The 230,686-nt window shown below is 57.4% G+C and carries 184 protein-coding genes and 2 tRNA genes (2 of these 186 only partly in view); 86 read left to right on the plus strand and 100 right to left on the minus strand.

What is annotated here, in order from left to right; translation table 11 throughout:
- Positions 1 to 40: the final stretch of an ABC transporter permease family protein gene (locus OHL23_RS11260; RefSeq protein ID WP_263351981.1), read on the plus strand. The gene continues 824 nt to the left of window position 1, outside the view; 40 of the gene's 864 nt are visible here — the last part of the coding sequence; its start codon lies beyond the left edge, outside the window; the stop codon is at positions 38 to 40.
- Between the two features lie 193 nt (positions 41 to 233).
- On the opposite strand, the gene OHL23_RS11265 is transcribed toward OHL23_RS11260, so the two are convergent.
- The 5 genes from OHL23_RS11265 to OHL23_RS11285 form a co-directional block, all read right to left on the minus strand.
- A complete protein-coding gene (locus OHL23_RS11265; RefSeq protein WP_263351982.1) occupies positions 234 to 3,779 on the minus strand; it encodes a TonB-dependent receptor in 3,546 nt (1,181 codons plus the stop codon).
- Positions 3,780 to 4,261: 482 nt separating this feature from the next.
- Positions 4,262 to 4,753, minus strand: a complete 492-nt coding sequence (locus tag OHL23_RS11270) for an SRPBCC family protein (protein WP_263351983.1) — start codon at positions 4,751 to 4,753, stop codon at positions 4,262 to 4,264.
- 170 nt (positions 4,754 to 4,923) lie between these two features.
- Positions 4,924 to 5,676, minus strand: a complete 753-nt coding sequence (locus tag OHL23_RS11275; RefSeq protein ID WP_263353224.1) for a LytR/AlgR family response regulator transcription factor — start codon at positions 5,674 to 5,676, stop codon at positions 4,924 to 4,926.
- Positions 5,651 to 6,754 carry a sensor histidine kinase gene (locus tag OHL23_RS11280; protein WP_263351984.1) on the minus strand — a complete coding sequence of 368 codons (1,104 nt, stop codon included), beginning with the start codon at positions 6,752 to 6,754 and terminating at the stop codon, positions 5,651 to 5,653. Before OHL23_RS11280 ends, OHL23_RS11275 begins: the two co-directional genes overlap by 26 nt.
- 431 nt (positions 6,755 to 7,185) lie before the next feature.
- Positions 7,186 to 8,334 (minus strand): tetratricopeptide repeat protein, encoded by a 1,149-nt coding sequence (locus OHL23_RS11285; protein WP_263351985.1) that lies wholly within the window; start codon positions 8,332 to 8,334, stop codon positions 7,186 to 7,188.
- 925 nt (positions 8,335 to 9,259) lie between these two features.
- Between OHL23_RS11285 and OHL23_RS11290 the strand changes: the two genes are divergently transcribed.
- The 7 genes from OHL23_RS11290 (at position 9,260) to OHL23_RS11320 (ending at position 23,646) form a co-directional block, all read left to right on the plus strand.
- The gene (locus OHL23_RS11290; protein ID WP_263351986.1) at positions 9,260 to 10,585 is read left to right on the plus strand and encodes an extracellular solute-binding protein; all 1,326 of its coding nucleotides are present in this window, start codon (positions 9,260 to 9,262) and stop codon (positions 10,583 to 10,585) included.
- Between the two features lie 117 nt (positions 10,586 to 10,702).
- Complete coding sequence (locus OHL23_RS11295; protein WP_263351987.1) at positions 10,703 to 13,078, plus strand: ATP-binding protein; 2,376 nt, start codon at positions 10,703 to 10,705, stop codon at positions 13,076 to 13,078.
- Between the two features lie 558 nt (positions 13,079 to 13,636).
- Positions 13,637 to 17,371, plus strand: coding sequence for a carboxypeptidase-like regulatory domain-containing protein (locus tag OHL23_RS11300; protein ID WP_263351988.1), 3,735 nt, complete (start codon positions 13,637 to 13,639; stop codon positions 17,369 to 17,371).
- Positions 17,372 to 17,498: 127 nt separating this feature from the next.
- Complete coding sequence (locus tag OHL23_RS11305; RefSeq protein ID WP_263351989.1) at positions 17,499 to 19,223, plus strand: CRTAC1 family protein; 1,725 nt, start codon at positions 17,499 to 17,501, stop codon at positions 19,221 to 19,223.
- Complete coding sequence (locus OHL23_RS11310; protein WP_263351990.1) at positions 19,220 to 20,014, plus strand: tetratricopeptide repeat protein; 795 nt, start codon at positions 19,220 to 19,222, stop codon at positions 20,012 to 20,014. The genes OHL23_RS11305 and OHL23_RS11310 overlap by 4 nt, the downstream gene beginning before the upstream one ends.
- Positions 20,015 to 20,107: 93 nt before the next feature.
- On the plus strand, positions 20,108 to 22,390 hold the full coding sequence (locus tag OHL23_RS11315) for a DUF5703 domain-containing protein (RefSeq protein WP_263351991.1): 2,283 nt from the start codon (positions 20,108 to 20,110) through the stop codon (positions 22,388 to 22,390).
- Positions 22,387 to 23,646, plus strand: a complete 1,260-nt coding sequence (locus tag OHL23_RS11320; RefSeq protein ID WP_263351992.1) for an SGNH/GDSL hydrolase family protein — start codon at positions 22,387 to 22,389, stop codon at positions 23,644 to 23,646. The genes OHL23_RS11315 and OHL23_RS11320 overlap by 4 nt, the downstream gene beginning before the upstream one ends.
- 30 nt (positions 23,647 to 23,676) lie before the next feature.
- Here the strand turns inward: OHL23_RS11320 and OHL23_RS11325 are convergent, their stop codons facing one another.
- Complete coding sequence (locus OHL23_RS11325) at positions 23,677 to 25,089, minus strand: hypothetical protein (RefSeq protein WP_263351993.1); 1,413 nt, start codon at positions 25,087 to 25,089, stop codon at positions 23,677 to 23,679.
- 381 nt (positions 25,090 to 25,470) lie between these two features.
- Here OHL23_RS11325 and OHL23_RS11330 point away from each other — a divergent pair, with 381 nt between their 5' ends.
- From OHL23_RS11330 to OHL23_RS11340, 3 genes are all read left to right on the plus strand, one after another.
- Positions 25,471 to 27,888, plus strand: coding sequence for a glycoside hydrolase family 3 N-terminal domain-containing protein (locus OHL23_RS11330; protein WP_263351994.1), 2,418 nt, complete (start codon positions 25,471 to 25,473; stop codon positions 27,886 to 27,888).
- A 75-nt stretch (positions 27,889 to 27,963) separates the two neighbouring features.
- Complete coding sequence (locus tag OHL23_RS11335) at positions 27,964 to 30,270, plus strand: GH92 family glycosyl hydrolase (RefSeq protein WP_263351995.1); 2,307 nt, start codon at positions 27,964 to 27,966, stop codon at positions 30,268 to 30,270.
- A gap of 61 nt (positions 30,271 to 30,331) precedes the next feature.
- Positions 30,332 to 31,663 (plus strand): glycoside hydrolase family 55 protein, encoded by a 1,332-nt coding sequence (locus OHL23_RS11340; RefSeq protein WP_263351996.1) that lies wholly within the window; start codon positions 30,332 to 30,334, stop codon positions 31,661 to 31,663.
- Between the two features lie 449 nt (positions 31,664 to 32,112).
- On the opposite strand, the gene OHL23_RS11345 is transcribed toward OHL23_RS11340, so the two are convergent.
- Positions 32,113 to 32,186 (minus strand) — tRNA-Gln (locus OHL23_RS11345).
- Positions 32,187 to 32,512: 326 nt separating this feature from the next.
- Between OHL23_RS11345 and OHL23_RS11350 the strand changes: the two genes are divergently transcribed.
- From OHL23_RS11350 to OHL23_RS11365, 4 genes are all read left to right on the plus strand, one after another.
- Entirely contained in the window at positions 32,513 to 32,905 is a 393-nt protein-coding gene (locus tag OHL23_RS11350; protein ID WP_263351997.1) for a hypothetical protein, read from the plus strand.
- A 75-nt stretch (positions 32,906 to 32,980) separates the two neighbouring features.
- The gene (locus OHL23_RS11355; protein ID WP_263351998.1) at positions 32,981 to 34,309 is read left to right on the plus strand and encodes a TolC family protein; all 1,329 of its coding nucleotides are present in this window, start codon (positions 32,981 to 32,983) and stop codon (positions 34,307 to 34,309) included.
- Positions 34,306 to 35,463, plus strand: a complete 1,158-nt coding sequence (locus tag OHL23_RS11360; RefSeq protein WP_263351999.1) for an efflux RND transporter periplasmic adaptor subunit — start codon at positions 34,306 to 34,308, stop codon at positions 35,461 to 35,463. Before OHL23_RS11355 ends, OHL23_RS11360 begins: the two co-directional genes overlap by 4 nt.
- Positions 35,463 to 38,624, plus strand: a complete 3,162-nt coding sequence (locus OHL23_RS11365; protein ID WP_263352000.1) for an efflux RND transporter permease subunit — start codon at positions 35,463 to 35,465, stop codon at positions 38,622 to 38,624. The genes OHL23_RS11360 and OHL23_RS11365 overlap by 1 nt, the downstream gene beginning before the upstream one ends.
- Before the next feature lie 102 nt (positions 38,625 to 38,726).
- Here OHL23_RS11365 and OHL23_RS11370 read toward each other — a convergent pair whose 3' ends face one another.
- Together OHL23_RS11370 and OHL23_RS11375 are read right to left on the minus strand one after the other, a co-directional pair.
- Positions 38,727 to 41,300 carry an ABC transporter permease gene (locus OHL23_RS11370; protein WP_263352001.1) on the minus strand — a complete coding sequence of 858 codons (2,574 nt, stop codon included), beginning with the start codon at positions 41,298 to 41,300 and terminating at the stop codon, positions 38,727 to 38,729.
- The gene (locus OHL23_RS11375; RefSeq protein ID WP_263352002.1) at positions 41,301 to 42,017 is read right to left on the minus strand and encodes an ABC transporter ATP-binding protein; all 717 of its coding nucleotides are present in this window, start codon (positions 42,015 to 42,017) and stop codon (positions 41,301 to 41,303) included. It lies immediately after the preceding gene.
- 144 nt (positions 42,018 to 42,161) lie between these two features.
- Here OHL23_RS11375 and OHL23_RS11380 point away from each other — a divergent pair, with 144 nt between their 5' ends.
- Positions 42,162 to 42,800, plus strand: coding sequence for an arylesterase (locus tag OHL23_RS11380; protein WP_263352003.1), 639 nt, complete (start codon positions 42,162 to 42,164; stop codon positions 42,798 to 42,800).
- A 12-nt stretch (positions 42,801 to 42,812) separates the two neighbouring features.
- On the opposite strand, the gene OHL23_RS11385 is transcribed toward OHL23_RS11380, so the two are convergent.
- Together OHL23_RS11385 and OHL23_RS28830 are read right to left on the minus strand one after the other, a co-directional pair.
- Positions 42,813 to 43,148: an NINE protein gene (locus tag OHL23_RS11385; protein WP_263352004.1), complete on the minus strand. Its 336-nt coding sequence runs from the start codon at positions 43,146 to 43,148 to the stop codon at positions 42,813 to 42,815.
- On the minus strand, positions 43,100 to 43,546 hold the full coding sequence (locus tag OHL23_RS28830) for a DUF2752 domain-containing protein (protein WP_396127335.1): 447 nt from the start codon (positions 43,544 to 43,546) through the stop codon (positions 43,100 to 43,102). The genes OHL23_RS11385 and OHL23_RS28830 overlap by 49 nt, the downstream gene beginning before the upstream one ends.
- A gap of 216 nt (positions 43,547 to 43,762) precedes the next feature.
- Here OHL23_RS28830 and OHL23_RS11390 point away from each other — a divergent pair, with 216 nt between their 5' ends.
- A complete protein-coding gene (locus tag OHL23_RS11390) occupies positions 43,763 to 45,973 on the plus strand; it encodes a glycoside hydrolase family 3 C-terminal domain-containing protein (RefSeq protein ID WP_263352005.1) in 2,211 nt (736 codons plus the stop codon).
- Positions 45,974 to 46,093: 120 nt separating this feature from the next.
- On the opposite strand, the gene OHL23_RS11395 is transcribed toward OHL23_RS11390, so the two are convergent.
- The 3 genes from OHL23_RS11395 to OHL23_RS11405 all read right to left on the minus strand — a co-directional run bounded on the left by OHL23_RS11395 (position 46,094) and on the right by OHL23_RS11405 (position 47,004).
- Positions 46,094 to 46,170 (minus strand) — tRNA-Arg (locus OHL23_RS11395).
- A 66-nt stretch (positions 46,171 to 46,236) separates the two neighbouring features.
- Positions 46,237 to 46,509 (minus strand): hypothetical protein, encoded by a 273-nt coding sequence (locus OHL23_RS11400; protein ID WP_263352006.1) that lies wholly within the window; start codon positions 46,507 to 46,509, stop codon positions 46,237 to 46,239.
- Between the two features lie 39 nt (positions 46,510 to 46,548).
- Complete coding sequence (locus OHL23_RS11405) at positions 46,549 to 47,004, minus strand: TlpA family protein disulfide reductase (protein WP_263352007.1); 456 nt, start codon at positions 47,002 to 47,004, stop codon at positions 46,549 to 46,551.
- Between the two features lie 82 nt (positions 47,005 to 47,086).
- Between OHL23_RS11405 and OHL23_RS11410 the strand changes: the two genes are divergently transcribed.
- From OHL23_RS11410 to truB, 5 genes are all read left to right on the plus strand, one after another.
- On the plus strand, positions 47,087 to 48,172 hold the full coding sequence (locus OHL23_RS11410; RefSeq protein WP_263352008.1) for a glycosyltransferase: 1,086 nt from the start codon (positions 47,087 to 47,089) through the stop codon (positions 48,170 to 48,172).
- A 121-nt stretch (positions 48,173 to 48,293) separates the two neighbouring features.
- Positions 48,294 to 48,728 carry a 6-pyruvoyl trahydropterin synthase family protein gene (locus tag OHL23_RS11415; protein WP_263352009.1) on the plus strand — a complete coding sequence of 145 codons (435 nt, stop codon included), beginning with the start codon at positions 48,294 to 48,296 and terminating at the stop codon, positions 48,726 to 48,728.
- On the plus strand, positions 48,725 to 49,132 hold the full coding sequence (locus OHL23_RS11420; RefSeq protein ID WP_263352010.1) for a 6-carboxytetrahydropterin synthase: 408 nt from the start codon (positions 48,725 to 48,727) through the stop codon (positions 49,130 to 49,132). The genes OHL23_RS11415 and OHL23_RS11420 overlap by 4 nt, the downstream gene beginning before the upstream one ends.
- 133 nt (positions 49,133 to 49,265) lie before the next feature.
- Positions 49,266 to 49,907 (plus strand): GTP cyclohydrolase I FolE, encoded by a 642-nt coding sequence (folE, locus tag OHL23_RS11425; protein ID WP_263352011.1) that lies wholly within the window; start codon positions 49,266 to 49,268, stop codon positions 49,905 to 49,907.
- A 476-nt stretch (positions 49,908 to 50,383) separates the two neighbouring features.
- A complete protein-coding gene (truB, locus tag OHL23_RS11430; protein WP_263352012.1) occupies positions 50,384 to 51,265 on the plus strand; it encodes a tRNA pseudouridine(55) synthase TruB in 882 nt (293 codons plus the stop codon).
- A 7-nt stretch (positions 51,266 to 51,272) separates the two neighbouring features.
- Here the strand turns inward: truB and OHL23_RS11435 are convergent, their stop codons facing one another.
- The gene (locus tag OHL23_RS11435; protein ID WP_263352013.1) at positions 51,273 to 52,328 is read right to left on the minus strand and encodes an energy transducer TonB; all 1,056 of its coding nucleotides are present in this window, start codon (positions 52,326 to 52,328) and stop codon (positions 51,273 to 51,275) included.
- Between the two features lie 309 nt (positions 52,329 to 52,637).
- On the opposite strand from OHL23_RS11435, the gene ileS reads away from it, so the two are divergent.
- From ileS to OHL23_RS11460, 5 genes are all read left to right on the plus strand, one after another.
- A complete protein-coding gene (ileS, locus tag OHL23_RS11440; RefSeq protein WP_263352014.1) occupies positions 52,638 to 55,565 on the plus strand; it encodes an isoleucine--tRNA ligase in 2,928 nt (975 codons plus the stop codon).
- Entirely contained in the window at positions 55,562 to 56,059 is a 498-nt protein-coding gene (lspA, locus tag OHL23_RS11445; RefSeq protein WP_263352015.1) for a signal peptidase II, read from the plus strand. The genes ileS and lspA overlap by 4 nt, the downstream gene beginning before the upstream one ends.
- 63 nt (positions 56,060 to 56,122) lie before the next feature.
- On the plus strand, positions 56,123 to 57,457 hold the full coding sequence (locus tag OHL23_RS11450; protein WP_263352016.1) for a metal-dependent hydrolase family protein: 1,335 nt from the start codon (positions 56,123 to 56,125) through the stop codon (positions 57,455 to 57,457).
- 292 nt (positions 57,458 to 57,749) lie between these two features.
- Positions 57,750 to 58,337 (plus strand): sigma-70 family RNA polymerase sigma factor, encoded by a 588-nt coding sequence (locus OHL23_RS11455; RefSeq protein WP_263352017.1) that lies wholly within the window; start codon positions 57,750 to 57,752, stop codon positions 58,335 to 58,337.
- Entirely contained in the window at positions 58,337 to 61,168 is a 2,832-nt protein-coding gene (locus OHL23_RS11460; protein ID WP_263352018.1) for a serine/threonine protein kinase, read from the plus strand. The genes OHL23_RS11455 and OHL23_RS11460 overlap by 1 nt, the downstream gene beginning before the upstream one ends.
- A gap of 37 nt (positions 61,169 to 61,205) precedes the next feature.
- Here OHL23_RS11460 and OHL23_RS11465 read toward each other — a convergent pair whose 3' ends face one another.
- The gene (locus OHL23_RS11465; RefSeq protein ID WP_263352019.1) at positions 61,206 to 62,711 is read right to left on the minus strand and encodes a serine/threonine protein kinase; all 1,506 of its coding nucleotides are present in this window, start codon (positions 62,709 to 62,711) and stop codon (positions 61,206 to 61,208) included.
- A gap of 390 nt (positions 62,712 to 63,101) precedes the next feature.
- On the opposite strand from OHL23_RS11465, the gene coxB reads away from it, so the two are divergent.
- The 12 genes from coxB to OHL23_RS11525 all read left to right on the plus strand — a co-directional run bounded on the left by coxB (position 63,102) and on the right by OHL23_RS11525 (position 76,021).
- Entirely contained in the window at positions 63,102 to 64,181 is a 1,080-nt protein-coding gene (gene coxB, locus OHL23_RS11470) for a cytochrome c oxidase subunit II (protein WP_317891676.1), read from the plus strand.
- 33 nt (positions 64,182 to 64,214) lie between these two features.
- Positions 64,215 to 65,900, plus strand: a complete 1,686-nt coding sequence (gene ctaD, locus OHL23_RS11475) for a cytochrome c oxidase subunit I (RefSeq protein ID WP_263352020.1) — start codon at positions 64,215 to 64,217, stop codon at positions 65,898 to 65,900.
- A complete protein-coding gene (locus OHL23_RS11480; RefSeq protein WP_263352021.1) occupies positions 65,900 to 66,502 on the plus strand; it encodes a cytochrome c oxidase subunit 3 in 603 nt (200 codons plus the stop codon). The genes ctaD and OHL23_RS11480 overlap by 1 nt, the downstream gene beginning before the upstream one ends.
- Positions 66,503 to 66,523: 21 nt before the next feature.
- Positions 66,524 to 67,390, plus strand: coding sequence for a cytochrome c oxidase subunit 4 (locus tag OHL23_RS11485; RefSeq protein WP_263352022.1), 867 nt, complete (start codon positions 66,524 to 66,526; stop codon positions 67,388 to 67,390).
- A gap of 116 nt (positions 67,391 to 67,506) precedes the next feature.
- Positions 67,507 to 68,136 carry a cytochrome c gene (locus OHL23_RS11490; RefSeq protein ID WP_263352023.1) on the plus strand — a complete coding sequence of 210 codons (630 nt, stop codon included), beginning with the start codon at positions 67,507 to 67,509 and terminating at the stop codon, positions 68,134 to 68,136.
- A gap of 40 nt (positions 68,137 to 68,176) precedes the next feature.
- Entirely contained in the window at positions 68,177 to 68,860 is a 684-nt protein-coding gene (locus OHL23_RS11495) for a QcrA and Rieske domain-containing protein (protein ID WP_263352024.1), read from the plus strand.
- On the plus strand, positions 68,861 to 70,378 hold the full coding sequence (locus OHL23_RS11500) for a cytochrome b N-terminal domain-containing protein (RefSeq protein ID WP_263352025.1): 1,518 nt from the start codon (positions 68,861 to 68,863) through the stop codon (positions 70,376 to 70,378). It begins immediately after the preceding gene.
- 21 nt (positions 70,379 to 70,399) lie between these two features.
- Positions 70,400 to 71,230, plus strand: a complete 831-nt coding sequence (locus tag OHL23_RS11505; protein WP_263352026.1) for a cytochrome c oxidase assembly protein — start codon at positions 70,400 to 70,402, stop codon at positions 71,228 to 71,230.
- A gap of 90 nt (positions 71,231 to 71,320) precedes the next feature.
- A complete protein-coding gene (locus tag OHL23_RS11510; protein ID WP_263352027.1) occupies positions 71,321 to 71,533 on the plus strand; it encodes a heavy-metal-associated domain-containing protein in 213 nt (70 codons plus the stop codon).
- Between the two features lie 15 nt (positions 71,534 to 71,548).
- Complete coding sequence (locus OHL23_RS11515; protein WP_263352028.1) at positions 71,549 to 73,960, plus strand: heavy metal translocating P-type ATPase; 2,412 nt, start codon at positions 71,549 to 71,551, stop codon at positions 73,958 to 73,960.
- Positions 73,961 to 73,995: 35 nt separating this feature from the next.
- Positions 73,996 to 74,361: a metal-sensitive transcriptional regulator gene (locus OHL23_RS11520; protein WP_263352029.1), complete on the plus strand. Its 366-nt coding sequence runs from the start codon at positions 73,996 to 73,998 to the stop codon at positions 74,359 to 74,361.
- Between the two features lie 130 nt (positions 74,362 to 74,491).
- On the plus strand, positions 74,492 to 76,021 hold the full coding sequence (locus tag OHL23_RS11525; RefSeq protein ID WP_263352030.1) for a metallophosphoesterase: 1,530 nt from the start codon (positions 74,492 to 74,494) through the stop codon (positions 76,019 to 76,021).
- Positions 76,022 to 76,081: 60 nt separating this feature from the next.
- Here OHL23_RS11525 and OHL23_RS11530 read toward each other — a convergent pair whose 3' ends face one another.
- Complete coding sequence (locus OHL23_RS11530) at positions 76,082 to 77,401, minus strand: Gfo/Idh/MocA family protein (protein ID WP_263352031.1); 1,320 nt, start codon at positions 77,399 to 77,401, stop codon at positions 76,082 to 76,084.
- A 664-nt stretch (positions 77,402 to 78,065) separates the two neighbouring features.
- On the opposite strand from OHL23_RS11530, the gene OHL23_RS11535 reads away from it, so the two are divergent.
- Positions 78,066 to 81,770: a TonB-dependent receptor gene (locus OHL23_RS11535; protein ID WP_263352032.1), complete on the plus strand. Its 3,705-nt coding sequence runs from the start codon at positions 78,066 to 78,068 to the stop codon at positions 81,768 to 81,770.
- A gap of 142 nt (positions 81,771 to 81,912) precedes the next feature.
- Entirely contained in the window at positions 81,913 to 83,109 is a 1,197-nt protein-coding gene (locus tag OHL23_RS11540; RefSeq protein WP_263352033.1) for a potassium channel family protein, read from the plus strand.
- A gap of 7 nt (positions 83,110 to 83,116) precedes the next feature.
- Here OHL23_RS11540 and OHL23_RS11545 read toward each other — a convergent pair whose 3' ends face one another.
- From OHL23_RS11545 to OHL23_RS11560, 4 genes are all read right to left on the minus strand, one after another.
- Entirely contained in the window at positions 83,117 to 85,030 is a 1,914-nt protein-coding gene (locus tag OHL23_RS11545; RefSeq protein ID WP_263352034.1) for a DUF4062 domain-containing protein, read from the minus strand.
- Between the two features lie 18 nt (positions 85,031 to 85,048).
- Entirely contained in the window at positions 85,049 to 86,656 is a 1,608-nt protein-coding gene (locus tag OHL23_RS11550) for an ATP-binding protein (protein ID WP_263352035.1), read from the minus strand.
- Positions 86,657 to 86,667: 11 nt separating this feature from the next.
- A complete protein-coding gene (locus tag OHL23_RS11555; protein WP_263352036.1) occupies positions 86,668 to 88,071 on the minus strand; it encodes an aminopeptidase in 1,404 nt (467 codons plus the stop codon).
- Between the two features lie 609 nt (positions 88,072 to 88,680).
- Positions 88,681 to 90,783, minus strand: a complete 2,103-nt coding sequence (locus tag OHL23_RS11560) for a sigma 54-interacting transcriptional regulator (RefSeq protein WP_263352037.1) — start codon at positions 90,781 to 90,783, stop codon at positions 88,681 to 88,683.
- Positions 90,784 to 91,133: 350 nt separating this feature from the next.
- Here OHL23_RS11560 and OHL23_RS11565 point away from each other — a divergent pair, with 350 nt between their 5' ends.
- The 4 genes from OHL23_RS11565 to OHL23_RS11580 all read left to right on the plus strand — a co-directional run bounded on the left by OHL23_RS11565 (position 91,134) and on the right by OHL23_RS11580 (position 99,460).
- On the plus strand, positions 91,134 to 92,420 hold the full coding sequence (locus OHL23_RS11565) for a radical SAM protein (RefSeq protein WP_263352038.1): 1,287 nt from the start codon (positions 91,134 to 91,136) through the stop codon (positions 92,418 to 92,420).
- A gap of 178 nt (positions 92,421 to 92,598) precedes the next feature.
- Positions 92,599 to 94,371, plus strand: a complete 1,773-nt coding sequence (locus OHL23_RS11570; RefSeq protein WP_263352039.1) for a hypothetical protein — start codon at positions 92,599 to 92,601, stop codon at positions 94,369 to 94,371.
- Between the two features lie 262 nt (positions 94,372 to 94,633).
- Positions 94,634 to 98,341, plus strand: coding sequence for a BadF/BadG/BcrA/BcrD ATPase family protein (locus OHL23_RS11575; RefSeq protein WP_263352040.1), 3,708 nt, complete (start codon positions 94,634 to 94,636; stop codon positions 98,339 to 98,341).
- Positions 98,342 to 98,347: 6 nt separating this feature from the next.
- The gene (locus OHL23_RS11580; protein ID WP_263352041.1) at positions 98,348 to 99,460 is read left to right on the plus strand and encodes an ABC transporter permease; all 1,113 of its coding nucleotides are present in this window, start codon (positions 98,348 to 98,350) and stop codon (positions 99,458 to 99,460) included.
- Between the two features lie 515 nt (positions 99,461 to 99,975).
- Here OHL23_RS11580 and OHL23_RS11585 read toward each other — a convergent pair.
- Complete coding sequence (locus OHL23_RS11585) at positions 99,976 to 100,884, minus strand: LysR family transcriptional regulator (RefSeq protein WP_263352042.1); 909 nt, start codon at positions 100,882 to 100,884, stop codon at positions 99,976 to 99,978.
- 541 nt (positions 100,885 to 101,425) lie between these two features.
- On the opposite strand from OHL23_RS11585, the gene OHL23_RS11590 reads away from it, so the two are divergent.
- The 3 genes from OHL23_RS11590 (at position 101,426) to OHL23_RS11600 (ending at position 103,557) form a co-directional block, all read left to right on the plus strand.
- Positions 101,426 to 101,830, plus strand: coding sequence for a nuclear transport factor 2 family protein (locus OHL23_RS11590; RefSeq protein ID WP_263352043.1), 405 nt, complete (start codon positions 101,426 to 101,428; stop codon positions 101,828 to 101,830).
- Positions 101,831 to 101,947: 117 nt separating this feature from the next.
- Positions 101,948 to 102,523, plus strand: a complete 576-nt coding sequence (locus OHL23_RS11595) for a cysteine hydrolase family protein (RefSeq protein ID WP_263352044.1) — start codon at positions 101,948 to 101,950, stop codon at positions 102,521 to 102,523.
- Positions 102,520 to 103,557 carry an FUSC family protein gene (locus OHL23_RS11600; RefSeq protein WP_263352045.1) on the plus strand — a complete coding sequence of 346 codons (1,038 nt, stop codon included), beginning with the start codon at positions 102,520 to 102,522 and terminating at the stop codon, positions 103,555 to 103,557. Before OHL23_RS11595 ends, OHL23_RS11600 begins: the two co-directional genes overlap by 4 nt.
- Before the next feature lie 594 nt (positions 103,558 to 104,151).
- Here OHL23_RS11600 and OHL23_RS11605 read toward each other — a convergent pair.
- Positions 104,152 to 104,415, minus strand: a complete 264-nt coding sequence (locus tag OHL23_RS11605) for a hypothetical protein (protein WP_263352046.1) — start codon at positions 104,413 to 104,415, stop codon at positions 104,152 to 104,154.
- A 240-nt stretch (positions 104,416 to 104,655) separates the two neighbouring features.
- Positions 104,656 to 107,136: a transglycosylase SLT domain-containing protein gene (locus tag OHL23_RS11610; RefSeq protein WP_263352047.1), complete on the minus strand. Its 2,481-nt coding sequence runs from the start codon at positions 107,134 to 107,136 to the stop codon at positions 104,656 to 104,658.
- Between the two features lie 189 nt (positions 107,137 to 107,325).
- Here OHL23_RS11610 and OHL23_RS11615 point away from each other — a divergent pair, with 189 nt between their 5' ends.
- The gene (locus tag OHL23_RS11615; RefSeq protein ID WP_263352048.1) at positions 107,326 to 107,946 is read left to right on the plus strand and encodes a sigma-70 family RNA polymerase sigma factor; all 621 of its coding nucleotides are present in this window, start codon (positions 107,326 to 107,328) and stop codon (positions 107,944 to 107,946) included.
- Positions 107,943 to 108,179, plus strand: coding sequence for an anti-sigma factor family protein (locus OHL23_RS11620; RefSeq protein ID WP_263352049.1), 237 nt, complete (start codon positions 107,943 to 107,945; stop codon positions 108,177 to 108,179). The genes OHL23_RS11615 and OHL23_RS11620 overlap by 4 nt, the downstream gene beginning before the upstream one ends.
- Positions 108,180 to 108,264: 85 nt before the next feature.
- Here OHL23_RS11620 and OHL23_RS11625 read toward each other — a convergent pair whose 3' ends face one another.
- Positions 108,265 to 108,579, minus strand: coding sequence for a hypothetical protein (locus OHL23_RS11625; RefSeq protein ID WP_263352050.1), 315 nt, complete (start codon positions 108,577 to 108,579; stop codon positions 108,265 to 108,267).
- Between the two features lie 197 nt (positions 108,580 to 108,776).
- Entirely contained in the window at positions 108,777 to 110,129 is a 1,353-nt protein-coding gene (locus tag OHL23_RS11630; protein ID WP_263352051.1) for a M48 family metallopeptidase, read from the minus strand.
- Positions 110,130 to 110,410: 281 nt separating this feature from the next.
- On the opposite strand from OHL23_RS11630, the gene OHL23_RS11635 reads away from it, so the two are divergent.
- Both OHL23_RS11635 and OHL23_RS11640 read left to right on the plus strand, forming a co-directional pair.
- A complete protein-coding gene (locus OHL23_RS11635) occupies positions 110,411 to 112,714 on the plus strand; it encodes a PP2C family protein-serine/threonine phosphatase (protein WP_263352052.1) in 2,304 nt (767 codons plus the stop codon).
- A gap of 8 nt (positions 112,715 to 112,722) precedes the next feature.
- On the plus strand, positions 112,723 to 113,142 hold the full coding sequence (locus tag OHL23_RS11640; protein WP_263352053.1) for a DUF5946 family protein: 420 nt from the start codon (positions 112,723 to 112,725) through the stop codon (positions 113,140 to 113,142).
- A gap of 100 nt (positions 113,143 to 113,242) precedes the next feature.
- On the opposite strand, the gene OHL23_RS11645 is transcribed toward OHL23_RS11640, so the two are convergent.
- Together OHL23_RS11645 and OHL23_RS11650 are read right to left on the minus strand one after the other, a co-directional pair.
- Entirely contained in the window at positions 113,243 to 114,580 is a 1,338-nt protein-coding gene (locus OHL23_RS11645; protein ID WP_263352054.1) for an inositol-3-phosphate synthase, read from the minus strand.
- 106 nt (positions 114,581 to 114,686) lie between these two features.
- A complete protein-coding gene (locus tag OHL23_RS11650; RefSeq protein WP_263352055.1) occupies positions 114,687 to 115,349 on the minus strand; it encodes a DedA family protein in 663 nt (220 codons plus the stop codon).
- A gap of 121 nt (positions 115,350 to 115,470) precedes the next feature.
- Between OHL23_RS11650 and OHL23_RS11655 the strand changes: the two genes are divergently transcribed.
- From OHL23_RS11655 to OHL23_RS11670, 4 genes are all read left to right on the plus strand, one after another.
- A complete protein-coding gene (locus tag OHL23_RS11655; protein WP_263352056.1) occupies positions 115,471 to 115,803 on the plus strand; it encodes a GYD domain-containing protein in 333 nt (110 codons plus the stop codon).
- Between the two features lie 168 nt (positions 115,804 to 115,971).
- A complete protein-coding gene (gene hemQ / locus OHL23_RS11660) occupies positions 115,972 to 116,802 on the plus strand; it encodes a hydrogen peroxide-dependent heme synthase (protein ID WP_263352057.1) in 831 nt (276 codons plus the stop codon).
- Between the two features lie 119 nt (positions 116,803 to 116,921).
- Positions 116,922 to 117,707 (plus strand): endonuclease III, encoded by a 786-nt coding sequence (nth, locus tag OHL23_RS11665; RefSeq protein ID WP_263352058.1) that lies wholly within the window; start codon positions 116,922 to 116,924, stop codon positions 117,705 to 117,707.
- Positions 117,708 to 117,876: 169 nt separating this feature from the next.
- A complete protein-coding gene (locus OHL23_RS11670) occupies positions 117,877 to 118,371 on the plus strand; it encodes a nucleoside deaminase (protein ID WP_263352059.1) in 495 nt (164 codons plus the stop codon).
- 25 nt (positions 118,372 to 118,396) lie between these two features.
- Here the strand turns inward: OHL23_RS11670 and OHL23_RS11675 are convergent, their stop codons facing one another.
- From OHL23_RS11675 to OHL23_RS11690, 4 genes are read right to left on the minus strand one after another with little or no spacing between them, the layout of a single operon-like run.
- Positions 118,397 to 119,224 carry a uroporphyrinogen-III synthase gene (locus OHL23_RS11675; RefSeq protein ID WP_263352060.1) on the minus strand — a complete coding sequence of 276 codons (828 nt, stop codon included), beginning with the start codon at positions 119,222 to 119,224 and terminating at the stop codon, positions 118,397 to 118,399.
- The gene (gene hemC, locus OHL23_RS11680) at positions 119,221 to 120,129 is read right to left on the minus strand and encodes a hydroxymethylbilane synthase (protein WP_263352061.1); all 909 of its coding nucleotides are present in this window, start codon (positions 120,127 to 120,129) and stop codon (positions 119,221 to 119,223) included. Before hemC ends, OHL23_RS11675 begins: the two co-directional genes overlap by 4 nt.
- 11 nt (positions 120,130 to 120,140) lie before the next feature.
- On the minus strand, positions 120,141 to 121,541 hold the full coding sequence (hemA, locus tag OHL23_RS11685; protein WP_263352062.1) for a glutamyl-tRNA reductase: 1,401 nt from the start codon (positions 121,539 to 121,541) through the stop codon (positions 120,141 to 120,143).
- Complete coding sequence (locus OHL23_RS11690) at positions 121,538 to 122,416, minus strand: cytochrome C assembly family protein (RefSeq protein ID WP_263352063.1); 879 nt, start codon at positions 122,414 to 122,416, stop codon at positions 121,538 to 121,540. The genes hemA and OHL23_RS11690 overlap by 4 nt, the downstream gene beginning before the upstream one ends.
- Before the next feature lie 219 nt (positions 122,417 to 122,635).
- Between OHL23_RS11690 and OHL23_RS11695 the strand changes: the two genes are divergently transcribed.
- From OHL23_RS11695 to OHL23_RS11735, 9 genes are all read left to right on the plus strand, one after another.
- Entirely contained in the window at positions 122,636 to 123,400 is a 765-nt protein-coding gene (locus OHL23_RS11695; RefSeq protein WP_263352064.1) for a DUF4393 domain-containing protein, read from the plus strand.
- A gap of 258 nt (positions 123,401 to 123,658) precedes the next feature.
- A complete protein-coding gene (locus OHL23_RS11700; RefSeq protein WP_263352065.1) occupies positions 123,659 to 124,021 on the plus strand; it encodes a type II toxin-antitoxin system RelE/ParE family toxin in 363 nt (120 codons plus the stop codon).
- Positions 124,018 to 124,326 carry a helix-turn-helix domain-containing protein gene (locus tag OHL23_RS11705; protein ID WP_263352066.1) on the plus strand — a complete coding sequence of 103 codons (309 nt, stop codon included), beginning with the start codon at positions 124,018 to 124,020 and terminating at the stop codon, positions 124,324 to 124,326. Before OHL23_RS11700 ends, OHL23_RS11705 begins: the two co-directional genes overlap by 4 nt.
- Before the next feature lie 461 nt (positions 124,327 to 124,787).
- Entirely contained in the window at positions 124,788 to 127,433 is a 2,646-nt protein-coding gene (gene mutS / locus OHL23_RS11710) for a DNA mismatch repair protein MutS (RefSeq protein ID WP_263353226.1), read from the plus strand.
- A complete protein-coding gene (nagZ, locus tag OHL23_RS11715; RefSeq protein WP_263352067.1) occupies positions 127,430 to 128,542 on the plus strand; it encodes a beta-N-acetylhexosaminidase in 1,113 nt (370 codons plus the stop codon). The genes mutS and nagZ overlap by 4 nt, the downstream gene beginning before the upstream one ends.
- The gene (locus OHL23_RS11720; RefSeq protein WP_263352068.1) at positions 128,539 to 129,696 is read left to right on the plus strand and encodes an anhydro-N-acetylmuramic acid kinase; all 1,158 of its coding nucleotides are present in this window, start codon (positions 128,539 to 128,541) and stop codon (positions 129,694 to 129,696) included. The genes nagZ and OHL23_RS11720 overlap by 4 nt, the downstream gene beginning before the upstream one ends.
- On the plus strand, positions 129,689 to 131,221 hold the full coding sequence (locus tag OHL23_RS11725; RefSeq protein ID WP_263352069.1) for an ABC transporter substrate-binding protein: 1,533 nt from the start codon (positions 129,689 to 129,691) through the stop codon (positions 131,219 to 131,221). Before OHL23_RS11720 ends, OHL23_RS11725 begins: the two co-directional genes overlap by 8 nt.
- A gap of 207 nt (positions 131,222 to 131,428) precedes the next feature.
- The gene (locus OHL23_RS11730; protein ID WP_263352070.1) at positions 131,429 to 132,733 is read left to right on the plus strand and encodes a DUF5666 domain-containing protein; all 1,305 of its coding nucleotides are present in this window, start codon (positions 131,429 to 131,431) and stop codon (positions 132,731 to 132,733) included.
- 39 nt (positions 132,734 to 132,772) lie between these two features.
- Positions 132,773 to 135,745 (plus strand): TonB-dependent receptor, encoded by a 2,973-nt coding sequence (locus OHL23_RS11735; protein ID WP_263352071.1) that lies wholly within the window; start codon positions 132,773 to 132,775, stop codon positions 135,743 to 135,745.
- On the opposite strand, the gene OHL23_RS11740 is transcribed toward OHL23_RS11735, so the two are convergent.
- The 6 genes from OHL23_RS11740 to OHL23_RS11765 all read right to left on the minus strand — a co-directional run bounded on the left by OHL23_RS11740 (position 135,742) and on the right by OHL23_RS11765 (position 141,118).
- Positions 135,742 to 137,166: an ArnT family glycosyltransferase gene (locus OHL23_RS11740; protein WP_263352072.1), complete on the minus strand. Its 1,425-nt coding sequence runs from the start codon at positions 137,164 to 137,166 to the stop codon at positions 135,742 to 135,744. The two genes, OHL23_RS11735 and OHL23_RS11740, sit on opposite strands and share 4 nt — an antisense overlap.
- Positions 137,163 to 138,293, minus strand: a complete 1,131-nt coding sequence (locus OHL23_RS11745) for a glycosyltransferase (protein WP_263352073.1) — start codon at positions 138,291 to 138,293, stop codon at positions 137,163 to 137,165. The genes OHL23_RS11740 and OHL23_RS11745 overlap by 4 nt, the downstream gene beginning before the upstream one ends.
- Positions 138,294 to 138,350: 57 nt before the next feature.
- The gene (locus OHL23_RS11750) at positions 138,351 to 138,821 is read right to left on the minus strand and encodes a DoxX family protein (RefSeq protein WP_263352074.1); all 471 of its coding nucleotides are present in this window, start codon (positions 138,819 to 138,821) and stop codon (positions 138,351 to 138,353) included.
- A 44-nt stretch (positions 138,822 to 138,865) separates the two neighbouring features.
- Entirely contained in the window at positions 138,866 to 139,795 is a 930-nt protein-coding gene (locus tag OHL23_RS11755; RefSeq protein WP_263352075.1) for an HvfC/BufC N-terminal domain-containing protein, read from the minus strand.
- Positions 139,792 to 140,667, minus strand: a complete 876-nt coding sequence (bufB, locus tag OHL23_RS11760; RefSeq protein ID WP_263352076.1) for an MNIO family bufferin maturase — start codon at positions 140,665 to 140,667, stop codon at positions 139,792 to 139,794. The genes OHL23_RS11755 and bufB overlap by 4 nt, the downstream gene beginning before the upstream one ends.
- Positions 140,668 to 140,815: 148 nt before the next feature.
- The gene (locus OHL23_RS11765) at positions 140,816 to 141,118 is read right to left on the minus strand and encodes a hypothetical protein (RefSeq protein WP_263352077.1); all 303 of its coding nucleotides are present in this window, start codon (positions 141,116 to 141,118) and stop codon (positions 140,816 to 140,818) included.
- 511 nt (positions 141,119 to 141,629) lie between these two features.
- Between OHL23_RS11765 and OHL23_RS11770 the strand changes: the two genes are divergently transcribed.
- Both OHL23_RS11770 and OHL23_RS11775 read left to right on the plus strand, forming a co-directional pair.
- On the plus strand, positions 141,630 to 142,973 hold the full coding sequence (locus tag OHL23_RS11770; RefSeq protein WP_263352078.1) for a tetratricopeptide repeat protein: 1,344 nt from the start codon (positions 141,630 to 141,632) through the stop codon (positions 142,971 to 142,973).
- Positions 142,974 to 143,009: 36 nt separating this feature from the next.
- Positions 143,010 to 143,471, plus strand: coding sequence for a hypothetical protein (locus tag OHL23_RS11775; RefSeq protein WP_263352079.1), 462 nt, complete (start codon positions 143,010 to 143,012; stop codon positions 143,469 to 143,471).
- A gap of 29 nt (positions 143,472 to 143,500) precedes the next feature.
- Here the strand turns inward: OHL23_RS11775 and OHL23_RS11780 are convergent, their stop codons facing one another.
- Positions 143,501 to 144,244 carry an FkbM family methyltransferase gene (locus OHL23_RS11780; RefSeq protein ID WP_263352080.1) on the minus strand — a complete coding sequence of 248 codons (744 nt, stop codon included), beginning with the start codon at positions 144,242 to 144,244 and terminating at the stop codon, positions 143,501 to 143,503.
- A gap of 214 nt (positions 144,245 to 144,458) precedes the next feature.
- On the opposite strand from OHL23_RS11780, the gene OHL23_RS11785 reads away from it, so the two are divergent.
- Positions 144,459 to 145,025 carry a hypothetical protein gene (locus tag OHL23_RS11785; RefSeq protein ID WP_263352081.1) on the plus strand — a complete coding sequence of 189 codons (567 nt, stop codon included), beginning with the start codon at positions 144,459 to 144,461 and terminating at the stop codon, positions 145,023 to 145,025.
- A gap of 3 nt (positions 145,026 to 145,028) precedes the next feature.
- On the opposite strand, the gene hpnE is transcribed toward OHL23_RS11785, so the two are convergent.
- The 13 genes from hpnE to recN form a co-directional block, all read right to left on the minus strand.
- Positions 145,029 to 146,510: a hydroxysqualene dehydroxylase HpnE gene (gene hpnE / locus OHL23_RS11790; RefSeq protein ID WP_263352082.1), complete on the minus strand. Its 1,482-nt coding sequence runs from the start codon at positions 146,508 to 146,510 to the stop codon at positions 145,029 to 145,031.
- A gap of 5 nt (positions 146,511 to 146,515) precedes the next feature.
- The gene (locus tag OHL23_RS11795; RefSeq protein ID WP_263352083.1) at positions 146,516 to 147,472 is read right to left on the minus strand and encodes a phytoene/squalene synthase family protein; all 957 of its coding nucleotides are present in this window, start codon (positions 147,470 to 147,472) and stop codon (positions 146,516 to 146,518) included.
- Positions 147,469 to 148,458: a squalene synthase HpnC gene (gene hpnC / locus OHL23_RS11800; protein WP_263352084.1), complete on the minus strand. Its 990-nt coding sequence runs from the start codon at positions 148,456 to 148,458 to the stop codon at positions 147,469 to 147,471. Before hpnC ends, OHL23_RS11795 begins: the two co-directional genes overlap by 4 nt.
- A gap of 5 nt (positions 148,459 to 148,463) precedes the next feature.
- Entirely contained in the window at positions 148,464 to 149,621 is a 1,158-nt protein-coding gene (locus OHL23_RS11805; RefSeq protein WP_317891677.1) for a zinc-dependent alcohol dehydrogenase, read from the minus strand.
- A 5-nt stretch (positions 149,622 to 149,626) separates the two neighbouring features.
- Positions 149,627 to 150,757, minus strand: a complete 1,131-nt coding sequence (locus OHL23_RS11810) for a zinc-dependent dehydrogenase (protein WP_263352085.1) — start codon at positions 150,755 to 150,757, stop codon at positions 149,627 to 149,629.
- Positions 150,754 to 151,476 (minus strand): phosphorylase family protein, encoded by a 723-nt coding sequence (locus OHL23_RS11815; RefSeq protein ID WP_263352086.1) that lies wholly within the window; start codon positions 151,474 to 151,476, stop codon positions 150,754 to 150,756. The genes OHL23_RS11810 and OHL23_RS11815 overlap by 4 nt, the downstream gene beginning before the upstream one ends.
- On the minus strand, positions 151,476 to 152,495 hold the full coding sequence (gene hpnA / locus OHL23_RS11820) for a hopanoid-associated sugar epimerase (RefSeq protein WP_263352087.1): 1,020 nt from the start codon (positions 152,493 to 152,495) through the stop codon (positions 151,476 to 151,478). Before hpnA ends, OHL23_RS11815 begins: the two co-directional genes overlap by 1 nt.
- 122 nt (positions 152,496 to 152,617) lie before the next feature.
- Positions 152,618 to 153,058: a hypothetical protein gene (locus OHL23_RS11825; protein ID WP_263352088.1), complete on the minus strand. Its 441-nt coding sequence runs from the start codon at positions 153,056 to 153,058 to the stop codon at positions 152,618 to 152,620.
- Positions 153,055 to 154,197 carry an adenosyl-hopene transferase HpnH gene (hpnH, locus tag OHL23_RS11830; RefSeq protein ID WP_263352089.1) on the minus strand — a complete coding sequence of 381 codons (1,143 nt, stop codon included), beginning with the start codon at positions 154,195 to 154,197 and terminating at the stop codon, positions 153,055 to 153,057. Before hpnH ends, OHL23_RS11825 begins: the two co-directional genes overlap by 4 nt.
- Positions 154,198 to 154,253: 56 nt before the next feature.
- The gene (shc, locus tag OHL23_RS11835; RefSeq protein WP_263352090.1) at positions 154,254 to 156,278 is read right to left on the minus strand and encodes a squalene--hopene cyclase; all 2,025 of its coding nucleotides are present in this window, start codon (positions 156,276 to 156,278) and stop codon (positions 154,254 to 154,256) included.
- 88 nt (positions 156,279 to 156,366) lie between these two features.
- A complete protein-coding gene (locus OHL23_RS11840; RefSeq protein WP_263353228.1) occupies positions 156,367 to 157,371 on the minus strand; it encodes a 4-hydroxy-3-methylbut-2-enyl diphosphate reductase in 1,005 nt (334 codons plus the stop codon).
- Between the two features lie 146 nt (positions 157,372 to 157,517).
- Positions 157,518 to 158,372: a hypothetical protein gene (locus OHL23_RS11845; RefSeq protein WP_263352091.1), complete on the minus strand. Its 855-nt coding sequence runs from the start codon at positions 158,370 to 158,372 to the stop codon at positions 157,518 to 157,520.
- Between the two features lie 86 nt (positions 158,373 to 158,458).
- Positions 158,459 to 160,141, minus strand: coding sequence for a DNA repair protein RecN (gene recN, locus OHL23_RS11850; RefSeq protein ID WP_263352092.1), 1,683 nt, complete (start codon positions 160,139 to 160,141; stop codon positions 158,459 to 158,461).
- A 198-nt stretch (positions 160,142 to 160,339) separates the two neighbouring features.
- Between recN and OHL23_RS11855 the strand changes: the two genes are divergently transcribed.
- From OHL23_RS11855 to ybgF, 6 genes are all read left to right on the plus strand, one after another.
- Entirely contained in the window at positions 160,340 to 161,137 is a 798-nt protein-coding gene (locus OHL23_RS11855; RefSeq protein ID WP_396127336.1) for a MotA/TolQ/ExbB proton channel family protein, read from the plus strand.
- A 1-nt stretch (position 161,138) separates the two neighbouring features.
- Positions 161,139 to 161,570, plus strand: a complete 432-nt coding sequence (locus tag OHL23_RS11860; RefSeq protein ID WP_263352093.1) for an ExbD/TolR family protein — start codon at positions 161,139 to 161,141, stop codon at positions 161,568 to 161,570.
- Positions 161,571 to 161,592: 22 nt separating this feature from the next.
- Complete coding sequence (locus OHL23_RS11865) at positions 161,593 to 162,450, plus strand: TonB family protein (protein ID WP_263352094.1); 858 nt, start codon at positions 161,593 to 161,595, stop codon at positions 162,448 to 162,450.
- Positions 162,451 to 162,540: 90 nt separating this feature from the next.
- On the plus strand, positions 162,541 to 163,899 hold the full coding sequence (tolB, locus tag OHL23_RS11870) for a Tol-Pal system beta propeller repeat protein TolB (protein WP_263352095.1): 1,359 nt from the start codon (positions 162,541 to 162,543) through the stop codon (positions 163,897 to 163,899).
- Positions 163,900 to 163,987: 88 nt separating this feature from the next.
- Positions 163,988 to 164,737 (plus strand): peptidoglycan-associated lipoprotein Pal, encoded by a 750-nt coding sequence (gene pal, locus OHL23_RS11875; protein WP_263352096.1) that lies wholly within the window; start codon positions 163,988 to 163,990, stop codon positions 164,735 to 164,737.
- Between the two features lie 149 nt (positions 164,738 to 164,886).
- Positions 164,887 to 165,837 carry a tol-pal system protein YbgF gene (gene ybgF, locus OHL23_RS11880; protein WP_263352097.1) on the plus strand — a complete coding sequence of 317 codons (951 nt, stop codon included), beginning with the start codon at positions 164,887 to 164,889 and terminating at the stop codon, positions 165,835 to 165,837.
- A gap of 18 nt (positions 165,838 to 165,855) precedes the next feature.
- Here ybgF and OHL23_RS11885 read toward each other — a convergent pair whose 3' ends face one another.
- From OHL23_RS11885 to OHL23_RS11900, 4 genes are all read right to left on the minus strand, one after another.
- On the minus strand, positions 165,856 to 166,905 hold the full coding sequence (locus OHL23_RS11885; RefSeq protein WP_263352098.1) for a glycosyltransferase: 1,050 nt from the start codon (positions 166,903 to 166,905) through the stop codon (positions 165,856 to 165,858).
- Between the two features lie 157 nt (positions 166,906 to 167,062).
- Positions 167,063 to 168,118: a 2-oxoacid:ferredoxin oxidoreductase subunit beta gene (locus OHL23_RS11890; RefSeq protein WP_263352099.1), complete on the minus strand. Its 1,056-nt coding sequence runs from the start codon at positions 168,116 to 168,118 to the stop codon at positions 167,063 to 167,065.
- 3 nt (positions 168,119 to 168,121) lie between these two features.
- Complete coding sequence (locus OHL23_RS11895) at positions 168,122 to 169,972, minus strand: 2-oxoacid:acceptor oxidoreductase subunit alpha (protein ID WP_263352100.1); 1,851 nt, start codon at positions 169,970 to 169,972, stop codon at positions 168,122 to 168,124.
- A gap of 257 nt (positions 169,973 to 170,229) precedes the next feature.
- Complete coding sequence (locus tag OHL23_RS11900) at positions 170,230 to 171,297, minus strand: dihydrodipicolinate synthase family protein (RefSeq protein WP_263352101.1); 1,068 nt, start codon at positions 171,295 to 171,297, stop codon at positions 170,230 to 170,232.
- Positions 171,298 to 171,440: 143 nt separating this feature from the next.
- On the opposite strand from OHL23_RS11900, the gene OHL23_RS11905 reads away from it, so the two are divergent.
- Together OHL23_RS11905 and OHL23_RS11910 are read left to right on the plus strand one after the other, a co-directional pair.
- Positions 171,441 to 171,953, plus strand: a complete 513-nt coding sequence (locus tag OHL23_RS11905) for a hypothetical protein (RefSeq protein WP_263352102.1) — start codon at positions 171,441 to 171,443, stop codon at positions 171,951 to 171,953.
- A gap of 105 nt (positions 171,954 to 172,058) precedes the next feature.
- On the plus strand, positions 172,059 to 172,394 hold the full coding sequence (locus tag OHL23_RS11910) for a DUF2834 domain-containing protein (RefSeq protein ID WP_263352103.1): 336 nt from the start codon (positions 172,059 to 172,061) through the stop codon (positions 172,392 to 172,394).
- Here OHL23_RS11910 and carB read toward each other — a convergent pair.
- The 6 genes from carB to OHL23_RS11940 form a co-directional block, all read right to left on the minus strand.
- A complete protein-coding gene (carB, locus tag OHL23_RS11915; protein ID WP_263352104.1) occupies positions 172,391 to 175,687 on the minus strand; it encodes a carbamoyl-phosphate synthase large subunit in 3,297 nt (1,098 codons plus the stop codon). The genes OHL23_RS11910 and carB overlap by 4 nt on opposite strands.
- Before the next feature lie 65 nt (positions 175,688 to 175,752).
- Positions 175,753 to 176,349, minus strand: a complete 597-nt coding sequence (locus tag OHL23_RS11920; RefSeq protein ID WP_317891678.1) for an REP-associated tyrosine transposase — start codon at positions 176,347 to 176,349, stop codon at positions 175,753 to 175,755.
- A gap of 87 nt (positions 176,350 to 176,436) precedes the next feature.
- Positions 176,437 to 177,582: a glutamine-hydrolyzing carbamoyl-phosphate synthase small subunit gene (gene carA, locus OHL23_RS11925; RefSeq protein WP_263352106.1), complete on the minus strand. Its 1,146-nt coding sequence runs from the start codon at positions 177,580 to 177,582 to the stop codon at positions 176,437 to 176,439.
- Between the two features lie 112 nt (positions 177,583 to 177,694).
- Complete coding sequence (locus OHL23_RS11930) at positions 177,695 to 178,906, minus strand: acyltransferase family protein (protein ID WP_263352107.1); 1,212 nt, start codon at positions 178,904 to 178,906, stop codon at positions 177,695 to 177,697.
- A 124-nt stretch (positions 178,907 to 179,030) separates the two neighbouring features.
- On the minus strand, positions 179,031 to 179,630 hold the full coding sequence (lepB, locus tag OHL23_RS11935; RefSeq protein WP_263352108.1) for a signal peptidase I: 600 nt from the start codon (positions 179,628 to 179,630) through the stop codon (positions 179,031 to 179,033).
- A 19-nt stretch (positions 179,631 to 179,649) separates the two neighbouring features.
- Positions 179,650 to 180,741 (minus strand): hypothetical protein, encoded by a 1,092-nt coding sequence (locus tag OHL23_RS11940; protein ID WP_263352109.1) that lies wholly within the window; start codon positions 180,739 to 180,741, stop codon positions 179,650 to 179,652.
- Here OHL23_RS11940 and OHL23_RS11945 point away from each other — a divergent pair.
- Both OHL23_RS11945 and murQ read left to right on the plus strand, forming a co-directional pair.
- Positions 180,725 to 181,831, plus strand: a complete 1,107-nt coding sequence (locus OHL23_RS11945) for a serine hydrolase domain-containing protein (RefSeq protein WP_263352110.1) — start codon at positions 180,725 to 180,727, stop codon at positions 181,829 to 181,831. The genes OHL23_RS11940 and OHL23_RS11945 overlap by 17 nt on opposite strands.
- 132 nt (positions 181,832 to 181,963) lie before the next feature.
- Positions 181,964 to 182,944: an N-acetylmuramic acid 6-phosphate etherase gene (gene murQ / locus OHL23_RS11950; RefSeq protein ID WP_396127338.1), complete on the plus strand. Its 981-nt coding sequence runs from the start codon at positions 181,964 to 181,966 to the stop codon at positions 182,942 to 182,944.
- A gap of 25 nt (positions 182,945 to 182,969) precedes the next feature.
- On the opposite strand, the gene OHL23_RS11955 is transcribed toward murQ, so the two are convergent.
- Positions 182,970 to 184,658: a DUF5597 domain-containing protein gene (locus OHL23_RS11955; protein ID WP_263352112.1), complete on the minus strand. Its 1,689-nt coding sequence runs from the start codon at positions 184,656 to 184,658 to the stop codon at positions 182,970 to 182,972.
- Positions 184,659 to 184,754: 96 nt separating this feature from the next.
- Between OHL23_RS11955 and murA the strand changes: the two genes are divergently transcribed.
- Positions 184,755 to 186,059, plus strand: coding sequence for a UDP-N-acetylglucosamine 1-carboxyvinyltransferase (murA, locus tag OHL23_RS11960; protein WP_263352113.1), 1,305 nt, complete (start codon positions 184,755 to 184,757; stop codon positions 186,057 to 186,059).
- A gap of 46 nt (positions 186,060 to 186,105) precedes the next feature.
- Here murA and OHL23_RS11965 read toward each other — a convergent pair whose 3' ends face one another.
- Positions 186,106 to 186,504, minus strand: a complete 399-nt coding sequence (locus OHL23_RS11965; protein WP_317891679.1) for a hypothetical protein — start codon at positions 186,502 to 186,504, stop codon at positions 186,106 to 186,108.
- Between the two features lie 228 nt (positions 186,505 to 186,732).
- On the opposite strand from OHL23_RS11965, the gene OHL23_RS11970 reads away from it, so the two are divergent.
- Both OHL23_RS11970 and OHL23_RS11975 read left to right on the plus strand, forming a co-directional pair.
- Positions 186,733 to 188,043, plus strand: coding sequence for a GGDEF domain-containing protein (locus tag OHL23_RS11970; protein WP_263352115.1), 1,311 nt, complete (start codon positions 186,733 to 186,735; stop codon positions 188,041 to 188,043).
- A 115-nt stretch (positions 188,044 to 188,158) separates the two neighbouring features.
- Positions 188,159 to 188,704: a hypothetical protein gene (locus OHL23_RS11975; RefSeq protein WP_263352116.1), complete on the plus strand. Its 546-nt coding sequence runs from the start codon at positions 188,159 to 188,161 to the stop codon at positions 188,702 to 188,704.
- Positions 188,705 to 188,961: 257 nt separating this feature from the next.
- Here the strand turns inward: OHL23_RS11975 and pnp are convergent, their stop codons facing one another.
- The 5 genes from pnp to OHL23_RS12000 all read right to left on the minus strand — a co-directional run bounded on the left by pnp (position 188,962) and on the right by OHL23_RS12000 (position 194,199).
- A complete protein-coding gene (gene pnp / locus OHL23_RS11980) occupies positions 188,962 to 191,433 on the minus strand; it encodes a polyribonucleotide nucleotidyltransferase (protein ID WP_263352117.1) in 2,472 nt (823 codons plus the stop codon).
- A gap of 333 nt (positions 191,434 to 191,766) precedes the next feature.
- A complete protein-coding gene (rpsO, locus tag OHL23_RS11985) occupies positions 191,767 to 192,033 on the minus strand; it encodes a 30S ribosomal protein S15 (protein WP_263353230.1) in 267 nt (88 codons plus the stop codon).
- A 133-nt stretch (positions 192,034 to 192,166) separates the two neighbouring features.
- Positions 192,167 to 192,625 carry an RES family NAD+ phosphorylase gene (locus tag OHL23_RS11990; RefSeq protein ID WP_263352118.1) on the minus strand — a complete coding sequence of 153 codons (459 nt, stop codon included), beginning with the start codon at positions 192,623 to 192,625 and terminating at the stop codon, positions 192,167 to 192,169.
- Between the two features lie 95 nt (positions 192,626 to 192,720).
- On the minus strand, positions 192,721 to 193,128 hold the full coding sequence (locus OHL23_RS11995) for an antitoxin Xre-like helix-turn-helix domain-containing protein (RefSeq protein ID WP_263352119.1): 408 nt from the start codon (positions 193,126 to 193,128) through the stop codon (positions 192,721 to 192,723).
- A gap of 60 nt (positions 193,129 to 193,188) precedes the next feature.
- A complete protein-coding gene (locus tag OHL23_RS12000) occupies positions 193,189 to 194,199 on the minus strand; it encodes a VWA domain-containing protein (RefSeq protein WP_263352120.1) in 1,011 nt (336 codons plus the stop codon).
- A gap of 223 nt (positions 194,200 to 194,422) precedes the next feature.
- Here OHL23_RS12000 and OHL23_RS12005 point away from each other — a divergent pair, with 223 nt between their 5' ends.
- The 4 genes from OHL23_RS12005 to OHL23_RS12020 all read left to right on the plus strand — a co-directional run bounded on the left by OHL23_RS12005 (position 194,423) and on the right by OHL23_RS12020 (position 199,588).
- Complete coding sequence (locus OHL23_RS12005) at positions 194,423 to 194,989, plus strand: RNA polymerase sigma factor (RefSeq protein ID WP_263352121.1); 567 nt, start codon at positions 194,423 to 194,425, stop codon at positions 194,987 to 194,989.
- Positions 194,986 to 195,624 (plus strand): hypothetical protein, encoded by a 639-nt coding sequence (locus OHL23_RS12010; RefSeq protein WP_263352122.1) that lies wholly within the window; start codon positions 194,986 to 194,988, stop codon positions 195,622 to 195,624. The genes OHL23_RS12005 and OHL23_RS12010 overlap by 4 nt, the downstream gene beginning before the upstream one ends.
- Positions 195,625 to 195,653: 29 nt before the next feature.
- Complete coding sequence (locus OHL23_RS12015; protein WP_263352123.1) at positions 195,654 to 196,226, plus strand: hypothetical protein; 573 nt, start codon at positions 195,654 to 195,656, stop codon at positions 196,224 to 196,226.
- A 377-nt stretch (positions 196,227 to 196,603) separates the two neighbouring features.
- The gene (locus OHL23_RS12020; RefSeq protein ID WP_263352124.1) at positions 196,604 to 199,588 is read left to right on the plus strand and encodes an endo-1,4-beta-xylanase; all 2,985 of its coding nucleotides are present in this window, start codon (positions 196,604 to 196,606) and stop codon (positions 199,586 to 199,588) included.
- A 126-nt stretch (positions 199,589 to 199,714) separates the two neighbouring features.
- Here OHL23_RS12020 and OHL23_RS12025 read toward each other — a convergent pair whose 3' ends face one another.
- Complete coding sequence (locus tag OHL23_RS12025; RefSeq protein ID WP_263352125.1) at positions 199,715 to 200,575, minus strand: hypothetical protein; 861 nt, start codon at positions 200,573 to 200,575, stop codon at positions 199,715 to 199,717.
- A 525-nt stretch (positions 200,576 to 201,100) separates the two neighbouring features.
- Between OHL23_RS12025 and OHL23_RS12030 the strand changes: the two genes are divergently transcribed.
- Positions 201,101 to 202,600, plus strand: a complete 1,500-nt coding sequence (locus tag OHL23_RS12030) for a GGDEF domain-containing protein (RefSeq protein WP_263352126.1) — start codon at positions 201,101 to 201,103, stop codon at positions 202,598 to 202,600.
- A gap of 707 nt (positions 202,601 to 203,307) precedes the next feature.
- On the opposite strand, the gene flgL is transcribed toward OHL23_RS12030, so the two are convergent.
- From flgL to fliG, 30 genes are all read right to left on the minus strand, one after another.
- On the minus strand, positions 203,308 to 204,207 hold the full coding sequence (flgL, locus tag OHL23_RS12035) for a flagellar hook-associated protein FlgL (RefSeq protein WP_263352127.1): 900 nt from the start codon (positions 204,205 to 204,207) through the stop codon (positions 203,308 to 203,310).
- A 38-nt stretch (positions 204,208 to 204,245) separates the two neighbouring features.
- Positions 204,246 to 205,652, minus strand: coding sequence for a flagellar hook-associated protein FlgK (flgK, locus tag OHL23_RS12040; protein WP_263352128.1), 1,407 nt, complete (start codon positions 205,650 to 205,652; stop codon positions 204,246 to 204,248).
- Entirely contained in the window at positions 205,639 to 206,037 is a 399-nt protein-coding gene (locus OHL23_RS12045; protein ID WP_263352129.1) for a hypothetical protein, read from the minus strand. The genes flgK and OHL23_RS12045 overlap by 14 nt, the downstream gene beginning before the upstream one ends.
- A gap of 61 nt (positions 206,038 to 206,098) precedes the next feature.
- Complete coding sequence (gene flgM / locus OHL23_RS12050) at positions 206,099 to 206,380, minus strand: flagellar biosynthesis anti-sigma factor FlgM (RefSeq protein ID WP_263352130.1); 282 nt, start codon at positions 206,378 to 206,380, stop codon at positions 206,099 to 206,101.
- A gap of 49 nt (positions 206,381 to 206,429) precedes the next feature.
- Complete coding sequence (locus OHL23_RS12055) at positions 206,430 to 206,795, minus strand: hypothetical protein (RefSeq protein ID WP_263352131.1); 366 nt, start codon at positions 206,793 to 206,795, stop codon at positions 206,430 to 206,432.
- Complete coding sequence (locus OHL23_RS12060; RefSeq protein ID WP_317891696.1) at positions 206,795 to 208,036, minus strand: flagellar basal body P-ring protein FlgI; 1,242 nt, start codon at positions 208,034 to 208,036, stop codon at positions 206,795 to 206,797. The genes OHL23_RS12055 and OHL23_RS12060 overlap by 1 nt, the downstream gene beginning before the upstream one ends.
- Positions 208,037 to 208,089: 53 nt before the next feature.
- Positions 208,090 to 208,875: a flagellar basal body L-ring protein FlgH gene (locus tag OHL23_RS12065; protein WP_263352132.1), complete on the minus strand. Its 786-nt coding sequence runs from the start codon at positions 208,873 to 208,875 to the stop codon at positions 208,090 to 208,092.
- 10 nt (positions 208,876 to 208,885) lie between these two features.
- Positions 208,886 to 209,524: a hypothetical protein gene (locus tag OHL23_RS12070; protein WP_263352133.1), complete on the minus strand. Its 639-nt coding sequence runs from the start codon at positions 209,522 to 209,524 to the stop codon at positions 208,886 to 208,888.
- Between the two features lie 59 nt (positions 209,525 to 209,583).
- Entirely contained in the window at positions 209,584 to 210,372 is a 789-nt protein-coding gene (flgG, locus tag OHL23_RS12075; RefSeq protein WP_263352134.1) for a flagellar basal-body rod protein FlgG, read from the minus strand.
- A 59-nt stretch (positions 210,373 to 210,431) separates the two neighbouring features.
- Positions 210,432 to 211,169 (minus strand): flagellar hook basal-body protein, encoded by a 738-nt coding sequence (locus OHL23_RS12080; protein WP_263352135.1) that lies wholly within the window; start codon positions 211,167 to 211,169, stop codon positions 210,432 to 210,434.
- Positions 211,170 to 211,350: 181 nt separating this feature from the next.
- The gene (locus OHL23_RS12085) at positions 211,351 to 211,836 is read right to left on the minus strand and encodes a chemotaxis protein CheX (protein ID WP_263352136.1); all 486 of its coding nucleotides are present in this window, start codon (positions 211,834 to 211,836) and stop codon (positions 211,351 to 211,353) included.
- A gap of 103 nt (positions 211,837 to 211,939) precedes the next feature.
- Positions 211,940 to 212,332 (minus strand): response regulator, encoded by a 393-nt coding sequence (locus OHL23_RS12090; RefSeq protein WP_263352137.1) that lies wholly within the window; start codon positions 212,330 to 212,332, stop codon positions 211,940 to 211,942.
- A gap of 103 nt (positions 212,333 to 212,435) precedes the next feature.
- The gene (locus tag OHL23_RS12095) at positions 212,436 to 213,428 is read right to left on the minus strand and encodes a GspE/PulE family protein (protein ID WP_263352138.1); all 993 of its coding nucleotides are present in this window, start codon (positions 213,426 to 213,428) and stop codon (positions 212,436 to 212,438) included.
- Positions 213,416 to 214,234, minus strand: coding sequence for a FliM/FliN family flagellar motor C-terminal domain-containing protein (locus OHL23_RS12100; RefSeq protein WP_263352139.1), 819 nt, complete (start codon positions 214,232 to 214,234; stop codon positions 213,416 to 213,418). The genes OHL23_RS12095 and OHL23_RS12100 overlap by 13 nt, the downstream gene beginning before the upstream one ends.
- Positions 214,235 to 214,326: 92 nt before the next feature.
- Positions 214,327 to 215,292 (minus strand): flagellar motor switch protein FliM, encoded by a 966-nt coding sequence (locus tag OHL23_RS12105; protein WP_263352140.1) that lies wholly within the window; start codon positions 215,290 to 215,292, stop codon positions 214,327 to 214,329.
- A gap of 139 nt (positions 215,293 to 215,431) precedes the next feature.
- Positions 215,432 to 216,376 carry a FliA/WhiG family RNA polymerase sigma factor gene (locus tag OHL23_RS12110; RefSeq protein ID WP_263352141.1) on the minus strand — a complete coding sequence of 315 codons (945 nt, stop codon included), beginning with the start codon at positions 216,374 to 216,376 and terminating at the stop codon, positions 215,432 to 215,434.
- A gap of 74 nt (positions 216,377 to 216,450) precedes the next feature.
- Complete coding sequence (locus OHL23_RS12115) at positions 216,451 to 218,580, minus strand: flagellar biosynthesis protein FlhA (protein ID WP_263352142.1); 2,130 nt, start codon at positions 218,578 to 218,580, stop codon at positions 216,451 to 216,453.
- A complete protein-coding gene (locus OHL23_RS12120) occupies positions 218,577 to 219,854 on the minus strand; it encodes an EscU/YscU/HrcU family type III secretion system export apparatus switch protein (protein WP_263352143.1) in 1,278 nt (425 codons plus the stop codon). Before OHL23_RS12120 ends, OHL23_RS12115 begins: the two co-directional genes overlap by 4 nt.
- 2 nt (positions 219,855 to 219,856) lie before the next feature.
- The gene (locus tag OHL23_RS12125) at positions 219,857 to 220,657 is read right to left on the minus strand and encodes a flagellar biosynthetic protein FliR (protein WP_263352144.1); all 801 of its coding nucleotides are present in this window, start codon (positions 220,655 to 220,657) and stop codon (positions 219,857 to 219,859) included.
- A gap of 41 nt (positions 220,658 to 220,698) precedes the next feature.
- Positions 220,699 to 220,968, minus strand: a complete 270-nt coding sequence (locus OHL23_RS12130; RefSeq protein ID WP_263352145.1) for a flagellar biosynthetic protein FliQ — start codon at positions 220,966 to 220,968, stop codon at positions 220,699 to 220,701.
- A 24-nt stretch (positions 220,969 to 220,992) separates the two neighbouring features.
- Positions 220,993 to 221,730, minus strand: coding sequence for a flagellar type III secretion system pore protein FliP (fliP, locus tag OHL23_RS12135; RefSeq protein WP_263352146.1), 738 nt, complete (start codon positions 221,728 to 221,730; stop codon positions 220,993 to 220,995).
- Positions 221,724 to 222,191, minus strand: a complete 468-nt coding sequence (locus tag OHL23_RS28835) for a flagellar biosynthetic protein FliO (protein ID WP_396127340.1) — start codon at positions 222,189 to 222,191, stop codon at positions 221,724 to 221,726. Before OHL23_RS28835 ends, fliP begins: the two co-directional genes overlap by 7 nt.
- Before the next feature lie 83 nt (positions 222,192 to 222,274).
- A complete protein-coding gene (locus OHL23_RS12140) occupies positions 222,275 to 222,769 on the minus strand; it encodes a FliM/FliN family flagellar motor C-terminal domain-containing protein (RefSeq protein WP_263352147.1) in 495 nt (164 codons plus the stop codon).
- Positions 222,770 to 223,024: 255 nt separating this feature from the next.
- Complete coding sequence (locus OHL23_RS12145) at positions 223,025 to 224,554, minus strand: flagellar hook protein FlgE (protein WP_263352148.1); 1,530 nt, start codon at positions 224,552 to 224,554, stop codon at positions 223,025 to 223,027.
- A 139-nt stretch (positions 224,555 to 224,693) separates the two neighbouring features.
- Positions 224,694 to 225,440 (minus strand): flagellar hook assembly protein FlgD, encoded by a 747-nt coding sequence (locus OHL23_RS12150; protein ID WP_263352149.1) that lies wholly within the window; start codon positions 225,438 to 225,440, stop codon positions 224,694 to 224,696.
- Positions 225,441 to 225,529: 89 nt separating this feature from the next.
- Complete coding sequence (locus OHL23_RS12155) at positions 225,530 to 227,098, minus strand: hypothetical protein (RefSeq protein ID WP_263352150.1); 1,569 nt, start codon at positions 227,096 to 227,098, stop codon at positions 225,530 to 225,532.
- Positions 227,099 to 227,617: 519 nt separating this feature from the next.
- Entirely contained in the window at positions 227,618 to 228,097 is a 480-nt protein-coding gene (locus tag OHL23_RS12160; protein ID WP_263352151.1) for a hypothetical protein, read from the minus strand.
- An 8-nt stretch (positions 228,098 to 228,105) separates the two neighbouring features.
- Positions 228,106 to 229,461, minus strand: coding sequence for a FliI/YscN family ATPase (locus OHL23_RS12165; RefSeq protein ID WP_396127342.1), 1,356 nt, complete (start codon positions 229,459 to 229,461; stop codon positions 228,106 to 228,108).
- A gap of 1 nt (position 229,462) precedes the next feature.
- On the minus strand, positions 229,463 to 230,416 hold the full coding sequence (locus tag OHL23_RS12170; protein ID WP_263352152.1) for a FliH/SctL family protein: 954 nt from the start codon (positions 230,414 to 230,416) through the stop codon (positions 229,463 to 229,465).
- A gap of 35 nt (positions 230,417 to 230,451) precedes the next feature.
- Positions 230,452 to 230,686 carry the final stretch of a flagellar motor switch protein FliG gene (gene fliG, locus OHL23_RS12175; protein WP_263352153.1) on the minus strand. Its footprint extends 815 nt past the window's final position, so only the last 235 of its 1,050 coding nucleotides appear in the window; the start codon falls outside the window, past its right edge; it ends in the stop codon at positions 230,452 to 230,454.

A 230,686-nucleotide genomic window follows, 5' to 3' on the forward strand; every position in this document is an offset into this window, starting at 1 on the left:
TCGCATCCGCACACTCGAGATTCGATACACGACCGAATAATCGTCGTCCTTGTTGGGCGAGGCGAGAACTACCGCCATGCTGAATCTGACTTCCCCTATTCGAGAAGGTCGGCAACAAGCAGCGCATCATCGTCCGGCAGCGGTAAGTTTCTGCGTAAGAGCGTTGTCACTCAAGTGAGCGGGGAGCCCGAAAGCTCCCCGCCTTTGCCGCTTGCTTGGATTCTTATCTCAGCTCAGAAATCAAGCCGCAATGAAAACTGCCCAAAGCGACGCTCGTCATGGTTCCCGCCCAGCGCGATGCTGTTGAGGCCGCCTTTCTCCGCGATCACCGGGAGTGGTGGCCCGATCGTGCCCGGCGTGTTCTGTACGCTCAAAGCCGATTCGTTTACATAGAGATTGTGATGGTTGAAGACATCGAAGGCTTCAGCACGAAACTCGAGATCCATTCTTTCGGTAAATTTGAATTTCTTCGCGACCGACACATCTGAGTTCCACGCACCCGGGCCGCGGAAGATATTCCGGCCTGACATGGTGGTCGGGAAGGGGCCAAAGTCTGAAATGCCGAGTGCAGGGTTAAAGGGCGCCAGGTCATTCGCACCGGGGATGGTCATGATCTGAAATTGATTCACTCCGACATTCATTGCTGTGCCCGGCTTATGCTGGGTGATCGGAGTGACCGGCACCACTCTAGGCACGCCTGAATATGCATTTTCGTTATATGTGAAGTCATAGGCTGAAAACGGTGTTCCACTGCGTGCGGTAAAGATTCCAGAAATGGTCCAGCCGCCAGCCGTTTCGGTCAAGATACCAGGGCCCTGCTTGAACCAGGGCGTTTGCCAGATGGGTGACAGAACGATCCGATTGGTGACGTCATAATCGGAACTCGCCCAGTCGAGCATGGGGTTGTTCGGGTCCAGGTAGCCGAGGTTGCCGATATAGCCGGAACCTCCCTGTGAGCTATCGGAAAAAGTCGAGCTTAGGTCGTCAAGTGAGTGCGACCAAGTGTAGTTCCCAATGATGCTTAGGCCGCTCTGGTGCAGGTTTTGCGCCTGATATTTGACGTTCAGCGAGTCATATGTGCTTTGCCCTCCACTACCGCGAACATTGATGGCAGCATATTGATCGTTGGGCCGCGTGAGACACACGGTCCCGGTGCCTGGGCAGTCGATCTGGGCACCGAGATACGCCTGGGCGCCCCCAATGGAATTACCTGCTGTGATGTCGTAAAGATGAACGCCGTGCGCTCCGCTGTAGGACAACTCGACGAGGGAATTCCGAGCTAACTGACGCTGCACAGCGAGACTCCAAAACTGCGTCTGCGCGACATTGATGTTCTGGTTCACATTTCTCAGTTCTGTGGGCGGTAGAGGTACCGTCAACCCTGTCGATCCAAGCGGACCGAGATTGCTGTTGGTCACCGCAACGGGGTTGCTGGCGGTCGAAAAGATCTGCAGCACGCCGTAGTTCGGCACATTTTGAATCGTATTGAATGTGATGTTTCCGAAGTTTCGCTCGTAACTGATGCCAAATCCGCCACGAATGCTTGTTTCGCCGTTTCCGAAGACGTCATAGGCAAAGCCCACGCGTGGCGACACCGTTCCCCATCGGGGAGCCCATAGCTGCCCTATGCTACTTTGCGGAGCGATCTGAACCTGGCCCGATGCGATCTGTTGAAACAGATTCGAACCTGGGCCATAGTAAAAGTTCGAGTCGAGGCTCTGGTTGTTATTGTGCTGCACGCCGTAGTGTTCGTAGCGCACGCCATAGTTCAGGGTGAGCCGCGGCGTGACCCTGAAGCTGTCCTGCGCATATGTGGCCCAGTCCTTATAGCGGTCGCTGCGGGCGAAGCTTGGCGAACCTACCGGCGTGGTCACATCACACGACGGTGTTGAGTTCAGGCTTCCGTCAGGATTCTGCGTGCACGGAAGTTTACCCTGCGGATTGACTGCGGCCTGGTAGAACTGCAAACTCCCAGTCAACATGGCCTGAAATCCTGGTTGCAATCCGGTCTGAAGAAACTCGATCGCTTGTGCATAAGCGCCGTAGCCAATGTTCATCTGAATGTACGTCGACTGCCCGCCGAAACGCATGGAGTGTCTGCCCTTGGTCCAGGACAAGTCTTCTTCCAATTGGATTGTGTTTTGCGGTCCGCCGTAAGGCAGACCTCCAGCCGATCCGGACGACATCGTGTTTGCCAATCCTGGAAAAACAATCTGGAGGCCACCAGCGGTCGCGCCACCCACAATCAACTCCGGCACATTCTGCTGCGCCGGGTCGTAAGTATAGGGGTTCTCCAGCCGATTGAAACTGATTTTGCTGCTGCTGAAGATTGCCGGAGTGAAGCTGTGGCTGATGGAGTACAAGGCGCTGTCGTTGGAAACAGCACCACCGAGATTGTATTGGGGATAGGGACCATAAAAGACCGTGCCCGGAAACTGATTCGTGCTCTCCTGGCCAAAGCGGAAAAACATTTGCGTGTTGGAGCCTCGCGTGTAATCGATACGCCCAAGCAGCCGATAAGTGTTCTGTGGAAGATCGCCACCCGCGTCTGCACTGGTAAGAAAGTTGACTTGCCCAAGAATTGGCGTGGAGGCGGGTACACCCGGAAGGGTCACTCCGAGATCCGCTTGATCCAGAGTGCTGCTAATGGCATAGGGAGTGCTGCCGAAGGCGCTGAAGTAGGACTGAACATTCGGCGCTGTATACGCTAGAAACTGCGGTGTAGGAATCAATTCAGACTCCGCTGCCGCGCTACGAACATGCGTCCATTCGGTGCTCTCAAACAGGAAGAGCTTGTTTTTGAAGATAGGCCCACCAGCCTGAAATCCAAACTGGTTCCGCGTGTATATGCCCTTCGGAATTCCCGAGGCGTCGTTCTGGTAGGTGTTTGCCGTATAAGCTGACAAACGATTGTACTCCCAGGCCGAACCATGTAACTGATTGGTACCTGACTTAGTGCTAAGATTTACGATTCCACCAGATGCGCGACCGTATTCTGCGGCAAAATTGTTTGTAACCACGTTGTATTCCTGCACGGAATCGATAGGGATCTGCTCTCCTACGGTTTCCGAAAATACACTGATATTTTCGACTCCATCGAGCAGAATCTCGGTGCCTGTCTCACGCTGTCCATTCACCGTATAGCCAACGCCGCGGCTAAACACATTTTGACTACTGTCGAAGCTATTCGTAGTGTTGTCTCCGTTGCTTACGTTGCCTGAAAGCACCACAAAGTCATATGGATTGCGCGTCAGGCTTGGCAGTTGCTCCAGTTGTTGAGTGTCGACCACCTGTGACAGCTCCTGGGTCTGGGTATTCACTGTTGCGCCACCCTCAGCCAGCACTTGCACCTCTTCCGTATTTCCGTTGATTGAGAGTTTGGCGTCGAGCGTGACATGGCTGCCTACGGTAACTTCCACTTTGGCGTTGTATGGCTTGAATTGACCGGCAGTCACGGACACATCATAAGTGCCTGGCTCCAGGCCTATCAGCGAATAGGCCCCGGCTTCCGTTGCTTGGGCAGTGCGCTGGGAGTTGCTCGCAAGGTTCTTTGCCGTAACGATTGCCCCGGCGACCACAGCTCCAGACTGATCGGTGACAGTACCCGCAATTTCTCCGCTGTCCACTTGTGCCCACGCGGTCGCACTGACGAGGAAAATCAGCACCAACGTTAGAACCCAGCCACGACTGTGCCTGACTTTCTCTAGACGCTGGTTCCACCGAGGAGACGATGGGGCTGCTGCAACAAAGGCCGGGAAGTGATCATCAACCGATCGCATTGAACTCCTCCAGATTTAGTCTCGGAGCGAGTTGATGCAAACATCTAGCCAACCACACGCAGGAGAAATCAGAAGTGACCGATGGCGTTTCGCAGGGACGAACAGGTCGGGTCGAGGGAGCAAAGTTTTGAGTCTGTAATGTTTGTTATCGAAAAGCCGATATCGCCTCCACTTTTTCGAATAGCGGCAAAGCTTACCTATGTGGATTCATATTTTGAAGTGCATAGGTTGGTCTTTTGACCAGGAAGCGCATTTCGATAATACTCGCACACGATAAGAATGAAACAGGAGTTGAGTCCTGCAACGCAAATATGCGTTGCGAGCGTGAAGATGGCTTCCATAGGATCGTTGCCGGTCATCGAATGACTGCATCAGTGCGTATAGATTGCCATCACTGCTGCCAAAATAGATCGCATTGCCGACCACCACTGGTGACGACAGAATCGCGCCTACGCTAAACAAAAATTTCGCGACCATCGTAGCTAGAAGAGCGATGCAAGCTTATCGAGCGAGGCGAGCCACATGCGATGAAGCCAGCGACTATGGTCTTCCCGGAAGATGCCGCAGTGAAGAAGGGTCAAGCGGCTGCTTTCGAAGTGACCGTCGATATGAACGCGTACGTGGCTCTCCGGCCAATCCGGCATGCGATGATCCCGCCATGTGAAATCCAATCGGTGGCGCCTGCATACTTGATATTGTCCGGTTACGGTTGCATGCAAAGCGCCGGAACGATAGAAGTCTAACTGGTATTGATCCGCTGCCTGTTGAGCAGTTACAAATGAGCCAGGATTGGGATCTGGCGGGCACATCCACGCCTCTCTATACTCCGGCACGGTCAGTGCGGTAAAAATGCGCCGCGCATCTCCTTTGATGGTGGCCTGCATTGCGATATCCAATTGACCGGCGGCGCGCCGCTGCGCATTACCTGCGAAGCGCTGCATGACCTCTTCCTCGATTTGCGGCTGTGTGCTCATTCGGAGACAACACCCCTTCTCGACCTGCTCGGATGTTATCGCGCAAAGGAGCCGGCCGGATTCGCTTCGTGACCGATTGGACCAACTTTGGGATGACCTGTCAGATGGCCGTGACCAAAGAAGTCTCGATGTTTAGCACAGAGTCCACGGGATACGAATTAACGAAAGCTTCAACGATGCAGCCATTCCTGTATGCGGGCCCGGTAGCTGCGGCTCATGGCAATTTTTTGACCATTGACAAGAATGACCGTGCATTCTCCGTCTGCATCGGTTCGCATTTCCTTAACGTATTGAAGATTCACAATCGAGGAACGATGCACGCGAAGAAACATCTGCGGATCCAGCCGCTCCTCAAGCCGGCTCATCGTCTCCCGCAGCAGATGCGTCTCAGATTGGGTACAAATGCGGACGTAATTCTCTTCGGCTCCCACCCAACGGATCTCCGAGAGTGGAAGAAACAGGATTCTGCCGCGAGACTTGAATACAATGCGCTTGGTGAACTTATCACTGGTAGCCTTCGCTGCATCATCGCGCACGGGAGATTGCTTTGTTAGCTGGATCTGATGGCGCGCATTTTCGAGCGCTGAATGGAGACGTGCCAAGGTAAACGGTTTCAGCAGATAATCCACGGCATGAATCTCGAATGCACGAAGTGCAAAGGTATCGTAGGCGGTCGTGAAGATGATTCGCGGCGAAGTAAAGCCAGGTTCCGGATTAAGTGCGCCGATGATGTCGAAGCCGTCCATTTCCGGCATGCGTATATCAAGAAAGAGCAGATCCGGCTGCGTCAAGCGAACCAGTTCGATCGTTTCGCGGGCGGTCGCACTCTCGCCCACAATGTCCACTTCGGGTTCATCGCGCAGAAGCTGTCGGAGCTTTTGCCTGGCCAGCACCTCGTCATCTGCAATCACTGCCTGTATCATCACGCACCAGTCCTGTTAACTTACTGGAACTGTCCACTGCAAACTGCAGCGGAAATGTGATCGTTACAAGTACTCGATTTGGAGTCACTTCACGCATGAGAAACCGTTGATCGTTTCCGTAGTGCAATTCCAGCCGATTCTTCACATTAGCGAGCCCTACGCCTTTGCCGGCTGCCTCTTCGGAGGAAGCCGGACTTAGTCCTACGCCAGTATTGAGCACCGTAAGCTTGATGCGTTTGTGTATACGATGTGCCTCGATCACCAGCAAACCATCTTTATCGAGTCGGGAAAGACCATGAGTAAAGGCATTCTCGATGATCGGCTGCAAGATCATCGCCGGGACGAGGGTATCGTAGAGCTCCGGATCGACCGATACCGTTTGATGCAAGCGGCCCGAAAATCTCTTATTCTGCAATTCGAGATACATCTCTACGAACTGCATTTCATCGCTGAGCGGGATCAATTGGGCGTCGCCCCGCTCCAATGTAATACGCAAGAGGCAACTCAATTGTTCCAGCATGGTGTCGGCAGCCGCAATATCGGTGTGCATCAGGCTCGATATCCCATTGAGCGTGTTGAACAGAAAGTGCGGATTCAGCTGCATCCGAAGCGCGCGAAGCTGCGCATTCACCAGTTGCGCTTCAAGTTGCTGAGATGACCGCTCTTTCTCACGATATTTTTGGTAGTAACCGACGCCCCGAATCAACAGGAACGAACTCCAGAAGATCACGAGGCTATCCATCAGTTCTGCGTTCAGATGAAATTCCAACCGCCGCCGATAGCTCCATCCGCTGCTTCCAATCGGAAGTGTCGGAAACATCAGAACCCAGATCATCTCTTCGCCGACGCTGACAAAAATGCTGAGCGGAAGCACGCAGGTGAGTATCCAGGACAGCCGGCCTTGTTGAATGCGCGGACCCAGCCAGAGCCAAATCAACCAGCAGATAGCTCCCCAAAGGAAATACTGAACGACCCATGCCTCCACCAAGAGAGTCGCACTGACCTTGTACCTCCAGTTCCGTGCGCTGATCCAGTCCTGCAAGGCAAACAGCAGGCCGATCGACATAAAACCACCCACGAAGACCGCCGGATGCAGTATTAACGGTCGCGAACGGTTTTTGAGTCTTTCGAGGAATTTCAGCTTAAGTCCCTCAACTCTTTCTTTCAGCACATGAGATTATGCATCCGGATGAACTCTCCATTCAATGGAAGCATTTCAGCAACCCGGGAGGTGACGGGCTTGGACTCCCTTCTTTCGTCCGTGAGAACAGGCGGTATGGGCTTATCTCTGATTGACGTGGAACCATACGCAAGAGCGATCGGCGGAGTTCCCGGAGATGGCATGCTTTCGACCCGCCTCGCTGCGTTTGCGTGCGGTCCGTCCAACCAGTCATCCCTCAATCGAGCTCATTCGTCACAAATATCTCCATGACGCAGCGATCCAGTGAAAGTTCGCTCAGGATTGCGCGCTTCTATGAACGGCAGACTGAATGTAGGCTGACATTCTGCTTAAGGTTTCTCATCTCCTTCAGGGCTCAAGTTCAAATCGAGATATGTTGCAGCATTTTTCCGAAAGTCCGTCGCGGAAACTAGTTCGCCAATGTAAGAACCGGGAGAAGCAGCCGCAATCGCGGTAGCAGGAAACGCAGGGGTGCCCTTTACATCTTTGCCAATCAGAACCAGGGTGAGATGGTGCTGCTCATACCAGGCATCGGCGGAAGATTTCACGGACGACTGCTTATCCGCGCTTAATTTCGCTTCCAGAGCGTTGAGGTCGTGGGCAAGCAGCTTCTGCGCTTCCTCCCCTCCTTGCCTCACAGCGATCTGGAAATGGTAGTAAGCAACCTTTGGGTCCGCGGTGACACCGTTGCCATCTCGTGCCAGTATTCCAAGTACCATGGAAGATCGCCAGTTCCCTGCGTATGAAGCCGTTTCAATGAGCGGAAGAGCCTCACGCGATGACTTTGCGAGATCCGGATGTTTGAGGAGAAGCAGCCCCAGCGCGTGCATTGCGGGCACATACCCGCCTTGTACAGAGGTCCGGAACAACTTGGCTGCCTTACCAAAATCGTGAACGTGTTCCTGGCTCTCGGAATAAAGCAATCCCAGGTTGTAAGTTGCCATTGGATCATGCATTCTTGTTCCCGATTTGTACCAGTCTTCTGCAGTCGCCTTGTTCATCGGCACACCGAGACCGAAGTAGAACATATGCCCGAGATAGGAGGCGCAGGAACCGCATCCCTTATGAAATGCCTCAGTGAACAGATGTCTCGCCATTTCCGGATTCTTCTGAACGCCTATTCCCTTGATATATGCCACTCCGAGGTTCTCCATACCCCGAGGGTTTCCGGCGGCAGCCGAGAGCTCGTACCAATGGACCGCTTGCACTAAATCCACGGGCACGCCGATCCCAGCTTGATAGAAGTAGCCGATCTGAACTTGAGCCAGCGGATCGCCGCCCTCTGCCGCCTTCTCATACCATCGAGCCGCTTGGGAAAGATCCTTTGCCACGCCATTGCCTGTGAAGTAGGCGGCTGCAAGCTCGGCCTCTTCCCGCACTGATCCCTGTTCAGCTTTGATTTGAAGGCGATTGACTTTTAGCGCCTCAGAAGACAACTGGGCGCTGGCGGCAGTAATAAGTTCCGATAGAACTACCATCAGCAACGGGACGCAACAAAGAATTCGCCTTCTTAAAACGCATCTCATACTTCCCCCAAAGTCCGATGGAATCGACGCCACCAATCGATCCAGGCATCAGCAGCGATGCCTACTGGACGTATGCGTTTGAGCAACGTGTTATCGCAGATTCGCAGTCCAGGATCTTGTCGTTGCGGAGAAGAAAGGGTACGTCCGTATAGCTTGGCCTTTGATCGAACACATCCTGCGATTCGTCACAAATCGAAATAGTGACGAAGACGAAGAAAGTAAGTTGCCCGCGGCGATATAAAGGGAACCTGGCGGGCCAGGAATGCCGGCCGATTACCCAGCTAGTCCTAATTTTCAGCAAGTTTTTGAGGTGAAGACTCTTTGGGACGAGAGGGCCAAGCAGCTTTCGTCGCCGGTTTGGTTGGAGCTGGTTATGGGCGTAGGCTGGGAATGTGCAGCGGGGACGGGCCTGGATTTCCGCGACGTGAAATGCCGCTGTTCCCGTTGGCCGCTTCCGCTACCGTTTGGTGGGCGGAGATCGGACCTGTGATTCTTGCGGTTAAATCCTCGGGTTTAGCCTTCCACTGCTTCTCCGAGTCTCGTAATAGCTTGGATATTGGAAGTTCCGATCTTCTGTATCATATTGTCTATCTGATGTTTGCGTTTCTTCCCGGCTGGTTAGGCAGTACCGGGCTCCACGTCGAACAACAGGTTCCGCGGTCCGGCGACGAATTCCAGAGGGAAGTGGTGAGACGGACCCGGCAGGACAGTCTGCTCAAACTCACGCTGGAGACGATTAGTATCCGTGATTCCGAGATACGGATCTCAGCATCACGGATTGGCATTCGGGCGCTTAGGAAGTCGTACGCATGGGGGAATATTTTGGATTCGCGGTTTTTGCGACCGAGAATCCTGTTCAGCCACGAGGGTGGGTTCCATGAAGACTGTCTGCGTGTTAGGCATTTTGCTCCTCTTATCAGGTTCGGGCTGTTCGCGGCAGTCTCCGCGGGAACCGGTCACTGTGACCTTTCTGGATATTGAGTGGGACACGCCCGATAAGATGCCTGGATTGGCGCGGGATTTGCAGGAGTTCACGCGGGAAACGGGAATCCGGATCAAGAGGATTCCCCGGCCGGATGGCTCGTTTAACCAACTCGCTCTGTGGCGCCAGTTGCTTCAACAAGGCTCGGGCGCTCCGGACGTGGTCAGCATTGATGTGATCTGGTCAGGGATATTGAACCAATATCTGATGGACCTGAAGCCGTATTTTGCTACCGAGCTTGCGTCGCAGAACCCGGTGGTGGCGGCGAGCTACACCGTCGGCGATAAGGTGGTTGCTATACCGCATCACGCATACGTTGGCGTTTTGCTGTATCGTCCGGATCTGCTGCGGAAGTATGGATATCGCGATCCACCGAAAACGTGGGATGAACTGGAGCAAATGTCTACGCGGATTCAAGCCGGCGAACGGGCCAAGGGGCAAAAGGACTTTTGGGGCTATGTATGGCAAGGGGGCATCGATGAGGATTTGACCTGCAGCGGCCTGGAATGGCAGATCAGCGAGGGCGGCGGACGAATCATCGAAGATGATAAGACGATCAGCGTGAATAACCCGCAAGTGGTTCGAGCATGGCAACGCGCTGCGCACTGGGTGGGTTCCATTTCGCCGCCGGGTGTGGTGGCCTACGGAAAGTGGGACGCGCAGAACGTCTGGGGCTCGGGCAAAGCGGCCTTTCTGCGTGGCTGGCAGTCGGATTATAGCTTGATCAGTCACGGCTGGCCTTTTTCGGGATCGCGTTCGGATACGGCCGCTGGCGATCCTTCAAGATTTGGCATAACCAGCATGCCGGGCGGCAGGGTTGGGCGTGTGAGCGCGCTGGGAGGGAATGGCCTGGCGGTTTCCCAAAGCTCGGCGCACCCCCGTGAAGCGATCGAACTCATTCGATTTCTTCTGGATCACGATCGCAAGCTCATGCTCTCCAACGAACATTCCGAGCCATCCGCGGAAGCCGAGCTATTCGAACTGCCCGTAGTCTTAAATCCGTATCCCGAACTAACCAAGTTGAGCCCCCAGGGCGGTAATGTGGTAGCACGTCCCTCCGTTGTTGCCGGCGAGAAATACGGAGACGTGAGCAAGGCGTACCTCCAAGCGGTGCATTCGGTGTTGACCCGCGAAAAGGCTCCGTCGATCGCTGCTGCGGATCTGGAAAAAGAGTTAGTTGCAATGACCGGTTTCAGGACGGGGCCACCTAAACGGGATTAGTGGTCTGCGGGAAGTATATTCGGAAGGCGTCCCCGGCACGGGATTGGAAGCCTTCCGCATTGCGTTTATGTATAAGCGATCTATCTGTAATTCGAGGCAATGGACAGGAGTCCTGGTGTGGTCGCGAAACTGGCTGAATGGCTGAAACAAGCTGACGAGAAAACGTCTCACCTCCGTTGGCTCAACATCGGCCCACGCCTAACGCTCTGCTTTCTGTTCATTATTCTCGCGATGCTGGTGGGAAACGCAGTCCTGCTCTGGCAATTCCGGGAGGCCTCGGAGCAGGCGGAGCGCCTGAGCGGCGTCGACCAGGAATTGATCGCAGTGCTCCAGGCACATGCCAACCTCATGTCATTTTATGAAAGGCTGGAGGCGCTGGCGAATTCGGAAAACAGTGCCGCACTGGTGGAGGAAACTGAGTCTCTTCGCGACGCCCTTCTTGACGACAGTCGGCGTAGCAGAAATATCCTTAGCCATTTGCCGCCCGACGTCGAGGTAGATCCGACGCTGTTGCCTGACCTGGAGGCCATTCAAGACACTCTGCCGGCGGAACTCGGCGCCATCACGGGGTTGGCTGAAGTGAAGGACTGGCAAGCTGTTCGCCTGCGTCTGGCTAACCAGGTTCGGCCTCTCGACTTCAGGACTGCGGTGCTGGTGGAAAACATCGACCGCGATGTCAGCGAAAAGCGGGCGCAAGCTCTATTGCATATCGCTCAGGCGCAACGGCGCATTCTCCTGATTGTGCCAGTAACGGCCGGGTTTACGCTCCTGTTTGCTGCATACCTTGGCCTGGCCATCACACGCAGTATTACGCATCCACTCAGGCGATTGATGGAGGGCTCTAAGGCTCTGGCAAGAGGCGATTTCAGCTATCGAGTACCCGGTGTGGGAAGGGACGAAATTGCCCGCCTTGGGAAGGTCTTCAACAACATGATTGCAAGGCTGCAGGGCCTTTACAGCGAGTTGCAACGGCGGGAGGCGTATCTCGCGGAGGCGCAAAAACTGAGCCAGACCGGCAGCTTTGGCTGGGATGTAGCCAACGGCCAGATTTACTGGTCGCAAGAGACATTTCGAATCTTTGATTACGATCTGACAACAAAGCTCACGATTCGGCACATATTGCGACGGACTCACCGCGAAGATAGATCGGCTGTATGCGAGTTGATCGGTCGTGTTTCACGCGACAAGATAGCTTTCGATTTTGAATGCCGCCTGCGGATGCCCGACGGATCTGTGAAATATCTGCGGGTTGTGGGGTCACCATCCAGGCAGGAACGAGGTTCTCTCGAGTATGTGGGCGCAGTCACAGATATCACCGAGCGCAAACGGGCGGATGAGGCGCTGCGACGGAGTGAAGGCTACCTTGCCGACGCGCAGAGGTTAACGCGAACCGGCAGTTGGGCATGGGACGTAGCAGCCAGGCATGGAGTTTACTGGTCCCAGGAACATTACCGCCTGTTTGGCTTCGACGCGGAAGCGGGAATTCCGTCGGACGAAGCGTTCTATCAGCGCATCCATCCTGAGGATCGGGAACGGGTTCGGCGAACAGTCAATGTCGAAGTACCTGCCGAAGGCTCCGAATTTGATGTGGAGTTTCGAATCGTACTTCCGGGCGAAGCAGTCAAATACATTCGCTCAACAGGTCATCCTGTCTGCAACTTATCCGGCGATCTGGTGGAGTACGTCGGCACATCGATTGATGTGACCGAACGTAAGCGGGCCGATGAGGAGCGCGAAAGGTTACGGCAGGTTTTGGATGATCTTGCGCACTTAAGCCGGGTAACCACGATGGGCGAGTTGACGGCATCCCTGGCGCACGAGGTAAACCAGCCCCTCTCAGCGGCTGTAACCAACGCTCAAGCTTGCCATCAATGGCTATCGGGCAATCATCCAGACATCGAACAGGCACGCGCGGCTGCGAAGAGAATCGTGAAGTGTGGACAGCAGGCTGGAGAAATCGTCAGCCGGATCCGTTCGCAGTTCACGAAGGGCACATTGAAATGGCAACCAGTGGATATAAACGACGTTATTCGCGAGATGATTTCCCTCCTTTACAGCGAGGCAATTCGATACAACATATCGATCCGGATGGAGTTGGCGACAGATCTTCCCGAAATCATGGCAGATCGAGTGCAATTGCAACAGGTTATGATGAATCTCATTATCAATAGCATTGACGCGATGAAGGAGGTGGACGGAACGCGTGAGATAGCCGTCAAGTCGCAACGATCGGAAGATGAGCAACTTCATGTCTCCGTCAGCGATACCGGCATTGGACTTCCGCCGGAACAGGCGGACCAGATCTTCGACGCGTTTTTTACTACCAAGTCTCACGGCACCGGCATGGGTCTTCGCATCAGCCGGTCCATTATTGAATCGCATGGCGGCCGCTTGTGGTCAGCTGGCGTTTCCGGGCGCGGCGCAACTTTTCAGTTCACCCTGCCTGCCACTGCCGCGGCCCAGACGACCTCCCCAACTGCTCTCACGTTGTAGCGATCCCTCCTTGTTCTCGATGCGGCTCTGGTGCAAATAGCAAACCCGCAGGGATAGAGCGGCTGCTGGAGTGAATTGCGATTGGGTTTGAAGATCGTCGAAATACTCGATCAACCCGCTTGAGCAGGACCCGCATGAACCACCGGCCAGACGAGATGGCCCCGCTACGCCCACCTCAAATACTTGCACCTGAGCCGGTTGAAGAATGCAATCAGCCTGTCACGGCAGGCCATCGCGTTGACGCTACAAAGTGATTGACGCGAGCAATCGGCTGTCTTCTAAACCAGGAACATCCCGGGGAGAGGCAGTCTTCTGGAATTCCACCTAAGCAAAACGAACTGCCATAGCCGCCCTGGCACTGGCCGACAACCGTACCTACCGTTACGGCGTGTCTCAAACGCCAAACTCATTATTCTCAGTCATGTACGGGAACCGTTAGAACGCCCTCCTAACGTTGTCAGTCGTTCTACCAACGGAATAACGTGTTGTCCGACTAAGGAAACCATATTCCGGAACGTCATAAAAAAGCGATTTACTCAAACATTTGAGGAGGAAGAGATGACGCCACACAGTTTTTTGCTTTATCCCCTAAGGACAACATCAAGTCGGGGCCACTCCCGGTGGATGGTCGGCGCAATCGCTGCTCTTTGTATCTGGATCTGGTTTGCAGGGCCGTTTGCAAGCGCTCAAAGCGATCGCGGTAGTGTATCGGGAACAGTCACAGATCCATCAGGCTCCGGAATCACGGGGGTGAACGTAACCGTCACCAATACTGCGATGGGTACGCAGAACTCCACCGTCACAACTGGCGTGGGAGAATACACAGTCCCGGAATTGCCCGCGGGTATCTATTCGGTGACGGTGGTTGCACCCGGCTTCGCGACGCTGATCCGCAGCGGAATCACAGTTTCGGTCGGAGAGACAGCCCGTGTCGATCTACAACTGTCTGTTGGGCAGGGCTCGACGACGGTTACGGTAACGGAGGATGCCCCTCTGCTCCAAACCGACAGCCCTCAGAACAATATCGAAGTCTCCACGAAGGACATGAATGAGCTTCCGTTCAACGTCGCCGGCATCGGATCTGTCCGCGACCCGATGAGTTTTGCCGCGTTGGCGCCGGGAACTATCGTGGGCGGCTGGAACGATATCCACATCAGCGGCTCTCCGGCAACCACGTACCGCGTCCTTATGGACGGCCTGGACGACACCTCAGCAGTCAAGGGCGCTATCTCCGATGAAAATCAGCCCTCGGTCGAATCACTCGCCTCACAATCCCTCCTGGTGAACAACTATTCGGCGGAATTTGGTCAGTCCGCGGGCGGAATATTCAGCTACACCTCGAAATCCGGCAGCAACAGGCTGCACGGGACGGCCTTCAACTACCTTGAGAATGAGGACCTGGACGCCGGACAGCCCTTCAACTACACAAACCACGACCCCTCGAACCCCTGGGAAAAGGCTAACCCCGTGCAGCGGCAGCTTGATTTTGGCGGCTCTCTGGGTGGACCGGTGGTGATTCCTCACCTCTACAACGGCCACAACAAGACCTTCTTCTTCTTCGCTTACGAGGAGTACCACAACACACAGACGCTCAACCTGGGAACCATTACCGTCCCCACGATGGCCTATCGCAATGGCGATCTGAGTTCTCTCCTACAGGGTCCCATTATCGGTTCCAATGGACAGCCGATGGTGGATTGCCTGGGCCGGCAGCTGATCAATGGCGCGGTATACAACCCGAAGTCGACTTCGACGTGCCCGGATGGCACGACGGTTCGCAATCCGTTCCAGAACAATTTCATCGGCGCCCCCAGCACCTGGGATCCAGTGGCACAGGCGGTTCTTCCCTTCATTCCAACTCCATCGGGTTCCACGGCCAACGCGCTGAACAACAACTACCCGAATCTGCAGCCTAACAACAAATACCAGTACCTGACGAGCATCAAGATCGATCACACGATCGGCGAGAAATGGCATATGTCGGGTTATTACATCGCCGAGCAGTCCAACAAGGACAACGCTGCTGACGGCATTAACGGCGAGGCAGCCCAGACCCGGTGGAACACAACCCCGGCCCCGCAGGCGTATTTCAATCTGGACTTTACGGCCACGCCGAGACTTGTGCTCCACAGCGGATTCGACTATACGAGCCACAATGCCGCGCAGGATGCGTTCGTGCAAAACTTCAAGGCCTCGACTCTTGGGCTTAACACGGCGGCAAATATGCCTGGCGGCGCCGCTAACACCTTCCCGATCATCTACGGACTCACCACCAACCGTCAGAACGTTCCTCAGTTGGGAAATAACAACGCTCCGTTTATCGACCACAACGAGTATTACACCGAATCCGCGACTTGGGTCCGCGGCGCTCATACGTTCAGATTTGGCGGCGACCTTCGTCATCAGAGGTTTGGCACTCACAACGACCTGTCGGCCGGAAATTACGGCTTCAATAGCTCTCAGACGTCTCTGCCGTCCACTCAGGGCAACTTCCCAAATGGCGCCAGCCTCGGCGATGGTTTCGCAAGTTTCGCTCTTGGCCTATTAAACAACGCAAGTATCGGCAACGATAACATTCAATGGTTTCACCGCAAAGAGTCCGGGATTTACGCGACGGATACCTGGAAGGTCACGCACAAACTCACGGTGAACTATGGACTGCGTTGGGATTTCGAACAGATGCAGCACGAAGAGTACAACCGGGAAACCCAATTTAGCCCGACCGTCGCGAATCCGTCTGCTGGCGGCCTGTTGGGAGGAACAGAATACGAGGGATACGGGCCTGGGCGTTGCAACTGCATTTACGAGAAGTTCTATCCCTGGATGATTCAGCCTCGCCTCGGCCTCAATTACCAACTGGATGCAAAGACCGTGCTCCATGTGGGCTCCGGACTTTACTCCGGCCAGCAACTCTTCATGAACGAAATCAACTACAGCAACCAGGGATTTGGTTTCAATCAGGAGTTCCTGAACAGCCCCTCGTATGGCCTCGCCGCCGGCCAGTTTTCCAATGGTATACCGTACTCGGCACAGGCTCTGACGGCCACCAACTTCGATCCTGGCGCTTATCCGGGTCCGGGTTCGATCCAATCACCCCCGAATTTTACTGTCGCAAACAACGGCCGCCCGGCGCGTTTTCTGCAAACCACCGTTGGCTTTGAGCGTGAGATCGCCAAGGATCTGTCGGTTGAGGCATCTTTCATCGATAACCGTGGTGTCTGGCTTGAATCTGACGGGCTGTTCGTGGTCAACCAACTCCCTGTATCTACCATTGCGAAATACGGTTTGGACGTTACCAACCCGGCCGACCAACAACTTCTAACGTCGTCGATCTCGTCTCCTGCCGTGGCGGCGAGAGGATTCAAGGCTCCTTACGTCGGCTTCCCGTCCGGTCAGACCTTGGCTCAGGCGTTACGGCCATTTCCGCAATTTGGCAATATAGGCGACCAATACGAGCGCGATGGCAATACCTGGTACGACGCGCTTCAAGTCAAGGTCACCAAGCGGATCAGCAAAGGACTGTCGGGCGGCCTCGGTTACTCCTTGTCGAAGGATCTGGGAACAGTCTCCAGCACTGGAACTTACACCACGGCGATACCGATACAGGATCCCACCAAGTCACCCAAGAGCCAAAAAACCTATTTGGCCATCGACCAACCGCAGATGATCAACTTCTACTTCAACTATGAGGTACCGAGATTCGGCTTTGCGCAAAACGGCTGGAAGGCTGCCTTGCTTACGGGCTGGACAACCGACGGCATCTTCCACTACCAGAGCGGTTTTCCGATTCAAGTACCCAATGCGCAGACGCCATTTACTCTGAGTTCTGTAACGTTTACGTCGAGTAACAATGGAAATGGTGTTTTTGCGAATCGCGTTCCGGGCCAGAAGCTCTTCCTGCACGGTCTTAACAGCCACAATGTTGATCCCTACACCACGTTCTTTCTCAACCCCGCCGCGTGGACAAACCCGACCCCGGGGACTTACTCCACCTCCAAGCCGTACTTCGGCGATTACCGTGGCCCGAGATATCCCTCGGAACAGTTGGGCGTAGGAAAGGGCTTCACGTTCAAGGAGGGCGTGAAATTCTCGCTCCGCGCGGATTTCTTCAATGTCTTCAACCGCTGGGCATATCCCGGCCTGAACAATACGGGAAACTTTGCACAGGCGGCTCAATATAACAGCGACGGAAGCATTGCCAACGGCTTCGGTTACCTGGGGAACAGCATCTCCGGCGCGGGTGGAAACTTCGCTCCGAGAAGTGGTGAGTTTGTCGCGAGAATTCAGTTCTAAGCGCCAACTCAGTTGAAATCCAACCAACAGGCCAGATGAATTCATCTGGCCTGTTAACTTGCAATAGACGTAATCTTGGCGGACAGCGCAGGCGACTCCCGGTGTGACGGCTGTATCTTAGGAAGGAATGAAATTGGCAATTACGCGGCGTGACTTTGTGACAGGCTTGGCGGCGCTAAGCGCAGGAACTTTGAACGCCCGGGCATTGCCGATATTGCTGAATTCCTTCCAGAATGCCAGGATCGATTCCGAGAAGGCTCCCGAGCAATATTTCGAGACCCAGTATTTTGAGACCTGCACAGCCCAGAAAACGGGAATCACCTGGAAGCACGATAATGCACTCTCGACCACCCGCTACTTACCCGAATCCATGGGTCCCGGAGTAGCCATCTTCGACTACGACAACGACGGTTGGATGGATCTGTATTTTGTGAACAGCGGTCCGGCGGATTTCTTTCAGCCACCAAAGCCGCTGCGCAATGCTTTGTACCACAACAACCGGGACGGCACCTTTACCGATGTAACGGAAAAGGCAGGCGTGGCGGGAAGAGATTTCGGCATCGGAGTTGCCGCCGCCGACTACGACGGCGACGGTTGGACCGATCTTCTGGTAACAACGTATGGGCGGCTGATTCTCTATCACAACAACCACGATGGAACCTTTACGGATGTGACCAAAGTTGCCGGCCTGGATGATCCGGGCCTGTTCACCAGCGCCGTCTGGTTTGATTCTGACAATAGTGGCCAGCTGGACCTGTTTGTCTGCCACTTCGCAAAGTACAACAAGTCACTGGAACGTGATTGCAGCGCAAACGGAGTTCGCCATTATTGTTATCCCAAGACCTATGAACCATGGCCGAGCCGTCTCTATAAAAACAACGGCAACGGAACCTTTACCGACATGAGCGCCTCTTCGGGGATTGGGCGGTATCTTGGGAAGGCCTTTGGCGTTGTCGCGACGGACATCAACAACGACGGCCTGATGGATTTGTTTGTCGCCAATGATTCCGTTTCCAACTTCCTGTACTTGAACAAGGGAGGCGGTAAATTTGAAGAAATTGGCTTCCAGGCTGGAGTGGCATATAGCGCGGATGGGGCGGCCCGCTCTGGCATGGGCGTAGATGCGATCGACTTCAATGGAGATGGGCGGCAAGATCTTTTTGTTGCGAACATCAACCGCGAACGCTATTCCTTGTACCGCAATGCCGGAGACAGTACATTTCAGGATGTAGCCGGGCCGACGGGAATTGGAATGGCGACAGTGATGGATTCGGGCTGGGGCTGTCGCTTTGTCGATTTCGATCTCGATGGCAGGCCGGATCTGATTTTGGCTAATGGGCACCCCGATGATCTAATCGAATCGATCAACCACACCGTGCGGTATCGCGAACCTCTCCTGCTCTTTCACAACAATGGCAATGGGTTTGATAATGTCAGTGCTGCGGGAGGTCCAGCCTTCAAAGAGTCGTATCCCGCACGGGGACTTGCCGTTGGCGATCTCGATAATGACGGGCGCGTGGATGTGGTTGTCGGCATCAATGGCGGGGCTCCCCTGATCCTTCATAACATCGTTCGCAATGCGAATCATTGGATCGGTCTGAATCTTACCGGACTAGCGGTTGGCGCCAAGATCACCTGGTCGGCCAATGATGTCGAGCACTGTATTTTCAAGCGAGGCGGCGGAAGCTATCTCTCTTCCTGTGATCCTCGCGATGTGTTGGGGCTGGGGCCGGCGGAATATGCCGACTGGATTCAGGTTCAGTGGCCCAAGGCGATCGGGCGCATGGACCGATTCGAGCATGTGCGCGCTGGCAAGTACTACTCTCTGTCGCCGGGAGGCAAGCTTCTATGATCTGGCTTCTCGCATTCCAGCTCGCAGCCGGCCCGCTTGCAGTCAGCCCAGTGCAACATTACGAGAGAGCAAAGCAGGATTTTGCCGAGCGGAAATTCTCCGAGGCTGTCAGCGAAGTCAACATAGCTCTGCATGAGAGCCCGTACATGGTTCCAGCGTTGGTCCTCAAGGCCCGGCTGGCCCAGTTTGCGCACAGTCCAGATGTTGCCAAGAGCTGTCTCATCACGGCCATTACGGCTGATCCAACATCGGAAGAGGCGCAATTCTTTCTCGGGTTGTTTTACTACAATCAGAATGATTTCAAATTAGCGATTTCACCGCTTCAGACGGCCCAAACGCTCTCTCCCAAAAGTCCTCTACCCGCGTTCTATCTTGCAATGACCCACGAAGCTATGGGAGATACAGCTCAAGCGTCGGAGCTCTACCAGCAGGCCGAGAATCTCTCTCCGGAGAAATCGCCGCAAAGCGCATTGATCCTCGTTGCGTACGGGAGATTCCTGCTTGCGCTGGGCCGAACCCAGGACGGTATTGGAAAAATTCGACGAGCCATTGAGGACGATCCCGATTCCCGCGAAGCCCACTACGAATTGGCAAAGGAATTAGATGAAGAGGGCGATCTCAAGAATGCCGTAGTCGAAGCGGAACGAGCCCTGACTCTACCAGAGCTCAGCATCCGAGATGCCCAGATTCATTATCTCCTGGCAAAACTCTATATGAGGTTGAAAGAGCCTGATTTGGCAAAGGCTCATTTGGAGAAATTCCAGGCGGCTCCCCAGACAACAGTCAGATAAGCGGAGGAATGTTTGATACGGAACGCAAAGACCAGCGGCGTTAAAGGGCAATCAATGAGACGCTTGCTTCCTATTGTATGGCTTGGATTGTCTATGACCTGCTTTGGAACGGTGACCGCATTGGCCTCCGAAAATCCCTTCGTCTCGGTCAACGATGTTACATGGACAGAATTGGGACACAACGAGAACGACTCCATGCCGATCGGCAATGGCGATCTTGCAGCCAATGTCTGGACAGAGCAAAATGGCGACCTCATGTTGCTGGTAGCGAAAGCCGATGCATGGACGGAGTTGGGCAAGCTTGTGAAACTCGGCCGCGTGCGGGTCCAGATCACGCCAAATCCATTTGTGGGCGCGGCGGATTTTCAGCAGGTTCTGCGCCTGGAAAACGGCAGTATCGAGATCAAGAGTGGCGCGAATGTGGTGTTGGTGTGGGTTGATGCAAATCGTCCGGTAATTCATGTCGAGGCAACATTGGAGCATCCCGCAGCAATGCAAGCAAGGCTGGAACTGTGGCGTACCAAGACCCATCCGTACAATGAACCGTCCCCGGACAAAGGCGGCTTGTTTGAAATGGGCGACCATGCGATTCCACTCAATTTTGAGGCGGACACTGTTCTCCCTGCCGGTGCAAACCAAGTCACTTGGTATCACTTCAATTCGTCCAGCATCTACCCGACTTTGCTGGAACAAGAGCATTTGGAATCGCTTTCGCAAAAGTATCCTGATCCTTTGCTGCATCGTTGTTTCGGAGCAATGCTTACCGGACCCGGATTAGTTAGCAGCGATGACCATACGATGAAGTCGGCCGTTCCTGAGCGGAGCTTGCGGCTTGATGTAATCGGCCTCACCAAGACAGGAGCGGCTTCGCCGGAGGCGTGGAAGTCTGACCTGGATTCGCTGGCCAAGGAAGTGAGCGCAGTCCCGATTGATTCCGCTCGCGCAGCGCACCAACAATGGTGGCAGGATTTCTGGAACCGGGGTTGGATTCACGTCTCTGGAACAGCGGACTCGGCCAAGGTTTCGCAGGGTTTCATCATGCAACGTTACATGCTGGCTGCTTCTTCGCGCGGCGCGTTCCCTGCGAAATTCAACGGCGGCTTGTTTACCGTTGGGCACGACATGCCGGCGAATGTGGAATCGACCAACAAAGATCACAACCCGGATTTTCGGGCATGGGGAAGCTCGTATTGGAACCAGAACAATCGGCTGCTTTACTGGCCGCTTATCGAGACGGGCGATTTCGATTTGCTCAAGCCGTGGTTTGACATGTATGTGAACGCATTGCCGCTAGCTAAGGATCGCACTCAGGCTTACTTTCATCATGCAGGCGCGGCATTCATCGAAACGGGTTATTTCTGGGGTCTGCCTAATCTCAACGATTTTGGCTGGGACAATCCGACAACGGAGGTGAAGAGCGAGTGGATGCGATATCACATTCAAGGCACGCTGGAAGTGATCTCGCAGATGTTGGACGAGTACGACATCACTCAGGATGCGGAGTTTGCGCATAAAGATATTATCCCCTTTGCCGACGTCATAGTGACTTACTACAACCTGCATTGGCCGCGAGGCGAAGATGGAAAGATCAAGATGACGCCGGTACAGTCTCTGGAAACCTATCAAAGAATCGCGGTTAATCCAACGCCGGATATTGCGGGACTTAAACAGGTACTGACGCGGCTTCTGGAACTGCCTGCAGCATGGACGTCGCCTCAGCAAAGAAGCATCTGGAGCAAAGAACTCGCCGACCTGCCAACTATTCCGATTGGCAGGTCGGCAAATGGAAAACTTCCGTCATTCGGTGCGAGCGATCCCGACGGCAAGCCGACGATCCTTCCGGCCGAGAGCTATGGCAAGACGAGCAACGCGGAAAATCCCGAGCTGTATGTAGTCTTTCCATATCGGCTTTATGGCGTAGGCAAACCAGATCTGAGTCTGGCTCTGAACACTTTTGCCGCCCGGCGCTTTCCATTAGACCACTGCTGGGGACAGGATGGTCCGCAATCTGCTCTGCTTGGTTTGACGGCCGTGGCGAAAAAGGCCGCTATCGACGAATTTACCGATTATGGCGATCAGCACTTCGCATGGTTCTGGAAAGCGGGTAATGACTGGATACCAGATCTCGATGACGGCGGCACGGGGATGATCACGCTGGAATCGATGTTGATGCAATACGACGGCAAACGTATCCAGCTTCTTCCCGCGTGGCCCAACGATTGGACTGCGGACTTCAAACTGCACGCACCGTATCGAACCACCGTTGAAGGGCATGTGGAGAACGGCAAAATCACGGACCTGAAAGTGACGCCGCAATCCAGAGCCAAAGACGTGGTTGTCGTTTCGTCTGATGAGCGGAGCAAGTCCGCAAAGTGAACAAATCTCGACAGCGCACCACGCTTGCCCACGCTCACCTCATGACGCTGGTGGCGATGATGGTCGTCGTGATTTTATCGTCTCGTGCTGCGGCACAGGATCACGGATTATCGTGGACAGGAACCTGGGCCACTTCGCCCATGCGCGACGATGCGGGGAAGGGATTCAATCGGCAGACACTGCGGCAGATTGTACATACCAGTGTCGGCGGACAGGTGGCCCGCATACATATCTCCAACCTGTTCGGCGCGCAACCGCTGACCGTCGCAGACGTTCATATTGCCCAACGAAGCGCAGATTCCTCGATCGTTGCGGCAACGGATCAGAAAGTTCAATTCGGGGGACTTTTTTCTGTTACCGTTCAACCCGGAACTGAGGCCATCAGTGATCCGGTGGACTTCCAGGTCCCTCGTCAAGCCGATGTTGCAATCAGCATTTACCTGCCAAACCCCACCGGCTTACCGACATACCATCCATCCGGATTTCAGACCAACTATACAGCCGATGGAGATGTAAGCGGGCTGGCGAGCCTCTCTGGCGTCAAAACGACCCAGAGCTATTATTTCCTCATCAATCTCGATGTCCAGAATAAGGCAGTTCGCGGATCTGTTGTAACGCTGGGCGCTTCGATTACAGATGGCTACGCCTCAACTGCCGACACGAATCGGCGCTGGCCGAATGACCTGGCGCAGAAATTGCTTGATGCCGGACTGAACATCGGTGTTCTTAATCAGGGGATCAGTGGGAATCGTTTGCTTGCTGCCGGGGCTGGCGACAGTGCGGAGACTCGCTTCGACCGCGATGTACTGAACGAACCCGGTGTACGTTGGGTGATCTTTTCCGACGACCCCATCAATGATCTCGGATCGACCGCGCCTCCGCCGACAGCCGATCAGTTGATCGCGGGTATAGGACGTCTGATCGCCAGGGCTCATCAAAAACAAATCAAGTTTGTCTGCTCTACGCTCACGCCATATCAAGGGGCCGCTTACTGGACTTCGGCAGGAGAGGCGGCTCGCGAGCAAATCAATAGCTTTCTCCGCAGCAGGACCAGCGGCTGTGATGCGGTGGTCGATCAGGATGCGGCGACGCACGACCCACTTCACCCGGCTCAGTTTCTTCCGGCATATGACAGCGGCGATCATCTTCATCCGAATGAGGCAGGCCTGCAGGCCATTGCCGACGCAGTCAATCTTTCCCTGTTTTCGCACCCCGGGTTTTCGCGAACCGGCGCGCCCGCAGCCAAGTCTCATTGAGTGCCAGTGGACGTTAGCAGCCAGTTACATCTAGTGGCTGGAACCATCCGGCAAGATGTGGCACGCCACCAGATCGATGTTATTGGGAGTGCCGGCCATGGTATTCAGATGCAGCAACATCTCGAAATGCCGGAGCGGACCAGAAGATGAGATTCCGCATTTACCGAGTTCTGTAGATAAGCGAGGCAAATCGGTGGCAAGCTTTCCTGCCGCCTCAGTGCCCTCAGCGTTTGCTCCTGCAAGAAGGAGAACCTGGCCGCTTTGGTCTGGATTTTTGACAAAAGCCAGGATGGCATACGAATCACCGGTGGCCCAGCCAAGAGCAGACGGTATATATTGCGATTGCTCATTGGGGCGCGGATGAACGTTGCGAATAAACTCCGATGCTGCGTTTTTGTTGAAGACAAACCTGAAATCCAACTGATCGCTAAACAGTGAAAACCATGGGTTCGAACGGGGGCTTCCCAGAAAGACGAAGTTATTGTCCGACTTCAAATCCGTCAGTTGAATGCTTCGTGCAGCTCGGACATCAATGGTTTTTGAATTGGCCTGTGCTAATTCAGCAACTTTTGCAGCAATTGGCACGTCGACCTCGGACGCCTTATCTCCTCGCAGAATATTTTTGCAGATATTGCTTTGTTCGGGCGTGAGCTTGTTGGGCGCCGGGATGTAATTGTGATTGGCATAGTCGGAGACAGAGACCTGGTCGCCGGTAATTCCCTGGATCTCGGCGATGTTTGGATCGCTCGTGATCAGCTCTATGCCATGGGAAGATCCGAATAGTGCCGACCACGGGAGCGAAGAAACGCGTGCAGCTTCGGAATGGGGAGAACGACTCCAGAAAATGCCCCACAGCGCGAGATTCAGTGCCACGAGGAGAATCCCGAAGAGCAACCGCAGACGCCACGCAGCAGCTTTCGGCTGAATTGTTTCGAATTGGGGAATAGCAGAGAGATTGACAATTGGTTCGTCTACAACCAGTGCGGCTTCCTGAATCGACGGCGCCGGATCGTGCGGTTTAGCCGCTATCTCGGACAGGCCGATCTCGCCGTGGGGATCGCGCATGATTTCCGGAATGTACGACCCGGAAGGCAGACTAATGCGAAACCCCGATGTTGCTCCGTATCGTCCGTAGTGCTGCAGCAGTCGCTTGCGCACATCGCTGGCAGTGACGCGAACAATCGCATCGTCGCCAGTATCGTAGGATGCGGAGCGTCCAAACAACTCCATCCCAATCACTCGCTCCTTAAGCGAGTCGAAGCGGCCGGCAACTGCCTGATCCACGATGTATTGGAGAAACTGGCCGCTGCGGTGGCTCCCCTTGAAGACATCGCCCTCGATCACCTCTTTGAGATGATGCTGGAGAGACGCAAGACCGCCCTTTGTTTCCGCAATTTTGGCGATTTCTGCGATCCGAGTATCGGTAGACGAGGGAGATAGCATATCGGAAGTCCGAGTATGATTCTCGCACCCCATAACCTCAAAGTCTACATTCGGGTGCCATGCACAACCGGTCAGGAATCTGGGAGCACAATCGTCCAGGCGCGTTCTTGCTTTGCTTAAATTCGCCCACCTCAGGAAATAATTGCCTTCCATCGAATCAGAACAAGTCAGAACAAGCTGATATTGCCTCCTGCTCCTCGGTTCGCACATCTTTTTTGACGGTATCTACTGTTAGACGGAGCGCACAATTGTAAAGCCATTTATTTTCAAGTGGATACAGTATGGACAAAAACCGTGCTAACCTTGCCACCAGCTCCGGCGACTCCTTAATGTGAACCTTGCTGGAAAGAACCCTTGGGAATTATGCGCGAGTTGAAGAAAATGGCAGACAAAATGAACGTGCAATCCGGGTATGGCTTCACTTCTCACCAGCGGAGAGGAGAACATGGCTCGCTCATCCGAAGGGCTTCCCTGCTCCTTATGATGCGCAAACCTGACTTGAGCGCGAGGAGAGTCGCGGAAATTCAGTTCCGGACACATCTGGCGAGCGCACTTGCGGTGTTGTCGATTGCATGCCTGGCAGCCGCTCATCCTGTACTAGCCTGGGCGCAAGGCGCCGTTCCGCCGACGGACTCGAATGCCTTGTACAAGCAGCCAGGTGCTCCGATCGATCGCCGTGTCGACGACCTGCTCAGCCGGATGACGCTGGAGGAGAAGGTGCGGCAACTCGACCTCTATTCCGGAGCAACGGCTTTGGTGGATCAGCACAAGGATGACACGCATGCCACATCCGCAGCCCATTTTCTTCCCGACAAAGCGCAGGAGATGTGGGGCGATCTCGGTGTGGGCGCGATCCATGACCTGAATCCGACGCCGGAACAGGCAAACACCATTCAGCAGTGGGTCCTAGCACACAATCGCCTCGGCATTCCGGCGCTGTTTATCGAAGAGGGATTGCACGGATTCGATACGGGAACGGTGTTTCCAGCTCCCATCGGCCTTGCTGCAACCTGGAACCCCGGAATTGTGCAGAAGGTGGGCGCGGCCATTGCCGCTGAGGCGCGCGCGACCGGTGTGGGCATGATCCTCGGTCCGGTTCTGGACCTCGCACGCGAGCCGCGCTGGGGACGCGTCGAGGAGGATTACGGCGAGGACCCCTATCTGACCGGTCAACTAGGGTTGGCCTATGTGCAAGGGGCACATGGAGACTCCCTGAGCAGCGACCACAGCGTGGTGGCCGAGCCTAAGCATTTCGCCGGTCACGGTTCTCCAGAAGGCGGCACGAATACATCGCCGGTGCATATAGGCGAGCGCGAGTTGCGCTCTGTCATGCTCAAGTCGTTCGAGCCGGCGATCCGGGACGGGAAGGCGATGGGCGTGATGGCCGCCTACCACGAAATCGACGGAATCCCGATTACCGCCGACCCATTTCTGCTCAAGAAGATCCTGCGTCAGGAATGGGGATTCCAGGGATTTGTACTTTCCGACCTGGGAGCAATTCAGCGTCTCTACAATGTGCACCACGTTGCCGCGACGCCAAAGGATGCTGTTTGCCTGGGGATCAAGTCCGGGGTCGACATGCAGTTCTACGACTTCGAGCATGAAGTTTTTCAGAAATCGCTCATGGACTGCGTTCACGAGGGTTCGCTTTCGCCGTCGGACCTGGACCGGGCAGTCAGGTCGGTGCTCCGCGTCAAGTTTGCCCTGGGTCTGTTCGATCACCCGCTGATCGATCCCGGTCTGCGCGCCCGAACCTACCGCTCACAAGCTCACCTCGATCTCACACTTGAGGCGGCACGCAAGTCGATGACCTTGCTCAAGAACGATGGCCATCTCTTGCCGCTCTCCAAATCGACGAAGAAGATTGCAGTAATTGGCCCCAACGCCGACGTTGCTCAATACGGAGACTACGAAAATGAGTCGAACGGCGCGCACATCAGTATTCTGGCCGGAATTCGCGCGCTGGTTCCACAAGCGGCTATCGAATTCGACGCGGGCAAGGACATTGCGGCTGCCGTTGCCAAGGCTAAAGACGCAGATGTGGTCATTCTTGGTTTGGGCGAACGGCAAGGCATTTCAGGCGAGGGGTTCGACCGTACCGACCTTGGCTTGCCCGGCAACCAGGAACAACTTTTGGAGGCTGTGGTCGGTGCCGGAAAACCCGTCGTCCTAGTCCTGGAGAATGGCCGGCCATTGACAATCGGTTGGGCGAAGGAGCATGTCCCGGCCATTCTCGAAGCCTGGTATCCAGGAGAGTTCGGAGGCAGAGCGATTGCCGAAACCCTCTTTGGCGACAACAACCCTGCGGGACGGCTTACGATTACGTTTCCACGCAGCCTGGGACAATTGCCCGACTTTTATAACTTTGATCCATCGCGGACGCATAAGTATGTCGATGATGACGGCGCTCCGCTATTTCCCTTTGGATTCGGACTGAGCTATACCTCCTTTCACTACGACCACCTCGCGGTGCAAACTCCATCGCCTGGAAGCAACGGAGACGTCGTAGTAACGGTAGATGTGACCAACGATGGCGACCGGCCAGGAGAAGAAGTGGCTCAACTATATGTGCGGCAAGACGTCGGCAGCGTCGAAACTCCCGACCGTTCCTTGAAGGGCTTCTCCCGAATTGTTCTCAACCCCAGGGAAACGAAGAATGTGACCTTCCGACTTCCTCAAGGTCAGCTCGCGGTGTGGGATACAGAAAATAAATGGACGGTCGAAGCAGGCCAATACACATTGTGGGTTGGTGGATCTTCGCAAGCCTCATTAACTACCAAGTTTGTCATCCACCGGTAAATGGGAACAGAGTCGTGAGCGAAAGCGATTTCTTCGCTGACAATTCCCAACGGACAGACAAGAAAAGAGAGATGAATGAGAACGCATCCAGCGACCTTGGCATTACTTGTCCTTCTAAGTGGCATAACCTCGGCCCAGGTCCACCGGCAGAAAGAGCCGGTTGACTATGTATCTCCTAACATCGGCGGTATCGGCCAACTGCTCACTGCGACTATTCCATATGTTCAGCGGCCGCATGGCATGGTGCGGCTTGCGCCGATCACGACACCAGGAATCACTGACAGGTATCTCGCCGATAAGATATATGGCTTTCCAGCAGGCGCTGCCACATTGATGGCCTCGGTAGGCGAAGTTGGAACCCGCCCGGAAACATACGCATCGGACTTCGACCACGACTTTGAAACTGCGACCCCGTACTACTATGAAGCTGATTTGCAGACCTGGGGGATCAAATCGGAGTTCACCGCGACCGAACAGGCTGCCTACTACCGCTTTACATTTCCAGCCAGCCAGCACGCCCATCTCGTCCTCTCTGCCGCAGATGGCGCCAAACTCCAGGTGACCGGGGTCAACACAGTAGAAGGAAGTCAGAGAATCACAGGTACTGTAGGGAAAACATCGGATACGGACAAAGAAACGCGAGAATATTTTTACGCTAAGTTCTCTCGCCCTCTCCAGTCCTATCAGACGTGGAAGGGGAATGATCTTTCCCATGCCGCCGAGCAGACCGGAGACAACATCGGAATTGTCACGGACATCGGCACGACGGCAGGAGAACAGATTGAAGTTCGAGTTGGTATCTCCTACATCAGCGCGGAGCAAGCCCGCAAAAACCTGGAGCGCGAGATTCCCGGTGGGACATTTGATCAGGTAAAGTCGCAAACCCGCGAGATATGGAACAATGCGCTGGCAGGCATGGATGTAACAGGAGGAACAGAGCGCCAGCGCACTATCTTTTACACGGCGCTCTACCGGTCTCTCGGCCGCATGACCGACATTACCGAGGACGGGAAGTACTTCAGTGGCTACGATCACTCCGTGCACGATGCAGGTGGTCACGATTTCTATATCGACGACGGACTTTGGGATACCTACCGTTCACTTCACCCGTTGCAGCTCCTGTTGAACTCGCGTCAACAGGAAGATATGGTGCGCTCCTATCTCCGCATGTATGAGCAAGACGGCTGGCTCCCGTCGTTTCCTTCCGTGGCCGGAGAGCAGGCGGTCATGATCGGCCACCACGCGGCCCCATTCATTCTCGATCTCTATGCCAAAGGCTATCGCGACTTTGATGTGAACGAGGCATACGCTGCCATGCGAAAGAATGCCACGGAGGCAACCATGCTTCCGTGGAGACGAGGGCCGCTGACCAGCCTCGATCATGTATATTTCGACAAGGGATTTTTCCCCGCGTTGCTTCCGGGAGAGAAGGAGACCGCTCCGGAAGTAACTCCTGAGAAGAGACAAGCAGTCTCGGTTACATTGGAGAACAGCTACGATGATTGGTGCGTCGCTCAACTCGCCAAGGCTTTGGGCAAACAATCGGATGCCGCTTACTTCGGCAAGTTAGCAGCCAACTATCGAAACGTCTTCGACACCGGCATTGGATTTATGGCTCCGAAGGGCGCTGACGGTAATTGGATTGCAGGCTTCGATCCAAAGCTAGGCGGAGGACAGGGAGGCAGGGATTACTTCACGGAAGTCGACTCCTGGATTTATACCTTCAATGTCCAGCACGATCCTTCCGGACTTATCCAGCTCTTTGGCGGCCGCGATGCATTCAATGCAAAACTGGACCGCCTGTTCGTGGAGCAGTACGGCACATCTAAATTCAGTTTCCTCGGCCAGTTTCCAGATGCCACCGGGTTGGTCGGGCTGTATGCGCAGGGCAATGAACCAAGCTTTCATATTCCCTATCTCTACGACTTTTCAGGCCAACCATGGAAAACACAGCGTCGTGTTAGGCAGCTTATGGACGTCTGGTACGGAGACGGCCCGTTGGGCATTCCTGGAGACGACGACGGTGGTGCAACGTCCTCCTGGTATGTCTTCAGCGCCTTGGGCTTCTATCCCGTATGCCCCGGCGTTCCTATTTATGAAATAGGCAGTCCGATCTTTGCCAAGACCGCTATTCGCCAGGGAAATGGAAAGCTGTTCACGATTGTTGCGAATCATGTCTCAGACCAAAACAAATACATTCAGTCGGCTCAATTGAACGGCAAGCCGCTCGACAGACCGTGGTTTCCACACTCGGCCGTCGCCAATGGCGGGTCGCTGGTTCTTGAAATGGGCGACAAGCCAAATACTAAGTGGGGCAGCAGCCAGGAGGACGCTCCGCCGTCGACCAGCGATGAACATTTAGGCTTGCCCACGGCGGAATAGCTGAAGTTACCGCGTATTTCTAGTCCGATATCTCCAGTCGACGCAAATCAGAGGAGCAGAAATGACACTTCGCAACAGAGGGACTTCTTCGCGGCGAGATCTTCTTTCCCTGGGCGCCGCCGGTGCCATGGGATTACTGAGCACGCCAGGAGTTGCTTTTGCCGCCGAGCGGGAACAAGGAGCCACTCATGATTCATTGAATGTCAGAACCTTCGGTGCCGCGGGCGACGCAGCAACCGATGATACCGCCGCATTCCAACGCGCGCTCGATGCCGCGCACACATCCGGAGGCGGAGCAGTGTATGTGCCGCCTGGGCGGTATCTCTTCAAAGGGACGCTCACAATCCCCGACGGAGTAAGCCTTCGCGGATCCTTTGGCTGCGTGCCGTCGCATACTGGAATTCGAGACCATGGGCAACTGAAGCCGGGCGACGACGGGAGCGCCTTGTTTGTTGCCGCAGGCCACGGGAGCGAAGACGGGAAGCCGTTTCTCACCTTGAATACAAACAGCTCCGTCAGCGGCATGACCTTCTATTATCCTGAGCAGGTCTCGGACGGAACTCCCGTTCCCTATCCGTGGACCATCGCCATGCGCGGTAAGAATCCAGCGGCATTCGATCTCGAACTGCTCAATCCTTACCAGGGCATCGACGCCAGCCAAAACGAACGCCACAACATTCGCAACATTACCGGTCAACCTTTGCGGCGCGGAATCTGGGTCGACGCCATCTACGACATCGGCCGCATCGAGAACGTTCATTTCAACCCCTGGTGGAGTTCGCACAGTAAGGTCTACCAATGGCAAACCGCCAATGGCGAGGCGTTTATCTTCGGCCGCGCGGATTGGGAGTATGTGCTCAATACCTTCTGTTTCGGCTATCGCGTGGGATACAAATTTGTAGAGACTAAGACCGGTGCGTGCAACGGAAATTTCCTGGGAATCGGAGCGGACGACTGCAACCGCGCCATGCTGGTGGAGCAATCCGCACCCTACGGCATTCTTATCGCCAACGGAGAGTTCACCTCATTTCACGGCGACGATCCCACCATGCTTGAAGTTAACAACACCAATACCGGAGTTATTCGAATCAGCAACAGTGCGTTCTGGGGTCCATGCAATCAGATAGCCAGGGTCGGCGGGCAAGGTACCGTGGGCTTTAGCGACTGCACGTTCGTACAGTGGAGCGATACCGGAGACCACGCTGCGATCCAGGCGTCCTCTGGCAGTCTACTCGTGCGGGGATGTGAATTCCGTCAGTCAAAGCGGCATATTTCCATTGGTAAATCCATCGAACGCGCAGTTATCACTGGCAACCTATTCGAGGGCGCAGCGCAGATAGAGAACGCCTCGACAATGGACGTCCAGATTGGATTGAATGCTGCATCGCGTTGATTGGCATTGCGCGCATCGTTGCATCGATCATCAGATAGTGGTTCGTCTTGTCGCCCACCAAAGCGTAAAAGCCCTGCTCCCACACGCCTGTACTGGCCCAGCGCATGAAGCGCTTATACTTCCCGTAGCGTTCCGGCAGGTCATGCCGGAGTGCACCGGAGTGCAAACCCACAACACTCCGTTTACGAACAGACGGTTGTCCATCCTACGTCGCCTATCTCCTTTTCGCCCGGGAAGCAAATCCTTCCTCTGCCCCACTGCCATTCGCTCAACTCGTACCGGCTTGCTATACCTCCACTCCAACAGCCAGCGAAAAATTGTGAATGGCAAGCGCCCGACGCTCAATAAAGAGAGTCGGGCGCTTTACTTTCATCAGGAGTGGCGCAAAAAGTGGGACATTGCCTGTTTATAAGGGATGCAAATTGACGCTTAAGCTGTTGATTCTAAATTGGCTGCCCCTCAGGGATTCGAACCCCGATATGCTGAGTCAGAGTCAGCTGTCCTACCATTGAACGAAAGGGCAAACGGCGAAGTTTCCGCTTTTGAAACTCTAATGACGTCTTTGATGGCCAAGGGGCGGCGGAGGGCCTGACCGGAACAGCCATCTGCTTCATCATACGAGGTCTTGCGATCACGGTCAATCGATCGCAACTCGGAAAAGATCTGCGCCCGAACGATCCAAAACGTGACTCCCTCCTTCGCTTTTCGTCTATATAGATGTCGATTTCAAGCTGGCTTATCAACTCCTTACGAATTCCCTATCGTCCACTTATCGTCACCACTTGAAACTGAGAGTTAACAAAACCTGGGTTTTCAATCGCTTCCCCTAAGGTAGAATCTGGTTTAACGATGGAGATCATCCTAAATATCGCCTGGGCCGTGTGCTCTCTGGGGCTGATCTGGATCTGGAGCCGGAACGCCGACTCCGATTCGGTTCCGCGCAGAACTCAGGTTCTGGCGCTGGCGATGGTCGTGCTTCTTCTGCTGCCGGTGATCTCCCTGAGCGACGATCTCATGGCCATGCAAGGACCCGCGGAGTCGGATACATGTCTTCGTAGAGCGCTGCACTCGGACGATACGCATCCGTCGTGGGCGCCGACGTCCTTCGCCTTGCCGGAGCAGATGGTAACGGCCCTCACTTTGAGCGGGTATTCGCAGGAGGTGCTTGAAGAATACAGCCCGGCAACTCCCGGAGCCTCCCTTACGCGCTCTCTCGACAGCCGCCCTCCTCCGCTGGCGTAAGCGCTCCTTGTCGAACCTCCTCAAAACTTATGTGTATTTTCCGGTGACCGCCAAGTTGCGGCTCCCAAGGGTGTCATGAAACGACTCACTGTATGGTTGTATGCAGCCGTAGTGCTGCCTGTGGCGCTGTCTGCCCGTCCTGGAAGCAGTCAAGCGAGCCCAGTTGGCTCGGCAGCTGCTCCTGTGCCGCAGACAGTTGCGGGACAAGCCCTGACCTGGGATCAAGTCAAGGCTCGCTTTGAAGCAGCAAATCCTGCACTCAAGGCCGACGCGCTGGGCGTGGACGAAATGAAGGCGGAAGAGACGACCGCCTATCTCAGGCCAAATCCGCAATTCACATTTTCTGAAGACGGTCTGCAACTTGCGCCCCACAACGGGGTCTGGCAGCCGCTGATTGGCGTTCAGGAACAGTCGAATCTGGGCTACCTGATTGAGCGCGAGCATAAGCGTCAACTTAGGCTTGAGACGGCCAAGGATGCAACGAGGGTCGCTGAGTCGAGCCACGAGGATCTGGAACGCAACATGATCTTCAATCTGCGTTCCGCTTTCGTTCAGACCCTTCAGGCCAAGGCTGTGGTCAAGCTTGCCCACGACGATCTGGAATACTACGACAAGATCATCGACATCAGCCGCACTCGTTTTCACGCCGGAGACATCGCACAGATCGACCTGGATCGTATCGAATTGCTGCGTGTGCAGTATGAGTCCGAACTGCAGACGGCGCTGGTGAACCTTCGTACTTCCAAGATTCAACTATTGCAATTGTTGAATGACCGGACGCCGGTAGAGCAATTTGACGTCGAAGGTCCATTCACCTTTTCTGATCAGTTGAAACAACTGGAAGAATTCCGGCAGACGGCGCTCGACAACAGGCCGGACCTGCGGGCGGCACTGCAGACCATCGAAGAATCGAAGGCGGCCCATAAACTGGCCGTGGCAAATGGTTCCACGGATCCGACCCTGAGTGGCTGGTATACGCACAATCCATCGTTCAATAACCCGAACGACGTTAATACGCTGGGCTTGAGCGTGAGCATTCCGCTTCGCATCTTTGACCGCAACCAGGGAGAAAAGAAGCGCACACAGATCGATATCGATCGCTCGCAGCAGTTGACCGAGTCCGCGCGCGCGCAGGTTTTCAGCGATGTGGACTCCGCATATGCACAGGTCGACAGCAATATCACGCTGCTCAAGCCTTACAGGGACAAGTACCTTGCGCAGTCCACGCGGGTGCGCGATACGGTGACTTTTGCGTATCAGCGCGGCGGGGCTTCGCTGATGGATTTTCTCAATGCGCAAAGCGATTATCGCGTAGTGCAATTGGCCTATCTGCAACTGATCGGCACTTATCTAACGGCGGCCAGCCAACTGAATCTTGCAGTTGGACGCGAGGTGATTCAATGATGCAGATTCGAGCTAAGAACCTTTCTGGATTAGGTATATTCGGTCTTTTACTGATAACAAGCATCTCCTTCACGGCTTGCAAAAAGCAGGAGTCGGGCGACGGCGCCCCACCGGAGCCACAGGTCCAACATGTCTCCGATATGAACCTGATCTCGGTAGATGCGAACAAGGTGCACCAGTTCCCACTGCAAGCTGCCGAGAAGCTGGAAGAAGCGTCGCAGCTGTCTGCAACCGGCTCGGTAAATCCCGACGTCTCGCGGGAGATTCCGGTTATCTCCCTGGCCAACGGACGAGTCGTCGACATAAAGGCGCGCCTTGACGATTATGTGAAGAAGGGCGACCTGCTCATCAAGGTTCAAAGCCCGGATGTTTCGGGTGCATATGATACCTATCTCAAAGCGGTGAACGACGAGCAGTTGGCCAACAAGGCATATCTGCGTTCAAAGGAACTCTTCGACCACGGTGCGATATCGCAAGCGACGCTGGAGCAGGCGGAAGACACCGAGAAGGATGCTCAAGCCGATCTGACCGCAGCAGAAGAGAACCTCAAAACGCTAGGCGTCGACAAGAATCACCCCAACAGCCTGGTAAACGTTTATGCGCCAATTTCTGGCGTCATTATTGCTCAGAACGTGACCCAGGCTGCAGCCGCGGGCGTAACGCTCTCGGGCACAGCCACTGCTTTCACGATTGCTGATCTTTCAACCGTGTGGATCATCTGCGACGTCTTCGAAAACGACATTTCAAAGATTCACCTCGGGCAGTCCGCTCAGATCCACATCAATGCCTACCCGGACAAAGTCTTGACAGGCCGCATCAGCGACATCGGCCCGGTGCTTGACCCAAGTATCCGCACGGCCAAGGTGAGGCTCGAGGTTCCAAACCCTGGCATTCTCAAGCTCGGGATGTTTGTGACCGCGACGTTTGAGAGCAAGACTCTGCAAACCTACACCGCGGTTCCCTCAACTGCGGTTCTGCACCTGCATGATCGAGACTGGGTCTTCGTGCCCGCCGGCAGCAGCCAGTTCAAACGGACGGAAGTTCGGGGCGGAAGAATACTGCCAAGTGGCAAACAGGAGATTCTGAGCGGCCTGACTGTTGGCCAGCAGGTCGTAACCAATGCGCTGGATCTGGAAAGCACGGTGAGCCAGTAATGATTCGCGCCTTGGTTGATTTTGCGCTCAAAAATCGCTGGCTGGTGCTGGGCGGGGTCATCGTGCTTACTGCGTGGGGTGTGATTTCGTTTCGCAATCTGCCGATCGAAGCCTATCCGGATGTAGCCAATAACTACGTTCAGATCATCACGCAATGGCCTGGCCGTTCGGCGGAAGAGATCGAGCGGCAGGTCACGGTACCGGTAGAAATCCAGATGGCCGGCATTCCGCACATGACGCACCTGCGGTCCTTCTCTCTGGCAGGCATATCGAGCCTGACGCTGACCTTCGATGATGAATCGATCAACGATGTCAATCGCGAACACACGCTGGAACGGCTCTCTCAGGTAACTCTGCCGGCTGGGCTTCAGCCGCAGATGGGCACCGACTGGAGCCCTGTTGGACAGATCTACTGGTACACCCTTGAAAGCACCAATCCCGCTTACGATGCGATGGAGAAAAAGTCGCTCGAAGACTGGTCGATGGAGAAGACCTTCAAGGGCGTAAAGGGCGTAGTCGACGTGGCCAGCTTCGGCGGCCCTACGCGGGAGTACCAGATCAAGCTTGACCCGGATAAGCTCATCTCCTACGGACTCAGTATCGGTCAGGTCGAGCAGCAGGTAGCGAACAATAACACCAATGCGGGTGGCAGCTTTATCGAGCAGGGCGCGCAGCAGGTGAACGTGCAGTCGGTGGGTCTTTATACCAATGTCACCGACATTGAAAACACCGTAATCAAGACACAATCCGGCACGGCGCTGAAGATCAAGGATATTGGCGTCGTTACGCAGGGGCCTAAGATCCGGCTTGGACAGATCGGCCGCGCGTGGCACCACCCGGATGGCACAATCGTCGACAACGACGACACTGTCGAAGGCGTGTTGCTGCTGCAGAAAGGCGACGACTCTGACCCGGTTTTGAAAGGCATCGAAGCCAAGGTTGCAGAGCTGAATGGGCACATTCTCCCGCCCGGAGTAAAGATAGTTCCCTTCCTCGACCGGTCCGACCTGGTGCACTTCACCGTGCACACGGTCGAGCACAACCTTGCAGAGGGCGTGATTCTCGTTTCGCTCATCTTGTTTGTCTTCCTGGGGAATGTCCGCGGCGCAATCATTGTGGCTCTGACCATTCCGTTCTCGCTGCTGTTTGCATCGATTCTGCTGAACCTGAACCACATTCCAGCCAACCTGCTGTCGCTCGGAGCGCTCGACTTCGGCATGGTTGTGGATGGCGCAGTCGTGATGATTGAAAACATCATCCGACACCTGGCGCACAAAAACGACCCCCATACGCCACAGCAAAAGATCCGGGATGCAGCGCAGGAAGTCCAAAAGCCTGTCTTCTTCGCCATCGCCATCATCATCACCGCGTATCTGCCTATTTTTACTCTGCAGGCCGTGGAGGGAAGGCTCTTCAAGCCGATGGCCTGGACGGTGGCCTTTGCGCTGCTGGGAGCTTTGACCTTCTCCATCATCGTCGCTCCAGTTTTGGCCAGTCTGCTTTTCAGCAAGGGTGCGAAAGAGTGGGAGAACCCGCTGATGGGCTTCCTCGTGAGGCACTATCGCACCAGCGTCCGATGGGCCATCATGAATCGCAAGATCACTGTCGGCGTGGCGCTTGTGATCTTTGCCATCGCTATGTGGCTCAACTTTGGAGGCGTGATTGGATCGGAGTTCCTGCCTCATCTGGATGAAGGCGCGATCTGGGTGCGCGGTTCCCTTGCTCCAAGCGAAGGACCCACAACCAGCATCGACTTCACCAACCGCGCGCGTCTTGCCCTTGCGGCATTTCCGGAGGTAACTCAGGTAGTCAGCCAGACCGGACGACCGGACGACGGCACCGATGTAACCGGCTTCTTCAATACGGAGTACTTCGTCGATCTCAAACAGAAAGAAGATTGGCGGCCGGTCTTCCATCAGAACAAGGAAGAGCTGATCGCCGCGATGGATAAAGAGCTTGAGAGCAAGTTCGCCGGAGTGATCTGGAATTTCTCTCAGCCGATCTCGGACAACATGGAAGAAGCTGTCTCTGGCGTCAAAGGCGAACTGGCCGTGAAGCTCTACGGCGATGACTTGAAGGTCCTCGAATCCAAAGCGCAGGAGATCGTAGACCTGATGAGCAAGGTCAAGGGCGTCGAGGATCTGGGCATCTTTCGCATCATCGGACAGCCCAACCTGAATTTCACCGTGGACCGTCAGGCCGCAGCTCGCTTCGGCATCAACGTCGCGGACGTGCAAGACGCGATCCAGACTGCTGTAGGCGGAGCAGCCGAAACGCAGGTGCAACAGGGCGAAGCACGTTATGACGTAACGGTGCGCTATCTGCCAAAATATCGCGACACACGCGATGCCATCGAGAATATACGCTTGCTCTCGCCGACGGGAGAACGCGTTTCGCTGGCGCAGGTGACGCATGTGTCCACCGACGACGGCGCTGAGGAGATCTACCGCGAAGGTGGCCAACGGTATATCGCAATCAAGTACTCGGTCCGCGGGCGCGACCTTGGATCAACGGTGGAAGAAGCCCTCGAAAAGGTGAATCGGCTGGTCAAGCTACCGCCGGGATACCACACCGAGTGGGCCGGTGAATACGAAAGTCAGAAGCGAGCGAACGCGCGCCTGGCCATTATTGTTCCTGTAACCCTGGCATGTATCTTCCTGATCCTCTACATCATGTTCGGATCGTTCAAATGGGCGTTCCTGATCATGGCCAGCGTTTTCATGTCCTCGATCGGTGGCCCGCTGGCGCTGTTTCTAACGCATACGAACTTCAGCGTCTCGTCGGCGGTCGGCTTCCTCGCGCTCTTCGGCGTTTCGGTGCAGACCGGCGTGATCATGCTGGAGTACATCAACCAACTGCGTGCACGTAGAAGGGGCATGCAGGAGGATCGCAAGACGAACATCATCGAAGCCGCGATCGAAGGAGCGGTGCTTCGCTTGCGTCCCATCATGATGACGATGCTGGTGGCGACTCTCGGTCTGATGCCTGCGGCCTTCTCGCATGGCATCGGGTCGGATTCACAGCGGCCGTTCGCAATCGTCATCGTCGGCGGCCTTCTGGCCAACTTGGTAATCGGAATCTTCCTGTTGCCTACGCTGTATGTAATGTTCGCAGGCGACAACGACAAGTTGCCCAAGATTGAAGGGGACGAGGAGTTCTGAGGTAGCTTCCTGCCTTCGTCCACGACAAAATCCCAGAAGCACGATGAAGGCGCGAACGTAAGTTCGCGCCTTCATCGTTTCCCTGCTTCACGCCAGTATTCGTTACTCCCCGCGCAACACTTCCAGGGGTCGTAAGCCAAGGATGCGATAACTCGCTAGCCAGCCGGTTGCGGCAGCCAGAATGGCTGTGCCCACTAAAGCGATCAGAGTAGCACGCCACTCAAAATGCCATTGCGCTTCGAGCTTACGCAGCAGCACGCGAGTGAGCAGGTTGGCAAAGATGGCGCCGACTGTACCCGCCAGAAGACCAAGCACGCTGAACTCCACGCTGAAGATACGAATGATGCGCCAGCGCGTTGCTCCAAGCGTCTTCAGCACGACCGCTTCCCGAGTGCGGCGAAAGCGCGTACTGGCAATGCTCGAAGCCAGAATCATCAGGCCAGCAAAAATCGAAAATCCAGCAAGAAAGCGAACCACGAAAGTAATCTGATTGACCACGGTTTCGATGCGGTCGAGGACGTCGGCCAGATTAATGACCGTAACCGTCGGAAACGCCGCAAAGAGGGCGCGTTCGATCATTGATACTTGCTTCGAATCGACCCTCGCAGCGCCATACCAGACTACAGGCGCGTCTTTAAGCAAACCGGACGGCAAGAGGAAGCTGCTGCGGCCACCGATGTGCTGTTCGTCGGCGCGGAAGGTCGCAGCGACTGTGAGTTGCATCACCTTTCCCTCGACTTCAACAGCAACAGCAGAACCGACGCCAACGTGAATGCGCTGCGCAATGCCTTCGCCGATGGCCATCTGATGCGCGTTGGGGTCGCTCCACCATTTGCCTTGCCGGATCTTGTCTCCTTCCGGCAGCGTGTCCGCCCAACTCAGCGACACACTCTCGAGCATGCGGCGTGGAAAATGTTCGACTTTCAGTTTTTCCAGCGGAACACCATTGAGCGAAACAAATCTCCCACTGATGACCGGAAGCAACTCCAACTGATCCTGGACACCTGGCTGCGTCTTGAAAAACTTTTGCATTCCCGGGACTTCGTCCGAGGTAACGTCGACAAGGAAGATGTTCGGCAGCTTCGGCGAGGCAGTCTCCTGAATCTCACGCAGCACCTGGGACTGCATCAGGTAGACGGCCAGAATCAGCATCACTCCGGTGCCAAGAGCAGCGAGCACGGCAGCCGACTGATTGCCCGGGCGATAGAGATTAGCCAGTCCCTGGCGCAGATATTGCGGCAAATGCAGGCGCACAATCTTGAGCAGCCAACGCAGCAGGCGCAGAAATCCAGCAGAAAGCAGGAGCAGAACAATGAGAATAGCCGCGAGAGACGCGCCGAACCATGTGCCGACCTGCGCGGAATCGCTCAGCGCGGCGGCGATTGCAGTCAGCGCTACCAGAATCACGACGGCCGCGGCAATCTGGAGCTTGCGCTGTCCCCAGTGACGCAGAAAGGCGACAAATCCGCGCTCCTCCGCTTGCTCCACCATGCGGCGCAAAACAAGGATGGGCCGCACCTGACGGACATCGAGCAACGGAGGGAGGCAGAAGAGCAGCGTGGTCAGCAGACCCGTTGCAAGGCCAGCCAGAGCCGACCGCCATGGAAAGGAAAGCGTCGCGTGTACCGGCAGCAAATTGCCGAAGACCGCCGGAAGCGCCAGCATTACGCCCGCGCCGGCAGCCACTCCGACAAGCGCGCCAGCCAGTCCCAGACCCATCGTTTGCAGTAGAAAAATGCGCAGCAGATCGCCGGAGCCAGCACCAATCGCTTTCAGGATCGCCAGCACATCCATGCGCTGTTCGAGATGCGCGTGCATCGACATGGCGACGCCAATTGCACCAAGCACCATGGCCACCAGGCAAATGAGACTTAGGATCGCAGTAGCGCGGTCCAGGCCCTCCGTCAACGCGGGGTTGCCCTCACGGTAGTCCATCACCTGCGCTTCCGGCAGCATGGCCTCGACCTGCTTGCGGACGGCCGCGAGTTGAACCGTGGTCTGCAGCGTGGTCGGTAGTTGCAATAAGAGCCGTTCGTTAGCCCGGCTGCCGGGGGCGAGCAGATTAGTTGAATCGAGAGCCGCTCGGGAGATAAGCACACGCGGCCCCAGGCCAGCTCCGGCCGTGATGCGGTCTGGCTCCTGAACAAGCCGGGCGGCAATGCGGAAGTTGTGACCGCCCAGGCGCAGCGTATCACCGACTTTGGCTTTCAGCCGGATCAGAAACTCATCGGCAACGACAACGGAGTTGGCTGTCAACGCGGAGGCGAGCGGCATATCCGGATCAAGCTCAGCTTTTCCGTAATACGGATATGCAGCGGGATCGACGGCCTTGAGCGATACGAGGATCGGGACCGGATCGGGTGGGACCGAGGCCATCGAGATGGTTTCCGTTACCCATGTGCTGCGGATTCCCTGCCCCTTGAGCGAGTCGACCTTCTGCCGCTCTGCCGCTGAGGGTTGCTGATTGGTTCGCGCTGAGAGATCGCCTGCCATCAACGAACGCGCCTCACGTGTGAGTGTCGAGCGGAAACTCTCGCTGAACCCGCGAACGCCGACAAGCGCAGCGACACCGACAGCAACCGAGAGAACTACAAAGATGAACTTGCCGGGAGCGGAGCGCAGATCGCGACCGGCGATGATGGCCGCGCGTGACCAGGTGAGAGATCGCTGTGCCATCTACTGAATCCCATCCTGAATTCCGCTCGCCACGGCAACTGGCTCAGCCGACAGAATGTCTTCCACCACCAGGCCGTCCCGCAACACGATCTTGCGGTGTGCCAGCGCGGCGACCTGCGGATCGTGGGTTACCAGAACGAGGGTGGTTCCTGCGTCCCGGTTGCGGCTCAGAAGCAATTCGAGTACTTTTTCGCCGTTCACGGAGTCGAGGTTGCCGGTAGGTTCGTCGGCCATGACAATAGGCGGTTCGACGATGAAGGCTCGCGCCAGCGCAACACGTTGCTGTTCGCCGCCGGAGAGTTGCACGGGGTAGTGATCGACGCGCTCGGCGAGGCCCACCTGTGTCAGCAATTTACGGGCACGGTCGATACCGCTCCCCGGCAGATTAAGTTCGAAGGGCAACAGCACATTTTCTAGCGCAGTGAGCGTCGGAATCAGTTGGTACGACTGAAAAACAAACCCCAGCTTCTGGCCTCGCACGGCGGAAAGCGCTTCTTCTTCCAGATTGTGAATCGGCGTGCCGTCGAGCCAGATTTCGCCTTCGCTAGGCGTATCGAGGCCGGCAAGCAGGCCCAGCAACGTGCTCTTTCCGCTACCGCTGGCCCCAACAATCGCTACAAACTGACCCGAAGGGATGCTTATGTCGATCCCCTTCAAAATCTCGACTCGTCTTGAGCCGTTCTGAATCCACTTCCTCACCCCGCGCACTTCAATCATCCAGCACTCCAGCCGCTTTGGCTTGTTTCTGACCGTTTTCGGACCGTTCCCTGCTTTGATGCTACGCGGTTTTGCCGCAATGGGTTCCCCGCGCAGACCGATGGGGCACAGCGCCCCGCTCTCACCGATTGATACACTGCACACATGATGCGTCGCCGCAATCGGAGACTGAGCCGCCTCGGTCCGCTCTTGGCAATTTGCCTGATCGCCGTCGGGATGCACGCTGCCAGCCCCGAGAAGACCCTGGTCTGTTTTGGCGACAGCATCACAGCCGGTTACGGATTGGACGCCGACAAGAGCTATCCAGCAGCCCTGGCAGAACTTCTGTCGAAGCGCGGATACCATTACCGCGTCCTCAACCAGGGCGTGAGCGGGAATACGACGAAAGATGCCGTGGCCCGCGTGAACTCAATCGTCGCGCTTCATCCCGAGGTCGTGGTCGTGGAATTCGGCGGCAACGACGGTCTTCGCGGCCTCCCGCTCGACGTAACCCGCAAGAATCTCGATTCTGTGCTCGCAACTTTGGAAGCCGCAAAGATTCGAGTTCTCTTGGTGGGCATCACCTTGCCGCCAAATTACGGCGCGGACTATATCCAGACCTTTAACGCCATCTATCGCGACGCGGCAAACAAGCATCATGTACCGCTCATGCCGATGCTGTACGACCATATTTACACGTTGCCTGGAACAATCCAGGAGGACGGCATCCATCCAACGGCAAAGGGCTCCGAGTTGATCGCCGAACACCTTGAGCCGCTGTTGATTCCGTTGCTCCGCAAGTAATCTGATTCAAACTCAAAAAGCCTGAACGCCTGGACCGGACATTCGGATAGTCATGGCAATCTCATGAGCTTTCGTTCGGTTGAAGTCGTCCACGCGCCCCATGATCAGAAAGATGTCGACCAGCCATAGGATCCCCAAAAGGCCTCCCGTCAGAAGTTTCAATAGTCCGAGTCCGATATCTCCCACAAGGAATCGATCAATGCCGAATGCTCCCAGAAAGACGGAGATGACAAGGATCCGAACGCGATCCTTTCGTTCAGCGCCGTACTGCGCCTGAAAGAGAAATTTCTGCTGCTCGGTCATTCCCTCAGTGAGTTGCATCTGCTCGGCCACACTGAACTCTGCCATAGTCCTCCCGGTCTCCCTGTCCCGATTGCGCCGGGATCTTCCCGATGGATTTTTGCGGCTGCGGAAATCTCTCTTCGGAATATCACCAGCCTGCAGACTTGTAAACAGAAAAGCATCCAAAGCAATGCGAACGTGGAAGGGGAAAGTGGATTCTGAACAATAGCATCGTGCAATCGGCCGCTCCAAAGCAAAGTAAGGGCGCGCGTCATTCCACAGCCTGGACAGGAGTGACCCGAGACGAGCGTGATCAGGCATGGCACCTGAATGAGCGGAGATCCAGATTGCCGCTGCGCGAGTGCGTTCAGAAGCGTACCCGGAGCGAGGGTCAGCGCAATCAAATGCTCCACCCAACGCGAATTGCCGCTCCTACGCAACCGAGATTGGCGACGAAAACCCATCGGGAATGCCACCACAGTATTCCAAAGCGGAAACCTGCGCTACTAAGTTGCGAGATCAGCTATTGGCCATACGGGCCGGAGCGGTTTCGAATTTAGACTCCACTTTCGCACCACGGCGAAGCCCGGAATAGCAGCTCAAAGGCTTTACTTGCGGCGAATCGTATGCTCAGTGTGATAATCTGCGCTTTTTGAAGCAGTTCTTAGGAGTGAATTGATATGCAAATTAAATGGCTGGCACCCATGGGTGTGATTGCCTTAGTGTCGATGGCGTGCCAGGGCTGGGCGCAGACCGATTATCCCTTTCGCGATCCAAAACTGCCGATCGAGCAGCGTGTCACCGACCTGCTCAGCCGCCTGACGCTGGATGAAAAGGTGTCCTTGATGAGCGGCAGCCCGAAGATACCGCGGCTCGGACTCGCTTTCACCGGCCAGGTTGAAGGTCTGCACGGTCTGGCTCTAGGAGGCCCCGGACATTGGGAGGGCAAGGGCAAAGTGCCGCTGCCAACGACCACCTTCCCGCAGGAGCGCGGCCTTGGCAACACCTGGGATCCTGCGCTGATGGAAAAGATCGGAGCGCTGGAAGGATATGAGGCTCGCTACGACTACCAAAGCCCCACGTATAATCGTGGCGGCGTAGTTGTCCGCGCTCCCAATGTCGATCTGGCGCGCGATCCCCGCTGGGGCCGCAGTGAAGAGTCGATGGGCGAAGACCCGTATCTCGTCGGCACCATGTCTGTGGGATTCATGCACGGCCTCCAGGGACCCGACCCCGATCACTGGCAGGCGTCCTCGCTGATGAAGCACTTCCTCGCCAACGAGAATGAAGACACCCGCTCCTCCAGCTCTTCGGACTTCGGCGAGCGGCTCTTTCGCGAATACTATTCCGTTCCCTTCCGCATGGGTTTCGAAGAGGGCGGTTCGCGCGGAGTGATGGCCGCGTACAACTCGTGGAACGGCACGCCGATGATGATCAACCCAGTCCTTAAGGACGTGATGATCAAGGAGTGGGGCAACGACGGCATCATCTGCACCGATGGCGGAGCCCTCGGACTCCTGATCACCGCGCACAAGAGCTTTCCAGATAAGGAACACGGCTCAGCAGCCGCGGTCAAAGCCGGAATCAATTACTTCCTCGATACATACCAGCCTGACCTGACCAAGGCGCTTGCCGACGGGTTGGTGACCGAATCCGAACTGGACTCCTCGCTGCGAGGCTGGTTGAGAGTGCTCGTAAAGCTGGGTGAGTTTGACGCCGTAAATGGGGTTCCAGGCGCAAACGATCCCTATGGCAAAATCGGACGCGAAGCCAACGATACTCCGCCGTGGGAACGCGAAAGCAGCAAGCAGCTGGCGCGGCTCGCAACCGACGAATCGATTGTTCTGCTGAAGAACGAGAACAATACCCTGCCGCTGGACGCTGCCAAGCTCAAGACCATCGCCGTGATCGGTCCCTGGGCCGACGACGTGCTGCTCGACTGGTACAGCGGAACGCCGCCGTATTCCGTGACTGCCCTGCAAGGCATCCGCGAGGCAGTCGGCAAAGGCGCAAAGGTCGTATTCGACAAAGGAACCGACCCGGCCGCCGCCGCTGCATTGGCCCGAACCGCTGACGTCGCAATCGTCGTTGTAGGCAATCACCCCTACTGCAACGCCACCAAATGGGCGCAGTGCGATACTCCCAGCAATGGCCGCGAAGCCGTCGACCGCAAGACGATCGTCCTGGAGCAGGAGGATCTCGTGAAGCAGGTCTACGCAGCCAATCCGCATACAGTGGAGGTGCTTGTTTCCAGCTTTCCATACGCGATTGTCTGGAGCCAGCAGCACGTTCCCGCAATCGTCCATCTGACGCATAACAGCCAGGAGCTTGGTCACGGCCTCGCCGATGTCCTATTCGGCAAGTACTCCCCCGCCGGGCGTCTCGTCCAAACATGGCCCACAGGCGACGACCAGCTGCTGCCCATCATGGATTACGACCTGACCCACGGCCGCACCTATCTCTACAGCAAGCAGAAGCCGCTGTATCCCTTCGGTTACGGCCTCAGCTACACCACCTTCGCATACGAAAAGCTGGACCCGAGTTCCTCCAGCATCGCCGGCGACGGACAAGTCGAGGTCACCGTGCATCTGAAGAACACCGGAAAGCGGGATAGTGACGAAGTCGTTCAACTCTATGTGCAGCACCTGGGATCGGCTGTCGAAAGACCGCAGCTTGAATTAAAGGGCTTCCGCCGGATTCATGTCGCCGCAGGTCAATCCGCCGATGCAAAGATCATGGTGAAAGCGCGGGATCTGGCGTATTGGGATGCGGCTCGCCATGCATGGCGCGTCGAAAAGGAACCGGTGCGATTGCTGGCCGGTGGTTCCTCGGATAACCTGCCGGTCACGGCGCAAATACAGATCACCGCTCCGTTCGAGTATCGTCCGTAGATCCATAAGCCGTCAGAGCTCAAGTCGCAGGGGGAGTGCGGCTTGAGCTCTGAGGTTTATGCGGTGAAAAGTCCGCACAAATTAAATTTCTTGGGAGGCTTGAATGCCAGAAGGAAGGAATGGTGCGCCCAGAGAGATTCGAACTCCCGACCTGTTGATTCGTAGTCAACCGCTCTATCCAGCTGAGCTATAGGCGCATATCGGTTCGTTCCCGAACCTTCTTCAGAGTAACAAGAAACCGGGGTCCCGGCAAGCTCCAGCGGCTACGCTTTGGGAGCAGCCACAGGAGCAGCTTCCGCAGGCGGCGGAGGCAATACCGGCAATTCCTCAATGAGTTGCAGCCCGGAGCGGCGAACCAATTGAGTTACCGTGGCTGCATTCAAGCGCGTGGCATCATATTCAACGAGCAGAGTGCTGGCCGCGCGGTCGAAAGACAATCGGCGAATGCCGTAGACTTCACGCGCATTTGCGAGCGCAAAGAGTTCCGGCTCACTCGGCTGGCCGCTGTAGCGAAAGAGGATGTCTACGTTAGTCATGACTTGATAATACCAATTTCCTTCCAATCAGTTTAGGACTCACAGAGTCTTCAGGAAACGCAGGATTTCCGGGTCGTTCCAATTGGTTGCGCCAATAAATCTGCGCCGAATTCTGCCCTGGCGGTCAATCACGAAAGTCTCCGGCCATCCTGTCGTTCCGTACTTTGTAGCAGCGGTCTGCTGCGGGTCTCTGACGGTAATGAAATTGACCTGCCGCTGAATTAGAAACCGCCGATAAGCACCCTCATCCTCATCGATGCTGACCGCAAGGATCGGATAATCCGGATGATCGCGATGAAACTGCTGCAACGAAGGCAGCTCAACGATGCACGGCGCACACCAGCTCGCCCAGAAGTTGAGCAGAACCACCCGGCCGCGATAGTCCGCGAGATGGATGGAAGTCTTGCCGTCCGCAACGGAGAAATCCGGAGCAGGTATGCCAATCTCAGAAGGGTGACTACCGCGGTCGCAGCCGAACGCCGTCAAAGCAAGCATCAGGCAGATCAAAGCTGGAACACGCGGCTTGAGATTCCTTATACCCACATCCCTATAATACGGAGCGGGAGTCGTACACACCATGCCCAACGCAACAGAGGAAGCTCAGTCCGATGCACACCAGCATCAACCAGCCGAGATGGAGCTTACTGTCATTGTTCCCGCGCGGAACGAAGAGGATTGTCTTGGAGCCTGCCTCGAATCACTCGTCGCTCAGTCGAATGAATTCTTCGCCCTGGGACGCGACTGGGAACTGCTCGTTGTCGACGATGGCTCGACGGACCGCACACGCGCCATCGCTGCAGGCTTCGCCGGAGTAACCGTTCTTGACCCGGCAAAGCTCGAACGTGGCTGGACCGGCAAAGCCAACGCCTGCTGGACTGCAGCACAACGCGCTCGCGGCCAGTGGCTCCTGTTTACAGACGCCGACACGATCCACGAAGCGGGCAACCTGCGGCGGGCGATGCATGAGGCGGAGAAGCACCGTGTTGGAGTGCTTTCGTATTCGCCGAAGCAGCTTGTATCGGGTCTTTGGCAGCGAGCGCTGATGCCGCTCGTTTTCAGTGAGCTTGCGCTGGCCTACCCGCCAGAGAAAGTCTCCAATCCCGAACTACGCATTGCAGCCGCTAATGGACAATTCCTGCTGGTGAAGCGCGAGGCATACCGCACGCTGGGAGGCCACGCCGCAGTCAAAGGCGAGATCCTCGAAGACGTGGAACTCGCCTTCCTGGCCAAGCGGCGCAAAGTTGGCTTGCGCTTTCGCTATGCGGCAGACGCCCTATCGACGCGCATGTACCGCAATGTGAGCGCCATGATCGAGGGATGGACCAAGAACCTCGCGCTGCTCTTTGGCAATACGCTGATCCTGGCTGCGTGGCGTGTCCTGGATATCTTCCTGCTGATCGGCCTGCCGCTCCTGGCCTGGCGCTTCTGGAACTACGGCGTCCGGGAGGTCCCGTGGTTCACTGCCGGATGGCTGTTGACCCTGGTGTGGCTGCGAAATCTGTGGCGCTTTTACGCCCGGGTCGCAAAATCCAATTTCCCGGCCATCGATTGCCTCGTTTCTCCGCTCGCCCTGCCTCTGTTTATCGTTTTGCTCTATCGGAGCTGGTTCCAAAACACGGTTTTGCATCGCGTGAGCTGGAAGGGCCGCATCTATCCGGCTTGAGGCTCTATCCTGTAACTTCCGCCGGAAAATGTGTCCTGTTCTGTTCACTGTGGCAATTTTCCTGTTGCATTGCTGAAACCCGGCAAACACGGCGGCATCTTATTCACAGGTAAACCTGCGCATGATCCTGCTGACACGACGGGCGACTTTTTCGGCCTCCCACTACTATTGGAATCCTTCCTGGTCCGAGCAGCAGAATGAAGCCGTCTTTGGCCGCTGCGCCAACCGCAACGGGCACGGCCACAACTACACCTTGGAAGTCACGGTCACAGGCACGGTAGACCCCGTGACCGGATTTGTCGTCGATCTGAAATGGCTCAAGGATGTTATAGAGGAACAGGTTATCAGCGTTTACGATCATCGCCACCTGAACCTCGAAGTTCCCGAATTCGCTGACTCTATTCCGACCACGGAAAACATCGCAATCGCCGTCTGGAATCGGCTGGAAGTGCCTGTTGCTGAGGCAGGTGGCGCGATGCTGAGCCGCGTTCGCGTCTATGAAACGAATGACATCTTCGCTGAATATCGCGGAGAAAAGGGTGAGACGCGGATATGAAGGCTTATTTCACCCGCGCTTACACGATCAGCGCCAGTCATCGGCTGCACACCGGCGCGCTCTCCGCCGAAAAGAACCTGACAGTGTTTGGTAAGTGCAACAACCCACACGGACATGGCCACAATTACCGAATCGAAGTTACGGTCGGCGGAGAAATTGACCCGGCGACTGGCATGGTCATCAACATGGCGACACTCGATGCTGCGGTGTCCAAAACCGTGATTGCCCGCTTCGACCACATGAATCTGAATCTCGATCCCCTCTTCGCAGAGAAGGTATCGACAACCGAGAATCTATGCATCGCAATCTTTAACCTTCTCCGCACAGCCCTGAAACCGGCCATACTGGAGAAGATCCGCATCGAAGAAACGGAAAACAACTTTTTTGAATACTCTGAAAGTTGAAATGATCCATCCGTTCTTCCTGAATCAAGATCCGCTCCGCCGGGATCAGAAGCGGAGAAGGATTCAACTCCAAAGCGGCACACACGAATCAAAATCAGTGGTTTGAATTCGAAGTACAGACAAGGACACGTGAATGGCGCACCCGGTGGTGGTAACGAAGACCTCTAAGTCAGCAGTCGCTCTGCAGGAAACCGACCCAGGACTGGGCGGTTACTCAACCCAGGAACTCTACCGCGAGTTATTGAGCCGCTTCCACGAGGATCCTGACCGCGACGGTCTGCTTGCAACTCCGGGCCGGGTCGAAAAAGCCATGAACTTTCTGACCAAGGGCTACAACCAGAACCCGACCCAGATTCTGCGTGGCGCGCTTTTCGACGTGGACTACGACGAGATGGTCATCGTCAAGGATATCGAGCTGTATTCCCTCTGCGAGCACCACATGCTTCCCTTCTTCGGACGCGCGCACGTGGCCTATATCCCCAACGGTAAAATCATTGGTCTGAGCAAGATACCGCGACTGGTCGAGGTTTTCTCGCGCCGTTTGCAGGTGCAGGAGCGAATTACGCGGCAGATCGCGGACGCAATCCAGGAAGCCATCGAGCCCCGCGGCGTCGGCGTTGTCATTGAGGCGCGGCACATGTGCATGATGATGCGCGGAGTGGAAAAGCAGCAATCCACGACTGTGACATCCGCCATGGTCGGGTGCTTCCGCGAGCAGCAGACGCGGGCGGAGTTCCTCTCGCTCGTCCGCCAGCCGGGAAGCGGCAGCCTCTAAAGTCTCGCAGGATTCATAGCACCCCAGGTTTCGGGTGACAAATACAGGCATGCCTTACGGCCATTGCATGAATATGCAACAAATCCCGGAATAAGGTCCTGCTAAACCAGTGCAGCCCATCCATTTCCAGTGTTTTGCCTCACTGCGCAGAATTACGCCTGGCCAGCGCATACTGGAAGTGGAGTTGGAAGCGTCTGCATCCTTCGTAGCATTCCCGGTTACCCCAGTTATTCACTGCTCCACCGCTGATCAGCGTCAATTCGCAGCAAAAAAGTGCGCAAAAGTAGCGTAAAACCGACGAAAATCGCGCCATAAATCAATGCTAAGTCGCTCAATAAGTTGAAGATACGCGGCAAAATGAGTACCCCCGGGGGGGGGGCATACTCCTTTTGTTCGCTTTTAGGCATTCAATGCCGTAATTTCCGATGTACGGAACGGCCGCAGCCCGCGCAATTGGAGCCGTTAAACTTAAAGGAATGAATGGGCTTCTGGTAGTTGATAAACCGGGCGGAATGACCTCGCATGACGTTGTGAGCCGCATACGTCGATTGACTGGAGAACAGTCGGTCGGGCATTTAGGTACTTTGGACCCCATGGCGACCGGCGTACTTCCCCTGCTGCTGGGTAAGTACACCCGCCTGGCGCAGTTTTTCTCGACAGCCGACAAGACGTATACGGGAACCATCCGTTTCGGTTTCGCGACCGATACATACGACGCCGAAGGCATGCCGCAGGAACCGCTAATCAATCCCAACCTGACGCTCGACCAGGTGCGTCGCGCCGCCGCGCCATTTCGCGGCGAAATCGAGCAGATGCCGCCCGCATTTTCAGCGAAGAAGATCGGCGGAAAGCCGGCTTACAAACTAGCCCGCGAGGGCAAACCGGTCGAATTAAAGCCGAAGACGATTCACATACATCGGTTCAGCATTGATGAATTGATCGGCGACAGTGCCAGCTTCCAGATGAAGGTAAGCGCAGGCGGTTACGTGCGCTCGGTAGCGCATGAACTCGGACAGGCGCTGGGTTGCGGCGCGCATCTCAGCAGTCTGCGGCGCACGCAAGCCGGAGTCTTCACGCTCGACCAGGCTCATACACTGGAAGCTCTCGCGGGGCCGGGTCCGGAATTGGGGTCGAGAATCGAAGAGTCGTTCCTTCATCCCCGGACGCTGCTCCCAGAGATGCCCTGCGTCTCAGGCGACGCCATTGCACTGGGAAAACTGCGCAATGGCGGACAGGCAAATCTGGCGGAGTTTTCCGATGCGGGAGTCGTCAAGGTTTTCGACGGGCAGAAAGAGCTTGTGGCAGTCGCCAGACGCGTCGCAGGCACGCTCTTTCAGCCGCTGATGGTTCTTGGATAGCGGAAACCTAGTAAAGCCGGAAGCGAACTTCCACGCTGACCATAACAGGAACCGGCTTACCTGTCTTCTGATCAATTGCCGGCTTGAACTTGTACTTCTGCACCGCTTCCACGGCCTTTTCGTCCAGGCCCATGCCGAGTGTCCGGGTCACATGAACATTTTGAGGATTGCCATTTGCATCCACGATCAGGGTCACGACAACCGTGCCCTCATACTTGGCGCGGCGAGCCTCGTCGGAGAACTCGGCCTCCGGCTGGAAGATCGGCCTGGGAGCAGTAACACCGTCGCCAACGCGGCGCAAACCGCCGCCAACATTGCCGCCTTCTCCGGGGCCATAGCCATTGCCCGAGCCGCTGCCAAGGCCGCCATTCTTGCCGGTTCCCATACCGCCGCCGGAACCCTGCCCATTGGAAGCGAGAGTAACGTTCGGCGACGAGGTCACGCCGATCAAGGGTAGCGTCGGATTGTCAGGCAGCTTGATGTTCTTCTGCACGTCTATCGCAGGATCGATGGCCAGCTTGGGGTGCTCGATGATAGGAACCTGCGGCTGAAGGAGCGGCTTCGGGTCAATCTTCGGCAGATGACCTTTGATCGGCGGAGCTACGTCATGCGATCCGCCGCCGCCGCCGCCGCCCATCTGCCCAGATTTGGGTGTAATAGGCTTCCAGGGCGATATGTTGGCGTCAATATTGCTCAGGTTCAGCTTCTGGACGGCCTGCGAGACCTGATTGCGAAACGCAAACAGCAGCAGCGCCAGAATCCCGAGGTTCACTCCCGTAGAAATGGCGATTGCCGTCGGGCTGCGCTTGACCGCCATGCGGTCTGGCACCGGGATCGGGGTGCTGGTCAACTCCAGCGGCGGAAGCTTGACCGGAAAGAACAGCTCGTACACATTATCGTAGAGATCGGCCCAGACCGACTTCTCTTCAAACGCCTTCCCCAGGAGGGCGTCCAATTCATGGCCGGATTCAGCGGAGTGGTTCAAATTGGTTCCACGGCCATTCAGCGATCCGGACTTGGCTGCGGTTTCGGCATCGGGCGGGTTAAGAAGATCATTTGCCATAGTTGCTGCCGGTTCTCATCTCCCATAGACGTTCAGGGACGGCTCAGGGTCTCTGAATGGATCAAACCCATTCCAGCCCATTCCAGACATTATGCGGGAACTGCTGCCTCGCTGTCTTGTTCGCTGGTTCAATTCAGCTCAACGGCGCGGTCTTCCGCCAACGAAAAACCTCGCCTACTGTCCCGTCTCTTCTACCAAATGGGCCTCACTGACAATAGACGTTACGCAGCGCCCATAGTTACCGGATTTTCTCAGGCGAGTTGTTTACACTGAAAATTGGATGATTAGCATTTGAATTTGGGAGCAAGAATGTCGGCTGTACCAGAACTCAAGGCAACGTTGACGCTGCCTAAAACTGATTTCCCGATGAAGGCCAACCTACCCCAGAACGAGCCGGAGAGGCTCAAACGCTGGGAATCCCTCGACATTTACACCCAGTTGCGCAAGGCTGCCGCGGGCCGGCCCGCTTATCTGCTCCACGACGGGCCGCCCTACGCCAACGGTCCGCTGCATCTGGGCCACGCTCTGAACAAGGGCCTCAAGGATTTTGTCGTTAAGTCGAAGACGATGGCTGGCTTCGATTCCCCATATGTCCCTGGCTACGATTGCCACGGCCTGCCCATCGAAATCAAGGTAGACGAGCAGCTCGGCCGTAAGAAGCTGGAAATGCCGGCTCCAGCGGTCCTCGATGCCTGCCGCGCTTACGCGCAGAAGTACGTCGACCTGCAAACCTCGCAATTTGAGCGGCTTGGCATCTTCGGACGCTGGCGCGATCCGTACAAGACCATGTCCCGTGACTATGAGGCCAGAACGCTCGAAACCTTCTACGGTTTTTTCGAGAAAGGCTTTGTTTACAGAGGTTTGAAGCCGGTTTACTGGTGTATCAACGACCGAACGGCCCTCGCCGACGCCGAGATCGAATACGAACAGCACACCAGTCCATCCGTATATGTGCGATACCGGCTAACATCCGGTCTGGAAGCGTTGGGTGAAGAAGCCGCCACGGCCCTGGCTGGTCGCGAAGTGTACACAATCATCTGGACGACCACCCCGTGGACCCTGCCTGCATCGATGGCGGTAGCCTTCCATCCGAGTTTCGAATACGTTGCGCTGTCCGCAGGCCAAGAGGCCGACGCCCCGGTCTACATCGTCGCGTCGGAACTGGCCGCGTCGGTCGCGACGGCCTGCAAACTGGGCGAACCCTCTGTTCTGGCAAGATTTCCCGGGGACCGGCTCGACCGCGCGACCTTCCAGCATCCGTTCCTCGACCGCAGCATCCTCGGCGTCAATGCCGACTACGTGACTGCGGATCAGGGTACAGGCGCGGTCCACACCGCTCCATCGCACGGCGCGGACGACTTCTATACTGGCGTCCGCTACGGACTCGACGCCACCACGCGAGTCGACAATGCAGGTGTTATCCATGTAGATACCTCCGCGTGGCACGAAGCGGAATTACCGGCCTTCCACGGCAAAAAAGTCTTCGCCGCCAATCCGCTGATCATTGACCTGCTCCGCGAGCGCGGGGCTTTGATGGGGCACGAAGAGATTCGTCACTCTTATCCACATTGCTGGCGCTGCCACAAGCCGGTTATCTTCCGCGCGACGGAGCAGTGGTTTATTGGCCTGGAAACTCCGGTCCTGCGCGCCGACGGCTCGGATACGACCTTTCGCCAGCTCACCATCGAAGAGATCGGCAAGGTGAACTGGGACCCGGCCTGGGGCCAGGAACGCATCACCAACATGATTGCCACGCGGCCCGACTGGTGCATCAGCCGCCAGCGCATCTGGGGCGTGCCCATCGCCGTCTTCCTTTGTACCGGGTGCAATACGCCGGTGGAAGACGCCGCCCTGAATGCCCGCATCGTCAAGCTTTTTGAAGAACATGGCGCGGAAGCCTGGCACACGACTTCCGTAGCAGACCTGCTCCCTGCCGGAACTGTCTGTAAGAAGTGCGGGTCGACGGAATTCAGAAAAGAAACCGACATCCTCGACGTCTGGTTCGATTCCGGCTCAAGCTGGCACGCCGTGGCTGAAACTGACCGCGACCTGCGCGATATGTACAACCGGCCGGACTCGGACGGTGGCCGGACTGTGCTCTATCTGGAGGGCGGCGACCAACATCGCGGTTGGTTCCATTCCTCGCTGTTGGCTTCGGTGGCGCTACGTGGGCGGGCTCCCTATACAAACGTGGCTACTGCGGGCTGGACGCTCGACGAGCTTGGCCGTGCGATGTCGAAATCGCTGGGTAACGGCGTCGATCCGGTGGAGATTGCCGAAAAGATGGGCGGCGAAATCGTTCGCCTCTGGGTCGCCTCGATCGACTTTCGCGAAGACATGGCGGCCAGCGAAAACCTGATGAAGCGTTGCGCGGAGATCTACCGTAAATTGCGCAATACCTTCAAGTTTCTGCTTGGCAACCTCCACGGCTTCGATCCGGTTGCGCACCAAGTCGCTACAGCAGACCTAGAACCGCTGGACCGCTATATGCTGGCCCGCACGCGGGAACTGACCGAACAGGTTCTGCGCTGGTACGAGGGCTTTGAATTCCATCGCATCTACCACGCAGTCAACGAGTTTGCCATTGCTGACCTGAGCGCCTTCTATCTGGATGTGCTCAAGGACCGGATGTACACCTTCGCTCCCGCGTCCCAGGCACGACGATCCGCGCAGACAGTTTTGTGGAAGATCACCGAAGCGCTGGCGCGTTTATTGGCGCCGATCCTGAGCTTCACAGCCGACGAAGTTTGGGATTATCTGCCCGCTGTCGAAGGCCGTGAGGTGAGCGTTCACCTCGCACTCTTCCCTGCTCCAAAGGACATTTATCCCGACGACCCAACGTCCCTGCTTGCGGAGTGGAAACAGATCTTCTCCGTCCGGGATGCGGCTCTGCTCGTTCTTGAGGAAGCGCGCCAGGAAAAGAGGATTGGCAAGGGGCTGGAAGCTGATTTGGAGATTCAGGCCGGAGGTAGTTTGCTTGAGCTTCTGCGCTCCCATGCGAGCGGACTCAAGGAGATTCTCAATGTCTCTGCCGTCCGTGTCGTCGAAGGTCCTGAATTATCTGTTTCAGCCCTGCCCGCCTCCGGGACAAAATGTAACCGCTGCTGGAATTTCATGCCGGAAGTTGCGAATTATGGACTATGGGAAAGCGTCTGTACGCGCTGCCACGGTGCGCTGAAGATGATGGGCATCGAGTCTCCAGCGGACTCGACAACCGACGGCGAGGTGAGCGCTTGAGCGACAGACAAGCCTCACGCCTCCCTTGGCTGCTGCTGATCTCCGTTGTGGTAATTGCTCTCGATCGCTGGAGCAAAGTCTGGGTCGGGCATCACATTGAACTTGGCCACGCCATTCCGGTGATCCCGAATGTCTTCCGGATTACGCATGTGCTCAATGACGGCGCGGCCTTTTCGCTTTTCGCGGACTCAGCCTCGCCGGAGCACGTGCGATGGGTTCTGATCGGCTTTTCGACTCTCGCTGCGCTGGCCGTACTGATCGCGCTGGTGAAGCTCGGACGAAAGTTCACATTGACAACCGCTGCTCTGGCCTTGGTGCTAGGCGGCGCAATCGGCAACGACTATGACCGCATCCGCTTTGCCTCTGTCGTCGATTTTCTTGAGGTCCACATCGTCCATTACCACTGGCCGGATTTCAATGTCGCGGACTCGGCCATCGTTACCGGCGCATGTCTTCTGTTGCTGGACGCGCTGTTGCCGAAGAAGCAAGCGTAAGAAGCTGGGCAAGCGCACTAACGCTTGCCCCGTGTTCCTGCGCATGTTAACTTCGCCTCAATCATGAATTTTCGAAGTCTGTTTCTCCCCCTCAGTTGCCTCGCCATCTGTGCGTCCCTCGCCTCCGCCGAAACCTCCAAACCTGAGCCAGCTCCGACTGCCGCAATCCTGGCAGGCAAGCTCATTGATGTACGCACCGGAGCGGTGCGCAGTCACGCCTATATCGTTCTTGCGAAAGACAGGATTCTTGCCATATCGGAGACAGCTCCGACCGGAGTGCCGCTAACCGATCTCTCCGCCTACACCGTCTTGCCTGGCCTGATCGACGCCCACGGGCACATCCTCTCGAACCCCACCAGCCAATCCCTGGCCACCGAAGTGCGCACTTCCGCCCCGCAGGCCACGCTTTGGGGCGTATACAACCTGCGGCTCTGGCTCGATCACGGATTTACGGCCGTGCGCGATGCCTGTGAGGGTCCATCCGACTACCCTCAATTTGCACTGCGTGATTCGGTCAATCGTGGGTTGATTCAGGGACCGCGCATCTCGGCCGCCGGCAGTTGCGTTTCCATCACGGGTGGGCACGGCGATGGCGCACCCTTTTCGCCAGACGTCGATCTGCCCCAGCGCGCCAACATTGCCGACACGGTAGATGATGTTGCGCGCGTGGTTCGCCGCGATATCAAGTTCGGCGCAGACTGGATCAAGCTCATGGCGACAGGCGGCGTCATGGACCCGATTTCAGATTTCCATGTACAGGAGTTGAGCGAGGAGCAGATGGCCAAGGCCGTCGAGGTCGCTCACCGTGCAGGTAAGAAAGTCATGGCTCACGCAGAAGGAGCGGCCGGCATCAAGGCAGCAGTACGCGCAGGCGTGGATTCCATCGAACACGGAACGATGCTGGACGAAGAAGGCGCACAGCTCATGGAGGACCACGGAACCTGGCTCGTGCCCACGCTTTACTGCTTTCAGCACGATATGGAGACCGGCCTGTCCAAAGGACGCGACCCGGACAGCTTCGCCAAGGGTCAGGAGATCCTCGCCGCTCAGGGCCCCGCGTTCAAACTGGCGCTCGCCCACCACCTCAAAATCGCATACGGCGTGGACGACAATGACGTTGACGAATCTGTCTCGCGTGAATTTGGCGCTCTGGTTGCGGGTGGCATGACTACGCTCGGTGCGCTCCAGGCTGCTACGATCAATGCCGCGACCCTCCTTGGCAAAGACAATCAATTCGGCTCTATTGAGCCTGGACACTACGCCGACATCATCGCCGTAACCGGAGACCCACTGGCCGACATCACTGTCATGTATCACGTTGACTTCGTCATGAAGGGCGGTCAGATTCTCAAGGATCCAGCCCACCCTGACCGCAATCCCGTGCCGCATGTTCAATGATTTTCTCGCACAGATTTCCTGATAAGAAAATCACGGTTCATTTGTCTCCTATCTGAGGAAGCGGTTACCCAATTACCAAAGTAAGCTTTACTTTATGGAATTCACAACTGCCCCGGCTTATGGTAAACGTTATTTTCACGACATCCGACACGTGAACTCGACGGATTGAGCTTTCTTACTGTAAGTGTGGATCGACTTGCCTCTGCTTCAACGTCCTTTTCCCTTCCTTTCGGGCGGAATGGGACACACCGAGATGACCTCCGATGGAACGAGTTGCAGGAGAAACGCTCTCATGGCTGACGCAGATGGTGAGGTAACGCGGCTGCTGGAACGATGGAGGGAAGGCGATCCAGATGTATTGGAGAGCCTCATTCCACTCGTCTATGGACAACTGCATCGCATCGCGGAGGGCTACATGCGCCGTGAGCGCGAAGATCACACGCTACAGCCGACCGCGCTGGTCAATGAAGTCTACATGCGTCTATTAAGCCAGCGAAAAGTCTCCTGGCACGACCGGGGACACTTCTACACCTTTGCTGCCCGCATCATGCGAAACATTCTCAAGGACCACGCGCGCGCCCATCTTGCGGAGCGGCGCGGCGGTCCTGGCGCTATCCGGCTCCCGCTGTCCGACGAGATTGCTTGGGTCGGCACTTCTTCCGCTGAGATTCTAGACCTGAATAGGGCTCTGGATCGGCTGGAGAAGCTCGATCAGCGCAAGGCGCATCTGATCGAACTCCGTTTTTTCCTGGCATTGACGCTGGAGGAAACCGCGGAAGTGCTCTCGATTTCTCTTTCGACAGCCGAACGCGATCTCAAATTCTCGCGAAGCTGGCTCTATCAGGAGCTGAAATCTTCCCCGAAGAGCGAGACAGTCTGATGGACGCAGGTGCGGAGTTGCCTGGAAACCCAGCCGTATCTGCATCATCGGAAACCTCTCTTCGATGGGAACAGACGGAAGAGTTATTCCACCGCGCGATGGCGTGCCCGGCACAGGAACGCGCAAGCCGGGTAGTCGATTGGTCTGGCGGCGATGCGGAACTGCGAGACAGCGTGCTCAAGCTTTTGGAATCGTACCAATCCGTGGAAGAACTAATCTCCGCAGCTCCACCGCTCGATCCGGAGAATTTTTTGAAACGCACCCCGGTCGCCCCTGCAACTGGGGACGGCGAGGGGGGGGCAGGCGACCCGTGGATAGGTCGTGTATTAGGCGCATTTCGCCTGGAACGGCTGCTTGGCCAAGGTGGCATGGGAGTCGTTTATCTTGGTCAGCGCATATCAGGGGGCTTTACTCAGACTGTCGCAGTGAAACTTGTCGGTTGGCACTTGCGTTTGTCGCCCGCCGTTACGCAGTTTCTCCTGGAACGCGAAACTCTCGCCAAACTCGAGCACGGAAGCATTGCACGTTTGCTTGACGGAGGGGTCACCAGCGAGGGGTTTCCCTACGTAGTAATGGAGTACGTCGAGGGAAGGCGTCTCGACGAGGCCTGCGACGATCCTGCCGTTCCGATCAAACAGATTATCCGATGGGTACTGCAGTTGTGCAATGCAGTTACCTACGTTCACAGAAATCTCATCCTTCATCGCGATCTGAAGCCGGGTAACGTGATTGTGACGGACGACGGCATCGTGAAGTTGCTCGACTTCGGAGCCCTCAAGCGCATCGGAACCGGTGGCGATGCGCAGTCGGAGATGACACGTGCCGGGATGCGCCCGGTGACGGTGCGTTATGCCAGCCCGGAACACATTCGGGGAGATCGCGTCTCGACGTCTGCCGATGTTTTTTCGCTGGGGATGATCCTTTACCGGCTCATTGCAGGACAACTTCCCGAAGAGCTGAAAAATTTACCCATCGGTCTCTACCTCGACAGGTTAAGGCAAGGTCAGCTCAAGCCTCCGTCCCAGTGGGCAAGAGTGCACACACCGTCGCGGTTCCTTGATGCCCAAGTCTTGGATACCCAAGTCGCGCGCGACCTGGACGCAATCGTCTCGAAAGCAATTCGGTACGAGGACGAGGCACGCTATCCCACGGTAGCGGCCTTCGCTGAAGATCTTCTGAATGTCCTTCTGCATCGTCCTGTCGCAGCTAGAAATGGCAATCTCCTTTACTACACGGTCAAGTTTCACCGCCGCTATCGTTGGCCGGTCCGCTCCGCTGCCGCTGCCCTTCTCGTATTGATGGTGGGGCTTTGCGCGATGGCATGGCAGGGTCACGTTGCGCATCTCCAGGAGATTCGTGCGAACAAGGGCGTCGAGGACGAAAGGCAGCTTGCCCACATGTTGCTGTTCGACTACTTCGAACAGTTGAGCCTTGTTCCAGGCTCCATTGACGCGCAAAGAAAAGCTGTCACGCAGGCGCTTGCTTACCTGGACCGGCTGGCCCAGATTGCCCCCGGTTCAAGCCTGGAGATGGAAACCATCCGCGGCTTTACCGACATGGGCAATCTTCTCGGCAATCCCTACAATCAGAATCTTGGCAACGTTCCCGGAGCGTTGGATTCTCTGACCAAGGCCGTCTCTCTGGCCAATGCCAGGCTGAGCAAATATCCGCAGGATCTCGAATCGCAGCTCATATTGATGAAAGCGGAAACCGCGCTCGGCGGCACGTATCTCGGGAACGGAGACGCCGTTCACGCTGAGCCGATTCTTAAATCAGCCGCGGCAACGGCGGGAGAAATGGCCAGGAACCCACACGTCACCGCTCAGATGCTGGAGTCCGCATCCGGCATCACAGACCTGCTCGGCGATGCTTACGATCCGGGTCGAGGCTACGCCATTGCGGACCTCAATAAGTCCATGGAATCTTACCGCCAGTCTGACAAATACGACGAAATGTGCGATCAGGCAGATCCAAAGGCCGCGCTATGCAGCGCCGGAATTGTTGTCGGCGAATATAAATATGGGTCCTTGATCGAAGATACCGATCCAGCATCCGCCGCTGCTCATTATCGTCACGGATTGGACGTTGTTCTCCATCTCCCTCCTGAACAAAGGAAGACAACTCGCTCCCAACGCGGTAAAAACTATATGCTTGCCCGCCTCGGGCTCATGGAGATGCGCATCGGACACATGACCGAAGGAGTCGCGCTTGCTCAGGAGGCTCAAGACGGCTTTCGCAAAGCGATTGCGCAGGCCGAACTGGACAATCGCGCCCGCTTCGATCTGGTTGCCTTCGAAACGGATCTTGCCATCGAGTACGACCGCTTCGGCAAAGAGCGCGAGGCTTCGGAAACGGCCAGAGAAGTCCTGGGAATTTTATCAGTGCTGCTCAAACGCAGTCCGAACAACATACGCTGGCAGATGATCCAGGCGCAGGATCTGATGACCTTCGGGCGAATTGAAACGAAGCTTGGACACAAGAGCGCGGGCGCGGAAGCCAGCCGAAACGGTTTGCAGGAGGCAGTCCGTCTGGCGCAGGACAAAGAAGCTTCGCCTGAGGTTCTCGGAATCGCCGCCGATGGCCTCTTGGAGCTTCATCTGCATCCCGGGGATGCGCGCCTGGCGCTCGACTTTGCTCAAAGGGCCGCGAGCGCCTTTGCCAAACCGACCCCGACGCAACTGCTGACGCTGGCGAAGGCGCAATCCGCAGTCGGTGAATCAGAGCAGGCGAATCGAACGGCCCTATCCGTTCTATCCGCCCTCGCCGGACCCGTAAAAAGCAAGATCGTCGCGGATCAGATCGCAGAGGCTCGGGGACTAACCAGTCAATGAGCAGTAAACCTGAGACAGCTCAAACCTGAGCTTCAGATTAATGACTTTCCTCATGAGCAGCAGCATCGCGAAGTTGCATCATCTGCGGAATTCGCTCCCGCAGGTGCAGGACTTCCGGATCGCGCCTGTTCATCCCATCGAGAATCCGGCGCTCCCTGTCCAAGTCGTCGGATAATTGTCGAAGCGCGTCTTGTGTAAGCGGCCGGCGGCTCAGTTCCAGACGCGCCAGCTTTTCGTATTCGCCCGCCAATTCCAATTCGAGTTGAGTATCCTGGTCATCCTCTGCGGCCAGCGTGTTGATGGTTTCATGGGCGCTGTTCAACAAAGCGGCCTGCGCGGACTCCGCCCCCTGCAACCCGCGCACCGATTCGTAAAGTTCTCCGGCAAGGACATCGGTCAAGCGCACAAGATCGTGCAACCTCGTCTGGGCTATCTGACGCTTTCGAGCCGCGTCTGTCGCTTGCCTGACAACGCCGACGATGCTGAATATCGCCACAAGCAGAAAAACACAACCGAGGCAGGCCGCAAGCCGATTTCTCAGCACCCATTTGCGCGCATAGGTCCATCGTCCGGCCGCCCTCGTCTTGATCGGATAACCCAGTAGATGCCGCTTGAATTCCTCGCGCATCTGGTTCGCGCTCTGAAATCGCTCCGCTGGATTGCGCCGGAGAGCTTTGGCGACAATCGCTTCCAGGTCGCCCTGAATTGCCGCGAGCAATCCTCCGGGCGTGGTCGCGCGCAGGGCGGCAATCGACTTCAACGAGTCGGAACCGAAGGTCTGGATCCTTCCGGATAAGAGCGTGGTCGAATCGTCGTCAAGAACGGGCCTCTGAATTGGAATTCGCGCCTCACTCGGCTTGACGCCCGCCAGAATGTTCTGGGCAATTAAGCCAAGAGAATAAATGTCGCTCGCCACGGTTAGCCGTTCTCCGGCACGCTGTTCGGGACTGGCATAAAGCACCGTGTAACTATCCTGGACTGATTCCTCCGAGACGACGGCTGGCGAGCCTGGTTGAGCCGCGCCGAGGCCGGAGCCTAGATCTGCGAGGATGGTCGCAACTCCGAAATCGAGCAGCCGGGGCTTGCCTTCTGCCGTGACGAGAATATTCTCAGGCTTAAGATCTGCGTGCACCACCAGATGGCGATGCGCATGCTCGACGGCCTCCAGAACATCCAATAGAAGCTCAACACGACGGCGCATCGGAAGCCGATGATCGTCGCAATAGGCATCCAGCGGCATGCCATCGACATACTCCATTACGATGTAGCGCGAGCCATCCTCTGTGATGCCTGCATCCAGCATCCGGACGACACCCGGATGCTCCAGTGCTGCAAGTAGCTCGCCCTCTCGCTCGATCTTCCCGTCGGCTGCATCGGGAAAGAGACTCGGATGCAATATCTTGATCGCGACCTGTTGGGAGAACTGCTCCATGCGTTCTCCCAGATAAACAGCTCCCATTCCGCCAACGCCTAAAAGGCGCAGGACGCGGAATGGCCCGATCGTCTTGGGAATTTCGGAATTGGAAACAGGGGGCTTCAGCATCCGGTCTAACATACCAACACATTTGGATCGCGCGGGCAAATTTCCTTCCCGGATAGCTTTTCTTGCCAGCCGAATCTCGCTGGATGTGGAAATCCGCGCCCCTTGACTTTTGCGTTAAAGTCGCGTAAGTCATTGTCGTTAAAGGAAATCCACAGATATTTTTGAATCTCCCTTCTAAGGGAATACATCAATTGATCAAGCATTTGAACGCGCATTGATTCGGAATTTTATCCAGCATCGAAATTTACGAAGACCAAAGTTTTTTGTGTAAACATTAAATCAAACGATGCTGTTTTGCTCGATGCCGCATCAATTTCAGTAATCCGTTGCTGACGTGCTGCTTTCGTCAGGCACCTTTCGCAAACAACAAATTCTTGAGGCCAGAATCCCTTGCGTTTTTTCGCCAGCTTCTCGACGACAGATTGCGAAAATCATAGGCTCCGCACAGCCCGGCTCATAGGCCGTGTGCTGTTGGGCCTGCCATTTCTCGGCAGCATGGCTTATGCGCAGTCGCCAACAAACATCTTTGCGCCCGCGGCCACTCCGGCACACTCCATCTTCGGCCTCTCGATGCTTGTCCTCGGCGTCACCCTCGCCATTTTTCTCATCGTCGCCGGAATGCTGCTCTATGCGCTAATTCGATACCGGCACAGGCCAGATGAGTCTACTCTGGAGCCGGCGCAAATCTATGGCAGCAACCAGATCGAAATGTCCTGGACTGTCATTCCGATCCTCATCGTTGTGATGCTCTTTCTGTCGACCGCGCGCGTGATTCTGGGAACACAGGCCATTCCGAAACCGGCCAACTCTTTAGACGTAACCGTCGTGGGCCATCAGTTCTGGTGGGAGTATCGGTATCCGAAGCTGGGAGTTGTGACAGCCAATGAGCTTCACATTCCTGTCAGCGATCCTTCGGCTCCTCAGCCAACCTATCTCACCATGTCGTCGGCGGACACCGATCATAGCTTCTGGGTGCCGCGTCTGGCGGGCAAGACGGATGTGATTCCGAATCGCGTCAATACGATGTGGATCGATCCTTCGCAAGCTGGTCTTTACCTTGGCCAGTGCGCGCAATATTGCGGAACGCAGCACGCGAAGATGCTCTTGCGCGTCTACGCCGATACTCCTGAACAGTTCGCTACCTGGATCGCGCAGCAGAAAAAGCCGGCGCAACAGGACTTCCCTGGCAATCCTGCGGCTGTCGAAGGTCAGACCGTATTCATGCACAACGCCTGCATCAACTGCCATGCGGTTGGTGGAACCGTGGCCAACGGAAGATTCGGACCTGACCTTACTCACCTGGCGAGCCGCGATACGATTGCTTCGGGAGCGGTCCCGAATACGCCGGACAATTTGAGAAAGTGGATCGACGATCCCAATTCGCTGAAGCCTGGTTCGTTGATGCCTTCGATGCATTTGAACAGTCATGATCTGGATGTCATCACGGCTTACCTTACGCAGCTTCGCTAACCATTCAATGAGTCAGCAACGTGGAGATGTCTCATGAGTACAACTACGCAAGTGCCGGGAATCGATGAGACGCTGACGACCCGGCAGGGCAGGCCGCCAGTCAATGTGATCTACGAGTGGCTGACGACAGTCGATCACAAGAAGATCGGACTGATGTACATCAGTTATGCTTTGATTTTCCTGATTGTCGGCGGCATTGAAGCAACGCTGATGCGCATCCAACTCGCGCGCCCGAACAATCACTTCGTCTCGCCACAGGTCTTCAATCAGCTCTTCACCATGCACGGCACAACGATGATCTTCTTCATGGTTATGCCTATAGTTTTCGGCTGGGGAAATTACCTTGTCCCCCTCATGATCGGGGCGCGAGACATGGCGTTTCCCCGGCTCAACTCCTTCAGCTTCTGGATCTCTGCCTTTGCGGGAATGCTGCTGTATTTCAGTTATTTCGGGGCGAGCGGGTTATACGCCGCAGGGTCAGCGCCGGATGTAGGCTGGTTTGCCTACGCGCCGCTGACAGCCAGAGTCTTTTCGCCCGGGCACAGCACCGACTACTGGACGCTTTCCGTCTTTCTAAGCGGAGTCGGATCGATCGGGACCTCCATCAATTTTGTGGCCACGATTCTCTCCATGCGCTGCAAGGGCATGAAGATGAGCCGGATGCCCCTTCTGGTCTGGCTTTATCTGGTAACAGCGAGCCTGGTCTTCGTTGCCGTAAGTCCGCTCACAGCGGCGCAGATCATGCTGGCTCTTGACCGATACCTTGGCTCTCACTTCTTCGATACGCAGGCCGGCGGCTCGGCGGTCCTTTGGATGCACTTCTTCTGGATCTTCGGCCATCCCGAAGTCTACATTCTGGTGCTCCCCGCATTTGCCTTTGTCAACGAAATCGTTCCGGTCTTCTCCCGTAAGGCCATCTTTGGCTATCCGGCAATGGTGGCTGCATCTGCAGGCATCGCCTTTATCAGTCTCAGCGTGTGGGCGCACCACATGTTCACCGTCGGGATGGGCGCGGCTGCGAACACCTTCTTCGTTTTCGCCACCATGGTCATATCGGTGCCCACCGGAATCAAGATATTCAACTGGCTGGCGACGATCTGGGGCGGAAAGGTGATTTTCGCCACGCCGATGATGTTCTGCGTGGGATTCCTGTTTCAGTTCCTGATTGCTGGGCTCACCGGCATCATGCTCTCAGCGGCTCCATTCACCTGGCAACTCGGCAACTCATATTTTGTTGTGGCCCACTTTCATTACGTAATCGTTGGCGCCATCGTATTTGCGCTGTTCGCTGCCTTCTATTACTGGTATCCCAAGATCACAGGCCGGATGATGTCGGAAACACTCGGCAAATGGCACTTCTGGCTTTTCATCATCGGCTTCCACCTCACCTTCGACTTCATGCATATTCCGGGCCTTCTGGGTATGCCGCGGCGCATCTACACGTATGAAGCAGGCCGCGGCTGGGAGACATGGAACATGATTGTCAGCATCGGCACCATCTTCCAGGCGGCTGGACTCCTGGTCTTCATATACAACATGGTGCGCTCGTACTACCACGGCGATGAGGCGGGCCACGACCCGTGGGATGCATGGACGCTCGAATGGACAACAACTTCCCCGCCGCCCGCTTACAACTTTGCTATTGAACCCACGGTCTACAGCAGACGCCCGTTGTGGGACATCAAACATCCTGAAGATCCGGACTCGGACTACGAATAATGAAGAATGCAGACGCAATCCCGATGGACGAACTGGTGGAGAGGCCCTGGACGCTGCCCTATCGCGGCACTGTTGGCATGGCCTGTCTGATATTGGCCGAGGCGGCGATCTTCGTCATCTTCGTGGTCGCTTACATCTTCTACATCGGCAAGAGCATCTCCGGCCCGACACCGGCACAGGTGCTCGAACTACCGATCTTTGGCACCATCTGCCTGCTTTCGAGCAGCATCACGGTGCACTTCGCGGGAAGTGCGCTGCACAAAGGCAAGCTGCGCAGCTGCACGCTTCAACTGGCTGCCACGGTACTTCTGGGAGCGATCTTTCTCATCACGACCGCCCAGGAGTGGTATCACCTGATCCACGATGAAGGTCTGACGATTCAGACCAACCTCTTTGGTACGACCTATTACTCGCTGGTGGGACTGCACGCGACTCACGTCGTAGTGGGGCTATTCATGCTCTCGCTCGTCCTGAGCTTCGCGCTCACCGGGCGTCTCAAGGAAGAGCATTCCGCAAAGCTCGAAGTGCTTTCGCTCTACTGGCACTTCGTCGACGCCGTCTGGGTAGTCGTATTTCTGGTGGTCTATGTTTTGGGCAGGTAAATTGCAGAAAGGAGAAGCAGGATGCAGCACGGCGAATCAATGAACCCCGGCGAGCACGCGCACCAGCAACACAGCAGCGACGAAGTTGTGCTTCCCGTACCAACACCCTGGCCCATGGTGCTTGCACTGGGCGTCTCCCTTATCATCACCGGCATGGTGACGCACTGGGTCGTCAGCCTGCTCGGTGTTGTGCTAGCCCTGCGATCCGCTGTCGGCTGGTTCTTTCAGGTATTGCCGCATGAGAACCATGTTCCCGTCCCAGTGGTGCCGGACCGCACGATATTCGTCAGCCCACGTGGAAGGCGTCCGGGTGCGCCCGTCGATGCGCAGCATCGCAAGTTGTTGCCCGTTGAGACATTCAGCGTTGTAGCGGGAATCAAGGGTGGCATTGTCGGCGGCGTCGCCATGGTCATACCGGCCACGATCTTCAGCCTCCTTCGCTATCACAGTCTGTGGTACTCGATCAATCTTCTCGCGGCCGGCGGCTTTGTCAGTTGGGCGGGAGAAAGCAACGCATTCCTCGCCCAGTTTCATCTCCTTGGATTGCTTGCAGCCACTGGAATTCATGGACTCACATCTATCCTCGTTGGCTTGCTTTACGGCGCAATGCTTCCGATGTTTCCGCGAAAGCCCATTCTTACTGCCGGCTTCGTCGCCCCGTTTATGTGGACAGGAATCCTGTACACAGCTTTGGGCGTAATCAGCCCGATTCTTAACGCGAGAATCGACTGGCTATGGTTCGTCATTTCGCAGATCGCTTTCGGTCTGGTCTGCGGCTTTGTCGTCAATCTACAGGTCAAAGTACGGACGCCGCAATTTCGCTCCTTGCCCTTTGCCGTTCGCGCCGGCCTTCATAGCGATCAAATAAAAATGAAAGACGACGAGTAATGAGAGCAGCCCTGCTAAATCGGACTCATTTCTGTACGCTGCTGCTATCGGCGGCATGCGCAGCCATGCTCGGCTGCGGACACATCCCAGGCCGACCGGGCCCTGGACCGGAAGTCGTGCGTCCAGAAGAGGTGCTCGACTTCCCTACCCTCTACAAACAGAACTGCGCTGCCTGCCATGGTGACAATGGCAGAAATGGCGCAACTATCGCTCTCTCCAATCCCGCATTTATTGCCGTTGCTGGAGAAGCTCAGATACGCGACGTAATTTCGAAGGGCGTTCCGAACCACCTAATGCCTGCGTTTGAAAAAAGCTCAGGCGGCATGTTGACCACTCAACAGGTCACAACGCTCGCCCACGGCATCGTTCAGGAGTGGGGTAACGCGGACCTCTTCGCAGGACAGACACTTCCTCCGTACCTTACGACGCTGCCCGCCAGTGTCGACAATGGGCAGCAAGCCTTCGGCACCTTTTGTGCAAAGTGCCATCGACCCAACGGCGAAGGCCATCCCCCGATTGGAAAAATTGGCAAGCTTGGCTCGATCGTCGATCCGTCTTATCTTGCGCTGGTCAGCGATCAGTATCTGCGCAGCACAATCATCGCAGGCAAGCCAGACGAGCATATGCCGGACTGGCGCTCCTATTCGACACAGCCGATGACCGATCAGCAAATTACGGATGTCGTCGCATGGCTGGCCTCAAAACGAGTTGTCAACCCAGGGCAGCCATACCCAACTCATCCATGATGCAGCGAGAACAAATGTCGCAACCAATGAAGAAAACCGCATGGAGCAGGACGCAATGAATCCCAGTGAGCCGCCCGTAATCAATCATCAAGAGACCGCAGCGGAGCCTGTGGCAAAGCCCAAAGGCGCCGGAGACTCGCGCCGTATTTTCCTCTTTAAGCTGTCCCTTGCTTTGAATGGAGTCGTCGGCGCAGTGCTTGCCGTGCCGATCCTCGGCTATCTGCTCGGTCCAGCTTTGAAGAAGAAATCGAGTGAAAGTTTCTGGATCAACCTTGGTCCGCTCGCCGATTTTCCCGAGGGCGAAACTCGCCTGGTCAATTTCCGAAATCCAATCACAACCACCTGGGATGGACAGACCGGAGACATTCCCTGCTGGGTTCGGCGAATCTCCGGCAACGACTTCCAGGTCTTCGCCATCAACTGCGCTCACCTTGGATGCCCGGTGCGCTGGTTCGCCCAATCGAAGCTGTTCATGTGCCCTTGCCATGGCGGCGCATACTACCAGGATGGTTCACGCGCCTCGGGACCGCCAGAGCGCGGACTCTTCGAATATGACCACAGGATCACAGCAGGCAACCTGTTCATCAGTGCCGGCAAGATGCCGACGCTGGCTGCGCGTAACTGCTCGAAGCCGCCGCTAACTCAGATTCAATCGCTTCCGTCGACCACAATTGCAGCTAATGAAATCGAGCCCTCCGAAGGCCTGAAATTGAGGAACAGCTAAATGGCCAGCCTGAAACAACGCGGCATCGATGTCTACAACTGGTTTGAGCGCCGTCTCGGAGTCTTCACGCCAGCAATCGAGGCGGCCGAGCACCCGGTCCCATCTAACACATCCAGTTGGTGGTATGTCTTCGGAAGCGCGGCGACGATCATCCTTGTGCTTCAGGTCGTGACAGGCGTTCTGCTGGCGCTGGTCTACGCCCCCACTGCCAGCCAGGCCTGGGGCAGCCTCGAATTCCTCGACCACAACGTGAAACTCGGCTGGTTCCTGCGTGCCATGCACGGCTGGGGCTCCGACTTCATGATCGCCATCGTGCTGATTCATCTGGCACAGGTCTTTCTCTTTGGCGCATACAAATTTCCGCGTGAACTCACCTGGATCATCGGCGTCTTTCTGTTGCTGCTGACGCTAGGCATGGCCTTCACCGGCCAGGTACTGCGCTTCGATCAGGACGCCTACTGGGGACTCGGAATTGGCGCATCCATTGTCAGCCGCGTGCCCGTCATCGGCGGACCACTGGTGGGCCTGATGCTGGGCGGCCCTATCATTGCCGGTCCTACGCTTTCCCGCTTCTTCACCCTGCACGTCTTCGTCATTCCCGGCATCCTGCTCGGGCTGGTGGCCCTCCATCTTCTGATGGTCATTCGCCTCGGCATCAACGATTGGCCCATGCCGGGCAGACTGGTGAGTAAGAAAACCTACGTGCAGGAATATCACCAGCTCACGGAAAAGACCGGCATCCCTTTCGTACCCGATGCTGCGTGGAAAGACGCTGTCTTCGGCGCCGCCATCATGCTTGCCATCATGGCCTGTGCGCTTTGGTTCGGTCCATTCGGCCCCACCGGCCAACCCGATCCGACGATCATCGAGACCGCGCCCAAGCCCGACTTCGCATTTCTCTGGATTTACGCTGTTCTGGCTTACCTACCGCCCAGTATCGAAACGCCGGTGCTTTTCATCGCACCCGTCATCGGAATCGGCGTCATGCTGCTGCTTCCGCTTGTCTCCGGCGAAGGCGAAAAACACTGGTCGCGCCGACCGGTAGCCGTTCTGATGGTTGCCGTAATCGCAGTCACACTAGGAGCCTTTACGCGCCTCGGCATGTATACGCCGTGGAGTCCCATTATGAACGCCTGGACCAGCGACACAATTCCCACGCAGTACTTACATGACCGCACTCCGCTGGAGCGGCAAGGCGCGCTTGTGCTGCAAAACAAGCAATGCCGCAATTGCCACTCCATCGGCGGAGCAGGCGGAATGCGTGGTCCTGCTCTCGATTCGGTCGCCTCACGCCTAACCGAAGATCAGATGATCCGCCAGGTCCTGCAAGGTGGCGGAAACATGCCCGCCTACGGCAATGCGCTCAATCCTTCCGAGACGACCGCACTGGTGCAATTCCTCAAGACCTTGCGCGGCGGCGATCTTACTCCCGCCGTCGATGCCTCACGCAAGATGGCGATGACCAGCGAACAAACTCCGCCTGCAACGCCCAACCAGCCAGCGCCGGAGGGAAAATAGCACTGAACTCCTCGGATTCCAATGCCTCCTGAAATTCAGGCTGTCTTCGACGATTGGTCGCCGCCGGTCTTCCTCACGATACTGACGCTGCTCAGCGCCGTCGTTTACATTCGCGGATGGTTCGCCATCCGCAAAACCCGGCCCGAGCAATTCCCCGATTGGAGACTGGCGTCTTTTCTCGGCGGCCTTGCCGTGCTCTGGCTGTCCATCGGCTCACCGATGGACGGCTTCGCCGATGCTCTGCTCAGCGCGCACATGGTCGAGCATCTGCTCCTCATGTCAGTCGTTCCTCCGTTGATCCTTCTCGGCGCGCCCCAGGTGCCGATGCTCCGCGGTCTGCCCCGCGTGGTAACGGTATACCTGCTTGGCCCGCTGCTTCGCTCGCGATCGCTGCGAAAACTGGGCCATTTCCTCACCAGACCGGCCGTTGCGTGGATCACTATGAATTTTCTCTTCCTCGCCTGGCACGTTCCCGGTGCATATAACTTCGCGCTCGAGCATGAGCGATGGCACGATTTCGAACACATCTGCTTCCTCGGTTCCTCAATCCTCTTCTGGTGGCCAATTGTTCGCCCCTGGCCGACTAGCGCGCGTTACCCAGGCTGGCTGATGCTGCCCTATCTCGTCGGCGCCGACATCGTGAACACAGCGCTTTCGGCTTTTCTCGCCTTCTGCGACCGCCCCGTCTACAGCTACTATGTGACTGAGCCGAATACGTTTCACGTGTCGCCCCTGGCCGACCAGGTCGTTGGCGGGTCGATCATGTGGGTCGTCGGATCACTCTTCTTCCTTGTCCCGGCCGCCTTGATAACGATCCGGTTGATTCAACAGGAATCCAGGGCGCGCGCCTAGCGCCCCGCCATAAACCCATTCGAAAGTGTGCAAAATTATGAATACCCCTGGGGGGCATGGGCATCTCATGTAGTGTAAAGGAGAAACATCGTGAAAAGCACACTTACACTATCGATCGAAGGAATGCACTGCGGGGCTTGCGTCCGCAGGGTCACCGATGCGCTGCAGAAAGTTGACGGTGTTGAAGTTGGTTCCGTAGAAGTAGGTTCAGCAAAACTGGCCTTCAACCCTGAAGAAACGACCGCGGATCAGATCGCAGCTGCCGTAAACCGGATTGGCTTCCAGGCCAACGTGGCCAATTGAGCCGGGAGGGGCAGTATGTTAACCGCATCCGAAAACCTTAAAGAAGCAAAAAATAGAGATGTACGAAAAGAGGTGACGCCAGAGCGCGTCACCATCTCAGTAACCGGAATGACCTGCGCCGCCTGCCAGTCCTTCATTCAGCGAACCTTAACTGGCCAGGCCGGGGTGAAAGACGCCACAGTCAACCTCATGTTGAATAACGCCACGGTAACCTTCGATCCGAGTCTGACCTCGACCGAAGCACTGGTAGAAAACATCCGTCAGACCGGCTACGGCGCAGAAGCCCCGCTGCTCGATGAATCGGTACTGGAAGAGCAGGAACGGAACGACGAAGAGCAGCTCCGCGAGTATAAGCAACTCCGTCTGAAAGCGATCGTGAGTCTTACCGCGGGCCTGGTCGCCATGGTGCTTTCCATGCCCTTGATGAGCATGAGCCGCGCCGGTGGCATGGAGCAAATGCATGACCCGCTGATGAGTTGGAACATGCGGGTCCTTGACCCCATCCTGCGTACGCTTATGCCGTGGATGTATGTCGTCAGTGATAACGCTATCCGCTGGTCTCTTTTCGGGCTCAGCCTTGTCATCGTAGTGTGGGCCGGACGCCGCTTTTACACCAAGGCATGGTCCGCCCTGCTGCATAAGACGGCGGATATGAATACGCTGGTTGCGCTCGGAACGGGCGCGGCGTTTCTCTACTCCACGGCAAGCACCATCGCACCGGGATTCTTCCTCGCCCACGGGATCGCTCCCGACGTCTACTACGAAGCCGGAATGTTGATTATCGGTTTAGTACTGGTCGGCAACACCCTGGAAAGCCGTGCAAAAGGCCAGACCGTCAATGCCTTGCGCAAACTCGTGCAACTTCAGCCGAAGACGGCAACCGTCATTCGGGATGGTGTGGAGAGCAAGCTTCCGATTGAGTCACTTCAAAACGGCGATCTCATTCTCGTGCGCCCCGGCGAGCGCGTCCCGACCGATGGCGAAGTCATCTCCGGCCGGAGCAGCGTGGACGAATCGATGCTCACCGGAGAATCGCTTCCTGTCGAGAAGAACGCGAGAGATCGCGTGATGGGCGGAACGCTTAACCAGCACGGATCCTTCCAGTACCGGGCAACCACCGTCGGGGCCGGCAGTACATTGGCGCAGATAGTGCGCCTCCTGCGCGACGCGCAAGGGTCCCGCGCGCCGATTCAACGAATTGCGGATCGTATCAGCGCAATCTTTGTCCCGTCCGTCCTCGCAATTGCAATCGTTACATTCTTCGCGTGGCATATCTTCTCACCGGGCGCCGGAATCATGCAGGCCTTTGCCGCTGCCGTCACCGTGCTGGTAATCGCGTGCCCGTGCGCAATGGGTCTGGCCGTGCCGACCGCCGTGATGGTCGCAACAGGACGCGGAGCGACCTTTGGCATCCTCATCAAAGGCGGCGAAGCCTTACAGAGGATGGAGAAGATCGATACGGTCATTCTGGACAAGACAGGCACCATCACCGCAGGCCGTCCACAGGTTACGGATCTCCTGCTTGCGGAATCGGACTCGGCGCGCGAATCCGAAGACAACTTGATCCTCCACGCTGCCTCCCTCGAACGCGCCAGTGAGCATCCTCTGGCCGAAGCAGTGACTCGCTATGCGCAGGAACGCGGCCTCAGCGTTCCCATTGCGACAGATTTCGAGTCGATGTCGGGTCTTGGCATAGTTGGCATCGCGAACGAAAACGCGGTGTTGATCGGCAATCTCTCTTTGATGCAAAAGTACAGCATCGCGTATGACACTCTTCATGCTGCGTCCAAGCGCCTTGCCGAGGAAGGCAAGACACCGCTCTGGATTGCAATTAACGGCAAACTGGCCGGCATCATCGCCGTCGCCGACACGGTCAAACCTACTTCCACGGGAGCCATTCGGCAGATGCACGCAGAGGGGCTTCGCGTCGTGATGCTGACCGGCGACAACGAGCGGACAGCAAAAGCAATTGCCCGCGCCGTCGGTGTCGACGAAGTCATCGCCGGAGTCCTTCCGTCTGGAAAGGTCGATGCCGTCAAGCGAATCCAGCAAGAAGGCCGTATCGTCGCCATGGTCGGCGATGGCGTGAACGATGCACCCGCGCTGGCCCAGGCCGACGTGGGCCTGACCATGGCCAGCGGCTCCGACATCGCAATGGAAGCAGGCGACGTGACGCTCATGCGCAGCGACCTCACCGGAGTTGCAATGGCCATTGCCCTCTCACGCGGCACAATGCGCGTGATGCGGCAAAACCTGTTCTGGGCCTTCCTGTACAACGTCATCGGAATTCCAGTTGCCGCGGGGGCGCTTTACCCTGCCTTCGGTCTGCTGCTGAGTCCGGTGCTCGCTAGTGCCGCCATGGCCTTCAGCTCCTTCAGCGTTGTTACCAATAGCCTGCGGCTGCGCCGCCTGAAGCTCACATCTTGAAGCTCAAATCTTGAAGTTAGGATAAGGACACCGAAATGACCTCAAGAAGAACCGCCTTGAAGACCACCTCCATTGACGATCCCGCCTTATGCGGGATCGCAACTGAAGAGCACAAAGCCATAGGTGTGGACCCGGAGATCAAAGCCTCCAACCTGCGCAGGCTCAGCCGCGTCGAAGGCCAGATCCGCGGCATACAACGCATGGTGGAAGACGATCGCTATTGCGCCGATATCCTCACCCAGATCTCTTCAGCACAAGAGGCACTTCGCGCTGTCGCCCGGGCACTGATGCGAAACCACCTCAGCCATTGCGCTACGCACGCAATTCGAAACGGCTCCGAGGAAGACAGGCAAGCCATGTACGACGAATTGCTTGACATCATCTATAAGAACGCCAGATAGCAGCGAATACGTTGCGCACTGGGCTTCGGAACTATTCCTCTCGCGGCTACAATAGAGCTGCCGAAGGTACGGAAGATCGAACAGGGACCTGTCCTTGGACTCCTGTGCCGCACCAGGCAAAGGAGTCCTCTTGAAGTCCATTCGCGCATCTTTCGGGTGGTACGCCGCCGTCTGGCTTTTCGTCATAATTCTCTTCAGCTCAGCGCTCGCACCCAGAGCCGAGGCGCAGGCTGCCCCTGCGGCGCAAAGCCATCCGCAGCATCGCGAAGAAACCCGCGATAGAGCCGGAGATCGCACCGTTCCAGCGCTCTTCGTCAGCGACATTCACTTCGATCCCTTCCACGACCCAGCCAGATTGCCGCAGCTTGTAGATGCTCCAGTCAACCAGTGGAGCGCGATCCTTGCGGCTCCGCCGTCTCCCAATCAGCAGCAGGCATTCGAGTCCCTGCAACAACAGTGCCACGCGCGTGGAGTCGACACCTCCTATGCTCTGCTTCGTTCAAGCCTGCAGGCGATGAAAACAAAGCAGCCTGACGCGAACTTCATGACCGTCAGCGGCGACCTGATCGCCCATGCCTTTGAATGCCGATACAAGACACTTCTTCCACCCTCGACAGAAAGCGACTATCAGGCCTTTGTCTTGAAGACCATCAGCTTTGTCGTCGCGGAGCTGCGCAATTCATTCCCAGCCATGCCGGTTTACATGGCTCTCGGAAACAACGACTCCGGCTGCGGCGACTACAAGCTCGATTCCGGCAGCGACTTTTTCAAACAAGCCGGCAAGATTCTCGCCGAGGGTCTTCCGTTGCCGGCACAAAAAGAAGCAGCCGAGCAATTTGCAGCGGGAGGCTACTACAGCGTTGCGATGGCCACGCCAATGCGGGCCACAAGGCTCATTGTCATCAACGACACCTTTCTATCTCCCAAATACACGACATGCAGCGGAGCTCCAGCCCCCAATGCCGGAGATGCACAGATCGACTGGCTGAAGAAGCAGCTCAACGAGGCTCGCGAAGCACATCAAAACGCCTGGATTCTCGGCCATATCCCGCCCGGTGTCAACGTGCCTTCGACCATGGCGAAGATGAAAAATGTCTGCGCGAAAGCGAAGCCCGAGATGTTCCTGGCCAGTGGCGCGCTCACCGACGATCTGACCGCCAACGCGGACGTGATCCGCTTTGCAATTTTCGCTCATACCCACATGGATGAACTGCGCCTGTTGCGCCCGCAGGACGACGTTGCAAGCACCTCTTCGGAGCACGACGTGGCGATCAAAATGGTTCCCTCGATCTCGCCTGTGGACGGCAACAATCCCGCCTTTACCATCGCAAAGGTGAACCCATCCAAGTCAATCCTGCAGGATTATGAGGTAATCTCAGCCTCAAACCAGACCGGCATCGACACCACGTGGTCCCTGGAGTACGAATTCGCCAAGGCTTATCACGAAAGTGAATTTTCTCCTGCGTCGGTCAAGGAATTGATTGGAAAGTTCAAGAACGACCGCGACTCAAACCAGGATGTCAGCGCCGCCTATATCCGCAACTTCTTCGTCGGCGATCGCTCCGTCTTACTGAAACCATTCTGGCCCCAGTACGTGTGTGGACTCGCCAATTCCACAGCCACGTCGTTCGCCGCCTGCATGTGTGGAACCGATAAATAGCCCTTCAATATCTCAGAGGGATCCGGAAACATCCCATTTCCGGACCCTCTGAATTAGCCGCTAGACGCGCGGTGCCCAACCCGGTTCGTACTCCCGATCCCACATTTTCATCGCCTCGGGGTCGTTCTTGATCCGTCCGTCTTTCGGATCGAGATGCAACTCCCGATTCACCTCCCAGGCGATGTTGGAGAGTTGCAGCATAGTGACAGCGACGTTCCCGACAGAGACGGGAGCATTCAGCTTCTCCCCTTTGCGAATTCCAGCGATGAAATTTGCAAAATGCAGGTCCGTCATAGAGTCGCGTCCAAGCAAATCCGAGGACGAAGTCTCTTTGCCGGTCTTGTATTCGCTCGTCTTCTTACCCTTGAGATCGTAGATCTCGTAGCCATCGCGATCCACCAGCACCGTGCCCTCAGTCCCCATGATCGTCGATCCTCTGCCGCGGTTGTAGTACTGCATCCCCTGGCAGCACGTACCCTCCCACGAGAGCACCTTGTCGTCGTATTCAAAACTCGTAATCAGCGTGTCGTAGAACTGCCAATCGTCCTTGAACGCATATCTGCCGCCCGACGAAGTCACACGGTTGGGGAAATCAACACCCAGCGCCCACCGGCAGACATCCACCTCATGCGTGCCGTTGTTGAGCGACTCTCCAGTGCCATAAATCCTGAACCAATGCCAGTTATAGGGCTGCACATTGTCTTTGTATGGACGCCGTGGAGCAGGTCCCTGCCAGAGATCCCAATCCAGTTGCGGAGGCACCGGCGCTTCCTTGCCGACACCGATCGATTTCCTGGTGTTGTTGTACCAGCATTTCGCAAAATAAGCCTTGCCGATAAGTCCGCCATGAATCTTCTCGACGATCTCGATCGTGTGCGGCGAAGATCGCTGTTGCGTTCCCATTTGCACGAGCTTGCCATACTTCTGCTGGGCCCGAACAAGCAGCGCTCCCTCGCCGGGGTTGTGGCTGCACGGCTTTTCGACGTACACATGCTTGCCCGCCTGCAAGCCCGCAATGGCCATCGGAGTGTGCCAGTGATCAGGTGTGGCTATCGTGATCGCGTCCACGTCCTTGAGTTCGAGTATCTTGCGAAAATCCTGGTTCGTGCCCGGAGCATAGCCCAATTCCTGCTGTACATTTTGCGAGAACTTGGCAAGTGTATTGCGGTCCACATCGCAAACATGCGCGATGTGGGCCGCGTCCTTGTTCGCTTTAAGCGATGAAAGATGGGCATAGGCGCGACTGTTCAGGCCCATGACTGCAAAGTTGAGGCGATCGTTCGATCCGACGATCTGGCCATAGCTCTTGGCGGATGAACTGACTGCCAGCCCCGCCGCTCCAACTGCCATTGTGTCGAGAAACTCTCTTCGTGTAACCATCTGTCTCCTTTTGACACCCCGCGATTCCTTCACTTCGTTCAGAGCAACGGAATCTATATAAGGTTCGCGACCAATTCTGGCCGACGCTTCTTTCAATCGTCCATGCTATTACGACGGGTTCAGTTTCGGCGAACAATGCAACCCGGAGATGAATTCCCCGGCAATCCGGCCCACCGGCTCTCCCGGCGACGATTTGGCGACCGCTAAATTCAGTGAAAAGATCGGTGAATTAGATCGGTGAATCCACAACGGCTCAAGAGCAACCTGATTCAGGACACCGAATGCTCTTTAGGAAACCGTCGTCGGATTTCGTCTCAGCAAAACTCGTTCTCTCACAGGTAATCCCAATATCGCTTTGCCTATTATTCAACAGGTAAACTATTGATACTTCTGACATTTCGCGCAAGTTTGCCTGCGATCCTGAGTGCGCGAATCTGCCCTCGAAGAATCTCGCTCTCACGGCGCTCCGATGTGGCAGCTTGACAATCGTATACGTGGAATACTAAAACGATTAAATTACGCGGTTCTATGGAAATTAAGGTGTACGTAGATCGACCATTTTCCCTCCCCGTAGATAATTTGGAAGTTTAGAACGGCGGTCTTCCCTCGCTCGCTTGGGCGTTTGGGGGTTGGCGAACTCATAACAACTTAGTAAGGAGTCCAGATGTCACGACGTGACTACTTCCCCCTAGCGCGTGTCGATCTTCTCGGTAGAGTACTGACCGAGAAACGGCTAACATTTTTCGCAATCCTATCTCTCTTTCTTATTCTCCCTGGCGTCTTGCTTGCCCAGGTCACCACAGCGACTATCAGCGGAACGGTTCAAGACTCCAGCGGAGCGGTGGTCCCGAATGCGGACATCCTCCTGGAAAACATCCTGAATCACGACATGCGCACAGGCAAGAGTGATGCCGCAGGTGTCTTTGCCTTCCCTTCTGTCCCCTCCGGCGACTATCGGGTCACCATTACCGCGGATGGCTTTGAAAAATACACCGCCACCAACATTCACCTTGATCCAGGCGATCAGCGAGCCCTGCGCGACATTCACCTCGCGGTCGGAACCGCAACCCAGTCGGTGACCGTAACCGCTGACACACAGATCAACACCGACTCCGGCGAGCAGAGCGCTCTGATCGACTCAGAGCAAATTCAGCACCTCGCCATTGAAGGCCGCGACGTAACAGAACTTTTCAAGACCCTGCCCGGTTTCGCCATTACCAACGGAAGCACCGGCACCAGCAACTATGCCTACGATCCGTCGCAGGTGTCTGTGAACGGCGCGCTCGGCAGCTACGCCGCCAACGGAACCCCATTGAATGGCGTAGCGCTGCTCACCGACGGAGCTGATATCACCGACCCCGGTAACTTCGGCGCGGCCATCCAGAACGTCAACTATGAGCAGGTCGCAGAAGTGAAGGTGCAAACCTCCAGTTTCACCGCCGACACGGCCCATGGTCCGATCGTTGTCAATGCGGTCGGCAAGTCTGGCGGCGACAAGTTCCATGGCTCGCTCTACACCTTCGCCCGCACCAACCAGCTCGACTCCAACGACTGGATCTCGAACTACACCGGCCAACAGAAGGCTCCGGACCGCGAAGTCTACCCCGGCTTCACCTTCGGTGGTCCAGTGGTGATTCCGCACACCAACTTCAACAAGGACAAGCACCTCACCTTCTTCGTCGGTGCGGAAGACTACGCGCAGCGAAATGTATACGCTTACGGCAACGCCAGCAGCGCCGTACTTACAGCTCTGGTGCCGACCGCTGGAATGCGCGCCGGTGACTTCAGCGCCACCCAGTTGCAGCAGTTCCTCGGTTCCAGCTATCAGCCGATCGGCAATGGGTCGATCTGCCAGGGCGGCAACTACCAGGCTGTCTGCGCCATCCCACAGACCGGCCCGAACGGCTCCGCGCTACAGAACGGCCAGATCACAAACATCGACAAGAACGTGCAGGCTCTCCTTGGCACGCTTCCTCTGCCAAACACTCCCTCTACCGGCACGTACAACTGGATCACCACCAACCTCATCAACAACGATTTGTGGGAAGCCCACGCGCGTGTCGACGACCAGATCAGCCAGAAGCACAAGCTCTTTATCGTCTACACCAAGGAAGCCGGCGCGTCCGGCGTACCGCAGGTCGAGTACTACTCGCCGCGCGGCACTTTCGGCGGAACGAATCTGCCTGGCGGCGGCATGAAGAGCACCATCAATTCCGAGATCGGCTCCTTCAACTTCACCAGCATCCTCAGCCCTACCATGACGAACGAACTCTATGGCCAGGGCGCGTTCCTGCTGCAGGACTTCGTAGCGGATAATCAGAACGCTCTGGACTCGTCCACCATTGGTTATGGCTATAACGGCATTTACAACAACCATGACCTTCAATTCCCTGGCCTGGAAGACTACTCAAACCTGCCCGTCAACCTCACCCCGGACACCTCCTACGGCGGCATCTATGCCAAGAAGTGGATTCGTGGCGGCGGCGACAACTTCACCAAGCTCATCGGTACGCATACCGTCAAGATCGGCTTTTTCACCGAGTTGAGCAACAACAATGAAGTGAACGCCTTCCAGAATCCAAATGGCACCATCAACAGCATCGGCTTCACCACCAACACCTTCCAGGACCCGGTCGCGGGTTTGGTTTACAATACCGGCCCCACCACCGGCGACGGCACCAACGCCGGTAACTCCATTGCGAACTTCCTCGAAGGCCACGTTAACACCTTTACCCAGCAGAACATCAACATCGCGCCCGATCTCTACTTCTGGAACCTCTCCGGCTACGCTGAGGATCACTGGCGCGTAACCCCAAGGCTCTCGGTCGACATCGGCCTGCGCATCGAACACCTGACTCCCTGGGAAGACACCCGGAACGAGGGCATACCGGTCTGGGAACCGAGCAGCTACAACTCGGGCCTGTCGCCGCTGCCAGGCTTCCTCTGGCACGGCATCGATCCCAGCATTCCCAAGGGCGGTCTCGCAACGCGCGCGGCCTTCTTTGAGCCGCGTGTCGGCCTGGCGTGGGATCCTCGCGGAAATGGCTTGACGGTTGTCCGCGCAGGTTATGGAGTCTACCGTGCACATGACTCTTTCAACGACGCCACGACAGGCATCGCCACCGCTGAGGGCGCTCGTACCGCGACCGTCAACAAGGAGCTGCTCTCCACTATCAGCCAGACACAAGCGCCCGTCTCCGGTGGTCCTGCCGCTTCATTCCAGGACACCAATGCGTATGGATTCACACCCAACGACAACGAGCAGCCGCAGGTCTATACCTACAATGCTGCCGTCGATCAGAAAGTGCCCTTCAACACCACCTTCGAACTCGCCTATATCGGAAATCGCTCCGACCATCTGCTGGACGACGGCTCCAATGGCGCGGTGATTCTCGACGATCAGAACGCTCTGCCCATCGGCTCGCTCTACGGCGGCAACATCCCGACCCAGGTAGGCGCGCAGACTGCCGCAGTTTCGCAGCTGAGCACGCATCAGATCGATCAGTACCGAGCGTATCCCTTCTATCAGCACATCGAAGCCGAGCGTCACCGGCTCTATGCCAACTACAACGCACTCCAGACTTCCTGGTCAAAGCAAGGCGGACCACTCCGCTTTAGCGTCAACTACACCTTCTCGAAGGCTCTCGGTGTACTCGGCGCCTATGCGAACGGCAATCCAGCCGACCCCATCAACCTTCGCAACGACTACATGCCGGAAGACTACGACCGTACGCACATCTTCAACGCGAACTATTCGTACGACTTTGGCAAGCTCACGTCTCGCCGGTATATCAGCCAGCTCACCAACGGCTGGCAGATCTCCGGCATCACGCAGATTCAGAGCGGCCAGAGCGCACAGTCCATTCTCAGCCCCAACTTCGGACTCACCGGCAGCTTGAACCAGACCACCAACCTGACCCCTGTGAGTGCGCAGGCTCTGCTTGGCACACCGGACTACCTCTTGATGCCGAATATCACCTGCAATCCGGCAATTGGCGTGCTTCCCAATCAGCGCATCAACGGAAACTGCTTTCAACTGCCTGCCTCACCCGGCGTCCAGGGCCAATACCGCTATCCGTACATCCACGCACCAGCCTTCACGGACTCCGACCTGACCGCGACCAAGGATTTCCGCATTGGCGAGTCAAGCAACCTCCAGTTCCGCGCGGCTGCGTTCAATTTCCTCAACCATGCCAATTCAAGTTTCTCCAGTTCCGACAAAGTCGGCAGCGAGACCGCTCTCAACCTCAGCAACACCTTGAATGGCGCCACCGAGCAATCGGCCAAGGATAGTAACTCCGAATTCGGCGTCGTGCCCTTGCGCGCGGGCCGCCGAATCATGGAACTGTCTCTTAAGTACACCTTCTAACCCGGCAGCAATTGCTGCTCTCTACGCGGAGGCCGTTCCCTGGCCTCCGCTTTTTTGTGCTCCTTGCAGCAGGAAGCATGGGCTGGGATACAGTGAATAAGAGAAGTGATGCCAATCAGTGGCATTAAACCCGGAAGACACCATGCGAATCGTTGCGATGATAGTCGGTATTGTCTGTCTCTTTGCCGGGCTGCTGGACGCCTTCCAGACCATCATTTTGCCCCGCCGCGCCACGGGCCGCTTTCGCCTCACCCGAATTTTCTTCGTCGCAACCTGGAAGCCCTGGGTCTTCTTTACCAAGCGGCTTCACGATCCCCGCAAGCAAGAGACCGCTTTCAGCTATTACGGACCAATGTCTCTGATATTCCTGCTGATCATGTGGGCGGGCATGTTGATAGTGGGTTTCGCCCTTATCTTCTACGGCCTTGGCAGCCCCTTCACCGACCCGACGCAAGGGTCCGGATTTCGATCCGATCTTTACGTAAGCGGAACCACCATCTTTACGCTGGGGCTGGGAGATGTCGTTCCGCGCAGCGCCTGGGCCCGCGAACTAATCATCATGGAAGCCGGAACCGGCCTCGGACTTCTCGCCGTCGTCATGGGGTATTTCCCGGTCTTATACGGCGCGTTCTCCCGTCGCGAAGTGAGCATATCGCTGCTGGACGCCCGCGCTGGCTCACCGCCCACAGCCGCGGAATTATTGCGCCGCCATTCCTACGAAGGCGGAGATAGCGCCCTGTCTCTGCTTCTGTTGGAGTGGGAACGCTGGTCCGCAGAGCTGTTGGAAAGCCATATCTCGTATTCCCTGCTCTGCTATTTCCGCTCGCAGCATAACAACCAAAGCTGGATTAGCGCTCTGACCTCAGTGCTGGACACTTCGGCATTGCTGATTGCAGGCGTAGAGGGCCGCGAAGCGCGTCAGGCCCAACTAACCTTCGCCATGGCCCGCCACGCGCTCGTAGATCTGTCACAAATCTTCTCGCTTGCCCCGGTCAACAATGCGCCCGACCGGCTTCCCCCCGAACGTTACGCCCATCTCTACAGTCTGCTCTGCCAAAGCGGTGTAAGCGTCTGCCGCGACGGTCACTCCAGCGAAAGGCTACGGGAGATGCGGGCGCTCTACGAGGGCTACGCCCAGGCGCTGAGCGACTATCTTTGCATGCCTCTGCCGCCGTGGTACGCAGACAGGCCTCGCAAAGACAACTGGCTATCCGTGGCAAAACTCCGCGCCCAGACCGAGGAGGCCAGCCATTCCCACGAGCGAGACGCGAAAAACCCGACATTTCCGGACGAGCCTCACCCTTTGGCCACGCTCATCGACGATCATCACGATTTCTAAACGCTTTTCACAAAGAGATCTTGTCGGGATCACCAAGGTCCACATAAACCTGACGGGCTAAGTCGCTGATATCTTTGAACTCGTACACGACATCCCGTTTGACCCTGGCCAGAAAAGCATGCAGTTTCCTCAATTTTTCTGGATCTTTTTCAACGTGTGATTTCAAGACTGCATAATCGTCACTGGCGACATAACATAACACGGTCTTGTTCTGACGCACGGCTTCGTCATATTCCAATTCGGTCATCGATACGCCGCTTGAAGGGTCTTCTGTCCCATATCGCAAAGCAAAAATTCCTAGATAAATATCCGCTCTGCGCACCTGCTCTCGAATAAAGTCGGGTGTTCTCGCAGAAGCCGCACCGAAATTTTCCATTCCGCGAAAGAACAGGTCTCGCCGCTGGATCTCATGCATGATGTAAGCCCGATGATCCTCCAGATCGAGAAAGGTCGAAGATACGAACACCTTTTTGGGAGGAGCAGTCGGAGGATGTGTTAGCACATAACGGCCTAGCTCACGGAGAACTGTTTCCTCGATCTCATCGCAGAGCCCATCCAAAAACGCCATCCACAGTTCAATGCGCTCCATCGAACTGATCGTTGCGAACAGGGTGTTGGAAGGCTGACTCGCAACACTTAAGACGGAACCATTGCCCTTCCAGGAAGAGATGGTCGAAATTCCCCCTCCCTTACGCAGCAGAACAGTATCGATCTTGCCTTCATTTAGCAACGCGACACGCTCATCATCGAGCACCGAAGTCAGTCCCACAGGTTGTATGCCGCCTTCCAGCAACTCGAATGACACTCGAGTCCCCGATTCCCGGCAGGAGAGATAGAGAGCGCAGTCATCGCCAACAATGTTATCCCAGGCCCTTCTGAGCGCCCTTAAAGTTGCATCCACGGAACGGCAATGCTTTACCTCGGTCCGTAGTTCCCTGAGCAGCGTCAGTTCAGGACTTGTATTCGGTGTTCTGGAAGCTTCGAACAGCAACTTGCGAACCAGCCCGTTCCGGAACTCAGGTTTGTGAGTATGCAAGGGATCGACACAGATGGCGCCCGCCCTTTGGTACTGGCAAATATCTTCTGTGGCATTGGGGATAGCGACGATTCGATCTTCAAGGAGATTGTCAACCGTGGTCCGGAACTCTTCATCCAGTTGATAGAGTTGAACGGGGCGCAACAAGCAGTGGATATGCGTCGCATCTCTCAAGACGGTACGGACGCTGTCCTCAACCGACGCCTGGGTAATTTCAGCCGGTATGTGGTCTATTAATAGTTTTAGAAACGGCTCTTCTCCTCGGGTCAATTCGCAAAGCAGGCTGACCGTAGCGTCATCGGCCGTTCTTCCAACATCGCGCAGATAGCCCCGGATAATTGCCGGAACATCCAGCGCCATATCCGGAAGCACATGCAGCGCGAATTGCAGATTGGGCGAACCATGCTGCCGTCGCAGCTCGTATATGCTTATAATCCCTGCAAGAATCCAGCGCAGCCGCGACCATGCGGGTTGCGACGGTGCATAGGTTTGTATCTCTCTCAGCGTGGCGACAAGGCTCCGGGCATTTTGGTCACAGAGCTCTTCGGCGTGATCCATTGCGACCAGCACGTTGCCTTTCGATTTGGTAAGGGCTGCCTTGAGAATCTTAGTGAAATCCAGCCGAGGAGCCCGAGTCTTCCATATACCGAATTGGTGCTGGCGGAACTTTTCAGCAAGCCATTCGTAAAACTCATCTTCTTTGTAGATCTCGCGAGCGCCTCTCAGATCGATATGGATTGTTTTCCAGCGCCGCTCTTTGGCCTCATCGATCGCGGCTCGAAGCAACTCGGATTTTCCCGATGCAGCGGGCCCCAGGAGCGCAACGAACAACGGGCGTTCGCGGTTTGTCTTGTACAGGAAGTCTAGTCGCCGCTCGGAAATCAATTGGGGGCCTCCTCTGGTTTACGGTCTGACGGCCGAATATGCAATTCCTGACTCGCGGGCGAGTTCATCCGGTGTAGGCACCCGGGGCCCAAGCTGCTTCTTCGCGCGTGTCAGTAGCGTGTCGAGGTTCTCTTTCTGGCAAAAGCGTGCTAATTGCGGCGTTGCAAAGCGGTAAACTCCCGATGGACCCTCCTCTACAAACGAGCCGGTGGTCAGATTCGTGAGTAACAGCTCAATCATCACATTGGAAATACCATATCCATACGCGGACAGTACTTGTTCGATATCGTCTATGCGGAACTCGAAACTCTTGGGGTCCTGGTGACCAATTCGCTTCATCATCTCCAGGCAAATGATCTGCTCCGTGGGCGTCGAATTGGAAAAGAATGCCTGAAGCACGGTCCTGCGAAACTCGGGACTGCCGTTGACCGTGTGTAGCAATTCGGCCGGAGACGGTGGCCGCTTCTTCTCCTCAAATGCTTCGATGACCGCTGAACAGTACATCTGGATCAGTTCCGGCTGACCACGAGTTTCCTTATAGATTGTCCCCTGAAGATCGGGCGGTATATCAATGCCCATGCGCAGCAGGGGCTCCGAGATCATCTCCAGCGATTCCTTCTGAAGCAGCGGACCTAGTTGCTGCTCGGGGGCGAAGTTGTAGAGCGGGCTCTTATGAAGCGTGCGCTCTCGCATCAAGTAGCGAAAACCGGCGATGACCACATAGCACCCGCTTCGTTCGATAACGGTTTCCCGAAGCAGGTGGGTGAATTCGTATCCATTCTCGGCATCACGCGCGAGAAACTCGTCATACTCGTCGATAAAAATCACGATCTGCACCTGGTTTTGTTTAGCAAAGTTATGCAGTAGCTGCGGCATGCGAAGAACGAACCGGGGCGCAATCGCGCCATACTTTGCCAGGTTCTTTGGGATTCGCACTCCGATTTGATCGAAGATGGCATAAACCGCGTCCCATGTGCTTCTGCACTTACTGCCGTATAACTCGGCGATGCAAAGCGTCTTGGCGTCGTAAAGATCGTTCAATCGATCTTTTATTTCCTGCATGCAGGAGGTCTTGCCGATACGGCGATTGCCAACAATCGTGGTATTGCGCAAGGTTTTACCAGTAAGGATATGACCGAGAATCTTCTCCCGGCCAAAGAAGCCGGATCCCGAGACAGTGCTTCCAGGAAGATAAGGAGACAGCGTTAAATAGCCTAGGGACTTTGCCAGGGCGCTACCCAGTACACGATATTTGGTCGTGTTGTCTCTTGCTTCAACAAAATCCCGGATTGTTTCGCTATCAAGAATAGCGATGGAACGACGCCTGAGCTCATCCGAGGCCAGGTCACTCGAAACTGGTCTGTCGGTCAGATAAGCCATAGGACCGTTTATCCCTTTCGAATACTCGATGAGCTTCGTGACAAGTTCGGTCGTCGACAGCGAACCCCGCTCCGGAGCTAACTGCAAAAATGGGGTATAGAGTTTCAGATTCAGCTTAAGACGTCTCAGGTCATGGGTGTGGACCGAGAATGGAACCTCCGAAGAAGGTTCATTTACGGGGCGATTTCGCCTCAGTTTGGCCTCCTGGAGTGTCTGGAGGAACTCCGCATGTTGTGAGCTTGCCATGTCCACACCTCTTAAATTTTGTCCTCAGCGTCCAAGCATTCCAAGGTACGATGATTCGCCAGAACAGCGATTAGACCTCGAAGCTGCGATATATCCGCGAGTCCGGTTCGCGAATGCCACTGTGAATACAGCTCAAGAAGAGAGATCGTATCGGGATAAGGTGGAATCTGCGGCCATAACAGGCATAGAAGCCTGCCCACATCCGCGTCCCCGATGGTGTAACTGCAAATACGTTGCCAGCCCACGTCCCTCTTCACACGGAAGCGCTTATTCTTTGTGGGAGAGGCATGAGCGCTGGATTTCGCGATCCGGAACTCGGCTGGAAGAAGGTCTCCGAGTTTGGGCAGTGAAGCGGTCGACTCCCGCCAATGACTTGGATCGAGAACAAATTGTCCCGAGCGCAGGATCGGATATCCGTCGATGGTCAAATCTGGATTCCACGCGACAAGGTCTTCGTGTAGGTTCGATTTCAAGGTCCCGCCGTACATCTCGTTCGCGCCCACCGCTATGTGCAGAGTACCGCTCATCTTTTCGTCGAACAATGGATCCCCGGTGAGCTCATGCAGGTCGTCATTCACACCGATTCCTAATTCCGCCAACTGGATCAGAGGACGCGAGCCGGCAACCTTCTTCCATTGAAGCAATTGAGTCAGGTCTTTCACGCCCTTCTCGGGCCCCTGGATCTCGATGAGTTCTCCGGTCTTGAAGGTAAGCAGAAGAGGATCGCTTCGGTCCACAACCGTACCCCGAAAGGCTCCGTTCAGGACGAATTTTCCGTGAGCCCGTTCTTCGAGGGGAGCAATGAAAGTCTCGCCGCCCGGTATGTTACCCCACGTCCCAAGCTGCAGGATGCCTGTACTTGTGATCGGCGGACGCGAGTAACGACCCAGAAACACATGGAGCGACTGCCGTCCGCACCACGTGTCCTTATCTCCAGTGACGAGTTCGGCATGGTCGCCGACCATCATGGCGGCAGCAAGATCATTGCATCTACGCTCTGCCGCTTTGTAATCGATATTGACGCCATACTCGAGCAGTCGCGGTGTGGCATTGGGTACGACCGCGACATAGCGAGTCATGTCCACGGAGCATTCGAAGAGGCGGCGGCGGTATGGTGCTGGCGTGGATCGACTACCGAACGACAGGATTACTGCTCGCGAGGCCTCAATCGCTTCTTCATCCTCGTCAGAAGGGGAGTCGGAATCCTCCGTTTTTGTGTGCATCGTCTTGGAGACAAGACGGCGATCGGCGAGTATGTTAAGCCGTTGCGCAGCGGCGCCAATCGCGTCTGCGAATTCGAGGGTTTCAGCGTCACAAAATATCGTAAGTCGATCACCAGCGCTAAGTGGGATACATTCCGTCAGTACTCTGTCGGCTCCCTTGCGGATCGCCTCACTCTGTTTCTCAGACTTCAAAGGTTCCCTCCGCGATACAGACCCTCAAACTTCGCGCTCAATAAGAAGAAAACATACATGGTTCCGCATGGTTTTGGTAGCAATCAATCTGATCTGCGGTAAGAACACTAGATTGCCATCACAAGACTGTAAAAAACAACAAAAAATCTATCGCCCTCGAATAAGTGATCGCATATGTCGGCTCAAATCCAGCAAGCTTCAGCTCTGCTTCCATTTTTTGGCCAACTTTCCCGGGAAATGTTCCCAAGCTTTGAGCTAGATCTCTCGCATTGACGACAGTTCCATGTGACTGCTTAAGCGAAGTCCAACGCATATCCACCCCAAGCCCTCATCTTCGCTCGATCGTAGATCACGATGGAGCAGTGCCTTTGACTTCCAACACAACTCGATGCTGACCTTAAACCCCACCGCTGGTCAGGCAAGCACACCATAAATCCCTATCGCAGCCAGACATAGCGCGAAGATCAAAAACGTCGATGTCAGGGGAATTGGAACCAGGTCTTCGCGGTTGTTACGCCGACCAGATCCGTCACAGATGCGATTGAAAGAGGCTGTTTCTATCATGCTTGCGAGGACATCGCGCACTGGCTATCTCACCCGCACGGCTTTCTACCGCCGGTCTGGCCGCGCAATTCCCAGCTTGCGCATTCGGAACTGCAGCGTAGGACGCTTGAGTCCCAGCCTGGCCGCGGCTCCATGTGGACCGGCAAACACCCAGTTTGTCTGTTCCAACACCGCCAGGATATGCCGCCGCTCCATCTCTTCCAACGTCCCACCGCCGTTCGTGCCGCTGTTCTCCGTGACCCGCGGTTTCAGGTCCGACATCGCCACCCGCAGAGCGTGGCCCGGCGACAGGATCACTGCGCGCTCGATCACGTTCTGCAGCTCCCGGATATTTCCCGGCCACGGATAGCGCAACAGCGCCTCCATGGTCTCCGACGAGATCGTCTCGATCGGTTTCTGCATCAGCCGCCCAAAATGCCGCACAAAGTGCCGGATCAGGAACGGAATATCCTCCGGCCTCTCCCGTAGCGGTGGCACATAGATCGGAAATACATTCAGCCGATAAAACAGATCGCTGCGGAACTTCTGGCTCTCCACCATGGCGTTAAGATCGCGATTGGTCGCCGCCACCAGCCGCGCATCCGTATGCAGCGTGCGCGAGCTGCCCAGCCGTTCGAACTCCCGCTCCTGCAGCACACGCAGCAGCTTCGGCTGCAGCTCGAGCGGAATCTCCCCCACTTCATCCAGAAAGATCGTCCCGTCCGAAGCCAGTTCGAAGCGTCCGATCCGCTGCGCAATCGCTCCCGTAAACGCGCCCTTCTCGTGGCCGAACAGCTCGCTCTCTAAAAGCCCTGTCGGAATCGCCGCGCAATTCAGCTTCACAAAGGGATGGCGGCAGCGCCCGCTCAGCTTATGCACCGCCCGCGCAATCAACTCCTTCCCGCTACCGGTCTCGCCGTAGATCAGCGCCGTGGAGTTAGTCGGCGCCACCGCTTCTACCTGGCGCAGCACCCTCCGCAGCACCGCGCTGTTGCCCACAATCTCTTCAAAATTCAGCTCGCTGCGGATCTCATTTTCCAGATATAGCTTCTCCTGCGCCAGCTTGTGAGAAAGCTCCGAAATCTTGCGGTACGATAGTGCATTATCCATTGCAATCGCCAACTGCCCCGCGATCTGGACCATGAAATCAACATCCTGCTGAGTAAACGAGTGCTTGCGCAGCCGCCCCACCGCCAGTACACCCAGCACCTGTTCCGAGCGAACCAGCGGAAGCAGACACAGCGCCGTCAGTCCCTCCTGTAGCGCTAGTTCGCGCCCCAGGTGCTTCTGCGAATCCCAGCGGATATCTCCCACCCAGGGCTTACCGCTGCGAAACACCTGCGCCGCTAAACCATCCTTCGCTACCCCCGTGCCGGGCCGGATATATCCTTTGCCATCGGGAAAATCCAATGCATACACCTCCGGAGCCCCGCTGCTTCCCGTCGGCAGTATCAGCGCCACGGCATCGAGCTGCATCACGTCGCGAATATTCGGCGAAATCGCCCGGATCACATCCTTCAGCTCCAGGTTCGACGCCACGCTGTTGTTCAGGTCCAGAATCAGCCGCAGCTTTGTCCGCTCGTTCTCCAGGGCCACGCGCGCCGTTTCCGAAGCCACGAAGTTCAGCTGCGCATCCAGCGCCAGTGAGATGCAATGCGCCGCAGTCTCCAACAGTGACACTTCCTCTTCAGAGAAGGCGTCCTCAAACGACCGGCCTACCCCGATCAGCCCCAGCCGCCGTGCCTTCGTACTCAGTGGAACCATGCATACCGACCGGTCGCCATTCGAACGGAACCAGTCCATCGCATCCGGCGCATCCGGAAACCGGGTCTCATTCGCAATCGACGGAATCACGAGCGGCCACGAATGCCCGTCCGCCCAGAAATACGCCGACAGCTTCTCCGGTAGAAGCTCGCAAGCCTCCAGCGGCTTCCACCCCTCGCCGTCCACAAACGCGCCCGACGGCAATGGCAACCCGTAATCGTGAACTACCAGGAAAGTCCGCGCGGAAATCAGATTGCGCAGTGCGAAAGGAAGATCACGCAGCAAGTTTTCCGCGTTATCGCACTCGTTCAACCAATGCGTAAAACGCAGGAACGACCCGTCGCCCTCTATTAGCGAGCGGCCGCGATCCGAAATGGATAGAAGGCTTTCGTGCTGCTGTTCCATAAGTGATGGAACCCCGCTGAAAAACCAAAGCCCGGGAGTCGAACATCAAATAGATGTTAATCACGTCCGTTTGGTGGCACCAAATCGAGGACCGCTGCTCTTTTCAGCGGCAAACCCTCGATTCACTAATGCCAGCATGTTGGCATTTGGTCAATTTGCTGGCATTTCATCGTGATTTACACCTGTTGGCGAGCTTGCACGATCCACAACCAGATCAATCACTTGCCATCTCTTCGCTAGTGTTTCCTGTCTGGCAAGCAACTTGCATTGGCTATTCCCGTACACGCAGGACAATAACTTGCCTTGCGCGCAAAGTAAAAGTAGAGGGATACAAACTTCAGGAGGGCCGGATGGCTGTCGAGCAACATTCCGAGCAAACTGCAAATTTCCGTCTCGATGTACCCCTGCATAATCTGCTTACTCACTCTCCCGCGCCGCCCATGGGACTCTATCCCATAGGAGAGCCACAAACCTTCCCCCAACCCGTCTTTCCGCAACGTCCGGAACTCCTGGGCCCCGTCGAAGAAGATCCCGACTGGCGCCCTCCGGAAAAACGCCATTGGAGCCCCGGCCAGATCTACCACGGCATGCAGGGCTGGCTTTTTCCTTACGTCCGCTCCCGTATCACTGCGGGCGACTTCCACCCCCTCATCGCCTATCTCTTCACTGAGTTCAAGTGCAATCTCGACTGTCACTATTGCTGGGCGTTCGACAACAAGGTCAAAGGCATGACCGAAGATACCGCCAGACGCTCCGTTGACTGGCTGCATGGCACCGGCTGCCGCGTCCTAGCTTTCATGGGCGGCGAGCCGCTTCTCCGCCCTGACTTTATCCATAAGATCACTTACTACGCAGCCAAAAATAATTTCTGGATCTATCTTCCGACCAATGCGCGCCTCCTGCGCACCGATGTTATCGACAAACTCGCCGACGCCGGCCTCTCCACCTTCAACATCGCCGTCGACGCCGTAGATCTCAAGCCCGGCCTTCCCAAAGCTCTGGCCCCGATTCGCGAGCAGTTCGACTATCTCATCCGCAAGCAATACGGCTACGGCTACTCCGTCTTTCTCAACATCAATATCTGCCGTAACAATCTCGACGACGTGCGCCAACTTACTGAAATCGCACACGACTGCGGCATCGCTACCGACTACCACATCAACGAATCGCCCCTCCTCGAACAGGACGAGCACTTCAAGCATGCCGCCCAGAACGTCACTTACATCACTCCGGACGACTGGCCGGCTGTGGAAGAAACCATTCAATGGTTGACGGAAAAGCAGGACTCAGGCTATAAAATGGTCAATTCGAATACTCGGCTGTGGCAGATGGTCAGCTTCATGAAAGGCAACCATTTCCCGTGGAATTGCCGCGCCGGGCAGAACTCGATGATCATTCGCGTAGACGGTACGCTTGCGCCTTGTTTTCCCATGTACACGGCAAGCTATGACTGGGGCGTTGTCGGCGATCATAAGTTCGATACCAAACAGCTCGATCACCAGAAAGAAACCTGTCAGACGCACTGTTTTTCGACGCTGAATCACATCCTCGGCTGGTGCTACAACGACCAGCGAGTAATTAAGTACTTCTTCAAACAGCTCGCCCACGGTTTTCAAGGTATGCAGGGCCAGATGTAACAGGCTGCGGAAAGACTATTTCCGGAAGAAGACGCGCTTGATCACGCGGCGATTCCACACTCGGGCCCGCTCCGCAACCTGGATGTAAGTGACATTTTTCCCCGGATGTTCAGGCGGGATCTGTCTGTCGCTTCCCCTCTGAAGATCCTCATCACTGTTCGAAACCAAGGAGAGTTCGATGCCAGTAGAGGAAGTCGTTCAAAAAGACTTTGAAGTTGAGATACAGGCACGCATTGACGCGGAGCGCTCACGTCTGCGCGCCGAGGCTGGCCTGGCCCGCATGCGCGAGTTCAAAAAGCCGGTGGAGCGCACCTTTACCGGCGCCGAACGGGATTATGTCACCATCCTCTTCGGAGGCCTCACCTGGAAGCACGAGGAGATGATCAAGGCTGTCTTCCATGGCAGCGGCTACCGTTGCGAGAACATCCCCACGCCCGTCGTCGCCGACTTCCAGGCGGGCAAGGAGTTCGGCAACAACGGACAGTGCAACCCCACTTACTTCACCGTCGGCAATCTTGTCCGTTACCTGCAAAGCCTTGAAGCTCAGGGCCTCACCCGCAAGCAGATCATCGATAACTACGTCTTCTTCACTGCCGGTTCCTGCGGCCCCTGCCGCTTCGGCATGTACGAAGCCGAGTATCGTTTCGCGCTGCAGAATGCGGGCTTTGACGGCTTCCGCGTCCTGCTCTTTCAGCAGACCGACGGCATCAAGGCGGCCAGCGGCGAGCCTGGCCTCAAGTTCTCCGTCGACTTCGGCATGGGCATGTTGAACGCCCTCAATCTCGGCGATGTCATCAACGAGCTTGTCTATCAGATCCGTCCCTTCGAAGTCACCAAGGGCGAAACCGACCGCGTCATCCAGAGCGCCGTCAAGACCCTCACTGACACGCTGCGCGGGCGTAAGCGCTGGCACATCCTGGAAGCCGCTCCAAAGTGGGCGCGCCCCTATATCGAAAAGAACAAGAAAATTGAAGGCATCGGCTGCACCTTGGGCAAGATCGTCCACAATGTCTATGGCAAGGAATATGTCGGCGCGCTCCATGCCTGCCGCGATCGCATCGACGCCATCGAAGTCGATCGCCTGCGTGTCAAGCCCGTCATCAAGATCACCGGCGAGTTCTGGGCGCAGACCACGGAAGGCGATGGCAACTTCAACATGTTCGCTTTCCTCGAGCGCGAAGGCGCTCAAGTACTCGTCGAGCCCATCGCTACCTGGATCGCTTACATGATGTATGTGGCCAAGGAAGGCGCCAAGGCTCGCGCCTACGCCGAAGCTCTTTATCAAGACCCTAAGTGGTACGAGATCAAGAAGCGTATGGCCAACGAGCTCAAGCTGTTCAAGAAGACCGGTGGTTTAAGCGCCGGCAGCGCCATGTGGACTTACTTCTATCACCGCACCATTCGCCATATGGGCGACACCGCGCATCACCTGATCCCTCAGAAAGAGCTCTCGCGTCTAGCGCATCCCTTCTATCATCAGCTCGCTCGCGGCGGCGAAGGCTACATGGAAGTCGGCAAGAACGTCTACTACACCGTCAACCATCTTTGCCACATGGTGCTTGCTCTAAAGCCCTTCGGCTGCATGCCTTCGACCCAGTCCGACGGCGTTCAGTCACGCGTTGTCAACAAGTTCAAGGACATGATCTTCCTTCCCATCGAGACCTCAGGGGAAGGCGAAGTCAATGCTCACAGCCGCGTGCAGATGGCCCTCGCCGAAGCCAAGGCCAAGGCCCGCGCCGAGTTCGACAGTGTCCTCGCTCAAACCGGGAAGTCTCTGGACGATCTGCGCGAATATGTCGATGCGCATCCGGAGCTCAAGCACGCGCTCTACAAAGTGCCGCATCGTGAAGGTGTCGCAGGCACGGCGGCCCAGTTCGCCGCTCACGTCAGCGACCTTATGAATCGCGATCGCAAATATCATCCGCGTTCCGCCAAAACCCAGGCTGCCTAGCGAGTTGCCGATGTTCCCGATGTCCTTTGTCACGCGCATTGCTTTCGGGGTTTCCTTCGGGCTTCTAGTGCTCAGCGCTTTGGCCGTCGTTGCAGTCGCCGTGCAGCGCGGCAGGCGCTGCGCTCTAGTCGCCCCCAGGAGATCCCCGAAGCAAGCCGCGCGAGAGAACATCCACGTACTCGCCGCATTCGAGCGTCAGAACCACATTAAACGGCCGCCCTTTCTTTCTCATTCAGGCGGCTCATTCTTGAGGGACTAAGCGATGCAGCAATTCTTCGTTGGTTTGGATGTCGGTTCGACCACCGTGAAAGCAATCGTCGTGGACGCCGCCACAGATATCACCATCTGGCAGGACTATCAGCGCCATGAAACGCGTCAGCCTGAGAAGGTGCTTGAGTTTCTGCGCCGCATGGAAGCGGAAACTGGCATCTCGCCCGCCAACACCCGCATCTTCGTCACAGGCTCAGGCGGCGGCACCATCGCCGAGATGATCGGGGCCAAGTTCGTGCAGGAAGTCCACGCCGTTTCCCTAGCCGTAGAAAAGCTTCATCCCGAGGTCTATTCGGTCATCGAGCTGGGCGGTCAAGACGCCAAAATCATCGTCTTCAAAGATGACGAAGAGACTGGCCGCAAGAAGAAGATTCCTTCGATGAACGACAAATGCGCGGGAGGCACCGGCGCTGTCATCGACAAGATCAACGCCAAGCTCAAAATTCCCGTTGCCGAGCTTTCCAATCAGGGTTATCAGGGCATCAAGCTGCATAAAGTCGCCGGCAAATGCGGCGTCTTCGCCGAGACCGATATCAACGGCCTGCAAAAAACCGGCACCCCGCCCAGCGAGCTCATGGCCTCGCTCTTTGAAGCCATCGTCCTGCAAAACCTGAGCGTCCTCACCCGCGGCCATACGCTGCGTCCGCACGTGCTGCTCCTCGGCGGCCCCAACGGCTTCATCCGCGGGATGCGCGAAGCGTGGCAGGCCAACATCCCGCGCATGTGGAAGGAGCGCAAAGTCGAAATCCCCGAAGGCTCCAAGCCGGAAGACCTCATCAAAGTCCCGCAGAACGCGCAGTACTTCGCCGCCCTCGGTTCGGTCGAGTTCGGCAAGGATGAAGACCCTGGCGTAGGCCGTTATCTCGGCACGGAAAAGCTCGTCTACTACATCGACTTCGGCCGCGCCGAAGAGAAAGCGTCAGCCGGCGGCAAAGGCCTCGTCGCCGAAGAGACGGAGTTCGAATCCTTTAAGTCCGCGTACAAGCCCAAGAAATTCATCCCCTTTGACTTCGTCTCGGGCAGCACCGTCTCCGGCTTCGTCGGCATTGACGGCGGTTCCACATCCACCAAGGCCGTTCTCCTCGGAACGGACGGAACGATTCTTTGCAAGGCCTACCAGCTCTCCAACGGCAATCCCATCCAGGACACCATCGAGATGTTCGAGAAGCTGCGGGAACAGGTCGAGGGCAAAGGCGCCGCGATCGAAGTCCTCGGCGTCGGCACCACCGGCTATGCGAAAGACATTCTCAGAGACGTGCTCAACGCCGACGTCGCACTCGTCGAGACCGTCGCCCATACCGAGTCCGCCCTCAAGTTCTACGACGACCCTCACGTCATCGTCGATGTTGGTGGTCAGGACATCAAGCTCATCGTTCTGAAAGATGGCCGCGTCAAAGACTTCAAGCTCAACACACAGTGCTCGGCCGGCAATGGATACTTCCTTCAGTCCACCGCTGAAGGTTTTGGCATGAAGGTCGAAGAGTTCGCCGACATCGCTTTCGCGGCCAAGTCCATGCCCTCTTTCGGCTATGGCTGCGCCGTCTTCATGCAGTCGGATATCGTCAATTTCCAGCGTCAGGGCTGGCGCTCGGAAGAGATCCTCGCCGGTCTCGCTGACGTGTTGCCGAAGAACGTCTTCCTCTACGTCGCCAGCATTCCTAACTTAGCGGCGCTCGGCTCACGCTTCGTCTTGCAGGGTGGCACACAGAACAACCTCGCCGTCGTCAAAGCCGAGGTCGACTTCATCAAATCCAGCTTCCGCGCCAACGGCAAAGTGCCCGAGATCATCGTCCACGAACACTGTGGCGAGTCCGGAGCTATCGGCGCGGCGCAGGAGGCCCTGCGTCTCTGGACCAACGGCAAGAAGACCACATTCATCGGCATCGAAGCCGTCGCCAACATCCGTTACCACACCACCCGCAACGAAGACACGCGCTGCTACTTCTGCAAGAACAACTGCCTGCGCACCTTCATCGATGTGGACGTGAGCGGAGCACAAGACTCCGCCGCAGCCCACGAAGACCGCGCTGCCACACAACAAGAGGTCGCAGCCGTCGCCGCGCAGCTTCCCAGCCTCGAATCCATTCAGGCCAATCTGCCCGCAGCACCTGAAGCTCACGGCTCCTCCTGCAGCACCGGAGGCGGCTGCAGTTCGCACGCGCCCGCCACTTTCAAAGCCAAGGCCGAGCCTCTCGTGCAGATCCAGCTCTCGCCCGGCTCCAGCAAGTCCATAGAACTTCCTAAGCCCGTCGAATTTCAGCCGCGCAAGACCAAAGTTCCGTTGCGCATGGGCGAGCAGCGCCTCATCATAGCCACCTGCGAAAAAGGCGCTGTCGAAGATCTGGACGAGATGAAAGATATCAAGGCCGACATCGACAAGATGAAGGAAGCCAATCCCAACTTTGTCGACATCGCCGCCCGCGATTTCTTTCGCCACCGGCAGGTCGACATCGTGGCCGACCCCATCCCCAGCAGCAAAGGCTTCTTCGTGGCAAAGAGCATCAAAGAGCGCGTGCCGCTCATGGAGCGCCGCAAAGACTTCCGCATCGGCATTCCGCGCCTGCTCAACACCTACAGCTACGCGCCGCTCTTCAATGCCTACTTCGCCAGTCTCGGCCTCAAGTCGGAGAACATCCTCTACTCCGACTACACCACCCCCGAACTCTATCGCGCCGGCGCGAGCCGTGGCGCTATCGACCCCTGCTACCCTTCCAAAATCGGCATAGCCCACGTCTACAACCTGCTGGCCACCAAGCACAACAAAAAGCCCCTCAATGCCATCTGGTTCCCCATGTATGACGTGCTGCACACCCACCTGAGCAACCTCACTGGCTCAAACGCCTGCCCCACCGTCACCGCCACACCCGAAACTGTCAAAGCCGCCTTCACCAAGGAAACCGATATCTTCGCCGAGAACAACATCCTCTATCTCGATCCCATCCTCAACCTACGCGACCGCAAGATCTGCGCCGACCAGATGTACAAAGCATGGGCTCCCATCCTCGGCCTCAGCCGCGAAGAAAATGACCGCGCCCTCGACGTCGGCTTCCTCGCCCTCCAGGCCTGCGAGTCAGAAATCCGCAGCAAGGCTCGCGAGACCCTCGATCAGCTTGAGCGCGAAGATCGCATCGGCATTGTCATGCTCGGCCGTGTCTATCACCACGATCCCGGCCTCAATCACGAGATCATGGAAGAGTTCCAGAAGCTCGGCTATCCCGTCTTCTCGCAAAGCACCTTGCCTCTCGATGAAGACCTGCTCGATCGCCTCTTCGGCGACGAAGTCCGCGCCGGCCTCATCCAGGATCCGCTCGATATCGCCGACGTCTGGAAGAACCGCTACTCCACCAGCACGAACCACAAGGTATGGGCAGCCAAGTTCACCGCGCGCCATCCAAACCTCGTAGCTCTTGAGGTTTCCAGCTTTAAGTGCGGCCACGACGCGCCTATCTACGGCGTCATCGAGGGCATCATCGAACAGTCCGGCACGCCTTACTTCTCCTTTAAAGACCTCGACGAGAACAAGCCTACCGGCTCCATCCGCATTCGCGTTGAGACCATCGACTACTTTCTCCGCCGCTATCGCGAAGACATCATCAAGCGCCGCCGGATCGAAGGCGACATCGAAGCCCAGCTTGCAACCTTCGAACAATCTCTCCGCAGTCAGAGCGAAGAAAACCTCTCGCCCGTAGCCGCCGACTGACCCGGTATGCGTCTACGCCTGAACTCGCTCAACACCTTTGTGCTGGCTAACGTGGCGCATCGGCCGGTCCGCACCATCCTCAGCGTCCTCGCCATCGCAGTCGAAGTCACCATGATCCTCACCCTCGTCGGCGTCAGCTACGGCACTCTCGACGCCACTGCGCGCCGAGCCCGCGGAGTCGGCGCGGATATCATGATCCGCCCACCCGGCTCCTCCATCATCGGGCTCAGCACTGCTCCCATGTCCGATCATTTCATCCCATTTCTGCAGAAGCAGCCTTACGTCGTCCTCGCCATGGGCACCGGCGTGCAGCCTCTCGAAGGCTTTGACACCATCACCGGCCTCGACCTCGACGTCTTCACCAAAATGAGCGGCGGCTTCCACTTTCTGGAAGGCGGCCCGTTCAAAAGCGATGACGACATCCTCGTCGACGAGTACTACGCCCGCGAGAAACACCTCCACGTCGGCGACCCCATCCACCTCATCAATCACGACTGGCATCTGGCCGGCATTTTCGAATCCGGCAAGCTGACCCGCATTGCCGTCAAGCTCTCCGTCCTGCAAGACCTCACCGGGAACCCTGGCCGCCTCAGCCAGATCTACCTCAAAGTCGACAATCCCGATCAAGCCTCGCAAGTCGTGGAGGAGTTGAAGAAGCTCATGCCCGGCTATCCCATCTACACCATGGAAGAGTTCACCTCGCTGCTCACCGTCAACAGCGTAGGCCTGCTGCGCAACTTCATCGCTGTAGTCATCGGAGTGGCCGTCATCGTCGGCTTCATCGTCGTCTATATGGCCATGTACACCGCCGTGCTCGAACGCACCCGCGAGATCGGAATCCTCAAGGCCATGGGCGCTTCTTCCGGCCTCATCCTCAGCCTGCTCCTGAAAGAGATCCTCGCCTTAGCCTGCTCCGGAGTCGTCGCTGGCATCCTGCTCACCTACGGTACGCAATGGACGATGAAGCACCTCGTCCCATCCAGCCTCAATCAGGAAACCGTCTACGTCTGGTGGCCCATCGCCGCACTCATCGCCATCGCAGGAGCGATGCTCGGCGCTATCGTCCCAGTTCTCAAAGCCGTCCGCCAGGACGTAACCGAGGCCCTCTCCTACGAATAAAAGGACAGCGCCAGCATACTTCAAGAACTCGCGGGCACCATTGAACTAACCCTTCATGGGGACGCCCCCTTGATATGGCACTCGCTACATCTCAACACGAGATATGAGGTGCTTCTCATACTTCCGGGCGTGGTGTGTTCTCTTGACCATCCTGCATAATCCGGCCTGAACAATCAGCTTCCCTCTTGTGTCTCCAATTGATAGATCGTCCGAGGAAGACCTACATGCTAGACCTGAACACTCTCTGTGCCCTTGCATGCCTACAGTTCGCGCCCCAAATTCTTGCGCTGGTACGTCGTCCCGGTGGGCTGCAATTTCTTTCGTCGCTCTTGCTTGTGGCCTTGGTTATCCGCCTAGGCGGGAGACACAACTGTCGTCTCTCAAACGTCAACCCTTGAGATGCCTGCACGATGCAGGATGGCCCCTTCAATAAGCGACTGGGGCTGTTCTTGCCAATTGATCGGCTCGCTGAATTACTGGACACGAAACCTCCAGCACTCCAGGGAGAGAGGCTCTTACTTCCGGCTGAGTCCGGGTCTTTTCCGCATCTTAAGGGCCAGTTCAAGAAACGAACGAAGCACAGGATTCTCGCGCTGTGGTGACCAGGCAATCACGAGGTCGATGAATGCCGTGCGATCGGCGAGGGGAACTAGCGCCAGTTCATTATGATGCAAGATGGTCGAACTGCGCACCAATATGGCCACGCCCTCCCCAGCCTCAACGAGCGCGGCCATGCCGGAGCCGACCATCGTTGTAGCCCCTATCCGCGGAGAAAAGCCCGCATCCGCGCAAAGAGAAATCACTTTGTCAAAGGCGAATGGCGAATAATTGCGGTCAGGCAGAATGAATCGTTCGTTAGCAAGTTCGCGTATAAGAATGCTGCGCTTCTTTGCAAGAGGATGACTTTTGAGTATCAGCGCATTCAGCCGGTCCGAATGGAGATGTTCGAAGTGTAAAGTAGCCGCGTCTGATGGTGGCATGGGCCGAGTAAACGCCACATCAATCGTTCCGGCTTGCAAGGCCTTGTAATGCATCGCGGTCGTCATCTCCACCAGTGAAACTTGCACGTCCTGAAAGCGGCGCTTGAATTCTTTGATGATTGCCGGAAAGCATGTCCCAGTACCTCCAGCGAAAAAACCTATGGTCAGAGTCCCGACTTCACCGCGAAGAGACCGCTGCACATTGGCGACAGCACCGTCGGCGAAGGCTAGCACAGTCTTCGCATCCTGCAGGAAGAGCTCGCCGTGGTAGGTAAGACGGATTTTGTGCTTCTCTCGATCAAAAAGAGATGCTCCAAGTTCCTCTTCAAGATCGCGTATCTGTACGCTAATAGCGGACTGGGACACGTGGAGAAGACGAGCCGCTCGCGCAAACCCTCCGTTTTCTGCGACGGCGATGAAATAGCGCAGGTGTCTAAGTTCCATGTGTGACATTCTATCTCACCGCGGTTATCGGTTTTTCCGATAACCCTGCGCGGAACAAAGCGCGATTCTTCTCCATACCGACCCGAATCCATATTGCAATGACGTTTTTCACCGGTGTGTCACTCGGAGAGAGGTAGCTAAGAGGCATTACGAAACAACCGGTTGAGCTTCATGTTCGCAATCGTTAACGAAGTATGGAGGTTCTCCTCCATAAGAATGAAAATAAGCTTCTTAAGCTAACACAAGATTGGGTAGTGGAGATTGATGCCTCAACGATCACTTCCGTATAGCCAATCATCCGCCCAGACCTCTAAGCCAGAGCCTTTCCGCCGGCGCTGCACGCTGAGGGTGTTGGTGGCTTGTTACCAGGTGAAAATACGGTGATGCGTTTTCCTCTTTATATCCGCTGCGATCTAATCCGGAAGGCAATTGGCCCGCCGACGCTGCAACCGTTGCTTCATTTATCGGTGAGCAGCCGCAACTTGGGCGCGTAATCGAAAACGCCCGCAACAAAAATTTCAAAAACAAAGGAGAAACTCTGATGGCAATTACACACGAACGTGTTCGCGAAATCTTCAAAGGGCTGGAGAACGGCGAAGGCTCTGCCTTCTTCCAACACGTTGCTGAAAACGTCGACTGGACAGTAATGGGAACGCACCCTCTGGGCGGTCACTACCTCAGCAAGAAGGCCTTCGTCGCAGGCACCTTCGCAAAGCTGGGGCAGGTTCTTCCTCACGGCGCTCAGCTGCATACCGAGAGCGTGATCGTCGAAGGCGATCAGGCCGTGATCGAGCTTCATTCGCTTGCGACAGCCAAGAATGGCATGCGTTTCGATAATCGCTACTGCTGGGTGGTCGCTTTTCAGGACGAATTGATCGTTCGGGTTCGCGCCTACCTCGACTCGGCCCTCGTCGCGCGCCTGTTCGAGGAGAATCCGATTGCATAATCGGTGAGAACTTTCGTTTCTACGGCGTTCCCGCGTCACGATTCCCGATATCGTGTGGACCGGATCGCGCCTGTCCGCGAGCGCAACTTGCGCTCAATCAATCTGAAAGGAACAGAGATGGCAACAGCATTTATTGGTTTGGATTTCATCAAGGACATCGTTCATCCGGAGGGCAAGATCTCACACACTTCTGCCCCCGCCGCAGAACGCGGCGTAATCGAGAAGGTGAATCGCGCTTTGTCGACCGGGCGCAAAAAAGGATGGTTCACAGTTCTGGTAAAGGTTGGCTTTGCCAAAGGTTATACGGATCAGCCAAAGCACTCGCCGTTCTTTGGACGTCTCCACGAGATTGGGGCGCTCGAGGCGGAATCTTCAGGTATGGAATTTCACCCGGAACTCAAGGCAGAGCTTGCGGATCTGGTGATTGTGAAACCTCGCATCAGCGCCTTTTATGGCACACAACTGGATGCGGCATTGCGGGCACGCAAGATTGACCGGCTGATTGTTGCGGGTGTGAGCACTGCATGGGCGGTGCAGAGCACGGTACGCGACGCGCACGACCGCGATTACGAGGTGTATGTGTTGGAAGACGCCTGCGCCGCTGCGACGGAGCCGGTACATCAGTCTTCCATGGAGCTGCTGGGGTCGATAGCCAGGGTGATCCGGGTGACGGATCTGGTGGAGATTTCGTGATCTCCGCCTGGCGTGATGCGATCGATCTCGATCACGTCGCAGCAACCCGTGCCGTGATCGTACTCACGCCGCTGATTCTGCTGGCTTGGATCTCAGGGGAGGGCATCTGGTTGCGCGCGGCGCTGGTTACCGTATCGGCCTTTATCGCCATGGAGCGTTCCGGACTGGCGCCGATCGGAACTATCCTGCATGGTGCAGCGATCATCGTCTGCTATCTGGCGCTGGTGGCGGCGCAGACTACTGAGCTCTTGTTTATCCTGGGCTGCGTTTTGTTCGCAGCGGCTTCCATCCTCTTAACGGGATGGGATGCTAGGTTACGGTCACTGGGTAACTTCACGTTTATCCCGGCACTCTACCTTGCCTGCGAGACCAAGGAGTGGGAAGGGCCGGGCAATCCGTTGCATCGCGGCATTCTTTTTCTCCCCGCCATAATGCTGGCCATCCTTCCGGTTCTGGTGATGTCGGCATTGGAGCATCGGAAAACTCGTCCGTTGAATGTCAGCCGGCTCTGGCATTTCAGAGCGGTGCTGAGCTGGGCTGAACGTAAAGAACCTTCGCCGTACTTCGAGGCGATGGTCGCGACTGCACTGGCGGTTGGCCTTGCCGCGCACACGGTGATGGTGTGGCGGCTGGATCAAGGGCAATGGATGATCTGGTCAGCCGCGAGTGTAATTACCGGCGAACTCGCCAGCGGACACCTAAAGCTGCGGGATCGGATGGTCGGCGCGCTCGTGGGTGTTCCGGCCGGAATTGGCGCAGGGCTAATACTTCCACACGGCGTCTTCGCGCATGAACTCGCCATCCTCGCAGCGGCTCTGACTTTGGTTGCACTGCGTCCCTATGTGATCGCCTTCGGTCTGCGTTGCGCTTGTGTCACGCTTGCACTGATGCTTGCAGGGTGGTCGCCCATAATGGCCGCGGAGCGTGCTTCTCACGTAATTCTCGGGGGACTGATCGGAATTGCAGTTGTGCACTGCGTGCGAGTTGCTGCAGTACTGGGAAGGCAAGCGACAAGTGGTGTCGAGATAAAATGACGGGGGTTTCGTGGCTACGGCGTGGTTGCACACGACGGGCGTGGACACGGCCGTTCAGGATCGCTGCGTTGCCGTAGGCAATCAGCGATCTCGCGCGAGCCAGCAAGTTAAAAGATTTGCGCGCGTTATCGGCGTTGGAAAAAATGCCAGGATGGAGCCATCCTGGCATACTGAGAAACCAAGTATGGTGCGGGCGGAGGGAATTGAACCCTCACGGCCTTGCGGCCTGCGGATTTTCATACCACTTCGGCTTTCGCCGCCCCGCTGGCGGGTTCGTGGTCTGGACTATACCTTCACCATTCCCCTCACGAGGTTTAGGTGCTGCCCGTCTAGTCTCTACACCTTCCCGGAAGTGCTTCCGGGCTTGGCTCGGGATTGCCATTTCAGGTTTCCCCGACTTTGAGCAGTTCTACGCCGTCGGTTTCCCGATGGGCACTCATGCTTGCTTAAGTCCGCTGCGTCTGCCATTTCGCCACGCCCGCGGGAAATTGGCCACAGCCTCATCATAATGCAAGCAGCGACGAATCTACATTTCGCCAGCCCATTCCTTATGCTGTCGACGAGTGCCCACTGGTTCGCAGCTCCAGCTTGCGATTATTGCGTTGCCCGATAGCGAATATTGTCCCCGTCGAACCCGAACTCCGCGGAGCATTCCTCTCCTCCACAGATCATCGTTTCAAATCCATGAAGCTGTCGGCGCGTGATCAACCCGACTGTACCGCATCCTGGACACGCCAATACCGCTACGAAGGGATTGTTGCCGTGTCCCAGCGAATTCGGTCCTTCCAACAGAAAGACCGTACCTGGTTCCATCTTTTCGGGGATCCATGCTTCGAGGAACTGCAACTCTGCTGTCATTCTGCCCTCCAATGGGGGAATTCGACAGGGTTGCGGCCAAAACGTGAGCCGCAACCGTGCGTGGTTCGCAGCAAGCCGTGAAGTGGAACTTTGATGCTTAACGATTTTTCGAAACGTTTTTCTTGATGACAGTGTTTCGCGGTCTGCCAAATCCGTCAACCGGAATCTGGCCATTGCACAGGTATCGATGAGGATTCCCTGTTCACACATAGTTGGATGCATGCTCCATCCCGCAGGTTTCTACTGTGCCTGTCCGCGCCCTGCTAGAGGTTGCGTAGCGGCAGCCGTGGAACTAGCTGTGGGACTAGCCCCAGATCCAGCATCGGCTCGCTGCGTAGCCTGTGCGCTCTGCGCATATTGGTCGATTCCGCGATAAATATCCTCATTGCGCAATATGGCCTGCACGTATTCCCGCGTCTCCGTAAACGGGATCGACTCAACAAATTCGTCGACTCCGTGGTAAGGACCAGCCGCTTCCCAGTCGGTCACACGGTTTTCGCCGGCATTGTAGGCCGCCAGCGCGTATTCCGAGACTCCACCAAAACGATCCAGCGTCTGCCGCAGATAGCGCGTACCCAGACGAATGTTGAGCACCGGGTCCAGCAGTTGCCGCGTTTCGATGGAGCCCAGTCCCTCCTCGCGCGCCATCTGCCGCCCAACAGCAGGCAACAACTGCATCAGCCCATAAGCATTGGCATGCGAAATCGCCGAAGGATTGAATTCCGACTCCTGGCGAATCAACGAGGCTACAAGGTACGGATTGAGTCCGTTCTTCGCCGACTCGGACTGAATCGTATCCCAGTAAACCTCAGGAAAAAGAATCCGCCAGTACGCCAACGGGATCGACTTGATCGACGCGGACATTGCATAGGGAAGAGCGCGCTTCAGCACACGCATCGCGCGGAAGTTATCGCCAAACGAGCTATAGATTTGAGCCTCCGCAAATCCACTCCACGAAGAACTCTCCGGCGCTGCCGCAATCTCCTGCGGAACATATTCGCCTAGTCCCGCGTTCACCAGCAGATGAGCCTTGACCAAATGAGGATCGCCCACCGGGACCGTCACCGCCAGCTTGGGAATCGTCTCCGGTACATACTTTTCGAGCGCAGGAACCGAAACAGCCGGTGCGTCCCCCAAGGCCACCAGCCGTTCGCGAGCCATCTGCGCGTAGAAATAGTGGGAATAAGTCCGAATCAGCGTGCGGTAGTGCGCCGCGGCCATCGCTGGCTCATGATCCTGTTGCTCGTAGAGGCGAGCCCGCCAGTAGAGCGCGCTGACCGTCTCTTTCGCTCCCGGATACAACCGGATCTGCTCTTCGAATATCTTCGCAGCCTGGTCGTAAAGCCCTTGCCGATACGACCACCATCCCGCGCGCCAATGGGCAGCCGCTGCGTTCGTGCCCTGCGGGAAACGCTCCGCCACCTCAGAATAGTACTCGACAGCGCGAGGATAGTCCTTCCGCAGCAGATACATATTCCCGCTTGAGTAAAGCGCATCCGCGAGCCACTGACTGTGCGGGAAACCCGTGCGCAGCATATCCACAGACGTCGACTGTGCCGTCAGATCGTCTCGATTGCGTGCCAGTTCCATCAGTAGATACAGCCTGCGCGCACCGTTCTCATCGTTCGTCGCCGCTAAAGCCTCCGCTTCTTCCCGCGTCAGCCGTTTCAGTTTCAGATCGCAAGCCGCTGCGGCCACGGCAAAGCCATTGCGCAACGCCGGATCAACGCCGCCTCCACGCGCGAGGGCATGATACTGCTCCGCAGCCTCCTCATAACGTCCGGCATTGTAGTAGGCATCCGCCAGGCTCCGAACCTCCGCCTCGGTCAGCGTAGATTCCATCCCAAGCGCCGTCAGACGCGTCCGCGCCGTCTGCGCTTCAAAAGCCAGAGGCCACGTCAGCAATACATGCTTGTAGACACTTCCCGCCTCAGCCGTCCGCCCTTGCGCCTGATCTACCTCACCCAGCGCAAGCTGGTATCCCGCACGGCCCGCGGACTCCGGCGCATCCTCCAGCGCTTTCCGGGCGCCGGCGAAGTCATTCAGCCCAAGCAGAATCTGCGCCTCCAGCTCCGGCACCTGAGCCAGGAAAATGCTGTCGGGATTGCGCTCCGCAAAGTCTTTCAGAAGAGCCTCCGCAGCAGCATTGTTGCCGCCGTCGTGCTCCGCCTTCGCGCCCAGGAATTCGTCATAGTCGGCCAGTGCGTCACCCGCCGCACGCGCCTGGCGCAGGTTTGCCGCCGCCTCAGAGAAGCGGTTGTCAAGCAGATAGGCGTGGCCCAGTGCCAGATACGCTGCTGCAGCCGCTTCACCAGTATGCTGATGCGCATACGCCGTCACTCCGGCAAACGCCGCAGCCGTGCGAATCGCCACCAATTGTTGCGCCATCGGCCGAAGTTCCTTCGAAGCAACGAAAGCCAGCTTCAGCTTCGCCGACCGGGCAGCCCTGTTGGCAGTGCGCCGCGCGCCGCGACCGCCCTTCCTCGCTTTGGTGCCAGCCTTCACCGAAGTCTTTGCGTGAGCAGTGGTTTTCGCCGCCGACGCTTTGGGCGCCGCCGTTTTGGACTTGGTATGCTGCTTCACCGTCGTCGCAGAATCAACCCCTAGCGCCAGGCTTCCCGGAGCAAACATGGAAGCGACCACGGAAGCGAAGATGGACACGCCCAGCACCGCCGCCAGAACGGACCTGCGGTCTTGAAGAATCTGTAAGAGCTGCCCCATATCATCACTGTAAGCGGATTTGCGGAATTTTGCGCACTCAGCTTTATTCGCGAACCACTCCCGTAACCTGATTGGATCTAATGACTGCGGCTTGGAGAGCGGCCTTGCCGTCCTTTACACTAGAGATTCGAAGGTGGGCTGGCGACCCCCTGAGTAGGAAAGGCAGCGGATTTTTCGCATCCAACCTGAATGGCAACCATCCAAATAGGTGAGAACGAGCAACATCCCGACTTAGCACTGGTCGCCAGTGCTCGTACGGGAGACGTTCAGGCCTTTGAAACGCTCGTCAGCAAGTACGACCGGCAAATCTTCCGCATTGCGCAACACATCACGCAAAACCGGGAAGATGCGCAGGACGTAGTACAAGACGCGTTCTTAAAGGCTTACGAGAAGCTGGATCAGTTCCAGGGCAACAGCAAGTTTTACACCTGGCTGGTCCGAATCGCGGTGAACGAATCTCTCATGCGGCTGCGCAAGCGGCGCACCGGGAAGATGGTCTCGATCGATGATGATATTGAGACTGAGGAAGGCAGCGTCCCTCGCGACCTTGCCGACTGGAGTCCCAATCCAGAGCAGAACTACGGCCAGGCAGAACTCGCCGAAATTTTGCGTAAGACTATCCAGGGATTGCCGCACGGATTCCGGATCGTGTTTGTGTTGCGTGACGTGGATGGACTTTCCACGGAAGAGACAGCCGAAACGCTGGGATTAAGCGTTCCCGCTGTGAAATCGCGGTTGTTGCGAGCGCGGCTTCAACTGCGCGAACGACTAAGCCGCTACTTCCGTAAAAAGAAGGCTGGTGAGAAGTGACCTGCACTGAGTTTCTGGCGATGCTCGACGAGCTGATTGACGACGCAGTAACACCGCAGACCCGCGCCCAATTGCAAAAGCACCTAGAGGGCTGCGAACACTGTGAAGTGACGCTCAACACCACCCGCAAGACGATAGAAATCTATCGCTCGCACGAGGTTTACGAACTTCCCAATTCGGTACGGCAGCGTCTTCATGACGCCATCATGGCTCGTTGCAAGAACGGCTGCTAGCAGAAGTAAACCATTACTGACGAGCTTAGTTCATCCTGCGCGAAGCGGAGAGATTGCTTCTTCAACAAAATCGGCTCGGACGTCGCTACATCGCCTTGCGCCACCATGCCGTTTTTTCAAAGCCCAGAAAATGCGTCTTAGCCCCACGCGACAGATAGAAATCCTGCACCTGATTTCCCTGGAACGACCCGCAATCCGGCCAGCTCTCATCCTTGTCCAGCCTAGTCGCCGTCTGATGCGGATCCACCAGGACAATTTCATTCGCGGAGCAGGCGACTACCTTTTGCGCTTTGAGACTGAATGCGGTGCCCGGCTCACCATCGACAGGAACTCGATTCGCTAGATTTGTCAGCACAACGATAAATAAAAACACTGCAGCGATCGTCAATATCTTTTTCATGAGGAGCAGTCATCGCGACTGAAATTTCCGCTGAGACGGCTACCCGCCTGCACTGCTTGTCGCAGGCTTGTCACAACAGATTGGGCACGATTCCCACTCAGTATACTCTCGACAAATTCGCCCGCAAACCGACCCCGGAGCGAGGTCGACAGGGCCTTCCCCACTCCGCCCGCGCGTAAACCCTTTGAATACAAACCTTAGTTGTTGTCTTCGCGGCGATGCAGGGTCGGCTGATCGCTAGTGTTCGAGTTGGGATCGGTCGACTGAGCAGTCGAGTCATCCTTGGAGGAGCTGGCCTTGCGCAGCGACGGCTTCTTGCCATCCTTGTTGTCCGTCAGCCTGCGCTTGTTCTCAATGCGCGCCAGCCGCGCCTTGATGTCATCGAACTCGGAGGTCGTAACCGTGTACTCATCCTTGGCGGGCAGGATATGCGCAATCTCCTGCTGCGAATGCTCAATCCGATCCGGCGTCTGCGGATGGTCGGAGAAGGTCTTTGCCACCAGTCCCGGCTTGCGCTTCTCCAGCGCCTGAACTTTTTCAAAGAAACTGATAAATGCCTGCGGATCGTACCCTGCCCGGTACATGTACTGAACACCCAGATAGTCCGCCTGCGCCTCAAACTCGCGCGAGAAGTGCAGGAAAGTGATCGGCACGCCAATCGAAGCCGCCTCGTAGATTCCGTATCCCGTCCAGCCTCCGATGAAAATCAGCGGAATCGTCCCCAGCTGCGCATAGTTGGCTCTCGTCATCTCCCGCGCCGCATGGTGCGCGCATACATGGGCCGTCTCATGCGCCATCACGCCAGCCATCTCGGCTTCCTCGTCCGCATTCAAGATCAGCCCGGAATTGACATAGAAGAAACCACCCGGCAGCGCCATCGCGTTGATCTCGTCCGAGTCGATCACCTTGATCGTGAACGGCACCTTGCAATCCGAGTTTTTGACGATATTCTGACCAATCCGATTCACATACTCCGTAATCACCGGATCAGTAATAAATTTGGTGCTCTTTTCAATCTCAGCGGCGTACTGGCGGCCCATGCGAATCTCGGAGTCCGTCGAATACCAGTTCCCCATGCCGCGACCGCCGATATCCCGGTTCCCTACCGCGCTCACATCGTCAATGCTGCCGGCCTTGATCTTCTCCATCTGGCTCCCCGGCTCAACGAGCACCACGGGAGTCGGACTGGCCGCGGCAGCCTTGGAGGAATCCTTCGCCTTGTCGCTGCCCTTCGGCGCGCCGCAAGGATTCTTGTGCGTCTCCGGATCGTCCACGCATGCTTTTGCAGACGCAGAGCTATCCGAACCAGAGTTGTCGCTGGCGGTCTTGTCACTGGCTGTTTTGTCGCTCGCCGGAGCGGAGGTCCCCGCCGAACTTCCGGAGTTCGCCGGTTGCTGCGCCCCTGTGTCGGCTGGCTGCGCAGTGCCAGTTGGTTGTGTGGTGCCGGCTGGGCTAGCCTGACCGTAGCCAGGGCTCGTAAAAGCCAGCGGCAGAGCCAGCAGAACCCCTGCCAGCGTGATCTGTGAGCGTATCTGACCCAGCGTGACCATACCAGACGCCTCCCGGCAGCCGCACCACTTCTGACTTCTGGATGCAGTTCTACCGCGTTAGACGTCAGTATGCGCTCTTTGGTGACCGAAATGCGACCGGATTTTGACACCGCACAAAATTGTTGAACCGGCGCTACGTAACCTCGCGCTGCCACCAGGCTCCGGAACTCGGCAGACCTCCTAGCCCAACACATTCGCCGCCCTTCTCGCGCAAGATCCCACCCCAGTTCAATCCTTTGGCATTGGAAGCACACCCCTTCTGCGATAAAGTGAAGGGCACGATGCAAGCCACGCAATTGCCGTGCCAGACAAGCCCTAAGCCGATCTCTGAGCCAGTCTCTGGGCCCGTCTCTGAACCAATCGATCCCCGCAGACGACGGACCATTTCCGTTCTACCCATCCTCGCGTCAATTCTCGTCCTCGTGCTCTTTTCAGCGGCCTCGTCGATCCTCGCCCAGCAGCCCTCCAGCGCCGCTTCCAGCCAGGCTTCTCAGCCGCCATTCGATCACCCACATGGCCCACCGGGCTTGCCGTTTCCCCATCCCCATCCCAACATTCGTCCGCCGAAAGGCAAAATACCCGACGCCGGAACCCCCGTAGTCTTCGACGCCGCCGGCATGGGTTCGCCACTGGTACTGGATCACAACTGGCGCCTCGGTATCGCCTCCGGCTCCGACCCGGCCAAACCCGACTTCGACGACTCAACATGGCCGACCCGCGACGCCAAAGAAGCCGTCGCCGAAGTTGACGACTCCGCAGCCGAGGACGACAGCGATCACCCGCCCGACCACGATCACGACGACCCCTCCTCGAATCACCATCCCCACGGCCATCCCTTCGCATGGTTTCGCATCCACATCCATCTACCCGTTCATCACGGGCCCCTGGTTGTCCTTGTCCGAGTACCTGTAAGCCGAAACGCCCAGGTCACATTCAACGAAACCGTCGGCATGGATATGTTTGCCAACGGAAAATTGATCGTACCCGAGGGCCCGAACGGCCCAACCCAGCAATCCTACGAGTACCAGCAGATTTCTCGAATCTATCCAATCGATATCCCGCAGGATCAGGCAAACCTCACGCTGGCGGTCCGAATCCCCTTCGTCGCCCTCGGCATGGACGCTTACACAGGATTCTTCGCGCATCGCACTTTTTATCTCGGCGAACGTGACGACCTCGTTTCTCATCTCGACCTTTGGGACCACGCCATGCTCTTCGAGCGCATCCCCGCACTCGTCGACGGCGGGCTCAAGTTCCTCATCGCCCTGTTTCTTCTCGCGCTCTTCTGGACACAGCGGGACCATCCCGAATACCTCTGGCTGGGCCTGCAAATGCTCCTGGTTGCGCCCCTCGCTTACATCGGTTTCGTGGGTAGTATGGGCCGGATCGACAAACTGTGGACGGCCGCATCCGAATTCCAACTGCTTCTCATCTCCGCCTATCTCTATTTCGAATTCCTTATCGCCTTTCTCTCCCTGCGCAGACGCTGGTACATCATCGCCATGCGCTACAGCTCCCCGCTCCTGCTCACCCTCGGACCGTTCCTGCTCTTCGTGCGCGACAGCAAAGCCGTCGCCATCGGCTTCGTGCTTTCCATCCTCTTCGCGCTCCTATGGATGCTCGCATGGGTTCTCTTCGTAGGCCTGACGCTTACCATTGCAGCTTTCAAGCGCAACTACGAGGCCGCGCTGCTGCTCCTGCCCCTGCTTCTGAGCGTCGTGGGCATGGTAGAGCTCGCATCGACCGCCGGCTCGTCAAGCTGGCTTGGAACCCCCATGCAGTCCCCTCTGACATTCCAGGCCGGTCCCGTCCCGATCCATTTCTCGGATGTTGCGGACTTCGTCGGCATCTTCGTCATCATCCTCATCATCTTTGTCCGCTTCCTCCGCATCCATCGCGAACGCGAACGCGCCTCCAGCGAACTCGCCGCCGCCCGCAGCGTGCAGGAGTTGATGATTCCCCGCGAATCTCCGCAAACACCCGGCTTCCACGTCGACACCGTCTACAAACCGGCAACCGAAGTTGGCGGCGATTTCTTCCACATCCAGGCCACAGGTGACGGAGGCCTGCTCATCGTCATCGGCGACGTAGCCGGCCACGGCCTCCAGGCCGCCATGAACGTCTCCATGCTCATGGGCGCACTGCGCCGTTCCCCCATCACCTCACCCGCCCAGATTCTCGCCGACCTCAACCAGGTTCTGGTCGGAAGCTCCAGCTTCACCACATGTGAAGCCGCCTATTTCTCCGCAGACGGAGAAGTCGTGATTGCCAGCGCCGGACATCCACCGCCATATCTGAACAGCCAGGAAATCATCCTGCCCGGCGGCCTCCCGCTCGGCGTCGTGCCCGGCATCGAATACGACGAAACCCGCCTCTACCTGCACCCCGGCGACCGCCTCCTACTCATGTCTGACGGAGTAGCAGAAGCACGCAAGCCCAACGGCGAACTCTTCGGCTTCGATCGCGTCCGCAATCTCAGCGGCCAGTCCGCCTTCTTCATCGCAGACGCCGCCAAGGAATTCGGCCAGGAAGACGACATCACCGTCCTCACCATCCGCCGCCTCGCGCAAGCCGCAGCGGCGTAAGTTCCAACATGCCAACCGATCAGGAGCTATACGACCAACTATCGTTCTACACGCTCAGTCATGGCGACCCTGCATTCCTTCATCAGCACATCGTAGACGCCTTCGCCGCGCAGCACTCCGACGAACAAACAAAGCCCATCCGCACCGTCTTCGCGCTCATCGGCCTCTACCTCTATCTGGAAAAGGGATTCACTGGCCGTCAGGTCCAGCAGATGCACACGAAACTGGCTAGGCAGCGCAAGCAATGGCCAACAATCCTGCCACCCGCGGCCACCGCGACCCTGACCGTAGCAGACGTATTAGCCGCAGCCCCCGGCTCGCAACGAGACAAGACAATTCGCGACTGGTGCATCGCCGTTTGGGAAAAATGGCAGCCGCAACGCCATCAAATCGTCGAACTGGCGAGAAAGGAACTCAACATTCAATAAGCCCACAAAAAAGCCCCACCCAAAACGGATGAAGCTCTTTTTGCTTTTGTATTTGCCCTTTGGCCGACCAAAGGGAGGCAGCCGCCCCGACGGCCAGCCCTTAGTCGTAGTATTCGAGGCCGAGGTGCGTGATCAGATCCTCGCCCATGATGTGACGCAGCGTGTTCTTCAGCTTCATCGACTGAATAAACAGATCATGCTCCGGATAGAGGTCAGGCGCCGTCTGCGGAGATTTCCAGTAGAAGCTGAGCCATTCCTGAATACCGATATTCGCCAACTGCGGCGTCCGCTGAGCCAGATCCAAAAACAGCACCAGGTCCAGAGCAATCGGAGCGGCCAGAATCGAATCGCGACAAAGGAAATCCACCTTGATCTGCATCGGATAACCCAGCCAGCCAAAGATATCGATGTTATCCCAGCCTTCCTTGTTATCCCCGCGCGGCGGATAGTAGTTAATCCGAACCTTGTGGTAGAGATCCTTGTATAAGTCGGGATATAACTCCGGCTGCAGAATGTAATCCAGCACGCCGAGCTTCGACTCTTCCTTGGTCTTGAACGACTCAGGATCGTCCAGCACCTCGCCATCCCGATTGCCAAGGATGTTCGTCGAATACCACCCCGAAACACCCAGCATGCGAGCCTTAAACGCCGGCGCCAGCACGGTCTTGATAAACGTCTGCCCGGTCTTGAAGTCCTTGCCCGTAATCGGCGCGCCATACAGCTTCGACAGCTCCACCATCACCGGCAGATCGACCGTCAGATTCGGCGCGCCATTCGCGAACGGAACGCCTTCCTTCAACGCGGCATAGGCATAAATCTGTGAGGGAGCAATCGACGGATCGTTGTCCACAAGGCCCTTTTCAAAGGCAGCGATGGATTGATGCACCGCAGTCGGTTCCAGGAAAATCTCCGTCGATCCTGCCCAAAGCACAACGACGCGATCCACCGTCTTCTTGAAGGTCTGGATATCCGCAATCACCTGCATAGCCAGATCGCACTTGTGCTTTCCCTTCTTGACATGCGTTCCATGCAGCCGCTTCACATAGTGCTGGTCAAAGACCGCCGGCATGGGTTTGATCGCTTCCAGAAACGGCTTGATCTGGGCCAAATGGTCACTGTCCAGCACCTTCGCGTGAGCGGCAGCTTCGTAAACATTGTCCTCAAAAATATCCCAGCCCGTGAAGACAATATCGTCAAGGTCGGCAAGCGGAACGAAATCCTTGATGAGCGGTGATTTCGCGTCCGTTCGTTTGCCAAGACGAATCGTGCCCATCTGCGTCAGCGAGCCAATCGGCTTCGCCAATCCCTTGCGAACCGCCTCAACACCCGCGATCAGCGTAGTGGCCACGGCTCCCATGCCGACCACCATCACTCCAAGCTTGCCCTTCGCGGGCGCAATATCAGCGGTCTTGTGGCCGCCTTCCCGATGTACTGACATGTATTTCTGAACCTTCCCTTCTATTGTTCCGTCTCAACGCTGAGACCATCTCCAGATGCGGGTGTCCCATCCTTGCCGTGCTTTTGCGGCAAGGGTGGGATACCACTTACGCTGCATTCAATTCCCGGCCGCGTTTCTTCCAGTGCGTCCAGACAAACCATAGGATTCCGGCGACCAGCAAAAGTTCCACAACCAGGTGGAACCGGTGAAACCACTCATGAAACCTGGGATCGGTATTCCATCGGTCGCCAAGCTGCTTGCCCACATAAGCCAGCGCAAAACACCACGGCCACGACCCAACAAACGTGTAAATGTGAAATCGAAGCTGCGGCATCCGCGCTATGCCCGCCGGAAAGGCAATAAACGTCCGCACCACCGGCAACAACCGGCCCAGCAGCACCGTGATCGATCCGTATTTCTCGAAGAACAAATGCATCCGGTCCAGGTCATGCGCGCTCATCAAAACATACTTGCCATAGCGCAAAACCAGCGGCCTGCCGCCCCACGCGCCAATCCAGTAAGCGACAACCGACCCAAGGTTGCAGCCAATCGCGCCGGCCGTAGCAACCCAGATCAGGCCCATCCACGCATCACCCCCGCCAAATCGCCCGGTTGAAACCAGGTACCCGGCAAACGGCATGATGATCTCCGATGGAAGGGGAATGCACGCGGACTCAATCCCCATCAGCAGGGCCACACCCGCGTACCCGGTGGAAGAGATCGTCCAGATGACGAACTGCACAATGCTGGCAAGGATGTGTTCTGTCACAGAGCATCAGTATAAATGCCCACACCGGGCCAGCCGCGTTTGACCAAAACCAGTGCATCGGGAATAGAATGCACGGCAACTTCCCCATCGATCAAAACTATTTCTCGAAAGGGGGCATCGCATGCCCAGTTACCTCTTGCAACTCGCCTACACCGCTGAAGCAATGGCCGTCATGGTCAAACGCCCGCAAAACCGCGCCGAAGCGGTGAAAAAGCCGCTTGAGAAACTCGGCGGTTCCATGACCGGATTCTGGCTCGCATTCGGCGAATACGACGCCGTAGGCATCATCGAAATGCCGGACAACCTGAGTGCCGCGGCCTTCGCCATGGCCCTATCGGCGGGCGGAGCTTGCAGGAGTCTGAAAACCACCCCTCTCATCGGCATTGAAGAGGGACTGGCCGCGATGGAGAAGGCCGGAACCAGCGGCTACAAACCCGCTACCGCAAAAAAATAACCCCGCATTTACGAAATGCCCCCACAAATGCGCTTCAATGGAAACGCAACGAGACGTTCTGCGCCCCGAGATTTCCGATCCTCTCTCTCGCTACCCGGCCCGAACCCTGAACCCTGAATACTGTTCCCTGCTTCTAACAGTAAGCTAGTAACAGAAAGGGCATCTACCTTGGCTGAATCTCCCGCAGTTCCCCTCACTCTCGAAGGCTCTAGCCTGTTGCATCAGGTATTCCGCTTCAACTGGAAGGGCTGGCGTGCGCTCTCCGCCGCCGAAAAGGAGCGGATCAGTGCCGCCGCCATCAACTCACTCAAGAATCTGGCGCAAGGCCCCGGAGAAGGCTCTCAGACCGCGCTATTTTCACTCGTCGGTCACAAAGGCGACCTGATGCTGATACACGTGCGCGACTCCGTCGAAGCGCTGAACCGCGTGGAATTGCAGCTTGCCCATACCGAACTCTGCGACTACCTGGAACAAACCTATTCCTACCTATCCGTCGTCGAGCTGGGACTGTACGAATCCTCCGCGAAAACCTACAGCGCCCTCGCGGCGCGCGACATCCAGCCCCACTCGCCGGAATGGAACGCCGCGATCAAGGAAACCCTCGACCGGCAGGCCGCAGCCATGACCTCGCGCCTGCACCCGGCAATTCCGGAAACCACCTACGCCTGCTTCTACCCCATGGACCGCAAGCGCGATGAAGAGGTGAACTGGTACACCGAGCCCATGGCCGAGCGCCAGCGCATGATGCACGAGCACGGCATGATCGGCAGACGCTACGCGGACGAAGTCCGCCAGATCATCACCGGATCAATCGGACTGGATGATTGGGAATGGGGCGTAGACCTCTTCGCCAACGACCCCGTCGTCTTCAAGAAACTTATCTACGAGATGCGCTTCGACGAAGTCAGCGCCAAATACGCACTATTCGGCAGCTTCTACGTAGGCACCCGCCTTCCCGCCGAAAAGCTAACCAACTGGCTCTCCGGAACCCACGCGTAGCGTCAACAACAGCTTGTCGTCCTCAGCGAAAGATCTGCTTCTCAAACGATCGCACCACCACGAATCTGGGTGCCCCATCCATGACACAGCTTCATCGTGTCATGGGTGGGACACCACAAATGCCCACCGAACATGGCACAATAAACCCCATGCCGCCGACTCCCGCCAAGAAAAAGCCCGCAAAATCCCCAGCAAAGAAATCCCCCAGCAAAAAGCGCTCCGCAGCCGCTGAACTACCCAAGCGCAAACCCGCCCGCCGCGATCTCGACCCCGAGCGCATTGAATCCATCCTGACCATCCTCCGCGACACCTACCCCGACGTAGAATGCGCCCTGGTCCATGCCTCGCCCTGGCAGCTTCTGGTGGCCACCATCCTCTCCGCGCAATGCACCGACGTCCGTGTGAATATGGTCACGCCAAAGCTTTTCCAGACCTACCCCACCCCGCAAGCGATGGCCGACGCTCCCATCGAATCCATCGAAGAACTCATCCGCACCACAGGCTTCTACCACAACAAAGCCAAGTCCATTCAGGGAGCAGGTCGCGTCATCCATGAGCAGTTCGGCGACAAAGTGCCTCAGACCATGGCCGAACTCCTCACCGTCCCCGGCGCCGCCCGTAAAACCGCCAATGTCGTCCTCGGCGTAGCCTACGGCAAAGCCGAAGGCGTCGTCGTCGACACCCACGTCTTCCGCCTCGCCCGCCGCCTCGGCCTCACCCGCAGCGAAACCCCGCAAAAAGTCGAACAGGACCTGATGAAAGTAATCCCCCGCGACCGCTGGATTCAGCTCTCCCACGAACTCATCCACCATGGCCGCCAGATCTGCGAAGCCCGCAAACCCAAGTGTGCCGCCTGCCCACTCGAAACCCTCTGCCACGCCCCCGACAAAACCTGGAGTTCCTAGCCAAGCAATCGCCCACAGGTGGCGATCCACCGCAAATCCACCCGATCGGCAGAACTTCCAGCGCCAACGGCGCGCCGTTATCCCAGCCCAGACCAACGGCCTGGGTGCGGGGTCCAGATGAGAAAACCGAGGGCTGAAGGCCCGAACCATTCCTCAGGATGAATCCACCATGCCCCAGCAATCCGCAACAGAACAGGATCTGGCCTTCCTAAGACAAGCCATCGAACTCGCCCACGCAGCCAGAGCCCACGGCGCTCACCCCTTCGGCGCACTGATCGTAGACTCCAACGGTCAGATCCTAGTCACCGCCCGCAACAACGCCGTCCCGCCCAAAGGCGACCCCACGCAGCACGCCGAACGCCTCGCCTGCTCCCTCGTCGGACGCCAGTTCACCGCAGCTCAGCTCTCCCGCTGCACTCTCTACACCAGCACCGAGCCCTGCGCCATGTGTGCCGGAGCCATCTACTGGACCGGCATCGGCCGCGTAGTCTACGCCTTGTCCCAAAAGGGTCTGGAACGCTACACCGGCAGCCATGAGGAAAACCCACCCCTCAAGCTGCCCTGCCGCGAAGTCTTCGCCCGAGGCCAAAAGCCGATCCAAGTCACCGGTCCGCTCCTCGAAGAAGAAGCAGGCGAAGCCCACGAAGGCTTCTGGACCAAATAGGTAACAGCGCCGCAGGCGCAATTCCCTATTCCATAGTCCCGAGTCCGAGCGTCACTAGCTCAACCGCCGCAATCAACCCCGGAATATCCGAAGGTCGAGCCTCTCCCGCCGGCTCCCATCCGTGCTCTCGAAGTGTCGCCGAAGTCACCGGCCCAATCGAAACAGCGGCCACGCCTGCAAACGGGAACGCAATCCCAGCCTCTCGCGCCACCTCCGCCAGATTCCGCACACTCGAAGAACTCGTAAACGTCGCCACATCCACGCCCGCCTTCAGCGCCCCAACCAGCAACTCGCCCGCGCCCTCCGGCAAAGCCGTCTGGTAAGCGTCTACCACCGTCATCAACGCCCCAACCGCAGTCAGCGCATCCGGAATCACATCCCGCGCCACCTTCGCCCGAGCCAGCAGCACCCGCTTGCCCAGCACGGAACTCCCCAGCGCCGCCACCAGCCCCTCGGAGTGGTAGCTGTCCGGCACCACCGTCACCCGAAAGCCCACCTTACGCGCAGCTTCCGCCGTGGCGCTGCCCACCGCAGCCACCCGAAGTGCCCTGATTTCCGCGAAATCAATATCCAGCAGCCTGCATCGAGCCGCAACAGTCTCGACCGTGTTCACGCTGGTCAGGATCAACCAGTCAAATACCTGGGAAAGCTTGCCGGGTTCGAGCCTGCGCAGCGCCGCGTCCAGAGGATCATACGAATCCGGCGGCCGTATCTCCAGCACCGGAACCTCAACAGGCTCAGCTCCCAGCACCTTCAACCCATCGCTCAGCTTTCCAGCCTGCTGCAACGCCCTCGTTACTAGAACCCGCCGCCCAGCAAGCGGTAACGCATCTGCCGAATGAATCTCATTCAATGTGTCCCAATTCCTTGAAACAGTTCGCCTGCGCCTTGGTGCAACAGGTCCGTCGCAACCGCGCGGCCCAACTTTTCTGCATCGCCGCCCATCGCCGAACTCCGCACCACGCGGCTCCCATCCGGATCGGCCACCACCCCAAGCATCTCATAGCCGCCGCTGGAAAACGGCCGGCAGTGCACCCCAATCGGCACCTGGCACCCGCCGCCCAAAGCAGCCAGCGCAATCCGCTCCGCCGTAACCGCAAACCGCGTCGCCGGATCGTCCAGAAACGCCACAACCTCCGTCATGCGCGGGTCATTCGCGCGAATCTCAATCCCCAGCGCGCCCTGTCCAGCGGACGGACAAACCACCTCCGGCTCCAGACGCTCCCGAATCCACTCGGTCTTTTCCAGCCGGTCCAACCCTGCCGCCGCCAGCAAAATCGCAGCCGCCTGTCCCTCGCCAAGCTTCCGCAACCGCGTATCCACATTGCCGCGAAACTCAACATACTCAAGATCGGGTCGCAAATAACGCAGCTGCGCCCGCCGCCGCAAGCTGCTCGTCCCAACCCTTGCGCCAGAAGGCAAATCCCGAAACCTGGCAAAATCTTTTGAAACAACGACATCCCGGGGATCAACCCGGACCGGCGTAGCCCCCAGCACAAACTGCTTCGGCAGCTCCGTCGGCAGATCCTTCAGGCTGTGCACCGCGAGATCGATTCGCCCAGCGGCAAGCGCCTCCTCGATCTCAAGCGTAAACATCCCCTTCGAACCAACCTCGGCAAACGTAACCTCCTGCAAGCGGTCACCGGTCGTCTTGATAATCTCGATTTCGACCGCATGCCCCTGCCCGCGCAGCAGAGCAGCTATGTGGTTCGCCTGCCAGAGCGCCAGTTGCGACCCCCGCGATCCAATCCGAACCATCCCGGCCCGCATCACAACCCGACCTTTTCAATTACCGGCTCATCCTGATCGGCAGCAGGCGCACGCTCCTCGACTCGATCATTTGCCGGACGCGCAGCACCAATCACAGCCCCAACCGAAGCCTCTTCGGCACCGGCAACTCCCGTCTCTGTCCCCAGCGAATACGTCTCCCGAATCGTCTCAATCCGCGCCACATCCCCCTCGCGCGCAGCCTGCTTCAGCGCCTGCATGGGAGGATGCAGAAACTTGTTCACCAGCCCCCGGCTCAGCGCCTCAACCGCCGCAAACTGCTCCGCCGTCAATCCGCCCAGCCGCGCCTGCACCCGCTTCAACTCGGCCAGCCGCAACTCTTCCGCTTTCTGCTGCAACCCAACAATCGCCGGAGCCACATTCACCGCCTTCAGCTTCAGATGGTATCGCTCGACCTCCGCCGCAATCATCGCCTCGGCATCCGCGGCCTCGCGAGTCCGCTCCGCCAGGTGCGCCGCGGCCACCGACTGCAAATCGTCAATATCGTAAAGAAAAATGCCTTCCAGCCGGTTCATCTCCGGATCAACATCGCGCGGCACCGCAATATCGATAAAGAACATCGGCCGATTCTTCCGCTTATGCAGAAAAGCCTGCCCATCCTCTTTCCGGAAGATCGGCTCCGCAGCACCCGTAGAGGTAATCACAATATCCGCCGAACTTGCCGCCTCCCGCATCTGTTCCCACGGAACCACCTGCGGCGCAACCGCCCCTGAAAACCGGCCCGCCATCTGCACCGCACGCTCCGGTGTTCGATTGCTCACAAACATCTTCCCTGCCCCATGCCGGATCAAGTGCCGCGCCGCCAGTTCGCTCATCTTGCCCGCGCCCACCAGAAAGACCTTCTTGCCCCCCAGCGATCCAAAGATCTTCTGCGCCAGATCCACCGCAACCGAAGCAATCGATACCGTGGTGCTGCCAATCTCCGTCTCCGACCGCACCTTTTTCGCCGCCGCAAACGCCGATTGCAGTAGCGGCTCAAGCTGCGCCGCAACCGTTCCCGCCTCGCGTGCCACCGTGTACGCTTCCTTCACCTGTCCCAGAATCTGCGGCTCGCCCACCACCATCGAATCCAGGCTCGCAGCCACGCGAAACAGATGCCGAATCGCCTCCCGGTCCCGGTAGACATACAAATGCGGCTTCAGCAGAGCCGGATCTACGCCCAAATGCCGGTGCAGAAACCCTGCTATATCCACATCCGAAGACTCAGCCGCTGTCAAAATCTCAACCCGGTTGCAAGTCGAAAGAATCATCGCCTCCGACACGCCCGAAACTCCCATCAGGGAAGTTGCCGAGGCGGCCAGCGACTCGCGGGGAATCGCCACGCGCTCACGTAGCTCAATCGGCGCCGTCTTGTGATTGATGCCCAGCAGTATGAGACTCATGGCGCGGGAAACCTGTGTACCTGACTTAGTTGATTCGCGGCCCACACAAGAAGCATCACGACAAATACGCCGCTCGAAAGATAAGCCGCCCTGCGCCCCCGCAGCCCGGCGCTGCGCCGGATGTAAAGCAGCACCACGTAGAGAATCCACATCCCAAAGGAAAGAAGCACTTTAGGATCAAAAAAGTAGGCAGGGCCAACGCTTTCCTGCGCCAGTAGAGAGCCGACAAACAGGCCCAGAGTCATGCACGGAAAGCCAAACAGCAGCGTAGCGTGGGCGATTCTTTCCAGCGTATCCAGCGGCGGCAGAAACTCACCCGAGAAACCGATCGGGTGCCCCATCCTTCGCGTCGTTTGCGAAGGGTGGGATAGCGAATGACCGTGCCCTCCTACCAGGTGCCTCTTCAGCCGCCGCTCCTGCACCAGGTAAAGGAAGCTCGCCACCATGCTGAACGCCAGAGAAGCATACGCCGCCAGCAGGAACGCAATGTGCACCACCAGCCAGCCCAATCGCACTCCGCTGGACGGAAAAGTGTACCGATGCGCTCCAAGCGCAGGCACAAACACCAGCAGAAACGACGCCGGCAGAGCGAACACCCCAAAGGAAACCGTCCCGTAAATCCAGCCGATCGCAAGAAAAATAGCAGCAATCAAAAGGCCCAGGATCGATTCAATCTCGCCATAGCCCACCGGAACCCAGTGATGCGCAAGCCCCAGCATCTCTGTCGCCGAAACCACATGGAACAGGAACGCAAGCGCAGCCGCCGGCAGACAAACCTTGCGCCATCGCGGAAACGAATACAGTACCGCCGGCAACGCCGTAAGGCTCGCCACCGCATACAACACCGCCGCCACCCTGAGCCAAAGGAGATACATCGCAATCCCAACCTACGGTCTAGTCTCAAAGTATACTGTGATGCTCGTCATTCCGATCCAGCGTCAACCTATACCAGGAATAGACCTCTGCTATCCACTTACGGGCATGTGGGCAGGAGGCTCGCCTTTCGTATGTGGCGATCGACGATCGACAGATTACAGACGGAGTTGACTGATTGGAGCGTGCTGATTTCGGAGTTCTTTCCGAGGCTGCCGACGATGACTACTTTGGTGAATGATCCGGCCACGGATTTCGCTTCCGGCTGGGTTGATTTGCTACCCTCGTGTCGAGGGAAAGAAGTGGACCAGGACACGATAGGTAAAGTGGCAGATGCCGCGGGCGAAATTGCAAAAACTACGGATACGGCGCTGAAACTCGCCGAAAGATTCAGCTTGTTCTTCAGGGGCACATTGGACACGGCTGGGAAAATGATCGAGAACGAGGTGAAGTTCATCGCGGCCAGACGCGGCCTCAGGCTGTCGGACAAGTGGGAAAGGCTTATGGACGCTCGCGGTTTGAGCGCACCTACGCGCCCGATACCTCCGAACTTTGCCCTACCTCTGCTCACTGCGGCCGTCCTCGAGGAAGACGACGAACTACAGGACACTTGGACCCGGCTTCTTGTGAACGCTGGCGATGCTGCGACCGAAATGGAGCTACGGAGCGCGTATGTCGAAATCTTGCGAGGCATGTCAGCCTTCGATGTGAAGAACCTAGCCGTGATGGCAGGAGCATCGCTATCGTTCCGAGGCAAGGTCGATGTACCAATTTTAGAGACCTGGAATCTGCCGAAGCTCGCCATAGCCCATAATGAGGCGTCCGGCGCTGGGGAGCCGCTGTCCGAGCCCGTTAGGATTTCGATCAATAATCTTAATCGGCTCGGGTGCATAGCCTCTGCATCATCGACGTTTGGCGGTCGACCTGTTTTCGCGTTCGCCACGATGACCAGCCTTGGGATTGCGTTATATAAGGCATGCTCCTGAATTCAGGGGCGTTGTAGCCGGGTGGAACGCCGCCGTCTCGCCTGGCGCGCTCACACATCACCTTTTGTTGAGATTTCTGACATGGGTCACTGCGGGGTGCAGGTGCCCCACATCTCGCTTTGTCAAGTTCCATAAGATGTGGGTTTCTCAAAGCCTGACGAAACCCTCGCAGGAGCGATCATAGTGTCTCTCCGCCGACCAACCATTCGAGCAAAACTGCAATCTTGCGCCGTGTAGTGCAATGCACTACACTCAAGTTTGACGCGAACGATACCAATCACAGTCGTCGAAACCCCGGAGTTCCTCGCCACGACTCGCAAGTTGCTGGACGAAGCAGAGCGAGCAGCGCTCGTGGATCATCTGGCGTACAACCCGTCCGCTGGGACGGTCATTCCCGGCACCGGCGGGATTCGTAAACTGCGCTGGGGGCTTGAAGGTCGCGGCAAGCGAAGCGGTGCAAGGGTGATCTACTTCTTCCACAACCTGGAAATGCCGCTATTCCTGCTGACAGCCTACGCCAAGAACGAGCGAGACGACCTGAATCACGCCGATTACGCCAGTTTCCAACAGTTGACCAAAATGCTCGTCGAATCCTACCGAATACGGAGGCTCAAGCCATGACCGCATCCTCTTCCTCGATCGCCGACAGCATCCGGCGCGGCCTTGAAGAAGCCTTGGTCTACGCCAAAGGCGCGGCAGATGAGAGCCTCTACAAGGCGCACATTCCAGCAAAGCTCGACGTAAAGGCCATTCGCACTCGCCTGAAAATGACACAGCAGGAGTTCGCCGCGCGTTTCGGCTTTAACATCACCACGCTGCGCCACTGGGAGCAAGGCCGACGCGCACCGGAAGGCCCAACTCGCGCTTATCTACTGGTCATCGACCGCGATCCCGATGCAGTACAGAAGGCGCTCCGCATCGCCTGATCCGCTGCCAGCTACCCAACACCTCGCGGCTGGGCGCAAGTCCAACTTAGCGTACACTTCAGCCTTGCGTAGAATTTCCTTTCCGAAGTGCATAATCAAAAGGCGGAGTTGTCTTTGTTCTTGCCCTTGCCTTTCTGGTCTGTTCTTCGGCAGGAAATTTGGGCAGCAAAAGCGCACAAAAACCGTCTAAAAACAGCGCTTTAGCGACCTAATTTCAACCGCAACCAACTCCTTTTCAATGACTTACAGCCACAAACAGGGGTGCCCCTACCCCCCACCCAAATTCGTTCCCTGTCTCTTCGCCCCTCAACCCGCACCAAGGCCCACAACAGGCCAAACTAGGATGCAGCCAGCCGTTCAATTTACTCTGAACAGAAGCCGTGGCCCATCCAGCAAACAACCTCGAATCTCCGCCCGCCTCCGCGTCCCCCGCATCCGGTGCTGACTCGCTCACCCCTTTCATGCGCCAATGGACCGTGGCCAAGAACGAGCATCCCGACACGCTGCTCTTCTTCCGCATGGGCGACTTCTATGAACTCTTTTACGACGACGCCATCGTCGCCGCCCGGGAGCTTCAGATCACCCTCACCGCCCGCGACCGCGAACGCGCCATCCCCATGTGCGGCGTCCCCTATCACTCTGCCGAAGGCTACCTTCAGCGGCTTCTGCGCAAAGGCTTCCGCATCGCCATCTGCGAACAGATGGAGGACCCCAAGCTCACCAAAAAGATCGTCCGGCGCGAAGTCACGCGCGTCCTCACCCCCGGCACCGCCTTCGACACCAGCCTGGGCCAGGAACAAAATAATTTTCTCGCCGCACTGCACGAAGACGGCGCAACCTCGGCGCTGGCGCTACTCGATCTCTCAACCGGCGAATTCCGCACCGCCGAATTCACCGGCCCAACAGCCCACAGCCAGGCAATCGACGAACTCCTGAAAGCGCAACCAAGCGAAGTGCTGCTTCCCGTCTCCGTGCCTGACGGCTTCGCCACCGAAATGGACCGCAGCGGCGAGAGAGTCGCAGCGCGAACCAGGGTAGATGACTGGGTCTGGACCCGCGATTACGCCGTTCCGCTGGTCGAACGCAAGCTCGGCGTCCGTTCGCTGGAAGGCTTCGGACTTTCCGGCCATCCAACAGCCGCCATCGCCGCAGGCGTGGTGCTGCACTATGTGCAATCCACGCAGAAACTCGACGCACTGCACCTCGATTCGCTGCGTTTCGTCGAACGCTCCAACGAGCTGCAGCTCGATCCCGTAACCGTCCGCAATCTCGAACTGGTCGAACCGCTGGTCTCCGGAACCGATACCCGATCCACGCTCTTCCACACCCTCGACGCCAGCCAGACACCGATGGGCAAGCGGCTGTTGCGCGCAACCATTCTGCGCCCGCTCTACGACGCGGACGCCATCAACAAACGCTACGAAGCAGTCGCCGAGGCTCACAGCGACCTCGTCCGCCGCGAAGAAATCCGCAAGGCATTCACTGGAATCCTTGATCTGGAGCGCCTGCTCGCGAGGCTATCGCTCGACAGCGCCGGTCCACGCGACGTAGCCGCGCTCGCCGCCAGCCTCGCAAGGCTACCTGCACTCCACAACTCGATGAAGGCCATGACTGCGCCCTTATGGCGCGATCTAACCACTCGGCTCGACACACTCATCGATATCGCAACGCTGGTCGAAAAAACACTCGCCGTCGAGCCGCCAGTCACTCTGGTCGATGGCGGAGTCATCGCTCCAGGTGTCTCCGCGGAATTAGACGAACTCCGCAGCATCAGCAGCAGCGGTCGCCAGTCCATCGCCGCGATTGAAGAGCGCGAGCGCGCCCGCACCGGCATCGCATCGCTCAAAGTGCGCTATAACTCCGTCTTCGGTTATTACATCGAGATCAGCAAGTCAAACCTCGCCAACGCGCCAGCCGACTACGAACGCAAGCAGACACTGGTCAACGCCGAGCGCTTTACCACTCCGGAATTGAAGGACTACGAAACCCGCGTCCTGACCGCGCACGACCGGGCCATCGAAATCGAGAAGCTGCTATTCGCGCAGTTGCGCCGCAGCGTTCTTGAAGCCGCAAGCCGAATCCGCCGCGCCTCGGCTGTGGTCGCCGAGGCTGATCTGCTTGCCGGCTTTGCGCACCTTGCTTCTGTGCGCGGCTACACGCGGCCCGAACTGGTGGACGAGCCGGTTCTCGAAGCCGTTGCGGCTCGTCATCCGGTGATCGAGAACTGGATGAGCGAATCCGGTACGACACGCTTCATCCCCAACAGTCTGTATCTCCACGGCCACAATCCGGAAGATGCCGAGCCGGGCAACACTGACCCCAGTCTGCTGCTCATAACCGGCCCCAACATGGGCGGCAAGAGCACCTATCTTCGCCAGGCCGCGATGTTGATTCTCATGGCGCAGATGGGCTGTTACGTTCCCGCCGCCAAAATGCGCTATGGCCTCGTCGACCGCATTTACACACGCATCGGCGCCAGCGACAATGTCGCGCGCGGACGCTCAACCTTCATGGTTGAGATGACCGAGACAGCGACGATTCTCAATACAGCAACCAGCAAGTCGCTGGTCCTGCTCGACGAGATGGGACGCGGCACAGCCACATTTGACGGCCTATCGCTGGCCTGGGCCACAGTTGAATTCCTGCACGCGGAAATTGGTGCGCGCACGCTCTTCGCCACTCACTATCATGAGTTGACGATGCTGGCTGAAAAGCTTCCCCGCGTCCTCAACCTGCGCGTAGCAGTCAAGGAATCCTCGTCTGGAATCGTCTTCCTGCACTCCATCGAACCAGGCGCAGCTTCGAAGAGCTACGGCATTGAAGTAGCCAGACTCGCCGGGCTGCCCAAGGCCGTCCTCGAACGTGCGCGCCATGTCCTTCGCCAACACGAAAAGCAGGAGCGCCGCAGCGTTCAGGTGGAGACTGCTGAGCCGGTGCAAATGACCATCTTCACCCCGCTTTCGCAACGCATCGTCGACCGGATCGCGGAAACCGATATCAACTCGCTGACTCCGCTGCAGGCGCTCAATCTGCTGGAGGAACTCAAGCAGGAGTTGGGCGAAACCGCTGCTCCGGCAGGCGGAAATCATCCCCGGAGCGCGCGATGACCCAGAACATTCGCCATGCGGCTGGCAGCCTGCTCGTCGTCGGTTTGTCCGGGACGGAATTGACGCGGCTGGAACGCGCCTGGCTCAAGCTGATTCAGCCCTCGGGAATCATCCTTTTTCGCCGCAATATTATCGATGCCGCGCAGACCCGCGCGTTACTTGCCGAATCGACCACTTACTGCAATCCGCACAGCCTGCGCTGCGTGGATATCGAAGGCGGAACGGTGGACCGTCTACGCGATGCCATCGCGCCCATGCCTTCCGCGCAGGCAGTGGCGCAGGCCGCACTCCGGAGCGGCGCAACCTCGCTTATGCTCCGGCATGGAGAACTGATTGCGCGGGAGACGCTGGCCTTCGGGTTCAACACGACACTGGCCCCGGTTCTCGACCTGGCGCTGCCGGAGTCCGCAGCCGTAATGGGCACGCGTTCCGCCGATGCGACTTCCGCCGGAGTAATCGCATACGCCCGCGCATTCCTGTCGGGTCTCGCGGCGCAAGGGGTGGTCGGGTGCGGCAAGCATTTTCCCGGACTTGGCGGGGGCAACCTCGATACTCACCTGGAGACACCGGCGATCGACCGCACCTTGCAGCAAATCTGGCAGGAGGATCTAGTGCCCTACCGGGAGCTTGCGGCGGAGCTGCCCATGGTAATGGTCAACCACGCTACGTACCCGGCAACGCGCAGCGGAGAGCGTCCCGCTACCGCCTCGGCCTACTGGGTGACTGCGATCTTGTTGCGGAAGATCGGCTACCGAGGGCTGGTATTCAGCGACGATATGGAGATGGGTGGCATCCTCAAGTATGCGCCCATGGAGGAAGCCGCAGTCTGCGCAATTCGCGCAGGGATTCATCTGATGGAGATCTGCCACAGTCCGGAATTGATCCTGCGCGCCTATGAGTCGCTGATTCATGAGGCTGAGCAATCGGCTGCCTTCCATAGATTGTTACTGGAGCGCGCCGCTGTTGCGCGACGATTGCGAAGATCTCGTTTCAACAAGCCTCTTTTGCGTGCTCTTTCCTCTGTGCAATTGGCCACGCTGAGGGAAGCAATATCGCAGTTCCGTCAGGAAATCGAGCAGGAGATCAAGCAGGAGAGGAAGGCGCGATGATCGTCGCTGGAATTATGAGCGGAACATCGGCCGACGGCATCGACATAGCTCTCGTCGACATTCGAGGGACTGGGAACGCTCTGCCGAAACTTCGTCTACTGGCTCACGAGGGATTTCCCTACCCCGCCGCACTGCGCAGATCCGTACTCGCTGCGATGAATGCTCAGTCGACTTCGACGGCAGAGCTGGCGCGGCTGAACTGGAGACTGGGGCTTGCTTACTCCGAAGCAGTTCGAGCCACGTTGGAACGCAATCCGATGAAATTGGCGCTGATCGGCTGCCACGGACAGACGCTGTATCACCAGCCCGTCGCGCAGGCTTACGCGGGAGCAAGATTCACCTGCACCTGGCAGGCAGGCGAGGCTTCCATTCTGGCTGGAGAGCTGGGTGTTCCGGTCGTTTCAAATTTTCGTCCTGCGGATATGGCCGCCGGTGGCCAGGGCGCGCCGCTGGTGCCATTGCTGGATTTTGTTCTCTTCCGCCATGCGAAGCGAGGCAGAGTTTTGCAGAACATCGGCGGCATTGCGAACCTCACAGCGATCCCGCCCGGCGCATCCGAAGACGAAACGCAGGCTTACGATTCCGGACCCGGAAACATGCTGATCGACGCGCTCATGATGGAGCTTTACCGCAAACCGATGGATGCAGGCGGCGCAGTGGCCGCTACTGGCGCTGTGCTCCAGGCGGTGCTGCAAAAGGCTCTGCGTCATCCTTTTCTGCGCAAAGATCCCCCGAAGACGGCTGGGCGGGAGCAGTTCGGGCGCGAATATGCCGCATGGTTTCTTGCGGAGTGCCACAAGATCAGCAAACGCAAGCAGGATGCAGTCGCCACAGCCACGGCGTTCACTTCGGCTTCCATCGTCGAGGCGTATCTGCGCTTTGCCGCAGCCTCGATGGGCACAGCGCCAGTCGACTACATCGTTTCGGGTGGAGGCGCGCGGAATGCAACGCTGATGAACCAGCTCGTCGCGTTGCTCAAGCCGCACAACTGCAGGATCACAACCATCGACGCTTTCGGAATGCCTGCGGAGGCGAAAGAGGCCGCGGCCTTTGCGCTGCTGGCCTGGCAGACATGGCATCGCCGCCCCGGCAACGTGCCCTCGGCTACCGGTGCAAACCGTCCGGCGATTCTTGGCCAGGTGACGTATGCATAGGTTTGCTGCCCTTGCCGCGATGCTGGGACTACTTTTTCTCACCGCGTGTCACAGTCCAAAAGTGGACCGCAACACGGTGGTTTTTCTCATCGAGAGCAGTCCTACGAATCTCGACCCGAGGATCGGGACGGATGCGCAATCCGAGCACATCGATGAACTGATATTCGATGGTCTGGTGGTGCGGGATGCGAGCTTCCGCGTCGCGCCTGGACTTGCGGAGCGATGGGACCAGCCCGATCCTCTCACGCTGATCTTCCATCTGCACCCAAATGTGCACTTCAGCGATGGCCGGCCGCTGACCTCGCGTGATGTTGTGTGGACGCTCAACTCGATGCGCAATGGAGCCATCATCACTCCGAAGGCAGCCAGCTACCTCTCGGTCGCAAGTATCGATGCTCCCGATCCGATGACGGTCGTGCTGCATCTCAAATTTCCCGACAACTTTCTTCTGACCAACCTATCGGCGGGCGCGATGGGCATTGTGCCGTACGGCAGCGGCCGCGACTTCTGGCAGCATCCCGTCGGCTCTGGTCCGTTCCGGTTTGTGAGCCAGGAGATCGACAAGGAAGTGGTGATCGAGCGCAATCCATTGAGTTGGCGGGGAGACGCATCGCAAGGCAATATCCAGCGGGTGCGCTTCGCAGTCGTGCCCGATCCGATTACACGCGCCCTCGAACTGCGCAAAGGCTCGGCAGATCTGGAGAGCAATTCCCTGCTGCCGGATATGTTTCCGGTGTTGGAGGCTGAGAAGCATCTGGCGGTGGAAAGCGTGAGCGGAACGCAGGTGCAGTACATCGCATTCAACACCATCGATCCAATTCTTCGCGATGTGCGCGTACGGCAGGCGATTGCCTGTGCCATCGACATTCCCCTCATTCTGAAGACGCTCCAGGCTGGCCGCGCCAAAGCTGCCGTAAGCCTGCTGCCGGAGAAGCACTGGGCATGGACGGGCGACGTGGCGCGTTACGAATACAACCCAGCGCGCGCCCAACAACTGCTCGACGAAGCCGGGTACCGGCGAGGCTCCAGCGGGATGCGTCTACACCTGACGATGAAGACCAGTACCGACGAAGGCACGCGCCTGCTGGCCGCGACTTTGCAGCAGCAGTTGGCGGCAGTGGGAATCAATCTCGATATCCGGAGTTACGAATCGGCGACTTATCTTCAGGATCTGATGCGGGGTTCGTTCCAGATATATGCGCTGCGCTGGATAGGAGGCAACGAGCAGCCGGATATCTTCGGCTATGCCTTCAGCACGGCGCGGATACCGCCCAAAGGTGCTAACCGCGGCCGCTATCACAATGTGGAACTCGATGCCCTGCTTGACGATGCGGGTAAATCGACCAATCAGGACAGGCGGCGTGCCGACTATGTGCGGATACAGCAGATTCTGGCCCGCGATCTGCCCGCATTCAATCTCTGGTACAAGGATTCGATCGTCGTACACAACCGGCGGCTGAGCGGGATCGCGATAAGTCCCTCGGGCAGCTTCGAATTTCTGACCACAGCGAAGGTGCGAATGTAACGGGTCGTTACAATCGAAGCAAGAATTCGTTACATGCCAATCGGTAAACTTTCCTTCCTACCACCTCGTCTACTTGGGCAGGAAAAGCGCCAGTCCAGGTTTCAATTTCATATTTTTCACCGGTCGATTTCCTGGTTCTGGTACGGCGCAATTGGTCCTGCTGGCCAGACCTGGACTAGCGAAGTTTGCGGGTTGTTGGGAGAAGATATGCAAGCGAATATCAAGAGATCCAATGTCAGTTTCGCCCTGCGAAGCGCGGCTCTGCTGCTGAGTATTTCGTGGCTTCCGGCGATGGCTTTGCCGCTAGCCGATGGCGTGACCGGCGGTATCGCCGGCCAGACGCCGGCTCCGGCAGCCAACCGGTTTCTCGGCACAATCACTGCTGTTGGATCTGGAATGCTGACGGTAAAGACCGACGCCGGCGCGGAACACAAGGTCACGGTTCCGGACGGCGTTCGAATCCAGCGCATTGCACCTGGCGCCAAGGATCTGAGCAACGCGGCGACCATCCAGTTCAGCGATCTCGCGGTCGGAGACAGGGTGCTTGTTCGGCTATCTCCGGACTCGACGACCGACCCGGTGACTGCAATTTCAATCGTAGCGATTCCTCAGGCCGACCTGGCCCAGAAACAGCAGCAGGATCGTGAGGACTGGCAGCGCAACGGAGTCGGCGGTTTGGTGAAGAGCGTCGACGCCGGAACGGGCGTGGTGGTGATCGTATCCGGAGCGGGAGCGACGCAGAAGACGATTACGCTGCACACCACTCCGACGACGGTGCTCCGGCGATACGCAGAGAATTCGGTCAGCTTCGATCAGGCCAAGCCCGCGCCGATTGAAACGATCCAGGCTGGCGACCAGTTGCGCGCCCGCGGCGCCAAAAATGCCGATGGGACTGAGTTGGCGGCGGTTGAGGTGGTTTCCGGCAGCTTTCGCAATATATCCGGAACGATCAGCTCAATTAACGCATCGGCCATGACGATTGCGCTCAAGGATCTGCTCACCAAGCAGAACGTTACGGTGCACATCGGTCCGGAGGCCCAGATGCGAAAGCTGCCGGACATGATGGCGAAGGCGCTCGCGGCGATGACCAAGCCGGGTGAAGGGAATGGCGCGGGCGCCGGATCTGGTTCGGGTCAAGGTTCAGGTCAAAATTCAGCTCAGGGTTCCTCTCAAGGTGGTCAGCAACCGGCTGGAAATGTTGCTACTGGAGGACAAGCCGGTGGCGCGCGTCCGGCTTACGGAGCACAAGGTGGCGCGGGAGGCGAATCCAACCAGGGCAGACGCGGAGGCGGCGATTTGCAACAAATGCTGAACCGCGCCCCCGCCATTCACCTCGCGGATTTGCAAAAGGGCGACGCTGTCATGCTGGTTTCAACGCAGGGCTCAGCCGAAGTGACTGCGGTCACGCTGCTGGCTGGCGTCGAACCTTTGCTTCAGGCTCCTGCTTCGACACAGAACATGCTGCTCTCCAACTGGAACATGAGTTCCGGTGGGGCTGAAGCGGCTCAATAACTGAAAGTTCATTTGGATTTATACGACATTGGGGGATAAGTGTACGCAAAACTAACATCTCTAACTCACGCCGTGCTCGCCATTTCCTTTGCGGTGCTTTTGAGCGCAACGGCTGGCTTCGCGCAGGCGCCTTCGCAATCTCCGCCGCAGACAGGGTCGAAGACGGCGGCGCAAGCGACATTTCACGGCAAGATCTCTGACCCAACGGGAGCTTTGATACCGGGCACAACCGTCACCATCAGCAACTCCCAGGGTCAAACGGTCGCATCAGCCACTGCGGACGCGGCGGGCAGCTATGAAGCGCGCGTTCCGGCTCCGGGCATCTATACGGTGACAGCAACATATCAAAACTTTGCGCCATTTGTCTCCCAGGGAATCGTAGTTGCGGCGGGGCAAGCGAAGCACGTCGACATTACAATGGCGATCCAGACTGCGCAACAGACGGTCACGGTGACGGATGACAGTCCAACCGTGAGCGTGGAGGCCGATCAAAATTCCACCAGTATCGTGATCAAGGGCAAGGATCTGGAGGCTCTGTCGGACGATCCGGATGAGCTTTCGAACGAGCTTTCTGCACTTGCGGGGCCATCGGCCGGGCCGAACGGCGGGCAGATCTACATCGACGGCTTTACGGGCGGCCAACTTCCGCCGAAGTCGTCCATCCGCGAGATTCGCGTGAACCAGAATCCTTATTCCGCCGAATTCGACCGGCTCGGATTCGGTCGCATCGAGATCCTCACCAAGCCCGGTACCGACCATTTACACGGTCAGTTCATGGTGCAGGGGAATGACAGCAATTTCAATACCGGCGACCCGTTTACCCCGAATGTTCCGGGGTACTACAACTACCAATACAACGGCACATTGAATGGTTCGCTCAACAAGAGCACATCGTTCTTTATCTCCGCGGAACATCGTTCGATCAACAACGAGAATATCTTCGATACGCCGTGCGACGCCCTTGGAAACTGCCCTGGCGATATCAATGGCGCAATCGCGAACCCGCATTCACGAACGAATGTCTCACCGCGCATCGACTTCCAGATCGGACAGAAGAACACCCTGACGATGCGCTACCAGTACTACCACGACTCTGAATCCGGGGACATCAGCGCGACTCAGTTGCCGACGCTCTCGAACAGCGTAACAACCAACGATAACAGTATTCAGATCAGTGACACCGAAGTGATCAGCGATCACATCGTCAACGAGACGCGCTTCCAATACGACCGCGCGCTCGCGTATACGACCCCCGTCAGTACTGCTCCGACGATCCAGGTGCAGGAATCGACATTTACGGCGGGGGGAAACCCGTCGCAGAATGTGCACGACCATACGGATCGATGGGAGTTTCAGAACCTCACTACGATGTCGCTGGGAAAACACGCGGTCAAGTTTGGGACGCGGCTTCGCGACAGCCGGGACGCCAACTTTGCCGACTCGGGCTTCAACGGCACGTTCACCTTCGCTTCCCCTTCGGACTATTCGAGCGCGGTCCAGAGCGCGCTGAATGGCACGACCGCAACTATCGCGCCCAGTCAATTGACCTACGCCACCGGCGTTCAGAGCGCAGTGGGGAATGTCTTCGATGGTGCGGCTTTTATTCAGGATGACTGGAGATTCAATTCGCGCCTGACGCTATCGGGAGGGCTGCGCTGGGAATCGCAAAACCATGTTGCCGATCATGACGACTGGGCGCCGAGGTTTTCGATGGCCTATGCGCTGGACGGCATGAAGGGCAAGCAGGCCAAGACCGTCCTGCGCGCCGGGTATGGCATCTTTTACGATCGCCTTCCGATTGCCAACTTCCTGACGATCAATCGCTCCATCCTGCAACAACAGTACACGCTTGGCCAGACGAACCCTGTGAGCCCAGATTGCTTTACTAAGAGCTTCACGGCCTTTGACTCGACTGCCTGCGGGACGGGCACGACTGGGAAGCGATCGCTGTACCAGGTAGATCCCACATATCACTCGCCGTATACGCAGCAGTTTGGAGCGAGCATCGAGCGCCAGCTTACCAAGGCACAGACGGTGACGGTGACCTATCTCCACTCGCAGGGCGTGCATCAGTTGGTCGAGATCAACGCCAATGCGCCTTACAGTCCAACCTACAACGCAGCGCTGGGCAACGTGTATCAGTACTTTCCCGAGGGCATTTACAAGCAGGATCAGATGATCGTGAATACGAATGCCCGCTTCAGTCCCAACTTCAATATATTCGGCTTCTATACGTTGAGCTTCGCGCATACGGATGGAGCGGGCGGGTCGATTGCGTCGAACTCGAACAATCTCAGCCAGGATTACGGGCGGGCAAGCTTTGTCTCGCGCAATCAAGTCTTCCTGATAGCCAACTATCTCGGGCCAAAGGGGATCCGCTTCAACCCGTTCCTGATTGCGCAAGCAGGCAGGCCTTTCAACATTGTCACCGCAAGCGACAACAATGGCGACTCCTTCTTTAACGACCGGCCATACGTAGCGAATAGCTCGGAATGTTCTGCGGGTGCGAACGATTTTTATCAGACTTCCTATGGATGCTTCGATACCAACGCGACTCCTCTGGCGGGCGAAACGCTGCTGGCCAATAATGCCGGGCATGGACCTGCGGCTGTGGCTTTGAATCTGCGCATCAGCCGCGCGTTTGGAGTCGGGCCAAAGCTGGAGAAAGCTGACGCGAACGCCAACCAGGGCGGGCCTCCGGGAGATGGCGGACCTCGAGGCGGACGCGGGGGCGGCGGACCGGGCGGTGGATTTGGACCGGGCGGTTTCGGTGGGGGCGGTGGTGGTCGCGGCGGACCCGGCGGCATGTTTGCACCAACAGCCACAGGGCGGAAGTACACCCTGACATTCAGTGCTCAGGCGCTGAACCTCTTCAACGATATCGACTACGGCACACCGATTGGAACCGTCGGGAACAGCGAATTCGGAAAATCACGAAGCCTGCAGGGCGGTATCTTCTCACAAGGCGCGGCGGCTCGGCGGATCTTCTTTCAGACGGTCTTCAGCTTCTAACTCATGCTGTGAATTTCAAGCGTGGGGCTACTATGGCCCCGCGCTTTTCTGTTCCATAAATGAACCGTTCCTTCTGCAGCGAATACGCACAACAATGGCATAATCGGCGCGCGGTAGCGCCCTACGGCCTGCGCTCCGCCGGAAATGAGCAGGAAATACAGCGCGATCCCCACGACTGTCAGGGCGGCAGGAGTTGTGCGATCGGCACTCGCGAAACCGTACATTGCAAGGCAATAAATCAAAAGCAGAAAGCCTTCGAGCAGAACCATCGCAATGGTCACGCCGGGATGAGTTGAGTAGATTCGCAAAGCCGATGCCATAACGCCTTCGTTCACGATGCGGCGCGGCATCGAGCAAGGCGAAGGGTACGCACCCAGCAGTTGAAGCAACTCTGCCGCGCCGGGCGTGAATGCTACCAATCCGACGCCTGCGATGTGCGTCTTCAGGTACAGTACAGGGTGTTGCGCCAGTACACTGATTGCCTGTTCGCGCATGAAGTGAAGCCGCTGGGCCTGGCTCCATTGACGCTGCTCAGGATGCATGGTGATATAAGCGGATTCGTCAGGATAGCCTAGCTTGTCCTGCTCCGCGCCAAGAGTCGTATGTTCCAACTCTGCAGTAACTTCGGCTGACTGAAAGAAATATAGATTCTGTTCGACGATGCTGGAGAAACCGCTGTAGCCTGTTTCGATGGAATTGCGTATTTGCCATGCTGCCAGCCATGGTAAGGAACTTACAAGCAAAACTGCGGGTGCCTTCCACCACAGGTCACGTTGTTTCCCGGCTGTAAGAGCGATGCCAATGGCGAGCGCTATTACAAGATAGTAGCTGACCGGACGCACAAAGGTTGCTGCCGCCAGGAATACGCCGGCGAGGGCCAACGGCGCCACCTTGCCTGACTTCTGCCACGCTGTCAGCCGCTCGATAACGACGAGAACAAGAAAGACAAACAGCGTCTCCGGCATTACCCGAATGGTTGAGGCGATCGATAGCGGCTCGCAGGCATACAGCCACGCAGCCTTTGTTCCCGCGTTGCGATGGGGAAAGATCCGTTCGGCGATCTTCCGCACCAGAAGCAGGGATGCCAGCGAGACGAGGATCTGCGCCACGAGGGTCAACAATACATTCCCGAAGAGCGTGCCGGTGAGCAGGGCAAAGAGGGGAAACCCGGGTGTTCGATCTGTCTCCGGCAACCCGGAGGTCGTGAACGCGCCATGCAAGATAAGATTCCGGCCAGGCTCAAGATAGCTGGGGGTATCGCCCTGCGTCATCACACTGGTTCCGGTAAGAAGGAACGCCGCGAACATAAGACCGAGCCGCAACGCGGCGGCGACCACCAGTGGCGCCAATGTTGCTTTGTCTAATTCCGAATTGAGTTCTAGATTGATCCTTCGTTGAAGGCTGTGAAGCCGGTTTTTCATGCGGTTTTCCCGTTGAGGGTTTGTAAGTAGAGTTCTTCCCATTGCACGGCTATTGCGTTCATCGAAAACTGCTTAACGATTCGCTCGCGGCCATCTCTTCCGAGTACTCTTCGTTCCTTCTCGGTCAATGTCATTACTTCCAGCATCGCTGCCGCAAGCGCGTTGCTGTCCTTTGCAGGAACGACGAATCCTGCATTCCCAACCAACTCGCGAACTCCGCCCACGTCGGTCGCAACGATAGGCTTTTCCATCGCCATTGCCTCGCCGATCGCCAGTGGCAAGCCCTCCCATGCCGATGAGAGTACGAAGCCATCGGCGGCATCGAGCAGATCGACAATGTCCCGACGGAGGCCGAGCAGCCTGACTCCATCGGCTGATCCGACATGAGGTGTGCCAGGTTCTACATGCGAGCGATCTCCTTCGCCGGCGATCCATAAAGACGTGCCTGGACGCTCTGGACGGGCGGCGCGCAGTTGGGCAAAAGCGCGCAGGAGATTGGGAAAATCCTTGGCCGGAGCGAGGCGGCCCACAGCGAGCCAGAGGAAGTCGTCGCCCGCGAGCATCTCCGCGCGCATCTTCTTGCGGCGGCTGCGATCGGGCGTGAACGCGTCTGTATCGATGCCGTTGGTGAGCACGCGCATCTTGATAGCAGGCACTGCACGCAGCTCCACGAAGCGCTGCGCGGCAGCGGCGCTCACTGCCGTAACCTGATCCACAAGAGGATCGGTGCAACGGTAAAGGAACATCCGATGCCAGCCGCCTTCATAGACATTGTGAATCGTGTTGATGACGCGCGGTGCGGAGGCTGAGCCTGAGCTTTTGCCTTGCAGCATCCATCGCAGCGTGCGAGTGAACAGGTTTGCCGGAAATGTGTGGCTGTGGAGGATATCGGGACGGAAGAGAGTGACAAAGTTCTTCGCGAAACGTAAGCCACGAAGAATACCCATCGGTGTCTTGCGCAGGTTCAAACGCAAGACCGGAATTTTCACGGGCCATTCCTCGTCCGCATGTTTCAAGACAATGAGCGCAACGGTATGGCCTCTTGCGGCCATGCGCTCCGCGAGTGCGACCACCTGCTTCTCTGCTCCGCCTATTCCAAGGGAAGTTAATATATAGAGGATTCGCACGATTCCCGCATCCGCAGTGATGTGGAAATCATACCCTGTCCAGTTGAGTTCCGCGGACTAGGTCTCTGTCTTTCGGAATAGATGCCTTAAAAAGGTATCGACAGCCAGATAACCCGGACCAAGAATCAGGATGAGCAGGGTAGCGAACCAATCGTTATAGGCCGATGCCGCGGTGAACTTGTCAGGGTCGCTGAGGATCGCCGCAAAGGCCTCCGGCTCAGCCGCCAGATAAGCCACAGTCATGTTGACAAAAAGCATCAAGGCGATCAGCCGGGTGCCGATGCCGAGCGCGAAAAGTGCGCCTCCCACAAGCTCCAGCAGCGACACCCCGATCGCGGTCACGTGAGGCTGGGGAAGATTCAGCGAGGTGAAGAAGTCTGTGACTTTATCCAGATGATGCAGTTTTCCCCATCCGTCCTGGACTAACTCCCAGCCCCAGTAGAGGCGTATCGCCAACAATAACGGGCTTTTCAGGTAATTCAACAGTGCGACAGCCGAATCATACAGTTTTACAAGACGTCGAATCATTCTCAGTTCTCTTCCGATCTCTTTCCTGACTTTTCCATGAGTGCTTATAGATTTGCGGGGGTATCAGCTGGTTTGCAGATCCAACCCAGCTCTGCCCATTGAGCGAACCACGCTCTCACTTGATTGATCTGTGTTCCTATGGCCATATGTGAGCCGGCGAAGCCAGCTTCCAAAGCTTCGGACAGAGTGCGGCCTTCACGGAGTGCAGTGAGAGTGCGGTACTCGGCGTGAGTGAGGCGCTTGTAGTAGAGAGAAAAGTCGGCGCGATGCACTGCCAGCCATGTGGCTCGCTTGCGCAGGCGCAACGGTGCGTAGTGTTCTTCTTCCTGCGCCTCGGGCCTAGCGCCCGCTTCACTGGATTCCCTCTTTTGACGGCGATGCATGTCAAGAACGATGTCGTCCGCTGGATACTGAAGCGCAAGCAACTGGACATAAGGCTGCAATGCGAAGCGCGACTCGGCATGGACGGCTGCGACCTCCGCAGGGCTTAAGGGCGCGAGTTCGGCATTGTCGAACGCCTCGATGCAGGCCCACTCGACGCTTACGACATCCAGGGCCAACGCCAGCCTGCGTCCCGCGTACTCCGAATTTTGAGATAGCCATGCATAAAGTTTAGATCCCAGGTTTCTGAGCGTGAAAGATCGGCTCGGATGGGCCGCCAGATAGGCGTTCATCAGCGCGTCAAATCGCTCGGCGCCTACGACTGACCTGAGAGCAGGAAAATCCTCGGTGAAGGCGCTTTGCAGCCGAAACCAATACTGCCGGTTGTATATCTCAAGACGCTCGAAGGCGGTCAGTCTATTATTCGGCGCAATAAACTGTTCGGCGACCTCCGCCATGGCCCGGCCATTCCAACGCCCGGTGACGTCGTGCGATTGCATCTCTTCGTCTGCCGTCAGTGGCTGCATGACTGCGGCGCACATGGTTCGCTGCAAGTCCTCAAGCTTCATCGGCACATTCATGATCTGGCTCATCGCGCCGCTCCTGCCAACTCGGCTTCGTCCGCCTGAGCCTTCGCCGGAAGAAGATAGCGCTCTGCCTTGCGAGCCTCGTTCCAGACCTCTTCGAAAGACGGTATCCGATCGTCCCATTCGAGCAGCGTTGGCGTCGGACCACAGCGCTCGATGGCACGTGCGTAGAGTTCCCAGACAGGGTCGATCACTGGATGGTCGTGGGTGTCCAGAATGTACTTCTCGTAACGGGTGTGCCCAGCGATGTGAATCTGCGCGACGCGTTCAGCTGGAATCGCGTTCACGTAATCCATGGGCGCGAAATCATGGTTGACCGAGGAGACGTAGATGTTATTCACATCGAGAAGAATGCCGCAATCGGCGCGCTCGACGACTTCGTTCAGAAACTCCCACTCGGTCATTTCCGAAGCGACAAATTCCGCATAGCTACTGACGTTTTCAACGGCTACCGGAATCTCAAGAAAGTCCTGCACTTCGCGAATGCGGGCCGCTGTTTTCTCGACGGCCTCCCACGTGTATGGCAAAGGCAACAAATCATGCGAGTAGGTTCCGTCGATGCTGCCCCAACACAGATGGTCGGAGAGCCACGGCGTTTTCGTGCGCTTCGTCAGGCTCTTGAGGCGGCGCATGTGTTCCGGATCGGAGCCTTGTGCGCCGCCGAAATACATGGACACGCCGTGCTGAACTACCTTGTATCGTTCCATGATGCGGTCGAGCATGTGAAGCGGCCGACCGCCGTCGATCATGTAGTTCTCGGAGATGATTTCGAACCAGTCCACCGCAGGCTGGTGAGCAAAGATATGTTCGTAGTGGGGAATGCGCAAACCGATGCCGACACCGTGATTCTGGAATGCATTGAACCGGTTTCCGGCCATAAATTACCTCTTAATAGGTGGATGAAAAAAGAATTGCAAGGCAACACAATGTTGTATGCCAAGACGGGGGAGAGCCAGGCGGCCCATCCCCGTCATCGCTTTATCTCATCGAAAAGTTGAGAGTGTGGAACAGAATCAAGGTTAGTGGTTAGGCAGCCTTCGGCGGCTTGGAACCGTCAGTGGCGCAACCGCCCTTGCCCTTGCAGCTGTTCTTGCCCTTGCAGCCGTTGTCGCTGGACTTGCAACCACCCTTGCCCTTGCAATCGTTCTTGCCTTTGCAAGAGTGCTTGTCGGTGGTCGTGTCCTGACCGACGAGGCGAACGCCTGCCGTGGAAGACTTCACGCTGTTCTGGCCAGCGCCGTTGGTTACAGGCTGCGCTGCGGCCATCGTGCCGCCAACGAGACCAGTGAGAGCGGCGCTGAGCAGAAGTGCATTGAGAGAAGTTTTCATCTTGGGTTTCCTCGCTTGGGTTTGTTGGCGGAGTGACTCCGCGCGTGAGTGCCGAAGCAGAGGCGATCAGCGTTCCGTTTGCCTCTGCAGGGAGGGTGAATCGACCCGTAGGAGTGACGCTACGAGCCAAAGGTTACAACGCGCAAGAAGAAAATGCACAAGTGATCAATTTGAAACCTTAAATTCATTTGGTAACTTAGTTCCCCTCAGATACCAAAATTCGAAACGAATGGAGACCGGCTGGACTAGCCGGTGGTTTTGGAAAAAGGACGGCCGCCATTGCCCTCAGGAAAATCCTTCTGGCTGATGCGACTCCGATCATCCCTGCTCCTTGCCCGAAGTACGCTTGGCGAGGCCGGTCGGATTTACTCTCGTAATTCGATAAAAGCCAAAATACTTCTGCAAATTTCTCGCCGCTGCAATCGTGTTAGCAGGCCCTAATCCCCGATCACCAGCCGGAGAGTCTAAATCCTGGTGAACCCCTGCCGGTAAACTAAGAGTGAGGTATTACGTGCGTCGGTTGCTTTTCGTCCTATTGGTCTATTCGGTAACGCTTGCTTGGTCAGACGTCAAAGCGCAGGAAGCGTCCTCTGCCCAGTCAACGCCTGGGGCCCAGCGGGATTCCGCCCCCATGGAGCAGGATGCGGTGTCGCCTGAGGTCGCGAAAGCGGAAGCCGCTATCGTCAAGAGCGATTGGACGACCGCCGAACCAATCCTGGACTCTTGGCTGGCTTCGCATCCCGCCGATGCCCGAGCGCTTTTCGATGCCGGATACATCGCAGACGCCCAGGCTCGCAATGATGACGCAGCGACGCTCTACCGCAAAGCCATCGCAGCCAACCCGAAAAGCTTTGAGGCGCAAATCTCTCTTGGGCTCCTGCTCGCACGAACTGGCAAGCCCTCCGAGGCACGGCCCGTATTGTGGACCGCGACCACGCTGGACCCCGGCGCAGCCGAACCTTCCTCCAAAGCGAAAGCCTGGCGTGCTCTGGCGCGCATCGATATAGCCGGTATCGACGGAAAGCCCGACCCGGCGCAGGCCTCCATCGATCTGCTCGAGGCGCTGAAGCTGACTCCTGAAACTCCGGAAGACACCCTGATGGCCGCAAATCTGGCCGATGCCAACGGCGATGCGGCAGGCGCTGAGGCCGCCTATCGAAGAGTGCTCAAGTCGATCCCTGATTCAATCGCCGCTGTATCGGGGCTGGCCCACCTGTTGATTGCGCAGAAGAAATATCCGGAAGCGGAAGAGATTCTCCAGCCCGCGCTGAAGAAAACCCCGGACGATCCCGCGATGACAGCGCAATTGGCAGCCGTCTACGTCGCCGAGGACAAGGCTGACGCGCTTCCCATGCTGCAGCAATTCCACGAAAAGCACCCCAAAGATGTTGCGATTACCCGAATGCTGGCACAGGTCGAGGCAGACGCCGGGGAATACGCCGACTCGGATCAGCTCTACGTAACCCTCTTGGCAGCCAGTCCCCGGGATTCCGATCTATTGGCCGGTCATGGGCAAAATCTCATCCGTTTGCGCCGCTACCCCGAGGCGCTCAAGGCATTTCAGACGGCGACCGAGATCGACGAAACCAACGGAGAAGCCTGGAACGGGCTTGCATTTGCAGCATTTGAGACCCATCAACCCACTATCACACTACACGCTCTTACAGCGCGATCAAAATATCTGCCGGATAGTACCTTTATATACTTCCTATGGGCGACTGCATACGATACTCTTCACGACAAGAAGCAGGCCGTCGCCTACTATCACCGCTTTTTGGATTCGGCAACAGGAAAATTCCCCGATCAGGAGTGGCAGGCGCGACAAAGATTGGCAATTTTGGAGAAAACTCCGTAAACAGCCGATGAACTGGATTAACCGTGGGGTGTCACCATGCGTTACGCTCTTCCCGTCGCCGTTGTTACCCTCCTGTTCGTGGCTTCCCCGACTCGCTCGTTTTCTGCATCCTTCGACGAAAAGCAGCCTGACCCACAAAGCATCGCCGCTCTGGAGTTGAAGGCCAGCACAGCACCGCCCAAAGAGCAGTGCTTTCTATATGCCGAGCTTGTCCACGAAATGATCGAATATTCGTCCGCGCAGTATGCAGCCGGAGAAAACAACAAAGCCGCCGACACCTTAAAGCATGTCAATTTTGTCGCGCAAAAAATTCACATGATGGTAGCGAACGACGAAAAGCGGCTTAAAAGCGCCCAAATCCTGCTCCGCCACACGGCCTTTCGCCTCAACGAATTGCTTCACGCCAGCTCGATCGAAGACCGTCCCCTAATGGAGCAGGCTCTGGCCCAGGTGAATCAGGTTCAGACTGAGACGATGTTGCAGGTCTTTCGCAAATAGGCAAAGTTCCTTGCAAATCTGCCTCGCGGTCAAACGCGACGCCACTGCGGGTCGACAAACAACCCGTCAATCTCGGCAAGTGGCGAATAATGCGAGCCATGATGCAGTTGTTTGTAGAAAGCCATGGGTAGAAACCCGAGGCTCTTTAGAAAGCCATAAACCTCTTCGAACTGAGGCGCTCCCACATACGATTCAAGAAATTGCAGCTCTATCAAGAGAAAGTGTATTCGGTGTTCCTGAAGCATCCCGATGGCACCCTTCAGAACTTCATAATCGAACCCCTGTGTATCAGACTTGAGAACATCAATCCTCGTGATGCCCGCCCGGTGGCAATAGCTATCAATTGTATTGATGTCGACCATTACCTGCCCCGTCAATTCCCGGCTTCCGCCATCCTTGCCAGTCGGCAAAAAAGAGCTGAAAGTTGGATGCACATTCTCAAATAACAACCGCTGGTCGGGATGAGCCCCGACGGCAAAATTATTCAGGATCAGATTGGGTATCCCGTTCGTCCTCTGTTTCAGTTTCTCGAAGGTTGCAGGACTTGGTTCGAATGCATGAATAACGGGAGAATTAAATCGCTCGTGAATCGAGGCTACGGTTTGGCCGACGTTCGCCCCCACGTCGAACAAGATAGGGTTCGTTGCAACATCGAGTAAATAACTCAGATCTCTGTACGGATCATGGCCCATCTCATCGGGCTGCCGGCGGCGAAAGTCGAAGCCGCGCTGCAATAAGGCTTCCTTGATGCGTTTCTTCAAGGTCATTGGCATACAGGCCATCCTCTACTCACGCTTTAAACGGAACATCTACCAACAGTCTTCTTCACGGTTCTCGGTTTCGACATGATTTATATTTCATGAATTCTGCATCGAGATTATACCAAGGCCCTCCTGAAATCTTATTGAGATCTGGAGAAAAGCGCGGAGCACAGTGCTGGGCCCTTGCGTGCAGCAGCCGTGCGGCTTTAGGATATGCGGCACGGCTATGAAATTGAGAAATTTTCCCGCTGCCGTATCGCTTGCTCTCTTCCTCATGGTGTCTACCTGTTTGCAGGGGCAGCGTGTTCGAACCGCTACCCTGACTGAAACTGAGATCGAACAGGTCCGCGAAACTGCCATTTTTCCCAATGAACGGGTCAAACTATACACCAAGTTCCTGGACGACCGAGCTGACCATATCAAAAGCCTTACCGGACGGCCGAAGTCTGCACAGCGAGTCTTGAAGCTGGATGATTTGCTCCAGGACTTCACGGCTTTGATGGACGAAACCGGAAGTAATCTCGACCAGTACTCCGATCGCCACTCCGATATTCGCAAAGCCTTGAAGACGCTGACGGACGACACGCCGCGATGGCTTAATATACTGCGGGTCTTACCCGGCGAGAGCGGCTTCGACCTCGCTCGCAAGGAGGCGATCGAGAGCGGCGAGGAGCTAGCCGATCAGGCAACGCGGCTTCTGCACGAGCAGAATGACTATTTCGCGATCCATAAGGATGAGAAGGATCAGGAGCGGAACGACGATCAGGTCAAACCAGACGCGCCGAAAAATTGATCGCTATCCCAATAGCTTCATCAAGCCAGTCGGCGGCAGATCCGGGACCAGAAACTTCCTCCGGTCGCCAAGACTGCTGCACAACGCTTCAGCGGCCAGGAAGCCGCTCCGCGCGGCAGATTCCATCGTCGAGGGCCATCCGGTAGCCGTCCAATCCCCGGCCAGAAAGCAGTTCGGCCACGGCGAGATCGCGCTTGGCCTTGCACCGTCAACACCTGGTGGAACTCCAAAAGTCGCCCGCATCTCTTTGATGAGCGCGGATTTGACAAGTCTGGCCCTAGCAGCCTCCGGAAAGAACTCTGCAAGCTGGCTGGTCGCCCGACTCAGAGCCTGCTCCCGGCTAAGCGCGGCAAATTCTGTCGAAGCGCTGACCACAAGCTCGATGTAGCTGGCCTTGGAGTCACGCAAAGGCTGCCATCGTGACTTGTGGTACATCCAGTGAATGTCACGGTCGAGCAACACCGCGTGGTCAAGTTCTGTAATTTCGCGGTCGTACCAGAGATGCATGCTGCAAATTGGCCAATGCGCCAGAGTCTTCATGCTCGTGGCAAGTTCCGCAGCCGCGGGGTTGGCAGGCAGATGAGGCAGCAGCTTCGCCGTCGCCTCGAATGGCAGCGCCAGCACCAGCATCTCGGACCGGAACTCGCCGCCCTGCGTCTGAATCGTCCAGGTTCCATTCGCAGCATCCCAGTTGGCAGACTCGACATTTGCGTTGAATTCGATCCGGCCACGACGGGCTTCAAGATACTTCTGCGCGCCCAGGTAGAGTTCGCTCAATGGAACGATACTCATTCCCATGCTTCCCGCCGCAGGCGAATTGAGAAACAGCTCCCGGATGACCTTCGTCGCATACGGCAGGCTGATCTGGTCCAGATCGGCATTCAATGCGCTGGCAATCACCAGCCGCCAGAAGCGATCGAGGGCTCCGCGGGACTGCATGTGCGTCTCAAGCCAATCGTAGAGGCTCCGGTTGGGGTCGGACTTCAGGCCAAACACTTTCCCGGCCATCACCGAGGAGAAGGCGAAGATGAGCGAGAGCTTGTCCGCGAACGAAAAGCATTTTGAGCTGAGAATCGCGGGCAGACCATGCATCGGCGCAGGCAAACCGGATGGTTGCAGCACCGAGCGCCGCCCTCCTGGCTCGATCAGCGTCATCCGGCTGTCCCAGAAAATCCTGTCGGCAACGCCAATCCGCTCGTAAAAGCTGACGAGATTGGTGCAGCACCCGAAGAGCACGTGCTGACAATTATCGATCACTTCACCAGTGCCGGGATGCAGATACGACGAGGCACGGCCGCCCAGATACCCTCGACGTTCCAGTACCGTCACCTGAAATCCGGCATCCGCCAGAGCGCACGCTGCCGAGAGGCCTGCAACGCCGCCGCCGACCACGGTAACGGTGCTCGCGGTTTTCTGCGTTGGCTTTGGAGGCTCCGCGGAGTGAAATGCGTTCAGGCTGAATGGGCGATTCGGGAGACTGGCCATAGTTACTACTTCGAGAATAACGGCCCAAAGAGCCGAATTGCTCCCATCCGGAACATGCCTGCAGTGAGAATCCCGATTTTGTGCACTGTGGGAACGCTGGCCCGTTTCGAGAAGACATCGTAATCGGCCTTTTCGATGCGCTTGAGCAACTGGTGATAGATGGAAACCAGCACCCACAATGCCGGACGGCTCTCCGCATCGATCAATGGAAGCAGTTCCTGCGCCGAGCGGTAATAGCTCTCCGCGCGATCAGCGATCTCCCTGAGAAGCGCGCGTTCTTCCGCTGTAATAGTACTCTTTCTATGAATAAGCTGGTCGACCGTCACGCCATGCCGAGCCAGATCTTCGAGCGGCAGATAGATGCGGTTGCGCTCGGCGTCCTCGGCCACATCGCGCAGAATGTTGGTTAGTTGAAACGCAATGCCCGTCTCCTCGGCCAGCTTCTCGGCACGCGGGTCCGAATAGCCGAAGATCCGAATGCACACCAGGCCAACCACCGATGCAACCAGGTAGCAGTAGCGATAGAGGTCCGCGAAAGTGGCGTAGGTGTCCGGAGTATCGGAGGAAGCCGCGTCGAGATCCATCGTCGTTCCGGCAACAAGCTCGTCAAGAAGGCTGAATGGGATTTGGAATCTCGCAGAGGCGTCGCGAACAGCCATAAACACGGGGTCGTCCGTCCTTCCTCCGCTCCGCGCCACATGCCACAACTTCAGCCACTGACCAAGCTGTATACGCCGCTCTTCGCGGGAAAAACTCTCATCGTCCGAAAGATCGTCGGCCTTGCGCATGAAGGCGTAGATGGCGCAGATTGCATTTCGCCGCGCAGGCGGCAGCGCGACGAAGGAATAGTAGAAATTCTTGGCCTCGCGCTTTGCGATGGCCCTACAGAGTGCGTACGCCTCGTCCAGATTTGTTGAGGTTGCGACCGGCTCACCTTGCCGATTCGCTTGCGCCGTTGTCATGCTGCTTTACTCTTCAATCGCAGGCCGGGTAGAAACTTGCCGGAGACGGCGCGCAAGGCGAGTCCAATCTTGGTCGTCTTGGAGATGTCCGGACGAGCGGACAGGACATCATAGTCGCGTTGCTCGATCGCGCGAAGAATCTCCAGTCCGCCGCGACTGAAGAGATCCAGGTCCAGCGCCAGTTCGTTATCCACCATGCCGATCAGAGGAATTCCACCTTCAAAGAGCGATCTGGCGTAGTCCACCTGCTCACGCAGCAGAGCCTTGAATTCTGGCGTAGCGACTCCTGCCGCAATCGTCTCTTCGGTCACTCCAAAACGCTGCATCGCGTCCTGCGGAATATAAATACGGTCACGCTGCCGATAATCGCTGGCCACGTCCTGCCAGAAATTCGCCAATTGCAGCGCCGAGCAGGTCAAATCCGAAAGCCGAAAGCGCTCAGTATCGGAATAGCCACAGGCATACAGCACCAGTCGCCCGACCGGATTCGCCGAATAACGGCAATACGCCAGCACTTCCTCCATATCGCGGAATCGCGTGACGGTTTGATCTTGTTTGAACGCTACAAGCAGATCGGCAAAAGGCTCTTTGGGAATACCGCAGGCCTTGATGGTCTCCGCCAGCGCAACAAAAACCGGATGACGAGCCATCCCGGCATAACAGGCATCCAGCTCCTCGTTCCATTGGTCCAGCAAGGCCAGCGATTGCTCGCGATCCCCCGTCTCATCGCCCAGATCATCCGAGACCCGGCAATACGCATAGATGGCGTGAAAATGCGGGCGCAGTTTCTTCGGCAGAAACCATGAGGCGACGTGGAAGTTTTCGTAGTGTGTTTCCGCCAGATGCTTGCACCAAGCCCGGGCCTCATCGAGTGACGGAGCAACGGATGGAATACCGTAGCTGGCAGGTAGCGCAGCCCAGCCCTTCTGCCGCAGATCACCTTGCAAAACTTCGCGGTCTTGCACCGGATTGGAAACAGAGCTCACAATCCCTATGGTAACGCTTCGACCTTCCCCGCAGCGGGTTCTAAACCTGATGCAGGCAGGATAGCAGTCTTGATCTGATTACCCTGGCTGCCGCGATTGAGCAGTTGCGCAAACGCCCCGTTCAATTCACTCAACGGAGCGTGTCCGGTAATGAAAAGACCTGCCTTGAACTTCCCGCCCGCGATGAGCTCAAACGCATCGCGGCAGATCGCCGGCGTGTGGTGAAAGGTCGCTTTCAAAGTCAAGTCGCCGTAGTGAAGACGATTGGTATCGAACTGAACCTTCGTTCCAGTCTCCGGGCCACCGAAGAAGTTCACTAGACCACCGTTGCGAACCATCTCCACAGCCTGCTCCCACGTCTCCGGCAGAGCTACCGCTTCAATTGCAATATCTACGCCACGTTTATCGGGAGTTAGGTCCCGAACCGCACTGACAGCGTCCTCAGCAATGGTCGTCTGAACGATGTGGGCCGCACCAAGAGCCCGGGCAATAGCAGCCTGCGCATCATGCTTAACCACTGCGATCACCTTGCATCCGGCCAGCGATGCAACATGCATAATCATCAGCCCCAGCGGGCCGCCGCCGATCACGGCAACCGTATCGCCGGGCCTCGGATTCGAATCCTGAAAACCGTGCAGCGCGCAGGCCAGCGGTTCCGTCAGCGCCGCGTGTTCCAGCGAAACGTGCGGCGGCACCAGCATCGTATTCTTCGCGACGATGCGGGCCGAGATGCGGAAATACTCGGCATAAGCGCCGTTATTGAAGAGCAGGTCTTCGCAAAGATTCTCCTGTGCGCGCTTGCAGAAGTAGCATTCACCGCACGGCGCGGAGTTGATCGGCATTACCCGGTCACCGACCGCGAAGTTAGTAACGCCCTCGCCAACCTCCGCAACCACCCCCGCCAGCTCATGTCCAAAGAGCGCCGGCGGATGGATCATCTTGGCGTGATAGCCCCGGCGAAAGACCTTCAGGTCAGTGCCGCACGTGAGTGCGGCGGATACGCGCACAATCAGTTCACCGGGTCCGGCGTGAGGCACGGGAACCTGCTCGATGCGCACATCTTCCTGACCATAGAGGACAGCGGCGAGCATGGTTTCGGGAAGGCTATCCGGGATGATCTCGGAGAGAGATGCGGGGAAGACTTCGGGCACAGTGAGAGACATCGCGTCTATGCTCCGGTTTCAGACGTTTCATGTTCGATCATGATTTTCATCGAACTGGCACAAGGGTTAGATGCAACTTGAATAGCTTCGACGGCCTGCTCCAGCGGAAAGCGGTGAGAAATAAGGCGGGTCAGATCGAATCCATTACGGTAGCCATTGAAAACAAGATCCTCGACTTCATGCTCAATATCAATAGAAGAGGAATAGGAGCCCAGCAGGAATTTCTCGTCCATGCAGACCGCGGCGGGATCGAAGATCGCCTCGCCGTGCTGCGTCTGCGCAAAAAGCAGCACTTTTCCGCCCGGCCGAACCGCCTCCATCGCGGTGCGGATGAGTCCATTGCCGCCGACCGCGATTACGACCGCGTCCGCACCACGTCCCTCGGTGGCTTCCCTGGCGCGAGCTGCCACGTTCTCGGTAGCTGCGTGGATTGGATGTTTGAGGCCAAATCCGGCCGCAATGGAATGACGCTCAGGGTAAAGATCCGAGGTAAGTACATTGGCGCCGGTTCGCAACACCAGCGAAGCCCACAGGATTCCAATCGGACCCTGGCCAATCACCAGGACGGTTTCATCGGGCTGGGGATTGAGCGACTTGACGCCCTTGAGGACGGTGTTGACCGGCTCGACAAAGGCCGCCTGGTCAAATGGAACTCCATCCGGAATGCGAACCACGCCGCCATCTCGCACAATCCAATCCATGACGCGAACATACTCGGCGAACCCGCCGCCCGAGGGCTCAAAGCCTGCCGTTACCCCTGCAGGCTTGTAAACCGGGCATTGCGCGAAGGTCTTTTTCCGGCAGTAGTAGCAGTCGCCGCACGGAACATGATGGAAGACCATCACCCGTTCGCCAACCTCGAACTGATGCACTCCCGGCCCAATCGCGGCAATCGTGCCCGCCGTCTCGTGTCCAAAAATGCGTGGCGCTGAATGCGATCCACTGTGAATCTTCTTGAGGTCTGTTCCGCAGATGCCGCAAGCGGCGACCTTGATGAGAATCTCGCCTGCGCCAATCTCCGGCACCGGCACTGTCTCAACACGCACATCGTTGATGCCGCGGTATACAGCCGCGCGCATGGTTGTGGGAATGGCGAGAGAATTCGTCGTTTCCTGCGATGCTGTCACAGTGCTCATATGATCCGGTCCCGATGATAGCGATGATTTTGGATATGCGCCTGAATCTCCGTCTGAAGGCGCTCCGCTGCTAGTTTACTGCTCTTTGCCATAGTCATGACAGGTGACCATAGCTTTGGGCGAATTGCGACATGAAGACCAAATGCTGCTTCGCGAAACTGTCCATTGGCCGTGGAGAATCGCTCCATGCGAGGCAACTCGAAATCAGCAGCGTCTGAGATTGCCTTGATTGCGAAAAACGGCAGTTCGCGGGACCGTGCGATGCGTCCAACCGCGGCAGCTTCCATATCCACGGCACAGGCGTAATAACTGATCCCGAGACGCTGTTTTTCGACCGCGCTCGCCGGGCTCGCGACCGTCACCAGGATATCGGGCGTCTCCACAGTCGCCGGTTCGGCAATAAAAAATCGCTCGCCCGTCTTCACGTCGATCACAATCTTCGGAAAGACAACATCGCCGATTTCGAAGCGATCATTGCACGCACCGGCCCACCCCACCGAGATCAGCTCCGTCGCCGGGCCAACCTTCAGCGCTGCCTCGACGGCAAGCGAGGCGCGATGAATTCCCATTCCAGCGCAAGCCATGATCGCGTCGTCGTTCCAGTAGACGTGGACGTGACGTGCAGCGTCTTCCGCGCGCTGCCAGCCTTGCACCAGAGAGGCGATCTCCCGTTGCAAGGCGGCAATGAAAATCGGGCGCGGCTTGAGGCTGGTCGTCATCAAGAATACCCAGATGTGCGGGAAGTCGATGAAGGCGCATAGCCATTGTTTCGAAACCACTCAATGGCCGCGCGCATCGCGGGATAGACAGGAACGACTCGGAAGCCCAGTTCCTGTTGCGCGTGAGCAGAAGAGGCATACATCTTCTTGCGGCCCATGCGGACTTCTTCGAGCGTAGCGCGAGGTTCCTTCCCAAGCAAGCGGCCAGTGATGTTTTCTTCAAAAAAGGCGTAAATCGCCGCCACTACGAACGGAATCTTCACCGTCGGCGAAGGAATTCCGGTGATTGCGGACATCTTGTCGAGAATCTGCTTGAGCGTCAGGTTCTCGCCGCCCAGGATATATCGCTTTCCGGGCGTGCCGACTTCAAGCGCCGCTACATGCGTACGCGCAACCTCGTTTACGTCAACGAGATTCAAACCGGTGTCGACATACGCCGGAAACTTGCCGTTGAGGAAATCGACAAAAATGCGCCCCGTCGGAGTCGGTTTCGAATCGTGCGATCCAATCGGCGTCGTCGGGTTGAGGATCATCACCTGCTGGCCAGTTTCTGCCGCGGCAATGGCTACCTGCTCGGCCAGAAATTTCGACCGCTTGTAGTGTCCAACCATCTTCTCGATCGACACCGGTGTGTCCTCGTTGATGATGACGCCGTCGGATCGGAAGCCCATGGTCGCCACGCTGGAGGTGTAAACGACGCGGCGAACGCCTGCTTCGCGAGCCATCCGCAAAAGCTCCCGCGTTCCGTCCACGTTGGCCCGGTACATTGCCTCAGGATCAGGAATCCAGAGCCGGTAATCGGCCGCTACGTGAAACACCGCATCGCAGCCCTCAAGAGCCGGTCGGATCGTATCCGGGACAGAAAGGTCGCCTGTATGGGTCTCGCCCGAGATGCCCTCAAGATTAGCCAAGTTGCTTGTCTTGCGGACCAATAGCCGCAGGTCTGCGCCCTGAGCGGCAAGTTCGCGAGCCACATGATGGCCCACAAAACCGGTAGCGCCTGTTACAAAGACTTTCATAGCAAAGGACAGGGATCAGGGATCAGGGAAAAGGGAATAGAAAAAGCGCTCCCTCGTGCAGCGCAAAAATTTTTGTGTCTCACTTAAGCTATCATCCTATTCCCTGGTCCCTATTCCCTGCCTCAATCCAGCGCTTCGGGATGAAGTGCGATATTCTTCTCGCCTGCGGCTTTCTTTTCGGCATACTTCTGCAGCCACGCCTCCCAGTGCTTACCTGCCGCGCGGTCTTTGCCAGTGAACTCAATGCGAGCAATCTCCGCATAACTCACCTTGCGCTTCTCCGGAGCATTCGACGCAAAATACTGGATGTAGGAATCGGCAAGTCCGCTGCCCGTGTGACGGTTGAAGACATACGCTTCCACGCGTTCGCCATTCTTGAAAGTCAGCGAGATATCGCCGCGATAATCGAAGGCCTTCTCCAGTGCGATGCGCAGATCTTCTTCGCTGGCCAGCTCCGGCACCCAGCCCTCGAGATTTTCATAAGCGCGCCCGTCGACAACTTCCAACTCGTCGACATTCACGGGATGAGCGGCATTCGCAACGTGCTGAACAGGCTGGCTCATGCGCGTGTCTCCTCAAGCCGGCCGACCGCCTGCGCCGGAGCGATATTTTCAATCTTGACAAAGTGATCGTGCTGCGCGGCAAAGGTCGTGTGATTGTTGAGCAGATCGAGCGCGCCTTTATCCTCGTATGTGCTGAAAATCGCAGCCTTGGCCATGGCGAAGAAACCGCTCAGACTTCCAAAGCCGGCACTGACCGCCGTAGGCTCGTAGCCGCAGCTCACCATGCAGTTGGCGCACTTGGGATTGCCGCTCGCCGTCCCGTAGTTATTCCAGTCAGTAGTGTCGAGTAGTTCCTGGAAGCTATCGGCATACCCATCCTGCAGCAGATAGCAAGGCTTCTGCCAGCCGAAGATGTTGTACGCAGGCGAACCCCACGCCGTGCACTCATAGTTGCGCTTGCCCATCAGAAATTCGAGGAACAAGGGCGACATATTGAACTTCCACGACTTCTTCCGGTTCGAAAGAATCGCGCGGAAGAGCCGCCGCGTCTTGGCGCGTCCCAGAAAGTGCTGCTGATCGGGAGCCTTTTCGTAGCTGTATCCCGGCGAGAGCACAATACCCTCGACACCCATCGACATGACTTCGTCAAAGAATGCGCGAACCGAGTTAGGATCGGTCCCGTCAAAGAAGGTCGCATTCGTCGTGACGCGGAAGCCGCGCTTCACCGCTTCCTTGATCCCTTCTACCGCCAGATCGTATCCGCCCTCGCGGCACACAGACATATCGTGGTGCTCGCGCTGGCCGTCGAGATGTACCGAAAAAGTCAGGTACTTCGAAGGCGTGAACTCATGCAGGCGCTCCTTCAGCAGGAGCGCATTGGTGCACAGGTAAATGTACTTCCTGCGCGCGACGAGGCCATTGACGATTTCGACGATCTGCGGATGCAGCAGAGGCTCACCGCCCGGCAGCGAAACCATCGGCACGCCGCATTCCTCGACGGCGGCAAAGCATTCCGCAGGGCTGAGCTGCTTCTTCAAAATGTGCGGCGGATACTGCACCTTACCGCAGCCAGCGCAGGCAAGGTTGCACTTGAAGAGCGGCTCAAGCATCAGCACCAGTGGATACTTTTTGTTTCCCGCAAGCCTCTTCTTGAGGATGTAGGTCGCTACAGTCCACATTTGTGAGATGGGTACGGCCATCGTTGAAACCTCCTGCGCCTTTTCGGCTTGTTATTTTCGCTTCTTGAGCAGACTCGTTATGCTGCGCTTTCCATGGCCCGCTTGTAAGTCGTCAATGCCAGGAGCGGGAAGTAATTACGATACATGTGATAGGCAAGATAAAAGACTCGCGGGAAACCGGTGCCGGTATAAAGCGCCTGGCGTGTCGCGCCTTCGCCGGTCGACTCATCCCACTCTCCATTCGGCTTCTGCCGCTCCAGCAGCCAGCGAATACCCTTGGCAACCGAATCACTCCGATTGTCCCCCGCAGCTAGGAGTCCAAGAATCGCCCATGCCGTCTGCGAAGGTGTACTAACTCCGATGCCGCGCGTATTCGGATCGTCGTAACTCTGGCAACTTTCGCCCCAGCCGCCATCAGCATTCTGCACCATGCGAATCCACTCGGCAGCCTGTTGAATCTGCGGCTCGTGATTCCAGACGCCCATGGCCTCCAGGCCGCGCAGTGCAAGGAACGTCCCATAAATGTAGTTCACGCCCCAGCGGCCAAACCAGCTTCCGTCCGACTCCTGCTCGCGGAAGATGAACTGAATCGCCTTCTCGACACGCTTGTCTTCTCGCGTGTAGCCGTAGGTCGCAAGCATCTCCAGAATGCGCCCGGTCAGATCGACCGTCGGCGGGTCCAGCATCGCATTATGATCCGCAAACGGGATGTACTGGAAGATCATTTTGGTATTGTCTTTGTCAAAGCTGGCCCAGCCGCCGTTCTTGCACTGCATGGCAAAGAGCCACTCGATCGCGCGCTGCGACACATCGTACTGATAGCGCTCGCGCGGATTCTCAACCTTGCTCAGCGACAGCAAAACCTGCGCCGTATCGTCTGTATCCGGGTAAAACTCGTTGTTGAATTCGAAGTACCAGCCACCCGGCTCGGCATTGCGCACCTTGACCGCCCAATCGCCCTTATGCCGCACTTCCTTGGCCAGCATCCAGTCGGCAGCCTTCAGCATCCGCGAATCGGTCTTTGGAATCCCAGCCTCGCCAAGAGCGAAGACCGCGTAGGCCGTATCCCACACCGGCGACATACAAGGCTGCATTCGAAAGGTAGGTTCTGAGTAATCCGGTACGCCGGCATCCTCGATGCCCAGCTTTTCGAACTCATCTCGCGCGCGGATCACCTGCGGATCGTCATCCGAATAGCCCAGGCAACGCAGAGCGATAATCGAGTTCATCATCGCCGGATAAATCGCGCCCAGACCATCCGACATCTCCAGCCGTTCCAGCATCCATTTCTCGGCCTTCTTCAAGGCCAACTTGCGCAAGGGCCTGATGTAAACGGCCTCGACGATGTGAAACGCTCGGTCCGCCAACAGAAAGAAATTGCGCCAACTCACCAACTTATTGCGATCCATCCGCAAGCGCAGATTGGCATTCTCGCGGCCGCCCACAAAGAGCTCGTCGATTCCCTGCTCCGCCGTAATCTTCTTGAACGGCTTCTTGGCATAAATGATCGACAGCGGAACCAGAATCGCCCGCGACCACGAAGAAATCTCATAGATATTGAAGTAAAACCAGTTCGGCGCCAGCACAATCTCCGGCGGAATCGCCGGAACCGCGTCATAGTCATACTGGCCGAGCGCGCAAAGATAAATCTTAGTGAAGGTGTTGCACGCCACCACGCCGCCGTTTTCGAGAATCCAGGCGCGCGCCCGCACCAGGATTGGATTCTCCGTGCCTATACCCATCAGCTTGCAGGCAAAGTAGCACTTAACGGCCAGCGAAATGTTCCCTGGCCCACCCGGATAAATGCTCCAGCTTCCGTCCTCGTTCTGATAGCGCAGAATCTCAGTGAGCGCACGCTTCATCCGGCTCGGATCGCCGCTTTCAAGCAGCACATGCAGGAAGATGTAGTCGGCCTCGAGCATCGAGTCCGCTTCCAGTTCGCCACACCAGTAACCGTCCGGGTGCTGCTCAGAGAGAATGTGATCGCAGGAGCGGCCAACCGCCGCGTCTACCTGGGAGAGATCCGCGTCAATCCTGCCAAATCTGGGTGCACGGTCAAACCGGGATGCAGCGGGCTGTGTTTTCGACTTGAATGTGCTCATGCGTCTCGATTTCGCCGGAAACAAAAAACCGGCCACTGTACAAGACACCCGGATTGGGGTGCGGGATTCGAATTTTGCGAAGCGAACTCTATCGCACCGGAATCGGTTGGGCGCCACCCGCGCCACCGATAGCCTGAATAATCTCAGGCGGCAGCCCAAAGCGAACATTCTCCGGCATGACTTCCACTTCTTCGACGCTGGAATAGCCGTTTAGTTGCAAATAGTTGATGACATCCTCCACAAGAACCTCGGGAGCGGAAGCTCCAGCGGTAACTGCCACGGAGTCAGCACCTTCCAGCCATTTCGGATCGATGGCTGCGGAGTTATCAATGAGGAACGCCTTCGTGCCCAGATTGTTCGATACCTCAACCAGCCGGTTCGAATTGGAACTGTTTGTCGAGCCCACCACCAACACCAGGTCTGCTCCCGGAGCGACATTACGCACCGCAACCTGACGATTCTCCGTGGCATAGCAAATGTCCTGCGTATGAGGACCGACAATATTTGGGAATTTCACCTTGAGCGCATGAATAATATCTCGCGCCTCATCCAGCGAAAGCGTCGTCTGCGTCAGATACGCCACGCGATCCGGGTCAGGAACCACCAGCGCCTCGACTTCGGCGACATTCGAAACCACCTGTGTCGCCTCCGGAGCCTCCCCCAGAGTGCCCTCGATTTCATCGTGATCGCGATGGCCGACCAGCACCAGCGAGTAGCCCTGCTTGGCGAATTTGACCGCCTCCACATGGACCTTTGTCACCAGCGGACAGGTCGCGTCGATCACCCTGAGGCCGCGCGCCTTGCTTGCTTCGCGCACCGCAGGCGAAACGCCGTGCGCCGAATAGATCACGCGCTGGCCCGCGGGAACTTCCTCGATCTCATTGACAAAGATCGCGCCCTTTTCCGCCAGTTCGTTGACAACAAAGCGGTTGTGGACAATCTCGCGGCGCACGTAAATCGGCGCGCCAAAGGTATCGAGTGCGATTTTCACAATATCGATCGCGCGCACGACACCGGCGCAAAAGCCGCGTGGTTTGAGCAGCAGAACGCGCTTCTGGCCAGCGATCTTATCGGCACGGCCAAGGTCGGAGATGGTTTCAGTGGCTAAGAGTGTCACTCTGCAAGTATACCAATTAGTTAGCTTCGCTCACACTAAGGATTCACAGCCGGGGAATTCAGGCAGCTAACGGTCACTGATTTAGTTGAGCGGGAACAATCAAGAAAAAGATTAGCGACCCGCTAGTTTGGCCGCACTCGAGGCCGAAGGTTTCCGAGACCTAGGCTCTGTCGCATCACATGCAGCCTCTCCAGCCAACGCGGGTCATTCCGGTTAAGCCAGACCAGAACGCACGCCCCCGCCTGATTGATTCGTTCGCTACGCACACCGTGGTTGCCGACCAGATCCACCAACTCGGTCGCAGTGAATTCCAGAATTGGCTTGAAAAGGGGCAGATTTTTTGCAATCTCGTCCACTGATCGATTATGGAAAGCGCAAGAGTGGGCGGTGGGGGTGAGCGCTAGACCTGAGAGCGAGCTTAAAGTCCCTCCGTGAATGTTGAACCTACTGAATATCTCGTAGAGCTGGGTCGACGATTTCCCTATATTGCCGCTCATTGCGGCGAACCGATACTTTATCCCGTTGTCTTTTAGTCGCTTAGATTCGCGAGGATCGGCTCCTATGATAAAGGCCTTCTTGAACTCGAGGGACTCCACCTCGTCACGGTTCAGAAAGCGCCCCTTCGCCGGGTCTCGGACAAGATGACTGGCCATTGCGAGATGCTCAAGGGCACGACGTCCAGACGCCGCAGCTTCGTGTACCACACCACGGGTCAACAGGTACATTAGCATTCCTATTGACTGCGCTGCCCCACCAATCATCGAAACTACCCACGCCTGATAATTCGGGCCGTAGGATTTCCCGCCGTCGTGTAGAGAATTCTGGATGTCGTGCAGGTATTCCTGCAGCCAAATGTACCAAACGCACATTTCTACAAAATCTTCTCGGCAGGTCTGCTCCATAAGTGAATCAAACAGCTTCCGGTCGGATGTGAATGTGTTAGTAAAAGCGTCAAGTGCGTGAGATGGCGAACTCATTCGATCCCTCTTTATCTGTGATCTCTACTGACACCGGAGCGGAGTCGTCTAGCAAAACGCGCAATTTGGCAATCCGAGATTCCGCCTTACCGGCTCGCCGCAATCATCTGGCTGGCGTGCTGCTGGCTCGCCTCGGTAACTACCGCCCCGCTTAGCATCCGCGCAACTTCTTCAACCCTCTTGCGTTCGTCGAGCAGACGCACCTGCACCTTCGTCCGGCCATGATCCTCGCGCTTTTCGATCAAGAAATGCTGATCCGCAAAAGCGGCAATCTGCGGCAGATGCGTCACACACAACACCTGCTGTGCCCGGCTCAGCATCTTCAGCTTCTGCCCAACCGCCTCCGCAGCGCGGCCTCCGATGCCAATATCGATCTCGTCGAATACGAGCGTTCGTGGAGCGACGTTGCGCTGGCGAGGCTTCCCGGCGCCTTCCTCGACACTGACTTTCAACGCCAGCATCACCCGGCTCATCTCACCGCCCGAGGCAATCTCATCCAGCGGCTTCAGCGGCTCGCCAGGATTCGTGGCAATCTGATACTCCACCGCATCCCATCCGTGCGCCGCCCACGACGATTCCGCCAGTTGCGGTGCAACATTCACCTCAAATCGCACCCTCATGGCCAGATCGTTAATCTGCTTCTCGGCCAGCTTGGCCAGTTTCGCCGCAGCAGCGGTGCGGCTCCCGCTCAGAGCCTGCGCCGCCGCAACATATCGCGCCCGTGCATCGACAACGGTCGAGCGCAATTGCTTCAGAATCTCATCGCGATCCTCAACCTCCGCCAGCTTCTGCGCGACATTCTCCCCAAACGCGATCACCTCCGCGATGCTGTTGCCATATTTGCGCTTGAGCCGGTCCAGCGTGACGAGACGATCCTCAATCTCAACCAATCGCTCGGGCGACGCCTGAATGCCCTCCGCGTAATCCCGCAACGTGTCGGCGAGATCATCGACAATCGCCCGCGCCGAGGTCAACTGCTGCACCGAGTCGGCAAACTTGCTGTCGTACCGCGCCAGTTCTTCCACATTGCGCAGAGCCGCGCGCAGCGCAGACTCCGCTGAACTGGACCCGTCATACAACTGATCGAAGGCCCCCATCGCCGCAGCGTACAGTTTCTCCGCATTCGCCAGAACGCGCTTCTCGTTCTCCAGTTCCTCGTCTTCGCCAGCAACAAGCTGCGCCGACTCGATCTCCTTGCGCTGGTAGCTCCAAAGATCGACCATGCGCAGCCGATCCTGCTCACCCTGCTCCAGTTCCGTAAGCTTCCCTACGGCCTCGCGCCAGCGGCCAAAGGCCTCGGCAACCGGCGTAGTGTCCAGGCTGGCGAAACGGTCCAGCAACATCCGCTGTTGCGCTTGGTCAAAGCTGCTCAGCGTCTCGCTCTGGGCATGAACCAAAGCCAGCTCCGGCGCAAGCAGCTTCAGTACGCTCACCGTAGCAGGCTGGTTGTTCACAAAGACGCGGCCCTTGCCATTCGCGAGAATCTCCCGGCGCAGAATGATCTCCGAGCCGGTCGAGTCGATCCCGTTTTCCTCCAGAATGCCATCAGCCGCTGCCGTCGCCTCGAAGACGCAGGAAACCACCGCCCTGTCCGCGCCATGGCGAACCACATCCGCAGATGCCTTCCCGCCCATCAACAGCGCCAGCGCGTCCACCAGAATCGACTTGCCCGCGCCGGTTTCACCGGTGAGCAGGTTGAGCCCGGGGCCGAAAACGGCAATCGCATGGTCAATGACGGCGTAATTTTCGGCGCGCAGTTCCACCAGCATAATGAACTCATTCTCCGCTATTTTTGAGCCGTCCGCAGGCCGCCTTCGGGATAGCCAGAAACAGGCTGAAAAAGCGGGATTCCGAGCGCAGCATACCATGACGCCGCGAGGCTTCAGCCACCAACCGCGCCCCGTGAACCCGCCGAGGAACCATGTTGCCAACTTGGATACTGCCCTTCCCATCTGCTAGCTTTTAAGTTGAGGTATACGCCGATTCTTGCCGCTACCCTTGCTTTTTTCCTTCAGTCGGACACTCCGCCGCCCACCCAGACCGTCGGGGGCAGCGCACTGGTTGAAATGCTCCAGAACAGCGGAGCCGTCGCCCTGTCCGTGCTTCTGGTGCTCGCCATCGCCAGCATTTACTCCTGGACGCTGATCTTCGCCAAGATGAGCAGCTTTTCTAAAGCGACCAAGCAGAGCCGCCGATTCGTCCGTACATTCCGCAAGGCCACCCGCCTGCAGGAGATCGCCGCCGTCACCAGCGATTACCAGCCAAGCCCTCTCGCGCTCGTCTTCGACGAAGTATACGAAGCCTATAAGCGCCAGACCGGCGGCTACGGTCCTCCGCGCAATGTCGCGCCTCTCGAACGCTCCGCGCAGACCGCGAGCAGCGAGGCCCTCACGCGTCTGGAGCAGCGCCTGACCTGGCTTGCGACCATCGCCTCCTCCAGTACCTTCGTCGGCCTTTTCGGCACCGTCATGGGCATCATCGATGCCTTCCACGGCCTTGGCACCGCCGGTTCGGCCACCCTCCGCGCCGTCGCGCCCGGCATCTCCGAGGCGCTGATCACCACCGCCGCCGGCATCTTTGTCGCCGTTCCGGCCGCCGTCGCATACAACCAGTTCACTGCAAGACTCCGGATCTTTGCTTCGGGAATCGACGATTTCTCCCGGGAATTGCTGAATTCTCTCGAAGAGATCCCGCAACGATCCGCCGTTCCGCAGGCCTCCGCGCAGGGCCAGCGAGCAGTGACTTCGATGGACAGAGAGGTTTAACGTGGCCTTCACCAGCAGCAACGGACGAACCCAGACCTCCCTGGCCGAAATCAACATCACGCCACTGGTGGACGTTGTTCTGGTGTTGCTCGTGATCTTCATGCTGGCCGCGCCCGTCCTGCAGTCCGGAATCGAAGTCTCCGTTCCCAAGACCCGCACCGTCAAGGAAGTGACGGAGTCGCGTGTCGTCGTGACCATCGCCAAAGATCAGACTGTTTATCTGGGCGACAAGGCGATCAATCTCCACGATCTGCCCGTGAAGCTCCAACAAACCGGCCACGACCCCGCGCACCAGGTCATTTACCTGCGCGCAGACGAGCGTGTACCGTTTGGAGTCTTCGCAGAAGTCATGGACGCCGTGAAGCAAGCGGGAATCACCAATATCAGCATCGTCACACAGCCGCTGGAAGCAAAGGCAGGAGTCGGCTTGTAGCAATAGGCCGCGGATATCGACCATGAGCAACGTAATGCACGTCGGAGGGCAATTCGAACCAGAATTCGTGCGCGAGCCGATTGGCAAGCACATGGCCTTCGCGGTGTTCTTTCACGTCTTTCTGGTCGCTGCGGGATTGGGATTCGCCTTACTTTCCGGTTTATTTCCGCATAACAACTGGGGCGGCAACAACGACGGCGGAGCCATCGCTGTGCAGCTCGTCAGCAACGCCCTGCCGTTGCCAGCCGATCGTCCTCCAAACGACAACGTACTCTCTACCGAAACTCCCAGCGAAGCGCCCGCGCCGCCCGCGCCGAAAGCCAAGGCCACCGTCGACGAGACGGCAATTCCGATCCCCTCAAAGATCGAGGCTCCGAAGAAGCAAGCCCAGAAAAAGCAGGAAGCCAGCCAGCAGCCCAAGCCGGTGATCCCTCCGCCCATCGCCAAGGTCTCACCGCATCCCCAGCCCCCTCCTAAACCGGACAATCGTGCCCAGTACGGCGAGCAGTCCTCCAGTTCGATGGCCCGCACAACCCAGCCCACGACCACTTCCGCCAACGGCCAGGTAGCCGTCACTGCCGGAACCCGTGGCTTCAACTACCCGTATTACGTCGAAACCATCCAGCGTAAGGTCTTCGAGAACACCCGCATGGGCGAGGTTGACCCTCGAACGCCCAAAGGAACTCGAACCTACATTCTCTTCACCGTTCGCCGCGACGGCACGCTTGCCAACGCGCAACTGGACAAATCCAGCGGCAGCCCAACCCTCGATCAGGCCTGCCTTCGCGCAGCGCGGCGTGTTGACACATTTGGACCTCTACCTTCGCCGCCAAGCGATGGCAACCTCTCGGTTTCTTATTATTGTGATTATGATCAGTAATTGTGTCCGGTTTCCCATGCAAGCGCCGGTCTCAAGAATCGAGCCTTGCTTTAGAGCCCTGGTTGAAGCCAGGAGAAGGACAAATCCCTCATGACAGCATTGTTTCGCAATCTTCCCCGCCTTTTGGCTGCGATGGTCATACTGCTTGCCTTGAGTTCTCAAACTACGGCTATGCACGCGCAGGACTGGGTTCGCACCGGTAGCGGCCTCTCCAATCAGCGCATTCGTATTGCCGCAGCAGATTTCAAGCCGGTCGGCAACGACCCCCAGACGCCGGAATTTAAGACCATCTTCGACGCCACCCTCTTCAGTGACCTCAGCAACGCTGGAGTCTTCGACATGGTGTCAAAGAGCATGGCTCCTACCGCCACTCCCGGCTCGCCGCAGGAAATCAGCCTGCCGCAGTGGGCCGCCGACCCCGCCAATGCATCGATGGTTGCCCTGGGGGCACTCTCCGTCACCAATGGCCGCCTCTCAGTCTCCGGATGGGTCCTCGATGCGAAGAACGCGGGCAGCCCACCAGTTCTCGGAAAACAATACGGCGACGGAGCCAGCCAGGACAACGCGCGCGCCATCGCCCATCGCTTCGCCGACGACATCATCGCCCGATTGAGCGGTATGAACGGAATTGCCGAAACCAAGATCTACTTTGTGAGCGCTCGCACCAGCACCAAAGAAATCTGGGCGATGGATTATGACGGTCAGAATCAACACATTGTCACCAAATTGGGTAGCACTTCCCTCTCTCCACGCATCTCACCCGACAACACCCGGGTAGCATTTTCTTCGATTGGAAAAGAGGGTTGGGCAATCCGCATGTATTCGCTCGAACTCGGCCGGATGGTTGCCTTCCCCGGCGGAGCCGCAGGCGGAAGCAACTTCTCTCCTGCATGGTCAGGAGACGGAAGCAAGATTGCCTTCTCTTCCTCGCGCTCCGGTGATCCAGAAATCTGGGTCGCGGACAGTACCGGAGGCAATCTCCACAAACTCACCTCCTTTCACGGCCCCGACGTCGCGCCGACCTGGAATCCCAAGACCAATTCACAGATTGCCTGGGTAAGCGGCCGCACCGGCCTGCCGCAGATCTACACCATGGACGCGGACGGCGCCAATATTCAGCGCATGACCGACGGCGGCTACGCGATTTCCCCCTCCTGGTCCCCAAGCGGCCAGTTCCTCTCTTTCTCATGGAATCGCAAATACGGTCCCGGCGCACCCGGCGGCCAGGATATCTATGTGATGGACATTGCATCCAAGCGCTGGCTGCAACTCACGCACGATGCAGGCAGCAATGATTATCCGAGCTGGTCGCCCGACGGACGGCATCTCATATTCGAACGCGCCATCGGTGGGCGGACCGAAATTTGGACTATGCTTGCAGACGGCACGGAACAGCATCAGCTCACCCACTCCGGGAAGGACTTCATGCCCAACTGGAGTTGGAAATAACTCAGTCCCAGCGCACGTTCCTGGGGCTCGCACGACAGCACGGTTCGACAATTCAACAGATTGAAAAATTCGTTTTAAGGAGAAAAAATTGAGCTCCAAAAATCGTATCCTGACCTGCCTGGTTCTGCTCGCAGCAATCGTAGGATTTGCAGGCTGCAAAAAGAAGACACCGCCCCCCACCAGCACCGCTCCCGAGGTCAACGCACCGGCGCCCACGGCCCAACTCACGGCAACGCCGACGACCATCACTGCCGGGGACCAGGTTGTGCTGTCATGGCGCACCTCCAACGCTACCAGCGTATCGATTGACGGCGTGGGCGATGTCCCCAGTTCCGGCGTAAAGACGGTAACGCCCAGCGAGTCGACCAGCTATCACCTCGTCGCCCGAGGCGACGGCGGCTCCGCGGACGCTACAGCACGCGTTACGGTCAATCCTGTGCAGAACGCGGTTGCCGTCAACAACGATATGTCGTCCTCCAATCTGACCGAGGAGGAGCAGTTCAAGGCAAATGTCCAGGACATCTTCTTCGACTATGACAGCTACGACGTCGGCAGCAATGCCTCCGGCGCGCTTTCCAAGTCGGCCGCATATTTGGCACAGCACCCCAACATCAAGGTTCTGATCGGCGGATATTGCGACGAACGCGGTTCCAACGAATACAACCTTACCCTTGGCCAAAGCCGCGCGACCTCGGCGAAGAACGCGCTGGTTCAGGCAGGCATCGCAGAGAACCGCATCCGCGTCGTCAGCTACGGCAAGGAAAAGCCCTTCTGCACCGAGTCGACCGAAGAATGCTGGCAGCAGAATCGCCGCGCCGGCTTCTCCATCGATCGGTAGAACACGCAGATCCGCTTGACCCAACACATCGGGAAATCCTCCGCACCATAAATACGGAGGATTTCCCGATAAACTATCTGTACATGCGACAGCTAGGGTTTTAGTCCTCCTGCCGCGCTCCATTTTTCGAAAAGACTGCGAGAATCCCGATGCATCGTTATCCCGTTCACCGCGTTGTGCGCTATCGCCTCCCAGCTCTTCTGCTGGCCGCTGTGTTGATGACTTCGCTGCCCGCGCACGCAGCTTCCAAGGAAATCATTGAGCTGCAGACTCAAGTCCAGCAGCTCCTCGACAGTATGCAACGTTTGCAGTCCACGGTGGACTCGCGCTTCGGCCTCGTGCAGCACCTGGTCGAGCAAAGCACAGACAGCATCAACCAGATGAACGCCACAGTGACCGCCATGCAGCAGAAGCTGAATGCTCAGAGCGAGGCGACCAACGGGAAACTCGACGCAGCCTCCGGCCAGGTCCAGTCGCTCAACGACTCTCTTGACGAACTCAAGTCACGCATCAGCAAGCTCGACAAGGAACTTCAGGACGTTCAGGGCCAGTTGCAGACAATGCAGGCCCAGTCCGCTGCCGGCGCAGCAGGAGCCGGGACGCAAGGCTCGCAGCAGCCAGGCCAGCCGGCACCCGCTGACGGTTCCGGCGCCCCCGGGCAACCTGCCGGACAAGCTGGGCAACCTGCTGCCACTCAAGCGCCACCGTTGCAGGATACCTACCAGAGCGCACTGCGCGACTACAACGCCGCGCACTACGACGTTGCATCTTCCGAATTCAACGACGTGATGCAGTACTATCCCAATGATCCGCTGGCCGGAAATGCCCAGTTCTACATCGGTGAAATTGCGTACCGTCAGCAGAAATTCAAGGATGCAGTCAAAGCCTACAACGCGGTCCTTGAGAACTTCGGCGGCAGCCCCAAGGCTCCCGCGGCGCAACTGCGCAAAGGCCTCGCATTGCTGCAATTGAATCAAAAGGATTCAGGCATACATGAGCTGCGCTCTCTCATCCAGCGCTATCCGCAAACCCCCGAAGCGCTCCAGGCGCGCAGCAAGCTCAATGCCCTTGGTGTTCGCATAAATCCCGCGTCGCGGTAAGGAATTGTGAACTAATTCTTATGAGACAGCTGGGCGCGCAGGCTTGATAGTCCGCAGCATTACCTTCGCGCCATCTTTCATGCGCAGCTGCATTCTCGTCCACCAGCGGACCATGGGGTTCAGCCCCAGGTCCGCAATCGCGATGGCCAGCGAAAGAGACTTTGACTTTCCAAGATCCTGTAACAGAACCTTGTAATCGATTCGCTCCTGCTCCGTAAACAGCGGCGAATCGATAGCGTCAGCAAATCCGACTGCTTTCGCGCGCATATTGCTTGTAAGCGGCGCAATGCTCCAGCCGCGCTTTTGATACTCAGGAATCAGCGTGTGCTTGTAGATGGAGATGGTCGTCATCACTTCCGACATCTTGCGCTTCGCTCTCACGCCTTGCGCATCATCCCACACGCGATAATTCGATAGAACTTTGGGCGCGTAAACATTACCCCAGCCCGCTGCAGCCATGCGCAGGCACATATCCCAATCTTCGCACGTACGCCAGTCAAGGTTCGGAATGTAGTAATTCACTTCGCGCAAAGCTTGAGCCCTGTATAGGATGCAATTCGCTGCCGTGCGATATCCGCTCGCGTTGCTTCTCAAAGCCTCTTCCGGCGACTCGTAAGTTTTGCTTCGAGTCAACCGTCGGATGCGGGGACGCCGGTTGTCCTTATCCAGCTCGCCCACGTCGCAATGCGCAAATCCAGCCTGCGGATGCTGGAGCATCAACTCGGCAAGCACGCGAACGTAGTCGGGCTCAAGTCGATCATCGGAGTCCAGACGAACGATCAAATCCGTCTTCGGTTGAGAGAGCAGCCAGCTAAGATTTCCCGGCAGCGCAAGATTTTTCGGCTGCCGATAGTATCTGATCTGAGGATATAACTTGCATATCTCCGCCATTACCGCCGGCGTATCATCCGTGCTCGCGTCATCCGCGACCCAAAACTCCTGGATCGGATAACTCTGCGCCAAGGCGGACTCGATGGAGCCTTTAAGATACTGGGATTGATTGTATGTGCCAATGCAGATCGCGACAGATAACGAGGTTGATCCCGGCTGCTCAATGGGTCGTATCATCGATCTCTCCCGCGTTGGCTATGTCGCTAAGAAATGCAGAAAATCGGACTGACATATAGGGTGTCGCAACTAAGTCGATTATATATGGACCGATAACGATCTTCAGAGACAACAAAGGCCCCGCCTGAAGCGGAGCCTCTGTCGAAAACGCTCCTACCTACTGGAGGCCGGCCATCACCTTGTCCAGCACGTCTTTCCCTGGTCGGATCACCGACTCAGGCAACGAGCTGAGCGGCTGATCGACTAGGTTGAGCAGATCGGTAAACGTCGGCTTCTCCGTGTCGACATAGAAAACGCCGGTAAGCACTTCGCCCTTTTCGTGAGCTTCCATCAGCGTCTTAACCGCCCCGATCCTGTCGGACGGATCGAAGTCTTCGCGGATCTTGCGCAGGCGGAGATGAGAACCATCGTGCATGCGAACATCTTTCGTCGTGCCAGGGTCATACTCAACTTCGATATCCTCGAAGACGGGCACAAAGCCCAGCTCATTGATCGGCTCGTCGTGCTCCTGCATGAACTTGTAGCTCTTGGTTGAGCCCTCATGATCGTTGAAGGTCACGCAGGGGCTGATCACATCCAGCATCACCGTGCCACGATGTGCAATCGCAGCCTTGAGCATGGTGAGCAACTGCTTCTTGTCGCCCGAAAATGAGCGGCCAACAAACGTTGCGCCAAGCTGGATCGCCAGCGAGCAGGTGTCGATGGGCGGAAGGTCATTGATTACGCCGGTCTTCAGTTTTGAGCCCAGATCGGCCGTCGCGGAAAACTGGCCCTTCGTGAGGCCATACACGCCGTTATCTTCAATGATGTAAATCATTGGAAGATTGCGCCGCAGCAGGTGAACAAACTGCCCCATACCGATCGAAGCCGTATCGCCGTCGCCTGAAACGCCAAGCGCGAGCATAGTGTGATTGCCCAAAATCGCTCCGGTCGATACGGAAGGCATACGGCCATGCACGCTGTTGAAGCTGTGTGCGCGGTTCATAAAATAGGCGGGGCTTTTCGAAGAGCAGCCGATGCCCGAAAGCTTCATCACCCGCTCGGGCTGCACGCCCATCTCAAACATCGCGTCAACAATGCGCTCGGAGATAGCATTGTGGCCGCAGCCTGCGCAGAGAGTAGTCTTGCCGCCGCGATATTCGAGCACCGGCAGACCGAGACGGTTAACCTTGGGGCCAGGAGTGCTTGATGGTGTTGCTGTCGCTGTTGCCATGAACTAGAGGCCCTCCTTGGTAACAAGTTCGCTGGTCACGAATTCCGCGTCGATCGGCAATCCGTTGAAATGAAGAATGCTGCGCAGCTTCGTGATCTGCTCCGCCGGAAGATCGAGCTTCAGCAGGCTTGCCAGTTGCGCATCGCGATCCTGTTCGACCACATAGATGCGCTCATGCGAAGCGACGAACTCGTGTATCTCCTCCGCGAAGGGAAACGCCCGGATGCGCAGGTAATCGATATCGAGGTCGTAAGCCTTCTTCACTTGATCAAGGGACTCGGTAATGGCATAGTGCGAGGTGCCATAAGCGATGATGCCGATCTTCGAGGCGCCATTCCTCTCGATCACCGGAGCAGGAACCAGCTTGCGCGCGTTCTCAAACTTGCGAGAAAGCCTTTCCATCACTTCCACGTACTCGTCGGGCTTCTCCGTGTAGCCGGATTTGGCGTTGTGTCCGGAGCCACGCGTGAAATAAGCAGCTTTGGGATGGTCCGTGCCGGGCAGCGTACGCCATCCGATGCCGTCGCCATCCACATCCTCGTAACGGCCAAAGCCGCCCAGCCGATTCAGGTCCTCTGCGGTGAGTACCTTGCCGCGATCCAGGGGCTTGTCAGGATAAGTAAATGGCTCGGACATCCAGTTATTCATGCCCAGATCAAGATCCGAAAGCACGAAAACCGGTGTCTGCAACCGCTCGGCCAGATCAAAAGCGTCATGGGCAAACTCGAAGCACTCTTTCACCGAACCCGGCAGCAGAACGATGTGCTTGGTATCGCCATGCGAGAGGAACGCGGTCGAGAGCAGATCGGCCTGCGAAGTGCGCGTCGGCATTCCCGTCGAGGGTCCGCTGCGCTGCACGTCAAAGATGACGCCGGGAATCTCCGCAAAATAGCCAAGCCCCGAGAACTCCGCCATCAACGAGATACCTGGTCCCGAAGTCGCCGTCATCGAACGCGCGCCCGACCAGCCGGCTCCAAGAACCATGCCGATAGCAGCAAGTTCATCTTCAGCCTGAATCACGGCAAAGGTAGCCTTGCCTTCCTCGGTCACGCGGAACTTCTTCAGGTACTCAATCGTTGCCTCCACCACTGAGGTCGAAGGCGTGATCGGATACCACGCAACCACCGTCACTCCGGCAAATACCGCGCCCAGTCCGCAAGCGGCATTACCGTCGATGATGATCTTGCCCGTGGTGGCGTTCATGTGCTCGATGTAGAAGGGATCCTGCTTGGTCAGCTTCTCCGCAAAATAAGCCGCACCGGCCTTCACCGCGGCAAAGTTCAGGTCGAGCGCCTTCTGCTTCTTGGCGAACTGCTTCTTCAAAGCCGCCTCGACACAGTCCATGTCGATATTCAGCAGTTGGGCCATCACGCCCACATAGACCATGTTCCGAACCAGCTTGCGCAGCTTGGCCTCAGGACAAACCGCTGCCGTAATCTTGTCGAAGGGGACCGGATAGCAGACCACATCGTCGCGGTACTGTTTCAGATTCAGGCTTTCTTCGTAAACCGCAACACCATGCCCTGGAAGGGCCAGAATATCGTCCTTGGCTGTTTCGGGGTTCAGCGCAACCAGCAGATCGATGTACTGGCGGCGCGCGACGTATCCGTCTTTGCTGGCGCGGATGGTGTACCAGGTGGGAAGTCCGGCAATATTTGAGGGGAAGAGGTTCTTTCCGCTAACCGGAACACCCATTCCAAAAATGCTCTTCAGCAGAACGCTGTTGGCCGATTGCGAGCCGGACCCGTTGACCGTTGCGACCTGAATGCTGAAGTCATTTACGACGCGATTCTGAGCGTCCTGTACCGCTGTTGTGCTCTGCACTTGACCCAGAGCTAGGTCTCCAATCGCCATGTGGCGGGATTCCCTTCAATTGAAATTCCAGAAAGACCGACTCTTTCTCTCAGCCACCAATTATAGTCACTTAGCAGTAGATATGTCCGAATCCGGACCCAAGTGGTTACTGCTCAGATGGATACAAGTAACCTGCACGGCTGCATTTCACGGGTAGTCTCAGTATGCGGACCGATAAGGTCACGAAACTCAAAAACCTATAAAAAGCATCGAAAGATTTTGCAATAGATGGCCGCTGTTTCCTGATTTCTGCCGCTCTAATTCCTGATTTGGGACAGCAATTGCTCGACCTCTGCCCGGATCTCGGATGTCAATGGCAAAAGAGGGGAACGAGCTTTTCCCCCAAAATAGCCATTGAAGTCGCAGGCATACTTGATTCCGGCAATGCCGAGCTTGCCGCCGATCACGTTGCTGGCCTCAGCAATGTGTTTCTGTCTATCCGCAGCCAACTGATCGTCGTGTTCCTTCCACGCGGTGTAGATCTCCTGGCATGCCTGCGGTGCACACGTAGCAAAACCAAGAATGGCCCCGCTCGCACCCGCTTCCAGAGACTCCTTCAGGGTCCCCGCGGAACCGGTCAACACCTGAAAGCCAACCTCGCGGGTCCGCGTTTTTCTCGCTGGAGCAGGAGGCGCTGCGGCTAAAGCAACCCCGCCTTCGCCACTCGAAGCCAGCCCGTCGGCCGAGATGAAGTTCCCAGAAGCCGCCGGTTTAGGAGCCATCATCCGCCCGGTAACCGCCTCGAAGACAGGCGTAACTGTAACCGTGCGACGAGGAGCCAGGCGCGTCGCCTGCACCGCATTCCGCACTCGCTCCACACTCCCGCTCGACTCCTTGAGGCCGATAATATTCGGGTGCTGAGCCAGCTCTGCGACTACTTCCAGCGGAATCTCAGCCTCCGTGAACTTGGGAATCGAGTAGAGAATCACTGGCAGCGCCGAGCGATCGGCAACAGAACGAAAGTAATGCAAAAGCGCTGCCCCTGTAAGCTGCGGGCGATAGTAGCAGGGGTTGCGCACCAGCACGGCGTCGTATCCGGACCTCGCCGCAACCTCCGCCAGCTCCAGCGTCGCCTTCACGCTCTCGCGTCCAATGCCTGCGATCAGCACTTTCTCGTCGGCTGCGTTCTCAGCCGCTACGCGCAAGACTTCCCTGGTCTCCACGTCGTCAAGCGCCACAGCTTCGCCCGTCGAACCGAGGACCACCAAGCCCGACAGAGCAGTCAGCGAAAGCCGCGAGACATTGAACTCCAGCTTCTTGAAATAAATCCGTTCGTCTGGATAAAACGGCGTCGTGATCGGAGCGAATATACCTTCCAGCAGCATGAGTTTTATTTTAGAGCTATCACCTGTCGCGGTGTCTTCTCAATCACAGGAATCCACCTGAGCAACCTGCACGAACATGCGGCGTTTCGCGTTGTGACCGCTTCGCGTACACTTTAGTCACCAACTGTACCGACAGGATCAGCATGAATCCCGAAGATGTCGAGATGTCCGTCGAAAGCGATGAGATCGAGATCCAGGAGGAAGAGGAAAAAGCCTCCAATCTCGCCGAACAAGCACTTTGGGTCCTAATTCACATGCTGCTGGCTATCGGCTCCTGGGTGGCGATGATTCTATCCGTCAGCCTTGCGCGGCCCGAAAGTGTCCCGGTGATCGTCACCACGGCGCTGTCTTTTTCGGTTCCATTTCTGGTGGGCAATGTATTCACCCGTGTCAAGCAAAACGACATGGCGCCGTATACCTGGCTGGTTGGGCTGATCTGGTTTCTGATCATCTGCCTCTGGATTCTGGACATGCCCACCGGGCCTAACCAGTGCTACCACTGCGACGCCTCGCAGAAGCTCTATCTGACCTTTTTCAGCCTCACGGAAGATAGCGGCCTCATCGATGGCCAGGGGCGTTTCGTCGGCACCTGGCCGGCCGTGGCATGCATTGGCTACGGCATCGGCTCCCGGTTCGCCCTCAGGCGCAAGTCATAGCCGTCTGTTCGATTGGTCTACACCTGGGCGAACATCTCAACGGTTGGAACGAATTCCTTTGCCGATTCGTTCTGTGTCTATCCCCCATCTCTGGAGGAACCCGCCGTGAAGCCCAGAACCCTCTATCTGATTCTCTGCGTCCTGGGAGTCGTCCTGCCCTACTGGCAATTCGTTCCCTGGCTGGCGGAAAACGGCACGAACTTCCCGCTATTCTTCCACCAGCTCTTCGCCAACCGCATCAGCGCCTTCTTCGGTATGGACGTGATCGTCTCCGCAGTCACGCTGATGATCTTTGTTCGCAGAGAAAGAAGCCATCTCTCCGCCACCGCCCGATGGCTTCCGCTCATTGCCGTCCTCACCGTGGGCGTCTCCCTGGCGCTGCCGCTATTCCTCTATCTGCGCGAACGGCGCCTCGACAGGACTGCGATTCAGGCTGTTTAGCCTTGCGCTGTAACGCCGACCGGATGCAACTCCTGCAGCGAAACCACCGAAGTCTGCCGTCGCTGCATCGCCGCAATACCCTCGGCAGCCGCTTGCGCTGCTGCAATCGTAGTAATCGTTGGAACCCGCGCTAGCACCGCAGCACGCCGAATCGCCTTCTCGTCAAAGATCGTGTCCTGCCCGCGCGGTGTGTTGATGATCAGTTGAATGCGGTCGCCCTTGATCAGATCGACCACGTTCGGACGACCTTCCTTCACCTTAAAGACGCGCTCGACACTCATCCCAGCCTGTTCCAGCACGTTGGCCGTTCCCTCGGTGGCGACCAGCCGAAAGCCAAGCTCGACATACAGTCTCGCCAGCAACGTCGCAGCCGGTTTGTCATGATCGTTCACACTGAAGAAGATCGTTCCCTCAGAAGGTAAAATCTGGCCAGCCGAGAGTTGCGCCTTGGCAAAGGCTTCGCCGAAGTTATCGGCCACACCCATCACCTCGCCAGTCGACTTCATCTCCGGGCTCAGCACCGTATCCGCGCCTGGGAACTTGTTCCACGGGAAGACCGGAGACTTTACATAGAAATGCGGTCCTGGATCAAGATCCAGCGCTGACTCGACATGCCCCGGCAAAAACTCGCGCAGCTTGCGCCCGGTCATCAACCGCGAAGCAATCTTCGCCAGCGGCACGCCCGTAGCCTTCGAAACATACGGCACCGTCCGCGACGCGCGCGGATTCACCTCGATCACATAGACCTGATCGTTATCGTCCGCATCCCTCTGAATCGCGAACTGCAGATTGACCAGTCCGACAACTTTCAGCGCAAGCGCCAGCTTGCGCGTGTAGGCGCGAATCGTCGCCAGCGTCTCCGGACGAATGCTCACCGGCGGCAACACGCACGACGAGTCGCCCGAATGAATACCGGCCTCTTCAATGTGCTGCATGATCGCCGCGATGACGACGTCCTTCGAATCGCAAAGCGCGTCCACATCGACCTCAACCGCCGACTCCAGGAAGTGATCCACCAGCACCGGGCGATCCGAAGAGTATTCAACCGCCGTAGTCATGTACCGCGCCACTTCCTGCGCGTCGTACGCGATCACCATCGCCCGCCCGCCAAGCACATACGAGGGCCGCACCAGCACCGGATACCCGATACGCTCGCCCACCGCCAACGCCTCTTCGACAGACGTCGCCGTCCCGCCGCTCGGCTGCGGAATCTGCAGCTCTTCCAGCAGCTTGCCAAACCGCTTGCGGTCCTCCGCAAGATCAATCGACTCCGGCGAAGTCCCGATAATCGGCACGCCAGCCTTGCGCAGCCGTTGCGCCAGATTGAGCGGGGTCTGCCCGCCAAACTGCACAATCATCCCAATCTCAGCGCCCGACTTCGCCTCATGCTCGTAGATCGCGAGGACATCTTCCAGCGTCAGGGGCTCAAAGTACAGCCGATCGGAAGTGTCGTAATCCGTAGAAACAGTCTCCGGATTGCAATTCACCATGATCGTCTCGTAGCCGTCTTCCTTCAACGCAAACGCCGCATGGCAGCAGCAGTAATCGAACTCGATTCCCTGCCCGATGCGGTTCGGCCCGCTGCCCAGAATGATGATCTTGCGCATCGCGGTCGGTGGCGCTTCATCCTCTTCGTCATAGCTCGAATAGAAGTACGGCGTATGCGACTCAAACTCCGCCGCGCACGTATCCACCAGCTTGAAGATCGGCCGGATGCCATGCGCATAGCGCAGTTCCCTCACCTGCTGGATACCCTCGTGCCCCGCCAGCTTCCACTCATTCGCGATGCGCTCATCGCTCAACCCAAGCCGTTTGAACTTGCGCAACTGCATCGGCGTCACTGTCTCCGGCGACAGCGTCCCAACCAGCTTCTGCGCCTCGCAAATCTCACGAATCTGATACAGGAACCACGGGTCCATCCCCGTATAACGCGCCACCTCGCGCACGCTCAATCCGCGCTCAAATGCAAATCGGATATAGTTCAACCGCTCCGGCTGCGGCGTCACCAGCCGCTGCGTTAGCCGCCGCGGTTCCAGCTCCTCGCTACCGGTCTTTTTGCCGGTCTCCAACGAGCGCAGCGCCTTCATCAGCGATTCCTTGAAGGTCCGTCCAATCGCCATCACCTCGCCGACCGACTTCATCTGCGGCCCCAGCGTGTCGTCCGCACCAGGAAACTTCTCGAACTGCCACTTCGGAATCTTGGTTACGACGTAATCAATCGTCGGCTCAAAACAAGCCGGCGTCATGCGCGTAATGTCGTTGGGAATCTCATCCAGCGTGTAACCCACCGCCAGCTTCGCCGCAATCTTCGCAATCGGAAATCCCGTAGCCTTCGAAGCCAGAGCCGACGACCGCGAAACACGCGGATTCATCTCAATCACCGTCATGCGTCCGTTCGCCGGATTCACCGCAAACTGCACATTCGACCCGCCCGTCTCCACGCCAATCTCGCGCATCACCGCAATCGCCGCATCGCGCATCTTCTGGTACTCGCGATCGGTCAGCGTCTGCGCCGGGGCAACAGTAATCGAGTCACCGGTATGCACGCCCATCGGGTCAAAATTCTCAATGGAGCAGATGATGATCACGTTGTCCGCCAGATCACGCATCACCTCCAGCTCATACTCCTTCCAACCAAGCACCGACTCTTCAATCAGGCACTCATGCACCGGCGACAGGTTCAGCCCATTCGACAGAATCTCGATCAACTCTTCGCGGTTATATGCAATGCCACCGCCAGAGCCGCCCAGCGTAAAGCTCGGCCGGATCAGCACAGGGAAACCATTCTTCTGCGCAAAGTCCATGCCGTCGCGCAGATTATTCACCAGCATGGACTTAGAAACATCCAGGCCGATGCGCACCATCGCATCCTTGAAGAGCAGCCGGTCTTCAGCCTTCTTGATCGCCTCAAGCTTGGCCCCGATCATCTCCACGCCGTATTTGTCGAGAATGCCCGCATCCGACAGATCCACGGCCAGATTCAGCGCCGTCTGCCCGCCCACCGTAGGCAGCAGCGCAAACTTGCCCGAGCCTGGTCCAAGCATCGCCGCCTCGACGCGAATAATCTCCTCGACATAAGGCACCGTCAGCGGCTCGATATAAGTGCGATCCGCCAACTCCGGATCAGTCATGATGGTCGCCGGGTTCGAATTCACCAGCACCACCTCAAACCCATCCTGCTTCAGCGCCTTGCAAGCCTGCGTCCCGGAGTAATCAAACTCCGCCGACTGCCCAATCACAATCGGCCCCGAGCCGATCACAAGTATCTTCTGGATGTCATTTCTGCGTGGCATTCTTCTTCTGTTTTCCTTACTTCAAACTTGATGTGCCGTCGTCGTTGCCTTGAAAAGTTGCGGCTTTAGTTGTTAGTCTTGTCGATCACGTGAATAGTCTTTGCTTTGAAAAGGCGCGGATTGGCCCGTCTGAGATGCCGTCTTGCTCGACGGCGTTTGATTGAAAACTCCCTGATTGTCTTTGCTTTGAAAGGGCGCGGCTTTAGCCCCCGAGGGAATGAATCCAAATCAAACTCACCATTCGCCGATGAATACGGATACTGCCGTGCCTGTTCTACAAGCCGAGCCTTAACCGGATTGCGCGCAATATACGCCAAATGGGTTCTGTAATCCTCGTCATCCCTAATGCGATGATCCGAAAACCCTGCCACCCAAACCTCGCCCATCCATCCCAACTCCCGCTTCGCCCGAAACGAAAATCCACCCTTCAAGCACTGCACCGCAAATTCAAGACTTGCTCGCGGTGTGATCAAAACATGAAAATGGTCGGGCATCAAAACAAATCCATGCAACAGGTATCGCTCGGGCCGATAGTTGTACAGCGTCTCGAGGAATAGCTTTGCCCATCGCTCATGCCGAAAGAACGACCGACGTTCCGCAGTATTCGAGGTAACGAAGTAAGTTTGCCCATTATTGGTGGCAACCTCTCGCTTCGGTATCATGCACTCCCTCGGGGGTTAAACCCTACTTGATCTCACACAAATCGGCGCGGCGAAAGCCGCGCCCTTTGCAAGCCGAAATTCAACAATCTATCCCTTCCACTCATCCATCATCTTCCGGAAATCCCGAAAGAGATACTGCGAATCATGCGGCCCCGGCGCAGCTTCCGGATGATACTGCACGCTGAACAGCGGCAGCGTCTTATGCCGCAATCCCTCCAGCGTGTTGTCATTCAGATCCACATGCGTCAGCTCAACCTCGTTGGCATTGATCGACTCCGGATCGACAGCAAAGTTGTGGTTATGCGCCGTAATCTCCACCTTGCCGTTGGTCAGGTTCTTCACCGGATGGTTCCCGCCATGATGCCCGAACTTCAACTTGTAGGTCTTGCCGCCAAGCGCGAGACCAGTGAGCTGATGTCCCAGGCAAATCCCAAAGATCGGCGTTCGTCCCATCATTTCCTGGATCGCCTTCACGGCGTAGTCCACCGGCTCCGGATCGCCCGGCCCGTTCGACAGAAAGACGCCATCCGGCTTCAGCGCCAGCACCTCATCCGCTCGCGTCTCCGCCGGAACCACCGTCACCCGGCAGCTCTCGCGCGTCAACATGCGCAGAATGTTCAGCTTGATCCCGAAATCGTAAGCCACCACATGAAGAAGCGGCTTTCCTGACTCTTCCGGATTCGTCCCCCGCAACAGCTTGTCCGAAGTCTGGTTCCGCACATCCGCATCGTCGAACGCAAACGAAGTCTTCGTCGAAACAACCCGCGCCAGATCCGTCCCATCCATCCTGCGAATAGACCGCGCCTTGGCGACCAGCTTTTCAACGTTCGTCTCGGCCGTGGAGATGACCCCGCGCATCACGCCATGCGTGCGCAGATGCCGCACCAGCGCACGCGTATCGATCTCCGCAAGCACCGGAACCTTGTAGCGCTCCATGTACTCGTCCGTGACCTGCTCAGAGCGCCAGTTGGAGCTAACTGCGGAGAACTCGCGCACAATCAGCCCCTCGATATAAGGCTTGGCAGCCTCATTATCGGCCTGATTGGTGCCGTAGTTCCCAATTTGTGGATTGGTAAGGACTACGATCTGCCCCGCATAAGACGGGTCAGTCGCGATTTCCTGGTATCCAGTAAGTGAAGTATTAAAGACCACTTCGCCCAGGCATTCACCCGGAGCGCCGTACCCTTCGCCCGTAAAAAAGCGCCCGTCTTCGAGCGCAAGAGTCGCCTGCATCGCGTCTCCCAGGAGTGGATTCAATCGATTCTAGCAGGTTTGGCAGGTTGCTCGCAGAACCGGCTCGAAACATCCCTTCAACGACGTCAGGCAGTCTTCGCGATGGCCTGAATTAAAGCTTGAGAAATACGCCTTTGCGGTAGAAAGGCCAGACCAACAGCAAATTGAACAAGACAAAAAGAACTGCGTACAGCAGCGAAGCATTGTTGGGCGCGAGAAAGCGTGCAAACGCATCATAGGCATAAGCCGGCAGTCTCAGCAGCTCACCCTGAGACGAGTAGAGAAAGATCCGCGGAGCAAGCGCATTCGCGATCGTCGTAAATGCAAAAGCAAGAATCGCATTCGTCCCAAAAACGCGCGCAGGCACACAGAGCTTTTCAAGCCATGCGGAACACGGTTCGCGATCCAACATCCGGTGCAGCAGCGCCAGAGCAACAAGACAAAAACCGTCCGCAAGCAGCGTGTAGCTCGGAGTCCAGATCTTCTTATTGATCGGGTAGATCGGATTGAGCGCTACACCAGCCAGCGCCAGCACCGCACCGCCCGCAACATACACAAAGAGTTTCCGAGACCGAGTGGAGGATGAGCGCAGAAAATCTCCCGCCAGGATGCCAAGGATGAGATTCGTGGAAGCCGTGAGCGTCGTAACCGTGCCGTCGGGATCCCACCAATAATTACCCCAGGGCCACAGATGGTTCGTGCCAAACAGGAATCTGTCCACAAAGCCACCCATATTGCCAAAGGGATCAAGATGCCCAGCGCCATACCCCGGCACGGGAATAAACCGCATCAGGACCCAGTCTGTTGCAATCAGAACCAAAGATGCCACAGCCAGAACCGAAACATTGGAGCGAAAGCCTCCTTCGCTACTCGCGCGGCCGGTAAAGCAATGCAGCAGACCGCCTATGGAGAGACAAACCGCAATATGCTGCAAAATTCCGGGAATCCGCAAATAACGCAGCGAAAAATCCGGAAAGCCATTGAGGATCAGGCCAAGCACGATCAGTCCAGCGCAACGCTGGAGCGTATGAACAGCAAGCTGCACCCGCGTCGCCCCACGCCGGATCCGAGCCGCGAACGAGAACGCCAGAGACACACCGATCACAAACAGAAACGCCGGCGCGATCATATCGGTCAGCGTAACGCCGTTCCAGAGCGCATGCGTCAGTTGCGGATAAACGTGATCGTAGCTGGCAGGATTGGTAACCAGGATCATGCCCGCCACGGTGAGCCCCCGGTAAACGTCAATCGAAAGCAGGCGAGGTCGCTGAGCGTCAGTCTCGGACGAGGCAGACAGAGAGGGCGCAAGTTGCGTGGCAGGCATAAGCTGAAATGTCCTCAGGCCAGCCAATGTAGCACGGTACAATCGCGCTGCACAATCGTTTGCGCAATGCCGTCCCGATATTCACCAACTGCCAGCCTGGCTGCTCAAAAGTTCTTCAAGGGTTTCAGCGAACGACGCCGACATCCTGCGTCGGCCAGTAAATAAAGGTAGCTTTTCCGTAGATCAAGTCTCGCTTGACCGGACCAAAATCCCGGCTGTCAGACGCAATCGAGCGATGGTCGCCCAGGACGAAATACTCACCCTGCGGCACCACCATAGGATCAAGCGATCGCGCATCCCGAAAATCCTCGGGTACATACGGCTCGCTGATCGCCTTGTTGTTGACAAACACCTGACCGCGATCGATGCGCAGCCGGTCACCCGGCAACGCGATAATTCGCTTTATATAGCTGACCTGAGGGTTGCGCGGGTAACGGAAGACTACGACATCTCCGCGTTCGATAGCCTCGAAATGGTAGACAAACTTGTTGATGAACAGACGGTCCTGGTCCACCAGCCGCGGCAGCATGCTCGTTCCCTCAACTCGGACAGGCTGATAAAGAAAGGTGATAATCAGCACCGAAGCTGCGGCAGAAAAAACCAAGTCCCGCAACCACAGCTTCCACCCACCCGGCCGGCGCGCCGCAGTCTCTGCCGGCTGAACCGGAGTTTCCTCAAACGAGGGCTCCTCTGGAAGAGTCTGTGGCGCGTTCGTATCCATCATTTTTAGTCTACTAGCAACCTCATGCGCAGCCTAGGCCGCCGGGAGGACAAATTTCCTGAAAATGATGCACTCCGGGTTTATCCAGAGGACGCGCCTGATTCGCCGAAGGCACCAGCGCCGATCCGGCGGCAAAACCGCCCTCTACTGCCGATCCGTTCAGGTTTTCGTCCTCCAGCAGCAATGGCCGTTGCAATACCATCTCCACCTGGCTCCCGGACTCGATATTCACATCTGCGCCGCGCGTAAACAGCGATACGATTCCAGCCGTCGCCAGCCCCGCTGCGATTCCGGCGACCCCGCCCGCAATCGGATGCCCGGACTGCCATCCGCCAATCGTACCCACACCCGCGCCCGTCGGAATCGCAATCTTCGCCACTTCGCCGGCGTTGCGCCCCTTGTCGGAGTCCTGCTCAATCGTTCCTTCGCCGTCTTCCTTCACAGATTGCTTCTTCGCGCCCGGCAGACCGTCCACAACACCCGGAATCTCGACCACCGTGCCGTTCGGAAAGATCATCGAAGTGAAGTGCATATCCAGTTGCGCCTTCCCTTTGACGTGTCCGGCCCGCGTAACCCGGTCCACCACCCCCTGCACATAGACCCCGGCCGGAATCATTACCCGGTTGCCGACAACAACTGGAAAAGCCGACGCCAGATAGACTCCATCACCCGGCCTCGCCGATTTCGTATTGATCGCACTCCGCAGTTGCAACAAGACCTTCGTCCCCGCCGGAACCGCGTAAGTTTTCTTCGCCGCCACTGGGGAGCCGGAAACCGCGGCGCTTGTGCCCACAGGTTGAGAATTCTCCGAAGCCGCCGCTTGTACCGGCAGCGGCAAAGCTGGCTCCGAAGAAGGCGCCTGCGCCCAGCCCATTGCCGCGTATCCAGAAACCGCAACCACCAGCGCAACCGTACGCAATCCAGCCACTGATCCCTCCACCGTCATCTCGCTGCTTTTCCTGCTTCGATAGACGTGCCCTGAGAACAACAGGATAGCGCCGAACGTCAGATCAAAAACAATTTCCTCGCGCGTAACCCATGGCAAAGCCAAATTCGCGTTACGATGCAAATCAAGAGTGCTCTGGAGCGCGCCCAGATTGTCCATCGAACTCAATCTCGAATCCGACCCAGGCGAACAGCAAAGCCGCTTCCCGGAAGCATACGCCGTTTTGCGCGAAGCCATTGAGGCGCAGGCCTTCCCCGGTTGCGCGTTCGGCCTGCTGCACAACGGCAAAGTCTCGCTCCTCGATTCCCTGGGAAAGTTCACCTACGATCACGCGCAGTCTCCCGCTGTCGCTCCCGACACTCTTTACGACGTCGCCAGCCTGACCAAAGTTGTTTCCACTACGTCAGCAGCCATGCTCCTCCACCAACGCGGTCAGCTCGACCTCGAAACCCCAATGGGAGAGCTCCTCCCCGGCTTCGTGATCGGCCGCGACCCGTCCCAGCATGCCCGCCGCGTAACCATCCGTCACATGCTTGCCCACAGCTCCGGGCTTCCCGGCTACGTCCCCCTCTTCCATACGGCAACCACGCCCTACGCCGTCCTGCGCGGCTGCCTTGAACTTCCAATTGAAGCCGAACCCGGAACCCGCGCCGAATACTCCGATCCCGGCTTCATTCTCCTAGGAAAAGCTCTTGAAGCGATCCTTCGCGAGGAACTGGCTCCCTGGGTTCGCCGCGAAGTCTTTCTCCCTATCGGAATGACCTCTTCCCGCTACTGCCCCGGACCTCATCTCCGTGCCGAGATTCCTCCCACCGAAGAGGACGAGCTCTTCCGCCAACGGCGAATTCAGGGGGAAGTCCAGGATGAGCACGCCTTTCTGCTCAAAGGAGCGGGCGGCCACGCCGGCCTCTTCTCCAATGTTCCCGACCTGCTCCGCTTCGCCTTGTCTGTCCTCGAACCAGACAGCAACCTGCTTTTCGCGCCCAAGACAATCGAACTCTTCGCCCAGCGCCAGGCGCCGAAAGGCAGTTCGCGCGCCCTCGGCTGGGACACACCCTCCGAGGAATCCTCGTCCGGGAACTTCTTCTCTGCAAATTCCATCGGACACCTTGGCTATTCCGGCTGTTCGCTCTGGATCGACCGCGACGCGAAGCTCGCTGTGATCCTGCTCACCAACCGCACCTGGCCCAATCGCGAGTCGCAACTGATTCGCACAGTTCGTCCGGCCTTTCATGATGCAATCCGAAAAGCTCTGTAAAGTGAGAAAGACGGCGCTATTGTAGTCAAAGATAGACTGGGATTGATTAGAAGACTTCCATCCCCCAAAAGCGTGATAAATGGCACACCCCACACCCTCAAAGAACGGCTACAATCAGAACTTAGGGACAAAATGACGATGCTCACCAGCTCGACTACGCACGATCCGTCCAGCACGACCGAAAAACCGAAGAGAGATACGGCGGCGCAGCTCCAGCAACTCACAACCGAGAGCCAGAATGAGGCTTCACAAGGTCTCGATACCAAGTCAGCCCTTGAAATTGCTCGCATTATCAATCACGAAGATTCAAAGGTCGCCGCAGCCGTCAAGAAAGCCCTTCCTGAAATTGCCCAGGTCATCGACCAGGTCGCACGCAGCCTCCGTGACGGTGGCCGCCTGATCTACGTCGGCGCAGGATCGAGCGGACGCATCGCCGCCCTCGACGCCTCTGAATGTCCTCCGACCTATTCCACGGTTCCCGGTCAGGTCCAGTACATTATGGCCGGCGGCCCAAAAGCCCTCGCCTCTGCCGTCGAAGTCAACGAAGACTCCGAGGAACTCGGCCAGCGGGACATCGCCCGCCGCCGCCCCACCCGCAAAGACGTCGTTATCGGCCTGTCCGCCTCAGGCCGCACCCCATACGTCGTAGCGGCCGTAGCGTACGCCCGCGCCCGCGGAGCTAAAACCGCCGCCGTCACCTGCAACTACGACACAGCCCTTGCCGGCGCCGCGGACATCGCAATCGTCGCCGAGGTAGGGCCCGAGGTCGTCTCCGGTTCCACTCGCATGAAAGCCGGCTCCGCTCAGAAGATGGTGCTCAACATGATCACCACCGGCGCCATGACTCGCCTCGGCTATGTCTACGAAAACCTGATGGTTAACGTGCACATGCAGAACTCCAAGCTCGTCGAGCGCGGCATCCGCATCCTCATGCGCGCCTGCGGCATCGACCGTGAGACTGCCGTCAACACCATCAAGAGCGCGGGCCGCAGCGTCCCCGTCGCCCTCGTCATGCTCAAGGCCAAGGTAGATAAGCCGGAAGCTGTCCGCCGCCTTGCCAAATCCGACGGCAATGTCCGTCTCGCCATCGAGGACACCGTCCTCGAACTGTAAGGCTCAGGCGAACACCCAGCTTTCCTTAAAACGTCGTCATCTTCACTCGGAGCAAAAAGTCCGCATCCGCGTTCAGATTCAGACCCCAATCGGTCTGGTCGCCGTTCCAAAGGCGTGTCGTCTTCCACACGCCTTTGGGGTCGTAATTCCCTTCCTCGACTTTGAGAAACAGGCGCTTCTTGCCCGCTTCTCCCGGATTGAAGTCCACCCGGGCATGATGCCCCGCAATCACAAATTCGCTCGGACCAAGCTGCGCAATTAACACACCGCCATCCGCTGGGGTATTTCCCTTCGGCTGAACCCAGTCGCCAAACGAAGGCATCCCGTAGCTTACCACCGCCTTCCAGCCGTCAAATTGCAGCATCTGGCGATGATTATCCACATCCTCGCTCACCCCCTGCAGCTTGCCCTCAAAACTCCACTTAGCTAGCTCGCGCGCGACGGGAGCTAGCAGCGCATACAGCTCCGCAACGGGCTTCAGAGCGTCCGACGACATTTCCGTCGGCCCGTCGCTCTGATTGCTGTAACGCGAAAGATCCAATCCGAACGGCGACCATCCAATCGCTCCCTGGCCCACAGCAGCAAAGACATACTTAGCGAAAGCCGGCGTGTTGCCCGTCTCCGGAATCAGCAGCGGATTGTCCGGACGCTTGTACAACTCCATGACCTTCATGTATTTCGCGTAATCCGCCAGATAAATATCGGGTGCAACCGCACTGATGTCCGGAGCAGCCAACTTCCACAACCCGATCTCGTTATCCGTAGGCGCGCCAGACTCATAGCTGGGCGGTTTACCAGGGTGAATCGGGTCCCGCAGCGCCGCATTCACATAGAGCGGCAGCGCATATTCCGCCTTCCCCGCAGCGGCAACCTGTTCGATATACGTGGCCGTGCACCAAGCCTGAAATATCTCGTCCGCATCATCGCCAAAGACCTCGCGCCAACTCCCAGGCCGCTTGCCCATGGACTGGAGTAATTTCTCCGGAACCGGCCCCGCAAATGCCTTTTCCGCCTCCGCACCATAGTCCCGCACGGCGCCCCAGACTCCGGCCTCGTTTTCCACCTGCACCAGCAGCACCGTATGTTCCGGATCGGACTGATTCAAATGCCGCATCAGCGCTCGAAACGCCGTCTTATCCGCCTCCAGGCGGGCTGGCGAAAACGTCGACGGGGAATCCACTGTCTTCCCGTCCTGATTGCGCACAAAGGGATACTTACCCTGATCCAGCTTGATCCACTCCGGCGTGTAATGAGAACTGCCGTTCTTCCACGTACCAAACCACAGCAGCACCAGGTGCAACTTGTGTTCGCGCGCCTGCTTCAGGATCATATCGACAAGACTGAAGTCGAATTTGCCCTGCGTCGCCTCGATCTGCTCCCAATAGACCGGCAATTCTACGGTGTTTGCGTGCAGTGTCTCCGCAGCCGGCCAGACCTTCCCAAGATAATCCGGCCATGCGCTGGAGTTGTTTGCCTGTACTCCAAGCATCAGATACGGTTCCCCGTCCACCATCAGGGTGTACCGGCCATCCTTCTCAACGATCTTTGGAATCTGACCGATCTGACCAGTCCGGCTGGTAACCGGCCTTGCGGTCTCCGCCCCCTGCTTCTCTGCCGCCTCTACATAGCTATTCGCGAGAATCGCAATCGATTCCCCAAAACCCATCATCACCCCTGCAACCATGAACCAACGCCCCAGCCCCAAGCCTCTCATTGTCCCCCAATACCGCGTCGATCCCCGGTGCCGTCAGTATAACCGTCCAATCCGTGGCGCGGATTTAGACTAAACCTTCAGGAGTTACGCAGTCCTATGGACAAATTCATCGTTCGCGGCGGCAATCCGCTGATTGGCACCATTCGCGTTTCGGGAGCCAAGAACTCAGCACTGCCTTGTATGGCCGCTGCCATTCTCACCGAAGAAAAAGTCACCCTCGAAAACATTCCCCAGGTCCACGACATAGAGACGGAGCGAAAACTTCTCGCCTCAATGGGCGCCGAGGTAGAACTCGGCTACGGGCGCGCGCAACACCGCACCACCATCTCCTGCAAGAACCTCTCCGACCCTGTCGCCAAGTACGAAATCGTCAAGACCATGCGCGCAAGCTCATTGGTTCTCGGCCCGCTCTTGGCTCGCTGCGGCATGGCTCGCGTCGCCATGCCCGGCGGCTGCGCCATCGGCGGCCGTCCCATCGACCTGCACCTCAAGGGCCTCGAAAAAATGGGCGCAGAGATCGTCCAGGAGCACGGCTATCTTGAAGCGCGCGCCAAGCGCCTCAAAGGCGCGCACATCGTCTTCGACAAGATCACGGTAACTGGAACCGAAGACCTGCTCATGGCCGCCGTCCTCGCCGAGGGCGAAACCCTCATGGAAAACTGCGCCCGAGAGCCCGAAGTGACCGATCTCGCCGCCATGCTCACCGCCATGGGTGCGTACATTGAAGGAGCCGGAACGCCGACCATCCGCGTCACTGGCGTGACCAGACTGCACGGAGTCCAGCACCGCATCAATCCGGACCGCATCGAAGCTGGAACCTTCCTCGTCGCGGGAGCCATCACGCGCGGCGATCTGATCGTCGCTAACTGCAATCCAGACCACCTCGGCGCAGTCGTTGGGAAACTACAGGAATCCGGCGCTCGCGTCGACCTGCTCAACAATGACTCCATTCGTGTCCGCGCCGAGGGCGACCTGCGCGCCACCGACATCTCCACCCAGGAATATCCCGGCTTCCCGACCGACATGCAGGCTCAATACATGGCGCTCGCCACACAATCCCAGGGCGTATCCCAGGTGCGCGAAAACATCTTCGAGAACCGGTTCATGCACGTCCAGGAGCTCGTCCGGATGGGCGCCAACATCTCCGTCGACGGCCGCACCGCCACCGTGCGCGGCGGATCTCGTCTCTCCGCCGCCGCAGTCATGTGTTCCGATTTGCGCGCCTCGGCGTCTCTGGTTCTGGCCGCGCTGGTCGCAGACGGCGAATCGATCCTCGACCGCGTCTATCACATGGATCGCGGCTACGAGCGGATCGAAGAGAAGCTGCGCGGGGTGGGAGCACAAATCCGGCGCATGGGAAACATCTTTACCCGTCGCGAGGAGCCAGGTTCTGCTGAGTAGCTGCACTCGCTAAAACCGCCATCCAGATTCGAACAGGTTCAGGCCTTCACCGCCAACTCACCGCCAGATGCCATTTAAGCCCGCGCTGCGACGTCTTTCGAAGCACGGTTTCGTATTCGTGCAACTCGCGCGCAACGAATTCCGTGTCCGACCCCAGCGCCGCCGGAGCCATCGCCAGAAAATCCAGCAGAGCGCGAATAGTCCGTAGACCGTCCTCAGGCGGAAACCATTGTGGCTGAGGAAGATGGCTTGACCACTCTGGATTGCCAGCCCCTTGATCGATCAACAGCGCCATCGAATTGCGGTCGGCGGAGAAGAACTCAAGCAATGGCGGCACGCTCAGTCTCTCGGCCAGCCGCTCCAACGCATCTTCGTTACGCGCCATTGCCTGGCCGTTTACAAAGATGTCGAACCCCGGATCTTCCCCTTCCACGACGATATACAAACTTGCACTCATCGGCTTGAGTGTACTTGAAATGACACAATTTTCCATCAGAATCTGACCAACGAAACCGAAATTGGAACTCCTTCCGCGATACGCCTGATCCAGACGTTACCTTCGCTCCACCAAAAGTTGGCCGCCTAACACGATTGCGCCATCTCAAAAAACTTGAAATTAAGCGATGCTTGAAACAACAGAAAATCCGCTCAGGATTAAGAGGAGGTGCCCACGATGGATTGGTCGAAGATTCCCGACGTGCTGGCGGTTGCCTCTCTTGCATGCGCTTTTTTCTCTATTTCCCGGCAGAATCGAACTGCCCAACACCACCTCTGGCTCCTGGGCTGGATCATGATCGCCATCCACTTCATTGGCTTCATGTTCGCCAATATTCCGGGAGTCGTCGGAACCATCGGCTCGATCGTCGGGCTCATCTCCCTCATTGATGCCGGCGTCTTCTTCATGTGGGCAACCGTCCCGTCCGAATCCGGAATCAGTTCGCGAAGAATGGCCCTAGTCACGCTCTTTTCGATGGCCATCTACGCGGGGCTCGCCTGCCTCGACAGCGCTCCCGGCTGGGCCTTTGATGCCTGCGCGGTCTTCATCGCAATTGGCCCGCTGGCAGTCGGCTTGTTTTACATTCGATACGCACAGCACGCCTTGCGCTGGCTCACCGTAGGCCTTCAGTTCGCTCTCGGCGCCGAGTTGCTCGTTCTTCGTCGTCAGTCCGGCGGCAACAACGAGCTTTGCATCGACGCGATCCTGTTTGTCGTTTACCTCGGCTGCTGCCTGTATTTCTTGTACACACACAAGATAGAAACCACCGGCTCGATTATCACCGTCGGCGGTTTTTTCGCCTGGGCAATGGTCTTCGTCATAGCACCGGCAATGGGACACTATATGCCGAACTTCAAGATTGAGGACGAAGTCTGGAACCTGCCCAAGTACGTGGTCGCCATCGGCATGTTGCTTTTATTGCTCGAAAAGCAGATCGAGCGCTCCCAGTACCTCGCCTTGCATGACGACCTGACCGCGCTCGCCAATCGCCGTCTTTTCCAGGACCGGCTCATAAGCGCCATGGAGCGAGCCAGGCGCTCCGGCTCCACCATCGCTCTCATGCAGGTCGATCTGGACCGCTTCAAGGAAGTAAACGACTCCTTTGGGCATCACGTCGGCGATCTACTGTTGCAACACGTCGCGGCCTTGCTCGACCGGCGAGTCCGTCGCTCCGACACAGTCGCCCGCACCGGAGGAGACGAGTTTTCGATCATTCTCGAAGAGCCTTCCACCCGCAGAGACGCAGAGATGGTCGCCGAGTCGTTGATCGTGATTCTCGCTGAACCATTCCAGTTGGCGGGAAAGATGGTCAGAGTAGGCGCAAGCATCGGCATCGCGGTCTTTCCAGACGACGCTCAGGACTCTGACTCCCTATGCATAGAAGCAGATCTCAGAATGTATCAAGTTAAGCAGGATCGACGCGAAGCAACCAGGGTCCCGCGCGAAAAAGTCATGAGCCACTTCGATTCCCAAACACTGGCCAGCTGATCGTCCCTGTCTCTCTCAAGGAACCTCTCCTGCGGAAGAGAGCATATCCCCTGTCTTCAGTAACTTGTTGCGACTTTTCCGTTCCGATATGCTGTTTGCCGCGGAGGAAAATATCATGCCACCACTAACCATAGTTCCTGCATTGGCTCGATTAAGAGGCGCAGGAGCCGGCGCCGCCCCTCTCACGGGAACCTCTGAGGTCTGGGCTCTGGTGCGATTTGACTACGACAATACCAAAATGGAGATCTTTTGGTCCGAGAAAAATGTCGCTGGGGCATCCACGGTGGACTCGACAGGAGCCCGAGCCTACGGATCCCACGCGGAACCTGTTTTTCTCCGCAACTACACCCAAATGGTCGCTGACTATGGTGTTCCCTTATTTATTGAGGTCTTTCTGAGCCGAAGCCCATGCGCCAACGGATCTGCCATCACTGCTGCACATGGCGTGGGTTACCCAGTGGGATGCGGACCGAAACTCCGTGCCTTCGCTGCCGCCCATCCTGCCGTAACCGTTCAAGTCATTTATGACGTCGTTTATGCCGGCAATCCAGCCGCTCCCAGCCTGGCTGTTCAAGCCGCATCATTAAACGAGTTATCCCAGTGGGCAGGAATAGCGAATCTCACCGCATCCTTATTCAATCACTACACTCTTGTCCCATAAAAAAATGTAGTTAAGAACTTCGGAGCGAGGCTGGCGTTTCACCCCTCGCATAAAGCCAACAGCATCACCGTGGTAGATGCGGAGGGATGCTTTCCTCTGGTTCCATCCGGATTTTGGAGTTTTCAGCAGCCTTTAAAGCCACGCCTAGGTAAGGATACAGACCAAACAAAAGCAGCCCGCGTGGCCGTTCCATCAGGGAACGGCCGCGCGGGCCATCTGTCGAGACAAAGTATTACCGAAGCATTGCCGAGGTCTTTTTAGCTCCCCGACCCCGGCCCACGACCACCCGGTCCTGGCCTGCCACGACGGCGACGGCGACGGTTGTTGTTTCCACCCGGCCCTCCGGGCCCACCTGCGGGACGACCACCGCCTGAAGCTGCGCCAGCCTGTCCTACCGGTTGCGGCTGAGCGCCGTCGGCCAGATTGAAGTTCGGCTCGTTCTCCTCGTCAAACTCCTCCCCATCCGCTTCTTCAAAGTCATCGCCACCCTCGATCAGGATGGTGCTCTGATTGGAACTGGGTTGGCGCTCGTCGAATTCATGCCGAGGCCTGGCCGGAGCGGAACGCTCCATTGGTGCTTCCGAAGCAGGGAACGAAGATGCTGCAGGCGCAGAAGGAGCATCGGTGATTCCGAGCTTGGCCTTCTGTTCCTTGATCAGCGCTTTGCGGCTCAGCTTGATTCGGTTGCCCTCGATCGCGAGCACCTTCACCATGACCTGATCGCCTTCGCGCAGTTCGTCCTTCACTTCCTTCACGCGATGCTCCGCGATCTCCGAGATGTGAAGAAGACCGTCTGTCCCAGGGAAAAGCTCGACAAACGCGCCAAACTCCGCCAGTCGAACCACCTTGCCCAGATAGGTCTTGCCGATTTCCGGCACAGCCGTCAGGTTGTTGATGATCGCCAGCGCCTGGCTCAGACCATCCGCGTCGCTCGAAGCCACATTCACGCGGCCCGTATCGTCCACATCGATCTTGACGCCGGTTTGCTCGATGATTCCGCGAATCGTCTTGCCACCTGGCCCGATCAGGTCGCGAATCTTGTCCGTCGGAATATGCACAGTACGAATCTGCGGCGCATACTTCGAACGCTCGACCCTCGGTCCATCCAGATGTGCATCCATCTTGTCCAGCAGGAACAGACGGCCCACGCGAGCCTGTTCCATGGCTTCCTGCAGAATCTGCCGGGTCAGCCCGCCGATCTTGATGTCCATCTGCAAAGCGGTAATGCCCTTGCGTGTGCCGGCAACCTTGAAGTCCATGTCGCCATAGTGATCTTCAGCACCCGCAATGTCCGTCAGGATCGCGTAATCGTCGCCTTCCTTGACTAGACCCATCGCAACGCCCGCGACCGAACCCTTCAGCGCGATCCCCGCGTCATACAGCGCCAGGCTCGCTCCGCACACCGAAGCCATCGAAGAAGACCCGTTCGACTCCAGAATGTCGGAAACGATGCGAATCGTGTATGGCGATTCGTCCGCGCTCGGCAGAACGGCGGCAACTGCGCGCTCAGCCAGCGCACCGTGACCAACTTCACGGCGTCCCACGCCAGTCATACGGCCCACTTCGCCAACCGAAAACGGCGGGAAGTTGTAGTGCAGCATGAAAGGCTTCTTCTGCTCGCCTTCAAAGCTCTCCAGCCGCTGCCCGTCGTCGGTGGTGCCCAGAGTCGCGGTCACCAGAGCCTGCGTCTCGCCGCGGGTAAAGAGTGCCGACCCATGCGTACGAGGCAGAACGCTGGATTCGATGCTGATCGCGCGAATCTCATCGAACGCGCGCCGGTCCGGCCGAATCCGATCCTTGGTGACCTGCTCACGGAAGATGCGCTCGCGAACCAGCTCGTAGTACGTGCTCAGCTTCTTCTTTGCCGACGGGTCATCCGCCGGAAGCTCAGCCGCTAACTCCTGCTTGATCGTCTTGATCAGATCGTAGCTCTCGATCTTGGAGTGCGTCTTGGTATCCAGCGCGTCCTTCAGCCGATTCCCAACCTTGGCATACAGGGCGTTGTAGTATTCGGTATCCTCAACCGGCGCAGTAAAAGCCCGCTTCGGCTTGCCCGCCAGCTTGACCAGTTCGTCGATCGCCGCAGTGATCTTCTTGATCTCTTCATGGGCGAATTCGATCGCCGCGAGGATGTTCTCTTCCGACTCTTCTTTCGCGCCGCTCTCGATCATCACGATGCCGTCCTTGTGGCCGACAACCATGATGTTCATCGTGCTTGATGCACGCTCTGTATAGTTGGGATTGATCACGAACTCGCCATTGACGCGCCCGATCCGTACCGCGCCAACCGTTGCGCTGAATGGAATATCGGAGAGCGCCAGCGCCGCAGACGCGGCATTGATCGCCACAACGTCGGGATCATTTTCCTTGTCCGCTGAGAAAACCAGCGCAATCACCTGAGTCTCATTCCGGAAACCATCCGGGAAGAGCGGACGAATCGGACGGTCGATCTGGCGCGAGGTCAGCACTTCCTTCTCGCTGGGACGGCCTTCGCGCTTGATGAAGCCGCCGGGAATGCGTCCGCCAGCGTAGGCGTATTCACGGTAATCGACGGTAAGGGGGAAGAAATCAATGCCTTCTTTAGGATCGGGAGAGGCGACGGCGGTGGCCAGCACGACGCTGTCACCCAGCGTCACAAGTGCTGATCCTGAAGCCTGCTTGGCGATGCGGCCGGTCTCGAAGACCAGACGCCTTCCGCCAGTTAGCTCAACTGCTACTTCTTGCTTCATACAGTCCTCTTTCTATTTTTCACTTGGGAAACTTGGGGCGCAGGAACCGCCGGAAAAGAAATATCAGCCACACGAGCTGTTTTCTTAGCGAACGATACGAACAAATCTCTCGAATGGAATTTAGTTCTGTCACCCTGAGCGCAGCGCACAATCCGTTGTTCTCCGCCCAGACGTGAAAAACCCGCACAGAGCCAACGACTCTGCGCGGGATCGAACTCATTCCGGCGTCCCCGCCGCCATTCGACAGATGCACCTAGGCCGCTGAACCTATGCAAGGTCGCAGCCTCGACCACTTCCCGGTCTAGGCGATTCCTGTTCAATGTTGAGTTTCGCTTACTTGCGGATGCCCAGCTTGCCGATTACGTCGCGGTAGCGGTCCGTGTCATGCGTCTTCAGGTAATCCAGCAGGCGGCGGCGCTTGCTGACGAGCATCAGGAGACCGCGCCGTGAAGCGTGGTCCTTCTTATGTGTCTTGAAATGCTCAGTCAACTCGCCAATACGCACACTCAGAATCGCAATCTGGACTTCCGGCGAACCGGTGTCGGAATCGTGGGTGCGGAAGCGTTGAATCAGGTCAGTTTTCGTAGCAGATGCCAGCACAGCGTTCTTGTTACTCCTCAGATTGTCAAAATCAGTCGTCAGATCAATCTCAATGTCTCCAGCAAGATTACCACGGAATCGCATCAAAGGGAATCAGACCAGCCCCGCGAGCCTTCCGGGAAACTCCCGCGAATCAACCGCGTCCGAAACGGAATAGTCGCGTGTCGAACGCTTCCTGCGTCGCCGAAACGATCCCGACTTCCGCGACCTCCGGGTGGAGCGGATTCAGCAAGACATTCCAGGTATCGCGAATGATTACCGAAGGCACGCGAGCAAGCGGCGTTTCCAACCCTCCCAGCCATTCATCGCCTATTCGCTGCGTAATCTCTGGCGTGTTTGTCCATCCAGGCATCTCCAAAGGGCCAAGCTCACACACCATCACATTCTCCGGAACGCTTATCTTGAGCAAGCTATAGGTCTGCGGAAGCCTCCCATTCCTGCGCACCAGATGCACAAGATGCTCCAGTAGTGCGCCCGATGGCGATTCCGCGAGATAGACAACTGGCAAACCCTTGCTGTGCCAACGTGCTGACGCAACCAGACCACCTTTACCGCTCAGATCAATGTGATTACTGATACGCCAGAGAAACATGCTATCTACCCTCTATCTATAACGAACGCGGGACGTCCGGCCATCCCGGATAATTCCCGTCTATCTGGGGGTGGTAACCCACAGAACGGGCAGTCTTATACAAACATGCCTTCGTCAATCTGAATCAGAAACTCTTCGACCGCTCGCTCCCCTGCCGTGCTGCGTAACATCGCTAGCGCAGGCTTTCCATCAAAGCGGTCCTTTGGCTCAAGCAACCACTCTTTTCCATCCTCGCGGTCACCGAAAACGCGCGCAGCAAGCTCGTAAATCCGAACAACCCGGCCCAGCCGGTCGCTTTCTTCCAGATTCAGCGGCTCATTCCGCTGCCTGCGATGCTTCAGCGTCCGAAGGGGTATCACGACCTCCAGCAATTCCCCCATTTTTATCCCGGAATAGGACGAGAATTGTTCGAGGGCAGACAGCGGTACCCCGCTTTCCACCGCTCGCCAATCGAATGCCGCGGAAGGAAATTCAGGACGTGGAATCGAAGCAGCATGCGCCATAGAGACAGTATGCCACAATTATCGCGGCAGATTGCCCCACAATCCCCCGGGATTATGACGCTATTGCTCCCCTATCGCCCAGTAATTTGCCCTCGCCACCACATGCGCCCCGTAATCCTGCGTCAAATGCACCCGCAGCGTATGCAATCCCGGTGTCGAATCGCTGGGATAAAAGCTCAACAGATACCGGTTCCGCGCATGCTGGGCAACCTCAGTCACCCGCTCCTCAAAAGCCTTGTCGCGCGTAAACGGCGCATACTCCCCACCGCTCATCAGCGCAATCTGCTTCGCGACATTCTTCTTGATCGCCTGCACAGCCATGAGCAGCGTACTAATCGGGTTCATGACACGGTTGTCCCCGTTGTCCTTGAGATCATGCGAAAACTCCGCCCGCGCAGGCGAAAACGTCAGGCTCAGTACCAGAACATCCGTCAACCCGATCCGCTCCACCAGCTTTTCCGGCCTGATATGCCTGCTGCCGTGGTCTCGCTCTTCGCTAATCAGCAACAGCACCCGCCGATATTCCTTGGGCTGCGTTTGCAGCAGGTCGACCGCATACCCCACCGTGTCCAGAATCGCGCTGCCGCCATCTCCCGGCGCAAAATGCCGCAGATCGTCCGTTAGATCGCTTTCGGACTGGGTAAAATCCCGCACCAGTTGCGGCTTGCTGTCAAAACCCACTAGCGCCGCCTCGCTCTTGCCGTCACCCAGAAACAGATCCAACAGCGGCCCCAGCTTCGCCACCTTGTCAAATTCCAGTGCACTCGCCCTTCCCTGCTCCACGGCCACCACCAGCGCCACCGGAGCGGTGTCCATATCCTCCTCTACCCGCAGCTTTTGCGGAACCCCGTTATCCTCCACTACAAAATCGCCGACCTTCAGCCCGTAGATCACCTGGCCATGGTCCTTTTCGACCAGCGTCGGCACCAACACGACATTTGTCGTGACCCGCAGCGTAGGAGTCTCCTCCTGCGGCGTCGGCATTGGTTTCGGCGGCTCTGGAGGAGGTAACTGCTGCGCCCGCGCCACCGCACCGGCGACGCCAAATCCCGTCAAACCTAACCCTAGCAACCAGAGGACTCCCAAAATCCTCCCGCGCCATCCCACGCAACAATTCCCAGCCATCCGCACCCCATCCCGCAAAGTCGCTCGTTTCCAAGCCCGCGCTTCCCAGATTAGACGAAACGCCACGAAGTACGGACGAAGCCGGAAACCATGTCCCCGCTCCGGCTGTCTGCGAAATTAAAGTCGAGCTAACTCACAGGTCAGTCGTCTGTCACGATAGAAGGCACCTATGGCGTCAATTGAGGGATGCAGTTTGGCTTCATTCTCCATCGAAGCGGAGCGGTCGCAGATCAACCAGGCAGATCTCGCGTCGCTCGTCACGTCCTACTCCGCACTCCTCTTTCGCGTCGCACATTCCGTCCTGCGAAGCCGCGCCGAAGCCGAAGACGTCGTGCAGGACGCATTCCTGCGCGTCTTAAAACACCACCGGTCCCTTCACGAAATACGCGACACCCGAGTCTGGCTCGTGCGCATCGCCTGGAATCTCGCCCTCGACCACAAGAAACGCATTCGCCCAGACCAGATGGACGAGATCTTTGCCCAGAGTCTTGTCGCCAGCAGTCTTCCGGCAGACGAAGCCCTGGACCAGGCGCAGCGCATGACCGCAGTCCTGCGCGAAATGGAACGCTTGCCCAAAGCCGAGCGCCATGTTCTGCTCCTCTCCGCAATTGAGGAGCTAGGCACAGCAGAGATTGCGGAAGTTCTGGGAAGAAGTGAATCCGCCGCTCGCGCACTGCTCTTTCGCGCCCGAACAAGACTGCGCGAGCGGCTCGAATCAAGAGGAGGCAAGCGATGAAAAATTCCGAGGAAGCAATCGAAAAAGTAATGGCTGGCCTGCGCAACTCCGAACCTCCCGCCGGAATGGAACTCCGCATCCTCGCCGCCGTAAAGCATCGCGAATCGACGCAGTCCGCTACAAGCCGCTTTCGCGACAACGCTCCCCGGTTGTTGACTCGCCTCAATCAGCAAAAAGGATGGCGCACGGCCTTGGCCGCTACTGCCGTTGGCGTGATCCTGGCTGCATTCGGAATTATGTCTCTCCACCAGCATCGAAAGCCCGCAACGCTGTCAGAACTGCATCCCAACACTTCAGCCGTGTCTTCCACAGTCCAGACAAAAGAGCACACACGCTTATCGCAACCATCTACCGTGACACCAACCAGAGCGACGTCCTCGAACCATGCCTCCCATCTCGTTGCCGCTGAATTCACAATCCGTTCGCACCGGACCCGAAACATCAGCCATCCGGCCCCCGAAGCCCCACTCACGCCGCAGGAAAAGCTCCTCGTACAAATCGCGCAATCCGGCAACCCGCATGCGCTCTCCATGTTGAACAGCGAAATTCGCGTTAGACGAGAAGCGGAAGAGGACGCTGAGTTTCAAAGATTTGCCGACCGATCCGTCGCATCTCCTGACGGAGACAGCAAATGAAATTCAAATACGAAGAAATGAGGAAACACATGATGAAACCGGCAAGCGGAATCCTCGCAATCGCACTTGTCCTCGGTTGCGTTGGCAACACAGCGCCTGCGCAAAACGAGGTCTCCACCGATAAGGCAACCACAACCAACACAGAAAAAGTGTCGAAGACCTATCGCCTCACATACACCATCACCGAGTCCGACGGCGGCAAGAATCTCGGAACCCAGCACTTCTCCCTGACAGTGAACCCGGATTCCAAAGATGCGGAACTCAAAATGGGCAGCCGGGTTCCAATTGAAAGCGCAGCTTACAACACAGAGGGTCCTGCGGCGCACACTAATGTTCAGTATCAATACGTCGATGTCGGCCTGAACATCTCTGCCCGCGTACACGAATTTGCGACCGGCGCCGAAGTCTATTCCAAGTTGGAGCAATCCAGTGTAGCAGAGGCGAAATCGACTATCGGCAGCAATGCCCCAGTAATACGACAGGCAATGTTGCAGAACACCGCGACGCTCACCGCGGGCAAACCAGTCATGCTCGGCTCGCTCGATGTACCCGGAAGCACGCGGCATTTAGACATCGAAGTCATCCTCGAAAACATCAAGTAAGTCCAGAACCGTAAGTCCAATGTTCGATCGGTCATGGTCGGTGTGAAGAATACAGGCTTCGACGGAATAAGTACGGACTTCAGCCCGTACTTATTCCACGCTAAATAAGCCATGCTCTCCCCCGAGTTCAGCTTTCCGCCATCCTGACCTGTTACCGTTCTCCCCACGCATGACTATGTAACGCCCTTCCAGTCGGAAAACCCCAAATAATCCAACCCCCGAATAAAGTCTCTTGACACTCCATCCCACTCTGGGTATATAGTGCGGCTCGCATAGTAAATCGAATTATTAATTGCGGATACTCGGCCGCCGGCTTGTTAGACATACCAGCGCAGCAACGTCGCGTAACAGTCCCAAGCGTCAAAGGAGACTCTCCAATGTTTCATCCTTCTGAAGGCCGCACGCAAGCTTCCACTCCCAACAGAAACCATCCAGTCTTATGGCTCGTCACAGCTTTCCTTTTGCTCTGCTCCACATCACTACGAGCACAGACAGTCGCAACCTACAGCTTCGAAGACGGAACCGCCGACGGCTGGACCTCCTTTTTCGGCGCAAGCACCCCCGTCGCCACCAACGCCGCCGCATGGACCGGCTCTTACAGCCTGCTCACTTCCACCAGTTCCACCGGCACAGGAGGGCCCTCCATCTCGCTGAACAGCGTCCTCCTCGCTGGCGCCCAGTACACCATCACTGGATGGGTCCAGCTCACCCCCGGCGAAAGCCCCGCCAACGCCAACTTCTCCATCAAGCGCAGCGACCCCAGTTGCTCCGGCGGCACCTGTTACGACACCATCGGCAGCTACCAAGTCCCCGTAACCAACTCCGGCTGGGTCCAGATCGGCGGCAGCTACACCGTAAGCACCACCGAAACCGGCCTGCTCCTCTACTCCCAGTTAGTAGGAGCTACCAGCGCCCAATCCTTCTATCTCGACGACGTCATCATCACCGAAACCGCACCACCTCCCGGCGGAACGCCAATAGCCAGCTATACCTTCGCCGACGGCGGCCTCGACGGCTGGACGCCCTTCGGCTCTGCCACCCTAACCAACACCGCGCCGGCCATCCTCGATCCCAACGGAGACACGCACAGCCTTCTCACCACCAACCGCACCGGCGGCTACATGGGACCGAGCCTCAATCTACTCACCGTTCCCAATCTCGTAGCAGGAGCAACGTATCAAATCAGCGCATACGTGCTGCTGGCCGCTCCCGACGCCAGTAATCCCACCGCAACCATCTCGACAAAAACCGCGGACTGCGCGACCTCCGGAGCCTTCGGCAACATCGCAACCTCCGGCCCGCTCTCCAGCACAGCCTGGACCAAAGTCCAGGGCACCTTCAGCTACAGCAATCTCCCCGGCCCGCCGACAAGTCTGACCCTCTACTTCCAGTCCAGCAGCGCGACCGACTCCTTCTACATCAGCGACGTCGTAATCGGCGAACTCGCCCCCGCGCCGCTCAGCCCCAGCCAGCAGGACAACACCGGCATAACCAGCACCTTTGAAGACGGCGGCCTCGACGGCTGGAGTTCTCGCACCGGCAGCTCTACCGTGACCAACTCTACGGCCGAAGCCCACAGCGGAACGCACAGCCTCCTGACCACTGGCCGCATCGCCAACTACGATGGACCGCAGATCAACGTCAGCAACAAGATGTACAACGGATCCGAATACAACCTAAGCGTCTGGGTCATGCTGCAGCCCACAGACGGTTCCAATCACATCCTCAACATGAGCCTCCAGACCACGCTAAGCGGCAACGTAAGTTACCCCAGCATCACCAGCTACCCCGGCGTCACCGTGCCCGCAGACGGCAACTGGCACCAGATCAGCGTTACCGGCTACACCATGGGCAACGCCTACGATCCCGGAGCAGCATATCTCTATCTGCAGACCGTTCCCGCCTCCGGCAACGATCTCGTCTCCTTCTACATCGACGACTTCCAGCTCACCTACGTCGCGCCGCCCACTCCGCAGACCGACATCCCGTCGATCTACAAGACCCTCGCCGAATATTTCCCCATCGGCGCAGCCGTCGACACCACCGATCTCTCCGGCCCACATGCCCAGTTGCTCACCATGCACTTCAACAGCATGACCCCCGGCAACGATCTCAAGTGGAGCTCCATCGAACCGTCCTTCGGCACCTACGACTACACCAACGGCGACGCACTCGTGGGAGAAGCAGTCTGCAACGGCATGAAGGTACGCGGCCAAAACCTGCTCTGGGCAACCGGAGAACAGGTTCCCGCCTACGCCACCGGCGACGGCACCAACTCCGCCGCCAATCAGGCCGCAGTCACCACAAATATCCAGGAACACATCAAGAACGAAGTGCAGCACTACGGCGCCGAAGTCTACGCCTGGGACGTCGTCAACGAGCCGCTCGATCCAACCCAGCCCGACTGTCTCGTCCATGGTCCCTTCTACCAGGTCCTAGGACCGAGTTACATCGACATCGCCTTCAAAGCCGCCCAGCAGTACGCTCCCGCCGGCACCAAGCTCTTCATCAACGACTACAGCACCACCGACCCAGCGCGCCTCGCCTGCCTGGTCAAGGTGATCCACGAGCTTCGCGACCGCGGCGTTCCTGTCAACGCCATCGGCCACGAGATGCACAACCAGATCAACTATCCATCTGTCGAATCCATGGCCACCGCCGTCGAGACAGTCCATGAACACTTCCCGGACCTCGACCAGCAGGTCACAGAACTCGATATGTCCGTCTACAACGCGGGCGATGACACATCCAACTACGGCAATAACATCCCGCCGTCTGTCCTCGCCGAGCAAGGCTGGCTCTACAAACACTACTTCGATCTCTTCCGCCGTCTGAAAGGCAAAATCACCGCCGTCACCATCTGGGGCATGGCAGACGACGACACCTGGCTCGATAGCTTCCCTGTCTCGCGCACCGACTACCCGTTGCCCTTCGACATGCAACTGCAAGCCAAACCAGCCTACTGGGGCATCGTCGATCCTACGCACCTGCCCGGCTACGGCCTCGCGTTCTCCAGCACCCTCACCCGCGCCGATCACGACCAACAGATCCTCACGCTAACCGCCACCAACGGCGACGTCGGCCCCGCCTACAGCACGCAGATCAGCAGCCTCACCCTCGAACAGACTGAAGGCCGCCGTTGCTCGCCAACCATCACCGCACCCGGCGCTTATCCCATCGTCCTCGGTGACCTCGCCGTCAGCGGCTCCGCAAGCGCAACCTTCACCATCAGCTTCGCTGGTTGCGAAGACTCCGCCCGCTTCCGCATTAAAGCGCCGTGGAGCTCCGCAACCTACGAAACCGGCACATACAAGCGAGAAATCCGCGACTGGAAGGACCACGACCACCAACCCTCCCACTAACTCAAACAGACGAAAGCCCAGGCTCTCGCAATCGAGGCCTGGGCTTTCGAATCGTGATATTCACGCAGTAAAACACATTGGGAATAGCGGCTCTACTTTGGCACCAGAGATCGCTCTCTGCTTTCGTCAGGACGGTTGAAACGCGTCCCTTACCTTCGACTGTTGATGGTGGGGAAATTGGATGGTGAGGCCATTTAGAATCTCTAGCCTTGGCGATCCGGTTCCGCTCTGCCAAACCGAATACTGCGGCTCGCAGTAAAGGTTCGCTGTAGCCCCATCTCGCATGCTCCAAACCTTCCCGAGACCCATGCCGATTGGGATATCGTTGACGCCGCTATGGGGGTTGAAGTTCCAGAACCCGGTCGACCGGAGATAATAACCCTTCCTGAAGTTATAGCGGATAATCGGTTGAAGGGTTATCAGCTCCGCCGTGCTCCGTGGCTCCTCCCCGGCGACCCCGGTGAAGGAATGCTGATAAGTGAAAATCGCTCCCGCAAGTCCCCATTTCGCCGCATCCACCGCGATCGTCGCGCCACCGGCCTGCCACTTTCCAGCGCCCATATTGGGATGGCTCGCAGTAGGAATCACGAGAAGAGGGCCCGCCCCAAGGGTCATGTGCTGCACGTGGGTTTCCGCCAGATCAAATATGGTGAAATCGCCAAGTCCCCCGTCCGTACCTTGCGGAAAGACCGGATCCTTGAAGACAGGCTGATAGATACGCGTTATGTTGTTTACTCCGAATAGCTTGAACGGAACGTAGAGTCGAAATAGCTCCTCGTCACTCATGCGACCGTTATAACCTTCGGTTGATGGTATAAGGTAATTCTGCATTACGAGCGTAAGCTTCGGAGTAAGAGGGTTATTCGCATTGTTGGTCGCGCTACCGGCAGGTGCGGCTCCGTCAGATTCAGTGCTTACTTGAGGAGTTGGAGCGTCCGGAACAGCCTGCGCCATGGCAGCTACGGAGAAATAAATGAATAATGTCACGAGTAATAAAATCATGAAACGGTTGCACTACCTCAATCAATAGATTTGCCTTATCTCGCTTCGACACGTCCGCCAGGAAACGGGCAGTCGGCACTGCGGGAATTGGCAGCAGCAGACAAATCAAGGCTTGATGAGGCAGTTGGAATCCACGTGGATCTGTGGACTTATTCAGCGTATCAGGAGATATCTTTCAGAACATCCCACTAAGTAGAGCGTCCCTTCTGACGCCCTTTTCGAGAGGCTTTCTATACCCGTTTTGAGTAAGTGTTAAATACCATGCAAGGGGCATCGCTAACCGGAGAACTCGGATCGACTGTGAGGATCACTGACCCTGGCACATTTTGCATTTTCCCGGAAACCCTCCTCAATCCGGACAATAATAAGAGAATCAGTACCAAAAAGGGAGAAACGGGGCGAGTCCGAAAGTTCTATTCTCGATGCATGAAAGTGTGATTTCCATTCACTTGATAACCTTAGTTTGACTCGTACGATAAACGGCGCATGGTCTTTCAAAGAGGTCTTCGCTTGTCATCCTTCAAACCGTCGAACCTCCAGGCCATCGGAGTGGCAGTCTTCATAATTGTCATCCAGCGAGTCGGCTTCATGGTTCTGGGGCCCGGTCCCACCAGAACGTTGTTCCTCGATTCGCTCATCGTATTTTCCAACTGCGCGGCCATCGCGAGTTGCTTTGCCGCTTCCATGCGCAGAGGCGGCGTGTCCCGTATTTTTTGGCTGCTCTTCGCCAGCGCCTTCGCCATGCAACTCGTCGCAGATGTAAGCTGGGCCTACTGCCGTTACTTCCACATTCAGGTTCCCGATTCCGCCCTGTTTCCCTCTTTGTTCTATCGGCTATATGCCGGACCCATGGCCATCGCCCTCTTCCTGTCGGAAGATACCCGTACTTCGAAACTGGAATCCTTTTTCAACGGAGGCATCGTCGTCGGGCTCGTTGGCATAACCATGTATCAGCTTCAAATGGCCGAGCTAAGCGCCCATGACCCGCGGCTCTGGCAGCAGATCACGATCGGTACTGGAGTCAATCTCATTCTTGTACTAGGCGCATTAGCCCGCTTTGTTTTCTCCGCCCGAGGTAACCTGCACGGGCTCTTTGCGCGGCAGACAATCTATCTTCTGACCTATGTAGGCGTTGCTCTGATTACAAGTATCGGAGACGCCTACTTCGCGGAAATCGACGCGTCCATAGACCTGATCTGGATTGTTACCTATCTCACGGGCGCGGTCCTCGCCATTACATGGAATCCAACCCTCGCCGAGCACGGAACACCAGTTCCACGGATCAGCCGCCGCGCGTCATTACTGTGTTTTAATCTCACCCTCGCCGTAATGGTCCTCGGATGCACGGTTCTCGGGCTCATGTTCGCCGACTCCAGCCGCCTCGTGGGACTATTGGCAATCAGTGTCGCTCTCATCTCCTATGCCATCCGGGGTTCCCTGTTGCAGGACAACCAGGAGAAATACCTCGCCGCCCTCCAGGACAGCCAGGCCCAACTGCACCGTCAGGCTCTATACGACGAACTGACGGGATTGCCCAATCGCCGTCTCTTCGCTGAACGGCTGTCCCAGGCGCTCGCCGTGGCACGCCGTCAACGGCATAGCATCGCGCTGGTGTACTTCGACCTGGATGGATTCAAACCGGTCAACGACCGTTTAGGACACACAATTGGAGATCTACTGCTAAACCGGGCCGCCAGTCGAATGCTCGCCCGGGTTCGAAAATCCGATACCCTCGCCCGCATGGGCGGAGACGAATTCACGCTCCTGCTTTCACACCTTGCCAGCGAGGAACATGCGACCCTGGTCGCAAAGGAGCTATTGAATACCCTGGCTGAGCCGTTCTATCTTGAAGGCCATTCAATCGCTATCACAGCCAGCATCGGCATCGGCATCTCTCCCTGCGGCGCCACTGACTCCGCGAGATTAATTCATGAGGCAGACAGCGCCATGTACGCTGTAAAACGCACCGGCGGAAATGGTGCAAAGCTTTACTCGCCCGAACTGGGATAGCCACTCCCGCCCCTGTCGAAACCGGGACGCCCAACGGCCCATCCATCAGACATCCGAGGGCTGGCCCATCGCTGTTCGTGTCCCTTGCGTAGAATTCTTGCCCAAAACCGCATAATCAAAAGAGGTGACCGTATATTTCCCTGTTCCGGCTTTCAAGCTCAGAAGGATTTGCCGTAGCAAAATCGCTCTAAAACCGCCCAAAAACGCCATTTTAGCGCCACAATTTCAGCCTTAAGCCATTTAACTACAATGGTTTAGACCAACAAGACGGGGTACCCCCTACCCCCTATGTGTTTTCCGTCCATTTTTCCACTGCGAAATCGGCTTGGTTTCGGGGAATCTGCATCACAAATCCAAAATCTATCCGCCGAAGGAACGACCAGCCGATCAGCCCCGATGCCGGATCTCCCGCTCCAGGCGCCCCGTCCACGCCAGAAAATCAAGCAGTTCCCACCGCGACGTCCAGACAAAGGCCAGGACATCCCGCCCGCGTAAGCTCTCGGCCTTTTTCCCGGAATAGGTTTCAATTCGCCACTTGAGATATTCGCTTCGCCAGGGAGTGAACCGGTTTCCCCGGGTAGCATTCCAGATAAATCGCAGTGGCGCAAACATCGGCAGATCCCTCGCACTTGAGTATAAAGTGCGAGGACGATCGTGCCACGCGTGCAATTGCCAAGTCAGATGCGAAGATGCAGTCGAATACAACCTCAACCCGGCAGATGGTCGAAGAGACTTCCTTGACTGAGCGCCGCAATCACGCTGATCAGCGCCGACTGCTGGGATTGAACGAGCGCAAGTTGTGTCGACACCGACGGAATATCCGCCTGCATCAGATTGGTCTGTACCGCAGTAAGCTGCGTGGCCTGCTCCGTCGCTACTCCCGACGCGTCGTTCAGTTGCGTCAGCGAGTTATCGATGGTAACGCGCTGCTGGCTCGTATAATTCAACGCGCTGTTCAGTGCTCCTGTATCCGCAACCCCGTTGCCGACACCCCCACTGGCATAGTCCGCGACCAGGTTATTCAGCGTACCCAGAACATTGGCAGTCGCCGACGTAAAGACCTCGTTGCCGGGTACATTCAGTTGAATCGACTGACCGTTCGGAGTCACCATCGTATTGACATTGCTGTCGCCGTTGTAAGTTACCGTCGCGGGCGATGTCGAGTTATCCAGCGTAAATGGAGCCGCTCCTGTTTGACTGCCACCGAAGATGTACTGCCCCTGGTAACTGGTATTCGCCAGCGACATTACCTCATCCCGAATCCCGGCAATCTGGCTGGAAATAGACTTCAGATCGCTGGCATTCAACGTACCATTGTTCGCCTCAGTCGCCAGGGAGATCGCCTGATTCAACTGCGAAACTACGCTGCCCAGCGTGGAGTCGGTCACCTGAAGCAGCCCCTGCGTAACACTGCTGCTCTGCGTGAAAGAATCGTCCTGCTGGATACTGTTCAACAACTGAACATTCTGGGCCGCAGCCACTGGATCGTTCCCAATCGACGTCACCCGAAGACCGCTCGACAGCTCTTCGCTTAACTGCTGCTGGGTCACTTGTGTCTGATCCAGAGCGCCGCTGAGATTCACGACATAAAACGGGTCCACACGCATTTTTCCCTCGCTTCTCTTCGTTTTCGTCTGAAAGGAATTTAGGATACGGCTGTCTCGACACCGAGATTCACGGCAGACGCCATGATGGTGTTCAGGATGGTAAAAACCTCCGACCCGGCCTGATACGAGCGCTGGAACTCTTCCAGGTTGCTGGCTTCGTCATTGAGACTCACCCCCGAGAGGGAGTTCACCTGCGTTTGAAGCTGCGACACGGATGCCGTGAGCGCGGTGTTTTCCGTAGTCGTTTCGGAAACTGTCGCGCCCAGGGTGCTCACCAGGTTCGAATAGAAATTCGATGGAGTCTGGCCGTTGATAATGTTCTGATTGGCAAGATTCGCAACCTTTGTAGCGTTCGAACCATCTCCGCTACCGAGTCCCAGTCCAGCGGCAGCGATCTTGTTCGGATCGGTCATCACAACCTGCATCGCGGCTGCGCTTCCAGCTACCTGCGTCGGCGCGTTGAAGATATTGCCTGCGTTGCCGTTGTCTCCGTCAAGGTCTGTGCCCGCGTTGTTGATCGTGTTGACCTGCGTGGCGATGCCGTAAGCAAGCTGATCCAGCGAGGCGAGCGTCGTTGGAATACTCTGGTCCCGCGCCGTCAGCAATCCACCTAGTTGGCCGCCCCCGGATGCGAGTGCGGAAGTGATATCGGTACCACCGAGATAGAAGTGCGTAACTCCGTTCACATCTCCGGAGGTGATCTGAAACGAGGCGCCTTCCGAGGCCAGCAACTGCCCGCCGGTCGTCGTTATGCTCAACCCATTCTGCTCGGTTGTAATCTGATTGATTCCGATCAATTGGGAGAGTTGGCTGAGATCGGCCTGGCGCTCATCCTCAAGCGACCCTGCGTCCTGGTTCGGCGAAAGCGACTGAATCTGTTTCGTTACCTGGGCCAGCGATGTCGTGAGCGCATTCACCTGGGCTACGACCGTGACTGCGGACTGGTCGAGCGACGACTGCTGCGCATTGATGCTCGCCGCTGCGCTTGAAATATCCCCCGCCAGCGTGGTTGCGGCGGACAGGACGCCCTGTCGATCCGCATTGCTGGTCGAGGAGGACTCCAGTTGCGAATAGGCGTCGAAAAAGTTGGTGATGTCGTTTCCGATGTTGCCCGTCGAACTGGAGCTGGAGGCGGGCGTGAAGGTATCCTGCAGTGTCGTCAGCGCCGTCAGCAGAGCAGTCGATGAGGCACTCTGCTGCTGTTGCTGATCCAATCGCTGATTCAGAACAAGATCCCGCTGTGAAACCGCTCCTGTAACGGTCACTCCCTGCCCATACGAGCTGCCGTTAATGTAAATTGGTTGATTTTCCGACCAGTTCGGAACTTCCCGCGTATACGATTCATTCGAAGCATTCGCCACGTTGTTGGCGGTAATGTTGAGAGCTTCCTGATCGGCATCGAGAGCCGAAGTAATGATGTTGAGAGCTGAACTAATTGTCCCCATACTCAGCCGCCTTCTCCATGGAATGGAAACCGTCGATCTTCCTGCTGCGATACCCGACAGGCCCAATAGCCGGCGCCGCTTGCGAATCTATTTGCTTCTCTAACCGAAGAACATGGAGCCGCATGAGCACGGTGAGGTTCGCGCGCGTCTTGCCCAGTACTCGGCCCAGCAGCTTCACTTCGGGTTCGGCTTTCCGCAACTCGACTCCAAGCTGGGCTCTAGCGGCCTTGCGATCCCCTGCATTCTCAATTTCGCGGTTCAGGACTGCGCAGCATCTGGCTAGCTCCTCAAGCCTCTCAGCGTCCATGCGAACAAGAGCCTCAGTCGCCTGGTGAACAATTTGCCGAATCGCTAACTCCGGCTGCAATTTTTCTTGCCATTCCATCGTCATATCCAAAAACCCTCACAATTGCGGCGGACGCTCCGTGGTGGATCATGCACCGGCCTTATTTTTCCGGCGCGAGCATCGAGGTAACAATCTTCTGTGCAACGTCTTCGGCGGAGACCTGGTAGGTTCCGGCCTGCAGCGCACTTTGGATACTGGTTACTTTGTCCATGCGAACATCGGGGGCAGCCGTTGACTGTGCCAGTTGGGTCGCAAGATCACTCAGCTGCGCTTTGTCGGCTTCACCTTGAGGCGTGCTGCTCCCCTTAGTTGCGACCGTATTCGTTATCGCCTGGGACGAAAAGATCTGGGAGATATCTTCTATTCCGTTCGGTATCTTCATTTCTTACTCTCCATAGTTGTCATATCGTCTCTATTTTTAATCACTGTAGTCATTTGAATGGCACATTGGGGGCATTCCCGTTCGGACTTCCTGCTACATTTCGATTCCCGGAATGGTTTCGCGTAGCGAATTGATGCAGAATGCTCGTCGCAATGCCAAATCCCCCGTGCTCGGAGATTGCCTTCCCCAGCGCTTCTCCAGCAAAGGAGCCAAGGGCTGATGACGAACCCTCGTCGTCTCCATCGCCGCCTGTCAGCGCATCGCCCGATTGCAGCGGAGCCATCAGCTCCTTCATCATGGAGGCTTCAAACTCATGAGCCGCACTTACCAGTTTCGGCGATAGACCCGCGTTTGAATTCCCGGCGCCAGCGTTCACCTTCGGCAACGCCGGCGTTTGTAAGCCCAAATGAATCACTACAACACCTCCAGATCTGCTTCCAGAGCGCCAGCTTCCTTCATTCCCTGCAGGATAGAGATCACGTCTCTCGCCGTTGCCCCGATCTGCTGCAACTCCTGCACCAGATCCTCTACAGTCGCTCCCGCCTTCAATTCAATCTGGTTCACGGGCTTGTCCTGCGCCTGCAAGGTCGTTTGCTGTACAACCTGGGTTGTGCCTTGCGCGAATGCGTTGGGCTGTGAAACCTGGTTCTCGACGATTACGTTGATTGAGAGTCCCCCGTGGAGGATCGAAACAGGCTGAAGGCGTACCTTGCCGCCGATGACCACTGTTCCAGTTCGCTCATTGACAACCACCCTCGCTCTGGGAAAGACCTCGATTTCGACCGCCTCGACCTGCTCCAGCAGAGCCGGTAGATCCTCCCCCGGTTGCGGCGTGATTTCCACCCGTCGGCTATCTGCAACATGCGCTCGATCGGTCTTCAAAACGGTATTGATCGCTCCGGCCATCCGCTCTGCGGTGTGAAAGTCAGCGTCATTGAGCACCACGCTGACCGTATGCATGTCCTTCATGTCAAAAGGTACGATCCTCTCGACCAAGGCCCCGGACGGGACGCGCGCCGTCGTGGGATGGTTCACCTGCCGGGTGTTCGCGCCTCCGGTGACCTGATACCCGCCCAGCACCAGCGGTCCCTGCGCTTGCGCATAAATCTGGCCGTCCGGTCCGTATAGCGGCGTCATCAGCAATACGCCGCCTTCCAGGGACCTGGCATCCCCGGCCGACGAGACCGTGACATCCAGCCGTTCGCCAGTCCTACTGAAGGGCGGCAGAGTGGCAATCGCGAAAACTCCAGCGATATTCTTCACCTGCATGTTGCTGGCGCTGTTGGTTCCAGTCTGGGGAACGGTGATGCCAAGGCGCTCTAACGTCGAGAGCAGCGTCTGAACCGGGTAAACCGTTTGCTGCGTGTCCCCGGTTCCGCGCAATCCAACGACGATTCCGTATCCGATCAGTTGGTTGTCGCGGATGCCTTCAATCGACGCAACATCTTTGACGCGGGTGAGTTGGGCGACCGGGGCTGTTTCGGTTGTCTTGCGCATGAGATCTGTCGACGTCGAGTTCAGCGTTACCCGTGATGGCGGAAAGGCCTGTCCGGACGTCTGCGCATTCCCCATATCGACAGAAACAGCGGTTGCCAGACAGATGCCGGCCACCAAGTACTGAACCGGCGTAAAACTCCCCGTCCCCCATCCATCCATCGACACTCTTCGGCTCCTTTTCCGCGATGCCCCATCTATCGCTTTGCACAAAATCAGAAGACCAGCAGCTTCTGCAAGAACCGCCATACAGGATTCTGACGGTAGGTATAGTCGTTGATGATGCCCTTGCCGGTTACTTCCAGTTCCAGATCGGTCATGGCAGTCGAAAGCACCTGATTCTGCGCGCTCACATCTTCCGGTCGAACCAATCCCCGCAGCTTGATCAACTGCGTTTGTTGCGAAAAGGTCAGCTGGCGGGTCGCCTGCACGACCAGCATGCCGTTGGGCAGCACATCCACAACCTCCCCGCCAAACGTCGTCGCAAGGCTGGAGTTGGTCACGCTCTGTCCTTGGGCGGTGAGGCCCGACGCGGCATTCTGCCCGAGCAGATTCTGCAGCCGGTTGGATGCGCCGAGGCTGCCGAAGAGGCCCGTGAATCCGGAACTGGCATTCGATGCGCGGGAGTTCTTCACCTGGCCGTCGGTTTCAGCAGCGACGCTTTCCGCTACCACGATTGAAACCACGTCGTGCAGGCGCACGGCTTTGGCATCCGTCGAAAGCCTCACCAGACGGCCCTGATCGACCCAGATTGACCCCGGCGTCCGCACTTCGGTTTCATGCTGTGTGTGGACGCGCTGAATGTAAGCCTTCAGAGCTTCTTCCGGCGGCGTTGCCTTGGCAGGGGTAGCACCAGCGCCGTTCCCCTTCTTTTTTCCAGGCAGATCGATGGCTGCGGCGTCTGAGTTCCAGCCAAGAGCGGCGAGAAGTACGGTGGCCGCAAGCAATGCAGCCAGGGAAGGCTTTCGCGAGCCTCGTAAACATGCAGAATGCATCCTCATGACTGCCCCTTCACGGCTTGACCTCTTCTTCGATCGTCCATCTCGCCTGCCCCGCACCGGTTGCGATGACGGAGACGACTTTTCCCGCAATGCCATGCGGCGTAGTCGATCCCGCGCTCAAACGAACTCGCACACTGTCTCCGGTCCTTGCAGACTCAAGTGCCACCGCCTCAATTTCCGCATGGAGAACCGCCGAGTCCTGCTCAACGATCAAACGATCTCCTGCACGGACCGCAAGCGGCCGAGTGATATTCGGGGAAAACTGCGAGCCATTCCCGGCAGGAAGGCTGACCTGATTCGACCCGTTGCCCGCTGAGCCGGTCGCAGCGGCGGAATTACCTCCGCGATCTGGACCAGCGCCCGCATTCACCAGGACTAGCCTTCCCGGCCAGCCGGGATGTTCTGCATTGCTCTGGATTCTCCAATGAGAACCCAAACAAGGATCGACGAACTCTCGACCGGCTTCACCTGGAGCTCGAAGCGGATCCACTGGACTAGAGCAGAGTGCAAACGGCACATGCCAGACCGGCGCGACCAACATCAAGCATCCAGCCAGCGCCGAGGTGCGGCTTATCGCCCACTGGCCGACCGGATGTTCACTTGCTCTCGCGCTTGTTTTGATTCTTGTCGCGATCTTTGTCTCGATCATGGACATCTCCCTACCGAGTCACCTCAGTCCGACTAAACCGACCAGCCGCCAATCCGGCCTTAACGGGTCATGTTATTAACCTGCGAATACATGTCGTCCGCCGCCTTGACTACCTTGGAGTTCGACTCATAAGCCCGCTGCGCTAACACCATCTGCACGAACTCGGTCACAACATCGACGTTCGAGTTCTCAAGATAGCCCTGCTGCAGCGTTCCCAGGCCTTCCGTGCCTCCCGGATTGCCGAGCACCGGATTGCCTGAACTCAGCGTCTCCTGCAGCAGATTGCTTCCCATGCTCTGCAATCCTCCAGGGTTGGCAAAGGTAGCGAGCTGAATCTGGCCCAACTGAGTAGGATTGGTCTGTCCCGGCAGAGTGGCGTTCACAACGCCATACTGCGTCACCGTAACCGCGGTTGCATTGGCCGGAATGGTGATCGTGGGCACCAGGGGGTCGCCGGCTGTGGTCACAATTGTTCCCTGATTGTTCTGGTAGAACTGTCCAGCTCGCGTATAGGCTACCGTTCCATCCGGGCGCTGCACCTGAAAGAAGCCCGATCCTTCAATCGCCAGATCCAAAGGATTGTTGGTCTGATTCAACTCGCCTTGCGTCATGATTACCTCAGTCGCAGCTGGGCGAGTGCCAAGGCCGACCTGCAAGCCCGCCGAGACGGTGGTCGGCGACTGGGCTGCACCTGGCGTGATCAGGTTCTGGTACAACATATCCTGAAACTCAAGACTCGACTGGCGAAAACCGGTCGTTGAAGAGTTGGCCAGGTTATTGGCGATGGTATCGAGATTGAGCTGCTGTGCGCTCATGCCGCTGGCGGCCGTATAAAGAGCTCGTATCACGTTGCTTTCTCCTTCGGATTACTCGAAATCGGATCGGTTCACACCAAACTACGCCCGGGCTACACGCGGGGAATATCCTCGGATGCCGTCTTATTGAAGTCGGTGTGAAAGATGGTGAGAGCCTTCTGCATGGTCTCTGCCTGGCGCTGCATCATGATCAGGTCGAGACTGCCCTGAATGACATCCTGATTGGCTGCTTCCAAAGCGCCCTGATGGACAATGGCTGCGGGCGCGAGCGCAGCCTGCACGCGTGCAGGGGCTATGTACCGATTCTTACCCTCGGGCGTAAGTTGCGTTCCTGCCGGGAAAGCGAACACGCCGACCGCCGCGACCGTGGCTCCTCCGACCGACAACGCACCGTCAGAACCCACGGAGACCTCGCCTGGCGGCACTGGAATCGGACGGTTCTGCGCAGAGAGCACCGGCTCCCCGGCAGTCGTTACAAGCTGTCCGTCGCGCGCGCGGTGAAAGCTTCCATCGCGCGTGTAGCGGACGCCATTCTGAGTCTGCACGGCGAAGAATCCCTGCCCCTCGATAGCCAGATCGAGCGCATTGCCCGTCGGCGTGAGAACGCCCTGGCCCATGTCAAGATGGTCGCCACCAAGCACGCCAAAGTTATTCACCGTGCCGCCCAGCTGCGAGTCTCCTCCCAGAGGATCAAGCAGAACCGAGCGAAAGTACTCGCGCTCGGCACGATAGCCTGCGGTCTGCGCATTCGCCAGATTGGATGCTGCAGTATCCAGCGCCTGTGTGCGAGCGACCAGACCCGCGAAGGCTGCATAGTAGCCACTATCCATCGATCGATCTCCTCTGTGTATGTCAAGAGCAGTAGGAGGACCAAAAGATCTGCGCTGGGATTAGAGATAACTCAGTAAGTTAAATAAATATGGAACGCATGAAGGCGGAATGGCTCCATATGCATAGGGCCACTCCGCCTTCAGTTGCATGCGTGGGTGCATTTACGCAGTTAAGCCGTTGTTACTGAAGCCCGTCGCAAATGATAGTCACCTCGAAAACGGTGCTCTCAAATTCATAGACGTGATGGAGACGAAACTCCGGAGCCTGGACGTGAATATGATAGTTGCTTCCTGTGATGACTGCCGGAATGGACAGTCCGCAGTTTGCGGAAAGATCGGGAGTCCGTCCCTTCCACGCACCAGCAAGCATGTTGCAAACCTCGCCAATTGCGTCCTTTACCGTGTCGTCAATTTCCGAGAATTCCATTCCCGTCAGCTTCCCCGCTATGGCGAGAGCCGCCGATGCTCCGGAGCGAAAGACGCACGCTCCGCTCAACAGGCCGCCGAAGCCCACGACGGCCGTAATTGTCTCCGGTTCCTCGGGCATTGCCAGTTCGGTTGGCCGGCAGGCTGCGCCGAGCATCATGTGAAAGACTTCCTCCACGCTGGAGTCGAGATTCGTCGGATCTGAGACAAGGTGCAGATTCTCCCGCAGTGACAGCGTCATCGCATTCTCCATTTGATCCAGAGAGCCGGGTCGCACACCGGCTCCTGGGAATTTCCCGTTGTATTGAAAGATGAGCCCACAACCGGGCTCGAAAACGTATGTGCTACCGGCCTTCGACAGCAGTCAGCAAGGGCAGAACCCGTTCCTTCACCTGTTCGGCGGTAAAGGGTTTGCGGATGTAGCCCTGCGCTCCGGCGAGAATCGCCTGCTTGACATGCTCTTCGCTGGATTCGGTGGTAATCATCACCACTGGAACCCCGTCCGCCAGATTCTGGCTGCGAAGCTGCCGCAGAAATTCAAGCCCGTCCATGGAGGGCATATTGATATCGGAGAGAATAAGATGCACAGATTGACCGCTCAGCACCTGCAGTCCTTCGACTCCGCTGCCCGCTTCCAGTACCACCATGGGCTCAAGGCCCGCCTGGCGCAGAGAGCGCTCCACAATCTTCCTCATCACAGACGAGTCATCCACAATCAGCACACGCATTTCACTCATTTGTCCCCCCACCTCGTTTGTCGTTATCGGCTCTAGTCTGTCAATCTTGAATCCGTCTTTTTTGCTTCAACGAAATCGCTGTTGCAGGCTTGATACCGAGACTTCAGTTCGCCGCAAGGGAACAAATCACATCTTCGACGTCCGCGATATTCGGCGCGGCTGCCGGTCGCGGATTCTTCCACATGCGAAGCCACAGACAGTCATGCATCCGTACTAATCTAGATTCCGCAGGCTTGAACCGTTCGACGGCCTTGGTCAGAACCCTCACCAGCGGAGACTCCGATGCAGCCTCGACCAGCTCCGTTCTTGGATAACTTGCGCTCATCATCCGTTCAAATGCGGGCCGGAACTGGGACCCATGCACGAGGCCGGCTTCCACCCGCAAACCAAGCATCCGTTCGGCCGCAAGCACTACTACGGGGTCAGGCCGCTCTTCAAATCCGAGGTAGAGGATCTGTCCAGCGGCAACGCGTAACGGCAATGCGCCAAATGCCTCGACAAAGAGCCGGGGCAGCAGGCTCGCCATGGTGGCGGGATCGTGATGCTCCAGCGGCAACACCGGGCAACTCCATTGAAGCCCCAGAGCCCGCGTAACGAGCGGCTCCGAAATGCCTTGCTCGTGCACCAGCCAATTGCCCAATCTACCCCGGCCCGCAGCGCGCTGCGCATCCAGTGCCTTGCGCAACTGTTCCGAGGTGATCCAGCCTTGCTCCAACATCACTAGTCCCAGCGGCAACCGATGCCGATGAGGAGTCGAATCGATGCGTTTGGCCTTCGTTTCGCGGCGCACCGCAGCCTCGATATTCGCCGCGATGCATCGAGCGGAACAGCCCCATCCGCCCTCAAAGAATGGGCCGGACCGGCTTCTCCAAATCTGAAGCCACCCGCTGTCGCACCCCGGATTGGAACAGGTCGAGACAAGTCCGGAAAAGACTCCGCGCGAACCGCGCTGAGGCGCCGGGCGCGACAAACCCGGAGCGCGTCTATCCGGATTGCCGGGTTCACGATCCACACTCCGCAGAGTCTCCCACGAGGTCAGTTTCTCCTTTGAGGACCGCTCTCCCGCGCGATTGAATTCATCGTCTAAAAGAGGCATCGAATACTCTCCAGTCGTCTTTGCGGCTCTGCAACCTCTGTCACTCGCAGTCCGAAGTTGCCGTTGACGAGAACGACTTCTCCACGGGCCACGATCTTATCTCCGACAATCAGGTCAACCGGATCGTTGATGTGCCGATCAAGCTGAACTACGTCCCCGGGTCCAAGGTCGAGGATTTCGCCGAGGGGCATCTCGCGTGCTCCAAATCGGAGAGAAGCCTCAAGCTCGACATCCAGCAACAGTTCGAGGCCGGGGGAGAGGGATGTCGGCCGAGACGGCGATGCGGTTGTGAAGCTGTCCCACGGGCCGCGTCCTCCGTTGAATGGCTTGCCCGATGATTCCTGTCTCGCGCTCGCTGCGGAAGCAGTCGACTTGGCGGATGCGGCCAGACGCATCTCGCTGTTGACCTGGATCAGCCACGTTCTATCTCCGGCCTTCAGTAGAAACGCGCGCGAAAGCTTTCCCTCTTCGGTGATTGCGTCAAAGGCCGTTACATGGCATTTTCTACCAGTCTTTGCGAGCAATTCTCCCGCTGCAGCATCGGCGACTTCTCTGAGAAGTTCTGCCCAGCCAGCCTTCTGATCCGCTCCCTCGCCGAGGAGATTCGAACCTGCGAGGGACGCGTCCAGCAACACGGCAAATCGTCCCGCCTCGTCTCCTTCCAACGTCGCCGCAAAGCCGAAGGTTCCAGCCAGCATAGGCTTCGGCAGCGCATCGGAAAGGACTGGTTCTCCAAGAAGAGCCTGTGAAAATAGGCTGGTAGCTACATTGATCCAACAATCGAGATAGTTCAGTTTTTCACTCATCGTATTTGCGCTCGCTTAGGGCTCATTTGCAACTCCTCCGTTTGCCTTTCCTGTTCTCCACTTCGATCCAGTGCGACTCGCAGATGCGACCATCATGCTTCAATCTGGCGGTCGATCGCTGCCTCGATCCGCGCTCCCCGGTGGGGTCCAAGCCGCACTGGCTGCGCATGAAAGAGCAATTGTCCACCCGAGCGCAGTTCCGCGCCGGAATTAGCCGCCAGCTTGAACCGAATCAGCTTGCCCACCGCCAGGTCTTCCAGTTCGCGCGCTTCGATCCGGACCGACGGGAGTTGCAGCGTCGTCCCAAACGATAGACCTCGCGCCGTCTGCTCAATTCGTTGCCGCGATTCGTCTGCATGCCGCCGGCGGCCTCCCCATTCGCCCGTAAGCCGGCGCAGGATCGTGTTGGCAACGACCGCAGGAAAGGCCAGATTTAACAGACCGGAAGATTCCTGCATACGGATTTCAAAGCTCAGGCACAACGTCTTTTCTGTAACCGGCATGACCCTCGCCGCCTGCGTTTGCATCTGGCGGCGCTCAAAGTTAAAGCTCAGTCCGACCGGCTGCCAGGCCATCGTCAGCTCCCGGCACACAATCTCCACGAGCGAAGCCATGATCGATTCCTCAATATCGGTCAGTTCGCGCAACGATCCGGAATGTCCTTCCCCGCCGAGCAGAAGGTCGATCACAGAGGGCGCGATAGCGAGATCCAGTTGTAGGATGGACAACGCACCCAGAGGCTCCAGCCGGACGGAAGCAACGTAGGAGATCTCCGGAATTCGCATCAGAAACTCGTTGAAGGCGATCTGCTCCGCCGACACCAGGTTGACCTGAAGCCGTGTGCGCAGCCACGCCGAGAGATTATGGGTCAGATTGCGAGCGAAGAGATCGTTGAGCATACTGATCGCCCGTAGCTGATCCGTGGAAATCTCTCCAGCGGAGGCAAAGTTATACGGCACGACGCGGGCCCGTATCTTTGGTTTGGCCTCGGGTGAAGCTGTCGTCCTCGCCGCCTGAAAGAGCGCGTCAATCTCATCCTGCTTGAGGGTTTTTTCCATGTCCTGACTCTTTCGCAACTCGGTTTCCGTGAACAGTAAATTCAGGTCGATTGATGCCGGGAAATTCCTAAATCAGGCACGGACGCGAGGTCTTCCCAATCTGTTTCAGTCGCCGTCCTCCGCGCCCATGCGGACTTACTCACTGGCTCGCTGTCATTCTCGGCAGGGCAGCACCCGGCCGCTCCGCGCGTTCAATGCGTTCCGGCGCCTTGCCTGCGCTGCGGCGTGATCGCGGAAGACTCTGCCCGTGAGAAACAAGCTCCGAAAGCGCCGAACGCAGGTGCAACACGGCGGACGCGTGAATCTGCGAAACTCTCGACTCTACCACCCCCAACGCCATGCCAATCTCCCGCATTGTCATCTCTTCGTAGTAGTACAGCGTCATAACCAGCCGTTCGCGCTCCGGCAACTCCTGAATCGCTCCAGCCAGGCGACCCTCCATTTCACTGCGCAGGCAACGAAACAAAGGATCCTCGTCAGGCCGTCCCGGTATGTAGGCCAGCTCTTCCTCGCCTGAGTCTTCGTTGCGCTCCAGGTGTAGCGTGCCAATCTCAAGGCCCTTCAACTCTCCAAGCAATTGTTGATACGCATCGAGACTGCTTCCCAACTCCAACGCAATTTCCTGTTCCGAGGGCGCGTGACCCAGCCGCGCCGTAAGCGTTCGAATCGCTTCCTCCACGGCTCGGCCCTTGCGCCGCAGTTCCCGGGGACTCCAGTCCAGCGTCCTCAGGCTGTCGAGAATTGCCCCGCGAATCCGGAACTGCGCATAACTGCGGAACTGAACCTGTTTCGTCGAATCGAATTTTGCGAAGGCATCCATCAGGCCGACCACGCCAGCGGAAAACAGATCGTCCAACTCCACATGTTGCGGCAAACGCTCGTGAATCCGGCGCGCGAGGAAGCGGACGATCGGGAGATGCTCCAGCAGAAGACGCTCCTCTTCGCGCGTCAGGTCGAGCCGCACTGGAGTGTCTTTGCGATACTCATCCCCACTCGTTCCCGCGGCAGAAGCATCGGCGCTTCCATTCGGATTCGAAACATCGAGTGAAGCTGTTGGTTCGCCGCTCAATTCTGATCCCTGCATCTTCGCTCCTGTCATGCACACCCTCGCTTGAAGTTGCGCCAGCCTGCTGCATCGCTGGAGCCAATTGCCTGAACTCAACGAACGGTTCCCATGGGGCGGAGCCGCGTCTCAGCCGGAATGTCCGCAATTGCAACCACGGCCATCCGGGGCAGCCATGGCTCAATCCAACGCCGGATGTAATATCGGGCTGGACTCGGTGCTAAGAGCACGGGAGTGGCCGTTGCGGGAGTGGTCGAGATAAGCTGCTTCAAAGAATCGACCAGGCGGCGAATCAGGGGCGACGTCGAACGAACCGGCCCGCTCAATTGCCGCTGTCCGGCTCCGGTCTCATGGGACAGGAAGTTCAGAATCTCCTCTTCGAGCGACTGCTCCATCAACAGAACCGGCAATTGACCGTCGCCATCCAGCAGAGGCTGAATCAACCGCCTTCCGAGCGCGTGTCGAGCCGCTTCCACCAAGGCAACGTGATTCTTGTTGATCGCTGCGGTCTCAACCAGCGCCTCCAGGATCGATCCCATGTCGCGAATCGACACCCGCTCGCGCAGTAGCTGCTCCAGCACCCGCTGCACCTCGCCGAGAGTCAGCAGCTTGGGGACAAGCTCTTCGAGCAGCTTTGGGTGTGTGTCGTTGAGCCCATCCAGAAGCCGCTTTGTTTCCGCCCGGCCGAGCAATTCATGCGCATGTTGTCGCAACATCTCACCCAGGTGCGTAGAAACAACTGTGACCGGATCGACAACGGAATAACCGGCTGCAATTGCCTGGTCCTCCAAAGTGGGAGCAATCCACAATGCAGGCACACCAAAGGCCGGCTCGCGTGTCTCTTTGCCGGGCAACGGACGCCGCACGCCTTCGCCCGAGACAGCGAGCAACTGCGTTCCTTCGGTATGCCAACGCCCAATCTCGATTCCGCGCAGAGAGAACAGATACTCGCGAGGCCCCAGGCGCAAATTATCGGAGATATGCACCGGGGGCACTAGGAAACCAAGCTCTTGCGAAAGATGCCGCCGCAGAGTGCGCACACGGCCCAGAAGCTGGCCGCCCTGTTTCTCGTCGACCAGAGGAATCAGCTGAAAGCCGATCTCCAGGGTCAGCTCTTCAAGCTTCAGCAGCGCCGCCATCTCGTTTGCCGGAGCCACCGCGCCAGCCTTTGACTGAGCCGCAGTCGCCTCGCCGCCCGCTGAGGCTGTCTCTGCATCACCGGCAGCGGCACTCTTTCCAAGACTGCGCGCGGCAATTACAAGCGCAAGGGAAACCAGCAGGAATGCGAACTTGGGTAGTCCCGGAATCAGGCATAGTGCCGCACTGACTCCCGCAGCCATGTACAACGTCGCTGGGCGATCAAAGAGCTGTGTGCGCAGTTCTCCGGAGAGTGTCACGGCTGAATTTGTTCGCGTGAGCGTGATGCCTCCGGCCACCGAAACCAGCAGGGACGGAATCATCGTCACCAGGCCATCGCCCACGGTCAGCACCGTATAGGTGCGTACAGCCTCGGCAAGATCAACACCTTGCTGCAACGTGCCGATCAGCAGGCCCGCGATGATGTTGATGGCCGTGATAAGAATCGTAGCCATCGAATCCCGCTGGCTGAAGCGCGCGGCACCGTCCATCGCTCCGTAAAACTCGGCTTCCCGGGCGATTGCCTGGCGGCGACGACGCGCCTCATGTTCGTTGATCAGTCCGGCATTCAAGTCCGCGTCGATGGCCATCTGTTTGCCCGGCAGTGCATCGAGCGTGAATCGCGCGGTTACCTCAGCGGTGCGGACCGCGCCATGCGAAACCACGAGAAACTGAATCGCGATCAGCGCCAGAAAGAGCACAAAGCCAACCACATAGTTCCCGCCGACGACAAACTGACCAAAGGCCTCAATAACATTTCCCGCCGCCGCCGTGCCTTCCGATCCGTGCAGCAGGATTCGCCTGCTTGAGGCGATGTTGAGGGAAAGCCGGAAGAGTGTCAGCAACAAAAGCAGTGTCGGAAAGACGCTCAATTCGACAGCACGGCGCACCTGTACTGCAGACAGGAACACGATCACCGACGCGGCAATCGAAAGCGCCAGCAGCATGTCCAGCACCCCGGACGGGAGCGGAACGAGCATGACAAACATCACGCTGATGGCACCGATTGGCAATAGGAACTCGCCCAACCGGCTCCACATCCCTGCTAGCCGTGTTCCCGGCGCGTTGACAACAACCGCTGTACTCATGACTCTCCTCGCTTAGGTGGTAATTGCGACGTCGATTCCGTCGCGGCCTTCGGTTCTCCGTGCGAACCGTGACCGTCTTCCTTACCGCGCCTGACACGGTCGCGCATACCAGGAATCCGCGCCAGCGCAACTGTGGAACTCGCCGCGGTGCCGGGAACAGATTCGGACACGCGCGACGATCCATCCCTTCGTGCGGCGGCTGCGCGCTCTCGGCGCTGCTGCGTCTCGCGCTCGACGCGCTGGCGATACAGGAACGCCAGAATCGAGGCCACAGCAGCATAGAGATCTACCGGAATCGATTCGCCCGGAGCCACAGAGCGATACAGCGACCGCGCCAAGGGCGGGTTCTCAATGATCGGAACTCCGGCCCAACGAGCCTGCTCTTTAATCTCCTCGGCAAGCAGATTCCTGCCCTTGGTCAGCACCTTCGGAGCTTCCATGGCCCCGAAATCGAACTCCAGCGCGACCGCATAGTGCGTCGGATTGGTGATCACCACCGTGGCTTTGGCCACATCGGCCTGCACGCGACGCCGCCTGGCCTGACGCTGCAGATTGCGAATTCGCCCGCGAATCTGCGGATTGCCCTGCGACTCCTTGTATTCATCCCGCATATCCTGCCGGCTCATCTTGAGACGCTGCTCGCGGCTGCGCCATTCCACCGCATAATCGATCGCCGCCCACGCAAAGAGCAGCCAGGCCGCAGTCAACAGTAAGCCGTAGACATCGCCGCTCAACGCAATCATGCGCACGGAAGAAAACGGAGGCATGTCCCACTGCCGCGCCATCCTCTGCACGGCAAAGATCGCAAGCACCGCCGCAGGGATCATCGATTTGCCCAGCCGCGCCGCCGAGCGAAGCGAAAAGAGATTTTTCAGATTCGACAGAGGATTGATGCGGTCGAATTTCACGCCAAGCAGCTGGGGATGCACCTGAACTCCACCCGTCTGCATTACCCCGGCTGCAAGCGCAGCTGTGGCAACCCCGGCGCTGGCAAGGCCAACGGGCGCGAGTATCGTCATCGCCAGTCCCTCCAGCGAACGCATCGTCGCATCCGCCGTCTCCGGCTCCCAGGCGGACAACCTGCCATAACTGAGAAAGCCTCCTGCAGCCTGAACCCAGGCCGAGAGGAGGCGTGGGCCGATGAATCCAAGCAACATCACTCCCGCAAGCGTCCCGGCCGCCGCACTCAGCTCGCGGCTGTGCAGTACGTCGCCTTCCTTGCGCGCCTTTTCGCGCCGCTGCGGAGTAGCCTGTTCTGTGCGCTCGCCGGCCATCTCTATCCTCGTCCGCCATGAGCAATCAGCCTCTCGGCCACATCGAGCAGATTGCTGAAGCGGGCCTCAATGAAACGAGGCCAGAGCGCCAGCGAACCGATCAGCAAAACGAAGCCCGTAAGCGTCTTGGACGGAACCGTTAAAGCAACCACGGGAAGCTGCGGAGAAAGCTTGCCTAGCAGTGCCACCGAGATCTCAACAAGCACCGTCGCCGCCAGTACCGGAGCAGCCAGCTCCAGCGCAGCGAAAAACGATCCCGAAAGCATCGGCACCAGCGCCTTCGCCGAAACAGAAATCGCAGCCAGCGGAAAACTGCCCAGCGGCACCGCGCGCACGCTGCGAACCATCGACGCCAGCAGCAGCCGATCCAACCCGGCCGTGATCAGCACCAGCGTCCCCATCATCTGAAACAGATCGCCCATCAGCGGCGTTTGAATCTCCGACGCCGGATCGAGCAGATTGACCAGCGAGAAGCTGAACTGCAATCCCACAATCTGCCCCGCGATCAAGAGCATCTCGTTCAATAGGCTCAGCGTAAGGCCATAGATCACTCCTATCGCCGCCTCGCCAAGGATCCCCTCAAAGCTCAGCTCTACTCCAGCGCCATTCCCTTTGGCTGCGGCCACTGCAATCGTCGGCACAAGAAGAACGCACACTGCAAACGAGAACAGCGCTTTCGTCCGCGTCGGGATAGCCCGCGAGACAAAGAACGGAGCGAGCGCGATCATCGAGCTCACCCTTACCAGCGCGAGAACGAGAGCCGCACCCATCGAATTCCAATCCGCTGAATTCCATTCAGCCACGCTCGCACCTCCTCGCTTTCGTTGTTACAAACAGCAATCGATCAGTGAAGAAAACGATCGAAGTTGGTGAACAGAGACACGGTGTACGCCGTCAGCCGATGCAGAAACCAAGGCATCCCAACGGTCAGAATCGTCACCACTGCAAAGAGCCGAGGCACCGCGGTCAGCGACTGCTCCTGCAACGAGGTGAGCGTCTGCAACAGGCTTAATAAGAAGCTCAGCAGCGCCGCCGCAAGCAGAATGGGCGCGGCCACAATCATCGCCTCCCGCAATAAATGCCGCATCACTTCGGCGACCTGGTCCGGACTCATCCCCATTCCCCTTTCGCATGCGCGTCAAAAGCTCTTCAACAGCGACCCGGTCACCAGATTCCAGCCGTCGACCATCACAAACAGCAGGATCTTGAGCGGGGTTGAAACCACCACCGGCGGCAGTTGGAACATGCCAATCGAAGTCGTAATCGCAGCCGTCACCATGTCGATCAGCAGAAAAGGCAGATACAACACAGCACCGATCACAAACCCAGCCTTCAACTCGGAAAGCATGTAGGCCGGAATGACTGCGCGCAGCGGCAGATCCTCAGGCTTCGCAGGGCGCGGGATCTGCCCAGCCGCCGTAAATAGCGCCAGATCCTTTTCCCGTGCGTAACGCAGCATGAATGTCTTGATGGGCACAGAGCCACGGTCGATTGCCTCCCAGCCAGTGATCTCACCATTGCGATAAGGCGTCACAGCCTGCTGCTCCACAGACACCAGGACTGGCTGCATCAGGAACCACGTCATCACAAGGCCAAGACCGAGAAGCGTGGGATTGGAGGGCGCGGTCTGCGTCCCAAGAGCCTGTCGCAGAAAGTGAAAGACCACCATAAGCCGCACCATCGGCGTAACCGCCATGATCAGCGAAGGCAACAACGTAATCGCGGTCAGAACGAAGAGAATGGTCCAGGGAGTTGAGTCTCCGGGATGCAGCTTGGCGCCCAGATCCGGCAATACGGGCACAGCCGCACTCGGCACCGCGATCCAGAACGCCAGATGCGCAGGCACGCGGAACAAAAGCATCTGCACGCTTACCATGAGACCCTGCTCACTGGCCTTGCGGACCTCGCCGATTGAGCACTGAAACCCGGTCTTCGGGAGAGCTTTCGTGGAATGGCCAACGGTTTCATCTCTCCTGTAGCAGGGCCGCTTTCTAGAGCACTTGGGAAGGATTCGTCGCGGCGAGGCTCAGCACTGTTAAGAGAAAAGAAGGACGCGGCTCCATCCGCCGAGGACGCCACTAGCAGTCGTTGACCCTCGGCCTCAATTAGCGCAACTGTCTGGCGAGCACCCAACTCAATCCGCGCAATCAATGCCAATTGGGCCGGACGTGCCGCCGAAACTTGCCACCCGCGCACAAAACGAGCAATCAGGCCAGTTCCGAGCTTGTTTGCGAAGAAGTATCCAGGGCTGTCCAGGTGAGTTCGAAGATAGCCCAGATCACCTTCGAGATCGGTCATCGCACGTTCTCTCGTATCGACTGCGAGTTTTTGTTTCATCGTTCTCCCTGCCTAGTCCGCTGGGTTGTTCCATCCGGTCCGGTTATGCGCGTGCAACGATTCTGAGAGGTGCGGAAAGGTCTTCAGGCAAGTCGCGTAACACGTACCGCCAGCCGGGCATCCACCACTTCAAATTCGCTCCACGCCAGCTGCACTTCGCCTGAGGACAACGGCAGATCTTCTCCATGCCCCCATTGCGTTTCGATCAATTCGTCCGGCGCCATCGCGAGCAGATTCCGAACCCGGAAGTCGCGTACCGGCACTGACACCAGCAGCCCCACCGGCAGCCTTTCCATAGGCGCGGGAAGCCGCATGAGTTCCGCGTCTTCCTCTGTCTTGATTTCACCGTCCGCCGCAACTTCATTGGCTCGCAATTTACCGCTCTGAACCAGGCCTGAGACACCGTTGGCCTTCCATGAGGACTGGGAGCCAGGGTCGCCATGGACATCGTTTTTGTGAGCAACGCCATCGTCTGGAACGCCGCTCTGAACGGAGGCCGGATGAGACTGAGATACTGGATGGGATGCAACTGCGGATGCGGGAGTAGGGACTTGCCTCGGTGGAAACTGGGTAGCCATGTGTGCCCTCTTGCGGAATGGAAGAGCACGTGCGTGTCCCAAGTTGGTGCAATTCAATTAGAAAGATTTCATCTTCGCTACGAGCGGAGACTATCCGGAAATCGTCCGAATAATTCGGCGCTTCTTCGTCGAGCACGCAGGGATAGAGCATATAAAAGAGGCCGCCGATTCTTCCGGCGACCTCTCCCGTAGGTATGACAGACTTCCGGCTGTCCGATCCTGCACGGCCTTCCGGCTATCCGATCCTGCACGGCCTCAGTGGATCATATTGATGGTTTCCTGAGCGATCGTGTCGAAGGTGGTAACTCCCTTAGAGTTAGCCTCAAAGGCCCGCTGCGCAATGATCAAGTCCGAGAACTCGGCCGAGATGTTGACATTGGAAGCTTCGAGCGTGTCGTCATTGATCGTTCCCAGCCCGGCTGTTCCCGAGGCTCCAACAGAGGCGGTGCCGCTGGCCTGCGTTGTCGCATAGTTCCCATCTCCTAACAGCTGCAGCCCCTGCGGATTGGCAACATTAGCCAGCGCCAACTGTCCGACAGCCAATGTCTGGTTATTCGAGAAGGTAGCGTTGACGGTGCCATCACTGGCGATACTGAAGCCGGTATAACTCCCGGCGGCGAAACCATCCTGTGTCGTCCCCGTAGCGGCGGAGGCCACGTCGCTTTGCGTAATCGTCGGAGTGCCCGCGCTTCCGAGGATATTAAAGCTCATCGTCATATTCGCAGCGCCATCCGATAAGCCGGAGAAACTTATACCCGAAATATTCGATGCTGGATTAGTGAGATCACCGCTCGAATTGAAGGTCAAGGTTCCGGTGGTGTTGGCTGAGACCGGATCCTGGATCACGCTGCCGGCGGTTGAAATGTTGGCTCCGGAAATGGTCAACTGTCCACCCGGCGTGGAAGCGACGGTCACGCCCGTAAGGCCAGCCGCAGTCACTGCGGTCTGAAGAGAAGTGGCATACGCTGCAACGGTTTCCCCGGCGGTGACCGGCGGCACAGTGATGGTCGCCGTGCCCGAGGCTGTTGGCCCGGTAATTGTCAGGTTCGTCCCTGGATCCACCGTAGCCAGGGTACCGGCGCTCGACCCGAAATTATATGTGATGGTTGTAGCGCCCGCTGCAGTGTTCGAGGCCGCCGTGAGCGTGTCGGGCATCGAGACGTTATAACTCCAGGTGTTGGTCGCAGTCTTCGTGTAGGTAACAGTTGCGATATGCGACTGTCCCAGCGAGTCATACACCGTCACCTGCGCCGGAAGTGTCGTCCCGATGGCGGCCGACGAATCCAGATTGGCATTCATGCCGAAACTCGTCGTTGCCTGGGCCGGCTGTACCTGTCCCACAGGCAGGTTGATTCCTGCCAGCGGAGCATTCGTATTGACTACCCCATTCGTCGCGGGAAAGCCCATTACCTGCTCGCCCGCCTGGGTTTCCAGACTCCCCGTTTGGCTGACCGAGAAATTACCGTCGCGTGTATAGACATTGGCGCCTCCGTCGTTCACAACGAAGAATCCATTCCCGACCAGTTCCACATTGCTCGCGCTATCGGTCGAGATCTGGCTACCCTGGCTGAAGTCCGACTGAATCGAAGAAACATCGACGCCGGAGCCGACCTGAATCGGATCGCCCGACCCCTGCTCCCCAATCTGCTGGTAAAACGTATCCGAGAAATTGGCCGTCTGCGCTTTGAAGCCCGTCGTGTTGAGATTGGCCAGGTCGTTGGCGATCGTGTTCAGAGCCGTTGTATCGGCCTCCAATCCAGAAAGTGGAATGTAAAAGCTTGCCATCGGAACTCCTCCTGAGTGGTTCCCGGTAATTGCCTCCGAAGCACAAAACCTCTCCAGTGGCTCGTGTTGGTTTTCCGCCGACCTGGTTCCGACGGGCAAGAACGAAATGCAAACGAGAAATCAATTTGCGATACAGTGCTTACGACAACGGCCGGGTCGGTATATCCCGAATCGCGTGACCGTGCCCGGCCATCCGACGACTGCCATCGAGCGCATGAGCGACTTTGTGTGCCGCGTGAGAGTCCGGTGGAGCACTCAGGTTTCCGTGCGCTGTCGCAATAGGACTGCCTGCCGTTTCGGAGAACGCTGACCCGGTTCCCGAAGACAAGGCCGCATTGACACTCGACCCCGGCCCGGTTGCGCCTGCACCGGAAGCGATCTTTGCAGCGGCCTGAGCCTTCGCGGATGTGGCATTCCCAGCACCAGTTGCGCTTTGGACTTGTCCCGACGGCTGCGTAGACGAAGAAGCCGTGCCTAATACATCGGACAGGTTCTGATTGATATCGATCAGTTGCTCCAGGCTGTTGATCTGGACGAGTTGATTGATGTACTCATTCGGATCGGTATCAGCCGTCGGGTCCTGATTCTGCATCTCGGTGACAAGAAGCGTGAGAAAGTCATTCGCCGAAATGGTTGCGTCCGATGTATCCGAAGTGGACGAGTTGCTTGAATCCGTTCCTGATGTCATTGCCCTGGCAACGTTTGCCTTCGAGCTAGCCGCGGGACTCAGACCCAGCTGCCCCACAGATTGTTGCTGCTTATCCGATGACTGCAGGATCGACTGAAATTTCGCCGCAGCGCCCCCTCCCGGGCTCGGCCCGATTCCGCCTGAAGCGAAGGGTGATTCGCTCGCCTGTGATGCCGCGCTGCTCCAAATGCTGCTCATGCGTGCTCCTTTCCACTGCGTATTCCGCTGTTCAGGCAAAGCGCTATCGGCCTCGCCGGAGTTCCGCCAACGCCGCGAGACAGCGCGGCTCATGCCACGACCGAGATGCTCTTGCCATTCACTCCCGCCGGAACGACTTGACTCGCAGGAACGCCCTGCGAGTAAGCAAGCCCGGCAGGAACCGCACTCGCCATCGCTGGCAGCTCTTGCGATCCACTGGAGGGCCGATGTTGACTCGCCCCACTGCCATCACCGGAACTCCCGAAGCCCGATTGCGCTCCAGTGCCGCCATTCGCTTCAGAACCCCTGCCGTGGAATGTCCCGCTCTGCGCGTGTTCAGAACCGAGGCCCAGGACCCGGATGCTTTCCACCGGAGTATTGCGTTCGTTCATCCAGCTCGCCAACGAACCCAGATGCCCTTCAAGGCTTTCTCCCGCTGCAGTCGACTGCACTCCCAGCGAGGCATGCACACCGCTCCCATCCGCATGCGCTCGCAACTCGACATAGCCAAGAACAGGGTCCTGGTGCCCGACCGTCAACTGGTTGGCCACGCTTGATGATTGCTCGATCACGGGACCGCGCCCGCCGTCCATCGCGAGAAACGGATTGCTGTCCGTCGAGCCCCCGCTGTTATGGAGCGCGTCAGCGCCGCCAGGTCCGGAAACAAGTCCGGAAATCTGTCCCGAACCTGTCGCTCTAGCCTCCAACCCAGCAGAGTCTGAAAGAGGATGAGATCCCGAAGCCGTAATGAGCGTGCCTGTTACCGCTGGATGCCCCGATGAATTCCCTGAAGGCTGATTCGGAACGCTCCCATGCAGGGTGGAGTTTGTCGACCCACCGGAGGCGGAATCGTCAAGTTTCGCGCGCTCATGAACTCCCGTCGGCGTTCCCGCATTCCCGCTGATTTTGTTGCCCGTATAGCTCGCGGCTTGCTTAGCAGCTTGTTCAGCGCCTCTGGCTGCGCCGCTCTCATCCGAGACCGTCGATCGACGCGCCGGACCCTCAATCGCATTGGAAGAAAGACTCGCCGGTGGAACGATGCTGGCTTTGGAAGATGCTGCGGTTTGCAGGTTCAGACTCCCGACAGCGGGGGCATTCCCTTGGCCAACATACGCGAGGCTCACATCCGAAGAATCATTGCCCGACAGACCAGCCAAATCCAAAGCCGCATCGTTCAGCGGACTCGCGAACCCTGAACCCTCGGCATCGAATCGCAGACTGCTGTTAGAAGCCGGATGAATTGACGTCGAGCCGATCGATCCCGAAGCCGGTTGGCTGTCAGGAACAATTCCACCGATTGGAGAAACCGACAGATCAGAAACCGACAGGCCATTGGATCGGCCCATCCCTGCTGCACCGTCATTACTCGGCGCGGCCAATCCAGCGATATCGACCGCAACGGATTGCTTCCCTGCTCCTACCTGGGAACCATGATCTAAGGATGTCTGACCTCTTGAGGCCTGATCATAGCCACTCTTCCAGTCGCCCCCGGCCGGTAACAGATTTGTCAATCCATAGCCCGGCGACGGTAAGTTCTCCAATTGGAGAGATGGATCGAACTGAGCCGGTGCGGTGCGATGCGAATTCTCCGTACGCGACTTGGACTCTCGCAGACCATCTGACAAGTTCGAGCTGTTCGCGTGACTCCGGGTCGACAACCTTTGCTCCTGAACCCCTCTGCTGGTCGATGGATCCGCCTCGGGGAGAGGTTGAGAGCCCCGCGCCGGTACCGCGTCCCTACTTTGCAACTTCGTAGCAGAACCAGACGAGGACTGTTGCGAAGCTGCAGGAACGCTGCGGGAACGTAAGGCCGGTTCAACCTCCGATGCAGGATCGGGCGATCCCGTCTCCCGCTCCAAGAGGCTAGTCTGCTCGGCAAACTCCTGACTCCAATTCCGGGAGTCTGACTCCGAGTCGATCTTGACCTTTGTACCCGGTACAGTTCGCGTGATCGGTGCCTGAGCCGCTGAAGACTTCCGCCCTCCGGCTTTTTGCAGCTCCAATCCTGCCTTGTTCCCTACGACAGTCAATCCGTCGACGATAGTTCCAGGGTTCATGCCGGATAACAAAGCAGCTGAAAGTCCAAAGACAACCGCAATGTGTTAGATGGATTTCATGAAGTGAGGCATCGGTCTCGGCTCTTCGCTTTCAAGCCTTTGAATTCTTCAACGTTATGCCTACTCAGCCATCGAAGCCGGATTGTCTTCCATTCCAAGTCGATCCTGCTTGCGTGACCCGCGCCTGCCATACCCGTCGTCCAGCGTCTGTTGAGCACGCCGGGCTGCCTCTTCCCGCAAGGCGGCCTGCTCCGCGCTCACCAGCGTCTCCACCTGGCGCCGCGCTGTGCGGTGCTCCAAAAACTCGTTGCGCTGACGCTCCACTTCAGCGTTTGCAGCTTCCAACCTTGCTGCAATGCGCGGCTGCTCTTTGCGGGCCTGTTCCATCTCAATCATTCCCGCAGCGCGGCCAGTCCTGTCGCGGTCCGAAATTCCGGCCACAAATGCGCTCCGCCCTTGCGCCTGACGATTCTTCGCTTCCACCAGTTCCTGCGCCACGCGATTCCGCTGACCGACAACTGCCTCCAACTCCACGCGGCCCTGTTCCTCCCGCAGCTCCCGAATCCGCAGCAGTCTTTGCAATACGCGTTTGCCCGGCATGGCTAACCTCAAATTTCGGCAGAGAGCTTCATCAGCCTGTCGAGACATTCGGAGTAACTCATCTTCTCTGCAGCCCCCTGCGTCAGAAATTCGCGCAACAGAGGTCGCGCCCCGAGCGCCCTGTCCAGATCCTCATCTGCGCCCGGCTTGTACGCGCCTATCCGCACCAGATCTTCGGAACGGGCATACGCGGCAAGAAGGCGGCGGACCAGGCCCGCGGCCTCGCGATGGTCAGGCGCGGCGACAGCAGGCATGAGTCGGCTGATCGAGTCCAACACCTCAATCGGTGGATACCACCCCTCGGCGGCGAGAGGCCGTGAGAGCACCACATGGCCGTCCAGCAGAGACCGCACCGCATCGACAAGTGGGTCCTGCTGATCGTCTCCCTCCATCAGCACTGTGTAAAAAGCAGTGATGGAACCGACCTTGAAGTTGCCCGCCCGCTCCACCAATTTGGCCAGACGGGCAAAGACAGACGGCGTATAACCCTTCGCTGTCGCCGGTTCGCCCGCCGCGAGGCCAATCTCCCTGGCTGCCATAGCGAAGCGGGTAAGCGAATCGAGCACCAGCAACACATGCTGCCCCTGCGCCGCGAAATACTCAGCCACCGTAGTCGCCGAGAGCGCGGCGCGCATGCGCATCAATGGGGATTGATCGGAGGTCGAAACCAGAACCACCGACCGTTTTCGTCCCTCTTCTCCGAGAGCATCTTCCAGAAACTCACCAACCTCGCGCCCACGCTCGCCCACCAGTCCAACGACCGTAATGTCGGCGCTGGTATTGCGCGTCATCATCCCGATCAGCGTGCTTTTCCCTACCCCGGAACCGCCAAAGATCCCCACCCGCTGCCCTCGTCCAACCGTCAGGAGAGAGTCGAGTGCGCGAATCCCCGTTCCGAGCGGCTCGCGAATCGGTAGACGCGCCAGCGGCAGCCGCACCGTTCCGTCGATTGGCAGGGTTGCGACCGCCGCCGGCCGCCGACGGCCAGCGGCGCCGTCTATCGGCTCCCCCAGCCCATCCAGCACGCGGCCCAGCAACTCTGGTCCAACGCCGATCTCGGGAGCTGTCCCCAATGCTTCGACCGCGTCGCCGAAACGAATTCCCTCCGGCGAGTTGACCGGCATCGAAAGCACTGTCGAACCGCGAAAGCCGATCACCTCCGCCAGATGCGGCCGCCCAAAGCGATCCATGATCTCACAGCACTCTCCCACAGACGAGTTTGGACCAATGGATTCAATTGTCTGTCCCACGGCCTGCGAAACCTGTCCCTGCCAGCGCCATGGTTGGCCGCGTAGCAAGTGCCGCCTGTACGATTCCAGAGAATGGACCGCAGGTTCAGCCTCAATGGGTGTCTCAAGGCTCATCTCAGTTCCCACTTTCCCGAGGCGCAAATGTCCTGTCTGCCAGAGATTCCGGCGCGGATGCTTCCGCATCACTCCCGCCCGCCCCAAATGGGTCACCAAGCCGATAGAAGAAACCTTTCTCAATCGTCTTCAACTGAGCCCACAGGCCCAGATCAGCCGAGCCGATCTCCGTTTCCATCCGGCACTCTCCCAACTCCATCGTCGCATCGCCGATTACCTTGGGCCGAATCGCCAAACCCGGCATCAGCATGAGCGATTCTTCCCACATCGCCTGATCCTGGGCCGGAACCTTGACCCGTACCGCGGTTGAGTCCGACAACTGCCCCAATGCCACACGGACTGCTCCAATCAACAACAACGGATCTGTCTGCGCCTCGCGGCGAAGAATACGCGCCGCAATCGCCAGCGCCAGCCGCACCGCCTCCTGCTCCAGTTGGTGGAGACAACTGTCGCGAGCCTCAGAAAAACTCGCCAGCAGCGCCCCAGCCTGGGCCGTCAGACGCTCCCGCTCTTTCTTCAATTCACCGGAAGCCGCTTCCCGGCCCTGAGCCAGTCCAATCTGGATTCCCTGAATTCGTCCCCGCTCTTCGGCCCGTTCGATCTCCTCAGCGAGCGCCTCCTCTGAGAATTGCTTGAACTCACTGTCGCTCACAACCGCCGAAGCTGCCTCTCCCATCGATTTTGAATCGCCGGGAACCGATCCGCCGGAACCAACGGAATCCGATTCCGCTCCTGAAAGAACATCGGTCGTTTGATCCCGGTAACCATCGAAAGCCGATCCGGCGTCCGGAAACTCCATAGGGAGCGAGTCGCTCCACTGACTCAGCTTCTGGGTCCACGCTGAATTGGAGTAGCGGAAAGATTCAATCTCCAGCTCTATCGCCCGCGTATTTGTCTGCGCGCCTTCCAAGGTCCATCCTTCCCAGGTTCCGATCCTTTCCGGCAACCATTTCACATAATCTTCCAGACCGATCTTTCGAAATCAGCGGCCTACGCCAGCATCTCGTCCCCGGTCTCCATCTTGAGAATCACCTTCCCCTCGGATTCAAGACGGCGCGCCAGGTTAAGAATCTCCTGTTGCGCCGCGGCAACTTCGCGCGAACGAACCGGGCCCATGACCTCCATATCTTCCTTCAGCATTTCCACGGCTCGGGAGCTCATGACCTTGAAGACCTGCGCCTTCAGTTCCTCGTTGGCTCCGCGTAAGGCCAGCGCAAGCTGCCGC

This window comes from Acidicapsa acidisoli (assembly GCF_025685625.1).
Taxonomy (GTDB): domain Bacteria; phylum Acidobacteriota; class Terriglobia; order Terriglobales; family Acidobacteriaceae; genus Acidicapsa; species Acidicapsa acidisoli.

Excerpts from the sequence above, each read along its gene's own strand:
- OHL23_RS11370 (WP_263352001.1), bottom strand. The coding sequence starts at position 41,300 with ATGGCACAGCGATCTCTCACCTGGTCACGCGCGGCCATCATCGCCGGT.
- OHL23_RS11335 (WP_263351995.1), top strand. The coding sequence starts at position 27,964 with ATGAGAACGCATCCAGCGACCTTGGCATTACTTGTCCTTCTAAGTGGC.
- hemA (WP_263352062.1), bottom strand. The coding sequence starts at position 121,541 with ATGAGTCTCATACTGCTGGGCATCAATCACAAGACGGCGCCGATTGAG.
- OHL23_RS11535 (WP_263352032.1), top strand. The coding sequence starts at position 78,066 with ATGTCACGACGTGACTACTTCCCCCTAGCGCGTGTCGATCTTCTCGGT.
- OHL23_RS11720 (WP_263352068.1), top strand. The coding sequence starts at position 128,539 with ATGATCGTCGCTGGAATTATGAGCGGAACATCGGCCGACGGCATCGAC.
- OHL23_RS11340 (WP_263351996.1), top strand. The coding sequence starts at position 30,332 with ATGACACTTCGCAACAGAGGGACTTCTTCGCGGCGAGATCTTCTTTCC.
- lepB (WP_263352108.1), bottom strand. The coding sequence starts at position 179,630 with ATGATGGATACGAACGCGCCACAGACTCTTCCAGAGGAGCCCTCGTTT.
- fliP (WP_263352146.1), bottom strand. The coding sequence starts at position 221,730 with ATGGTAAGCGTGCAGATGCTTTTGTTCCGCGTGCCTGCGCATCTGGCG.
- OHL23_RS11285 (WP_263351985.1), bottom strand. The coding sequence starts at position 8,334 with ATGGTAGTTCTATCGGAACTTATTACTGCCGCCAGCGCCCAGTTGTCT.
- OHL23_RS11740 (WP_263352072.1), bottom strand. The coding sequence starts at position 137,166 with ATGAAAAACCGGCTTCACAGCCTTCAACGAAGGATCAATCTAGAACTC.
- OHL23_RS11705 (WP_263352066.1), top strand. The coding sequence starts at position 124,018 with ATGACCGCATCCTCTTCCTCGATCGCCGACAGCATCCGGCGCGGCCTT.
- OHL23_RS11520 (WP_263352029.1), top strand. The coding sequence starts at position 73,996 with ATGACCTCAAGAAGAACCGCCTTGAAGACCACCTCCATTGACGATCCC.
- OHL23_RS11410 (WP_263352008.1), top strand. The coding sequence starts at position 47,087 with ATGCCCAACGCAACAGAGGAAGCTCAGTCCGATGCACACCAGCATCAA.
- OHL23_RS12065 (WP_263352132.1), bottom strand. The coding sequence starts at position 208,875 with ATGAGGATGCATTCTGCATGTTTACGAGGCTCGCGAAAGCCTTCCCTG.
- OHL23_RS12140 (WP_263352147.1), bottom strand. The coding sequence starts at position 222,769 with ATGGCTACCCAGTTTCCACCGAGGCAAGTCCCTACTCCCGCATCCGCA.
- OHL23_RS11325 (WP_263351993.1), bottom strand. The coding sequence starts at position 25,089 with ATGCTATCTCCCTCGTCTACCGATACTCGGATCGCAGAAATCGCCAAA.
- OHL23_RS11500 (WP_263352025.1), top strand. The coding sequence starts at position 68,861 with ATGGCCAGCCTGAAACAACGCGGCATCGATGTCTACAACTGGTTTGAG.
- OHL23_RS11455 (WP_263352017.1), top strand. The coding sequence starts at position 57,750 with ATGGCTGACGCAGATGGTGAGGTAACGCGGCTGCTGGAACGATGGAGG.
- OHL23_RS11465 (WP_263352019.1), bottom strand. The coding sequence starts at position 62,711 with ATGCTGAAGCCCCCTGTTTCCAATTCCGAAATTCCCAAGACGATCGGG.
- OHL23_RS12165 (WP_396127342.1), bottom strand. The coding sequence starts at position 229,461 with ATGAGCCTTGAGACACCCATTGAGGCTGAACCTGCGGTCCATTCTCTG.
- OHL23_RS12120 (WP_263352143.1), bottom strand. The coding sequence starts at position 219,854 with ATGGCCGGCGAGCGCACAGAACAGGCTACTCCGCAGCGGCGCGAAAAG.
- folE (WP_263352011.1), top strand. The coding sequence starts at position 49,266 with ATGGCGCACCCGGTGGTGGTAACGAAGACCTCTAAGTCAGCAGTCGCT.
- truB (WP_263352012.1), top strand. The coding sequence starts at position 50,384 with ATGAATGGGCTTCTGGTAGTTGATAAACCGGGCGGAATGACCTCGCAT.
- OHL23_RS11310 (WP_263351990.1), top strand. The coding sequence starts at position 19,220 with ATGATCTGGCTTCTCGCATTCCAGCTCGCAGCCGGCCCGCTTGCAGTC.
- bufB (WP_263352076.1), bottom strand. The coding sequence starts at position 140,667 with ATGGCCGGAAACCGGTTCAATGCATTCCAGAATCACGGTGTCGGCATC.
- OHL23_RS11570 (WP_263352039.1), top strand. The coding sequence starts at position 92,599 with ATGCCAGTAGAGGAAGTCGTTCAAAAAGACTTTGAAGTTGAGATACAG.
- OHL23_RS11585 (WP_263352042.1), bottom strand. The coding sequence starts at position 100,884 with ATGGAACTTAGACACCTGCGCTATTTCATCGCCGTCGCAGAAAACGGA.
- OHL23_RS11405 (WP_263352007.1), bottom strand. The coding sequence starts at position 47,004 with ATGCTTGCTTTGACGGCGTTCGGCTGCGACCGCGGTAGTCACCCTTCT.
- OHL23_RS11725 (WP_263352069.1), top strand. The coding sequence starts at position 129,689 with ATGCATAGGTTTGCTGCCCTTGCCGCGATGCTGGGACTACTTTTTCTC.
- OHL23_RS11505 (WP_263352026.1), top strand. The coding sequence starts at position 70,400 with ATGCCTCCTGAAATTCAGGCTGTCTTCGACGATTGGTCGCCGCCGGTC.
- OHL23_RS11765 (WP_263352077.1), bottom strand. The coding sequence starts at position 141,118 with ATGAAAACTTCTCTCAATGCACTTCTGCTCAGCGCCGCTCTCACTGGT.
- OHL23_RS11900 (WP_263352101.1), bottom strand. The coding sequence starts at position 171,297 with ATGCTGCTGGAAGGTATATTCGCTCCGATCACGACGCCGTTTTATCCA.
- OHL23_RS11655 (WP_263352056.1), top strand. The coding sequence starts at position 115,471 with ATGCCCAGTTACCTCTTGCAACTCGCCTACACCGCTGAAGCAATGGCC.
- OHL23_RS11885 (WP_263352098.1), bottom strand. The coding sequence starts at position 166,905 with ATGATACGACCCATTGAGCAGCCGGGATCAACCTCGTTATCTGTCGCG.
- carB (WP_263352104.1), bottom strand. The coding sequence starts at position 175,687 with ATGCCACGCAGAAATGACATCCAGAAGATACTTGTGATCGGCTCGGGG.
- OHL23_RS11975 (WP_263352116.1), top strand. The coding sequence starts at position 188,159 with ATGCCACCACTAACCATAGTTCCTGCATTGGCTCGATTAAGAGGCGCA.
- OHL23_RS12060 (WP_317891696.1), bottom strand. The coding sequence starts at position 208,036 with ATGGATGGATGGGGGACGGGGAGTTTTACGCCGGTTCAGTACTTGGTG.
- OHL23_RS11890 (WP_263352099.1), bottom strand. The coding sequence starts at position 168,118 with ATGGCAACAGCGACAGCAACACCATCAAGCACTCCTGGCCCCAAGGTT.
- OHL23_RS11640 (WP_263352053.1), top strand. The coding sequence starts at position 112,723 with ATGCCAACCGATCAGGAGCTATACGACCAACTATCGTTCTACACGCTC.
- OHL23_RS11995 (WP_263352119.1), bottom strand. The coding sequence starts at position 193,128 with ATGGCGCATGCTGCTTCGATTCCACGTCCTGAATTTCCTTCCGCGGCA.
- OHL23_RS11450 (WP_263352016.1), top strand. The coding sequence starts at position 56,123 with ATGAATTTTCGAAGTCTGTTTCTCCCCCTCAGTTGCCTCGCCATCTGT.
- OHL23_RS12020 (WP_263352124.1), top strand. The coding sequence starts at position 196,604 with ATGTTTCATCCTTCTGAAGGCCGCACGCAAGCTTCCACTCCCAACAGA.
- OHL23_RS11825 (WP_263352088.1), bottom strand. The coding sequence starts at position 153,058 with ATGAGCCAGCCTGTTCAGCACGTTGCGAATGCCGCTCATCCCGTGAAT.
- OHL23_RS12100 (WP_263352139.1), bottom strand. The coding sequence starts at position 214,234 with ATGAGTGAAAAACTGAACTATCTCGATTGTTGGATCAATGTAGCTACC.
- OHL23_RS11670 (WP_263352059.1), top strand. The coding sequence starts at position 117,877 with ATGCCCCAGCAATCCGCAACAGAACAGGATCTGGCCTTCCTAAGACAA.
- OHL23_RS11275 (WP_263353224.1), bottom strand. The coding sequence starts at position 5,676 with ATGATACAGGCAGTGATTGCAGATGACGAGGTGCTGGCCAGGCAAAAG.
- OHL23_RS11290 (WP_263351986.1), top strand. The coding sequence starts at position 9,260 with ATGAAGACTGTCTGCGTGTTAGGCATTTTGCTCCTCTTATCAGGTTCG.
- OHL23_RS11315 (WP_263351991.1), top strand. The coding sequence starts at position 20,108 with ATGACCTGCTTTGGAACGGTGACCGCATTGGCCTCCGAAAATCCCTTC.
- OHL23_RS11415 (WP_263352009.1), top strand. The coding sequence starts at position 48,294 with ATGATCCTGCTGACACGACGGGCGACTTTTTCGGCCTCCCACTACTAT.
- flgM (WP_263352130.1), bottom strand. The coding sequence starts at position 206,380 with ATGAAGATACCGAACGGAATAGAAGATATCTCCCAGATCTTTTCGTCC.
- OHL23_RS11550 (WP_263352035.1), bottom strand. The coding sequence starts at position 86,656 with ATGGCAAGCTCACAACATGCGGAGTTCCTCCAGACACTCCAGGAGGCC.
- OHL23_RS11695 (WP_263352064.1), top strand. The coding sequence starts at position 122,636 with ATGACTACTTTGGTGAATGATCCGGCCACGGATTTCGCTTCCGGCTGG.
- OHL23_RS11360 (WP_263351999.1), top strand. The coding sequence starts at position 34,306 with ATGATGCAGATTCGAGCTAAGAACCTTTCTGGATTAGGTATATTCGGT.
- OHL23_RS11805 (WP_317891677.1), bottom strand. The coding sequence starts at position 149,621 with ATGTCTCTCACTGTGCCCGAAGTCTTCCCCGCATCTCTCTCCGAGATC.
- OHL23_RS11480 (WP_263352021.1), top strand. The coding sequence starts at position 65,900 with ATGAAGAATGCAGACGCAATCCCGATGGACGAACTGGTGGAGAGGCCC.
- OHL23_RS11795 (WP_263352083.1), bottom strand. The coding sequence starts at position 147,472 with ATGACAACGGCGCAAGCGAATCGGCAAGGTGAGCCGGTCGCAACCTCA.
- OHL23_RS11330 (WP_263351994.1), top strand. The coding sequence starts at position 25,471 with ATGGCAGACAAAATGAACGTGCAATCCGGGTATGGCTTCACTTCTCAC.
- OHL23_RS11990 (WP_263352118.1), bottom strand. The coding sequence starts at position 192,625 with ATGTTTCTCTGGCGTATCAGTAATCACATTGATCTGAGCGGTAAAGGT.
- hpnE (WP_263352082.1), bottom strand. The coding sequence starts at position 146,510 with ATGGCCAGTCTCCCGAATCGCCCATTCAGCCTGAACGCATTTCACTCC.
- OHL23_RS11905 (WP_263352102.1), top strand. The coding sequence starts at position 171,441 with ATGAATCCCGAAGATGTCGAGATGTCCGTCGAAAGCGATGAGATCGAG.
- OHL23_RS11565 (WP_263352038.1), top strand. The coding sequence starts at position 91,134 with ATGGCTGTCGAGCAACATTCCGAGCAAACTGCAAATTTCCGTCTCGAT.
- tolB (WP_263352095.1), top strand. The coding sequence starts at position 162,541 with ATGACAGCATTGTTTCGCAATCTTCCCCGCCTTTTGGCTGCGATGGTC.
- OHL23_RS11460 (WP_263352018.1), top strand. The coding sequence starts at position 58,337 with ATGGACGCAGGTGCGGAGTTGCCTGGAAACCCAGCCGTATCTGCATCA.
- OHL23_RS12085 (WP_263352136.1), bottom strand. The coding sequence starts at position 211,836 with ATGACGCTGTCACTGCGGGAGAATCTGCACCTTGTCTCAGATCCGACG.
- OHL23_RS11270 (WP_263351983.1), bottom strand. The coding sequence starts at position 4,753 with ATGAGCACACAGCCGCAAATCGAGGAAGAGGTCATGCAGCGCTTCGCA.
- OHL23_RS12090 (WP_263352137.1), bottom strand. The coding sequence starts at position 212,332 with ATGAGTGAAATGCGTGTGCTGATTGTGGATGACTCGTCTGTGATGAGG.
- OHL23_RS11400 (WP_263352006.1), bottom strand. The coding sequence starts at position 46,509 with ATGACTAACGTAGACATCCTCTTTCGCTACAGCGGCCAGCCGAGTGAG.
- recN (WP_263352092.1), bottom strand. The coding sequence starts at position 160,141 with ATGCTGGTGGAACTGCGCGCCGAAAATTACGCCGTCATTGACCATGCG.
- ileS (WP_263352014.1), top strand. The coding sequence starts at position 52,638 with ATGTCGGCTGTACCAGAACTCAAGGCAACGTTGACGCTGCCTAAAACT.
- OHL23_RS12070 (WP_263352133.1), bottom strand. The coding sequence starts at position 209,524 with ATGATCGAGACAAAGATCGCGACAAGAATCAAAACAAGCGCGAGAGCA.
- OHL23_RS12005 (WP_263352121.1), top strand. The coding sequence starts at position 194,423 with ATGGCGTCAATTGAGGGATGCAGTTTGGCTTCATTCTCCATCGAAGCG.
- OHL23_RS11515 (WP_263352028.1), top strand. The coding sequence starts at position 71,549 with ATGTTAACCGCATCCGAAAACCTTAAAGAAGCAAAAAATAGAGATGTA.
- OHL23_RS11755 (WP_263352075.1), bottom strand. The coding sequence starts at position 139,795 with ATGAGCCAGATCATGAATGTGCCGATGAAGCTTGAGGACTTGCAGCGA.
- OHL23_RS11375 (WP_263352002.1), bottom strand. The coding sequence starts at position 42,017 with ATGATTGAAGTGCGCGGGGTGAGGAAGTGGATTCAGAACGGCTCAAGA.
- OHL23_RS11590 (WP_263352043.1), top strand. The coding sequence starts at position 101,426 with ATGGCAATTACACACGAACGTGTTCGCGAAATCTTCAAAGGGCTGGAG.
- OHL23_RS11300 (WP_263351988.1), top strand. The coding sequence starts at position 13,637 with ATGACGCCACACAGTTTTTTGCTTTATCCCCTAAGGACAACATCAAGT.
- shc (WP_263352090.1), bottom strand. The coding sequence starts at position 156,278 with ATGAGCACATTCAAGTCGAAAACACAGCCCGCTGCATCCCGGTTTGAC.
- OHL23_RS11730 (WP_263352070.1), top strand. The coding sequence starts at position 131,429 with ATGCAAGCGAATATCAAGAGATCCAATGTCAGTTTCGCCCTGCGAAGC.
- OHL23_RS11305 (WP_263351989.1), top strand. The coding sequence starts at position 17,499 with ATGAAATTGGCAATTACGCGGCGTGACTTTGTGACAGGCTTGGCGGCG.
- OHL23_RS11810 (WP_263352085.1), bottom strand. The coding sequence starts at position 150,757 with ATGAGCACTGTGACAGCATCGCAGGAAACGACGAATTCTCTCGCCATT.
- OHL23_RS11350 (WP_263351997.1), top strand. The coding sequence starts at position 32,513 with ATGGAGATCATCCTAAATATCGCCTGGGCCGTGTGCTCTCTGGGGCTG.
- OHL23_RS11645 (WP_263352054.1), bottom strand. The coding sequence starts at position 114,580 with ATGTCAGTACATCGGGAAGGCGGCCACAAGACCGCTGATATTGCGCCC.
- OHL23_RS11420 (WP_263352010.1), top strand. The coding sequence starts at position 48,725 with ATGAAGGCTTATTTCACCCGCGCTTACACGATCAGCGCCAGTCATCGG.
- OHL23_RS11780 (WP_263352080.1), bottom strand. The coding sequence starts at position 144,244 with ATGCCAATGACCTTGAAGAAACGCATCAAGGAAGCCTTATTGCAGCGC.
- OHL23_RS11750 (WP_263352074.1), bottom strand. The coding sequence starts at position 138,821 with ATGATTCGACGTCTTGTAAAACTGTATGATTCGGCTGTCGCACTGTTG.
- pnp (WP_263352117.1), bottom strand. The coding sequence starts at position 191,433 with ATGAAGCAAGAAGTAGCAGTTGAGCTAACTGGCGGAAGGCGTCTGGTC.
- carA (WP_263352106.1), bottom strand. The coding sequence starts at position 177,582 with ATGCAGGCGACTCTTGCGCTCGAAGACGGGCGCTTTTTTACGGGCGAA.
- OHL23_RS11775 (WP_263352079.1), top strand. The coding sequence starts at position 143,010 with ATGCGTTACGCTCTTCCCGTCGCCGTTGTTACCCTCCTGTTCGTGGCT.
- hpnA (WP_263352087.1), bottom strand. The coding sequence starts at position 152,495 with ATGAAAGTCTTTGTAACAGGCGCTACCGGTTTTGTGGGCCATCATGTG.
- OHL23_RS11355 (WP_263351998.1), top strand. The coding sequence starts at position 32,981 with ATGAAACGACTCACTGTATGGTTGTATGCAGCCGTAGTGCTGCCTGTG.
- OHL23_RS11815 (WP_263352086.1), bottom strand. The coding sequence starts at position 151,476 with ATGACGACCAGCCTCAAGCCGCGCCCGATTTTCATTGCCGCCTTGCAA.
- OHL23_RS12015 (WP_263352123.1), top strand. The coding sequence starts at position 195,654 with ATGATGAAACCGGCAAGCGGAATCCTCGCAATCGCACTTGTCCTCGGT.
- murA (WP_263352113.1), top strand. The coding sequence starts at position 184,755 with ATGGACAAATTCATCGTTCGCGGCGGCAATCCGCTGATTGGCACCATT.
- OHL23_RS11365 (WP_263352000.1), top strand. The coding sequence starts at position 35,463 with ATGATTCGCGCCTTGGTTGATTTTGCGCTCAAAAATCGCTGGCTGGTG.
- OHL23_RS11605 (WP_263352046.1), bottom strand. The coding sequence starts at position 104,415 with ATGACAGCAGAGTTGCAGTTCCTCGAAGCATGGATCCCCGAAAAGATG.
- OHL23_RS12095 (WP_263352138.1), bottom strand. The coding sequence starts at position 213,428 with ATGCCTCTTTTAGACGATGAATTCAATCGCGCGGGAGAGCGGTCCTCA.
- OHL23_RS12145 (WP_263352148.1), bottom strand. The coding sequence starts at position 224,554 with ATGGCAAGCTTTTACATTCCACTTTCTGGATTGGAGGCCGATACAACG.
- OHL23_RS12010 (WP_263352122.1), top strand. The coding sequence starts at position 194,986 with ATGAAAAATTCCGAGGAAGCAATCGAAAAAGTAATGGCTGGCCTGCGC.
- OHL23_RS12130 (WP_263352145.1), bottom strand. The coding sequence starts at position 220,968 with ATGAGTCCGGACCAGGTCGCCGAAGTGATGCGGCATTTATTGCGGGAG.
- OHL23_RS11970 (WP_263352115.1), top strand. The coding sequence starts at position 186,733 with ATGGATTGGTCGAAGATTCCCGACGTGCTGGCGGTTGCCTCTCTTGCA.
- OHL23_RS11380 (WP_263352003.1), top strand. The coding sequence starts at position 42,162 with ATGATGCGTCGCCGCAATCGGAGACTGAGCCGCCTCGGTCCGCTCTTG.
- OHL23_RS12045 (WP_263352129.1), bottom strand. The coding sequence starts at position 206,037 with ATGGAATGGCAAGAAAAATTGCAGCCGGAGTTAGCGATTCGGCAAATT.
- OHL23_RS11595 (WP_263352044.1), top strand. The coding sequence starts at position 101,948 with ATGGCAACAGCATTTATTGGTTTGGATTTCATCAAGGACATCGTTCAT.
- OHL23_RS11610 (WP_263352047.1), bottom strand. The coding sequence starts at position 107,136 with ATGGGGCAGCTCTTACAGATTCTTCAAGACCGCAGGTCCGTTCTGGCG.
- OHL23_RS11920 (WP_317891678.1), bottom strand. The coding sequence starts at position 176,349 with ATGATACCGAAGCGAGAGGTTGCCACCAATAATGGGCAAACTTACTTC.
- OHL23_RS12115 (WP_263352142.1), bottom strand. The coding sequence starts at position 218,580 with ATGAGTACAGCGGTTGTTGTCAACGCGCCGGGAACACGGCTAGCAGGG.
- OHL23_RS11785 (WP_263352081.1), top strand. The coding sequence starts at position 144,459 with ATGAAATTGAGAAATTTTCCCGCTGCCGTATCGCTTGCTCTCTTCCTC.
- OHL23_RS12150 (WP_263352149.1), bottom strand. The coding sequence starts at position 225,440 with ATGAGCAGCATTTGGAGCAGCGCGGCATCACAGGCGAGCGAATCACCC.
- hpnH (WP_263352089.1), bottom strand. The coding sequence starts at position 154,197 with ATGGCCGTACCCATCTCACAAATGTGGACTGTAGCGACCTACATCCTC.
- mutS (WP_263353226.1), top strand. The coding sequence starts at position 124,788 with ATGCGCCAATGGACCGTGGCCAAGAACGAGCATCCCGACACGCTGCTC.
- OHL23_RS28830 (WP_396127335.1), bottom strand. The coding sequence starts at position 43,546 with ATGGGTTTTCGTCGCCAATCTCGGTTGCGTAGGAGCGGCAATTCGCGT.
- OHL23_RS11485 (WP_263352022.1), top strand. The coding sequence starts at position 66,524 with ATGCAGCACGGCGAATCAATGAACCCCGGCGAGCACGCGCACCAGCAA.
- OHL23_RS11530 (WP_263352031.1), bottom strand. The coding sequence starts at position 77,401 with ATGGTTACACGAAGAGAGTTTCTCGACACAATGGCAGTTGGAGCGGCG.
- OHL23_RS12080 (WP_263352135.1), bottom strand. The coding sequence starts at position 211,169 with ATGGATAGTGGCTACTATGCAGCCTTCGCGGGTCTGGTCGCTCGCACA.
- OHL23_RS11865 (WP_263352094.1), top strand. The coding sequence starts at position 161,593 with ATGAGCAACGTAATGCACGTCGGAGGGCAATTCGAACCAGAATTCGTG.
- nagZ (WP_263352067.1), top strand. The coding sequence starts at position 127,430 with ATGACCCAGAACATTCGCCATGCGGCTGGCAGCCTGCTCGTCGTCGGT.
- OHL23_RS28835 (WP_396127340.1), bottom strand. The coding sequence starts at position 222,191 with ATGAAACAAAAACTCGCAGTCGATACGAGAGAACGTGCGATGACCGAT.
- OHL23_RS11560 (WP_263352037.1), bottom strand. The coding sequence starts at position 90,783 with ATGGAACAGCAGCACGAAAGCCTTCTATCCATTTCGGATCGCGGCCGC.
- OHL23_RS11385 (WP_263352004.1), bottom strand. The coding sequence starts at position 43,148 with ATGGCAGAGTTCAGTGTGGCCGAGCAGATGCAACTCACTGAGGGAATG.
- OHL23_RS12110 (WP_263352141.1), bottom strand. The coding sequence starts at position 216,376 with ATGCAGGGATCAGAATTGAGCGGCGAACCAACAGCTTCACTCGATGTT.
- OHL23_RS11540 (WP_263352033.1), top strand. The coding sequence starts at position 81,913 with ATGCGAATCGTTGCGATGATAGTCGGTATTGTCTGTCTCTTTGCCGGG.
- OHL23_RS11690 (WP_263352063.1), bottom strand. The coding sequence starts at position 122,416 with ATGTATCTCCTTTGGCTCAGGGTGGCGGCGGTGTTGTATGCGGTGGCG.
- OHL23_RS11580 (WP_263352041.1), top strand. The coding sequence starts at position 98,348 with ATGCGTCTACGCCTGAACTCGCTCAACACCTTTGTGCTGGCTAACGTG.
- OHL23_RS11930 (WP_263352107.1), bottom strand. The coding sequence starts at position 178,906 with ATGCCTGCCACGCAACTTGCGCCCTCTCTGTCTGCCTCGTCCGAGACT.
- OHL23_RS12105 (WP_263352140.1), bottom strand. The coding sequence starts at position 215,292 with ATGGAAAAAACCCTCAAGCAGGATGAGATTGACGCGCTCTTTCAGGCG.
- OHL23_RS11625 (WP_263352050.1), bottom strand. The coding sequence starts at position 108,579 with ATGAAAAAGATATTGACGATCGCTGCAGTGTTTTTATTTATCGTTGTG.
- OHL23_RS11630 (WP_263352051.1), bottom strand. The coding sequence starts at position 110,129 with ATGGTCACGCTGGGTCAGATACGCTCACAGATCACGCTGGCAGGGGTT.
- ybgF (WP_263352097.1), top strand. The coding sequence starts at position 164,887 with ATGCATCGTTATCCCGTTCACCGCGTTGTGCGCTATCGCCTCCCAGCT.
- OHL23_RS12160 (WP_263352151.1), bottom strand. The coding sequence starts at position 228,097 with ATGCCGGGCAAACGCGTATTGCAAAGACTGCTGCGGATTCGGGAGCTG.
- nth (WP_263352058.1), top strand. The coding sequence starts at position 116,922 with ATGCCCACCGAACATGGCACAATAAACCCCATGCCGCCGACTCCCGCC.
- OHL23_RS11390 (WP_263352005.1), top strand. The coding sequence starts at position 43,763 with ATGCAAATTAAATGGCTGGCACCCATGGGTGTGATTGCCTTAGTGTCG.
- OHL23_RS11495 (WP_263352024.1), top strand. The coding sequence starts at position 68,177 with ATGGAGCAGGACGCAATGAATCCCAGTGAGCCGCCCGTAATCAATCAT.
- OHL23_RS11615 (WP_263352048.1), top strand. The coding sequence starts at position 107,326 with ATGGCAACCATCCAAATAGGTGAGAACGAGCAACATCCCGACTTAGCA.
- OHL23_RS11635 (WP_263352052.1), top strand. The coding sequence starts at position 110,411 with ATGCAAGCCACGCAATTGCCGTGCCAGACAAGCCCTAAGCCGATCTCT.
- flgK (WP_263352128.1), bottom strand. The coding sequence starts at position 205,652 with ATGGGGACAATTAGTTCAGCTCTCAACATCATTACTTCGGCTCTCGAT.
- OHL23_RS11955 (WP_263352112.1), bottom strand. The coding sequence starts at position 184,658 with ATGAGAGGCTTGGGGCTGGGGCGTTGGTTCATGGTTGCAGGGGTGATG.
- murQ (WP_396127338.1), top strand. The coding sequence starts at position 181,964 with ATGACGATGCTCACCAGCTCGACTACGCACGATCCGTCCAGCACGACC.
- OHL23_RS11895 (WP_263352100.1), bottom strand. The coding sequence starts at position 169,972 with ATGGCGATTGGAGACCTAGCTCTGGGTCAAGTGCAGAGCACAACAGCG.
- OHL23_RS11435 (WP_263352013.1), bottom strand. The coding sequence starts at position 52,328 with ATGGCAAATGATCTTCTTAACCCGCCCGATGCCGAAACCGCAGCCAAG.
- flgL (WP_263352127.1), bottom strand. The coding sequence starts at position 204,207 with ATGCGTGTGGACCCGTTTTATGTCGTGAATCTCAGCGGCGCTCTGGAT.
- hemC (WP_263352061.1), bottom strand. The coding sequence starts at position 120,129 with ATGGTTCGGATTGGATCGCGGGGGTCGCAACTGGCGCTCTGGCAGGCG.
- OHL23_RS11265 (WP_263351982.1), bottom strand. The coding sequence starts at position 3,779 with ATGCGATCGGTTGATGATCACTTCCCGGCCTTTGTTGCAGCAGCCCCA.
- OHL23_RS11575 (WP_263352040.1), top strand. The coding sequence starts at position 94,634 with ATGCAGCAATTCTTCGTTGGTTTGGATGTCGGTTCGACCACCGTGAAA.
- ctaD (WP_263352020.1), top strand. The coding sequence starts at position 64,215 with ATGAGTACAACTACGCAAGTGCCGGGAATCGATGAGACGCTGACGACC.
- OHL23_RS11845 (WP_263352091.1), bottom strand. The coding sequence starts at position 158,372 with ATGAGTTCGCCATCTCACGCACTTGACGCTTTTACTAACACATTCACA.